We start from the raw sequence: 230,686 nt of genomic DNA, 5'->3' as shown, positions 1-230,686 counted from the left end.
CACGTCGCCCCGACCGGCTGCCTCGATGATGTCGCGCGGCAGGTGAAGGGCTGCCTCCACCGCCTCGGCGCGCAGATCGGCGATCACGTCGGCGCCGAGGCGTGCCACCGAATACATGGTCGCTCCGGCGGCCAGCCCACCGACGGCGGCAGCGCACGCGGCGAGTATCGCCAGCGGGATCAACGATCCGGCGGTCGCGTGGCTGCTCACCCGGTCGATCAGGATGCCGAGGGCGAGCACGGGCACCACCGCGCACACGGCCGTCACCACGCAGAGCAGCACGACGGCGATGGTCAGGGCGGGCCGGGAGCGGATCGACCGGAGCAGCCGGCGGGTGGTCTCGGGTCGATCGGCGACCCGCAACGCGGTCACGATGTGGACTCCGCGGTCGCGACGGGCAGCGGCACCACACGATCGGCGACCGCCAGCCACGCGGGACTGTTCGTGATCACGGTCGTCGAACGACGAGTCCCCGCATCATGGCGGTGCCGGTACACGGCATCGGCGATCACGCGTTCGGTCATGGCGTCGACCGCCGTCGTCGGGTCGTGGAGCACGAGGGTCTCCGGGTCGCGGATCAGCGCGCGTACCAGCGCGATGCGCTGACGTTGACCGCCCGACAGGGACAGTCCGCGGTCGGTGACCGGGATGTCGAGGGCCTCGACTCCACCGCCGCCGAGGATGTCGCGGCTCCCCAGGGCTTCCATCAGCGCGACCACCTCGTCTCGCGGCGGGGCGCGGTGCCCGTCGACCACCAGATTCGACCAGATGGTGCCGGTGAACAGATCGACCGAATGCGGCTCGATGAGCAGGTCGGGCCGGTGGCCACACCCGGCCGCGAATTCGCGGGCAGTGGTGGGGTCGGGGGCCACCACCGCCACGAACTCGCCGGGGTGCCACGTCGCCGCCCGGCGGTCATCGGTGGGTTGGGCGGTGTCACCGCCGGACCGACTTCCTGTGGTGAGAGTCGAGATGCGTTCGGCCGATGCGCGAGCCGTCGCGACGCGGCCGGGTAGCATCGCGGCGATCGCGAGGGGCTCGGTGAGGAACTGGGCCACACCGAGAACGGTGATGAGCGCCCCGACGCCGATCTTGTCGGACAACGCGAACCACCCCGCCACCGAGGCGGTCCCCACCGCGATCAGACCGGTCACACCCGTCGCCGCGCCGAAGAACGCACCGTGCCCGACTGCTGCGCGCCGCATCGCGAGCCGGGTCTGCTCGTCGGCCTCCCGGTAGCGACCGGACGCCACGTCGAGCGCCCCGATGCCACGCAGTGTCCGCATCCCGGTGACGAGGTCGGTGGCGAGCGCCGTGGACCGGCCGATGTGGTGCTGCTGCGCGCCGACGAGACGCGTGGTGAACGGCGCGAGGAGTTGCACCACCGAGAGGATCAGCGGTACGGCGACGAGGACCGTGACACCGAGCGTGACGTCGACGCCGATGAGCACCGCGGCACAGGCGATCAGGGCCACGACCGCCGAACCCGCCTGTGGGACATAGCGGAGCAGGTTCCCCGTCTCGTCGGCGTCGGAGTTGGCGATGCTCAGCATCTCGCCGTCGCGCAGGTCCGAGGCGGTGATGGGGGTGCCGGTGATGATCGTCGCCGCGCATCGCATCCGGAGCCGATGCGCCTCGCCCTGCGCGGCCGTCATCGCGATCCGCGCGCCGAACCGATATGCGACGGTCAGGGCGAGGAAGACCCCGGCCATCACCGCCAGCCACCGGAGGAGGGACACGACGTCGGCATGGCCGAGGGCACGATCGACCGCCAATCCGATCAGGACGGGCACCGACACCTCGCAGAGCTGGTGCAGCGACAGGAGTGCGGTCGAGCCGATCAGCGCACGCCGGTTGTCCAGCACGCAATCACGTAGCACCCGGGCGCCGGTGCGGGTGCGCTCACCACGATGCCCGGCTGCCTGGTCGATGTGGCTCATGGTGTGACACGCCCGCTCTCGAGGTCGGGGAGTGGTCGGCGCAGATATGCCTCGACGGCCGGGCCGATGGTCCGCATCGCGGCGTACGAGCACATCTCCCAATGCGTGCATTCCACGCGGAGTTCGTCGATGTCGCCGGTGATCGGGCCGACCCAGCCGTTCTTCGCGGTCGAGCCTGCGGTGCCGGCCGGGTCGGCTGTCACGAAGAGCGTGTCCCCGTGGTACACCGGCGGAACATGGCGGCGGAGAAGCTGATCCGTGTGCGCGGCCGCATCGATGAGGTAGTGCACCATCTCGGGCCGCAATCCCGGTGGCATGTCCTCCACCTGCGCCAGCAGGTCGTCCACCGACGCCCTGGTCACCGGTGCGCCATGTGCTCCGTGCGCCGCGAGTGGGTGATCCTCGAGGCCGAGCGCGCTGACGAGATCGGTCAGATACATCGTTTCGTCGCGATCGGCGAGTCCGGCCGGTATCACGCTGTCCAGCAGGGTGAGTGATGCGACGGTGCCGCCTGCGGCCGAGATCCGTGCCGCGATCGTGTGCGCGATCACACCTCCCAGCGACCACCCCAGCAGGTGAACGGGCCCGTGCGGCATCACGTGTCGGATCTCGCGGAGATAGCGGTCCGCCACCTCGTCGATCGATTCGTAGGAGAGCACGGAGTCGCCGTCGACCACCCCCGGGATCTGTAGGCCGTACACGGGGCGGTCCGCATCGAGATGGCGGAGCAGTCCGGCGTATCCCCAGGAGAGCCCGATCGCGGGGTGGACGCAGAAGATCGGTGCACCGGTGCCGATCGGCCGGATCGGCAGCAAGACGCCCAATGCCGCATCGTCGGCGACAGGATCGGGATCGTCGAGTCCGCGGGCGAGCGCTCGGGGGGTCGGCTCGTCGAGCACCGCGGCGATCGACAACATCGAGCCGGTGTGGTCACGGAGCCGGGCAACCATTGCGAAGGCGGAGAGCGATGTGCCGCCGAGCAGGAAGAAGTCGTCGTCGATGCCCACCCGCTCGAGGCCCAGCTGATGTGCGAACTCCTCGGCGACCAGCTGCTCGGTCGGAGTCGTGGGTGGGGCGTACGCGGTCGTCGAGGCGAACTCCGGATCGGGCAGAGCTCGCTCGTCGACCTTGCCCGACGGTGTCGTCGGGATGGCGTCGAGGACCACGATCGCCGACGGGACCATGTGCCGCGGAAGTGTGCGCGAAGCGTGGTCGATGATCTCGCGGGGTTGCGGCCGCGCGTCGTCGGTAGGCGGCGAATCGGGGCCGACGACATACCCGACGAGCACCACGTGCCCTTGTGGACCAGGCTTTCCGACCGTGACGGCCTGCCGGACCGACGGGCTCCGGAGCAATACGGCCTCGATCTCGCCCAACTCGATCCGGTGGCCGCGGATCTTCACCTGACGGTCCGCGCGACCGAGATAGCGGATCGAGTCGTCGTCGGCGAGCGACACCAGGTCGCCGGTACGGTACATCCGATCGCCGGCGCGGCCGAACGGGTTCGCGACGAATCGGTCGGCGGTCAGGGCGGCACGGCCGTGATAGCCGCGTGCCAGGGCCGGGCCGCCGAGGTAGAGCTCACCCACCACGCCGCGTGCCACCGGGCGGAGCGCCGGATCGAGGACCGCCATCTCGAAGCCGCGGACCGGCCGGCCGATCGGGATTGCGCCGGCCGGCGTGACGGTATCGGGTTCGAGGGCTGCCACCGTCGCGATGTCGGTGGCCTCGGTGGGACCGTACCCGTTGCGCATCGCGCGGCCGGGTGCCCAGCGGGAGACCAGTTCCCGCCCGATCGCCTCGCCGCCCACCCCGAGGACGCGGAGTCCTTCGAGCGATTCGGGTTCCATCGTGGCCAGTGCCGTCGGCGTCAGCAGCGCGTGGGTCACGCCCTCGCGGCCGACCAGGTCGGGCAGCGTCGTCGGGCTCGCATCGGGATCGCTGATCACGAGGGTCGCAGACGCCGAGAGGGCGGCGAGCTGTTCGCCGACGGACATGTCGAAGCTCGGTGAGGTGTTGTGCAGAAAGCGAGAATCCTCGTCGACCCGGTAGGTGTGCCGTCGTTCGCCGACCAGGTTGGCGAGGCCCCGATGCGACACCACGACACCCTTGGGGGTGCCGGTGGACCCGGAGGTGTAGATGAGGTAGGCGGGATGATCGACGTTGTCGGCGAGGGTGTTTCGCCGCTCGGCGACGACCGGTGGCGCGGTGCGCGACGCCATCGGGTGATCGTCGAGGACCAGCCACTCGATCGAATCGGGGAGGTCGGCACGCGTCCGGCGATCCGTGATCCCCAATCGTGCGCCCGAGTCGGCGAGCAGCATAGCGATGCGGTCGGCCGGATAGGTGGGATCGACGGGCAGGAAGGCGGCGCCGGTCTTGGCGACGGCCCATACGCTGCGCACCGAATCGGCCGACCGGCGCAGCGCGATGGCGACGTACTCCTCGGGTCGCGCACCCGCGGCGGCCAGTCGCGCGGCCACCTCGTCGGACCACCGATCGGCTTCGGCATAGGTGATCGATCGCCCGGACCAGCGGATGGCGATGCCGTTCGGGCGCCGGGCCACCGCCCGACGGATGATCTCGCGCAGGGTCATGGCCGGCTCGGTGGGCCGACCGCGCAGCGGAACCGTCTGCTGCTCTTCGGATTCGGTCAAGATCGGGAGGGTTCCGACCGGAACCGACGAGTCCGCACACACGGTCCGCAGGAGGCGGTCGAAGCGCTCGACGAGCGCCGCGAGCGTGGCGTTGTCGACAACCCGTGTCCGAGCACTGAAGACGAGGCGTGGCTGTGGCTGCGTCTCGACGGTCAGGGTGAGCGGATAGTGGGTTGCCTCGTCGATCGCCACGTCGACGACCCGTACCCCGTCGACCCCGTTGGCCGTCTCGAGCGCTCCGGTGTCGATCGGATAGGACTCGAAGACGACGAGGGTGTCGAATCCGGCACCCGGGCCGGCGGCCTGCGCGATCTCGGCCAGACCGAGGTGGTGGTGGTCGATCAGGCGGGCCTGGTCGTCGTGGAGGCGTTGCCAGACCGCGGCGACGGATTCGGCCGCCTCGGCGCGGACACGCACCGGAACCGTGTTGATGAACAACCCGACGGTCTCGTCGACCTGATCGAGGTCGGCGGGCCGGCCCGAGACGGTCGCGCCGAAGGTGACGTCCAGTCCGCCACGCACGGCATCGTCGCCGGGCGCGAGGCGCCCGAGGATGATCGCCCAGAGCGATTGGATCACGGTGTTCGCGGTGACGCCTGCGTCGTTGGCACATCGCGCAAGGGCCGCCCAACGCTGCGGCCCGAGGTCGAGCGTCGCGCGCTGCGGGGGAGCGGGGTCGATCGAGGCGGCGGCCGCCGGTTCGAGCAAGGTGCCGTGTGTCCGCCCCGCGAAGGCCAGCTGCCACGCGCTGCGTGCCGCGTCCCGGTCCCGGTCGGCCAGCCACACCAGGAAGTCGCGGTAGCTCGGTGCGTCCGGGAGCGCCGCGTCCAGACCGTGTGCCGCGTAGAGGACGAGGAGATCGCGGAGCAGGATCGGCATCGACCAGCCGTCGACGACGATGTGATGGACGGTCACGATCAGCGCGAACGACTCGGGGCAGTGCGGACGAGTCCGAATCTGAGCAGCGGAGCACTGTCGAGTGCGAACGGCTGTGCGCGCTGTCGGTCGCGGATTCCGTCGAGGCGGCCGGCCCGCAGGTCCGGGTCGAGATCGGTGAGATCGTCGACCTGCCAGCCGGGTTCGGCACCGGCATGCAAGAGGGCCACCAGGTCGCCGTCGTCGGAGGTGGTGAAGGCGCTGCGCAACGCAGGATGCCGTGCGACCACCGCGCGGGCCGCCGTGTGGAGACGGCCGGTGTCGACCGGGCCGTCCAGTGTAATGGTTGCCTGCGACACATAGATGTCGGACGCGGCGAAGGCCGTCGAGACCCCCGACGCCAGCGCCGCGTGGAATGCGAACCCCTGTTGCAGCGGCGAACTCGGCCACACGTCGATCAGGTTCGGGTACCGCGCCACCCACCGATCCAGGTCCCGCTGGCCGACCTGGGCCGGGGCGACGTCCGACGGCGTCCAACCGTGCGCGCCCTGGCGAACCGTGTCGGCGAGCACGCCCAGGATCTGTTCCCACCGTTCGAGGATGCCGTCGACGGTGCTCTCGTCGATGATTCGCGCGACGCGATCGACAGTGGCCGTCAAGGTCAGGTCGGTCGGGGTCGCACCGGTCACGATGGCGTTCACGTCGAGCGGCGCCACCGCGGGCATGCCGGTATCGGGTGCGGCGTCGAGCCTGCCGACCTCGTCGGTGGGCATCCATCCGAGTCCGGCGAACTCGGTCGGGATGGCGTCCGCCGACACCCGTCCCAGATAATTGAGGCTCACGGTCGGCGCGATCAGATCGAGCCCGGAGCCCGTGGCGTGTGACGGTGACAGCTGCCCGATGATGCCGTAACCCGCTCCACGGGAGGGCAACCGGCGTATGAGCTCCTTCACGTACTTGACCGCCTCGGTGGTCGACGCGGCCTCCGGGAGGGTACCCGGCGCCACGTCGAGGCGGCGGCGATCGATGAGCAGCGGGAAGGCGGTGGTGAACCAACCGACCGTGCGCGAGAGGTCTGCGCCCGGCAGCAGGGCCTCCTCGCGGCCATGCCCCTCCAGCTGGACGACCAGCGAGTCAGGTGTGGTCGGTGCGCAGGCCACGGCCAGGGCAAGGGTCGCGACGAGGACATCCTCGGTGCGCGCGCGGAACGCGGTCGGAATCGACTCGACGACCGCCCGGGTGAGATCGGGGCGCAGCCGGATCTCGTGCCGGACCAGATCGGCGACGGTGTCACGCGCTGGATCGATCTGCCAGGCGTCGCCGTGCGCGAACTCGCCGTGGCCGGACTCGTCGAATGTCGTTCGCCAGTAGTCGATCTCGTCCTGGGCGATCTCGGCCGCACGGTCGGTCAGACCGTGCGCCCACCGTCGCAGTGATGTGCCGACCGGCTCGAGCGCTGCGGTCTTCCCCACGCTCACCGCCGACCACGCGGTCATCATGTCGGGGACCAGGATGCGCCACGACACCCCGTCGACCGCGAGGTGGTGGATGACCGCGACGAGTAGATCGTCGGCGGATTCCCGGTGGAGCCACACGAATTGGCTCATGATGCCCGACCGGGGAGCGAGACGTCCCAGCGCGTCATCGAGAGACGCGCGTGCGACCTCGTGTATGTCGGCATCGTCGGCCACCTCGACGTGCCGGATCAGGGAGTCGACCGGTACCGCGCTCTCGGCCTCGATCTCCAATGCGGAATCCTGATCGACCAGCCGGGCCCGCAGGGCGTCGTGATGGGCGATGACGGCCGAGAGCGTGGCGACGATCCCGTCACGTCCGATTCCTGCGGGCAGGCGCAGGACGAGATGCTGTGCGTAGCGGTCGATTCCGCCGGGTCGGCCGACCAGCCATCGCATGATGGGGGTGAGCGGCAGGCGTCCCACCCCGCCGCCGGGGAGCTCCTCGAGACCCGGGTGGGCGTCCTGGGTGGCCGCGACACGTGCGAGCGCTGCGACGGTCTTCCGTTCGAACACGTCACGCGGCGTGAGATGCAGCCCGTTGGCGCGGGCTCGCGACACCAGGCCGATCGCTCCGATGCTGTCACCCCCGAGCGCGAAGAACGAGTCGTCGGCGCCCACCCGGTCGCGTCCCAGCAAATCGCCGAAGATGTCGGCCAGCACCTGTTCGTCGGACGTCCGCGGTGCGCGGTACGGCTTCTCGGCGGCGAATGTCGGTTCGGGGAGTCTGGAGGCGTCGAGCTTGCCGTTGGGCGTGACCGGCAGCCGTTCGAGGACCACGACATCGTCCGGCACGAGACCGGCAGGCAGACGCTGTTCACACCACGATCGCACCGTGTCCACGTCGACCGGTGCATCGGGCATCCCGACGACATAGGCGACCAGCCGGGCGCCCACCGCGGTGTCACGGACCATGACCACCGCGTGCCGGATCTCAGCGAGTTGTCCGAGGGCGGCCTCGATTTCACCGAGTTCGATCCGGCGGCCGCGGATCTTGACCTGATTGTCCGATCGTCCGTGGTACTCGAGGTACGGGCGATCGAGGTCGCCCGGCACCCACGAGACCACGTCGCCCGTGCGGTACATCCGGGTGCCCGCCTCCAGCGGACAGGCCACGAAGCGGGTCGCGGTGAGTGCGGTGAGGCCGTGGTAACCCCGAGCCAGACCGGGACCTGCGAGGTAGAGCTCCCCCGGACACCAGGGGGAACCGGCCGCAGCCGCGAATCGAGGACCATGAGCGCGAAATCGTGGACCGGGCCACCGATGGTGATCGGCGCGTCCGCGGTCAGCGTGGCAACCGTGGCGATGTCGGTGGCCTCCGTGGGGCCGTACCCGTTTCGCATCTCGCGTCCGGGCGCCCACCGGCGGACCAGGTCGGCGTTGACGGCTTCACCGCCGACGCCGAGCATCCGCAGACCGGTGAGGCGCTCGGGTGTGAGGGTGGAGAGGACGGTGGGCGTCAGCAGCGCGTGGGTGACCCCGGCGTGCGTGATGACGTCGGCGAGTTCGTCGGGTGTCAGCCCGGGCGCGGCGACGACGAGGGTCGCCGACGCCGACAGCGCCGAGATCTGTTCGCCCACAGCCATGTCGAAGCTCGGTGAGGTGTTGTGCAGGAACCGGGTGCCGGTGGTGACCCGATAGTTGTGGCGTCGTTCGGCGGCGAGCGCCGAGAGGCCGCGATTGGTCACCACCACGCCTTTCGGCGTACCGGTCGACCCGGAGGTGTAGATCATGTAAGCGGCGTCGTCGAGATGCGCGGCCTGCGTTGTCGCGCCGAAGGTCTCGCGCCCACCGAGGCCGCGGCCCGTCGTCGCGAGGTCGTCGAGATCGTCGAGGACCAGCCAGTCGACGTCGTCGGGCAGGCGATCGCGGAGGGCTCGGGTGGTGATGCCGAGCGTCGCGCCGCTGTCGGTGAGGATGTGCCGAATCCGCTCGGACGGGTAGTCGGGGTCGACCGGAACGAATCCCGCCCCGCAGCGGGCGACCGCCCAGACGGACCGGACCGAGTCCAGGGATCGTTCGATCGCGATCGCGACGAACGCCCCGGGCCGTGCGCCGCGTCCGATCAGGTGGTCTCCCAGCACCGACGCCCAGCGCCCTGCCTCCCGGTAGGTGACCGCGGCGTGCTCGCCGTCACGACCGTGGTGGCTGAACGCGATGGCGTCCGGTGCGCGGCCGATGGCCTCGTCGATGATTCCCCGAGGGTCCGCGCGGGTGGGGCGAGGGGACCGCGAGCCGGCACCAGGGCGTCGTGTTCGGCGTCGGTCACAGTGTCGATCGAGAGCACCCGGCGTTCCGGGTCCCCGTCGGCGAAGGCCTCCAGCACGCGGATCATCCGTTCGTGGTGGCGGCCGAGCGTATCGGGGTCGTAGAGGTGATGGTTCGCCAGGATGTCGACGCGGGTGCCGTCGGCAGCCGGGTAGAGATTGACCATCATGTCGGCGACCGGACCGGATGTCAGGACATTGAAGTGCCCTGCGACAGAGCCCAACTCGAGGTCGGTCGGGAAGTTCATCACGTTGATCGTCGGGCCGTACAGCCCGCCGAGTTCGGCGCCGTTTGTGGCCAGGGACGGATCGGCCGCGACGAGATCGGCACGCAGATCCTCGCTCCGGTAGCGCTGATGGCGCAGAGCGCCGGTCAGTTCCAGGCCGGTGGCCTTGACCAGTTCGCCGACGGTGGTGGTGGCGCCCACCTGCATCCGGATCGGCACCACGTTCGACACCATGCCCGCGGCCTTGCGCAGCACGGCGTTGGTGCGTCCGGTCACCGGCAGGCTGAGCACCACGTCGGAGGTGTCGGTGGCGATGGCGAAGTAGGCGGCGACGGCGGCGATGGTGACGGCGGCGTCGATGCTGCCGTACCGCTCGGCCGCGTCGGTGAGACGGCCCGACAGGACAGCCGAGATCAGGCCGCCACCACGCAGCGGCGTGATGTCGGGAGGTCCGGCCGCGCCGGCCGGTGACAGCGGTGCGGGTAGATCGCGTGCCTTTGCCATCCAGTGCTCGCGATCGGTCTGGAAACGCTTCGAGTCCCGGTACTGCGCATCGGCCGCCACCAGGTCCGCGAGCCGCGAGGCGGCATAGCTGTCGTCGGCCGGGGCGGTTCCCGCCAGCTCGGCGGTGTAGAGCTCGGCCGCGCGATTCATGAACCGGATCGCACCGTATCCGTCGACGACGACGTGGTGGATGCACGAGTACCAGTAGTGATGCCGGTCGCCGAGGCGGATGACCGCGCCGCGGATGAGTCGGTCGGAGAGCAGGTCGAACCCCGCGGTGTAGTCGGCGACCATCCAGTCGTGCGCGGCCGCGGCCGGGTCGTCGCGATCACTGACGTCGACGATCGGGAAGTCGTCGTCGCCGGACCGGTCGACCACCTGGTGGGGGACGCCGTCGACCTCACCGATGCGTACCAGGCACTCGACCTCCGTCAGGCCGCGTCGGCAGACGCGATCGAGGAGATCGATGTCGAGGTCGCCCTGGAGTTCGACGTACGTCGCGATGACGATCGGGGTGTCCGGGATCAGTTGCTGGGCGAACCACAGTCCACGCTGTGCGGCGGTGAGAGGTAGTCGGGGAGCCGCGGCACCGACCTGATCGTCGATCGTTCCTGGGTTCAACGGAGATTCCTCGCGGCGATGTCGAGGCTCGTTGTCACCGAGCCGTGGGATGAGGTTACGCTTACCTCACTTATTTGAATTGAACATCCGCACGCTGTCAAAACCCGGAGGTGTCCCGAACGGGCGCCGTCCCGTCGGTTGCGGTGTGCCACAGGGAGGATGAACTGGATGCGGATCGTGACCTTCGGCTATCAGACCTGGGGCCATCGCACGCTCGAGGCACTCATCGATTCGCCGCACGAGGTGGTGCTGTCGGTGACGCACCCGCCCAGCGAACATGCATACGAGACCATCTGGTCGGATTCGGTCGAAGACCTCGCCCGTGCGCACGACATACCGGTTCACCTGGCACAACGCCCGGATGACGAGCTGATCGAGCGCGTCAAGCATCTCGAGCCCGACATCATCGTCGCCAACAACTGGCGTACCTGGTTGCCGCGCGAACTGTTCGATCTGCCACCGCACGGGACGCTGAACCTGCACGACTCGCTGCTGCCCAAGTTCACCGGTTTCTCGCCGGTGATCTGGGCGCTGATCAGCGGTGAGACCGAGGTCGGCCTCACCGCACACCGGATGGACGACGGTCTCGACACCGGCGACGTCGTGCTGCAGCGGTCGGTTCCGATCACCCCGACGTCCACCGCGACCGAACTGGTCCAGGCGACGATCGACCTGATCCCGGGTGTGCTCGGCGACGCGCTCGAGCAGATCGAGAGCGGCACGGCCGTCTGGACGCCGCAACGCCTCGAGGACCGGACCTTCTTCCACAAGCGATCCGAGATCGACTCGGCGATCAACTGGAACTGGCCTGCCGAGCAGATCGATCGCTTGGTACGAGCGCAGTCCGATCCATACCCCAACGCGTACACCCATTTTCGCGGCCGGCGCCTGAGGATCACCAAGGCGTCGGTGTCCCGGTGCGTCTACGGCGGTACGCCGGGACGGGTGTTCATCCACGAAGGCGACGGAATGGTGATCGTCTCCGGCGCCGACGCGCACCTGGGACGTAACCGTGGCCTCGTCATCGAACGTCTGCGGACCGATGACGGTGTCGAGCACGCCGCCAAGGAATTCTTCCCGCACGGAGGCGGATACCTCGGGTGAACCCACGCTCCCGGCCCGTCCGGGCGGGGCTGTCCCGCATCCGTGTCCTGAACCTGCGCGAGATCCGGACACATCGCTTGCGGGTCGTCACGGCGCTCACGGTCGTGGCCGTCGCCTCCGCCCTGCTCGTGGCGGTCCTCGGTGCCTACGGATCGATGACGGAATCGGTCCGCCAGGTCAATGCGGCCATCAGCGGCGCCGCCCAGGTGGAGGTCGCGTCGACAGCCGATACCGGCATCGACCAATCGCTGGCCGGCGAGATCCGTGCGAACGTCCCGGATGCGAAGTCGGTGGTCCCGATGATCCGCGACTCGGTCGTCGTCGGCGATCGCACGATTGCGTTGCTGGGATCGGATTTTCGCGTCACCGCTCTGTCCGGTGAACTGCGTGGAGCCGTCGCCGGTCAGTCGGCGGGTCTGAACCAGCAGGACCTCCAGGACGGGATCATCGTCGGCGCCGCGACCGGTCTGCGCGAGGGGCAGACGCTGAGCGTCAACGGAATCGACGTCCGCGTGCTCTCGGTTGTCGATGGCCCACAGTCCGCCGTCCTCAACGGGGGCGACTTCGCGTTCGCGTATCTCGGACTCGCTCAACGTCTTCTCTCCCGCGGCGACACCATCGACTCGATCCTGATCGCCGCCGAACCGGGAGCGGACCTGCTCGCAGTGCGCTCGCAGGTCGGACGGGTCGTCGGCGGTCGTGCCGCGGTCCTCGATCCGGACTTCCGCGTCGAGGCGGCCGAAGCCGCCGGCTCCGTCACGCGCGACGCGACGTTGCTGGTGTCCCTGATCTCGCTTGTCATAGCCGGGTTCCTGGTCTTCAACACCATGAACATGGCCGTCGCCTCACGCAGGCAGTCGCTCGCGATGATGCGTGCGCTCGGCGCCCGGCGCGGACATCTCGTCGGCGACCTGCTCGGTGAGTCCGCACTGCTGGGTCTGGTCGGCGGTCTCGTGGGTCTGCCGATCGGGGTGCTGGCCGGGCGTTGGGCGATCGGCCGGATCCCGTCGACCTCGTCGGATCCGATGGCCGGCGTGATCAGTTATCACCTGCCGCTGTACGCACCGATGGTCGCGGTGATCGCATGCGTCGTGGCCTGTGTCGCGGCCACCGGGCTGGCCGCGCGATCGGCCTTCGCGGTGGCCCCGATCGAGGCGATGAGCGCAGGCGACGTCGCCGACGGCACCGAGGGCCGTCGCGGATTCAGATGGCTCGCGGGCACTGCCGGCGTCGGCTTGCTGATCGGCTCGTGGTTGATCGCGACCACCGTGCACGATCGGGTTGCGGTGGTGGCGGGTCTGGTTTTCGCGGTGGGGGCGCTGCTGCTGTGCTTCGCCGCGGCGACGCCGCTGGTGCGTGCCGTCGTGGCGCTGGCGAGGCGACTCGGCGGCCCCGGACAACTGGCGGCGGTGAACACCGACCGGGCCCCACGCCGGGTCTGGGCGACGTCGATGACGGTGGCGGTCGCGGTCACGGTGGGCCTCGGCACGTCCGGAGCCCTCGACAACATGGTCTCGTCGATCGCGAGTTCACTGGACGGGCTCAGTGATCCGGACTTCTACGTGGCCTCGTCGGAACCGGGGGCGGTACCGAAGGGGCCGGTGCTGCCGTCCGCCATCGCCTCCGAGGCCGCCACGGTCCCCGGTGTGCGGGAGGTGGTCGGTGCGCAATGGGCGAGCGTCGCCGTGGGAGATGCCCGGATCCTTCTGCAGGGACTGGAACCGAACTCGTTGGCGCCCTTCATGCGCAAGGCGAATCCGACGGCGGTCCACCAGGTACTGGCCGGGACGGCATCCTGATGTCGAACGCGTTGGCGCGCACCATGGGTGTGCGCATCGGCGACACCCTGACATTGGCCACGCCCGTCGGGTATCGCGGGCTGGTCGTCCGGGACACCGTGGACTATCTCGCGATCGGCTCGGGTGCGGCGGCGATGTCGAACTCCCTGATGTCGACCTGGTTCGACGATCGGGGAGACACCTATCTGCAGGTGATGACCGAGACCGGCGCCGACACCGATCAGGTCAGGGCCGGTCTCGAGAAGATCGCCGCGGCACATCCGTCGGTGGGGGACAAGCCCGTCGACGTCTACTCGGGTGCGGAGGCGCTGGCAGCGACGGAGGCGTCGGTACGGCAGGCGGGGGCGTTCACGATGGCCATCCAGTGGATCGTCGCGGTGGCCGCCGCGGTGGCACTGCTCAACACCCTGTTGCTCTCGGTGCTCGAACGGCGCCGAGAGCTCGGTGTGTTGCGGGCGATGGGCGCGTCGCGGCGGTTCGTGTCGCGGATGGTGATGGCCGAGGCGGCCGCGACGGCTGTCGTCGGATCCGTCCTCGGCCTGGTCATGGGCACCGCGCTGCACCTGTTGTCCGACAAGATCCTCGCCGCCACCACGTCCGTCGAGATCCAGTTCTCGCCCACCCCTTCGACATTGGTGTTCGTTGCCGCAGCATGCACGCTCTGCGTGGTCGGTGCCGCCGTGCCCGCCAGGCGTGCCTCGCGGATGAACATCAGCGAGTCGATTCTCGCCGAGTGACGATGTACTGGCTCGCTGAGCGTTCCGCGGGACGCCGGATCTGCCGGTGTCGACCGATGGATTGTGAGGTAGCCGGTTCGTCCAACCAGGGGGTTCTGTGACGTCGGTTACCGATCTGAGGTCGTCGAAGAGTCTGTCGTCCACTGTTTTTGACGACTCGCAGCCAGAGTCCTCCAGCCGTGTGGCAGCGGAATGCCCAGCAGGCCGCACACCTCGAGCTCGCAGCCGCCTGACGTTCCGCGGAACGCACGGCACGCGGCTCACCTCAGCTCGACACCGACTCGCGTAACGTCGCCTTGTCGATCTTGCCGACTGCGGTGAGTGGCAGGGACGGCACCACCCGCAGCGCGTCCGGGAGTTTGAACGCCGCCATCCCGCGGTCGGTCAGGAACGAGCGGACGGCGTGCAGCTCCAGCGGCTCGCCACGCGGGTGATCATGGGACAGCACGACGACGGCGCAGATCTTCTCGCCCAGCGACTCGTCGGGGAGGCCGATGACAGCGGCCTGTCGAATCGATTTGTGCGCCAAGAGGTTTTCCTCGACATCATCGGCCGCCACGTTCTCGCCGGCGCGAACGACGGTGTCCTTGATCCGACCGGTCACCGCGAGATGCCCGGAGGGCAGCCGCCGCACCTTGTCGCCCGACCGGTAGTAGCCGTCAGAGGTGAACGACCTCAGGTTGTGTTCGTCGGCGCGGTAATAGCCCCGGATCGTGTACGGGCCGCGGACCAGCAGCTCGCCCTCGGCCCCGTCGGGGACATCCCGGCCGTCCCCGTCGACGACGCGGATCTCGTCGTGTTCCGACATCGGTGCGCCCTGGGTGGTGTGCACGAGGTCCCGAGGGTCGTCGAGACGCGTGTAGCAGATGAGCCCCTCGGCCATGCCGAACACCTGTTGGACCACCTCGCCGAGTGCGCCGTCGAGGGCCACCGCATCGGGGGCGGCGAGTTTCGCGCCGCCGACTTGCAGCAACCGCAGCGAACTGATGTCGGCGGGCTCCCATTCGGTTGCCGCGCACCATACCTGGGCCAACGCCGGCACCAGAGCGGTCACGGTCACCCGGTGTTTCTCGATGAGGTCGAAAGTGTTGTCAGGACTGGGGTTGTCGGTGAAGACGACATGTCCGCCGACCGTCACCATCCCGAGTATCCCGGGGCAGCAGAGCGGGAAGTTGTGGGCGCCGGGCAGCGCCACGAGGTACGTGTCGTCGGCGTGGAGGCCCGCGATCTCCGCCGAACGCCGCGCGTTGTAGGCGTAGTCGTTGTGTGTGCGCGCGATCAGCTTGGGAAGTCCGGTGGTGCCGCCCGAGATGAGGAACAGGGCAGGCGCGTCCGCGTCGATGTCGTCCTCGTGGGGGAGCGGCACGCGGGCAGGGTCGGCATCGGGCAGGGCGGAGAACGGGCCCGGATCACCATCGACGAACACCATGCGCACCGACGGCACCGTGTCGACCACCGCGACCGCGAGCTCGCGGTGGTCGAACCCGCGGCGATCGTCTTCGGTGATGTAGGCGACGGCCCCGGACCCGGCCGCGAGATGCACGATCTCCGCGCTGCGATGTGCGGGCAGGGTCAGGACCGGGACGGCGCCGGCCCGGAGCAGACCGAAGAGGACGATCGCGAACTCAGCGGAGTTGTGCTGCTGGACGATCACACGATCGCCGGGGCGTAGTCCGACCGCCGCGAAGCCTGCCGCGCGGCGGCGCGCGGCCACCTCCATCTCGCGGTAGGTCAAGGTGCGCGGGCTGTCGATCGTTGCGTCGGTGACCGCGGGCGCATCGGGACGTTCCGACGCTGCGCGTTCGAGCAGGTGCCAGAGCGGTCGCTCGGGGAAGATCCCCGACTCACGGTAGCGGCGTTGCGCGGCTACGGGGTGCGGCACGAAGCCTTCGGCGAGGTCGGAGGCGCTGGTCGTGGGCGTCGTGTTCGGCATGCTGGGGCCCTTCCGGCACGTGTGGGTATGCCTTGGCTCGAGAGATCGATCATGTGCAGTGAAGCACAGTGAATTAGGTTACCCTTATCCGCCGTCGAGGCCGGAAGTCGATAGTTTAGGCTGTCCTAAGAGAATCCGTCCTGGATTTCGACTCACGAAGGAAGTCCGCATGTCGTTGACTGTCGATTCGCACGCCGCCGATGCGCCTCGCCGCCCCCGGCTGACCGCGGAGGCCGCCGCCCAGATCTGCTCGGCATGGGCGGCATCCGGGGAGTTCGGCGAACACGTCGTGTACGAGAGCGGTCGGCGGTGGACGTTCGCCGCCGGAGTGGCCGCGCGGATCGTGGTCACCACCACCGAGGTGATCGTGACCGAAGGCGATCAGGAGACGCGCATGCGATGGGAGGGTGACCCGTCGGTCGTCCTGGCCGAAGCTCTGCATTCACTCACGGACACCGACTGGCGCGTGTACGGCTGGGTCGGCTTCGACTACTGCGCTCCGATACACGATCTCGCCGATCGCGTGCCCGACGACGTGGTCCTCGCGCACCTGATGGTGCCGGAGTTCGAGGCGTTCGTCGACGGGTCGGGGATCGACACCGGCACGGCAGACGCCGGGCGGGCAGCGCGGCTGCGCGAACTCGCGGCGACCGCGACCCCGCCACCGGCGGCGACGCACGTCGACGTCGGCACGGACCACGATGACTATCGCGGCCGCGTCGCCCAGGCCATCGACGAGATCACCAGGGGCGACTACCAGAAGGTGATCATGTCCCGTCGCGTCGACGTCCCGTTCGACGCCGACATCCCGGCGACCTACGCGCGCGGCCGGGCCGCCAACAATCCGGCACGGTCGTACCTGCTCGACCTCGGTTCGTTGTCCGCCGCGGGCTTCAGCCCCGAACTGGTGGTGGCGACCGAGTCCGACGGCACGGTGATCACGGAGCCGCTCGCGGGTACGCGGGCCTTCGGGCGGTCGGCGGAACTCGACGCCGCGGCGCGCACCGAACTGCTCGCCGACGCGAAGGAGATCGCCGAGCACGCGGTGTCGGTCCAGGCCTGCTTCGAGGAGATCGCATCGGTCTCGTTGCCCGGCACCACCGTGGTGAGCGAATTCATGGTGGTGCGTGAACGCGGCAGTGTCCAGCATCTCGCGTCCACCATTCGTGGTGAGTTGTCGCCCGAGGCCGGGCCGTGGCGTGCGCTGGCGGTTCTGTTCCCGTCCATCACCGCGTCCGGCATCCCGAAATCCGCTGCACTGGAGGCGATCTATCGGCTGGAGCCCGATCGTCGGGAGCTCTATTCCGGTGCTGTTGTGGTGGCGTCGTCGGCGGGCGATCTCGAGGCGACACTGACGCTGCGAAGCATCTTCGCCGTCGGTGGCCGGGCATGGCTGCGGGCCGGTGCCGGTGTCGTCGCCCAATCGAACCCGGACCGCGAGTTCGAGGAGACCTGCGAGAAGCTCGGCAGCGTGGCCCCCTTCGTGGTCCGCAGCCGGCGAGTGTCAGAGGGGAGTGACAGGTCATGAGCAACCACCATCACGAGGTCACGAGTGCGATCGCCGAGGCACTCGACATCGCGCCGGAGGACGTCCGGCCCGACACCGACCTCATCGAGCTCGGGCTGGATTCGATCAGGATGATGAAGATCGCAGGGCGGTGGCGTAAGCGCGGTCATCGCCTGAACTTCGCCCAGCTGGCGGCCGAACCGACGGTCGACTCGTGGGCGGCGATGCTGGCGGCGACCGCCCCGGACGCCGACGTCCGGGGCGTCGACGAGCACGCTCCAGGTCCGGCGGCCGGGCCGGGGACATCGGCAGAAGACGTTGCCGCACAGTCGGAACCGTTCGCTCTGGCGCCGATGCAGCACGCGTACTGGATCGGGCGCACCGAGGTGGCAGATCTCGGCGGAGTGGCCGCGCACCTCTATGTCGAGTTCGACGGCGTGGGGCTGGACATCGATCGGCTGCGTTCGGCCGTGCACGCCCTGGTGGCCCTCCACCCGATGCTGCGGGCGGAGTTCCGGCCGGACGGGACCCAGCGGGTTCTCCCGTCGTTGTCGCGGGACCCGCTGCAGATGCAGGATCTCCGATCCCTCGACACCGCCGCGGTCGACGCCGCGCTGGCGGACACCCGCCGTACGAAGAGTCATCAGATGCTCGACGTCGCGGCCGGACAGGTGGTCGACCTGACCCTCACGCTCCTGCCGGAAGGCCGGCACCGTGTGCATCTCGACATCGACATGCTGGCCGCTGATGCCATGAGTTACCGTGTGCTGCTCGCCGATCTGGTCACCCTCTATGACGGCGGTGCTCCGGCGGCACCCGCTTACACCTATCGTGACTACCTGCAGCATCGGGCAGCACATCCCGATCCCGCCCGGGCTCGCGACCAGGCCTGGTGGGCCGAGCGGATCGGCGATCTGCCCTCTGGACCCACACTTCCCACGCGGAGTGACGGGTTCGGTGATCGCACAGATCCCCACCGGGTGGTCCGGCATCACCATTGGGTCGACCCCGAGGCGAAGCAGACGCTGCTCGCCGCGGCGCACGAGCGTGGTGTGACGCCGGCGATCGCCTTGGCCGCGGTGTTCGCCGCCACGATCGGTGCGTGGTCCAGCGACGACCGTTTCCTGTTGAATGTTCCACTGTTCCACCGGGAACCGGTGCACCCCGATATCGATCGGGTGTCCGGTGACTTCAGCTCGTCGATACTGATCGACGTCGACGTGCAGCACGCCCAGTCCGTCCTCGATCTCACGCGCGCGATGCAGAAGACCATGCACGCCAACGGCTCACACGCGAGTTACGGTGCGCTCGAGGTGCTTCGGGACCTCGGTCGGGAGCGGGGCGAACAGGTGATCGCCCCGGTCGTCTACACGAGCGCGCTCGGTCTCGGTGAGCTGTTCGCGGATGCCGTCCTCGAACGGCTGGGAGAGCCGTCCTGGATCGTCTCGCAGGGCCCACAGGTGACGCTCGACGCGCAGGTGACCGAACTGCGTGGCGGGCTGTTGCTGAACTGGGATGTGCGTGAATCGGCGTTTCCGCCCGGTGTGGTGGAGGCGATGTTCGCCCAATACACCGCCGCCATCGATCGTCTCGGTGACGGAGATGCGGGCTGGCTGGCCACCTCGGCCCCGCAGTTGCCCGCCGAGCAGCGGGCCACCCGCGCGCGTGTCAACGCCACGGCAGGCGAGACGAGCGGGCGTGTCCTGCACGAGGAGTTCTTCTCGCGCGCGACGCATGAACCGGACCGGACCGCCCTCGTCTGGCGCGACGGGTCGCTCACCTACGGAGACCTCGCACGCGAGGCGTTCGCGGTGGCCGGAGCGCTGCGCCGCGCCGGGGTGCTGACCGGCGACGCGGTGGCCGTGCAACTCCCCAAGGGGCCCGACCAGGTGATCGCCACACTCGGTGTCTTCGCCGCCGGGGCCGTGTGGGTCCCCATCGGCCACGACCAACCGGCATCCCGCCGGGCGACGATCGTCGAGACCGGTGAGATCGGCGCTCTCATCGCAAGCGGTACGGCCCTCGACGATGTGCCGCACGGCGTGCGCACCATCGATCTCGATCGGGCGCGCCGCGACGGCACACCGTTCTCCGAGGCGGTCCTGCCGGATCCGGAGTCGGTGGCCTACATCTTGTTCACCTCGGGTTCCACCGGTACGCCGAAGGGCGTCGAGGTGCCGCACCGGGCCGCCATGAACACCATCGACGACATCAACGACCGGTTCGCGGTCGGACCCGACGACCGGTCCCTCACCATCGCGGCGCTCGAGTTCGACATCTCGGTGTATGACATCTTCGGGCTCTTCAGTGCCGGGGGAGCGGTGGTCGCCGTCGATGCCGAGTCCGCCAAGGACCCGGGCGCGTGGCTCGCACTCCTCCGAACCCATCGGGCGTCGATCCTCACCTGCGTTCCCAGCGCACTGGACATGTTGCTGACCGTTGCGGAGACAGATCCCGACGGACTCGGGGATTCGGTGCGCGCGACGCTTCTGGGCGGAGACTGGGTGGGTGCCGACCTCCCGCGGCGGCTGCACGCGCTGGCTCCCGCGGCACGATTCGCCGGACTCGGCGGCGCTACCGAGATCGCGATCCACGGCACCGTCTGTGAGGTGACCGACCCGCCCGCGCACTGGACATCGGTCCCCTTCGGCACGCCGTTGCGCAACGTGGAGTGCCGCGTCGTCGATTCGTCGGATCGCGACTGTCCGGACTGGGTGACGGGCGAACTGTGGGTCGGGGGCGCGGGCGTGGCTCGTGGGTACCGCAACGATCCGGAGCGCACTGCCGATCGGTTCGTCGAGCGTGAGGGACAGCGGTGGTACCGCACCGGCGACCTCGCCCGGTACTGGCCGGACGGCACGATCGAGTTCCTCGGACGTGCCGACCATCAGGTGAAGGTCCGGGGCTTCCGGGTGGAACTCGGTGAGGTCGAGGGGGCGCTCCGTTCGGCCACGGGTGTCCGGCAGGCCGTCGCGACGGTGATCGGCGGCTCGGCCGGTCCACGTCACCTCGTCGCGGTGGCCGTCGTCGACGACGCTGCGACAACACCGTCGACGATAGCGGCGGAACTGCGAGACCTGCTGCCCACGTACATGATCCCGTCGCGGATAGAGATCGTCGATGCCCTGCCGCTCACCGGCAACGGCAAACTGGACCGCAAGGCGATCGACGCAACGCTCGCGGGTGGCGACTCCGTCTCCGAGAGAGTTCCCCCCTCGACCGATCTGGAGCTGGCGTTGGCCGGCATCGTGGCCGAGGTGCTGGGGGTCGATGCGGACCGCGTCGGCGTGACCGACGACTTCTTCGCGATCGGCGGTGATTCGGTGCTGGCCACCACGGCGGTCGCCCGGGTGCGCGAATGGCTTGACGCGCCCCACGTCGGGGTCGTCGACATCTTCGCGGCGCGTTCGGTGCGAGACCTCGCCCGTCGCATCGACGAGGCCGACGAGCGGCCGGGGCGGCTCGAGCAGGTCGCCGCCCTGTACCTCGAGGTGCTCGAAATGGACGACGAGGCGATCGATCGGGCGACTCTCGACGACGAGTTGACGGGCAGCAACCGATGAGCGGCCGGCATCCGGAGACGATGATCATCGTGGGCGCGGGCCCCAAAGCGCTTGCGGTCGCGGCCAAGGCGAAGGTGATGCGTGATCTCGGACTGCCCGCCCCCGTGGTGCGGGTGGTGGAGGCGCATGCGGTCGGTGCGAACTGGCAGTCCATCGGCGGATGGACCGACGGACGTCACCGGCTCGGCACCAGCCCGGAGAAGGACATCGGCTTCCCTTATCGGTCGGCCGTCGCCGGTCGCGGAGACGGCTCGCTCAATGCCGAGATCAGCAGGCGGATGCTGGATTACAGCTGGATGTCGTTCCTGGTGGAGCACCAGACCTATGCCGAATGGGTGGACCGCGGACGGCCGAACCCGCACCACAACGTGTGGGCTCGGTATCTGCAGTGGGTCGCCAACCGTGTGGAACTCGATGTCACCATCGGTACCGTGCGGTCGATCTCGGCCGACGAGGACCAGTGGAGTCTCGACGTGGTCGGTGCCGACGGCCGGACGACCGAGATGGTCGGAGACGGTCTGATGCTGACCGGCCCGGGATCGAGTGACAGCGCGATGATCGATGACGAGCGCGTGCTCTCGGTCTCGTCATTCTGGGATCTGGTGTCGCGCAGAGGTTTGCCGGTCGCCTCACGTGCTGCGGTGATCGGTGGCGGTGAGACGGCAGGCTCCGCGCTGGACGAGCTCGTCCGCCACGAGGTGATGACAGTCTCGGTGATCTCGCCGGGCGCGACGATCTACACTCGCGGCGAGAGCTATTTCGAGAACGCGATGTTCAGCGATCCCACCGGGTGGTCGAACCTTTCGCCGGAGGAACGGCGCGACGTGATCCGGCGTACCGACCGAGGGGTCTTCTCGGTGACCGTTCAAGAGAATCTTCTCGGGGACAACAGAGTTCACCACCTACAGGGCCGCGTGGTGTCCGCGCGGCGAACCGACGACCTGATCGCGGTGACGCTGCACAACCCCGGCAGGCCGGCGCAGACCCACACCTTCGATCTGGTGGTGGACGCGACCGGCGGTCAGCCGCTCTGGTTCCTCGACCTCTTCACCGAGGATGCCGCCGACCTCCTGGAGCTGACCCTGGGATGGCCCCCGACCCTCGAGCGCATCGAGTCGTCGATCGGGCACGACCTGGCGGTGACCGGTTTGTCGCCCACGCTGTATCTCCCGAACCTCGCCGGGTTCGCGCAAGGACCGGGATTCCCGAATCTCAGCTGTCTCGGCGAGGTGTCGAACCGGATCCTGCGCATCGCCACCCGGCAGCGGCGTCGCGGCGCCCGTGACCATCGTGTCGACGAGGCCCACTGATGGGTGATCGGCAGGTCCGCGCGGCCGGCGGCGGACGCTCAGAGCGTCGGTACGTCCGCCGCGGTACGGCCGAGCACGTGCAGGGCGATCCGGCGATCCGGCCGCACGTCGAACTCGCCGACGTCGGTCCATCCACGTTTGGTCAACGCTGCGCGCATCCGTTCGTTGCGCGCATCCGGTTCGAGAACCACTCGGCGACAACGATCGTCGGCGTCGAACAGGGCGCCGGCCAGCTCGGCCATCCATGCCGACATCACACCTCGACCGGTGAGCCCGGGGTCTGCGGTGGCGATGTGGAGACCCATGTCATGCGGATCGGCCGGGTACAGCGCGGCGATCTCGTCGCGCGCCGGTCGATAGAGTTCGATGTATCCGATCTCGGTGCCGTCGAGGGCCACGATCATCGGTCGCGAATAGTCGCCGGCCAGCCGATGCGCCGAATCGGCGCGCCAGCGTTCCTCCGGCCATTCCTGTTCCCACGTCTCGACGAGATGCGCACGGGCGAACCAGGAGACCAGGAGCGCAGGGTCGCCACCGTCGGGATCGACCGGTCGCAGCGTGAACCGGCCCGTCAGATCCGGTACCACCGGGGGGCCCGCGGCCTCGACTTCCGCTGTGACATCGGTGATCTCGCGTCCGATCGTGTACGGGACGCCGGATCGGGTGTCGGCGGTGTTCATCAGCGGCGCTCCATTCGACCTCGTAGAGACTTTCGAGCACAGGTTAGCCTACGCTCAGCCCACCATTGGAAATGATGAGATGACAGACAAGCAGAACACCCCCTCCCGGTCCCCCCTCGGCGCGCTGCGCCAGTTCCATCAACCGCTGCGACCCGGATCGCCGCCGCTGCTCGTCTTCCCGCATGCGGGGAGCGGGGCCTCGGCATACCGAGCGCTGTCCGAGCTGTTCAGCCGGGAGTTCACGGTGCTGATCATGCAGTACCCCGGACGGCAGGACCGGATGCGTGAACCGGCTGCGATCGGCCTGCACGATCTGGCCGCGGAAGCGTATGCCGAGTACTCGTCCCGCCCCGAACTGGCGGGGACGCCGGTGACCGTGTTCGGACACAGCATGGGCGCCCTCGTCGGCTTCGAGTTTGTGCGGCTCGCCGAACAGGGGCCGGCACGGGTCGCGCGGCTGGTGGTCTCCGCCGCCACCGCTCCGAGCCTGGTCGCCGACCTGCCGCCGCATCCGACCGACGACGAGGGCCTGATGGCCCATCTGTCGGTGCTCGAGGGCACCGGTGACGGCGTGATGGGCAGCGATGCGGTGATGCGGATGGCGCTGCCGGTGCTGCGTGCGGACTACCAGGCGTTCGACGCATACCGGGCGAGCCCCGAGGACCGGGTCGCGACGCCCGTCAGCGTCATCGGTGGCGCCGACGACCCGGTGATCAAACCGCACGATCTGCACACGTGGTCTGCCCACGCCGACGATGTCGAGGTCAGCGTGTTCGACGGCGGACACTTCTACCTGCACGAGAACGGTCCGGGAATTCTCGACGTACTGACCGAACCCGCGGTGAGTGGGCGCCGATGATGTCGTCACCCGAGCAGATCGTCATCGCCGGGATGGCGGTCGAGGCCCCCGGCGGGATCGAGACGACGGCGGACTACTTCACCGCACTCGCCGACGGCGTCGAACTCATCGAACCGTTCCCGCGAGACCGGGACTGGCCCGTCGACCAGGTACTCGCGCTCGGCGCGCTCGACGGGTGGGGAGACGTCGTCGACGCGGGTGGATTCCTGCGTGGCGCTGCCGAGTTCGACCCGATGTTCTTCGGGATCAGCCCCCGTGAGGCGATCGCGATGGACCCGCAGCAACGTGTGGCGATGCGGGTGGCCTGGCGTGCGGTCGAGAATGCCGGCATCAACCCGACCACCCTCGGCGACGAGGAGATCGGTGTGTACATGGGTGCTTCGCTCGCCGAGTACGGGCCGCGTGCCGCCGCCGTCAACGAGTACTCCGGCCACCGGATCGCGGGAACCGCATTGGGTGCGGTGGCCGGCCGGATCTCGCACGCACTCGGTGTGGTGGGGCCGTCGATGACGGTGGACACCGCGTGTGCGTCGTCGCTCACCGCACTGCACCTGGCCGCAAACGCCGTCCGAAACGGCGAGTGCACCTGGGCGATAGCCGGCGGAGTCTGTGTGATGGGCTCGCCCGCAGCCTTTTTCGAGTTCGCAAAGAACAACGGTCTGGCCGCCGACGGTCACTGCCGCTCCTACAGCGCCGCTGCCACCGGCACACTCTGGGGCGAGGGCGCCGGCGCGGTGGTGGTCGAGACCGAGGGCCGTGCGCGCCGGCTGGGACACCGGATTCTGGGGACGGTGCTGGCCACCCGTGTGAATCACAACGGTCGAGGCGCCCCCATCGTGGTGCCGAGTGCCGATGCGCAGCAGCGGCTCGTGGAACGCACGATCGGGGCGGCGGGCGTGTGCCCGGCCGACATCGACGTGGTGGAGGGACACGGGACGGGTACGCCGCTCGGCGACCCGATGGAGCTGCAGGCCCTGCAGAACACGTACGGCGCGGCCCGCACCGGTGATGACCCGGTGCTGCTCGGATCGGTGAAATCCAACGCCGGACATGCTCAGGCCGCGGCCGGGATGATGGGTCTGATCAAGGTGTTGCTGTGCGGTCGGCACGGGATGACCGTGCCCACTCTGTTCGCCGACGACCCGACCGACAAGGTCGACTGGGACCGTGGCGGTCTGCGGTTGTCGACCGGCACCGCGCCGTGGCCGGCACGTGACGGAAGAAGACTGGCGGCGGTGTCCAGCTTCGGCGTCGCCGGCACCAATGCGCACGCCATCGTCTCGATGCCTGTGACCGACGGAGAGATCGCTCATGCCTGAACACCCGACATCGACCACAGCGACGACCGGACCTCGTCTCCCGGACGGCCGCGTGGCGGTTCTCGTGTCCTCCGACGTCGCCGATCTGGTCACCGAGGAGGCAGCCGCGCTGCTGGCCTTTGTGCGGGCCCACCCGTCGGTCCCCGTCGGGAGCATCGGCGCCCACATCATGGCGACGCGGCCCGCGCGCCGCCATCGCGCCCTGGTTCTCGCCGGCGACCGGGACGAACTCGTCGATGCCCTCGCGGCATTGGCAGGCGGTCGTGCCCACCCAGGGGTGATCCGTGGGGCGGGCCCGGCGATGGCGCGTCGGGTCGCCTACACCTTCCCCGGCCAGGGCAGTCAGCGTCCGGGGATGGGACGCAGTTACTACGAGCTGTCGGCCCCGTTCCGACACGCTGTCGACGCGTGTCATGAGCAATCGCTGCGGTTGTTCGGGTCTTCGCCCCGGGATTACGTGCTGGGGGACGTGGAACCGGACGATCCGTCGGTGACCGATGTGCGCGTCATCCAGCCGGCGTTGTTCATGCAGATGGTCGGGTTGACCGCGATGTGGGACGCGGCAGGTGCGACGCCGTCTCTCACGGTGGGACACAGCCAGGGTGAGATAGCCGCCGCGCTGCGGAGCGGCGTGATGACCTTGTCGGACGCCCTCACCATCGTGACCATCCGTGCCCGACTGGTACACGACCTCTCACCGCGCGGGCACACGATGGCGGTGGTCGGGATCGACATCGACGAATGCGAGGACATGCTCGCCCGGCACTCCGGATGGGCGCAGCTGTCGGTGGTCAACTCCGCCCACATCCTGTGTGTCTCGGGCAAGCGCGACACCGTCCTCGAGATGGTGGACTCGTTGAGCGCGCAGGGCAAGTTCGCGAAGGAGATCCGCGTCGAGTATCCCGCGCACACCAGCATCGTGAGCGAGTATCAGCCCGCCTTCCTCGACGCACTCGGCACCTATCTGGAGAACTCGACCATGCTCGCCGGCGACCTGCCGTGCATCGGTGCCACCCTCGGCTGCGCGGTCGACGAGTCGATGGCGTTGGGGGACTACTGGTTCTGGAATCTGCGCAACCGTGTCCGGTTCGACAAGGCCGTCGATCGTGCCGCCGTCGACCACCGGGCCGACTTCTTCATCGAGATGTCCGAACACCCGACCCTGTTGCTGGCGATGGGCGAAACACTCTCGGAGGTCGACGATGACGGCCTCGCGGGACGGCCGGTGATCGGGACCTCGCGACGCGACGCGAACGGACTCGAGGAATTCACCCGCAACGTGGCGGCGCTGGCGGTGGCCGACACCGGATTCCGTTGGGATGCACTGGTCGCCGAGGTTGGTGGCGTGCGTTTGTCGCCGCCGCTCGAGGACTTCCCCAACACGGTCATGCGCCGTACCCACCTGTGGGCAGACCGGGAGGCCGGTCTCGCGGATCCGGTCAACTCGCCGCAGTGGGCGGCCGGCCGGGCCGGCCGGACGGTGCATCGTCTGACTGCCGGATGGAAACCGCTGTCCCGGCGGAAGACGTTGGCGCCGCGGCGTATCGCCGTACTCGATCCGACCGGCGGATGCGCCGGCCTGGCGGCCGCGATCCGGTCGGCAGCGGCCGGACACGGCGCGTCGGCCACCGTGGTCGGACCCGGCGACGGCCCGATACCCGCGAACGATGTCGACACCGCGGTGCTGCTCGTCGGTGGAGCAGGCAGTGCGCCGGACGACGCCGCGCGGGTGCTGGCGGACGTAATTGCCGACGCGCGATGGCGGACGGGGCTGCACACGCTGCCCGACCAGTTCTGGTGGGTCACCGTGGGTGGTGAGCAGGTCACCGATGCCGATCCCGTTCCCGACATCGTCCACGGGTCGATCACGGCAGCGCTGCGGTGTGCCGCCGCCGAGCATCCCACCACCCGATTCCGTCACCTCGATCTGGAGCCGTCGGCAGATGCGATCGCCGCCGGCGAGGTGCTCACCGCGGTGCACATCGCGGGCGAACCCGAACTGGCACTCAGAGGCGGGACGGTTCACGTGAAGCGCTGGGCCACCGCCGATTCCGTGGTGGCGGGGCCCCAACCGAAGCTCGACCACGTGGTGATCACCGGCGGTACCGGCAAACTCGGCCTCGAGTTCTGCGAACACTATGCGTCTGCGGGGGCAGGCCGGATCACGCTGCTGAGCCGGACGGGCGGATCGCCGGAGGCCGTGCGCCGGATCGAGGCCCTGCGCCGGCGCGTCGACACGGTGATCGAGATCGTCCGCTGCGATGTCACCGATGCCGCCGCCGTCGATCGCCTGATCGCCGCGCAGGCCGAACCGGTCACCCTGCTCCTCCACGCAGCGCTCGACTATGTGTCGACCTCGATCGACGCGATCACCGACGCCGCGGTCGCCGACTCGCTGGCCGCCAAGGTGACGGGACTGCGGAACATGGTGCGGGCACTCCCCGCCGACGACGGAATGTCGGTGGTGGTCTGCTCATCGTTGGCCGCATCGCTCGGCGGAAGAGATCAGGCCCTCTACGCGTTGGGAAACCGGATGCTCGGCATCGCTGCTGCGCAGCTTCGCGATGAGGGGATCGCGGCCGCGTCGATCGAATGGGGACTCTGGCGCGTGCAGGGCCCGCTCGACGCGGATGGGGTCGCCGCGGTGGAAGGTGCCGGGGTGGTGCCGATGGCGCCGGCCGCGGCCATGGCGGCGGGATTGGTCGATGTGACCGGCGACAGCATCGTGTTGTCGGCGGACTGGACCGAACTACACGATCTGCTCGGTCTGTTCGGCTACCAGCCGGTGCTCGCCGATCTGGACCTCTCCACCGCGCCGGTCCTGCCGGCGCCGTCCGAGCCGTCGATCGCGGTGGTCTCCGATGTCGCGGCCGAGACTGTTCACGATGAGCAGCCGGCCGATTCCGGGTCCGTCCCGCGCGCGGGCGTCGCCGACCTGCTCCGAGCGGAGCTCGCCGTCTCGATGGGCCTCGGTGCCCAGGAGATCGATGTCGATCCCGATGTGCCGCTCGTCGCGCTCGGGCTCGATTCACTGCAGGCACTCGACTTTCGCAAACGTGTGAAGACAACGCTTGACCAGGATCTTCCCGTGGAGGCGATCCTCGGCGGTGCGTCGTTGCACGAGGTCGTCGATCTCATGCGATGAGTACGACTGACCGTCTGTCAAGTAAGGTCAGGCTAATCGGCCGAGTAAGGGGAAGTGGTCTCATGGCGCCCACATATGAATCATCGGGTACGCACACACAGATGCCGTCGGGGTACGACGACATGGATACCGGGCCCATCGGCCCGCAGGCATATTCGGCCGCCGAGGGTGCCGAAGCCGTTCCTGCCGAAAGTGGCGCCGCCGAGAGCGCCGGCAGTGGGGGTGGCGGGGGCAGCGGGGTCAACTGGCCGACCGTGATGATGGCCGGCGGTGTCGCCGCGATCATCTCGGCGGTGGTCGTGACGATCGGCGTGGTCGGACTGCTGGTGTCCGACATCGGTCGCAGTGGCGATACGGCGAGCGGCGCGCAGCCGACGGTTGTCAACCTCGGCTCGGCGCAGAGTGCGGTTCCGCCAGGGGCGGCCCCACCGCAGGGCTCCGCGGCGAATCCTCCGGCCGCGGCACCGGCCGCGCCCGGTGCCGCCGCGGACAAGGGCGGAGAGGGCAGCAGTGCCGATCTGCCCGCGGGCGAAGGTGCGTCGGGCGGTGGGATGATGCCGGGCGCCGCTCCGCAAGCCGTCCCGCAGGCGCCGGCCGCACCTGCCCCGGCCCAGCAGCAGTCCGCACATCCGGCGAAGACCCCCGCGCAGTTGCAGAACGACCTCGACACCCTCACCGGCAACGGCTCGGTGGCACGCAAGGCGCAGGGCCTCGAGGGGGGCGCCAAGGCCGTCCGCCAGGCGCAACCCATCGTGACGCTGCTGCAGCGGTTCCGTCCGCTGGGCATGACCTACCGCATCACCGGCCCGGTGACCGTCACCGGCAACACCATGAAGGCGACCCTCGAACTCCGCTCTCCCGGTTGGCAACCCGCCCGTATGCCGCTCTACTGGGTGTGGCGCGACGGGCAGTGGAAGCTGTCCAATCGATCGATCTGCGACCTGGGCGCCTACGGCGGCATCCCCTGTTCGCTGTGACCCGCGGCGGCGTCACGTCTGCGTGACCCGGGCGCGCCAAGTTAGGTTTGCCTATGTAAACTAGCGGGCATGGCTGAGGACCTCTTGCAGCGGAAGAAAGAGTTGCTGCGACAGCGACTCGCGGCCGACGGACTCGTCCGGGCCGATGGCAACAGCGATGCCGTTGCGCCGGCCCGGCCGGAGGGGGCGACCTCCCCGTTGGCGCCCGCCCAGCGTCGTCTCTGGTTCGTGTCGCACCGTGACCCGTCCGACACGTCGCTGAACGTCGGTGTGGCGTACCGCCTCGACGGTCCGCTCGACGCGGGCCGTCTGCGCGACGCGTTCGACGCCGTGGTCGCTCGCCACGAATCACTGCGCTCCACTTACGAACTGGGACCCGACGGTGACCCGGTGGCCCGCCATCACGCGCCCCGTTCCGTGCCGTGGCAGGAAGTGGACCTCGCCGAATCGACCGGACGGGCCCGCGACCGTCGGCTGCAGGTCCTCTCGCGCCGCGAGTTCGGTACCCCGTTCGATCTCACATCGCAGTTCCCGATCAGGTTGCTGTTGGCCAGGCTGGCGGCCGACCAGCACATCGTGATGCTCACCGTGCACCACATCTGCTGGGACGACGAATCCTGGTCGGTGCTGTTCGACGAGGTGAACGCGGTCTACAACGCCGGCGATTCATCGTCACGACCCGCGCTCACGCGTCAGTACGCAGACCTGCCGCACACCGACCCGGAGGTGGTCGCGAACGATCTGCGCCATTGGCGCGAGCACCTGAACCCCGTGCCGGAACCGCTCGCGCTACCGGCCGACGCGCCACCGGCCGGCGCCGAGCGGTCGAGTGGACGTGTCATCCGAGCGTTGTCGCCGGAGCTGAGTCGCCGGGTGGACGAGTTCGCCCGGGAATCGTCGGTGAGTCCGTTCACCGTCCACGCCGCCATCACCGACGCGCTGATCCATCGGATCACCGGCGCAGTCGATTTCACCGTCGCGGTGCCGGTGACCCACCGTCCTGCCGACGCGGCCGACCTGATCGGGTACTTCGGCAACACCCTGCTGAACAGGACGCGGCTCGTGCCGACCGACTCGCTGGCCGTCCTCACGGCGGCCGCGAGGGACCGGTTGATCGCCGGTTTCGCCCACCAGAACGCTCCGGTCGACGCCGTGGTGGGAGCGATCAACCCGGACCGCGGGACGGGCGGAGACGGTCTGGCACAACTGGTGTCGGTGAGCTTGAGTGCTCGGCGCCAACCGGGTGGTCCGGCCCTCGACGGCATCACCGCGCGTCACGTCGACGAGCTCACCACCCCGAACGCCCAACTGCCGCTGGAATTCGGCATCGTCAGCGGTGACCGGACACACCTGGAGCTCGAGTACGACGCATCCCTCTTCGCGGACGTGCTCGCCGAGGGGATCGCGGACGCCTACGTCCACCTGCTCGGTCAGGCCCTCGCGACGCCCACGCGACCGGTCCGTGACCTCGAGCTGCTCGACCCGGCCGCGTACGCCCGCGTGCTGGAGGCGTCGACCGGCCTGCGCGCGCCGGTTGCCGACACGACCGTCGTGGATCTGTTCGCTGCGGCGGTCCGGGCCCGAGCCGACCATGAGGCGGTGGTGTCCGACGACGTGGCGCTGACCTATCGGCAACTCGACGAGCGCTCGAATCGGTTGGCGCACTGGATGCTGCGTTCGGGGGTCGGGACCGAAGACCTGGTGGGTCTGCGGATGGGCGGGTCCGTCGGCTTCGTCGTCGCCTCGCTGGCGGTCCTCAAGGCCGGTGCCGCCTACCTCCCGATCGACCCGGATTACCCGGACGATCGCACGGAGTTCCTGCTCGACGACGCCGCTCCCCGTCTGGTCCTCGACGCCGACGCACTCGTGGCGGCGGAGGCCGAGGCAGCCGACTGCCCCGACGCCGCGCCGGACGACCGCGATCGGCGGTCGCCGTTGCGACCGGACAATCTCGCGTATGTCATCTACACATCCGGGTCCACGGGTACGCCCAAGGGCGTCCCGGTGGCGCACAAGGCGATCGCGGATCACCTGACCGGCTTCGGTGCCGGTGAGGTGCTGTCGCCTGACGACCGACTGGTGCAGACCTCGTCGGTGAGCTTCGATGCGTCGATGTTCGAGGTCTTCTGCACCCTCGTCGTGGGTGCGACGCTGGTGATCCCGAAACCACGAGCAGTCCAAGATATCTCGTACATGGCCGACCTACTCGTACGTCAGCGTGTGACCGTCATGCACATGGTGCCGACGCTGCTCTCGACGCTGCTGATGGTGCCGGAGGTCAAGCAATGGACGATGTTGCGAACGGTCCCGGTCGGTGGTGAGGCGTTCTCCGGCGAGGTCGCCGATTCCTTCACCACCACCTTCGACGCGGCGCTGTCCAACAACTATGGCCCGACCGAAGCGGTCGTCGCGGCGACGCACTTCCCGGTGGACGGGCCGCAGGGCAGTTCGATCGTGCCGATCGGCACCCCGAACACCAACGTGACGAGTTACCTGCTCGACGCCGGTCTGCACCTCGTGCCCGACGGTGTGGTCGGTGAGATCTACCTGGGCGGGTCGCAACTCGCGCGCGGATATCTCGGACGGGCCGCACTGACCTCGTCCCGGTTCGTCGCCGACCCGTTCGGTCGGGGTGGCCGGCTCTACCGCACCGGCGATCTCGCCCGGCGGAACAGCAACGGCGACCTGGAATTCGAAGGACGCGCCGACGAGCAGGTGAAGGTGCGTGGATACCGGATCGAACTCGGTGAGGTCGAGGCGGCACTCGTCGATCACCCGGATGTCGCACACGCCGTAGCGCTGGTGGATGACGCCGGCTCCGGGGCCCGGCTGATCGGCTACGTGATCCCGGCGCCGCATGCCGGTGACGCGATCGACCTGGCCGACGTCCTCCGCAACGCACGCACAGTGGTACCCGAATACCTGGTGCCCGCAGCACTCGCGGTCATCGACGAGATCCCGCTGACGGCCCACGGCAAACTCGACCGCGGCGCACTGCCCGACATCGGTGCGGTGGCGCAGTCGGACCGGGAGCCGGCCACACCGACCGAACGTCGCGTGGCTGCGGTCTACGCCGAGTTGTTCGGCCGCGACGACATCTCCGCCGGTTCGTCGTTCTTCGACCTCGGGGGCCATTCGCTCCTGGCGGCGCGGCTGGTGACGACCCTGATCACCGAGTTCGGCATCGACGTGGACGTCCGCCTTCCGTTGGACAATCCGACGGTCGAGGGGCTGGCCGCGGCAGTGAACACCGCCGTACGTGACGAGTTCGGTATCGACCTCGACGAGCTCGGCGCTCTCGACGACCTCGACGACACCGACCCCGCACCCATGGATGCCGGGCGGCCCTCGGTGGCGACCGGGCGGCCACCGCTGCAGCACGTGGACCGCCCAGATCCCGTTCCGTTGTCGTTCTCGCAGTTGGCCATGTGGTTCCAGCACCGCTTCGAGGGGCCGGGCGCCGCGGGGAACATCCCACTGGCACTCCGGATCGACGGTCCACTCGATGTGACGGCGCTCGCTCGTGCGGTGGACGACGTGGTCGGCAGACACGAGTCGTTACGGACGACCTTCGTGGAGCGCGACGGGCTGCCGACGGCCCGGGTCGCCGAGCGTGTGCAGCTCGAACTGCCGGTCGTCGACGTCGGCGACGCCGACGAATGTGCGTCGATGCTCGCGGATGCGCGCGAGCACCTGTTCGACCTCGCAGTCGGACCGCTGCTGAAGCCGATGCTGCTGCGGGAGGACGAGACGAGGCACGTCCTCTCGCTGGTGATCCATCACATGGTCATCGACCACTGGTCGACGGATGTGCTGATCTCGGATCTCGTGGAGGCTTATCGTGCCCGCGTAGCCGGCACGCGGCCGGATCGCGCGGCCCCGGCGCTGACCTACACCGACTACGCCCTGTGGCAGCACCGGGTGTTCCCGGTCGGTGTCGACTCCGATCGGCAATTCGACGACCCGGCAGCCCAATTCGGCCGTCGGCAGATCGATCACTGGCAGACGGCCCTGGCCGGACAGCCCGACGAGATCACCGTTACGCCCGACCGCACGCGCCCGCAGGCCCTCACCAAAGCCGGGGTGCTGGCCGATCTGGCCGTCACGCCGGAGTCCCGGCAGCGCCTGCGCCGGCTTGCCGACGACGCAGGCGCGACAGAGTTCATGACCGTCACCGCGGCGCTCACCGGTCTGTTGAGCCGGCTCGGTGGCGGGGACGACATCGCGGTCGGTACACCGGTCGCCGGCAGGCTCGACCCCGGCACCGACGACCTGGTGGGGCTGTACGCGAACATGGTGGTGCTACGAACCCGCATCGACGGCTCCCTGACCGTCGGGGAGCTGATCGGCCGCAGCCGCGACGCGGTCCTCGGCGCTTTCGCGAACCAGGATGTGCCGATCGAACGACTGGTCGAGGCGATCAATCCACGACGCACCCGATCACGTAATCCGCTGTTCCAGAGCATGATCCATTTCCGCGATCGTGATCAGAATGCGTGGGGACGACCGATGGACGCCGCCGGTGAGACCACCCTCACGCTGCTGCCGGTGGAGCAGGACACGTCGTTCCTCGACCTCAACACGATCCTGACGGTCACCGAGGACGGCGGACTCGAGGGTCGGGTCGTCGGCAGCGCCGACCTCTACGATCAGGAGACGATCGACGGGATCGCGGCCGCTTTCGCGGCAATGCTCGAATCCTTCGGTGCCGGGCCGGATACCGCCCTGGGGGCGATCACGTTGCCCGCGATCCCCGGAGTGCTCACCGCCGATCGACACGGCGACGACCCGTCTGCACTGGCACGTCTGATCGTCGACGAGCGCCCCCGACGAGTGCATGCTTCGCCGCGGACCCTTGCTGCGCTGCAACACACCGGGTCCACCGATCTCGGATCGGTTCGAGAATGGGTGGTCACCGAGGCGGGCGCGGGTTCCTCACTCGCTGAGTCCCTTGCCGCGCTGTCGCCCGGGTCCCGCCTCACCGATCCGTATGGGGAGGTGGCCCCCGCCGTGGTGGCGATGGCGCAGACCGCCGGGGGCGGTGCCCAGACCCCGACCGAGGAACGACTGATCGCCATCCTCTCCGATCTGCTCGGTGTCGACGGACTCGGCCGCGACGACAACTTCTTCGCCGTCGGCGGCGACAGCGTCATCTCGATCCAATGGTCGGCGCGCGCGGCGGCCGAGGGATTGCCGCTGGCCCCTCAGCAGATCTTCGACCACTACTCGATCGCCGAACTCGCGGCCGCGGTGGACGCCGCGGAAGCCGAGGGGGTCGGAGACGGTGTCGTCGACGAGCCGGAGGCCGCGCCGATGAGCGCATCCGGACTGAGCGACGACATGCTGCAATCCCTCGGCGCGGCATGGAAGTCGCAGCAATGAGCGACACGCCGGAGATCGAGGACGTCCTTGCGCTCAGTCCTCTCCAGGAGGGGCTGTTCGTCCTGTCCGAGATGTCGGGCGACGGGATCGACCTCTACTCCATGCAGTTCGTCGTGGAGATCACCGGTCCACTGGATCGTCACATGCTGCGCCGAAGCGTGGATCTGATCATGCAACGACATCCGAATCTGCGGGTGTCGCTGTGGGACAAGGATCTCCCGAAGCCGGTACAGATCGTGCCGTCGCGTGTGGAGGTGCCCTGGGAGGAGCTCTCCGTCACCGCTGCGGAGTTCGACGATCTCGCGACGGCCGAACGTGCCGAGCGTTTCGATCTGCGGCGCGGACCGCTGTTGCGGGTGAAGCTCGTCGAGCTGCCCGGAGGACGATCGCGACTCCTGCTGACCGCACATCACATCCTGATGGACGGTTGGGCGATCGCGCTGTTCTTCCAGGAGCTGCTGGCCATCTACGCGGCAGGCGGCTCCGCGCGGGGTCTGCCGCCGGTGCGTCCCTATCGCAACTACATCGCCTGGCTGGCGGCGCAGGACGCGGCGGCGGCGCGCGAGGCGTGGGTGCGACATCTCGACGGAATCGAACCGCTGATGCTGGCCGGGCCCTCGGTTGCGACCGCCGAGCCGATCCGTTCGCGCCACGAACTATCCGCCCCCGTCACGGAACGTCTTGTCGCGTGGTCACGTTCGGCGGGACTCACCCTCAACACAGTGGTTCAGTTCGCCTGGGCGACGGTGCTGGGTCGCCTGTCCAACCGTGACGATGTGGTGTTCGGCACCACCATCTCGGGACGCCCCCAGGGGCTCACCGGTGCCGATGAGATGATCGGACTCTTCATCAACACCGTGCCATCGCGGGTCCGGCTCGCCGACGCCGGTACGGTCGCCGAGAGTTGCGCCGCGCTGCAGCGTGAATCGAGTCGGATGCGCGATCAGGGCTATCTGGGGCTCTCGGAGATCCAGCGGTCGGCAGGGCATCCATCTCTCTTCGACACGTTGTTCGTCTTCGAGAACGCGCCGATCGGCGCGGCGACCGAGCCGATCAGCGCACCCGACGGCACGCGATTCCTGCCGTTGGCGATGGAGAGTCTCGCGCACTACCCGCTCACGGTGGTCGCCTATCTGCTCGACGGTGAACTCGTCGTGATGACCGAGGCCATCGAGGACGCACTCGGCGGCATCGCCCCGGGCGACGTCGCGGAGCGGGTGCTGCGAGTACTCGAACAACTGCCGGACGCCGCCGCCCGCCATCCCGGTGATCTCGACGTGTTGCTGCCCGATGAGCGCGCACTGATTGCGGCCTCCACCGAACACACCGCCCCGCATGACATGCCTCGGACAGTCGTCGAGGCGTTCGTCGAGCAGTGCGAGCGGACTCCCGACGAGCCCGCGCTGGTGACCGATCTCGAGGCGATCAGCTATGGCGAACTGCGCACCCGCGCCGCGCGACTGGCCGTCGAGCTATGCGACCGTGGGATCGGGCCGGAAGCCGTCGTTGCCGTGGCACTTCCGCGGTCGTCGCAGTCGGTGGTGTCGATTCTCGCGACGATGCTGGCCGGTGGCGCCTACGTGCCCATCGATCTGGCCTTCCCCGATGAGCGGGTGTCGAACCTGCTCACGCAGTCCGCCGCCGCCGTCGTCATCACCGATCGTGCACACGCCGCGCGCTTCTCGGGGACAACCGTCGTCGTCGACGACGCCGACACGGCCGCGCGAATCGCCGCTCATCCAAGCGAACCGGTGATCCCGGCGATCGGACCGTCGAGCGCCGCCTACCTGATCTTCACCTCCGGATCGACCGGAGAACCCAAGGGCGTCATCGGAACACATGCCGCGCTGGTGAGCTACTGCCGTGATCACCGCGACCACATGCTCGCGCCGGCCCGGGCACGGCTCGGTCGCGCGTTGCGGGTCGCGCATGCCTGGACGTTCAGTTTCGACGCCTCCTGGCAGCCGCTCGCCGGTCTGCTCGACGGGCACGCCATCCACCTGTTCGACGAGGACTCGATGCGGGACGCCGGCAGGCTGATCCAGGGTCTGGCGCGCCACCGGATCGACATGATCGACACCACCCCGTCCATGTTCGGACAACTGGCCGCAGCCGGTCTCGTCGGCGGGCGAGGGGTGGCCGATCCCGGCGCCCAGGACGACGCCCGACGGCATCTGTCGGTCCTCGCGTTGGGTGGCGAGGCCATCGGACCGGCGCTGTGGGCACAGTTGTCGGACCTGCCGGACACGACCGTGCACAACTGTTACGGCCCGACCGAGACCACCGTCGAGGCGGTCGTCGCCCGCGTCGCCGACTCCGAGGTGCCCACCATCGGAAGCCCGACCGACCGGATGAGCGCCTATGTGCTCGATTCCCGGCTGCGACCGACACCGACCGGAGTCGCCGGCGAACTGTACCTGTCGGGTGCCCAGGTCACCCGGGGGTATCAACGTCGGGCAGCGATGACGTCGACGCGGTTCGTCGCGGACCCGGTACGGCCGGGCGAACGGATGTACCGGACCGGTGATCTGGTGCGCCGCAACGACGCCGGGAACCTGATCTTTGTCGGGCGCAGCGACGACCAGGTGAAGATCCGCGGATACCGGATCGAGACGGGGGAGGTCGAGGCCGCGATCCGTCGGGTGCCCGGCGTGACCGCAGCGGCGGTCGTGGTGGTGGACCGCACCGTCGGGCCCGCACTGGTCGGTTTCGCGGCCGGACCCGACATCGACGACGCCAGGACGATCCGCTCCGCGCTGGCCCGCACGCTCCCGGCGCATATGGTGCCGTCGCGTGTCGTCGCCCTTCCGGCGCTGCCGATGAACAGCAACGGCAAGGTCGACTCGATCGTGCTCGCCGACTCGGCTACCGCGGCGCTGCGCGGCGGGTCCGCCGTCGCCGACGCCGACCTGACGCCGACCGCGAAGACCGTGGCGATGGTGATCGCCGACGTGTTGGGGACGTCCCCGGCCGCCGATGACGACTTCTTCGATCTGGGACTCGACAGCATCGTCGCGATGGCTGCGGTCAACGCACTCCGGGACCGCGACCTCACGGTCACGCCGCGGATGGTGTTGTCGCATCCCACCGTCGTCGACCTCGCCGACGCCATCGACCGTGTCGAGGAGGCCGGGTCGACGTCGGCGGGACCCGGCCCGGTCTCCGCCCTGCCGGTCGTCGAGTGGATGTACGAGTACGGGCACTACCGGCGGTTCACCCAGACCGTGCTGTTTGCGTTGCCACCCGATCTCTCCGACGACGACCTCTTGACGGTCCTGCAGGCCACGATCGACGCCCATGACATGCTCCGGTCAATCCTGACCCCGGAAGGTCTGGTCACCCGCGAACGCGGCACGGTCGTCGCGGACGCGGTGCTCACCGCTCGTGACGGCGACGATCTGCCGACAACGGTGACCGCGGCGGCGCGCGAGGCCAACGACCGCGTCGACCCGATGGCCGGGCAGATGATGGCGGCGACCCGTTTGCGGTGCAAGGACTCTCCCGACGTCCTGTTGCTGGCCGTCCATCATCTGGCCGTGGACGCGGTGAGTTGGCAGGTGCTGTTCGCCGATCTCGCCGGTGCCGGCCACGCGCTGCGCGCCGGCACCGAGCCGAGCGTGCCCGCCGAGCACACCGACTACCGTGCCTGGTGTGACCACGTCGTCGCCCGAGCCGACTCACCGGAGGTCCTCGCCCAGGAGTCGTACTGGGCAGCCCAGGTGGCGGGCGAGGACCCGGCGATCGGTGCGCGGCGGCCGGAGCCGTCCACGGACACCTGGGCGTCGCTGCGATCGGCCGTCACCCACACCGACGTCGACGTCACAGCGACCATCCTGCGATCCGTCGACCGCACCACCGGGGTGCGCGAGTTCCTGCTTGCCGCACTGACATTGACCATCGCGGCGTGGCGTGCCCAGCGCGGGGAGAACCCCGCGGGCGGCGCCTACGTGGCCCTCGAGGGGCACGGCCGCGAAGACCACCTGGCCGGACCGGACGTCGACACGTCGCGCACCTTGGGCTGGTTCACCAGCGTGTTCCCGGTGCGACTCGGCGTCGGGAAATCGACGGTGGCCGACGACGTGCTCGCCGACCCGGCGGCGGGGCGCGAGCTCCTCGCGCAGACTTCCCGCCACGTCGCCGAGATACCCTCGAACGGGCTGGATTTCGGTGTGCTGAAGTACCTCTCCGGGCTTCCCGTGCTGCAGGCGGCGCCAGAACCGCAGATCGAGTTCAACTATCTCGGCCGATTCGATCTGCACACGCCGGGGTCGTCATGGCATCCATGGACCCCGATCACCGACCTCGACATCAACGACCGGCTGCCGACGGACCCGGAACCCGACCTGCCCCTGCGGTATGCCCTCGACGTGGTCGCCGTTGTCCGTGCGACCGCGGACGGTCCCCAGCTGGTGACCAACTGGCGATACGGCGACACCGTCCTGACCGCCGACGAGGTCGGCGAGCTGACGGCGCTGTGGGAGCGGTCGGTGGTTGCGTTGGCGGGAGCCCTCGAGGCGTAGGCCGGAGACTCGCTCTCTTTGAGCGGGAATCTGGATACCGAGCTGGGAGGTGGATTCATCGGTTGCACTATTGGGCGAGTCGGTGGGGACAGCACGACTGAGACAGATCGACGCGGACCAGTGGTCCACGATGGTCTGGCTGATCGGCGCGATAACCAGCTGCCGCATCCGTCAGTACCGGATTCAGGGGTGTGCCGAACCCCGGCGACAACCTTGAGCCACCTGGTTCCGGATCGAGCCGGCGCCCACGGCGGTTGCGACGCGAGACGGCGGAGCGTTCCGGTGGAAGGCTGACAATTCAGATGTGGTTGCCGGCACCGCTGACCGAGAGAGGTGCTGCTGAAGGTAGGCCTTCTCGGTCAGCGGTGCCGGGCCCGCCGCTTTCACACTGTTGAGTTGTCAAGGTACAGATGCGGTCCCGGCGTGGCCGGGTGCGAGATTGTGGTTGGTGGAGAGTCGTTTCTGGGGTCAGGCGGCGATGACGTCGAGGGGGACGGTTTCGCCGTCGACGAGCAACGGTGTGATCGTGGGGTCGCAGGCAAGACGATTCATCGTCGCGCGGGTGACCGATCCCATGTACTCCAGTGATGCCGGGGATGGCGCATCGCTGGGAATGGTAAGTAGCACATGTGTTCTCGGCGCTACGCTGAGATCGTTGCCGCCGCCGGCCGCGACGTCGAGCAGAGTGTCCAGCGCGTCGGCCAGGCGTCGCTCGGTGGAGCGGGCGTCGGGGGAGCCGTCGGGTTCGGGCCTGGGTTTGCCGTAGTGTTCCATCGCGGCCTGGAATTTCTCGCCGACCTCGGCGTCGAGATCGGCTTCGACGTGCAGGCGTCCGTCGGTGGTCTTGTTCTTGGTGAGTGTGTTGATGGTGCGGTCGTCGGCGGCGGGCAGTCCGCCGGGGGTGTCGTCGGCGCGTTGGTTGCCCAGGCTGCGGGCGCGGTCGCTGATCTCGGCGGGGGTGGCGCCGGAGAAGTGTTGTCCAAGAAGATCTGTCACACAACTCAGACGCACGGCGTCGTCGATCGGTTCCGGTGACCGTTTGCCGATGTGCTCGATCCCGCGGACGAGGGCGTCGGTATGTTCACTCGAGATGACGCCGTCGACGGCATGCGCCGATAAGGTCGGCAGTAGCGCCAGTGCGCCGGCGATACGGATGTAGCGGTGTGCCACGGATGGGGCGAAACCCATGACGATCAACAACTCTCGCGTGGTGCGACCGTGGTCTTTGGCCACCCGCAGTCGGTCGAGTGTGCCGGTCAGTTGCGCGGCATGATGGTCGATCAGATTCCGAATCTCATACAGGGCGCGCATCTCCTCGAACGCGCTCTGCCCGCTCATCGACTCGTGGTCGAGGTGAACGGCGCTCAGAGCGTCGCCGATGGCGATCAGTGATGCGGTCGATGACATTGCGGCCTCCCGAATGACGGAACAGGACAGCAGGACATAGGTTTCTCAGGTGTTCTGTGCGACGGGCCGGCAGGTGGACACGGGGCGCGCTTCGTCTTCTTCTTTCCTGCTGGTGACAACACTACGACATGGCACCGACGGGATCGATCAGAGCGAGATCGCGACGAGAGGCGACCGCAATCGCACACCGGACAACATCGTGGCGATCCGATAGGCCGGCCGAGATGACGAGCAGAGGGCGACCACATATCCACTGCACGCCGACGACCTGTCCGGCGCACCTCCGACGATCATCACGGTCGCCGGATTCGATCCACTGCGCGACGAGGCGATCTCGTACGCCCAACGGCTGGTAGCGGCCGGCGTTGCGGTCCGACTGATGCGTGAGGGTGGACGAATGCTCGGTGCGAGTCAGCGGACGATGTCACCCCGTGCGGTTTGCTCCTGCCCGGAGGTGAGCGACGACTCTCATTGTCGCGGCGTCCCGACGACAAAACTCCCGACGTTGCACTCGACGAGCTCGTCGGCGCCGGTGGCCTCGGCGAATGCCGCCGTGTCACCGTAACCCTGCGCCACACCACCCAAACCCATTGCGGTGGAGGTGAGATAGAGCGTCTGGGTGAGGACGCCGACGTGCTTGAGGATCACCGCGTATGGCATCTGCTCGTAGGTCCACATGATCCGGCCCGGTCGTGCGGCGAGCACGAGCAGCACCTGCGGGAGCTGTCCGTCGGCCAGCGTGAGGGATGCGGGTGCGATGAGGCGACGGACGGCGGGGTCGTCGTATGGCGCCACCGGTCGCAACATGTGGTCGAACGAGTCGTAGTGGTACATCCCCGGTGCGATGCCGTCGGCGGTGCGCACCACGGCGTACACCTCGAGCTCGTACAGTGAGCCCCCCGACGGGAACGGGCGTGACGGGAGTTCTTCGGGCACCGAACGATTCGCGTTCGTGGTGCGAACACCGCGGGTCCGTGCGCATCGGTGTAGCAGTTCACCCAGCTGTGCCGCGCTCATCGGATGTCGATCGTCGAAGTCGCGCACCGACTTCCGATCCTCGACCACGGCGGTCAGCGGCCGGTCGTCACGCCGCAGTGCCTCCAGGTCGGGGGTGGGGAGGGCCACGGGCTCCCCGTCGTAACGCTCGCGCCGCGCGGGCAGCGGTTCGAACTCACCGTCGGCCCACCGGGTGGGACCGAAATGTGCCCAACTGGTGCCGCGGTCTCCGACCGTGCTCCGCCGGTGGAACCACAATTCGTGCGGACTCCAACTACGCGTGGCGAAGTCGTGCTCTTCGGTACCCGCGCCGACCGCATGGCCCGACCACGCGAGGTCGGCGGACAGCCGGTCTCGGACCACCGCCGGAAGGGTCGAGGCCAGCCCGGTGAGCGTCGCGAGGACCTCCGGATCGTGCACGACGACGTCGCACCATGATCGGGGATTCTCGGCGACCACATCCGTCCCGTTGCGCCGCACCACGGTGAACCGTGACAACTCGAACGAGTCCGGACGTGCGGTCGGACGCGACGTGGGAGGGCGGCGAAAGGGGCGGAGAGAGTACAACTCTCGGGCTCCGACCGAGACGATCATCGTCACCACGCCTGCGTCGATCAGTCGGTCGAGCAGATCGGACGTGTCCGGGTCGGTCTCGTCGTTGACGTGCAGCGGGCCGCTGTTGAGCGTTCGCAGAAGCGTGATCTGGCGCGGCGACAACCCGTCGAGCCGCTGTTTGGCGGGCAGGAGGACGGCCACGCCGTTGCCGCCGAGCAGGCAGCGGGCGCCATGGGTGAGCGTGTAGACCGTCTGCGGCTCGACCGCCGGGGATGGGTTGGTCATCGCGACGTCAGACGGAGGCCTTCTGCAGAGCCGGGTGCATCTTGTCGAGAAGGTACGGAATCGACAGCGGCGTCGGCTCGTTCAGACCGCCGATCTCGGCCACGGACAGGCGACTCACGGCCCCGCTGCGCACCGATCTGAGATTGCGATAACCCGGCAGCTTCTGCAGCGACGACATCAACTGATCGGTGTTGGCGGTGAGGACCAGCAGATCGGAGTCGAGCAGTGGCACGTTCTCGGTGGAGATGGGATATCGCGGCTGCCCGTTGCGCCGGAAGCCGGCAACGAGCGCCGGGGCGATGTTCATACCCAGCGAGCGGAACAGGTAGGTGGCGCCGTCGTCCGGGTCGCCGAGCACCTGGATCTGATCGTTGGAGTACATGTAGGCCATCGTGTAGGTCTTGCCGTTCAGCCCGGGGAGTTCCTTCTTGGTGGCATTGACCTTGTCGTCGACGCCGGCGGTGATCTCCTTGGCCTTCTCGGGTTGCCGCAACACCGTGCCCAGGAACGTCACCATGTCCTGCCAGGGGTCGATCTGCTTGCCGGTGATGCCCGGGATGGTCGGTGCGAGCTTGGAGATCTGGCTGTACATCTCCGGCTGTCCGTCGGCCATGTAGGAGGTCGCCAGGATCAGGTCCGGCTTCGCCTTGGCGACCTGCTCGACGACGCCATCGGTGCTGAGGGCGGTCGAACTCTTCAGCTGATCGCTCGACCACGGTGCGGGCTTGCCGGTGAGGACCTGGATGTTGTCGAGGTAGGCCACCGGCGTGACGCCGAACGACAACGCGACGTCGATCCACTGGGCGCCCAGCGCGACGATCCGTTTGGGCACACCGTTGATGGTCACCGACCCCTTGGAGGTGTTGACCTGGATCGGCGCACCGCCGTCGGATGCCGAGTCGTCGGGAGAACTGCAGGCGGACAGCGCCAGCGTTGCGCTCACCAATGTGATCAGCAGGACGAGGAATCCGCGCGACACTCGAAACATGGGTGCAGCTTAGCCTAAGCTCAGTAACGCTCCGACGGTCGGTCGTGCGGATCCTCAGAGCTCGAGGACCACCGGCGCGTGGTCGCTGGCGCCCTTGCCCTTCCGGGCGTCACGGTCGACAAACGCCCCGCGTACCCGGTCGTCGAACGCGGGGGAACACAACAGGTAGTCGATCCGCATGCCCTCGTCGCGCGGGAACCGGAGCTGGGTGTAATCCCAGAAGGTGTAACCGTCGGTGTAGGGATGCGCCGAGTCGTGGAAACCGGCCTCACGAATCGCGTTCAGCGCGGCCCGTTCGGGCTCGGAGACGTGGGTCTTGCCCTCGAACTGCGTGGGATCCCACACGTCGTCGTCGGTCGGGATGACGTTCCAGTCGCCGGCGAGCACGATCTGTGCGGCGGGGTCGTGGGCGAGCCACAGCGAGCCGATGTCGCGGAGTCGGCCCAGCCAGTCGAGCTTGTAGCGATAGTGCGGATCGTCGAGGGCGCGGCCGTTGGGCACGTAGAGGCTCCACACCCGGATCGCGCCGCAGCGCGCGGAGATCGCGCGTGCCTCGCGCGCGGGAGCGGTGTGGTCGGCCCCGTAGCCCGGCTGGCCTTCGAACCCGATCTCCACCTCGTCGAGCCCGATCCGCGAGGCGATCGCGACCCCGTTGTATCCGCCGCTGCCGACATGGGCGACGTCGTAGCCGCCGGCCAGGAAGCTCATCAGCGGGAACTCGTCGTCGCGGCATTTCGTCTCCTGCATGGCGAGCACATCGATGTCGTTGCGCTCCATCCAGCCGACCACGGCCTCCGAGCGCGCACGGATCGAGTTCACGTTCCAGGTGGCGATGCGCATGTCAGCTCTCGATCAGGGCGACCGGCGAGCCGGCGTCGTGCCAACGGGTCTCGACCCGTCGGCGAAGGGTGGATGGGCTCCGGAGTACCACGGCGAAGGCGGCGGGCGGAGCGGCGACATCGCGGTAGTGATCCCGGTAGAACTCGAGAGATCCTGCGAACCATCGCAGTTCGTCGGGCTCGTGACTCAGCAGGCGTGGCGCGTTCTCGATGACGGTCAGGTACGCAGAGGGGGCACTCACGTCGGGCGGGATGTCGTCGAGGTGGCGCATGCACTCGTCGAAGGCGTCTTTGTTCTGTCCGAAAGCATCGGGAAACGCCCAGGCCCTGGCGAATTCGTCGAACACCGCCGCGACCGTCGGCATCCGGTCGGCGTCGACCGACCGTACCGCGAGACGGTGTGGCACCCAGGACAGCTGCGCTCCGGTCAGCACCCCGGCCACCGGCCCGAATCGTCCGGCGGCAGAGACGAACTGTCCCAGCGGGATCGGTGTGTGCTCAGAGGTGGTCACAATGTCGGCCCCCGGATCTGGACGAACGTACGGTAGTGATCGCTGGTGTACCACGCGCTGCCGTCGCTGCCGGTGACGATCCGTTCGGCGTCCCGGCTCTGACCCGGTTCCTTGGGATTGACGTCCCACTCCCGATAGGTGATCCGATGTCCACGATCGTCGGTGGCGGGCAGGTTGCCCTCGGCATTGCGGAAGACATCGCCGCCGTGGGTGCCCGGGGCCTGCGCGGCCGCGGGCCATTCGCCGGCGTCGATCAGCGCCAGGGTGCGCTGGACATGGGCGGGAACCGCTTGCGAGTCGCCCGATGACAACGGCATCGACGAGGACTGCACCGCCGTCGCAGAACCGTTCTCCGGGGGTCTTGGTCGTTGCCGCCGAGTACCCAGGTGAGCGCCGCAACCACGGCGATCGCCACCACCGTGGCCACGGATCCGATCGCCTGCCGCCGCTTGCTCACGCCCGCCGACACCACGCGCCCAACCCTACGAGACGATCAGATCTCGACGTAGCGGTATGTGTGATGCAGACCGAAACCGAGGGTGCGATACCAGTTCCCGGCGATCCTGTTGTCCGCCTCGACCTGCACGTAGATGCGCTGCGCGCCGTGGTCGGCGCCCCACTCGACGAGCTCGGCGACGACTCGTCCGGCCAGTCCCTCGCGTCGGCGCGACGGCGAGGTCCACAAGGCGGTGAGTCCGAGCCATCGGGTGCCGTCGGTGGACTCGGTGACCGTCGCGCGTCCGATCGACACCGGTTCGTCGTCGCCGATCGAGGCGAAGGCCAGCGGGCCACGCGAACCCGCGACCACGGGCGCGGCGACCTCGACGTCGACGTCGGTGCCGCGATACGCGCGCAACCACGCGGTCGTCGGTCCATCGGCCAACCGGACCGGGGCCTCGCGTCCCCGAGCGGAGATGCCTGCGATGTCGCGGACCAGCATCTGCACCTCCCCGCTGACCGGCCGTCCGTCGATGTGTCCGGCCGGGACGAGCCGTTCGGGCAGCGCGATCATCGTCGGCAGACCGCGGTCCGAATACCAGGCGCGCATCGCCGAGATGGCGGCGGCGTCGGTGTCGGCACCGAACTCCACGGGCACCGCCGAGTTGGCCCGCCGGGTGAAACCGCCTCCTGCCCGCAGCAGCCAGCCCGACACCATCGCCGATTCGGTCCCCGGCCACGCTGCGGCGGCCGCCGCCTCGACGGCCCGGATCTCGGAGTTGCGGATCGTCACCCGGGACAGGAGTCGGATAGAGGTGATCGCCGCCCGCGGGATCGATTCGTGGGCGCCGTCGCGCTCGATGACGAGAGGATCGCCGTCCGCGCGCAAGATGCCGGTCACATCCGACTGCGCGGCCGCCGGATCGCCGCGCCAGTCCGCGGGGGTGGCCGCGCCGAGGCGGTAGCGGACGACGATCCGGTCGCCGACGAACGGCTCGCTCATCGGCGCGAGTACCAGGTCGCGGCGACCACGGCGTCAGTCCTCGTCGTCGTGGCCGAACGGGTCGTCGACGGCGCCGGGCAGCCAGGACAATCCCGGCACGCCCCAGCCCTGACGCTTGATGGTCTTCTTGGCGGCGCGGGCGTTGCGGCCGACCAGCACATCGACGTAGAGGTAGCCGTCGAGGTGCCCGACCTCGTGCTGCAGCATGCGGGCGAAGAAGCCGGTGCCCTCGATGACGACCTCGTCGCCGTTGCGATCAACCCCGCTCACGCGCGCCCAGTCGGCGCGCCCGGTGGGAAACTGCTCACCCGGGACGGACAGGCATCCTTCGTCGTCGTCGTCGGGATCGGGCATGGTCTCCGGGATCTCCGAGGTCTCCAGCACCGGGTTGATCACCTCGCCGCGCCTGCGCCGCACCTCGTACCGCTCACCGTCCGGGCAGTCGTAGACGAACATCCGTTTGCCCACCCCGACCTGATTGGCCGCCAGGCCGACACCGTTGGCGGCGTCCATGGTGGCGAACATATCGTCGAGGAGCGTCACGAGTTCCGCGGCGGGACGACGCTGCGCGTCGAGCTCGACGAGCTCGGTCGGGTGATGCAACACCGGTTCGCCGACGATGCAGATCGGGAGGATGGCCATGCCGGACAGATTACCGAGCGCCCTCACGCGGTTCGTCCACGTGTACCGGCGACGGCCTCCGGTCTCCTCCGCCGGTCGCCGTGTCGTGGCGAGTCACACCACGAACCGGCCCGCCGATCGTGGTTAGATGATCACCGAACCACATTGCTGTGATTTGTTCGGTGACCTGAATATCCGGTTCGGTGGAGTTTGTTCGGGCCGGTGGGTCGGGGGACCATTTCCAGCGATGTGATGTGCACGAGGCGATCTTGAGGGAGCGAGATGGACGGCGCAGCTGCGCGAAGCCAGAAGCAGGGCGATCAACCCACACCCACAGACCCCACCCACACAGCTGCCGACCGATCGACGACCAATCCTGTCGACCCTCATGAGGTCGGTCCGGACGGGCTGTCCCGTCGCGAACACGACATCCTGGCGTTCGAACGGCAGTGGTGGAAGTACGCCGGCGCCAAGGAAGAAGCCATCAAGGAACTCTTCGGGCTGTCGGCCACCCGCTACTACCAGGTGCTCAATGCCCTCGTCGATCGGCCCGAGGCGCTGGCCGCCGATCCGATGCTGGTCAAGCGTCTGCGACGGTTGCGTGCGTCGAGGCAGAAGGCTCGCGCGGCCCGTCGTCTCGGCTTCGAGATCACCTGATCGCACCGGCCTCACGACAGCGGTGACCGCACCCGGCGCACCTACGGATGTGAAGTAAGGTTCTCGGTGATGAATCCTGATCGTGAACCGAGCCGGTTGCCGCTCCGCGCCGGCGCCATGCTGCTGCTGGCGTTGGCCATCGTCTGCATCGGGTTGGGTTGGCACTCCGCGGCGACCAGTGGCGACAATCCCGAGCAGGATCTGCAGCAGGCACAGAATCAGGTGACGTCTGCCGCGGCCCCGAGTCCCGCTTCGGCCTCGTCGTCGCCGTCGGCGAGCGCATCGGCCGACACGCCGGAGTTGTGCGTCTTCAATGCTGGATCCGTCTCCGGGCTGGCCGGCGAGGTCGCCGACAATCTGAAGGCCAAGGGTTACCAGACGGCGTCGCCCGGCAACCTCACGACGTCGTCGATCACCGAGAACACGATCTTCTACGACGACGGCCAGAAGTCGGCGGCCGAGGAGGTCGCCGCCGCACTCGGCGGTGACGCGAGTGTGGAGTCCCGCCCGTCGTCGTTCACACAGTGCACGGACGGGATCCCGGTGATCGTGGTCACCCGATGACACCCGACTCGACCAGTGCCCGATGACAGTTCGCCAGACCACGGCCCGTTCAGATCACAAGGAGTGACATGACCGTCAGATCGACATCCGGCAATTCGACCCGTCGTACGTTGGCCGTGGTGGCCGCGGCCGGCATCGTCGGCGCGGCGCTGGCCGCATGTACTCCCGACGAGCCGGCGTCCGACACACCCGGCACCACCCCGTCGGTGGTGACGGGAAACCAGGCGCCCCCCGGGGAGCTCGACGACGCCGACGGCGCGGGCGAGTCGCCCAAGGAGGACGCCACGGCCAAGCTGATCAACGACAGTGGCAAATCCGTCGGCGAGGCGACATTCACGCCGAGCGGGTCGTCGGTGAAGGTCACCGTCCGATTGAACGCCGAGAGCGGGATCCCGGCGGGCTTCCACGGCATGCACATCCATCAGAACGGTGTCTGCCAGACCGGTGGCGGCGAGGCGTTCTCCAGCGCGGGCAGTCATCTGCAGGTGGAGGGGCACACCGGCCATCCCTCCAGCGGGGACCTGATCTCTCTCAACGTCCTGAAGGACGGCACCGCCGAGACCGTCACCACGACCGACGCCGTGAACCTCGGCCAGATCGTCGGCAAGGCGATCGTCATCCACGAGAAGCCGGACAACTTCGCCAACATCCCCACCCGGTACGCGCCGGCGCCGGACGAGCAGTCGATGAAGACCGGCGATGCGGGTAACCGCCTGGCGTGTGGGGTCATCGAGGCCCACGAGTGACCCGATGCGGCGCTGATCCGCGGTCATGATCACTCCGATCGAGTTCGACGGATCGCCGACCCCCTCCCTGGGGGTCGAATGGGAGTTCGCCTTGACCGACAAGGTGTCCGGCGATCTGTCGAACTCGGCCGCAGACCTGTTCGCGCTGGTGTCCGAACGGGTACCGGACCGTCGCGGCAAGGTACACAAGGAACTTCTTCGCAACACCGTGGAGATCGTCACCGGTATCTGTCGTGACACGCCGGAGGCGATCGCCGATCTGTCCGCAACGCTCGACGGCGTCCGTGGCCTCACCGAGGAACTCGGTGTGGATCTGTACGGTGCCGGCACCCATCCGTTTGCCGAGTGGTCGACGCAGCTGCTGACCGAGGGGCACCGATACGCGGAACTGATCGAGCGGACCCAGTGGTGGGGACGCCAGATGCTGATCTGGGGTGTGCACGTGCACGTCGGGATCAGTCACCGCGACAAGGTGTTACCGATTCTCGGCGCGCTGTTGAACTATTACCCGCACCTGCTGTCGCTGTCCGCGTCGTCCCCGATGTGGGCGGGGCAGGACACCGGCTATGCCAGCAACCGCGCGATGATGTTCCAGCAGCTGCCGACAGCCGGCCTGCCGTTCCAGTTCGCCACCTGGGCAGAGTTCGAGGGCTTCGTCACCGATCAGATGACCACCGGCATCATCGATCATCTCAACGAGATCCGGTGGGACATCCGCCCGTCGCCACACCTGGGCACCATCGAGGTCAGGGTCTGCGACGGCATGACCAACCTCGGCGAGTTGTCGGCGCTGGTCGCGCTGATCCACTGCCTCGTCGTCGATCTCGATCGCCGCCTCGAGTCCGGTGAGGATTTGCCGCAGATGGCGCCGTGGCTGGTACAGGAGAACAAGTGGCGCGCAGCGAGATACGGTCTCGACGCGATCGTCATCCTGGACTCGGACTGCACCGAGCGGTTGGTGACCGACGATCTCACCGACGTCCTCGGCCGGCTCGAACCGGTGGCGCGAGATCTGAACTGTGCCGCCGAACTCGCTCGCGTGGCCGACATCGTCGGCAGGGGCACGAGCTACCAGCGCCAACGCGAGGTCTATCGACGCACCGGTGATCTGCGTGCGGTGGTGAACTCGGTCGTCGGCGAGCTCGAATAGACGCTGCCCTTCCCGCCTGTCCCGGTCGGCGGGGACGCGTGCCGGGTGGGCGGGGAGCGGGCTAATCCCGCGTGCCGGAATCCATGTCCTCGCGTGCGATGAGGCCGTCGCGCGCACGCTGCTCCTGATAGACGAGCCTGCCGATACGATGCGCGATCACCGGGGCGGTGATCAGCGCGAACAGACAGGCCAGCACCAGCATCCCGACGTCGACGTTGCGGCCGAGGCGGATCATCGCACCGATCAGGACCAGCAGCAGCCCGAAGGTCTGCGGTTTCGTCGAGGCATGCATGCGACTCAACGTGTCCGGGAAGCGCAACATGCCGATCGAGGTGGTCAGTGCCATGGTCGCTCCCAGGAGCAGCAGCACCGACGAGATGATGTCACCGATCATTGTTCGTCATCCCTCACCCGGAATCGCGCGATGGCGACCGATCCGACGAAACTCACCAACGACAGCGCGACGATGGCGGGCACCACGGTGGAGTCCCGGCTGTACGCGGCCCACGCACCGAGCCCGCACATGCACAGCGCGATGACGGTGTCGAGGGCGACGAGCCGATCAAGGGTGGTCGGCCCGCGGAGGACGCGGATGGTGGTCAACGCCGCGGCGATCATCAGCATCGCACTCACGAGCACCCAGACGTAGGTCATGGCTCACCTCCGTTCGAGCGTGCGACGCGGTGAAAATCCTCGTCTATCCCGTGGTACGGGCTGGGATGCCATTCGCTGTCCCGCTCGAATGCCCGGATGAATGCGCGCTCCACGAACGCGATCTGTTTGCGGAACGCCACCAGACGCTTCTCGTCCCGGACGTCGAAGACGTGGACGTAGAGCATGCGGCGCCGGTGGTCGATCTCCAGCACCATGGTGCCCGGCACCAGGTTGAGGTAGTCGACGGCGAGCGTGAGAACCAGATCGGATTTGATCGCCACCCGCACTCGGATGACCGCGCCGAGCGGCGGTTTGCCCGGCCGGATCGCGGCCCACGCCACCTGGGCGCTCGAGATGAAGAAGTCGACGATCAGCCGTCCGATCAGGATGAGCAATCCGATCGGGTGGATGCGGCCCTCCACCGGCACCCGCGGCAGCGGCAACAGGGTGACGATGGCGGTGGCCAGCACGAGGCCGCCGATGATGTTTGCCCAGGAAACCGTGCCCCACAACAAGACCCAGACAAAGGTGAGCCACGCCAGACTCCACAGCCGCACCGCGACCTCGCGCGAATCGCTCCCGAACCACCGCGGGATGCGGACGTGATCGCGGATCCAGACGTAGCCGCTGACCACATGCCAGAAGATGAACAGCAGTGAGACCCGCCATGCGGTGATGATGCGGGCGCGTACCGGACGCGCCGCGGACCGGTTCTTCATCGGCCGTCACCTCCGAGCACCGCTTCCATGTAGATGCCGCGGTCGGCGATGTCGGTGGCCGCACGGTCGGTGAAACCGATGATCGGACCGGCCCACAGCGTCAGCACGAGTCCGGCGCCGACCATCACCGCGGTCGGGATGACCATGCCGATCGGCATCCGGCCGACGTCGGCCCGGTCGTCGAAGGCGATGTCGGCGCTCTCGTCGATCAGCGCCGACGGGCCCTGGTCGGCCAGTTCGCCCTCCGGGGCGTCCGCACGGGCACGCCAGAAGCCCTTGGTCCACACGCGCGCCATCACGTACAGCGTGAGCAGGCTCGTCACGACCGACCCGGCGACCAGCACCCACGCCAGCACCGAGCCGTCCTGCGCGCCGGCCTCGAGGAGCGCGACCTTGCCGATGAAGCCCGAGAACGGTGGGATGCCACCCAGATTGAGCGCGGGGATCAGGAACAGACCGGCCAGCACCGGGGTGGAGATGAGCCCACCCAGACGGCGCAGCGACGACGACCCGGCTTGGCGTTCGATGAGACCGACCACCAGGAACAACGTGGTCTGCACCAGGATGTGGTGGGCGACGTAGTAGATGGCCGCCGACAGCCCGAACCGCGACGACAACGCGATACCGAACACCATGTACCCGATGTGGCTGACGAGGGTGAAGGACAGCAGTCGTTTGATGTCGGACTGGGCGATCGCGCCGAAGATGCCGATCAGCATGGTGAGCAGACCGGCGATGAGGAGCACCGTGTCCATCGAGCCGCCCGGGAACAGCAGGGTGTGGGCGCGGATGATCGCGTACACACCGACCTTGGTGAGCAGGCCGGCGAACACCGCGGTGACCGGTGCGGGGGCGGTCGGGTACGAGTCGGGCAACCAAGTGGACAGCGGGAACACCGCGGCCTTGATGCCGAACGCGACAAGCAGCACGGCAAACAGCGCGTTGCGGGTTCCGTCGGGCACGTTGTCGAGGCGCGCGGCCATCTCGGCGAGGTTCAGCGTCCCCGTGGTCGCGTAGGCGAAGGCGATGCCGGACAGGAAGATCAGCGACGACACCATCGAGACCATCACGTAGGAGGCGCCTGCGCGCACCCGCTCGGGACTCGCTCCCAACGTGAGCAGCACGAAGCTCGCGGCCAGCAGGACCTCGAACGAGACGTACAGGTTGAACAGGTCCCCGGCCAGGAAGGCGTTGCACACACCGGCCGTCAGGATCAGGTAGCTGGGCAGGAAGATCGACACCGGCTGCTGCGACGTCCCGTCGCGGATGCCCTGGCCGACCGCGTACACGACGACGCAGAGCAGCACGATGGTCGAGACCACCAGCATCAGCGCCGCGAGCTGGTCGACGACCAGCGTGATGCCGAGCGGGCCGTTGGGGAAGCCCTTGTCACCCCACCCGCCGATCGTGACGGCGAACGTACCGCGTGCATTGGTGAGATAGAGCAGGATGCACGATGCGATGAACACCACCGAGATGGCGCCCACCGCGATCGACCGCTGAAAGCGCGGGCTTCGGCCACCGAGCAGCGTGAGCGCGGCCGCCAGGATCGGTACCAGCGTGGGCAGCGTGATGAGGACCGGGATCCACGACGGCTGCGGGGTCATCGGCTCCCCCCATCCTCGGGACGGGAGACGCTGATCGCGGAGTCGTTGTCGCGAACGTTCTCGTCGATGACATCGGCGTCTTCGGGCATGAGGTCGGTCTCGATCATCTCCGCATGCCGTGCCGCGAATTCCTCCGGTGTGATCGGGTTGCCCTCATCGTCGTAGAGATCGCCCGCCGCAGTGTCGGCGAGGGTGATCGGGTCGTCGGTCCGGTCGCGGTCGGGCGCGGTGTCCAGCGATCCGCTGAGGATCTTCACGTCCTCGGTGTCGTCCTCGAGATCGTCGTCGTCGCGGTTGATCACGAAGAGGCGATAGACCAGCGACAACACGAATGCGGCGACGCCCATCGTGATGACGATGGCGGTCAGGATCATCGCCTGTGCCAGGGGGTCGGCGTCGGATGCTCGGCTCTCCGACGACCGGCCCATGATGGGCGGGTTGCCCATGCCGCCGGACACCACCAGGATCAGCAGGTTGATCGCGTTGCCGCACAAGAGGAGCCCGAACAGCATGCGGATCAGGCTGCGTTCCATCAACAGGTAGGCGCCGCACGCGGCCAGCACACCGATGACGATCAGCAACCCCAGATTGACGCTCATTGGGGCACCTCCCCGGCGGTGACGCGCACCGGCGCCGGCGTGTTGTCGGCCGCGCTGGATTCGACGTCGAGGCGGGCGCCGAGGCTGCGCAGGATGTCGAGAACCAGCCCGACCACGATCAGGTAGATGCCGAGATCGAAGAACAGGGCCGTCACGAGTTTCACGTCGCCGAGCACCGGCAGCGTCATCTCGACGACCGCCGACGACAGGGCAGGCGCACCCAGCAGGAGCGATGCCGACGCGGTACCGGCGGAGATCGCCAGGCCGGCGCCCAGGATGCGACCCGGCTCGATCGGCAGCGCCTCGCCGAGTTCGTACCGGCCCCCGGCGAGATAGCGGAGCACCAGCGCGAGGCCCATGGTGAGACCGCCGGCGAAGCCGCCACCGGGGGCATTGTGACCGGCGTAGAAGAAGTAGACCGACAACACGACCATCGTCGGGAAGATCAGTCGCGTCGTAGCCTCGAGGACCATCGACCGGTGGCGCGGGTCGCGGAAATCGCTGCCCAGCAACCATCGGGTCCGGTCCGGCGGGATGGGATCGTCGACATCCTCACCGTTGATCCCCGCCTGCAGGCGCGCCGCATCGGCGACGCGCGGTGCGGCACCGAACCGGCGGTTGCGGAACACCATGGACGCCACGCCGGTCGCCGCGACGATGAGCACGGAGACCTCCGCAAGGGTGTCCCAAGCCCGCACATCGACCAGCAGGACGTTGACCGCGTTGGCGCCGTGGCCGAATTCGTAGGCCGCCGCCGGGATGTCGACGTGCAGCGGCTGCTCGGACCGTGCCGCAGCCGCGAACAGGCCGATGATCACGAGCGATGCGCCGAACGCGACCCCGATGAGCGCACGCAACGGTTTGAATCGGGTTGCGTGGCGGGGCTCGGGCTCCGCGGGCAGTTTGCGCAGCACCAGGACGAAGATCACCAGCGTCAGCGTCTCCACCAGGAACTGGGTGAGCGCGAGGTCGGGGGCCCCGTAGAGCGCGAAGAGCATGCCCGCGCCGTAACCGGTGAGACCGACGACCAGGGTGGCGGCGAGACGGTTGCGCAGCAGCACCGCGGCCACGGCGGCGACCGCGATGATGGAGCCGATCACGAATTGCACCGCGGTGTCGAACCCGGCGATCTCCAGGCGCGTCCGCGATCCCAGGGCGAGCGCCGCGACCGGCACCACGATCGCCGTCGACAAGATCACGCCCTGGGTGATCGGTAGAGAGCCGCGCTGGGTGTTGCGGGTGAGGAGGAGGGAGAGCGTGTCCGCGGTGCGCAGGGTCGCGTCGTAGATGCGGTCGGCGTTGAGGAGCGGGCGGTATCGGAAGAGCTGTTCGCGCATTCGCCGGGTGAGCAGGAACAGCAGTGCGCCGGCCACGATCACGATGATCGAGAACACGACCGGCAGACCGAAGCCGTGCCACATCGCCAGGTGCTCGAGCTCGTGGCCGTAGGCCGGAAGGGTTTGCGCGTACGGCTCGAACAGGTCACCGACCTGCGGGCTGAAGATGCCCGCGATCACGCCGCCGACGGCCAGCAGGACCGGCGCCGCGAGGAACATTGGGGTGGGCGGATGCATCTTGGCCACCGCCGGGCTCGGTGTGGAGCGGACCTTACGGCCGAACGCGCCCCAGAGGAACCGGCAGGTGTAGGCAAAGGTGATGACCGAACCGACCAGCAGCACGATGTCGATCGTCTCGGACTGCCAGGGCACGTAGGCGCCCGTGTCCCACACCGACCCGAAGGCCGTCTCCTTCCCGACGAAGCCGATGGTCAGCGGCAGCCCGGCCATGCTGGCCCCGGCCACCGCAGCGGTCAGCGCGAGCACCGGCAGGCGATGACCCAGTCGGGCCAGTTTGCGGATGTCGCGGGTGCCCGTCGAGTGGTCGATGATGCCCACGACCATGAACAGCGCGGCCTTGAAGAATGCGTGCGCGACGAGCATCGTGATCCCGGCCATGGCGACGTTCGCGTCGCCGATGCCGACCAGCACCGCCATGAACCCGAGCTGCGAGACCGTTCCGAAGGCGAGTACGAGCTTGAGGTCGAGTTCCCGCAGGGAACGCCAGCCGCCGAGGATCATCGTGACCATGCCGAGTGCGACCACGGCGATGTGCCAGCTCGTCGTCGTGGAGAAGGCCGGGGCGAGACGTGCGATCAGGTAGATGCCGGCCTTGACCATGGCTGCCGCGTGCAGATACGCGCTGACCGGGGTCGGCGCGGCCATCGCGCCCGGGAGCCAGAAATGGAACGGCACGATGGCGGATTTGCTCAGCGCGCCGATGAGCAACAGGACTACGGCACAGTCGACGTACCCGCTGCTCGCGGGCGGATCGGCCAGGAGATCCGAGAGCAGGTAGCTGCCGGTCTTCTCGCCCAGCATGATGATGCCGACCAGCATGGCCAGCCCGCCGGCGGTGGTGACCAGCAAGGCCTGGGTGGCGGCGCGGCGCGCGGTCGCGCGGATGCCGTAGAACCCGACGAGCATGAACGACAGCACGGTGGTCAGTTCCCAGAACACGTACAGGACGAGCATGTTGTCGCTGACCACCAGCCCGAACATCGCGGCGGCGAACGCGATCATCTCGCCACCGAACACGGCGACCCGCGGCCTGGCGTCGTCGAAGTAGTGGGCGCAGTAACAGAGCACGAGTGCGCCGACGCCGAGGATGAGGACCGACAGGATGGCACTGAGGGTGTCGAACCGGGTGACGATGTCCATCTGCAGGACCGGCACCCATTTCACCGTCTCGACGACGGGGGGCTCGCCCTCTTGTGGCCAGTTCAGGACGACCCAGACGAGCGCCCCCGCGGGAGCGAGTGCGAGCACGTAGAAACCACGTGTACCCAGCCACTTGATCACCGGCGGCGCGAGCAGCGCAGAGACCGCGAGCGCAGCCAACACGGAGATCAAGTGGGCACACCGTCTTTCGCAGATTCGGGCGGGGTGTCACGGGCGAGGCCCGCCCGCTCTACCTTACCGTTGCTGGCATGATGCGCTTCTACAGGCTGTCAACCCTGCTCGCAGTGGTGGTCGCGGCCGCGGTGTTGCTGTCCGGTTGCGGGTCCGACGAGGACGCCGCACCTGCCGGTGCGGCGTTGCCGAAGGACTTTCCCGCCGCTCAGGTCCCGTTGGTCGAGGGCACTGTGCTGACCGCCGACGGAACTCGCGCGGACGGGTGGTCGGTGACCGTCCAGGGCGGTCGTGACTCGGGGAACGTGCTCGAGAACGCGGTCACCACTCTCACCGATGCGGGCTTCGCCGAATCCCAACGCAGCGCCGACGGCGGCCAGAAGGTGGTGATCCTCTCGGCGAAGAAGGGGAGCGCGACCTACTGGGTGCAGGTGGGGACCACTGCCGGGGCGGCCGGCGGCGGGTCGTCGGTGTTCTACCAGGTGAGCGTCGACTGACCGGTTCGCTGTCCGCCTTGCCCGATCTCACAGTGAACTGACAGGTGCGCGGCAGTCTGCGGTCAGCCGGCGGACCCAGGGTGGATGTCTCTTTTACATTTCGTAGAAAGTGAGACCGACACCGATGTCCACACCACAGGGGGCGACGATCGCCTCGAGCGAACAGTCCGCCGGTCACCGCGGCGAGCCGGGACCCGACAACACGCCGACCGAGGCGTTCGAGCCGGCTGGACAGCCAACCGGACGGCCGGCCGCCACCACCGCGGTCAGCGACAAGCTGCGCAATGCGGTCATCGCGGGCGGCATCGGGATCGCCGTCGTCTTCGCGCTGATCGGGTTCGGGGCCGGCTACTTCGCCGGGAACTCGTCGTCGAACCAGGGGCCCGGTATGAACATGCCCGGCGGCGTGCAGGGCGGGATGCCAGGCGGGGGAATGCCAGGCGCGGGAATGCCAGGGGGCGGGATGCCAGGCGGTGGCACGGGAACCGGCCAGGGCGGCATGGGTCAGATGCCGGGCGCCCCGGGTCAGATGCCGGGCGGACAGACCGGTCAGGGACAGATGCCCGGTCAGCAGGACCAGACCGCGCCGACCCAGGGGTCGACCACCACCTCCTAGTGGAGTCGCACCTCGTGACGAGGGCATCGCGGTAGCGTGAGCTGCATGGCCTCGCACCTCGTGTGCCCCGTCGTCAACAGCCGCGATCCCGAGGGCCTGGCAGGTTTCTGGTGCCGGGCGCTCGGGATCGACGTGACCAGGCGCTGGTCCGACGATCGCGGAACCGAATTCGTGGAGATCGGGTCGTCTGACCACCCCTGCCAGCTGTTGTTCCAGGCCGCGACCGATCCGGCGCCCGACGTCGCGCACCTGCATCTCGACATCCGGCCGTCGCACACGACGCAGATCGACGAGGTCCGACATCTGCGGGACGAGGGAGCGGTGCTCGTCGCCGACGACGCCGACCTGCCGTGGGTAGTCCTCGCCGATCCGGAGGGCAACCAGTTCTGCGTCCTGCCGACGGACGATGGGTGCGGATGACCCGACCCATCGGCGGCCGGCGCTGCTACTCGACGCGTCGCTCGGCGTAAGAGCGCAGGTTCTCCACCTGCGCCGCATCGAGCGACGGGCGGACCCGCGTGCGTGCCTCCGCGACGTCGTCCGGGCTCACCGTCGCGGCGTCGATGTCACGCCGCATCGCCGACAACGCGGCCTCCCTCAGCAACGCCGAACAGTCGGCGGCCGAGTAACCCTCCAGGTCGTCGGCGAGCGCCTGCAGATCGACGCCCTCGGCCAGCGGCACATTGCGGCCCGACGCGCGCAGGATCTCGGCGCGGGCGGCGGCATCCGGCGGCGGCACGAACACCAGCCGTTCGAGGCGGCCGGGACGTAGCAGGGCCGGATCGATCAGGTCCGGCCGGTTGGTCGCCCCGAGCACCACCACGTCCTGAAGCGGCTCGACGCCGTCGAGCTCGGTTAGCAGCGCGGCGACCACCCGATCGCCGACGCCCGAATCGGTGGACTGACCGCGCCGCGGTGCCAGGGCGTCGATCTCGTCGAGGAAGATCAGTGACGGCGCCGACTCACGCGCCCTGTCGAACAGGTCGCGGACCGCCTTTTCCGACGATCCGACCCATTTGTCCATCAACTCGGCACCCTTGACCGTGTGCACCGACAACCGGCCCGACGCCGCCAGTGCCCGCACGACAAACGTCTTTCCACATCCCGGCGGACCGAACAGCAGGACGCCCCGCGGCGGCTCCACGCCCAGCCGGGTGAAGGTGTCCGGATGCTGCAGTGGCCACAACACGGCCTCGGTCAGCGCCTGCTTGGTCTCCACCATGTCGCCGACCTCGTCCAGGGTGATCGAGCCCAGCGCCACCTCGGGCGAATCCACCCGTGAGACGGGGCGGATCACCTCGAGTGCTCCGACCAGGTCGTCGGTGCGCAGCGCGATGCTCGGCCTGTCGTCGGTGCGGGTCTGTCTCGGCCCGCTCGCTGCGCTCCCGGCGCCGGTCTGATTCGGCCCGCTCGCTTCGCTTCCGGCGCCGGTCACCCGAGCGGCTGCGCGCAGTGCGGCTTCCCGGGCCAGGGCCGCCAGGTCGCCTGCGACGAAACCCGGTGTGCGGGAGGCGATCACGTCGAGGTCGAGATGACCTTCGCTCGGCACGTCGGTGAGGATGACGCCGAGCAGTCGCGCGCGCGTGGCCATGTCGGGCAGGCCCAGGATCAGCTCGCGATCGCAGAGCGACGGATCGCGCAGCCGGCTGTCGAGGCGAACGGCCTCGGCGGTCGTCGCGATCAACGCGATCGTGCCGGCCTGTGCCCCGGCCGTGGTGTCGCCGCGATCGGCGATGGCTGCACGGAGCTCGTCGAGGATCAGGGTGGAGACCGGTTCGGCCGGAGCCGGGTCTTTCGGCGCGGGCAGCAGGGCATCGACGTCGGTGACCAACAGGACACCACCGCCGTCGCGAAGGTCCGCGATCGCCGACCGCACCGCCGCCAGACGTGCACCGGCCTCCAACGCACCGACGGTGGGCCCGTCGACAGTGGTGAGCCGACGATCCGCACACACCGAACGGACCAGCGTGGCCTTGCCACCACCGGCGGGACCGGTCACGAGCACACCCAGGCGTGGTGCGGCGCCCAGCGTGCGCAGCACCTCCGGCTCGTCGAGCGTGATGGTCAGCCATTCGGTGAGCTTGGTGACCTGGCTGTCGAGGCCGACCAGAGTGGAGACCGGCCGGGCCGCGATGCTCGACGACGAGCCATGCGAGACCACCCCCGGCGTCGTCGTCGGCGCGGTGGCGGAGCCGGCGCCGGCGGATCGGCGGGCCGATGACGACGGCTGCGTGGCCGCGAAGCCCAGCGCCGTCGACGGGGCGGGCGCCGAGGGCGGCGGCGACACTTTCGGCGCGCCGTCGCCTGCCCACAACACTGCGGTGTTGGTCTGCACACTCACCGGACCGGCCGGGTCGGTGGCGGCGACCGTGAGCAGCTCATTGGTCCAGGTGATGCCGACCGACACCGCGAGGGCCCGGGTGGCCGCACCGGCGGTGAACTCGGGTCCGAGGTCCCGTGGCAACAGCGACACGGCGTCGCCGACCGAGACGACCTTGCCGAGGAGTGCCCGACGCAGCGTCGTCTCGTCCACCGACCGCGTGGCGAGTGCGGAACCGGAGACGGTGATGCGGGTGGCGCCGTGCACCTGCACCGGTGCCACCACCACCGACGCGTTCTCGCGGACGCCGGCGTTGGAGAAGGTGATGTCATCGAGCAGCGCGGTACCCGTCGGGGTTCCGGAGCCGGCATCCGCGACCACCGCCGCGGTCACCCGGGCACCGGTGATCGAGACCGCATCCCATTCACGCAGGCCCAGAGCGGTGAGCACTTCCGAATGCACCCGCACGATCCCGCGGCGCGCGTCCGCGGCCGAAGGGTTCACGCGTGCGGTCAGGGTGAGCTGGACGCTGCCCGGCATCAATCCATCTCCTCGGTCACTGGTTCAGAGCGGGCCCCGGACGGCGCCGGATCGTCGACCGCAGGGTGGTCGACCGGAGGCTGGTCGGGCGCCGCGACGATGCCGGTCGGGCGTCGCAGACCCAGTCTGGCCTGCGACTTGCCGCCTGTGCTGAGCCGTCGTCGACGTCCCGGTTGGGCCCGGGCGATCGCCCGGCGCTCGGCCCGTCGTGCGGCCGGGTGAGCCTCCCAGTGTTCGGGACGATCGGCGACCCACCGCCGGTTGCGCCATGCGAACGGGATGTGCAGCAGATACGCGACGATCGCGATGATCATCAGAAGGTAGGGGAAGGTGAGCAACAGCGCGGCGCCGATCGCGACCCCCACGAGCAGTCCGGCCAGCGCCCGCGGCGGTACCGATGCCGCCTTCAGAGACGCCGTCGGCACCCGGCTGACAGCCAGCAGTGCGACGAACACCAGCCATCCACCGACCACGGGCACCGAGGTCCACCACCCCGAACCGAACTGCTGCGACAGCCCGATCGGCAGCAGCGCGATGATCGCGGCCGCGGGCGCGGGCACCCCTATGAAGAAGTCGCGGGTGAAGCCGGGCGCCTCGTCGTCGTCGAGCAAGGTGTTGAACCGTGCCAGTCGCAGCACGATGGCGCAGCAGTAGATCAGCGTGAACGCCCAGCCGATGTCCTCGTCGGGCATCAGATACAGGTACACGATCAGGGCAGGCACGACCCCGAAGTTGATGGCGTCGGCCAGTGAGTCGATCTCGGCGCCCATCCGGGTGGTCGCGCCCATCATCCGGGCGACCCGGCCGTCGAGACCGTCGAGGAGGGCGGCGGCCACCACGAGACCCATGGCCGCATTGATGTCGCCGGTGCCGGTCACCCGGATGGCCGTCAGTCCGGCGCAGATCGCGAGGATCGTGAGCGCCGACGGGACGAACATGCGGCCGACAGCCGCCTGCTTGGCGAAGCGGGCGCGCTCGGACTGCGGCCGGGCCGGGGGTTGGGGCGCCGTCGACGTGCGAGCACGCCGCGTCGCATGGGTGGTCGGCGTGCGGTGCGACGTCGAGCGCTCGGTTCTGCGGGCGTTCGGCATGGCTCAGCCGAGGGCCGCGAAGACGGTTTCGGCGCCGACCGCGCGCTGGCCGACTCGCACCATCGGGTCGGTCCCGGCGGGGAGGTAGACATCCACGCGCGAACCGAACCGGATCAGGCCGTAGGTGGCCCCGACGGTGAGGGCTTCACCGACCACGGGCTCACAGACGATGCGCCGGGCCAGCAGCCCGGCGATCTGCACGACCGCGACGTCGTGTGTGGTGTCGGGGCCGACGGGGCAGCTCAGGGTCATCGTGGTGCGCTCGTTGACGCTGCTGGCCTCCGGGAGGTCGGCCGAGACGAATGACCCGGGGGTGTGTGTCACCGACGTCACGGTGCCGGTGATCGGTACCCGCTGGACATGGACGTCGAAGATGGACAGGAACGTCGACACCCGGGGCAGCGGCTCATCGCCCAGACCCGACTCGGGTGGCGGCACGGCCTCGTCCACCAGCGCGATGGTGCCGTCGGCCGGCGCCACCACCACGCCCGTGGAGGTGGGGGGCACCCGGGATGGATGACGGAAAAATGCGGCGCAGGCGGCGGCGGTGAGCGCGGCGGGCCGGGCGATCCACGGGTGATGACGTCCGACGACCGCGATCGCGGCGGGTGCCGCGACGAACGGCAGTCCGGCACGGTGAACCGGTGGAATCGTCTCACGCGCCAGGTCGATGAGATGACCTGCTCCGCTGCGCGTTCCGTCCGGACGCGGGCGCCTGGCCACCATCGACCTCCTGTTGCGAGAAAACGGGTGTGCGTTCGGTCGGCACGTGCGGGCCCGCTCGTTTCAGCTTAGAGCGTGCGCGGTGACGTCTCGCGTCACTGCCTGGACCTCAGAGAACGATGACGTCGACAGGCGACCCGGCGGTCACCGAGTCCGTCTCGGCCGGGATGTCGATCAGCGCATCTGCTCTGGCAAGGTATCGCAGGTGATGCGACGCCGGCGGGCCGATCGGATCGACGAGGGGCATATCACCCTTCTGACCGCCGAGCACCCCACGGAGGAACTGTCGTTTTCCTCCGGGGGAGCGGATGTCGGTGGTGAGTCGTGCGGTGACACGCCGACGTTCGGACGGCAGTCCCATCGCCGCTCGCAGCGGCGGGCGGATGAACACCTCGAACGACACCAACGAACTCACCGGATTGCCCGGGAGCGTGATGATCGGGACCCGGCGACCGCCCGGGGCGGTGTAATGACCGCAGCCTTGCGGCATCCCCGGTTGCATCGCGACCTTCGTGAACTCGACACCGGTACCGGTGAGGGCGTCCTTCACCACCTCGAAGGCGCCGGCACTCACCCCACCGGAGGTGATGATGACGTCCGCGTCGTCGCTGATCTCGTCGAGACGTGCGCGGAACGCATCCACGTCGTCGGTCACGTAATGCACGTGTGTCGCGTCGGCGCCCGCCTCCTGGGCCGAGGCGGTCAGCATCGGCCCGTTGGATTCGTAGATCTGGCCGTAGTGCAATGGTTCGCCCGGTGTCACCAGCTCCGAGCCGGTCGAGAGCACGACGACCCGCAGTCGGGGCCGAACCGAGACCTCGGTGACGCCGAGTGCGGCGAGCAGGCCGACCTGAGGAGGGCCAAGCCGGGTGCCGGCCGGTATCGCCGTCTCTCCGGCCTCGATGTCGGAACCCGCTCGGCGAATGTGTTTGCCGGGCGGGACGGAGGTGGCGATGGCGACCTCGTCCACCGCACCGTCGGTTGCCTCCACCGGGACCACGGCGTCGGCGCCGGCGGGCAGTGGTGCGCCGGTCATGATCCGGTGGGCGGTACCCGCGGCCAGGGTCAACCGATCGGTGCGACCCGCCGGGATATCCTGCGCCACCGGGAGCCGGACCGGGGATTCCGCTGCGGCCGAGGCGATCTCGTCGGCGATCACGGCATACCCGTCCATCGCCGAGTTGTCGAAGCCGGGCAACCCGATCGGTGCGACCACCTCGGCGGCCGTCACGCACCCGAGGGCGTCGGCGACACGCGCGGTCACTGGATCGTGGATACCGAACAGTGCGGCGACAATGGCCTGGTGATCCGACACCGATCGCATCCGCCCAGCATGCCATCCGGGTCCGGCGAGCGTGCAGGGTGCCGCTGACGGGTCTAGATTTTTGAGCATGGCTCTCGGATTGCTGCTCGACATCGACGGGGTGATGGTCACCTCGTGGAAGGCGCTGCCGGGCGCCGTCGAGGCCGTCGCCGACCTGGCTGAGCAGGGATATCCGCGGATGTTCCTCACCAACACCACCTCGCGGTCGCGCGGGGAGATCGCCCAGGCGCTCAACGACTGCGGTTTCGAGGTCGCCGCAGACGAGATCCTCACGGCGGCCAAGTTGACCGCCGAATATCTCACCGCGAATCACCCGGGGAAGCGGGCGTGGGTGCTCAACGAGGGTCCCATCGCCGAGGACATGACCGGGGTCGAACTGATCGACGAACCGAGCCGGGCGCAGGTGGTGGTCCTCGGCGGGGCCGGCCCGGTGTTCGACCATCGCGCGCTGTCGCAAGTGCTCGAACTGATGGTTGCCGGGGTGCCGGTGGTCGCGATGCACCGGTCCATGACGTGGTCGACCGCGGATGGGCTCAGCATCGACACCGGCGTCTATCTCGAAGGGCTCGAGAAGGCGGCCGGCCGCAAGATCAAGGCAATCGGCAAGCCGTCACCGCTCGGTTTCCGTGCGGCCGTCGACATGATGCAACTCGAACCCACCCAGGTCGTGATGGTGGGCGACGACATGCACAACGATGTGCTCGGTGCCCAGGCCGCCGCCCTCGTCGGGGTGCTCGTACGAACGGGCAAGTTCCGGGAGGAAGCGCTGCGGGCATTACAGCGCGACGAGTTCGGCCCGGTCCCAGACCACATCGTGGATTCGATCGCGGACGTGCCGGCCCTGATGCAGAAGCTCTCCGACCGGTAGCCGACGAGCCCTCGGCCTCAGGCGGCCCGCGACGCCGACGACTCCGCGGCGCGCTTGATCTTCTCGAGCGTCTCGGCCATACCCAGCTTGAGCTCGGCCTCGAAGTTGGTGGTCCCGCCCATCATCTTGTCCACCAGGAACGAGGACACCTTGGTGGTGCCGTTGCCCACCTCGCGCTTCTCGGTCAGCGTGACACCGGTGGTGGACGGTGCGATGGTGTAGCTCCACACCGTGCGGTTCTCCGCCACGCGGAACGCCAGCTCCTTGGCGGGGGTGAAGCGGACGACCTTCGAGGTGGTCGGCCACACCAGCGCGCCACGGCGATTGATGTTGACGGACTTGGTACCCAGTCCGATCGTGCCGCCCCGGATGATCATCTTCTTGCATTGCGGGCTCCACTCGCCCATGCGCTTGAGGTCGGAGATCACCGCCCAGACTTCCTCTGCGGAGGCGTTGATGTCGATGGATTCCTCGATCAGCGGCGCGGCCATGGTGTTCCCCTCGGTGTGGTCGATCTGTGGTCGATCAGTCAGCGACGACCCTAAGAGCTTATTGAGCAACCGTCAATAGCCGCCGGCTCGCGCCGACCGGGCGCAGAGTTCCCGCCGATCGGGATGATGGGAGACGCGGCGGGCGCAACTCCGGTCAGAAACTCAGCGCAGCGCCGATGACGGCGCCGACACCGATGAACACGGCACCGCAGATCCAGCCCGCTGGATGCTCGTCGTCGTCGAGCAGCAGGGTGCCGAGTTTGCCCGGGGTCAGCCAGTCCATCAGCACGAATGACCACATCATCACGGCGATGGCCAGCACCGTGTACGCGACGGTGTAGAGCACGCCACGCCACAGTTCGAGCATCATCGAGTCGCGGACTCCGGCGACCATCACGACGGACAGCCCGATCACCTGGGCGGTCGCCAGCATCACCGCGTTGCGGTTGTGGTCGAGCCAGATGAGGTTGCGCAATCGGCCTGGCGTGACGAGATCGAGGGCCACGAATCCGAGGACCAGCAACACGATCCCCATCAGGCTGTAGGCGGCCGCGTCGCCCAGGTTGTCGCGCAGGTGGTTCATGAAAGAGACAGTAGCGACCCGAGATCGGGCGCGTCGCCCGGAACGCCGAGGCCCCCGCCACGTGTTCGGGGATGATTCCCGAAACGCCGGCGGGGGCCCTGGCGGTCAGTTCGGACCGAGTCAGCCGATCATCACCATCTCGTGGTCACCGACCGAGCGTGCCAGCACCGACACGTGGTCGGCGGCGTCGCCGAGGGTGTGCGAGATCGCGGTCAGGCGGCTCAGGTAGTGGCCGACCGGATATTCCGCGGTCATGCCGATACCGCCGTGCATCTGCACCGCCTCCTGTCCGATGACCCGGCCCGAGCGGCAGATCTGCAGCTTGGCACGCGACGCGACGGTCGGGTCGCAGATGCCGTCGGACAATGCGGTCGTCGCATACAGGCTCATGCTGCGTGCCAGCTCCAGCTGGGCGTACATGTCCGCTGCGCGCTGGGTGAGCGTCTGGAAGTGCGACAGGGTCACACCGAACTGCTTGCGTGTCTTCAGGTATTCGACGGTGAGGTCGAGGGCGCGTTCCATCGCGCCGACTGCCTCGGCGCACAACGCGGTCTGGATACCGACCTCGGCGTCGGCGATGACCTGGCTCGCGTCGCCGCTGCCCAGACGGGTGGCGGCGGCATCGGTGAACTCGAACTGTGCGCCGCGCCGGCGGTCGTGGGTGCGGTAGGGGGTGCGGGTGACGCCATCGGCGCCTGCGTCGATGAGGAACAGGCCGATACCGTCGTCGGTACGCGCCGACACGACCAGCTTGTCTGCGCAGTCACCATGCCCGACAAGGACCTTGGTGCCGTTGAGCCTGCCGTCGGTGGCCGTGGTGGTGACCTTGGCGGCGGGCCAGCGGTCGCCGGCCTCGAGGTGCGCGAAGGCCAGCAGGAGCTCGCCGGAGGCCAGGCCGCCGAGAATCTCGCCGCGGGTGGCGTCGTCGGCGGTGGCCGCGACGAGCGAGCCCGGCACGAGGACCGAGTCGAGGTAGGGCTCGGGTGCGAGCGAGCGACCGATCTCGGTCATCACGCTGGTGAACTCCACCGGTCCGGCGCCCATGCCGCCGTCGTCCTCGGGAAAGGTGAGGCCGAGGATGCCGATGTCGGCCAACGACTTCCACACCCCTTGTCCCAGCCGAGTTCGGTGTCGGTCACCGCGCGCAACGTCTCGACGTCGTACTTGCGGGTGAGCACTTCGCGCACGGTGTCGCGCAGCATTGTTTGTTCATCGGAAAGTTCGAAATCCATGACAGGTTCCCAGGTTCTCGTGAGTCGTGAAAAAAGTTGAGGCGGTGGGTGTCTCAGAGACCCAGCACGGCCTTGTCGATGATCTGGCGCTGAACCTCCGACGATCCGCCGTAGATGCTGACCTTGCGGTAGTTGAGGTAGGTCGGGACGGACAGCTGCGCCCACTCCGGCGACGCGACGTCGGCGGTGCCGTTGGCGGCGGACGCATCCAGGCCGGCGACCGGCAGTGAGTCGGCACCGGCGATGTCGGCGAGCAGCTCCATGGCCTCCTGCTGCAACTGGCTGCCGCGCAGCTTCAGCAGCGACGACGCCGGGTTCGGCTTCCCGTCCGCCGACGACGCGGCCACGCGCAACTGAGTCATCTCGAGGGCGAGGAGGTCGTTCTCCAGCTCGGCCAGACGGGCCGAGAGCAGCGGGTCCTCCAAGAGCGTGCCGCCGGACGCGGTGGTGATCTGGCGCGCGAGTTCTTTCGCCTTGGCGAGCTTGGTCTTGGTGTAGCCGATGCGGGCGATGCCGCTCCGCTCGTTGCCGAGCAGGAACTTCGCCTGGGTCCAGCCCTCGTTCTCCTTGCCGACGAGGTTCTCGACCGGCACGCGGACGTCGTTGAAGAAGACCTCGTTGACCTCGAAGCCGCCGTCGATCAGCTGGATCGGGCGCAGTTCCACGCCGGGGGTGTCCATCGGGAACAGCAGCATGCTGATGCCGGCCTGCTTCTTCGCCTCCGGATCGGTGCGCACGAGGCAGAAGATCCAGTCGGCGTACTGGCCGAGCGTGGTCCACGTCTTCTGGCCGTTGACGACGTAGTGGTCACCGTCGCGCACCGCGCGGGTCTTGAGCGACGCGAGATCCGAACCCGCCTCGGGCTCGGAGAAGCCCTGGCACCACCAGATGTCGAGGTTGGCGGTCTTGGCCAGGAAGCGGTCCTTCATCTCGGGCGAACCGAACTGCGCGATGACCGGACCGATCATGCCGACATTGAACGGCAGCAGGTCCGGGACGTGCATCAGGCTCATCTCCTCGCGGTAGATGTGGCTCTGGATGGGGGTCCAGTCGCGCCCGCCCGCCTCGACCGGCCAGCCCGGTGTGGCGACACCGTGCTCGTTGAGGATGCGTTGTGTGGTGATCAGGTCCTCGGGGAAGTTCATCTTGCCCGCCTCGGAGCGACGACGGAGATCCTCGGGAACCTTCGCGAAGATCGCCCGCAACTCATCGCGGAACGCCTCTTCTTCGGGACTGAATGTCAGCTGCATGAGTTCTGTCTTACTCCTGGTCAGGGGGCGGTGGGGTACAGACGCACAACGTGGTGCTGCCGCGCGATGCATCCGCTGACTAAGCGCTTGCTTAGTGATACTCTGCACTATGCCGCGACCAGCGGCGCATGTCAATGTCATCAGAGGCAGCCTCATCAGAGGCGGGGTCAGCAGGATCCAGCGGAAACGGAGGCCGGCGACATGTCAGTCGTGGAACCGCAGCCCCGTGCCGTCGGGGCGCGTTCTCGGTTGCTGCGAGCCGCGGTGGAGGCATTCGCGACAAAGGGATTCGACGCGACGACCACCCGAGACATCGCCACCGGCGCGCAGATGAGTCCGGCAGCGGTGTACGTGCACTTCCGGTCCAAGGAAGAAGTACTCTACGAACTCTCCGACGCCGGGCACCGCTCGTTTCTGGAGTTGATCGATGCCGCCGACGATCCCGCGCAACCGCCCGCCGCGCGGGTGCGGGCGGTGATCGGTGCGCTGGCAACCCACCACGCTCGTGATCACGTGTGGTCGCGGGTGGTCAACTACGAGTTGGACTCCCTCTCGGTGGAGCATCGGCAAGCGATCGGCGTGATGCGCAAAGAGGTGGCCCGACGTGTCGGTGCGATCGTCCAGGCCGGCATCGCCGCGGGTGGTTTCGACGTCGACGATCCGCAGGCAACCACGACGTTGCTGCTCTCGATGGGGGTCGACGTCGCGCGCTGGTACCGGGAGTCCGGCGCGATGACGCCGGAGCAGATCGGTGAGTTCCAGGCGGACATGGCCGCGCGGATCGTCGGGGCGAGCGAGTCAGCCTCGCGCTGAGATGGCGTGGTCGGACTCCGCCGGGACCGGCGTCGTGGCGCTGGCGCTTCTCGTCGACCGACGTCGGATGGTGGCCGTCGTGAGCGCACCGACAACCGCCAGCACCAGGACGTAGGCCACATAGCCGACGACAGTTTCTCGCAGACCGATGTGCGACACGATCAGCCCGGCTATCACCGCAGGCAGGCTGAAGGCGAGGTAGCTCGCGACGAACACCGAGGAGAACACCTGACCGCGTTGTTGTGCGGGTGTGGCCGCGCTGATGCTGTCGAGTGCGCCGAGGAAGGTCGCCGCGAAACCGGTTCCGGCGACGACCGAACCGACCACGTAGAGCGGCAGCGTTTCACCGAGCACGCCTGCCAGCGAGATGACGGCGCCCCCGGCGAGCGCCGGATACCCGAAGGCGAGTTTGCCGGCTGCGTCGCGGCCGGTGATGACCAGCGAGGTCAGCGCCGCGGACGCGAAGAAGACGAACAGCAGGACGCCGGCTTGGGCATGATTGGCGACCCCGAATATGCGGGCGACGACCGAGGAGCCCAGCGACAGGTACAGGCCGCCGAGTGACCAGGTGGCGATGAGTGCCGGGACCGCTGCCAGGAAGGCGCCACGGACCGCAGTCGGCACGCGGACCTGCGGCGCGAGGGTGGTGACGAGGTGCCGACGAGACGTGAACCCGATCTTGTCGGACGTTTCTGGCACCACCAGCAGCGCGATCAGCAGTGCCGCGAACAGCGCCAGGGTCACCTCGTAGACGAGGAATCGAGGTGCCGGGGCGTACTCGACGAAGATCCCGGCGACCGCCACACCGCCGGCGAGGCCGATCGCCGGCGCAGCGCCGGTGATGGCGGAGCCCAGCCGGGGAGTGGGCTGCAGGTCGACGACGGTGGCGGTCAAGGTGCCCATGGCGGCGCCGGTCGCCAGGCCTTGGAGCGCGCGTGCGGCCATCAGGACGCCGACGTTGTCGGCCTCGACGAACAGCACCATGCTCACGATCAGGAGCACCAGCGCCATCGCGAGGACCGGCCGACGGCCGATGTGATCGGACAGCGACCCGACGGTCAGCAGGCTCACCAGCATGAAGAGGACGTAGATCGCGAAGACAGCGGTGAGCGTGAACGCGGAGAAGCCCCAGAGCTGCTGGTAGACGGGATACAGCGGCGAGGGAGCGGCAGAGGCGAAGAGGACCATCACGAACGTCGCCGTGACCACCCAGAACGCGCGGTGTGGGTGCAGTCGAGTCATCTGATCTCCCTAAAGCAAAGAAATTTGCGTTAGATTCAACGTAGCCAGTGGGGGTTACTAAAGCAAATTGGTTTGCAATAATGGACGGCATGAGTGGTTCCAGTGCGGCTGCGGCTGCCCGTCCCGGAGGGTCGAGGCGACCCGGTGGTCGGAGTGCGCGAGTGCAGTCGGCGGTGTACGCCGCGGTCGGGCAGCTCGTCGGCGCCGGCCGCCGCGACACCATGACGATCCCTGAGGTGGCCGAACTCGCCGAGGTGAATCCGAGCAGCATCTACCGGCGATGGGGGTCGATCGAGACACTGCTCGGTGAAGTGGCCGTGGCCGCGCTCACCCAGGGCGAACCGCTGCCCGACACCGGCATTCTCGACGACGACCTCGCCGAGTGGTCGAAGATCATCGCTGCCGACATCGGGCGTCCGAAGCGTCGAGCGTATCTGCGCGCCATGGTGTTCGCGCGCAACGACGTCGTCGAAGAGTGCCCCTGCTGGGAGATCCGGCGCGAACAGGCCGAAGAGATGGTCGCCCGGTCCGCCGCCCGGGGTGAGGCGACGCCGTCGGTCCGCCAGATCCTCGACCATGTGATCGCGCCGCTCTATCACCATGCCGTCTTCGGACTCGCCCTCGACGACACGTACGCCGAAGATCTGGCCGCCGATGTGATGACCATGCGCACCGTCCTCAACCAGTCGATCGAGTAGGCCCCACCCGACGAACCATGGCCGCTCGACGCCGCCAGCCGCTACGCTCCCCGCATGAAGAAGGTCCACGCGTTCGGTGACGATGCACTCGGTGATCTCGACGGTGTCGGAGTTGCCGCCGCGATCCGGTCGGGACAGATATCCGCCGGCGAAGCGCTCGAGGCCGCGTTGGCCCGGATCGATGTGGTCAATCCGCAGGTGAACGCCATCGCCGTCGACGACCGGGATCGTGCCCGCAAACGTGCCGCCGACGACGATTTCCCGGCCGGCTCATTCGCCCGCGTGCCGTCGATCATCAAGAACAACACCCTGTTCGAAGGTCTGCCGGTCGGCAACGGTTCGGCCGCGATGCCCGACCTGCCGGCCAAGGGCAACGAACCGTTCACCGAACAGTTCCTCTCCACCGGCGTCAACATCGTCGGCGCCTCCACCCTCCCTGCCTTCGGTCTCACCGCGACAACGGAATTCGTCGATCGAGAGCCCACGCGCAACCCGTGGGACACCGACTTTTCCGCCGGGGCGTCGTCGGGCGGATCGGCGGCGCTGGTGGCCGCCGGCGCGCTCCCGATCGCCCACGGCAACGACGGCGGGGGCTCCATCCGGATCCCCGCGGCTGCCTGCGGACTGGTCGGGCTCAAACCGTCGCGCGGTCGGGTGGCGCCGTCGCCGACCGGCCGGATCCTTCCGGTGGACATCATCTCCAACGGCATCCTGAGCCGAACCGTCCGCGACACAGCGCACTTCATCGACGACGCCGAGAGATTCCGGCCACCCACGGGGCTCCCGACGGTGGGTCTCGTGGAGGGCCCGGGGTCGAGACGACTACGGATCGGGCTGATCAACGACACGGTGACGGGGGCGCCGATCGATGCCGACACCATGTCCGGGCTCTCGTCGGCGGTGGACCTGCTCACCTCGCTCGGGCACGACGTCGAGGTCACCCCCGTACCGTTGGACGAGACGTTCGTCCGGCAGTTCACCGACTACTGGTCGATGCTGGCGTGCTCGATGCACCGCCTGGGAAAATTACTGGTGGGCAAGGACTTCGACCGCGATGCGCTCGATCCGTTCACCGTCGGTCTGTCGCGGCGCTATCTGCGCGCCTTCTGGCGCACACCGTCGACGATCGTCGGGCTCAAACGTGCGACCGCACGGTTCCGCACCGTGTTCGACCGGTTCGATCTCATCGTGTCGCCGACGTTGTCGCACGTCACGCCGAAGATCGGCCATCTCGATCCCGGCGGGGATTTCGACGAGATCTTCGAGCGGTTGGTGCATTACGTCGCGTTCACGCCGGCCAACAACACCACGGGCACCCCGGCGATCAGTCTGCCGATGAGCCGGAGTTCCGACGGTCTCCCGGTGGGCATCCATTTCTGCGCAGACCTCGGCCGTGAACGCCAGTTGTTGGAACTGGCCTTCGAGATCGAGGCGGCCCGGCCGTTCGCGCGAATCCAGGACGCCTAGTTCACTTCCGCGGATCCATTTCGTTCCCGCTCCCTCGGTCGAAGGAGCGGGAACGAAATGACGTAGCGGGAACCGGAAGCTAGTGCGACACTGCCTTTTCCGCGCCGACTCCGGTGAGTGAACGCACCTCCATCTCGGCGTTGCGTTCCGGTGTACCGACGTCCGACGGCGACGTGAGCGTTCCGACGATGCCGAGGATGAATCCGATCGGGATCGACACGATGCCGGGATTGGCGAGCGGGAACCACGCGAAGTCGGCGCCCGGGATCATCGCGGTCGCCGAACCGGAGACGGCCGGGGAGAAGATGATCAGCACGATCGTCGAGATCAGGCCGCCGTAGATGCTCCACAACGCGCCGCGGGTGTTGAACCGCTTCCAGTACAGCGAGTAGAGGATGGTCGGCAGATTCGCCGCGGCGGCGATCGCGAACGCCAGGGCAACCAGGAAGGCGATGTTCTGGCCGTTCGCGAGGATGCCAAGGATGATGCCCATGATGCCGAGCACCACGACGGTGTAGCGCGACACGCGGACCTGATCGGCCTCACTTGCCTTGCCGCGCTTGATCACACTGCCATAGATGTCGTGGGCGAACGACGCCGAGGCTGTGATGGCGAGCCCGGCAACCACGGCGAGGATGGTCGCGAATGCCACCGCGGAGATGATCCCGAGGAGGACCACACCGCCGAGTTCGAACGCGAGCAACGGAGCGGCGGAGTTCTGTTTGCCTGCCGCCGCCATGATCTTGTCCGGACCGACCAGTGCCGCAGCGCCGTAACCCAGGACCAGCGTGAACAGGTAGAACGCACCGATGAGTGCAATCGCCCAGACCACCGATTTCCGTGCCTCTTTCGCGGTCGGGACCGTGTAGAAGCGCATCAGCACGTGCGGCAGACCCGCGGTGCCGAGCACCAGGGCGATGGCCAGCGACACGAAGTTGATCTGTGATTCGAATGAACCGCCGTACTGCGCGCCGGGGGCGAGAACGTCACGGGCGGCGATCTTCTCGTCAGACGATCCGGAGATCGCGTCCTGGGCCGAGCCGAGCATGCTCGACACGTTCATGCCGAACTTGGCCAGCACGATGAACGTCATGATCGCGGCACCGGCGATGAGCAGGACCGCCTTGATGATCTGGACCCAGGTGGTGCCCTTCATGCCACCGATGAGGACGTAGACGATCATCAGCGCGCCGACGACCGCGATCACGATCGACTGTCCGACACGGCCTTCGATGTCGAGGAGCAGGGCGACCAGGCCGCCCGCGCCGGCCATCTGAGCGAGCATGTAGAAGAGCGTGACGGCGAGGGTGGAGATGGCCGCGGCCAGACGGACCGGACGCTGCCGGAGCCGGAAGCTCAACACGTCGGCCATCGTGAACTTGCCGGTGTTCCGGAGCAATTCGGCAACCAGCAGCAACGCGACCAGCCAGGCGACGAGGAAGCCGATCGAGTAGAGGAAGCCGTCGTAGCCGTAGACGGCGATCGCGCCGGCGATGCCGAGGAAGCTCGCGGCGGACAGGTAGTCGCCCGCGATCGCGACACCGTTCTGCGGGCCGGAGAAGCCTCGTCCGCCGGTGAAGAAGTCGGCGGCGGACTTGTTGTTCTTGCTCGCGCGGATCACCACGTACATGGTGACGGCCACAAAGGCCGCAAAGATCGAGATGTTCGCCACCGGGTTACCGACCGCGGCGGCCACCACCTGGGTGTGTGAGGAGCTCATGCGTGGACCGGCCCTTCCATCTCGTCACGGATCGCTTCGGCGCGGGGGTCGAGGTCGCGATTCGCGAAACGCACGTACAGCCCCGTGATGACGAAGGTGGACACGAACTGGAGCAGACCGAGGATCAGGCCGACGTTGATGTTCCCCCAGACCTCGGTAGCCATGAAGTCATGGGCGAATGCTCCCAGCAGCACGTACAGCGCGTACCAGAGCAGGAAGAACGCCGTCATCGGAAAGACGAAGCGGAGAAGCCGTCGGCGGAGGTCCTGGAACTGCGGGCTCGCCTGCACCTCCAGGAACTGTTCGGCGGTCGGCGGGTGCGGTACCGCGCCGGGTGGCTGTTCGATCGTGGACACGTCTGCCTCCTACAAGGACTGTGATGACACTCTGGACAGGAGACTATTGAGGTCCAGGTCACAGGAGAATGTGGTGGCGCGGGTCACACGCCCAAGCCCGACGACTGTGCGCCGGGCGGTCGATGGGCGACGACGAACGGTTGGCCGCGACTACTCCTTCGGCAGCCGCTCGATACCCATGCCGAGCCGCTCGGGGACGTGCATCCGCGCGAAGGTGCGGGCGAGATCGACCGGTAGATGCCGCCGGGTGGCGAGACTCACCACGATCATGGTGGCGAATGCCAGGGGCACCGTCACCGCCGCCGGGTACCCGATGATCATCGCGGGCCAGCCGCCGAGCGCGTCGTTGTCCACCACGCCCGCGATCGCCAGACTCGTCGCCACCCCCGACGAGAACCCGCCGACCATCAGACCGGCGATGGCGCCGGGCGCTGTGAGGCGTCGCCACCAGATCCCCAGCACCAGAAGGGGACACAGGGTGGAGGCGGCCACCGCGAACACCAGGCCGACGGTCCGCGACAGCTCCAGGGAGGTGGCAGCCAGCGACAGACCGATCGGGATCAGGCCGCCGATGACGGCCGCGAGGCGGAAATCGCGGACACGGCCCCGCAGCACGTCGGTGGCCAGCGCTCCCGCGACGCTCACCAGAAGGCCCGACGACGTCGCAAGGAAGGCGGCGATCGCACCCGCCGCCACCAGCGCGGCGAGGAACTGCCCGGCCACCCCGCCGACCGCGGCGCTGGGCAGCAGCAGAACCGCGGCGTCGGCCGTCCCGGTGATCAGGAGTTGGGGCACATACAACCTGGCGAAAACGCCGAGCAGCGTGGGGAACAGATAGAACAGCGACAGCAACGCGATCACCGCGAGCGCGGTCCGGCGTGCCGACCGACCGTCGGGATTGGTGTAGAAGCGCACCAGAACGTGGGGCAGTCCCATCGTGCCGAGGAAGGTCGCGACGATGAGCGACAGGACCTCGAACAGCGGCTGACGGCCCCCGAGCCCGCCACCCGAGGCGATCCAGTCGGCACCGGTGGTCGGGGCGCCCTCGACCACCGGGGTGGCGGCGCCGGCGTCGAGGTGGATCACCGTGCCGCTCGCGAGGTCGTGCGGACCCGTGGAAGGGATCACGCCGGACTCCACGTGCTCGCCGTCGAGTGTGCCGGTGACGGTCACGCCCGTCGTCTCGGCCACCGTGACGGTGACATCGGTGGTGATGTCGACCGTGGTGGCCTGCGCGACCCGCGGTGGTGCCGGCGCACCGAATTCCGCCCGGTCGGCGAAGAACACGGCGAGCAGGGTCAATGCCGGCACCGCGATCGCAGTGAGCTTGAGCCAGTACTGGAACGCCTGGACGAAGGTGATCGACCGCATGCCACCGCCGACCACGTTGACGATCACGATCGCGCCCACGGCCACCACCCCGATCCACACGGGCGCACCCAGCAGGATGTTCAACGTCAGGCCTGCCCCCTGTAGCTGCGGGATCAGGTAGAGCACGCAGACCACCACGACCACCGTCATCGACGCCAACCGGGCGGACGGCGAGTTCAGCCGGAATTCGGCGAAGTCGGGCACGGTGTACGCGCCGGATCGACGCAACGGCGCGGCCACGAACAGCAGCAGCCCGAGATATCCCGCGGTGAACCCGACGGGATACCAGAGCGCATCCGCGCCGTATTTGGCCACCAGTCCGGCCACGCCGAGAAACGATGCGGCCGAGAGGTACTCGCCGGAGATGGCGGCCGCATTCCAGCGGGAGCCGACGCTACGCGACGCCACGAGGAAGTCGGAGGTGGTCCGGGACAGGCGACCGCCGTACGCGCCGACGACGACGGTCGCGACGGCGGCGAGACCCAGCGCGACCGCGGTGAGCGCGTCGACGTCGGTGCTCACGGTTGGTCGCGCTCGTCGTCGACGACCCCGATGAAGTCCCGCTCGGCCTGTTCGGCGAACCGCACGTAGAACCAGCCGGTCACGTACAGCAACGGATAGAGCAGCAGGGCGAGGATCAGCCAGTTGAGCCGGATGCCCAGCACGCTGACCGTGGTGAGCCACGGAAAGATGGTGCCCACCAACGGGATCGCCACGATGACGGCCACCACGGCCACCGCCAGCCGCAGGGCGAGCCCGAGCTGCGCTCGCATCAGCCCACGGACCAGGGCGTCACCGACCTCGGTCTGTTCCTGGACCTCGACGCGGGTGCGGACCATCCGGGCGCCGCGCCGGCGCGACAGCACCACCCGTTCCCGCTGTGGTTGTTGACCGGTCATCGCTGGGCCGGATCGTCGGAGCTCGACTTGAGCTCACGCATCGGATCACGGATCAACAGGTCCTTGAGTTCACGGAGCTGACGTCGGCTCACCGGCAGTTCGACGGCCGCCGACGAGCCGTTTGCCCGAACGCACACGACCGTCGTCGAACCGCTCGAGCGCAGTCCGGTCACCATCGGCAGAGCCACCAGGTAGGACCGGTGCACGCGCTGGAACCCGTGATCCTGCCAGCGGGAGGCCAGGGTGGACAACGGTATCCGTACCAGGTGAGCGCCCGACTCCGAGTGCAACCGGGCATAGTCGCCGACCGCCTCCACCCATGAGATGCTGTCGCGGCGCACCAGTGAGGTGACCCCGGACAGCTCCACCGGGATCACCTCGTCGGTGGGGGACGCTTGCGGCGGAACCGGACCGGCTGGTTGACCGCCGGCCTCGCGGACCGCCAGGACGCGCGAGATCGCCTGGGTGAGCCGTTCTTCGCGCAACGGCTTGAGGAGATAATCGACCGCGCCGACCTCGAACGCGTCGACCGCCTTGTCGCCGTGAGCCGTCACGAACACCACGGCCGGTGGGTCGGCGTACTTGGTCAGCACGCCTGCGAGTTCGAGTCCCGAGAGCCCGGGCATGTTGATGTCGAGGAAGATCGCGTCGACGTGGTGCTCGTTGAGCTGCCGCAGGGCTTCGGTGGCGTCGCCGGCACTGAGCACCTCGTCCACCTCGGGCTGATGGCCGAGCAGGTAGGCCAGTTCGTCGAGCGCCGGAGGCTCGTCGTCGACGGCGAGGACCACCAGCGACATTCGGCCACCTCCCTTCGTGGACATGTCAGGCGCGGATTCCGGCACGGAACTTGGGGACTCGCATGCCGACTCGGGTGCCCGCATCGATCCCCGTGTCGACCACCAGACCGTAGTCGTTGCCGAATGCGGCCCGCAGCCGATGATCGACATTCGTGAGCCCCACGTGGGCACCCTCGGATTCGTTGCGGGCGGCATTCTCGGCCGGGGTCAGTGCGTCGATGTCGCCGGACCGCAACAGTTCGGGGTCCATCCCGACCCCGTCGTCCTCGACGGTGATCACGCAATCGGTCCCCTCATCGCGGGCGATGATGGTGATGGTGCCACCTCCCTTTCCCGCCAGCCCATGGCGAACGGCGTTCTCCACGAGGGGCTGCAGAGCGAGGAAGGGCACGACGACGTTCAGGACCTCGGGCGCCACCTGGAGCCTCACGTTCAACGCCGGCCCGAACCGGGCACGTTCCAAGGTCAGATATCGGTCGATGTTGCGCAGTTCGTCGGCCAGCACCGTGAACTCGCCGGCCGCGCGGAAGGAGTACCTCGTGAAGTCGGCGAAGTCGAGGATCAGCTCCCGTGCCCGCGCGGGGTCGGTCCGTACGAACGACGCAATGGTGTTGAGTGCGTTGTAGATGAAGTGTGGGCTGATCTGTGCGCGCAGCGCGAGGACCTCGGCGCGGTCGAGGCGAGCCCTCGACGCCTCGAGGTCGGCGAGCTCGATCTGGCTCGACACGTACCGCGCGACCTCGCCGACCGCACCGAGCATGCCCGGCCCGGGCCGGTGGGTGGTCGCGACCACGAGCACCCCGACGCTGCTCCCGTCGGAGATCAACGGCTCGGCGATGAGCGCGCGGACCGGCGACTCCGGACCGCACGGATCGTTCACCAGCACGCGGCGCAGACCCGGCTCCGCGGTGCGCGCGGCCTCCGCCGAGGCGGCGGTCAGGACGTCGTCCCACAGCGGGTCGTCGGCGGGCTCGTGGGCCAGCGCCTCGCCCACGGGATCGTAGAGTGCCAATGCATCGGCCGCGGTGAGTGCTCGCAGATGTGGCAGGGCGTCGCGCGCCGAGGAGGCCGAGAGTCCCGCGCGCAACGACCGGGCCGCCTGCGACGCGGTCTGCAGCGCGAAGTGGACGGCCCGCTCGGTCGGTGTGGTGACCACCCGACGTGTTCGGACCAGCACCACCGCGACGACGGCGACGAGGACGATCACCACCACCAGCGCGACCGCCAACTGACCGGACATGGTCTCCACGATCTCATCCTCGCGGAGGTTCTGACGGGAACGGGATCATTCCGACGACCAGGTCGATGAGTTGATGACGGTCGGCGTGCCACTTCTCGCGCGGCAGGTGTCCGGTCAGGTCGAGGTCGGTCACTCCGTGGGCCGCTGCCATCAGCACACCCGCGTAGGGGCGGGCACGCTCGCCGCCGACGAGTCTGCCGACGAGTTCGAGAAACGTGTCCTGGGCACGTCCGGCGGCCTCGGCGACGGATGCCGGCTCATCGGTGGTCTGCGCGAACATCAGTCGGTACAGGTGTGGCCGGCTGTGGCCCAGATCGGACAATGCCCCGAGGGCCGTGCGCAGTGCCCGTTCCGGTGACAGCGACTCGTCACCGGTGATGGCGTCGAGTCCGACCGCGACGGCGGCCCACGCGTCGGTGGCCACCGCCTTCAACAGGGCGTCCTTGTCGACGAAATGGCGATATGCGGCAGATCTCGACACCCCTGCACCGGCACCGACGTCCCGTAGCGTCACCGCCTCCGGACCTCCGCGATCAAGGAGGACGACGGCCGCATCGAGCAGGGCCTGCCGGGTCTGTGCGGCACTCTCCGCCCGGGTCGCCATGCCGACAAACTTATCAGTTGACATTGTCCACTCGAATGGGTTCACTGGGTTGACGCTGTCAACTCAAAGGAGCGGGCCATGCACGCCATCGTGATGACCGGCGCGACCCGAGGCATCGGGCGCGCCGCGGCGCTGGAGATGCTCCGCGCCGACCCGGATCTGCATCTCGTGTCGTTGTCGCGAAGCAGTATGTCCGGAGATGGTGTCCGACAACCGAATTCAATTGACCAGCGGATCACGACGATCGACACGGATCTCGCGGACATCGGCCGCATCCGGGCCGCGGTCGACGAGATCTCCCGTCGACTCGACGGCGGAACACTCCCGCCGCTCATGGGCTTCGTCGGCAACGCCGGGCTGCAGTTCGTAGACGCGCTGCACGAGACGGTGGACGGTCTCGAGAGCACGTTCGCGGTGAATGTCGTCGCGAATCATCTACTGCTCAGGGGTCTGCTGGACCACCTGTCGGCGCCCGCCCGAATCGTGATCACGGTGAGCGACACGCACTTCGGCGATCTCCGGCACAACCTCGGTATGGTGCCCGCGCCACGTTGGTCGTCGCCATCGGTCCTGTCCCGTCCGGGGGCGTTCGACGAGCCCGACACGGTGCGCGCCGGACGGCGTGCCTACTCGACCAGCAAGCTGGCCGCCATCCATCTCGTCCACGAGTGGTCGCGTCGGTTGCCCGACGGGATCGACATCCTCGCCTACAACCCGTCGTTCGTGCCCGGGACCGGTCTGACCAGAGCGGCCGGGCGTCGCGATCGGCTCGTGAGTCGCTGGCTGCTCCCGGCGCTCACCCTCTCGCCGACGGTCGACCGGATATCCACGGCAGGAAGGAAATTGGCCGATGTGGTGCTCGGACGCACACCGGCGGCATCCGGTGCCTACGTCGACCGCACCCGTGTGACGGCGTCGTCGGACGAATCCTACGATCCCGACCGCGAGCGCGCGCTGTGGGACTTCCTGGAGGATCTCGTGCCGCCGCGAGCCGCCGCACCTCAGTAGGCGGCCCACTCCGACTGTGCGTACCGCAGGATGCGCGGGTCCATGAGGGTCGACGGTGGCATGTCGAGCGGGGTCCGGTCGGCTGGGAACACCGCAGCCGCGGCCAGCTCGTCATCGTTCAGGAATCGCATCGGGTGCGGAAGATCGAGCCGCAGTTCGGGCCGAGTCGTGGCGTTCGGCCCGCTCGCTTCGCTCCCGGCGGCGCCGGTGGTGTTCGGCCCGCTCGCTTCGCTCCCGGCGCCGGTGGTGTTCGGCCCGCTCGCTTCGCTCCCGGCGCCGGTGGCGACGCCGAGGAAATAGCCCCAGTCACCGAAGGACGGGACGTCGACGTGATACGGCACCGTCGCCACCCCCGCGGCGGCCAGCGTCGCGCCGATGCACCAGAACGACTTCGGCGCGAAATAGGGGGAACCGGACTGCACGACCATCCGCCCACCCGGTGCCAGATGCGCCGCCACCAACGCGTAGAACTCGGTGGAATACAGCTTGGCCGTGGCTGATTCGTCCGGATCAGGCATGTCGACGACGATCGCGTCGAAGGTGTCCCGGTTGTCGCGCAACCAGGAGAAGGCGTCCGCACTGACGACCCTGCTGCGCGGATCGTCCATCGACCCACGGTTCAGTTCCACCAGACGCCGATCGGAACGCGCGAGCCGGATCATCTCCGGGTCGAGTTCCACCAGGGTCGCCGACGCCACATCGGGGTACGCCAGCACCTCGCGCAGTGCCAGCCCGTCACCGCCGCCGAGGATGAGGACGCGGCCGCGGGTGCCGGTCGTATTCGGCCCGCTCGCTCCGCTCCCGGCGCCGGTGGTGTTCGGCCCGCTCGCTCCGCTCCCGGCGCCGGCCATCACCGGATGGACCAGCGACTCGTGATACCGGTACTCGTCGATCGACGAGAACTGCAGATCCCCATTGAGATACAGACGCGTGTCCGGACCGATCGGCGTCCGGCGTTGCGTGATCACGATGTCCTGGTACTGGGTTCGCTCGGCAACGACGATGGGGTCGCGGAACAGTGCTTGGCGCGCGGTCACCTCGAATCGGCTCGAGTAGACAAGACCGAGGACGAGCAGCACGACGACACCCACCGCTGTGCCGCCGAGTACGAGGAGCCGGCCGGGGCTCAGCGATCGGCGGAAGACGACGAAGACGAGGAAGCAGCCCGCGGCGGCATTCACCAGCCCGACGACCAGCGCGCCGCGTAGTTGCCCGAAGACAGGCAACAGCAGGAAGGGGAAGCAGAGTCCGCCGATGAGGGCGCCGATATAGTCGGCCGCGAACATGTCGGCGACCGCGGAACCGGCCTCTTGCTTGCGGATTCGCTGCAGCAGCACCATCAGCAGCGGGATCTCGGCACCGATGAGCAGGCCGAGGACGAAGGCGACCACGATCAGCGCCGGGGTGTACAGCGACAGGTACGCGAACGCCGCGTACAAGGCCATCACGGACATGCCGCCGAGCAGGGCGAGGGCGAGTTCGATCAGGGCGAACGACGTGACCGCCCTGTTCTGCAGCGGTTTCGCCGCGAGCGAGCCGATCCCCATGGCGAACACCATGACCGCCAGCACGATCGAGGCCTGCGTGGCGGTGTTGCCGATGAGGAAGGAACCGAGGGAGACCAGCGCCAGCTCGTAGACGAGACCACAGGCCGCGCAGACGAACACCACCGCGAGCAGCGACGCGCGCGACAGGCGGGACCAGGAGTCGACTGAACCGTCGACGTCCGGGGAGGTGACCGTGTCCGGACCGCTCACGACGACGGATGCGACGGCGACGGGTCGCCGTTCACAGAATCGCCGATGCGACGATCAAGGCGACGCCGACATGGGCGACCGACTGTACCCACACTGCCGGGTGGGGTTCCGGGCGCAGCAGCAGCTCGCCGAGCCGCCCGGGCGTCGCGACGTCGATGAGGGCGAATGTCGCGGCCGTCACCGCGATCCCGATCGCGGTGTACACCGCCGTGTACACCAGACCTTCGACGAGTCGGCCCTCGCTGGCGACGATCGCCGCGGTGACGATGATCGCGATCCCGGCGAGATTCGATGACACCAGGATGCCGGCATTGCGATTGCGCTCGGCCCACAGGTGTTCGCGCAACCTGCCGGGAGTGAGGAGGTCGAGGACGATGAAGGAGATCGCCATCAGGGCCACCCCGGCCAAGCTGTATGCGCCTGCCGCGTAGGCATTCTCGAAGATGTCTCGGATCACGGTGTCTCTCTCCCGGTGTGTGGTGGTTGAACATGTCCGGTCACTTGCCGCCCCCGCCGCTTCCGCCGCCCCGGTAGCCGCTGCCCGATCCGCCGAAGTTCGGTGTCGGAACCCAGAATCCACCGACGTAGGAGTGGTAGTGGTGGTAACCCGACCGATAGTCGCGGCTGAGCATGACGCGGGTCTGGGCGGCGGCCAGCGGGAACAGACCGATGAGGTAGTCGGGATACTGCAGGAACTGGCTGCCGTCGACATTGTCCGGATTGCTGGTGTCCCCGCTGCGCTGGTCGGTCGGACGTCGCACGTCGCTCAACTCGGCGGCCACCGTCGTCGGGGTGCCGTCGGCGATGTAGGCGTCGACGTCACCCTCGTCGTGGGCCTCGTCGCGCTGGTAGTGCGACGTGATGTAGTTGCGTACGTCGCCGCCGCCGTTGCGGACCGTTCTCACCGAGCACGTCGCGACGACTGCGAAGAGTGCGACGATCACGATCACCGCGATGACGATGTTGCGCGTTCGGTGCAGACCGCGACGGGGGTCGTCGCCCGGGGCGGGGCCGCGCGGGCCGTCGCCGCCCGGTGGTGGTGGCGGGAACCGTGGTGGCGGGGGCTGGGTCATCGATGTGCCCCCGGAATCCGGCGCAGCTTGCTCGAGGTCACCACGAGCTCGGAGTTCTGCGGGTAGGTGTGCCAGGTCTGCCAGCTGATCGTGTCGTCGTCGTCGTCGGCGGCGGCGGCGATCACCGCGGTGATCGCCAGTGGCAGGCCGGGGAAGTGACCCATCACGGCGGGGGCACCGGCGGCCAGGTGGTCGCCGACGCGGCGGTCGAGGTCGCCGACGACGGACTCCATCCGGTCGGTCTCGCAGGGCTCGATCCGTGAGGTGAACGTGTATCCGTCGGTGTCGACGGATGCGGGGAGCGGCTCGTCGATGCCGGGCAGGCAGGCCACCGTCTCGCACAACCGGTGGACGCCGTCGTCGACCACGACCTGATGGCTCGCACCGAGGAGTCGGAGCGACAGCGTGCGCGCGCCGATCCGCCGGTCGCAGCGCGCCAGTGGTTCCTGCAGCTCGGCGGTCAGGGAGAAGGTGAGCCGGCGTGCACTGGTGTCGGCGTAGCGAACCTGGAGTCGGGTCTGACCCATCACGATTCGGGCGCCGGGCCGGACGGATAGATCCGGTACTCGCTGCGCTCGATCACCTGTCCGCGAGCACATTCCCATCCGGAGCCGAAGTCCTCGAAGGACAGCCGCTCGTCGCCAGCCTCGTAATCGTGATAGCGCATCGACCCGCGGGCGGCCAGCCCCGTGGTGCCCGCCGAGGTGAACTCCGCCGACCCCGACTCGTCGGAGACATACCGGCGACCGTCGAGTTCGAGGGTGGCAGGGCCGGGGACCACGGTCACACCGGACAGCTCTTGCCATTGGACGACCTCGAGGTCCGGGTCGTCCTCGACGGAGATCCACGCCTTCTGGCCGGTGCCGGTGTCCAGGAAGTTCTCGGTCCAGACGAAACCACTCTGCGACAGCCGGAGGGTGCCGCGGACCGCGAAGGTCTCGCCGCGGATCTCGACCAGGTCGCTCGGCTTCAACTGCCGGGGATCGCCGCGGACCGCGTCGTCGTCGGCCGTCGAGAACGGGTCGCCGGGCCGGTACGCCCGGTCACGCAGCGCGTCGGACTCGGCTTGCCGGAGCTTGCGGTTGCCCAGGAAGTTGAACACGACCACTACCGCGATGATCAGCAGCAGTGCCACGATGACGATCAACAGGATCTCCACGCGCCCGACCCTATCGGTAACCGGCTGAATCGGACATCCTCGGCCATGCGCACGAATGACGCGAACCTGTCAGAGCCGCCGTCAGAGCAGTCCCCGTCGACGCGCCTCGGCGACCACCCGCGTCCGACTGTCGACGCCGAGCTTTTCGAAGATGTGCACGAGGTGGGACTTGACGGTGGCCTCTGAGATGGTGAGCGTCCGTGCGATGTCGCGATTGGAGTCGCCGTCCAAGAGCCGTCCCACGATTTCGAGTTCGCGCTGTGTCAGGGCGGTGTCAGGCGATTGCATCCGGCCGAGAAGTCGCGCCGCAATGGGCGGCGCGAGTACCGTCTCTCCGGCGGCGGCCGACCGGATGGCGCGGACGAGGTCGTCGGGGTCGGCGTCCTTCAGCAGGTATCCGGTGGCGCCGGCCTGGACAGCGCGCAGGATATCGCTGTCCGTCTCGTATGTCGTGAGGATGAGCACTCGGGGTGGATCCGGAAGCGACCGAATCGATTCTGTTGCCTGAACCCCGTCTCCGCGCGGGCCAAGCCGCAGGTCCATGAGCACCACATCGATGCCGTCGCGTCGCACTGCGGCCAGCGCGTCGGCCGCGGTACCGGCTTCCGCGGTCACTTCGATGTCGTCGACGGGCGCGAGCACAGCGCGGAGACCGGCTCGCACCACCGGGTGGTCGTCCACGAGGAGTAGTCGGATCACGCGTCGAGCTCCTCGGCGGCGGCGGAAACCGGAATCCTCGCTCGTACCGCGGTTCCGGTGCCCGACCCAGACTCGATACTGACGTCGCCGCCCTGCTGTGACAGTCGGCCACGCATCGCGGTGAGCCCGTATCCTGTCCCATCTCGGCGCGGTCCGTCGTGGGCTGTCGGGTCGAAGCCGTGCCCGTCGTCGACGACATCGATGCTGACCTCGTCGGACTGATACGTGAGGGTCATCGTCGCCGAATTCGCCCCCGCGTGGCGGCGAGCATTCGACAGGGCCTCCTGCGCCGCGCGGAGCAGAGCGACCTGGACGGCGGTGGGTAGCGGACGCGAATTTCCGTGTTGTTCGAAGACAGTTCGCAAGCCGGACGCGGAACTGTCGTCGGCGAGTGACCGGAGAGCGTTCGTGAGGCCATCCCTCTCGAGCGTGACCGGGTTCAATCCGAGGACGAATCGCCGGGTCTCGGCGAGTGCTCCGGTGGCGGTGTCGAGTGCCGTGCGCAGCTGCGCCGATCGATCCGCTGGCGCGGGCTGGCCGAGCGCCGCGTGCAGCAACATGATCACGCTCGCCAGACTCTGCCCCACGGTGTCGTGGATCTCCCCGGCGAGACGCTCGCGCTCGGCCAGACGACCGGCCTCGCGTTCACGTGCCGCCAGTACCTGCTGGGTGCGCGTGAGCTCGTCGAGGAGCCGTCGGCGTTCCTCAGACTGGGCTCGTAGTCGCTGGTAGATCTCGGTCATCACCGCAGCGCAAGCCACGCCGATGACCGGTCCGAAGATCGCTCCGGCGACCCAGCGCTCCTGATGTGCCGTGAACCCGACCGCGGCGGCCAGCGCGATCGCGATCTCGATGGGGATCGCCGCCCGGATGGGAAAGAGATGCCAGACCAGTAGCGCGAGCAGGAAAGCCAGCCACACGAACTCACCGGAGATCACGATGAGTCCGAGCCAGATCAGGATGAGGCCGGTCAACCACAGCTGGGCCATCTGCCCGCGTCGGCGCGAGACCCACACTGCTCCGGCGCAGTACCAGGCAGCGGCCACGACGGTGGCCAGGATCGGCACCAACGGTGTGGATGACGCCTGTACGGCCCGGACGGCGCCGAGCGAGAGCAGCACGGCGAACAGTAGATGTCCCGCCAGCAAGACGTGGTCGTCGGCCTCCGGGACTCCTTCGTCATCCGGCCCCGTGCGGGCACGCTCCGTCTGGCCAGAGGGTGGGTTCACACCCACCAGTATCCCCAGCGGTCGCCGGACGCCGCCTCCAACTTTCGATGGACTTCTGCGTGGACCGAAAGATCCTTTGGAACCCACCGGTGTGCCGATGTGTCCCGGGACCGCCCGATCGAGGCTGGATACGTCAGCAACGACGAAGGGAGTGCGGTGTTCATCGGTATCCGTGACGTCAGATTCGCCAAGTGGCGATTTGTCCTGATAGGTGCCGTCATCGCGATGATGACGTTCATGGTGGTGGCGTTGTCCGCGCTTACGGGCGGCTTGAAGAACCAGTCGATCTCGGCCATCAGCAGGTTACCCGGGCAGACCCTGGTGCTCCGAGACGCAGCCGGAGCGGACGGCCCGTCGCTCTCGCAGAGCGAGCTGGACGCACCGACCGTTGGTCAGGTCGTCGACGAGAGCGGTGATGACGCATCCGAACTCGGCGTGACGACGACCCGGATCGGGCATGGCAGGATCACCTCGACGGCAGCCGTATTCGGCGCCGGGCCGAGACTGACGCCCCCGCCCGACACCGGTCGGCTGCCGGGAACCGGCGGTGTCATGCTCGGGCGGGAGCAGGCCACCGCGCTGGCTGTGACGGTCGGCGACCTGGTGACTGTCGACTCCACGCGGTTGCGGGTCGATGCGATCGGCCCGGCCGGCGACTATGCTCACACGCCGGTCGCGTACACGGCGATGGACACCTGGCGCGCGCTCTCGCACGGACAGAATACGAGTGCGGTGGTGCTGTTCGGCGGCTCGACCGACGCTCCCGGAACGACGAGCATGCCGATGTCGAACGCTGCCGACGCCGTTCCCGGCTACCGTTCCGAGCGCGGGTCGCTGCTGGCCATCCAAGCGATGCTGCTTGCGATCTCCACGCTCGTCGTCGGCGCCTTTTTCGCTGTGTGGACGGTGCAGCGCCTGCGCGATCTCGCCGTTGTGCGCGCACTGGGAGCCGGCCGCTGGTACCTGCTGCGGGACGGAATCGGGCAGGCAGCGCTCGTTCTGCTCCTCGGTGAGACGGTCGGCGTGCTGCTCGGGGTCGGTCTGGCAGCTGCCGCGGCGGCGACCGTCCCGATCTCGCTGAGCGGCGTTGGCGTCGCGCTGCCCGTCGTGGCGATGGCAGTGCTCGGCAGCGCGGGCGCGCTACTGGCAGTGCGTCGAGTGACCGTTGTCGACCCGGTAGTCGCGATGTCGCGGTGATCCGCTCGTCGCGTCGCGTACCCGGAGTTCTTCTGAACCCCATGACTGATCCGATAGGAGCCCACCATGAGTCTCTCGCTGTCCGATGTCACGTTGACCTTCCCCGACGGCCGCGGCCGGCTGACCGCTCTCGGCGACGTCGATCTCGACGTCGCGAACGGCAGCTTCGTGGCCGTGACCGGGCCGTCCGGCTCCGGCAAATCGAGTCTGCTGTCCGTCGCCGGCACTCTGCTGACCCCGGACTCCGGGCAGGTCGAGATCGACGGCATCTCGACAACCGGCCTATCCGCCGATGAGCGAGCCCGCATTCGGCGCGACCGCATCGGGTTCGTGTTCCAACACGACAACCTGCTGCCCTCCCTGACTGCCCTGGATCAACTGCTGTTGACCGTCGATCTGCGCGGGCAGAAACCGGCGCGGTATCGGGACGAGGCGCTCGCGCTGCTGGATGAAGTCGGTGTCGCCGCCGCCTCGTCGCGTCGGCCGCACGAGTTGTCCGGCGGCATGCGGCAGCGCGTGAACATCGCCCGGGCGCTGATGGGCTCGCCGTCGCTGCTCCTGATCGACGAGCCGACGTCCGCCCTGGAGACCGAGCGCGGTCGGGCCGTCATCGAGTTGATCGGCGCCCTCGTGCGGGAGCGTGACGTTGCCGCGGTTCTCGTCAGCCATGACCTGGATTCGATGTCGGTGGCGCCGGGGTGCGGCGTGGATCGCACGCTGCACATGTGCGATGGTCGCCTCGGTTCGCCGGTGCGGACTTCGTCCTCTTCTGCATGACCGGAGATGGCGCGTCGAGCCCACCAGCCGGTCTCTCCTTGCACTCGACCCGGCCGAGTGCTAAAAACGAACTTGGCACTCGCAAGCTGTGAGTGCCAGGTCGGGACGGTGAGACCGGTACCGAATGACACACCGGTCGTCCGTCGCGGGCACCGAGTTCCGGCCATAGATACCTGGTGTCACCCCCTATCGGAGGATCACTTACCCATGGCCAAGCAAATCGCGTTCGACGAAGAGGCCCGTCGCGGCCTCGAGCGGGGCCTGAACAGCCTCGCCGACGCAGTCAAGGTGACGTTGGGACCCAAGGGTCGCAACGTCGTCCTGGAGAAGAAGTGGGGCGCCCCCACGATCACCAACGATGGTGTGTCCATCGCCAAGGAGATCGAGCTGGAGGACCCGTACGAGAAGATCGGTGCCGAGCTCGTCAAGGAGGTCGCCAAGAAGACCGACGACGTCGCAGGCGACGGCACCACCACTGCCACCGTTCTGGCACAGGCTCTCGTCCGTGAGGGCCTGCGCAACGTCGCTGCCGGCGCCAACCCGCTGGGTCTGAAGCGCGGCATCGAGAAGGCCGTCGAGGCCGTCACCGAGTCCCTCCTCAAGAGCGCCAAGGAGGTCGAGACCAAGGAGCAGATCGCTGCCACCGCGGGCATCTCGGCCGGCGACTCGTCGATCGGCGAGCTCATCGCCGAGGCGATGGACAAGGTCGGCAAGGAAGGCGTCATCACCGTCGAGGAGGCTCAGACCTTCGGGCTGCAGCTGGAGCTCACCGAGGGCATGCGCTTCGACAAGGGCTACATCTCGGGCTACTTCGTCACCGACGCCGACCGTCAGGAAGCCGTCCTCGAGGACCCGTACATCCTGCTCGTCTCGGGCAAGGTGTCGACCGTCAAGGACCTGCTGCCGCTGCTGGAGAAGGTCATCCAGGCCGGCAAGCCGCTGCTGATCATCGCCGAGGACGTCGAGGGCGAAGCCCTGTCGACCCTGGTCGTCAACAAGATCCGCGGCACCTTCAAGTCCGTCGCCGTCAAGGCACCGGGCTTCGGTGACCGTCGTAAGGCCATGCTGGCCGACATCGCCATCCTCACCGGTGGCGAGGTCATCAGCGAAGAGGTCGGCCTCTCGCTCGAGGGCGCGGGCGTCGAGCTGCTCGGTACCGCTCGCAAGGTCGTCGTGACCAAGGACGAGACCACCATCGTCGACGGCGCGGGCGATGCCGACGCGATCGCCGGCCGCGTGGCCCAGATCCGCAGCGAGATCGAGAACAGCGACTCCGACTACGACCGTGAGAAGCTGCAGGAGCGTCTGGCCAAGCTGGCCGGCGGTGTTGCGGTCATCAAGGCGGGCGCGGCCACCGAGGTCGAGCTCAAGGAGCGCAAGCACCGCATCGAGGACGCCGTCCGCAACGCGAAGGCTGCCGTCGAAGAGGGCATCGTCGCCGGCGGTGGCGTGGCCCTGCTGCAGTCCGAGGCTGCGATCTCCGGTCTGTCGCTGACCGGTGACGAGGCCACCGGTGCCAACATCGTGCGCGTCGCGCTCGAGGCTCCGGCCAAGCAGATCGCCATCAACGCCGGGCTCGAGCCGGGCGTCGTGGCCGACAAGGTCCGCAACTCCCCGCTGGGCACCGGCCTCAACGCCGCGACCGGCGAGTACGAGGACCTGCTGGCCCGCGGCATCAACGACCCGGTGAAGGTCACCCGCTCGGCGCTGCAGAACGCTGCGTCGATCGCCGCTCTGTTCCTCACCACCGAGGCCGTTGTCGCCGACAAGCCGGAGAAGAACCCGGCCCCGGCAATGCCGGGTGGCGACGAGATGGGCGGAATGGGATTCTGACCTGACTCCGTCAGGGATGGGGCTTCTGATCGCTTGATCCGAGCCTGCGTCTTCTCAACGCATCCAGACCGAAGGCCGGTCACCCTCGCGGGTGGCCGGCCTTCGGCGTTGCCCGCCGGGCCCCGATCCGTCGATCGGGCACACTTCTCCGCCGAGCGTGCGCTCACCTGTCCGCGGCGGGTCTGCCACGATGGACTCATGACCGATCCGACCGTCGCGCACATCGAACTCACCACCGTGGCCAACTTGCGGGATGTCGGGGGCTGGAAGACGACCGATGGTCGTCGTGTGGTCACGGGGCGACTGTTTCGCTCCGCGGCGCTCGACAAGGCGTCGGAGTCCGACCGTGCCTACCTGGCCGGACTGGGCATCCGCACGATCTACGACCTCCGCTCGGACGCCGAATCGGATGCGGAACCGGATCCGGTGATCGACGGTGTACGCGGCGTCCGTCTCGACGTCCTGGCCGACGCGCAATCGGTCAGCGCGCCCGCCAATCTCGACAAGGTGCTCGCCGATCCGGTCACCGTGGCGGCGGCCAACGAGAAGCTCGCCGACGGCAGCGGGGTGGAGCGCATGATCGAGGCCTACCGCGAACTCGTGAACCTACCGAGCGCGCTGAACTCGTATCGCGCGATGTTCCGTGGTCTGCTCGACGGCACGCCCGCGCTCTTCCACTGCACCGCGGGGAAGGACCGGACCGGTTGGGCGGCAGCCGCATTCCTCACGCTCATGGGCGTCGACCGCGACGGCGTCTACGGCGACTACCTGCTCACCAACGATCTGTTCCTGCCCGCCATCGCGCCGGTCTTCGACGGCTTCGAGGCGGCAGGCGGAGACCCCGAACTGCTACGTCCCCTGCTCGGGGTGCAGGAGGCCTACCTCGACGCCGCGTTCGCCGAACTCGACCACCGGTTCGGCACCATCGAGAACTACTTCGCCGATGGACTCGGCGTCGATGCCGACGCCCAGGCGGGATTGCGGGAGAGGTTCCTCGACGCCTGACCGCACGCAGGCCACCGTGATGTCACGGGGATCGCGGGTCTCAGCGGAACACGATGCACGTCGTCGTGCCGTGCGCGACGAGTTTGCCGTCGTCGGCGAACACCTTTCCCTCGGCGGTCGCCGTGCGTCCGCCGACATGGATAACCGTGCCAACCGCGGTGAGTTCACCCGCGTCCACGGCCACCGACCGGATGTAGTTGATCTTGAGTTCCAGGGTCGTGTAGCCGACCCCGGCCGGCAGCGTGGTGTGGACTGCACAGCCCATCACCGAATCCAGCAGCGTCGCGCAGATACCGCCGTGCACGGTTCCCAGCGGGTTGGCGAAGTCGGCCTGGGGGGTGACGGTGAACGACACCCGGCCCTCGTCGATCTCCTTGGCGCTCATGCCGAGGAGTCGCCAGATGCCCGGACGGTCGGGGTCGGGGTCGCTCATGGCGGTCCGCAGCAGCTGCAGTCCGGTCATGGCGGACGGATCCTTGATCTCGATGTCGGGGCTCATGACTATGTAGGATGGCATAGAACCCACCGATTATGAAGACCTGCATAGGGAGTGTGATGAGTTCGGTAGACGGGCACCCCACCGAGACCAGGCCTCCCGAGGAGTCGCGGCCGCGTGCGGCCGAACGCGGTCCGCGCGAGCGCATGGTCGTGCACGCAGCCGATCTGATCGGCCGAGACGGGGTCGCGGCGACGTCGATCGGCGACGTGATCGCCGCGAGTTCGGCACCTCGCGGGTCCATCTACCACCACTTCCCGGGCGGCAAGACCCAGCTGATGACCGAGGCCGTGCGGCACGCAGGCGACTACATGGCCGGCCGGATCAGCAGCGAGAGTTCGGCCACCCCGGCCGGGGCCGTCGCCGAGATCGGCGACGTCTGGCGCCGCATGCTGGTCGCCACCGACTTCGAGTTCGGCTGTCCGGTGCTCGCGGGCGGTCTCGCCCGACGGTCCGAGCCGCAGGTCGCCGACGAGGCCGAGCAGATCTTCGCCCGCTGGACGCGACTGATCTCGACGCGACTGGTCCACGAAGGCGTCGAGGTGCACCGCGCCGATTCGCTGGCGCACTTGATCATTGCGGCGATCGAGGGTGCCGTCGGGCTCTGTCAGACCCAGCGAACCGTCGAACCGCTCGACCGGGTGATCGATGAACTGGCACGTCTCTGCGAGGCCGCCGCCGACTGACCGCCCCGCCCGGCGTCATCAGGCCCGACACGATCGCGTAGGTTCTACTCTCAGTGCACGGATGCGTCCACGTGGTATACATCACGTCGGCGCCCGAGTGAGATGGGGAGGGTAGACGTCATGACGCCGGTGTACCGGCAGATCCTCGGTTCGGACTTCGATCTTCTCCACCCCAACGTGGCGTGGCGGTACAGCATCGATTCGACGTCCGGTGTGGCTCAGGTGGCCACCGGGATCTACGAGTCCGTCTACATCTCCTCCGCGCTGCCGCCCCCGTTCTGGTGGCATTACGCCAAGCGCAATGCACTGCCCGCCAAGTCGAGTCGGATGGTCCCCTTCACGCAGGGACATTACTGCTACGCCGACGAGATCGGTCGCGAGTGTCTCGCCGTCCTGCGCGCCTTCAACTACACCACCGGGACCCGCAACCTCAATTCTCTGCTGGTGTCCGGCCGTGGCGGGCTCGTCGACTATTTCGGCGACGGACCGGAGTTGCTCTATCCGATCGAACCCTCGGTGACCAGAGCGGGCGAACTCCTGCTCGAGAGCGGTCCGATGCGATGGCTGGGCCGCGGGCCGAAGGTCGGTATGAAAGGTCTGTTCTCCGCGCAGCTCAAATACATCGAGGGATGGGATGAGAAGCGGCAGCGCTTCCGTTGCGACGCCACCGTCCGCAACCCGGTCATCGGGGAGATCCTCCATTTCCGCGGCTGGTTCACCGCAGTGGATCAGGCCTGCACCCTGCGCGACATCCCGGACGAGGCCTGGCCGCTCAACCTGGTCGACCGGGAGGCCTGATCGCGATCGTCGCGTTGGGTGCGTCATCACGCATCCGGCACGGTAGGTTCTCTGCCATGGCTGTCTCCGCGAAGATCGAATTCGAAGTCGCTGCTCCGCCGTCGCTCGTGATGGAGGTGCTGATGGACGTGCCGTCCCTTCCGGATTGGTCGGGTCCGCACAAGGAGGCGGAGGTCCTCAGCGAGAACGAGGACGGTAAGCCCGAGAAAGTTCGCGTGGTGGTCACCGCGGCGGGCATCTCCGACGAGCAGACACTGGCCTACACCTGGACAGAGAACTCGTGCACGTGGGACCTCATCGAGGCCAACCAGCTGAGCGAACAGCACGGTGTCTACGTGGTGACCCCCGACGGCGAGGGCTCGCACGTGGAGTTCACCCTCGACGTCGAGTTGAAGATCAAACTGCCGGGCATGATCGTCAAGCGGGCCCAGAAGATGGCGGTCGACACGGCTCGAAAGGGATTGACGGCCGAGGTGCAACGCCGCGCGGCCGGCTGACGCAGGCGCTCACGACGATCCCCGGTCTCGGCCGGGGATCGTTTCGTCAACCCGGGACCCACCTTTCGGCGGTCTGTGGGTACGCTTGCTGTCAGTGCTGCTGCACTCTGCGATCCGTGGCGAATGAGGAGGCCAATCTCTATGCGTATCAACAAGTTCGGTGCTCGAGCCGCGGCGCTGGTGATCGGCGGTACCTCGCTGGCGTGGATGATCGGTCTTGCGGGCGGTGCCACTGCCGGCGCCGCGACCACGTGTGCCGCCGCCGACGGTCATCAGATCCAGCGCATCGTCGGCAACGGCGGGTGCGGCGCGAAGGCGGGCCCGGGCAGCCGGGCACAATCGGAGGATTCGAGCGATTCGGGCACAGCGGTCGCGGTGGCGGACAAGGGCGGCAACGCGAATGCGCGAAACCTGCAGCCGGGATCGTCGGCACTCGCAGGCGCCACCACCGGAGGAACCTCCTATTCGGTGACGACGGGCCCGAAGGCATTTTCCCTCGCCCAGGCCCGCGCGGGCGGCACCACCATCGCGATCGGCGGCTGGGGCGGGCAGGCCATCGCAGGCGCCGGCGGAGCCGTCTGCCAGGGCGGCTTCGCCACGGCATATGACAGCACCACCGGAAAGGCCTGCCTCCACTCGGGATCGGTCGACCTCCGCAACTGAGGTTCGGCTCGCTTCACCCGGTCGCAACGCCCCGTTCGGCCGTTGCGCATATCGTTGAACCGTGACCGAGTTACACGATCCTGCCCTGGGGACATCCATCGAGGTCGGCCCCGATTTCAGTCTGCTCAACGGCCGGGAGGCACTCCAGCAACTCGTCGACCTGCACGACGTGACCGCATTCGCCGTCAACGACGACGATGACGACGACCCGGTGCTGCTGACGCTGCCCGAGCGCAATGTGGTCGACACCTGGCGTCAGGACTATCCGTACGAGGAGCGGATGAGCCGGCGCGAGTACGAGGTGACCAAGCGTCATCTCCAGATCGAGTTGTTGAAGTTGCAGAAATGGTCCAAGCAGACCGGGCAACGTCACCTGCTGGTGTTCGAGGGACGCGATGCCGCCGGAAAGGGCGGCACCATCAAGCGATTCAACGAACATCTCAACCCCCGCGGCGCGCGGACCGTCGCATTGGGGAAGCCGAGTGAGCGTGAATCGACCGAGTGGTATTTCCAGCGCTACGTGCAGCACCTGCCCGCGGGCGGGGAGATGGTCTTCTTCGATCGGTCCTGGTACAACCGCGCGGGAGTGGAAAGGGTCATGGGCTTCTGCACTTCCGAGCAGTACACGCAGTTCGTCGAGCAGGTCCCGGCCTTCGAGAAGATGCTCGTCGACGACGGCATCAACCTGGTGAAATTCTGGTTCTCGGTGACTCCGCTGGAGCAGCGCACGCGGTTCGCGATCCGCCAGATCGATCCGGTGCGGCAATGGAAGCTGTCGCCGATGGACCTCGCGTCGCTCGACAAGTGGGATGCCTACACCGAGGCCAAGGAGGCCATGTTCGCGGCCACCGACACCGATCACGCACCGTGGACCGTGGTGAAGAGCAACGACAAGAAGCGGGCCCGGATCAACGCGATGCGCCACGTCCTGAGTCTCTTCGACTACAAGGGCAAGAGCGACGATTTCGTCGGCGAACCCGACCCGCTGATCGTCGGACGCGCACGCGATCTGGTCGGGGAGTAGCCACCCCGACAGTCCGTCGATCGCCTCGGTAGCCTCGTGGCTGTGCGCACATTCCTCAGCGGGCTCCTGACACTGGTGGCGATGGCGGCGATCGTGTTGGCCTTCCCCTCACTCTGGGTGAAGGAACGACTGGTCGACCCAGAGGGCTTTGTCACCACGGTGACGCCGATGGCCCAGGACGAGAAGGTCCAGGACTACCTCGCCACCCAGATCGCGTCGTCGGTCACCGAGCGGGTGAACGTCCCCGCGGCGTCGGCGGTGGTGGAACCGGCAGCGCGTGCGTACACCCACAGCGACGCGTTCGAGGCCGACTTCGTCGACGTCGTGTCGCAGCAGCATGCCTGGTTGTTCGATCCTCCGCCGGCTACCGGTGACACCTCGGTCATGCAGCTCGACATCACCGACATGGTGAATCGGGTGATCGCGCAGACGAACATCGATGCCCGCGTGACGGGCCCGATCCTGGTGCCGCTCAACCGAGACGGGTCGGGGCTGGAGGCCGGGCGCTATCACGACGTGGGCCGGCAGATCACCGAGATGGCCTACTGGTCGCTGGTGACAGCGGTCGCCGGGAGCGTGCTGGCGTTGCTCATCGCGCGGCGCCGCGGAACCGTACTCGCATGGCTCGGTGTCGGATTGATCGCTTCCGCGGCATTCGCGTGGGCTGTCGGCATCTTCTTCGCTGAGCGCGCCAAGCAGGAGGTCGACGGCACCGAGGATGCCGGCCGAGAGGTGGCCAGGGTGATCATCGACGGCACCGTCGCGGACCTGCACCATGCGGCCCTGATCGTCGGTGCGGTCGGGGCAGGCGTGGTGGTCGTCGGATTCGTCGCACGACTGGCCTTCGGCCGATCGCCCGCCCGCCGCTGACCGACGCGACGATAATCGGCGGGTGTCGCGCGCACGTGTGTTCTGCGTTCAGGTGTGGCGCGTCGTCCGCGGCGCGCCACTGACCTTCGCATGGTTGGTGGCGTTGCAAATCACCACGATCATCCAGCGCTCGCTGACACCCGAGGAACTCGCCCGGCTCCTGGTTGAGCGGTCGACCAACCTGCATCACCTGTCGACCGACCCGATCCAGGTACTGGTCAGCAGTCTGTTCTGGATCGACGGATCGTACTGGCTGCCCTATCTGATCCTGTTCTGCATCTTCCACGTGCCCGCCGAGCGGTGGTTGGGATCACCGCGCTGGCTGTTGGTCGGTCTGAGCGCACATGTGATCGCCACCTACGTCAGCGAGGGCATCCTCGCCGTGGCCATCCGCCACGGGATGGCCGGCTCATCGCTGGTCGACGTCACCGACGTCGGCGTGAGCTACTTCCTGGCCGCTGTGGTGGGAGTGCTCACCTACCGGATCGCATACCCGTGGCGCTGGGTGTATCTCATCGGGATCCTCGCGGTGTACGGCCTGCCCCTGATGCTCGACGTCACCTTCACCGGGATCGGGCATCTCTCGTCGCTGCTGGTCGGACTCGCCTGGTATCCGATGGCGCAGGGGCGGCACGCGACACCCTGGAATCCCCTGGACACCGTGCGCCGGTGGGGTCATCTCCCGGCGAGTGTCCGCCACAGGAACTCGTAGGCCAGAGCGGATTTGAACGCGGCCTGCTTGTTGTCCGCTGCGCCTCCGTGGCCGCCCTCGATGTTTTCGTAGTAGGCCACGTCGTGACCGAGTTCCTCCAGGCGGGCAACCAGTTTGCGTGCGTGTCCGGGATGGACGCGGTCGTCGCGGGTGGACGTGGTGACCAGGATCTGCGGGTAATCGGCACCCGACTGCAGGTTCTGATAAGGGGAGAACGGCTGCATGTACGACCACTGGTCCGGATCGTCTGGATCACCGTACTCGGCCATCCAGGAGGCTCCCGCCAGCAACAGGTGGTAGCGACGCATGTCGATCAACGGCACCTGACACACGAGGGCGCCGAAGAGTTCCGGATAGCGGGTCAGCATCACGCCCATCAGCAGGCCGCCGTTGGATCCGCCCTGCGCGCCCAGCTGTTCGGGCGTGGTGAGTCCCTCGGCGACCAATGCCCGTGCGACGGCGGCGAAGTCCTCGTAGACGAGGTGACGTCCGGCCTTCTGGGCCTGCGTGTGCCACGACGGTCCGTACTCGCCGCCGCCACGGATGTTGGCGATGACGTAGATCCCGCCGCGCGCGATCCAGCTGCGGCCGCTGATCGCCAGATAGCCGGGCGTCAGCGAGTTCTCGAAACCTCCGTAGCCGTAGAGGAGGGTCGGTCCCGACCTGACACCGCTGCGCCGGACGACGAAGTACGGCACCTGGGTACCGTCGTCAGAGGTCGCGAAGTGCTGTTCGGCGATCACATCGTCGGCGTCGAAGAACGACGGTGACTGCTTGATCACCTCGGGCCCCTTGCCCGACTCGCCGTAGAGCAGGCTGGGGGGAGTGGTGAACGAGCTTGCCGACCAGAAGATCTCGTCGCTCTCGTCGGCATCGGTGTCGAGCACGGAGATCGTGGCCAGTGAGGGGAGCCCCGACATCTCGACCGGCGTCCAGGTGCCGAGCTCCCGCACCGAGACCTCGGTGTGCACGTCGTGCAGCGTCACCAGGATCAGGTGTGAGCGGGTGAACGTGTAGTCGCTGAGACTCGTGTGGGCGTCCGGCGCGAACAGGACCGTCGCCTCGCGGGCGCCGCCGAGATAGGCCTCGTAGTCGAACACCAGCAGCGTACCGGCGGCATGGGTGACACCGCCCACCGACCAGTCCGACCGTGGCATCACGAACAGCCAGTCGTGCCGTACGCCGGAATGTGCATCGGTCGGGACGTCGACGAGAATCCTTTCGTCGCCGCGGATCTCGTATCGCAACGCGTTGAAGAAGTCCGTCGCGCGGCTGGCGAAGTGTCGCTCGTAACCCGGTGTGCTGTCGAACGTGACGCCGACCGAGACGTCGTCGACCTCCCCCGCGAACACGGTCACCGCGTCCCGAAGTGGGGTCCCCCGCTCCCATCGTTTGACCACACGTGGGTAGCCCGATGTGGTGAGCGACCCGTGCCCGTCCGGCTGTTCGCCGAAATCCGTTCCGACGTAGACGGTGTCACGATCGATCCAGCCGATGCTGGATTTGTTCTCCGGGAGGACGAATCCGTCGTCGACCCAGTCACGGGTCTCGAGATCGAACTCACGCACCACGTTCGCGTCCGCACCGCCGCGCGACAGCGACACCAGCGCATGCCGGTACTCCGGCCGCAGAACGGTGGCGCCCGCCCACACCCAGTTCTCGTCCTCGGCTGCCGCGAGCGCATCGACGTCGATCAGCACATCCCACTCGGGGGCGTCGGTCCGGTAGGACGCAAGTGTGGTCCGTCGCCAGAGTCCCTTCGGGTTCGCCGCGTCGCGCCAGAAGTTGTACAGATGGTCGCCGCGACGGCGCACATAGGGGATGCGATCGTCGGTGTCGAGAATCTCGAGGGCTTCGGACTCGAGCACCGCGAACCGCTCATCCGATGTCAGATCGTCGACGGTGGGTTGATTGTGGGCGCGCACCCAGTCGAGTGCCCGGTCCCCACCGACCTCCTCCAACCACAGGTAGGGATCATCGGTATCGATTGTCTCGTCGGTCGCGCGCCCAGTGCTCATCGAGGTCCTCCGGCTCTGCTCGTGTCCCGCCAACGTAGCGCGAGTACCAGTGGCGGTGCCGGTCGAGGTCTGCCGCTGGTGACCGTGTTCACGTGGCGACGGGTCACCGCGCGGAGTCGTCGAAGCACGCCCCTCGCACGTCGGAGACGGATATTCTGTTGGTCGGTCGGAGGGAGTCGTGTCAGGTCGGGAGCCAGCGGTCACCTCGAGGAAGCAGGTATGGACTCATGGGCGTTCGGACCACATCGCACGCGCGAGTCCGACGATCGGCCGCCGCGCTCGTGGCGACGGCACTCGCCGCCACCGCCGTCGCCGCGTGCGACACCGCACCATCGGACACCGGCTCCTCGTCGTCGTCGGCGACCTCCGCCGTCACAGAGCCGGTCGACCCGAACACCGTCGTCGCACAGGACCTCCCGGCCGATGCGGTCGAGACCGCCGTCGGCAGGCTCGACGGCCTCGTCGAATCCCTGATGGCGTCCACCGGGATTCCGGGGATGGCGGTGGCCGTGGTACACGGCGGTGAATCGGTGTACGCCAAGGGTTTCGGCGTGGCCGAGGTGGGCACCGACCGGAAAGTGGATGCCGATACAGTGTTCCCGTTGGCCTCGATGTCGAAGCCGCTCGGCTCCACGGTGATCGCCAAGCTGATCACCGACAAGGTGGTGGGGTGGGACACCCCGGTCGCGGAGAACCTTCCGGGCTTCGCGCTCTCCGATCTGTATGTCAGTCAAAACGTCACCATCGGGGACATGTACGCGCACCGTTCGGGACTACCCGATCATGCCGGGGACAAGCTCGAGGAGCTCGGGTACGACCGGGAGCAGGTCCTGGCCCGGATGCGCTATGTGCCGCTCGACCCGTTCCGCGTCACGTACAACTACACCAACTTCGGGGTGACGGCGGCCGCCGAGTCGGCGGCGCGCAAGTCCGGGAAGGACTGGGAGACGCTCTCGGAGCAGGCGCTCTACGGTCCGCTCGGCATGACCCACACCAGTTCTCGTTTCCGCGATTTCGAGGCCGAGCCCGACCGGGTCGTCGGCCACGTGCAGGCAGACGGCAAGTGGGTCAAGACACCGCAGCAGCGTGATCCCGACGCCCAGGCGCCTGCCGGTGGCGTCTCCTCATCGGTGAACGACCTGACGCACTGGATGGCGATGCTGCTCGGCAACGGGATGTACGCCGGCAAGCAGATCGTCGGTGCGGACGCGCTGCTGCCGGCCGTCACCCCGGAGATCGTCTCGTCGCCCGCCGGCTCCCCGGACGCCCGCGCCGGCTACTACGGGTACGGATTCAACGTGTCGGTCACCGAAGGCGGGCGCACGCAATACAGTCATTCGGGCGCCTTCTCGATGGGAGCCGGAACCAACTTCCTGGTCATGCCGTCGGCCGACGTCGCGATCGTCGCGTTGTCCAACGCCGCACCTATCGGCGCCGTGGACGCGCTGACGGGTGAGTTCGCCGACATCGTCCAGTTCGGCGAGGTCCGCCACGACTGGCGCACGCTCTACGGGGACGCCTACGCCGCGATGGCCAAGCCGTCGGGCAGCCTGGTGGGCCAGCAGCCGCCGGCGGATCTGACTCCGGCGCAGCCCTTGTCGACGTATGCCGGCACGTACCGCAACGATGTCTACGGACCCGCCGTGGTGCGCGAGCAGAACGGCAAGCTCATCCTCGCCCTGGGCCCCGGCGGGGCGACGACCCACGAGCTCGGTCACTGGGATGGCAACACCTACACGTTCACGCTGCGCACCGAGAACGCCGAGCCCGGGTCGATCTCCAAGGTCACCTTCGACGGCGCGGGGAACGAGCCGAGCCCGCGGATGACGATCGAGTACTACGACGACGAGATGTCGAACGGCGAGTTCACGCGGACCTGACCTCCGCGTCGCACCCACGATGTGGTTCTGGCCGCAGTTTCGGCTTCCGGCCGCAGGATCCGCCTGAAGCCGGAACGTGGAAGTGCGGCCAGAACGGACCGAGGAAGGTGGGGTGGGTGGGGTTAGGGGAGGGGGTCGGGGACCTCGCCCGCCCGGATCGGGCAGCGCGTGTGACTGTAGATCGTCGGCATGCAGAGGTTGCAGTGCACACAGCGTGACGTCGTCGTCGGGTCGGCCTGGATGAGCAACGGCAGGTCCGGTTCGCGCAGGAGCGCGCGGCCCATCGCGACGAAGTCGAAACCCTCCGCCAGCGCCAGGTCCATCGACGCGCGGTCGGTGATGCCGCCCAACAGGATCAGCGGCATCCGCACCGCGGCGCGCAGCTGGCGAGCCAGGGGCAGCAGATAAGCGTCGTGGTACTCGTAGTGCTTGAGGAACACCGGGCTCATCGCCTTGAGGCCGAGCCGCATGGCGCCCCGGAACGCGTCCGCGAACTCCTCACGCGGCGGCTCTCCGTGGAACAGGTACATCGGGTTGAGCAGCGAGCTGCCGGCGGTCGGCTCGATCGCGTCGAGGTGGCCGTCGGACTCGAGGAGCTGTGCCACCGCACACGCCTCGTCGATGTTGAAACCGCTCAGACGTCCACCGTGACCCGGCCCGGGTGTGCCCACGCCGTCGAACATGTTGAGTTTCGCCCAGACCGCGGCCTCGTCGCCGACCTCGTCACGAACGGCCTCGACGACCTCACGTGCGAACCGCGCACGGTTGACCAGCGAGCCGCCGTATCCGTCGCGCCGGTGATTGAGCAACGGGGACAGGAAGCAGCTGATCAGGTAGTTGTGTCCGCAGTGGATCTCGAGGCCGTCGAACCCGGAGTCGACGGCGATGCGCGCCGCGCGACGGAAGGTCGTGAGCATCTCGGTGATCCCGTCCGCGTCCAGCTTCTGGGTGACGGACATGCCCATCGGCGCAGGGATGCGGGATGGGCCGAGCGCCTTCTTGCGATTGGACACCGAGTTCGCCACCGGACCGGCGTGCCCGAGTTGTGCGGCGGCGAGAGCGCCTTCGGCGTGGATGGCGTCGGTGAGCTGTCGGAGGCCGGGCATCGCCTCGTCGCGCAGCCAGATCTGGTGACGGTCGGTCCGGCCTTCGGGAGCCACGGCGCAATAGGCCACCGTGGTCATCGCGACCCCGCCCGCGGCGACCTCGCGGTGGAAGTCGATGAGGTCGTCGGTCACCAGTGCGTCCGGGGTGGCGCCCTCGAAGGTCGCGCACTTGATCAAACGGTTGCGCAGGGTGAGCGGTCCGAGGCGCGCCGGGGTGAACGGATCGGGTGCGGTCATGAGGTCTCCTGGGGCGGGGCTGCTGATGGGGACGGATGGGCGGGGACGGAGAGGCCGGCGACGACGAAGTCCGCGAGTGCCGCGGTGGCGGCGGGTGGCAGCGGCTGCTCGCCGCCGAACTGCGTGAGGATCAGCTGGAACGCAAGACCCCAGCGTCGGCGCGCATCGTCGTCGGAGATGTCGTCGACCAGGCGGACGAGCACCCCGGACCAGCGGTCGAGCTGGAACCACGGACGGGTCCAGGCGGCCTGCGGATGCGACCGGACGAAGCGCGCGAGCAACCGCAGATGCAGTCGGCCGACCGGGTCGTCCTGGATGTCGACAAACGGCCGCAGGACGAGGTCGACGAGTTCGGTGACGTCCGAGATGGCCGGATCGAAGCGGTCGAGCGGGTCGGCCCAGAGCGGAGCCAACCGATCCTCGAGGAGTTCGACGGCGAGCCGGTCCTTCGAGCCGAAGTGATAGTGAACTGCCGCCGCGTTGGCGTCGGCGGCAGCGCAGATCGCCCGGACCGACACCTTCTCGTAGCCGTCGGCGAGGAACAGCGACTCGGCGGCGGTGAGCAGTGCCGTTCGGGTGGGGCCGCCCCGATGGGCGGTCGTCGGCGGGGGCATGCGTTCGATGGAAGCACAACTCAATCATCGTTTCAATCATTGATTGAAAGTCCGGACATCGGTGCCCCTCGGCGCTATGCTCACGCGGTTGTCGCGGGCTGACGCGGGCCGTCGACGACTCGCGTGACCCGACGGGGCCCGCGCCTGCGGTCTCGACCCGCGTCATCCGGCAGAAGTTACTACTCGGTATGGGGACGCCCTGCGGCCGCGACATGGTGCGACGTAGGCTGGCAGACGTGTCTGAACACTTCCAAACAGTTGTCCTGGGTGCTGGTCCAGGTGGGTACGTGGCCGCGATCCGGTCTGCCCAGCTGGGCATGAAAACCGCCGTCATCGAAGAGAAGTACTGGGGCGGCGTCTGCCTCAACGTCGGATGTATCCCGTCCAAGGCGCTCCTGCGCAACGCCGAGCTGGCCCACATCTTCAACCATCAGGCGAAGACCTTCGGCATGACCGGCGACGTCTCGTTCGACTTCGGTGCGGCCTTCGACCGCAGCCGCAAGGTGTCCGACGGCATCGTCAAGGGCGTCCACTTCCTGATGAAGAAGAACAAGATCACCGAGATCGACGGTTACGGGAAGTTCAAGGACGCGAAGACCATCGTCGTCGGCGATCGGGAGATCACCTTCGACAACGTCATCATCAACACCGGCTCCACGGTGAAGCTGCTGCCGGGCGTCGAGCTGTCCGACAATGTCGTGACCTACGAGACGCAGATCCTCACCCGCGAGCTGCCGAAGTCGATCGTGATCGTCGGTGCGGGCGCCATCGGCATGGAGTTCGGCTATGTGCTCGCCAACTACGGCGTAGACGTCACCATCGTCGAGTTCCTCGACCGCGTGCTGCCCAACGAGGACGCAGATGCGTCCAAGGCCATCGCCAAGGAGTACAAGAAGCTCGGCGTCAAGGTGCTGACCTCCACCAAGGTCCAGTCCGTCAAGGACAACGGCGACAGCGTCACCGTGAGCTACAAGGACGCCAAGGACAACGACGGCGAGATCACCGTCGACAAGGTGCTGATGTCGGTCGGATTCGCACCGCGCGTCGAGGGATTCGGCCTCGAGAACACCGGCGTCGAGCTGACCGACCGTGGCGCCATCGCCATCGACGACTTCATGCGCACCAACGTCGACAACATCTATGCCATCGGCGATGTCACGGCGAAGCTGATGCTCGCGCACGTCGCGGAGGCCCAGGGTGTGGTGGCCGCCGAGGCGATGGCCGGCGCCGAGACGATGACGCTCGGCGACTACCGGTTCATGCCGCGTGCCACCTTCTGCCAGCCGCAGGTCGCGTCGTTCGGTCTCACCGAGGCGCAGGCCAAGGACGAGGGCTACAACGTCAAGGCGACGACGTTCCCCTTCAGCGCCAACGGCAAGGCCCAGGGGCTCGGCGAGACGGCAGGCTTCGCGAAGCTGCTCACCAACGCCGACACCGACGAACTGCTCGGCGGACACCTCGTCGGCGACAACGTCTCCGAGATGCTCCCCGAGATGACGCTGGCCCACAAGTGGGACCTGACCGCCAAGGAACTGGCCCGCAACGTGCACACCCATCCGACCCTGTCGGAAGCACTCCAGGAGACCTTCCACGGCGCGATCGGGCACATGATCAACCTGTGAATGTCGATTCGTAGCAATAATCCGCGGCAGGCGCGGATTATTGCTACGGAATGGCCATGAAGCAGCGGCAATGGACGCCGACGTTCCCCCTCGACATCCGCGCGACCGTCGGGATGCTCCGGCGCGGAACGGGTGACCCCGCCTTCACCTATGGGCGGGACGGGTCGGTGTGGCGGGCGGTGCACACGCCGGACGGGCCGGGCACCCTGGCGATCCGCTCCGACGGCTCCACCGTCACCGGCCGATCGTGGGGCGCGGGCGCCGATTGGCTGCTCGAGCAGATGCCCGACCTGCTCGGCGCACAAGACGACCCGAGCGCGCTCGTCGTGCGCGACGAGGTGGTCGGACAACTCGTCCGACGGTCCGAGGGCCTACGCATCGGACGTACCGACCGGGTCTGGGAGGCGCTGGTACCGGCCATCCTCGAACAGAAGGTCGTCGGCACCGAGGCGTGGCGGGCGTGGCGATATCTGTTGCGCCGCTATGGTGAACAGGCTCCCGGGCCGGTGCCGGACACCATGCGGGTGCCGCCCGCCCAGCCGATGTGGGCGCAGATCCCCAATTGGGAATGGCATCGCAGCGGGATCGAGCCGGTACGAATGCGCACCATCCGCGGAGCGACCTCGATGGACGTCGAACGCCACCCCGACCGTCTCCGGCTGCTGCGAGGCGTGGGCCGGTGGACCGAGGCGGAGACCCGCGCGCGGGCGGTCGGCGACACCGATGTGGTCAATGTGGGCGACTATCACATCCCGGCGCTGGTGGGACAGACCCTGATCGGCCGGCCCGTCGACGACGACGGCATGCTCGAACTGCTCGAACCCTATGCGGGGCAACGTCAGCGAATCATCCGGATGATCGAGCTGAACGGATCCCGGCGTGAGCGGCGCGGACCGAGGATGTCGGTGCGGGACTACCGGGACTTCTGATCCGCCTCACGCGGGTCCGGCTTGACCGCGAGCACGTACTGTCCCTGGCCCGTGATGGTCTGCTCCACATGCTCGGCCCCGGCCGCGTGGAGCCGCTCGACGATCTCATGTCTGCCGAAGATCCGATAGCCCGACATCCCCGCGACCTCGCGGACGCCGGGCAGCGAGGTGAGGTCGGTCTGCACCGACGTGAAGATCACCACCTCGCCACCGGGGCGCGTCACGCGCAACAACTCGTCGACGACGGGCAGCGGATCCGGGATCAGGTAGAGCGCCGCCAGACAGGTGACGGTGTCGAAGCTGTTGTCGGCAAACGGGATCGAGTGTGCGTCGGCGCGGATGTAGCTCGTGCGGTCGGTGGCGTTGGTACGGGCCGCCTTTGCCAGCATCGACGGGGAGAAGTCGATGCCGATGCTCCGGCCGTCGCCGCTGAGGCCGTCGGCGAAACGACGTGTGTAATTGCCCGGGCCGCAGGCGACATCGAGGATGCGCCGGTCGCCGGGCCGCGCCAGGTACGCAGAGAGTGCGGTGTCGAAATCTGCGGTTCCCGATCCTCCGAGACTGAACAGCCGGGTGAAGACCGGCCGCCAGAGTTGTTCGTACACATGCGAGAACACTGGGTTGCGCATCAGCTGCTGCGCAATCGAATCCATGTCGTCTCAGCCCCCGGGGTGGTGTGGTTCAGACGCGGGTGTCCCGCTGCACCCGCAGCGTGCCGATGGTCGTCGCGAGCATGTCGTACTGTCCGACCAGCAGGACGAACGCGATCAGCTTGCCGTCGTCGAGATGTCGACGCAGGGCGGTCCACGTCTCGTCGCTGATGTCCTTGGCGGTGACGAGTTCGTCGGTTGCCTGCAGCAGCGCCCGTTCGCGATCGCCCCAGCCGGCCTGGGGTCCTTCCAGCACGCGGTCGAAGATCTCACCCTTGACACCCGCACGAGCGCCCAGCCGTCGGTGGTGATCGAGCTCGTAGTCGCAATCGCGTAGATGCGCGACCCGGATGATGATCATCTCGGATTCCTTGCGCGACAAGGCGCCGAACGGCATCAGTCGTCCACCGAAGTGCAGCCAGGCACGGAACAGGCCCTTCGCCCGGCCAAGGGTGGAGAAGATGCGCGCGTTGTCGACACCGATCACCCGGGCCGCCCCGCGGGCGAACATCCAGTTGATCGGTCCGAGTTCGCGGAACCCGCCGGGCGCGACGCGAGGTGTGGTGGAGTCGCCCGGCGCGACGTGCGGAGTGCCCATGACGCCACGGTAGACTACCGAGACTATGACGAGCACCACACAGCGAACGTTCACCAGTGTCGAGGAAATGAAGGCTGCGATCGGGGAGGATCTGGGGTCCGGCGAGTGGATGGAGATCACTCAGGACCGCGTCGATGCCTTCGCCGAGGCGACCGGCGACCATCAGTGGATTCACGTCGATCCGGAACGCGCGAAGGACGGCCCGTTCGGTGCCACCATCGCGCACGGGTACCTGACGCTGTCGCTGCTGCCGGTGCTGGCCGGTGGCATCTTCACGGTCGAGGGACCCAAACTCGTCATCAACTACGGCGCCAACAAGGTGCGCTTTCCCAACCCGGTGAAGGTTGGCTCACGCATCCGTTCGAACGCCGTGATCACCTCCGTCGACGAGACGCCCGCGGGTGTGAACATGGTGGTCAAGAACACGATCGAGATCGAGGGCGTCGAGAAGCCGGCGTGCGTCGCGGAGAACGTCCGCGTCCTCGTCTACTGACCTCGTCGGCAGGCGATACCGGTCATCGGCGCGGACACTGACTGACCGGCCGGTGACCGGACAACCGCTCGTCGAGCCAGTGCATCGCGTCGCGGAAACCGACGAACACGGTCGTCATGTGCTCTCCGGGGTACTCGCGGTAGCTCGCGTTGGCACCGAGGCGGCACTGTTCGGCGAAGAGCCCGCGGGCCTGACTCGCGGGAATCCACCATTCCTGCGCGCCGTGATAGATGTAGATCGGCATGGGGGCCTTGTCACCATTCATCGCGGTGATGTCGAAGATGCGTTCGGCGACCGGCGATCGGAACGGGTCCGGATCGGTGGACAGGATCTGCGTCGGAGCGAAGGTGAAGCCGAAGTAGCCCATCGTGCCGGTGCACAGGTTCTTCATCATGTCGTTCGTGGCCAGCTGTCGAGCCAGGTTGTTGGCCATCGGCAACAGTTCGGGACGCTCGCGCGCGATCCCGAGGATGGCCGCGTGGAAGACGCCTGAGGCGAGGTTGGCGTTCATCGCTCCGGCGAGCGTCCGATAGTCGGCGGGTACCCCGCCCATCGCGGCGCCGACGAAACGATGCGTCAGTTCAGGTGCATACGACGACATCAGCTTCGCCGTCGCGTTGGTGGCGATCGCCCCGCCCGAGTAGCCGAGCATCGCGATGGGACCCGTGCCGAAGTTCTCCCGATCGAAGGATGCCGCGGCGCGAACCGAGTCCAGGACGACGTGCGCCGCGACATACGGTTCCGCGTAGGCCATCCTGGCCCCGGTGTGATCCGGCACGATGACGGCATAGCCCCGGGCCAGGGACTCCTGCGTGGTCTCGGGGCGCAGATCGGTGTTGTTCGTGTCGCCGCTCTTGCCGTGGGCGAAGGTGTAACCCGTGGTGCACCGCGTTCCGAGCGCGACGATCGGCGGATTGTTCACCACCACCGGGCGAGACCCGGGGCCCTTCCACGGCGTCGGCGGCACGAAAAGGGTGGCGGTGGCGAACAGCGGACGGTCCTGGGCGTCGACGGTGCGGAACTTGATCTGGCGCGCGTAACCGACACGGACCTCCAGAAGCGGTGCCGCGACCTTCGCGACCGAACGACTCCGGAGGATCTCGCCCGGCCGGTGTCGGGCGAGATCCTCCGGCCAGAGGTCGAAGAAGTCGTCACCGGTCGGTGACGGCATGATCGCCTCTCGTAACTCCTGGAGTTCGCGGGTGGCGCCGGGGGTCTGCGCGCGCAAGGGGATACGTGTCAGGCTCGGGATCGTCGGCGCCGGGACGCTGTCCTCGATCTCGCTGGGTATCTGGGCGGGCAGGGGCGAGAGGTTCGGCGGGTCTGCGGCCGCGGTGGCCGCCGTCGCGCAGGCGACCGTGACCGCCACCATCGTGCCCATCAGGGCACGTCGCGCGTATCGGCCCCACGCGTTGATCGCCGGCATCACTCACTCCTCATACTGCTGCGGGCGATTCGGGATCGGCTGGCAGTGGTCGCCACCTCGCACCCCATTCGCTTTCTCTGACCAGATCTTCGAGAAGTCTAGAGTGCGTCCCCGACACGTGCGCGCAGAACCCGAACTCGGGTCCGTTTGTCGGTCGTCAGGTCAGCGTGGCCCGCGCACCCGCGGGCATTCGTCGCCTGCCGGGATGCCGCGCAGGCGACGGTCGAGCCACTCGACGGCGCCGGGGAAGCCCAGGACGGCGGCGCTGACGTGCTCGCCGAAGACCTCGCGATACGCGGCGTGGGCGCCGAGTCGGCATTGTTCGCGATACAGGTTCCGGGCGCCCACCGCGGGGATCCACCACTCCTGGGTGCCGTGATAAATGTACAGGGGCACAGCAGATTTACGGTCGGCCATCTTGGTGACCCGGTAGATGTGCTCGGCGACCGGTGAGTGGAACGGGTCCGGGTCGTTGGAGAGCAGCTGCATCGGCCAGAACGTCTGTCCGGCGAGCGCCGCCGGGATCGTGCACACGTTCTTCAGTGGCGAGGTGGCCAGCCATTGTGCGAAATCGTTTGCCATCGGCAGGATCTCGGTCCGCTCGCGCGCGATACCGAATGTCGCGGCGTGGAAGAGCCCGGTGGCGAGATTGGCGTTCATGCTGCCGACCAGGATGCGGAAATCGGCAGGCACCCCACCGAGAGCGGCGCCGACGACGCGCCCGATCAGTTCCGGGGCGTAGCCGGCGAGGAGCTTTGTCGCGCCGTTGGTGGCGATGGCCCCACCCGAGTAGCCGGCCATCGCGACGCGGGAGGCCCCGAAGGCGTGGCGATCGAGGTTGCCGACGGCGCGGATGGCGTCGAGCACCACGTGGCCCGCGACGACGGGTTCCGCATATGCCATCCGCGGACCCTGGTGGTCGGGGATGAGCACGGCATATCCATGCGAGAGTGCCAGCTGGGTGGTCGGCGGGATCAGGTCGGTCACATTGGTCGCTATCGAAAAGCCATGCGCCAGAGTGTATCCAGGGTCGCATGCGGTACCGAGTGAATCGATCGGCAGATTGTTGACCAGAATCGGGCGGGCGGCGGTGGTACGTGGTGCCCGTGGCTCCAAGATGGTCGCCGTGCCGAACGACGGTGCGCCGTTGGCGTCGGTGCTCCGGAACTTGATCAACGTGGCGAACCGAATAGGGGCGGTCACGACCGGCGCGGCCGTCGCGGTGACGTCGCGGGTGGCGATGATCTGTCCCGGCGACATGGCCGCGAGGCTCGTCGGCCAACGGTCGAACAACGGGTCCCCGGTCGGCGACGGCAGCGCCGCCTCCCGCAACTCGAGCGTGCGGTGGTCGAAACCCTTGGCCTGCGCGCGCATCGGGATTCGGCCGAGTCGTGGGAACGGTGGGGGTGGGAGTGCGCCGTTGATCGCATGCGGCACCTGCGAGGGGACGGGCAACATGTTCGGTGGTTCGGCGCCGGCCGCGGCGGTGCCGATCACCGGGGCGACGAGAGCGGTGGTCGCGGTGAGGACGACGACCGCGCCGAGGGTGACTACGCCACTCCGGAATCGAAGGGCCGCAAGGTATGAGCGTTTCCGCTTCATGGCGTACTCCCTCTCGGGTGTGAGGGGAATCCCCGTTGACCTCCTCACTGGCCGAAGCGTACGACCGCGTCCGAGTCGTTTGACTGGGACGCGCGACCGACATGTGTAACCGTGACTGAAATGTGACCGCTATCACACCAAGGGGTCTGGTTTGATGGTCAGTTCGTCATATAAGGGGACACCGTGCTGCGGTGTTCATCGATGTGCAGGGTGGCTCCGAGTGCCGGGAACGCGCGCTGCGCACAGTTCTGGCGCTCGCAGACTCGGCAACCCGCGCCGATCGGCGTGATCTGCGCCTGTGGACCGATCTCCAGTCCGTCGGAGTAGATGACCCGGCCCGCGTGGCGGAGTTCGCAGCCGAGTCCGATGGCGAAGGTCTTGCCGGGCTGTCCATATCGGGCAGCGCGCCGTTCGACGGTACGTGCGACCCAGAAGTAGTCACGGCCGTCGGGCATCTCGGCGATCTGGGTGAGGATCTTGCCCGGTGATCCGAAGGTCTCGTAGACATTCCAGAGCGGGCAGGTGCCGCCGCTGGAAGAGAAGTGGAATCCGGTGGCGGACTGTCGTTTCGACATGTTCCCGGCGCGGTCGACGCGTACGAACGACCACGGGATGCCGCGCAGGTTGGGTCGCTGCAGTGTCGAGAGTCGGTGGCAGATCGTCTCGTAGGAAACCGAGTAGAACGCCGACAATCTCTCGATGTCGTACCGGAAGTCCTCGGCGGCACCGTGGAATTGGCTGTAGGGGAGAACGGCCGCGGCGGCGAAGTAGTTGGCCAGCCCGAGCAGAGCAAGCGAACGCGCCTCGTCACTGGTGAAGTTGCCGTCGTCGACCAGCCGGTCGAGCAGGTCCCCGTATTCGAGGTAACCGAGTTCCGCGGCAAGTTTCATCGTCCGCTGTCCGGCGGACAACGCGGCGGAGAACTCGAGCCGGCGTGTCTCCGGATCGAATCGGTGCAGCGTGTAGTCGCCGAGATCGACTCGGCGGATGATGCTGACGCCGTGCACGTTCTCGAGGCGGTTGGCGATCTCTCGCCGGATGTCGGCCGAATGCATCCGCATCCGCACCGTCATCTCCTCGGCCGCCACGTCGAGCTCATGAATGTAGTTGCGGCGCTGATAGAAGTAGTCGCGCACCTCTTCGTGCGGAGCGGTGATGGAACCCCGCATGCTCCGATCGCCCCGTTCGTCGGTGGCGGCCGCCAGTTGATCGGTGGCGATGCGATAGCGCTGATGCAGGTTGACCATCGCCTGTGCGATCTCGGGATGTGTGGCGACCAGGGAACTGATGGCGTGCGCCTCGGTCGCCGACGGTGCGGCCTCGACGTCGTCGTCGAGAAGGACCTCACGCAGCTCGGCGACCAGCCGGACACTGTCCTGGGAGTCGAAGAACTCCTCGTCGACGCCGAAGACCTCGGTGATCTTCGACAGCACCGGCACGGTCAGCGGCCGCGCGTCGTGTTCGATCTGGTTCAGGTACGAGGGCGAGATGGCCAGGGATTGTGCGAGCGCGACCTGGGAGAGCCCCCGCTCGGACCGGAGCTGACGCAGCCGCGAACCGACGTAGGTCTTGGTCATGGCAACCTCCTGCCGGGCGCGTGCGGGTGCGTGGATGCGGGCGCCGCGGCGTGGTGGGCGCCGCTCCGCTCGCCTGCATGTTCAGGGTACGGTGACCGCGTGCGTCTCCCGGTCCAGTGCCATCGGTCGGCTTCGGCGATCATCACGGCCACAGCAGTGCTGGCGGTTGTCGCCGGATGTGGCGGCTCCGATCCGGAGGCCGGGTCGAATGCCTCGGCGGTTCCGGCGGATCTGCTCATGGCGCCGGGGGAGCTGCCTGCCGGCTTCACGCCGACCCAGTTGTCGGTCACCGACCTCGTCGCGGGGAACCGGGGCCCGATCGCGGCGGCGGCGAAGGCTGCGGTGACACCGCCGGAATGTCGTCCGACCGCTGATGCCGACCTGAATCCGCAACTGGACGCCGCGAACTCGGCGGTGCTCGCGGCGCGTGGTGAGAAGGGGTCCCTGGTCGAACTGGTCTCGACCGTCCGTCGTGACATCGAGGCCGACATCCGCGCGACGACCGGCATATGCGCGACCACCACCACCGTGATCGGGAGCGGCAACCTGCGTGGTGCCCGGATCGTCACCCGGTACACCGAGGTCCCGCCGCCGTCTTCGGAAGACGACGGAACGGTGCAACAGTCGTCGACCATGCGATCGACGGTCACGACAACCCTGACCGATGGTGCGGTGAGCACCCAGATCGGCTTCGCGGGATATGCGATCGTCACCGGTCCCGGCGGGGCGCCCGTCACCGTCCAGCTCACCGTTGCCGGCGAGGCGACGCCGGCCACCAAGCCGCCGGCCCCGGCGACGCAACCGATGACAGATGCGGAGTTCGCGGCGTCATTCGGTGATGCGGTTTCGGCTGCCACGCGCTGAAACCCACCTCGCGCAGGTGTGAACGCCCTCACAGATCCAGCCTGCGCTCGACTCGTCCGCGCCCACCCGGCGACCAACCGTCGTGGACGGCGGGTGCAAGTCCTTGCCGACAAAAACGCAGTACGCGCGTACTTTTTGGCAAAGGCGAGGCTCGTGTTCACATGATCAGCTTCGCAAAATTTGCAAAAGCTCGCCAAAAGCTTGCCCGATTTTGCACACGAAAGGGATTGGACCTGCACGTTTGTTCTGTGGCACCCTTGTCACAGGCACCACCGGACAGCGTTGATTTGTTCGCACAATTTGCGGCTGAGCAACGTGACACGGGCACTGTCTCTCAGCACCGGCCCGGGCGCCACCGGGTCGCAGCAGGACAACGAAAGCGAAGTAGGCATGAGCAACGTCGGAAAGCCACGTACCGCCGCGGAGATCCAGCAGGACTGGGACACCAACCCGCGTTGGAAGGGCGTCACGCGCGATTACACCGCCGAGCAGGTCGCACAGCTCCAGGGCTCGGTCGTCGAGGAGCAGACCCTCGCCCGCCGCGGCGCCGAGATCCTCTGGGAGGGTGTCAACGCCGGAGACGGCAGCTACATCAACGCGCTCGGCGCGCTGACCGGTAACCAGGCCGTCCAGCAGGTTCGCGCCGGCCTGAAGGCCGTGTACCTGTCCGGTTGGCAGGTCGCCGGTGATGCGAACCTGTCGGGCCACACCTACCCCGACCAGTCGCTGTACCCCGCGAACTCGGTGCCGTCGGTCGTCCGTCGCATCAACAACGCGCTGCTGCGTGCCGACGAGATCGCCCGCGTCGAGGGTGACGACTCGGTGGACAACTGGGTCGTGCCGATCGTGGCCGACGGCGAGGCCGGCTTCGGTGGCGCCCTCAACGTCTACGAGCTGCAGAAGGCCATGATCGCCGCGGGTGCCGCCGGTACCCACTGGGAGGATCAGCTCGCCTCGGAGAAGAAGTGCGGCCACCTCGGTGGCAAGGTGCTGATCCCCACCCAGCAGCACGTCCGCACGCTGAACTCGGCACGTCTCGCCGCCGACGTCGCGGGTGTCCCGACCGTGGTCATCGCGCGCACCGACGCCGAGGCCGCCACCCTGATCACCTCCGACGTCGACGACCGCGACAAGCAGTTCGTGACCGGTGAGCGCACCGCCGAGGGCTACTACCACGTGAAGAACGGCATCGAGCCGTGCATCGCCCGTGCGAAGTCCTACGCGCCGTACGCCGACATGATCTGGATGGAGACCGGCACCCCGGACCTCGAGCTGGCCCGCAAGTTCGCGGAGTCGGTCAAGGCGGAGTTCCCCGACCAGCTGCTCTCGTACAACTGCAGCCCGTCGTTCAACTGGAGCAAGCACCTCGACGACAGCACCATCGCCAAGTTCCAGAACGAGCTCGGCGCCATGGGCTTCACCTTCCAGTTCATCACGCTGGCCGGCTTCCACTCGCTCAACTACGGCATGTTCGACCTTGCCTACGGTTACGCCCGCGAGCAGATGACCGCGTTCGTCGACCTGCAGAACCGTGAGTTCAAGGCCGCCGACGAGCGTGGCTTCACCGCAGTCAAGCACCAGCGTGAGGTCGGCGCAGGCTACTTCGACAACATCGCCACCACCGTCGACCCGACCAGCTCCACCACCGCGCTGAAGGGTTCGACCGAAGAGGGCCAGTTCCACTGAGAACTGATTCAGCGGCCTGACAGTCGTTGCCTGACAAGACATCCGGGGTGGGCAGGGTGATCCTCTGCCCACCCCGGGTTCGTCGGTATCCGGGCCGGATCGACAAAGACTTTTCAGCACAGAATTCTTCAGATTCGAGGAGCCGACAATGGCCAGCCAGAAGATCTCTCGCGTCGGCGTGATCGGCGCCGGTCAGATGGGTGGTGGCATCGCCGAGGTGTGTGCCCGCGCGCACGCCGACGTCCTCGTCTACGAGTCCACGCGGGAGCTGGCCGCCGCCGGCCGCACCCGAATCCTGCGGTCGCTCGATCGCGGCGTGTCCAGCGGCAAACTGACCGAGCGTGAGCGCGAGCAGGCTGCCTGGCGTCTCCGATTCACCTCGGACCTCGGAGACTTCGCCGATCGACAGCTGGTCTGCGAGGCGGTCGTCGAGGACGAGGCCGTCAAGACCGAGATCTTCACACAGCTCGACAAGGTCGTCACCGATCCCGAAGCGGTGCTGGCGTCCAACACGTCGTCGATCCCGATCATGAAGCTGGGCATGGCAACCGCGAATGCCCACCGTGTGATCGGTATGCACTTCTTCAATCCGGTGCCGGTGCTCCCGCTGGTCGAGCTCGTCACCACGCTGATGACCACGCCGGAGGTCACCGAACGTGCCGAGGCGTTCGCCCACGACATCCTGGGCAAGCAGGTGGTCCGGTCGGCGGATCGCTCCGGTTTCGTCGTCAACGCGCTCCTCGTGCCATACCTGCTCTCGTCGATCCGCATGGTGGAGAGCGGTTTCGCGACCGTCGAGGACATCGACAAGGCGATGGTGCTCGGGTGTGCCCACCCCATGGGTCCGCTGAAGCTCACCGACCTCGTCGGCCTCGACACGGTGAAGGCCATCGCGGACAAGATGTACGAGGAGTTCAAGGAGCCGCTCTACTCGCCGCCGCCGCTACTGCTGCGCATGGTGGAGGCCGGTCGCCTCGGCAAGAAGTCCGGCCACGGCTTCTACCAATACGAAACCAAATAACCTCCCTCTCCCTCCCCACCCTCACCCGCAGCCGCGACGGTTCCCGTCATCCGCGACCCCGAATACCCGTCGCGGATGACGGAAACCGTCGCGGCTGCGGGTTGGGGTGATGCGGGGAAGGGGTGATGTGGGCCACCAGTGCTAGCAGGATGCTTGCATTTGCTAGCAGATCGTGGATACTGGTTGTCGGAACCAAATGAATGGCCCGACGCGCCATCGAATTCACGGCGCGGTCGAACGATCCGAGACCGTTGATTGTTCGATATCTTCTGTGCCACAGCGTATTTGGTGACCACACAATCTGAACCACAATTGATGGAGGAGTCGCTGTGAGTGAATCGACACGCACGCTGGCCAACCCGATCTACGCTGCCGTCGGAGCAGGCGACTACGTCGTCACGCAGTTCAACGGCATCATCTCGCAGCTGCGCGAGCGCACCGAGTCGGCATCGGAGAGCGCTCAGGCGCGCTTCGAAGAGACCCGAGGCACTGCTCAGGCGCGTTTCGAGGAGACCAAGAACCGGATCAACGCGCTGCCCGAGGACGTGCCCGCCGGCATCGAGGAACTGCGCGGCAAGATCAGCTCGGAGGAGCTGCGCAAGACTGCCGAGGGTTACCTCGAGTCCGCCACGGACTTCTACAACTCTCTCGCCGAGCGTGGCGAGGAGACCGTCGAGCGTCTGCGCCAGCAGCCTGTCGTGCAGGAGAACCTCGACCGCGCAGGCAAGGTCTACAGCGATGCAGTGGACCTGACCGAGGACACCCTCGGCGTCGTGTCGTCGCAGACCCGCGTTGTCGGTGAGCGTGCCGCCAAGCTGGCCGGCCGCGTGAGCAACCGGGTCGAGGACGTCGCGGCCGACATCGAAGGCGCGGGACAGGCCATCAAGTCCGGAACTGCCGATGCGGCCGACGAGATCGGCGGCGCCGCAGGGACTGTCGAGGCCAAGGGTCGTACGGCCAACGCCTCGCCGGCGAAGAAGGTCGCCGCTGCGAAGAAGGCACCGGCCAAGAAGGCCCCCGCCAAGAAGGCACCGGCCAAGAAGGCCACCAACTGATCTGAGGGCGTCGCGCACTCATCGACTTCGGTCCCGCTCACCCTGCCGGGTGGGCGGGACCGAAGCGTATGGGACGAGTTGGTCGGCCGGTTCAGGGCGGCGGCGAGTGGATGGTCAGCAGGGCCGTGGCGCCATGTGTGCTGCGGTAGGTGTGCTCGACGTCGCTGGTCCACTGCAATGTTTCCCCTGGCCCCGCATGCAGCTCGCCACCTGCGCGTCCGGCCTCGAGTTCGCCGGTCACCACATGGACGTTCTCGGTGACCCCCGGGCCGTGAGCCGGGGAGGTGCGGACGCCTCCGGGTAGGACACGAAGCCAGACCACCTCGGTGGTCGCGCCGTCCGGGTGGTGCTCGACGTGCAGGATCTGAGCGTGCAGGAACTCGCCGCTGCCCTCGGTCCCGGCATCTTCGCCGAGGAGTGCGGTCAGCGGGACGCCGAGTGGTCCGGCCACCGCATAGAGTGTGTCGAGGGTTGGATTACGTTGTCCCGCTTCGATCTCAGACAGTGAGCCCTTGCCGATCGCGGCGCGCCGGGCGAGTTCGGACAGGGAGAACCCACGGTCGGTGCGCAGGGCGGCGATACGACTCCCGACGGCTTGTCGGCGCTGTTCGATGGTCACTGTCCTGGATTCTCCCACCTGAGCGGCCAACGTTCTGTTTACAGAACGATTGAGGTAGCCTCACTCCGGTGACCATCACAGCACAACCCGGATTGCAGCAGCCGATCGTCGCAGGCATCGTCACTGCCCTCGTCGGGTTCACGTCGTCGTTCGCGGTGGTCACGGCCGGATTGCGTGCTGTCGGTGCATCGGACGTGCAGGCGGCGTCGGGACTCTTGGCTCTGACGGTTGTCTTCGGTGTCGGGATCATCGTGCTCAGCGTGCGGACCCGCGCGCCCATCACGCTTGCCTGGTCGACCCCGGGCGCGGCGATGCTGGTCAGCATGGGTGCGTCGTACGAAGCGGGGTGGCAGGCCGCCGTCGGTGCGTTCCTCGTCGTCGGGGTGTTGATCCTGGTGACCGGGCTGGTGCCGGCATTGGGAGACCTGATCTCCCGTATACCGACACCGATCGCGCAGGCCATGCTCGCCGGCGTGCTGCTGACGCTTTGTCTCGCGCCGATGCATTCGCTGGTGGACGCCCCCGCGCTGGCCATACCCGTACTGGCGGTCTGGCTGGTCGCGACGCGATGGCTGACCCGCTGGGCGCTGCCGCTCGCACTGGTGACCGCACTGGTGGTGATCGGCATCCACCTCGCGGTCGACGGTGGGGACGGATTGAGCTCGGCGAACTGGTTTCCCACCTTGTCGGTCACGGTCCCGTCCTTCGACGTGGCAGCGATCATCGGTATCGCGGTGCCGCTGTTCATCGTGACCATGGCGTCGCAGAACATCCCGGGCGTCGCGGTCCTCAACTCCTTCGGCTACGTGACGCCATGGCGGGCCGCCATGTCCGTCACAGGGGTCGGCACGCTCGTCGCGGCGCCTTTCGGTGGACACGCCATCAACCTTGCCGCGCTGTCGGCGGCGCTGGCCGCAGGGGAGGAGGCCGGGCCCGATCGTGGACGGCGCTGGGTGGCCGGTGTGTCGGCCGGGGTCACGTACCTCGTACTGGCCGGATTGTCGGGCGTCCTGGTGACGATCGCGACCCTCGCACCCGGTGGACTCGTGGAAGCGGTTGCCGGACTGGCACTTCTGGGAACATTCGCCAGCGCGATCGTCGGCGCGTTCACGGCGGTGCAGACGCGTGTGCCCGCCACCCTGACCTTTGTCGCCGCCGCGTCCGGGGTCACCTTCTTCGGGATCGGGGGTGCGTTCTGGGGGCTCGTGATCGGGTTGGTCGCGTATGGGGTGTTACGGGCCGGTCGGTCGAACACAGATGCGGCGTGAGTGGGGGCTCACGACAACAACTGTCGCGACGGCCCGCTCACGCCGCATCTGTGTACGTCTCAGCCGACAGACTCGGCCGGTTCGGCGGTCGGCGGGAAAAGGGGGCCGCCGCCGAATGCGGCCCGATGCGAGTCGGGTGGTGTGCCGTCGTTGTTGGTCAGGCCGTATCGGGCGCCGAGTTCGGCGGTCACCAATGTCTGCCCGTTGCGGTCGGGCAGGCCGGGATCACTTGCCAGAGCGTCGATCACACGCCCCACGAACTCCGGATCCTCGGCGCGCCGCAACGAGAACCCGGCGAACTCGTCCACCCCGAGGGAGAGCAGGAGTTCGGTTCTGATCAGACCGAGCCACAGGGACACCGCGGTGACGCCGGTCCCTGAGAGTTCGTGGCCCATGTCGAAAGACATCTTGTCGAGGGCCGACTTGCTCATCCCGTACAGCACCGAATGCAGGTGCCCGCGCGAACCGAAGGACGAGATGGAGGCGATCAGTCCGCTGCCCCGCGCCACCATCATCCGGGCCGCATGGACGGACGCGACGTAGTGCGCGCGGAGTCCGACGTCGATCAGGGTGTCCCAGTCGTCGACGGGACGTTCCCAGAACCGGTCGGAGAATCCGCCGAAACCGCGCGGGGCGGCCCAGGCGTTGTTGACGAGCAGGTCGAGTCCTTCGGTGTCGCGCTCGATGTCGGCGAAGACTCCGGCGACCGCTTCGTCGTCGGTGTGGTCGCAGGTCAACGCGATGGTCCCGTCCGGTCCGGTCCCGTGCCGCGACGTCACGTACACGGTCCAGCCTGCCGCCACCAGCGCCGAGGCCACACCCTGTCCGACCCCGCGGCTGCCTCCGGTGACCAGTGCGGTTCGGCTCATTTGTCCTCGATTCCGTTGTCGATGGCAGGGGAGACAGGCGGCTCCGGAAGGGGCGGTGGCGCCGCGACGAAGGCTTCCCGAGATCCGTTGACCGCGGCGATGCCGACGATGGAACTCCACGACAGCATCGTCAGGTAGTCGATCAGGTCGCCGACCGGGATGGAGCGTTCGGTCATCCACCAGTCGACCGCCCGCTGGATCGCACCCACCAGGGCGTTGGACCACACCTCGGCGCCCGAGGTGTCGGCATCGCGCTCGGTCATCCGCAACATGAGGGCGGCGGTCATCAGCTGCGCGACGAGCTTCTCCGAGTCGGCGGTGGCCGCCGACGACGGCGGGCTCGTCAATGCGAACTTGTAGAGATTCGGTTCGTCGGCGACTGCGTTCACGTAGACGCCGATGGCGGTCCGGGTGAGCGTGTACTCGTCGACGTCGTCGGTGATCGCCTCGGTCAGGCGCGGCAGCAACATCGTCTCGAAGAAACGCACCGCGGTGGCCACGCCGAGATCACTCTTGTCGGTGAAGTACCGGTAGAGAACGGTTTTGGAGACACCGATGTGCGCGGCGATCTCGTCCATCCCGACCTCGGCGCCGAGCGTGCGTACCGCGTCGATGGTGCCGTCGGTCAGTTCGGTGCGTCGTGCCGCCTTGTGCTTCTCCCAGCGTTGCCTGCGGCCGTCGGGCTTGGCCACGCCCTCGGTGACGGTGCTGATCAGTGCGTGCTCGAGGCCCCGGGTCACATTCGTGGCGGCGGCCACTGCGGCACGGGCGGCCGCGGCTGGACTGGGGCGATTGGCCATCACCTGGCTAGCGTAGTGGGTCGCGGGTAAAACTGGTCCAATGGCATCAACAGTCATTTCGGGCGTATCCGGTGAACCCGGGCGGCCGCCCGAGGTCGAGCCGCCGCAGACCTCTCTCGGTTTCGGCGCCGATTCGGCCGGCGATGCCGGACGCCGTCGCGACCTTCGCAAGATGAAGGTCGTCGCGACGGGCTTCCTCGTCTTCGCGGCCGCCGTCTATCTGTTCGCTCGCTACCTCGAACACCGGGACGGCGCCGACGTCGCGGCCTGGGTCGGCTACGTGCGCGCGGCGTCGGAGGCCGGCATGGTCGGCGCACTCGCCGACTGGTTCGCCGTCACCGCGCTGTTCAAGCATCCGCTGGGCCTGCCGATCCCACACACCGCGCTGATCCGGAAGAAAAAGGACGACATCGGCGATCAGCTCGGCGGATTCATCGAAGAGAACTTCATGACCCCCGACGTCATCGAGCACCGTGCGACCAGTCTGGAGTTGCCGCGGCGCCTGTCGAGCTGGCTCGCGGATCCGGCCAACGCGCCCCGGGTGTCGGACGAGGCCGCGCGGATGATCTCGCTTGCCGCGGAGATGCTGCGCGACGAGGACATCGAGCAGCTCATCGAGCACGCGATCACGTGGGCGGGAGAACCGGAATGGGCACAGCCGCTCGGCCGGATCCTCGAGCAGCTCATCGCCGAGGATCGGCTCGAGCCGGTGTTCCAGCTGGCGTGTGACCGCGCCCATGAGTGGGCGCTGGGCAGCCAGGATCTGATCGACCGCGTCGTCGACCAGGATGTCGGGCCGTCCTGGAAACCGAAGTTCGTCAACGCCATGCTCGGCGACAAGATCTACCGCGAGCTCGTCGACTTCACCTACAAGGTGCGCACCGAGCCGGACCACCAGCTGCGCCGTTCGATGCATCAGTTCGTCGAACAGTTCGCCGACGACCTGCAACACGATCCAGAGATGATCGCCCGGTTCGAATCCATCAAGCACGAGCTGATCGGACGCGACGAGGTCTCCGATGCGGCGTCGACCGCCTGGAAGACGGGCAAGGCGGTGATCGAGCAGATGCTGACCGACCCGAACAGCACACTGCGGAACTCGTTGTCGGACGCGGCGATCCAGCTGGCCGTTCGCATCCGCGACGACCGGCCGTTGCAGGAGAAGATGAACGGTTGGGTGGCGCGGGCGGCCCGGCACGTGGCGGTCAACTACTCGCAGGAGATCATCTCGGTGATCACCGAGACCGTGCGCGGCTGGGACGCCGACGAGACCAGCCGCAAGATCGAACTACAGGTCGGTCGCGACCTCCAGTTCATCCGGATCAACGGCACTGTCGTCGGCGCGCTCGCCGGTCTCGCGATCTACACCGTCTCGGTACTGATCTTCGGGTAGCCCGCTCTGGTGGTTAGCTCTGTGCTTGCACTAGCTAGCACTCCCGCCGATACTGGTGGGGAGGAACCGAACGGGAGTGTGATGAGACCGCACGAGAACGACCTGCCCGAGCCGGCCGAGGGTGGGGAACCACCGGCCGACGACGACAGTTCGGCCGGGCCGGTCGAAGCGGTCGAGGCGGTGGCCACCGCCGCACAGGATGCGGTGGCGACGGCAGCACAGGACATCGGCGGCTTCATCCGGGCGCAGCGCGTCGCGGCCGAGGTGTCGCTGCGGCAACTGGCCGAGCGCGCGGGCGTGAGCAATCCGTATCTGAGTCAGATCGAGCGGGGACTCCGCAAGCCGTCGGCCGACGTCCTCGCCCAGATCGCCAAGGGCCTGCGAGTGTCCGCCGAGGTCCTCTACGTGCGCGCAGGGATCCTCGAGGAGCGGCCGGCGGGGCCGGTGCGCGACGCGCTGCTCGCCGACGACTCGATCAGCGAACGCCAGAAGCAGATGTTGCTCGAGATCTACGAGTCGTTCCGACGAGAGAACACCGACGTCAAGGAGTGAAGCCATGCCGGAGAACCCGATGAGCACCGTGATCGAGCAGGTGGCAGCCCTGCTGACCGACCTCCGTGAGCGCAGCGAGGCTGCCGGCGACGAGGCCCAGAGACGACTCGGCGACGCGCAGAGCAAGGCGCAGGCCCGGGTCGACGAGACGCGGGATTCGGCTCTGGCGCTGTTCGAGGAGGCACGGACGAAACTGTCCTCGCTCCCGGTCGAATTGCCCACCGAGATCGAGGACCTCCGCGCCCGGTTCACCCCGGAGGAACTCCGCAAGGTGGCCGAGGCCTACCTCGCTGTGGCGGCCGGCCTGCTCACCGCACTGTCCGAGCGTGGTGAAGAAGTGGTCGAGCGGCTCAAGGCGCAGCCGCTCGTCGAAGAGAACCTGCCCAAGTTGGAGAAGGTGTACAACGACGCCGTCGGTCTGACCGAGGATGCGCTCGGCAGCGTCTCGGGTCAGACCCGAGCTGTCGGTGAGCGCGCCGCCGCACTTGCGGGGTTGACCGGCGGGAAGGCGGACGAGGTGGTCCTCGAGCCGTCGAGGAAGTCCGCGGCAGCCAAGAAGGCGCCGCCCAAGAAGGTGGCAGCCAAGACGACGCCTGCGAAGAAGACGGCAGCCAAAAAAGCGCCTGCGAAGAAGGCCGCGGCCGAGAAAGCGCCTGCGAAAAAGGCCGCGGGCACGAAGGCCCCCGCGAAAAAGGCCCCCGTCAAGAAGGCTCCCGCCAAGAAGGCGGCTCCTGCCAAAGCAACCCCGGCGGCCACCAAGAACGCCGCGGCAAGAAAAGGCCCGGCCAAGAAGGCTCTTGCCGAGAAGGCCCCGGCCAAGAAGACCGCCGCGAAGAAGGCGTGACGGGTTCGTCCCAATCGGGGACCGCACGACATGTCTAAGGTGGGGGCGTGGACCTTCTGAGTGTGATGGCCTACGGGCAAAACCTGATCCTGCTGGCCTTGACCGTGATCGCCGGCGTCGCGTCGGCAGTTGCATTGCTGCATGCGGCTCTCCAGCGGTCCGATGCGTTTCCCGCCGTGGACAGGCAGAGCAAGGTCATCTGGGTGGCGATCCTCGCGGCCGCGACCTTGTTCATCTGGCTGTTCGGCGCGGTGAACTTCCTCGGTCTGATCGGGGTGGTGGCCATGCTCGTCTATCTCGTCGACGTGCGACCGCGCATCGACGACATCCAGGGCAAGCGGTGGTTCAGCAAGAAGGCGTGACGGATCCCTCCCGGCAACTCGCGGCCGGTCGTTAGGGTCATCGGTCGCGACTGAATACACTGGCGAAATGGCCGAGTATCGGATCAACGACCTGGCTGAGGCGTCCGGGGTCAGCGTGCGCAACATCCGCGTCTACCAAGACCGCGGGTTGCTTCCTGCGCCGGTCATCCGCGGGCGCACCGGGTGGTACTCCGATGAGCACCTCGTCCGGTTGAACCTCATCTCCCGCATGCTCGAACGCGGGTACACCTTCGCCACCATCAGCGAGCTGCTGCACGCGGCGCATTACGGGATGCGGGTGGAGCAGATCCTGCGCGGCACCCCGAAGGGCGGTCGGTTCCGCAACTTCAAGCGCGCGGCGACCATCACCATCACCGAGTTGCGCAAGACCTTGAACGCCACCGACCGGTCGATCGCGCTGAGTCAGAAGCTGGGACTGCTGGCGAAGGACGGCGCACATTACGCGATCCGCAATCCCGAGCTGCTCGAAGGCGCGGAGACCCTGGTCAAGGCCGGCGTCGACATCGACGTCCTGCTCGACCGCTGGGTCCGCGTCCAGGACGATCTGGAGGACGTCGCGAAGAGCTTCGTCTCGATCATCACCGACAAGTATTTCGACGAGAACCTGCCCGATCTGGGTGAGGAGCAGGTCAGCAAGATGGCCGAGTTGATCCAGACCGTCCGGCCGATGGCGCACGAGATCGTCGAGTCGACCTTTCGGCAGGCGCTCGACAAACAGATCTCGGTGGCGATCGGTGAGGCCAGCACGTACTTCGACGCATCGGCCGTGGACGGGGAGCCGGTCGGACCGGCAGCGGCAGCGGCAGTCGATCGCGACGACGACGCCGGCGCCGTGGAGGCCGGCGAGCAGACCGGGGAGACACGGACCGTCGCCGACCGCACGGACTGAGTTCGGCAGCACGAGGGGAAGATGATGAACAGACGATCACTGGCAATCGGCGCGGGGGCGGTTGCGGCTGCGGGCGCGGGCGTGATCGCAGTAGGCGTCGGGACGATCTTCGCAGGCCTGGCACGTGACGCGTTCCGTGCCGAACGTGCCGTCGACGACGGCCCCGACGATCTGCTCGCGGCGCCCACCGTCGAGCCCGAACGCATCCCGGTCGAGGCGGTCGGCGACGTCCGCCTGAACGTCGAGCGTTACGGCCCGTCGGAGGCCGCCGACGGCGACATCATCGTGATGGTGCATGGCTGGACCTGCAACATCGCGTACTGGTACCCGCAGATCAACCACCTGGCACGCACCCATGACGTGGTGGCATACGACCAGCGCGGCCATGGCACGAGTCAACTCGGCCGGACTCGGCCGACCATCGCGATGCTGGGACAGGACCTCGACGCGGTGCTGTCGTCGGTGGTCCCGGAGGGCCGCCGCGCGATCCTCGTCGGGCACAGCATGGGTGGCATGACGATCATGTCCTGGGCAGCGCAACACCCCGAGAAGGTGGGCCGGCTCGTGTCGGGAGTCGTGCTGACCTCCACCGCGGCCAAGGCCGTGATGCAGAACCATCTGCTGATCCCGGTCGATCTACCGCGCTACACCAAACCCTTCGAGTCGGCCGTGAGCAAGTTGTTCACCTCGACGCCCATGCCGATCCCTCGCACCCCCTACGGTTCGAGGTTCTCGCACTACATCGCGCTGGGCCCGAACGCGCGGAAGGCCCATGTCGACTTCGTCGACGAGATGATCGCGACCTGCCCGCCGCGGTCGCGGGCCGGCTGGGGTTCGGCGATGGGCAAGTTGGACGTGACCGCGGGGCTCGACGCGCTGTCGGTGCCGACCACCGTCGTCGTCGGTACCGACGATCGGCTGACTCCGCCGGTGCACGCCGAGCAGATGGCGGATGTGTTGCGGCGCAACGGAAGTCTTCGTGACCTGATCGTCCTCGACGGTGTCGGGCACATGTCGAGTATCGAGGCGGACGTGCGATTCAACCAGATCCTCGACGACATCGTGGCGGCATCCGTGCGAGCGTCGAGTTCGGTGGGCTGACCGCGCGGGTCAGATCGAACAGTTCACCAGGACGGGCTCGGGGTGCAGCGTCACCCCGAACGCTTCCTGAACGCCTGCACGGACGTCACGCGCGAGGCCGAGTAGTTCATCGGTGGTGGCATCACCGCGATTGGTCAGTGCGAGAGTGTGTTTCGTGGACAGTCGGACCGGGGACGAAGGACCGGGATACCCGCGCGCGTACCCGGCGCGCTCGATCAGCCAGCCTGCCGACAGCTTCACGCCATCGTCCGCCGGATAGGTGGGGACGGTGATGTCGCGGCCGACACGGTCGTGGATGCGATCGAGGGTGCCGACCTCATCCGCGGGGAGGATGGGGTTGGTGAAGAACGATCCGGCGCTCCACGTGTCGTGGTCGTCCGGATCGAGCACCATTCCCTTGCCGCGGCGCAGGGCGAGCACCTGCTCGCGGACGTCGCCGGCATCCGCGCGTTCGCCCGCATCGACGCCGAGTGCGGCCGACAACTCGCGATATCGCAGCGGCTGACTGATGCGATCGTCGTTGAGCCAGAAGGAGACCGCGACGACGACGTGGTCGTCGCGATGTTTGAGACTGCTGGTGCGGTAACCCAATCCGAGTTCCGTCGGCGCCGCCCACCGCAGTTGCCCCGCGCGGCGATCGAACACCTGCACGGATCGCAGCAGATCGGCAACCTCCACGCCGTATGCGCCGACATTCTGCACCGGGGTGGCGCCGGCGGCGCCGGGAATGCCCGAAAGGCATTCCAGCCCACCGAAACCCTGTTCGATGGTGGTGGCCACGAGGGTGTCCCAGTCCACACCGGCGTCGGCGGTGACATACGCGCGGCCCGATTCCCGGCCGGAACCGAACTCGATGCGAGAGCTCCGGATGAGGACTGCCGTGCCGTCGAAACCGTCGTCGGAGATCACCAGATTCGAGCCGCCGCCGATCAGCAGGGTGCGTTCGGCGCGGGCGTCGAGGGCAGTGATCTCGTCGACCAGGCTGCGGGTGTCGGGGCAGCGCACGACCGCGCGCGCCGGACCGCCGAGGCGCAGTGTGGTGAGCTCGGCGAGGCGGGTGCCGTGAGCTGTCGGTGCTGGTCGGTTCACCCCTGAGTCGGTCACCCGAGTAACCGTAGCGGCATTTCGGTGGTCCGGTACTCTCCCCCTCATGGCCAGCACGATGGAGCACGCGGTGTCCTACCCCTTCGGAGTACAGCGGCTCTGGGAGGTCCTCTCGACCGAGCAGTACTGGCGCGATCTCCTCGAGGCGATCAACTCGAGTCACGGCAAACTCGAGTCGTTCGAGTTCGTCGACGACACCATCACGGTCGCCATGCAGCAGGGCGTACCAGAGGAGAAGCTGCCGTCCATCGTCACCAAGGTGCGACCCGGCGATCTCGAGATCCCGCGCCGCAGCACCTTCACGCTCGCCGGCGATCAGATCACCGGCGAGATCACGGCCACGGTTGCGGGGGCGCCTGCCAAGGTCGACGGCACCCTGGTCGTGAGTGGCGACCCGGCGTCGGCGACCTACCGGGCCGACGTCGAGGTCGGTGTCCCGTTTGTCGGCGGCAAGATCGAGAAGGCCATCATCGACCAGCTCGTCGAGCTGCTGGACTCCGAGCGCGAGCAGACGGTGACTTGGGAAGCAACGAATCGGTAACGTAGCCTGGTCGCCATGGCACGACGGCTCAGCTACTCGGCGCGCTTCACCCATCCTGCGGAGACGCTCTATCAAGCGCAGAACACCCGGCAGTACTGGGAGGACATGATGGCGGGCTTCCAGATGATCTCGCCGCACTGCGAGGTCGAGTCCTTCACCTCTGACGAGACCGGTATGAAGGTCGTCCTCAAGCAGACGATCGGTCGCGACCAGCTCCCACCGCTCGCACAGACCGTCCTGATGAAGGACATGGTCATCACCCGCGAGGAGTCGTTCGGTGTGTTCGATCCGGACAACACCAAGGGCAACTACAGCGCCTCCATCCCTGCCGGGCCGGGAAGTCTCAACGGCTGGCAGGAGCTCTTCCCCACCGAGACCGGTTGCACCATCCGCAAGACCAGCGAGGTCAAGGTCTTCATCCCGTTCGTCAACGGCAAGCTCGAGCAGCTGATGCTGGTGAATCTGGTTGACCTGTTCCGGGCCGAGGCCGAATACGCGGCCGACTGGGTCACGAAAAACCTCTGATCGCATGCCGTCGGGCCCACGGTCGCGGGGCCCTCCGGTCGGATCACACGCGGCACCACCAACATCAACCGTCTGCGCCGGGTCGATCGGTGGATGACCCACGATGCGGCCATCGTGCGGGCCCTCGACGCACCGCGACCGGTCGTCGTCGACCTCGGTTACGGCGCCCGTCCCGATACCGCGGTGGAGATGGCGCGGCGTCTGCGGACGGTCGCTCCCGACCTGGAGATGGTCGGCCTCGAGATCGATCCCGAACGCGTCGTCGCACCTCGCGATGGCGTTCGGTTCGCGCTCGGAGGTTTCGAGCTGGCGGGACTCGCCCCGAATCTCGTCCGGGCCTTCAACGTCCTGCGCCAATACGACGAGGGCGAGGTGCGGGCGGCATGGGCGCAGATGCGGGCGGCCCTCGCACCGGGCGGGCTCATCGTCGAGGGCACCTGCGATGAGATCGGCCGTCGATGCTGCTGGGTGCTACTGGATGCGGACGGACCGCGAACGCTGACGCTGTGCTGGTCGCCCGAGCACACGGGCCATCCCTCCGACCTCGCCGAGCGGTTGCCCAAGGTGCTGATCCACCGCAACGTGCCCGGCGAAGGCGTCCACCGGCTCCTGCAACTCGCCGATCGGTGCTGGGACGTGGCCGCGACGCACGCAGCCTACGGACCGCGGATTCGCTGGCGGCAGGCGCTCACGCTGCTTCGGGCACAGGGGATCGATGTCGCGATTCCCCGGGGCCGCAGCGTCGACAACGTCCTGACGGTGCCGTGGTCGGAGGTCGCACCGAGGTAGGCGACCTCGTCGTCGTACGTTCGAACGGATGCCGCGGCGGAGCCGTTTGAACAGATGCCGCGGCGGAGCCGTTCGAACAGATGGTTGTCACCGCGGTGCCGGTGGCTACCCTGGTGCCCATGCGAATTGCGATGGCGCAGATCACATCGGGTACCGACCCGACCGCCAACCTGGAGTTGGTCGAGTCGGCGGCCCACACGGCGTCGGACGGCGGGGCGGATCTGGTGGTGCTGCCCGAGGCGACGATGTGCCGTTTCGGCGTGCCGCTCGGCCCGGTGGCCGAACCCCTCGACGGACCGTGGGCGACGGCGGTGTCGGAGATCGCGGCGCGACACGAGATCACGGTGATCGCGGGGATGTTCACCCCGGCTGGGGATCGTGTGCGCAACACGCTGGTGATCGCCCGGCCAGACGGCACCCGGCTCTCCTACGACAAGATCCATCTGTACGACGCGTTCGGTTTCGCCGAGTCCCGCACCGTCGCACCGGGTGAGGAGCCGCTCACCTTCGAGGTCGGAGGCGTCACCGTCGGTGTCGCGACCTGCTACGACATCCGCTTTCCGGCCTTGTTCACCGAGCTGGCATCGCGCGGGGCGCAACTCATCGTGGTGCCGGCGTCGTGGGGCGCCGGGCCGGGCAAGGTCCACCAGTGGGAGGTGCTCGCGACCGCACGCGCGCTGGATTCGACGTCGTTCATCGCCGCGGTCGGACAAGCGCTGCCTGCGGATTCGTCGGTTCGCGAGTCGTCTGCGCCCACCGGCACAGGACACAGCCAACTCACAGATCCCTTCGGTAGCGTGGTCGCAGCGTACGACGGAGGCGTGCATATCGGCGTCCACGACATCGATACTCGCGCAGTGGAGAAGGCCCGAAGCACCCTGGCCGTTCTCACCAATCAACGGCCTATCCGACCGGCCTCGGCACCTATCACAACTGAGGACCTCACGACATGACCGACAGCGAGAACAGCCACAACGAGAACCCCGACGCGGCGAAGCCCGGCAGCGAGCAACCCGGTGGCGAGCAACCCGGTGGCGAGCAACCCGGCAGCGAGCGGCCCGCGGCTGGGCAGCCTGTGGGTGAGCAGCCCGTGGGTCAGCAGCCCGGCGACGCGGGCCCGCAACCGACCGATACCGGTGAGCACACGACACAGTTCGCCCCGCCGTCGACCGAGGAGGCCCCCGCGCCTACTCCCAGGTCGGCCGCACCGGGACCACCCGATTCGAGGATCAGGGCGAGACGACGGGATTCGGCCCCTCCGACGGATTCGCCCCCATCCCGCCGAACGCCGATCCCGGCGTGGTGACCACAGCGCCCGCACGGCGTAAACGCAGCACCGGCAAGATCATCGCAGCGTCGTCGGCGGCGCTGGTCATCCTGCTCGTCATCGCTGCCGTCGGCAGCGAGCTGTACTTGCGTAACAAGGCCACCGACTGCATGCAGAGTGCCTTCTCTGACCTCACCGGGACGGAAACGTCGGTGTCGTTGAGCCGAAAGCCGATGCTGCTGCAAGGTTTTGGCAACGACATCCCGTTCGTGCAGATCGACACGGCCGACAAGCCCGGAGAGATGCGCCTGCACGCACGAGCCGAGGGCATCAAGGGAGACGGCGACAGCTCCACCATCCACTCGCTTGTCGGTACCGGATTCGTCCCGTTCGACCGCGTGGTCGCGATGAGCAAATCCATGACATCAGGCGCCGACTCGTCGGCGTCGGGTGCCGGCCAGTCGGGCGCGGCGGGATTGATGCAGGGAGCCACCATCGACTCCATGACCGGCAATGCCGCCGACGGGACGATCCAGGTGGACTCGTCGGTGCAACTCGCGTTCCTGCCGATCCCGGTCTCGACGACGATCAAACCGGTTCTGCAGGACGGGCACGTGCACTTCGAGGTCGTCAAGGCCAACGCGTTCATCTTCGGTATCCCCGCGGACTTCGCCCAGCAGGTCGTCGACAGTGTGACCGAGTCGCTCTTCGGGCAGCTCAATCAGGTGACCGTGAAGAACCTGAAGGTGACCGACCAGGGCGTCGACTTCGCCGTCGACGGTGACGACGTGAAGCTCGACGGGCAGGTCGGCGGCGGATCGGGCGACTGCAAGGCGGCCTGACGCCTCACCGCCGACAGCAACCGGTATCTCGTCGACAGCAACCGGTATCTCGCCGACAGCAACCCGAATCCCGTCGACAGCACCACCTCTGGGCCTCGACGACGATATTCAGATCCCCTGATTGCGTACCGGTGCGCGACCGCGGTGCCGGGGGATGTTGCTCTCGGTGAGATCCGTGTTGCTCTCGAAGGGATTCCGGTTGCCGTCGGCGAGAGCGGGCCGGGCGACTGTGATGCGCGGCCCGACTCGTCGCGCTCCGGCGTGCGCCCGGGGTCGGGACCTGCGGCGACGTCCACGCCGCCGTCTCGTCGGTACGCTGGGGGATGTCCGATTTTACCGGTCTGGTGGGGTGCCGACGGCTCCCGAGCTGACGGGTGAGGTGTACCCAGACGGAGGAAAATATGAGCGCACTGATCCTGATCGCTCTCGTGGTGTTGGTGGTCGTGGGCATCGTGGTGATGTCCCAGCAGCGATCGGGTGCCAACGCGGCGCGCTCGCTCGACGACGCCAAGGCAGACGCCCGCCAGGCGATCGAACGTCTCGGCGGCCAAGTCTTCATGCTGGTCGGCGACGGTCCCGCGTCGAAGCAGGCGCTTGCCGACGCGGGCGAGCGGTACAACGCCGCCGGATCGCAGATCGAGCAGGCCAACAGTGTCGCCCAGGCACAACTGGCCAAACAGACCGCGATCGAGGGTCTCTACTACGCACGGGCCGCGCGCACCGCGATGAACCTCGATCCCGGTCCTCCCATCCCGGAACTCGAAGGCCAGAAGAGCGCGGGCGCGGTCACCGAGGACCGCACCGTCGACTTCGAAGGCCGGCAGGTGGAGGCATCGCCCGGCCCGTCATCGAGGACGCCGAACTACTACCCCGGCGGTCGCGTCGCGGGTCGTCCGGTGCCCGCGGGTTGGTACTCCGAGCCATGGTGGAAGCCGGCGCTGGTCGCAGGTGCGTGGGGCATCGGTTCGATGTTCCTGTTCTCCGCGATGTTCTCCGGCATGGCCGGTGTCAACTACGACGCCAACGCCTTCGAGAGCGGTGCCGGTGACGGTTCCGACGCCGGGGCACTCGACGGCGGAGGCGACGGTGGCGACGGAGGCGGTGACTTCGGCGGCGATGGCGGCGACGGCGGAGGTGGGTTCTTCGACGGTGGTGGTGACGGCGGAGGCGGGTTCTTCGACGGTGGCGGCGACTTCGGCGGATTCGACTTCTGAGAGGACCCTTCGTGACGCTCGCAAGCTCGCTCCTCAGGGAGCGGGTGACGCTCGCAAGCTCGCTCGTCTTTTCTGTTTCCTGAGGAGCGAAGCGTCACGAAGGATCAGGTGAACACCACGGTCTTCCGGCCGTGCACGAGCACGCGGTCCTCGAGGTGCCACCGCAAACCACGCGACAGCACCAGCGTCTCGATGTCGCGGCCCTGACGCACCATGTCGGCCACGGTGTCGCTGTGGTCGACGCGGATGACGTCCTGTTCGATGATCGGGCCCGCGTCGAGGTCGGCGGTCACGTAGTGGCAGGTCGCGCCGATCAGCTTCACACCGCGTGCGAACGCCTGATGATAGGGGCGCGCACCGATGAAACTGGGCAAGAAGCTGTGATGGATGTTGATGGCCCGACCCGACCACGCGTCGCACAACTGCGGCGGCAGGATCTGCATGAAGCGCGCGAGCACCACGGCATCCGGGTCGTAGCCCTCGACGACGCGGCGCACCTCGTCGAAAGCGGCGGCCTTGTTGTCCGGCGCGAACGGCACGTGGTGAAACGGCACGTCGAAACGTGTGACCAGATCCTCGAGGTCGCGGTGATTGCCGACCACGGCGGAGACATCGGCCGGTAGCTCGCCCCGGTGGGCGCGGCCCAGCAGATCGACGAGGCAGTGGGTTTCCTTGCTGACCAGCAACACCACCGACTTCGGGGCCCCGGTGTCGGTGAGCCTCCATTCGGTGCCGGGCCCCAGCTCGGCCGCCACCTCGTCGGCGAACCGGGTCCGCATCTCGTCGACACCCATCGCCACCGATTCGGCGCGCACGGTCTGACGGGTGAAGAACCAACCCGTCTCGGCATCGGAGTGATACCCGGCCTCGGTGATCCAGCCGCCGATCTCGGCCAGGAAGCCGGAGATCCGCGCGACGATGCCGGTGCGGTCCGGGCAACCGAGCGTCAGGACGTACCGATGTTCGGGCTCGGCTCGGTCGGCGGTTGTCGGTGCGGGGGATGTCTCGGGTACTGCCACATCTGTCAGTGTGCCAAGCTCGTCTGTGTGACCACCAGCGACCTGACCCGCCGCGACGTCGCGGCCATCATCGACCACACCCTGCTCAAGCCCGAGGCGACCCGCGCCGCGGCCGAGTCGACGGTCGCGGAGGCCGCGGAACTCGGCGTCTACGCGGTCTGCCTGTCGCCGTCGATGCTGCCGATCGACACCGGAGACCAGAAGACCTGTGTGGTCGCCGGGTTCCCGTCTGGCAAGCATCACTCACTGGTCAAGGCCTCCGAGGCGCGGCTGGCCGTGGACACCGGGGCCGACGAGGTCGACATGGTGATCGACGTGGGCGCGGCTGCGGACGGCCGGTTCGACGAGGTGTTCGCCGACGTTCTGACCGTGCGGGAGGCGGTCGGCGAGGGCATCGTCCTGAAGGTCATCATCGAGTCCGCGGCCTTGCTGGAGCTGGCCGGCCCGGACACCGTCACCGAGGTGTGCCGCCGCGCGGTGCAGGCGGGGGCAGCGATGGTCAAGACCTCCACCGGTTTTCACCCGTCCGGCGGCGCGAGCGTCGAGGCGGTGCGGTTGATGCGCGCCGCGGTCGGCGACCGGGTCGGCGTCAAGGCGAGTGGCGGAATCCGGACCGCGGAGTTCGCGGCCGAGCTCATCGCGGCCGGTGCCACACGGCTCGGCCTCTCGTCGTCCCGGACCGTGCTCGACGGCTTCCCGGCCTGATCCACCCAGCGTTCGTCCCCCGCAGACACGTTCGTCCCCCGCTTGCGTTCGGAGGACGAACGCAAGCGGGGGACGAACTGCGTGGTGATGACTAGACGTCCACCGAGGCGGCGCGGCGAGCCTCGACCGCGGCGCGGGCGTCGTCGACGATCAGGTCCGCGTTGACGGCTGCGCCTGCGTTCACGCCGGCGCCCATCGACACTGCGACCGTCGCGGCGAGGTCGGCGACGTTGCCTGCCGCCCACACGCCCGGGACGTCGGTCATTCCCATCGGACCGGTTGCGACGTACTGACCGCCCATCGGGTGATCGGCAAGCGACCCGCCGAGTCGGGTGAAGAGTTCCGACCGGACGACGAATCGCGGCGCGACCACGACGGCGTCGCGCTCCACCTCGGAGCCGTCGGCCAGCACCACCGCGCGCACCGCGTCGTCGGCGATGTCGAGACGGTCGACGAGGCCGTCGACGACGGTCACCCCCAGCGCCGAGAGTTGTTCGGCCTCGTCGGCTCCGATGTCGGGGATGGTGTGCGTGAACAAGGTGACGTCGTCGCTGAGCTGGCGGAACATCAGCGTCTGGTGCACCGACATCGGGCTGGTGCCGAGTATCCCGATCCGGCGACCGCGGACCTCGTACCCGTGGCAATACGGGCAGTGCAGCACCGACGATCCCCAGAGTTCCTGCACGCCGGGGACTTCCGGCAGTTCGTCGACGAGGCCCGACGCGAGGACGATCCGTCGGGCGGTGATGACGGTGCCATCGTCGAGGGTGAGGTCGAAGCCGCCGTTCGCGTCACGCGTGCCGTCGAGCACTTCCGCGGTGCGGATGTCGACTCCGTAGCCGCGGGCCTCGGCGCGACCCTTCTCGAGCAGTTCGAGGGGAGGGATGCCCTCGTGACCGAGGACGTTGTGTGCTCCGTCGGCGGGTGCGTTCCGGGGGCGGTTCGAGTCGAGGACCACGACGGATCGCAGCGACCGTGCCAGGGTGGTCGCGGCACTCAGTCCCGCCGGTCCGCCGCCCACGATGGCGACGTCGAAGTGGTTGCTGTTCATGGTTGTTCTCGCTTTCGACTAGGTCTGTCTAGGAGTTCTCGGGCCGCCGCGCGATCCAGGCGATGCGGCTGCTGCGGACGACCAGGTCGTCGCGTCGACGCAGGGAGCTGGGGTCGTCGTCGCTCAGGATGCGGTCGACGGCGGCCAGGTCTTCGGTGGTGGCGACATCGGCGAGACCAGAGCGCACCCGGGACAGCCACTCGACCGCGTAGTCGGTGGCCGCGGCCGGGGGATTGTCGAGATCGGTGTCGATGTCGCGGGTTTCAACGATCTCGAATCCGGCCGCGGTGATGGTCGGCGCCCAGTCGGGTCGTTCGTTCCATCCGCCGTTCCACCCGCGTCCCAGGATCGCCGCACGCAGTCGCAACTCCATCTCACCGTCGGCGGAGCCCGCCGGCAGGAAGGTCGGCGGGTCCGCGATCTCGATGACGGCGAGGACCCCGCCCGGGCGCAGGGCCTGCAATGCCGAGCGGAGCAGCCCTTCCGCGTCGGCGAAGTGATGGAGTGTCGACGAAGCCCACACGACGTCGACGTCGGTGATCTCGTCAGGGAGTGCGGTGTCGAGGTCGGCGGCCACGGTCCGTATCTGACCGTCGAGTCCGGCCTGTCGCGCTGATCCGGCGACCCGCTCGAGTAACTCGGCCGAGTTGTCGAGCGCGACGATCTGCGACGCCGGGAAACGCCGGGCGAGTGCCAGGGTTCCGGTGCCGGTCCCGGAGCCGAGATCGAGGATGGTCCGGGGCTCGTTCACCCGTGCGGCGATCCGGGCGGCGACCTCGTCGAGGTAGTGGCCGTTCACAGCGGCGTCGAGGTCGAGGACCCGGGCCATCGTGTCGACATCGGGATGGCCGCCGTGTCCGTGCTGGTGTCCGTGACCGTGCTGGTGTCCGTGTGCGTCCCCGGGCGCGCGGTGATGAGTGTCGTGGGAGTGCGTCATATGTTCGAGGGTAGCGCCGTCATGCGTGATACGCATATAGTCTTGCGTATGGAGCAAGAAATTGATGCCGTCGTCCGCCAGCGCATCCGTGGTCTCCGTATGGCGAAGGGCTGGACGCTCGACTCGATGGCCGCGCGCTGTTTCCTCAGTCCGTCGACCCTGAGTCGGATCGAGACGGGTCATCGGCGAGTCGCGCTGGATCAGCTGGTTCCGATCGCCCGTGCGCTCGGCACCTCACTCGATCAGCTCGTCGAACCGGTCGGCGACGAGGACGTGGTGATCCGGCCCGAGCCGCACACGTCGGCGGGCATGACCATGTGGAAGCTCTCGCGTGACGGTGCGCCGGGCGGGGTGACGGTGGCGAAGATGCGGATCACGCCCGAGCATCACGTGAATCCCGATCATCTGGGCGTGCATCCGGGTCGCGAATGGTTCACGGTGATCACCGGGACGATCCGGCTGCATCTGGGCGAGCGGGTGATCCTCGTGCCCCCGGGGCAGGCGGCCGAATTCTCCACGATGGTTCCGCACGGGATGACGGCGGTCGACGGGCCCGCCGAGATCGTGTCGATCCTGGACCATGACGGTGAGCGGGCGCATATGCCCGGGTGAGGACACCGCCGGGTCAGTCGGGCGGATGAACCCGAAACGTGAACTCGGCGACATCACAGCAGGCAGGCCGGGTTTTCACAATTTTCATCGGTACGCTGGACACGTTATGAGCGCGCACCCTCCCCTCACCCGTCGAGCCGTCCTCGCCGCGGCCGGTCTCGGCGCCGTCGGCGTGGCCGCGGCAGCCTGTTCCACCGGCAAGTCCGGCAGCGCCGACGACGCGAAGCCCGATGCACCCACGGTCCACGTGGTCTACACTCCCGCACTGGATTCCGACGACGCCCCCAATCCGACCGCGACCGTTTCGGTGAAAGCCGAGAACGGTGTGCTCAATCCCGACGTCAAGCTTCTCAACCCCAACGGGAAAGCTGTCGCAGGCACGATGTCGGAGGATCGGAAGACCTTCACCATCAGCGAACCGCTGGGTTACGGCTCGCAGTACACATGGCACGGCAGCGCGGTCGGTTACGACCGGGTGAGCACGCAGGTCACCGGCTCCTTCACCACGCTGTCGCCGGAGTCCCAGATGAACGTGGTGGTCAACATCGGGGACGGCCAGGAGGTCGGGATCGCGGCGCCGATCATCCTGAAGTTCAACGGCACCGTCGAGGACAAGGAAACCGTCGAGAAGGCCCTCACTGTCACCACCGAACCACGCACCGAGGGGGCATGGGCGTGGCTCGGTGAGGACAACGGTTCACGAGCGCACTGGCGGACCAAGGAGTACTACGCGCCGGGCACCAAGGTGCACATGTCGGCCAAGCTGTACGGCGTCGACCACGGCGGTGGGGCATATGGTGCCGCCGACGTGACAAGTGATTTCGTCATCGGCAGATCGCAGGTCGTGAAGGCCGAGGCCTCCTCGCATCAGATCGTCGTGGTGCGCGACGGAGGTGTGTTGATGACCCTGCCGTGCAGCTACGGCGGCGGGGACCTGGACCGCAACGTCACACGGTCGGGTATCCATGTGGTGACGGAGAAGTACGAGGACTTCTTCATGAGCAACCCGGCCGCGGGGTACTTCAACATCCGCGAGCGTTTTGCCGTGCGGATCTCCAACAACGGCGAGTTCATCCACGCGAACCCGGAAACTGTTGGTGTGCAAGGTTCGTCGAATGTGACGAACGGTTGTATCAACCTGTCGCTGGAGAATGCGCAACGCTACTTCGAGTCGGCGATCTACGGGGATCCCGTCGAGGTCACGGGCACCCGCATCGCACTCTCCGAGGCCGACGGCGACATCTTCGACTGGATATTCGACTGGGACTCGTGGACCGGGATGTCGGCCATCAAGGGCGACCCGTCTCAGGTCACCGCCCCCGCGACGCCGTCGGGTGCGCCGACGTCGAATGCGCCGGCGCCGGCACCGCCCGGCTGACCCGCGGCAGCGAACTGTCGTTCAGCCGGTCTTGACGTTGCGCCGGGCCGATGCCTGGTCGCGCGGCTTGATGATGATCTGGTCGAGGTCGACATGTGGCGGTCGCGACGCCACGAAGCCGATCACCTCGGCCACGTCGTCCGCGCTGAGCGGGGTGAGGCCCTCGTACACGGCGTCCGCCCGCTCCTTGTCGCCCTCGAATCGGACGAGGGAGAAGTCCGTCTCCACCATGCCGGGCGCGATCTCGGTGAGACGCACGGGCTTTCCCAGCAACTCGAAACGCAGGGTGCGGTGCATCATCGCCTGTGCGTGCTTGGCCGAGGTGTATCCGGCTCCGTTGTCGTAGGGTTCGATCGCAGCGATCGACGTGATCGTCACGATGAGTCCGTCTCCGGATGCGATGAGCGCCGGGATCAGGGCCTTGGTCATGCGCAGGGTGCCGAGGACGTTGGTCTCCCACATCCACCGCCAGTCGTCGAGGTCGGCGGTCGCCACCGGGTCGAGTCCCTTGGCACCGCCCGCGTTGTTCACCAGTACGTGGACCTTGTCCAGGCCGGCCACAAAGGCATCCACCGAGTTCTCGTCGGTCACATCGAGTTGTCGGCCGGTGCCACCGATCTCGGCCGCGAGCTCGTCGACCAGCTCGGTCCGTCGCGCCCCGAGCACCACGTGATAGCCCTGACCGGCGAGCTCTCGAGCGGTCGCGGCGCCGATACCCGAACTCGCACCGGTGACCACCGCGACCTTCTGCCCGGACTCCGACGAACCTGCTTGTGCCGTGCTGGTACTCATGGGTTCAGCTTAGCGACGCGCACCCATTGCTAGATTCAGTGCATGTCGTCCACCGGAGTAGTGCCAGCGGCGCTGCAGGTGGGCTCGGTACCGGCGGCCGCGGTTTTGCAGGCGGTCCGTGTGAACGCCCCGGTCACCCGCGATCACCTGTCGGCGGCCACGTCACTCTCGCCGGCCACCATCAACAGGCAGGTCACGATCCTCGCGCGACTCGGACTCGTCGTCGAGCGGCCCGATCTGGTCGACCCGGGCGGTATCGGCCGGCCGAAGAATCCGCTGACCCTCGACAGGGACAAGTTGTGCGTCGCGGGCATGCACATCGGTGCCCGCCGGACACTGCTGGCGATCGCCGACCTCGGCGGGAGGACGCTCTACAGTCACGCCGTACGAACCCCGCACGACGAGTCCGCGGTCGGCGATCTCTGCCGTCAGTTGCGTGAGCTCGCCGCGCGCTTCGGGGGCCGTCGATTGCTGTGGGCCGGTGTCGCGTCGGGCGGCCTGGTCGACGCCGCGACCGGAATCGTCGACCACCCGGTGCTCGGTTGGCGCCGGGTGCCCGTCGGATCGATGTTGTCGTCCGAACTGGGGGTGCCGGTCTCGGTGTGCGAGCACGTGCAGGCGATGGCCGCGGCCGAACTGCTCCTGACCTACCCGCGAGAGTTCGACGGCACGGGACTGTTCTTCTACGCCCGGGAGACCGTCGGCATGGCGATGACGATCGACGGCAAGGTGCACATGCCGGTCCGGGGTGCCGGAACCATCGGGCATCTGCCCGTGCACGCATCGGTCCTCGCGGATGGGCCGACCGCAACGCTGCAACAGGTGATCGGCAGTGGACCGACCCGGCGGGCCGCGCAACGGTGGGGGATCGCTGAGGATTCCGCACTCATCGCCGACGACCGCGCCGACGTCCTCGGCGCCACCGTCGCGATGCTGCGCGACGTCCTCAACCCGGACTCGATCGTGGTGTCCGGCGACGCGTTCGCCGCGCACTCCGACGGTCTCGCGCCGGTGCAGGCCGCCTTCGACAAGGCTTCCACGATCAGTCGGCCGCTGGAGATCGCGCCGTCCCGCTTCGGGATTCGCGTACAGGAGAGCGCAGCGGTCGTCGTGGCGCTCAGCGTGATCTACGCCGATCCGGTCGGCGCGACGGCGGCGGACTGAGGAGTCGGACGGTCCCGCCCGGCCGGCGGATCGTCGATGACTTACCGTGGTTTCATGACCACATCCCCACGTGACGTCGCGGCCTCCCTCGAGGTCTATGTCTCTGCCGCCACCGAGTTGGAGATGCAGATAGCCGTCGCGCGGCTACCCGGTCTCACGATGACCGAGTCGTTGACGGTCACCATCGACGGGGATCCGGTCGAGCCGGAGGAGATCGTGGGCGAGCACGGCAGTCGTATCCATCGCCTGCAGATCGAGTCCGGTCTGTTGTCGGTCGAGTACTCGGCCTCGGTCACCACGCCGGCCGATCCGATTCCGGTGGGTATCACCGACCGCTCGATCTATCTGCGGCCCAGCCGATATGCCGAATGTGACAAGTTCTTCGGTTTCGTGGCAGGGCAGTTCGACCTCAGTCTGCCGCCGCGCGAACTGCTCACCCAGGTGACCTCGTTCGTACAGAACCGGCTGAGTTACATACCGGGGGCGAGTGATCCGATCGACGGCGCTGCGGACACCCTGCTCGCCGGGGCGGGCGTATGCCGGGACTACGCGCACCTCGTCGTCGCTCTGCTGCGCGCGCTCAACATCCCGGCACGCCTGGTCGCCGTCTACGCTCCCGGCTGCGACCCGATGGACTTCCACGCGGTGGCCGAGGCCATCATCGACGACGAATGGGTGGTGGTGGACGCCACCCGGCTCGCGCCACGGCAGAGCCTGGTGCGGATCTCCACCGGCCGCGATGCCGCCGACACAGCGTTCCTCGACAACCACCGTGGCACGATCAATCTCAATTACTACAAGGTCACCGCGACCGTGCGGGGCGACCTGCCGGTGGACACCGGAGAGCAACGCATCCGTATCGGCTGATGCCGGAGTGACGCCGATCGACGAGGTCCGGTACCCGCTCGGCGGATCGGGACGGCCGGTCAACCCTTGTCCGACAACCATTCCCGACGACGGCCGGTGACGAACTCGAGAACGGTCGCCACGTCGTCGGTGTCTTCGATCCGGTACGCCGCCGCGGTGTCGCCTGCGCCGACCTTGATGCTGACGTCGCCGTCGGATCGCAGGTGTGCGAACGCCTTCTCGTCGGTGACGTCGTCGCCGAGGTAGATCACCACGTCGGCGTCGAATCGATCGCGGAGTACGTCGAGAGCATGGCCCTTGCTGGTCTCGATGACGGCGAGTTCGATGACGGCCTTGCCCTCGGTCACCTCGACCCCGGACCACGCGGCCGGGCCGGATCGGGTGCGCCGCAGTGCGGTCTCGGCGTCCGCGGGTGTCGCATTGCGCACGTGGATGACCGCGCTCGCGGGCTTGGTCTCCACCATGGCGCCAGGGTAATCGACTGCGATGGAACGTAGTTCGTCGATGATCCGGGCGAGGAGCGCGCGGTGCTCGTCGGTGATCTCGGCGGCGAAGCCGGATTCGAACTCGCTGCCGTGACTGCCCACGAGGGTCACCGGTTCCGAGAGCCCCGACAGCTTGGCGAGCACCGAGAGCGCGCGTCCGGAGATGACGGCGGCTGCGGTGGCGGGCAGGTGGGCGGCCGCCTCGATCGCTGCCACCGATGCCGGATCGGGAACGGCGTCTTCCGGACGGGAGACCAGCGGCGAGACGCACCCGTCGTAGTCGGATGCCACCAGCAGGCGGCGCGACTGCGCGGCGCGCAGCAGCGCCTCGCGCAGGTCGGCCGGAATCCCGGTCGCGCTCATCTGTCCCGGCCGGACGATTCTGAACCGCCCTCGACGAGGTGGACGCCACGGTTGGCGTCGGCGGCCGTCTCCGACAACGACGACAGGGTACCCAGGAAGCTCTCCGCCCATTTCGTCACGTTGTGGGTGAGGACCTGGCGTCTGAGTGCGCGCATCCGTCGTCGTCCCTCGTCCTCGGTCTGCTCGACGGCGGCGACGATCGCATCCTTGACGCCGTCGAGATCGTAGGGATTCGCCTGATAGGCGGACCTCAATTCCGCTGCGGCGCCGGTGAACTCGCTGAGCACCAGGGCGCCCCCGAGGTCGCTGCGGCAGGCGACGTACTCCTTGGCGACCAGGTTCATCCCGTCACGCAGCGGCGTCACGAGCATCACGTCGGCGGCGACGAAGAAGGCGATCAGTTCGTCGCGGGGGACCGGACGGTGCAGGTACTGGATCACCGGCTGGCCGACGCTGCCGTAGGTGCCGTTGATGTTGCCGACGAGCTGCTCGATGCCTGCCCTCATCCGGACATAACTGTCCACGCGCTCCCGGCTCGGGGTGGCCAACTGCACCATCACGGTCTGTTCGGGGTCGATCCGCTTCTCCGCCAGCAGTTCCGACAGTGCCTTGAGTCGAACGTCGATGCCCTTGGTGTAGTCGAGCCGGTCGACACCGAGCATGATCGTCTTCGGGTTGCCGAGTTCCTCTCGGATCTCCGCCGCCCGCTTGCGGATCTCCTTGGACCGGGAGTTGGCGTCGAGGTCGCCGGAATCGATGGAGATCGGGAAGGCGCCCACCCGCACGGTGCGGAATCCGACCTGCACCACGCCGAAGCGGGACCGCACGCCGACCGAACCCTTGCTGGTGGCCTGCCCGGCCAGCCGACGGGCGAGGAAGAGGAAGTTCTGGGCGCCCCCGGGCAGATGGAACCCGATGAGGTCGGCACCGAGCAGACCTTCGACGATCTCGGTTCGCCAGGGGAGTTGCATGAACAGTTCGACCGGTGGGAACGGGATGTGCAGAAAGAACCCGATCTTGAGGTCCGGCCGCAGCATCCGCAGCATCTTCGGGACGAGCTGTAGCTGGTAGTCCTGGATCCACACGATCGCACCCTCGGCCGCCGCCTTGGCGGTCGCCTCGGCGAACCGGCGGTTCACCTCCACGTAGGCGTTCCACCATTCGCGGTGGTACTCGGGTTTGACGATGACGTCGTGGTAGAGCGGCCACAGGGTGGCGTTGGAGAAGCCCTCGTAGTATTCGGCGATCTCCTGTGTCGACAACGGGACCGCGTGGATCTCGACGCCCTCGATGTCCGGGTTGTCGTCGGAGTCGGCGATGCCGGACCAGCCAACCCACGCCCCGGTCTGCGCTCGCAGGATCGGCTCGAGCGCGGTGACCAGACCGCCGGGGCTGCGCTTCCAGTTGACCGTGCCGTCGGGCAACACTTCTTTGTCGACGGGGAGACGATTCGCGACGACGACGAAATGTGCGTCACCCTTGGGATGTTCGGCGGTGGTCCCGCCACTCGAGACGTGCCCGGACTCCGCCACGGTGCTAGGCGTTCTCGCCCGGCGCGATCCCCAACATCGACAGGAGCATCCGGCATTCGTCGGCGTCGGTCGCGTAGGCGGCGACGACGCGGCGCGCCGAGTTGGCGGTCTCGTCGGCTACCGGCTCCAACTCGTCGTCGGGGATGTCGGTGGTCTTCGCAGGCATGTTTCCCTCTTGCTTCGCAATCGTGTGTCCAGCTGTGGGTGGCTGGCGGCGCCGCGCCTGATGTGGTGGGCGCGACACCCGATTCTACCTGCTCGGTCGCGGTCGGTCCGTGATGACCTGGCGACGTCGGTCACCGATCGGGAAGCGCCCGTGTGCCCGGTTGCGCCGGAGCATCGCCATCCAGGCGGGACGGACCGCCAGTTGAGGTCGGCGGAGCGAGCGTGCGATGAACTCACCGAGGGTCACTCCCGCGGCCAGTGCACAGCCGATCGCGAGGGCGCTGGTGATCCACGTGAATCCGTTGACGGTCTGTTCGTTCAGGATTCCGTAGAGACCGCGATAGACGGCCAGACCCGGTAGCAGTGGTGTGATGCCCGCGACCGCGACGACCAGCGGCGGGGTGAGTGCACGGCGGGCCATGAGGCCACCGAGGAAGCCGACGAGGGCGGCCGCTATGCCGTTGGCGACGACGTCACCGACCGAGGTGAAGGTGGCCACCGCGACCACGGCCGCACCGATCGCCCCGCCCACGAAGGCGACCGGAAGGGCTTGTTTCTCGGCGTAGCTGGCCAGCGCGTAGGCAAATGCCGCGACCGCCCCGGCGAAGATGCGGGAGGGGAGCTCGACCGCGGGAAACGTGGTGTCCGGGGTGATCGTCGGCAGGTAGATGCCCGCGTGCTCGAACAGCTGGATCGCGATACCGACACCCGCGATGAGCCCACCGGTCATGAGCAGCAGTTCGAAGAATCGGGCCACACCGGTGATCGGCGCCCCCGTGATCGCGTCCTGTACGGAACCGACGAGGGACAGACCGGAGAGCAGTACCACGATCCCGGCCGCGATGACGAAGGACGGACTCAGATCGAAGTTCAGGCGTTCGGAGAGGCCGAAGGTGACCGCGGCCGGCACCACCGCGATGACGCCGCCGGTGAACTGCTGGAAGAACACCGGGGTGCCGATGCGGTTGAGCCTGCGATTCACGAGGATGACGGCGACGGTACTGACGAAGGCCAGCAACGCGCCCAGCAATCCGCCGCCCAGCAACACGGAGATGCCGCCCGCCATCAGACCCCACGCGGACGTGGCGATCCAGTGGGGTAGGGATGCGGTGCCGTGATGATCTCGTCGACCATCCGGTGTGCGGTGGCCGGGGTGAGGGCCATGTCGCGGATGCGTCGCACCAGCCGGTCGATCTCGGCGAGTCGGGTGAAGTCCATCGAGCGGTAGTAGACCTGTTCCATCGTCGTGATCGGCGGCAGCGTCGCACCGCGCCGCGCGCTCACCACGATGGTGTTGTAGGTGACGTCCACGTCGACGTCCTCGAGTCCGTACACGCCTGCGACGAACTCGATCTGGCGTTGCGTATCCGTCGCGGCGGTCCCCGAATCCAGCAGCACCGCCCCGATTTTCGTCGCCAGATCCAGGACCTCGGTGATGGCGGCGACGTCGAACCGGTCGATCGGCTTGCGCGGCGACACCATGATGCTGCCGGGCTCGATGGTGTCGATGGTGGCCTGGCGGCCACCGACGAGGTGGATGGGGTTCAGGTACCCCAATGCGCGGCCGATATACTCGCGCACGCAGGCCTCCTTAGCTCAGTGGTAGAGCACTCGCCTTGTAAGCGAGCGGTCGTCAGTTCAATCCTGACAGGGGGCTCCATCAGGTCTCGGCGACAAGCCCGAAGGACAACGCTTCTCGGCGGGGCGGCGTTCCCATTTGTGACGAGACTCATCCGTCGCCTGGGGCCGGGCGTCAGATCACGCACCGGAATCCCATATGCGATGTCGCCGAGTCGTCGGATTGTGCCGATCTCGCGGCCGGCCGGTACCGCCGGCAGTACTCCGGGGCGCAGATGTGGGAACCACCCTTGGTGACCCGCATGACCTGCGGCGACGTCGTCGGCGCCAGGAGGTCGGGGCGGCCGTCCGCGGTCACCGATCCGTCGGCCGGGAGGACGTGACGCGGAACGTAGACGTCGGTGCAGCGCTCCCAGACATTTCCGATCATGTCGAGCAGGCCGAAGCCGTTCGGCGGGAAGGCGCCCACGGGAGAAGTGGTGCCCCAGCCGTCGTTCCGAAAGGGGAACTGACCCTTCCACGTGTTCGCCATCTCCCGGTCGCCGGGCCGGAACTCGTCCCCCCACGCGAAGGTTCGTCCGTCGAGACCGCCGCGCGCCGCGAATTCCCACTCCGCCTCGGTCGGCAGACGGCGACCCGCCCATTGTGTGTAGGCCGTGGCATCCCGGTAGGCGATGTGCGTAACCGGGTGATCGGGCCGGTCGTCGACCGTGGAGGCACCGCCTTCCGGGGCGCGCCACGACGCGCCCGGTTGCCATCGCCACCACTGCCGCCAGTCGCGCAGATCCACCGGGCCCGTCGTGGGGGTGAAGACCAACGAGCCGGGGACCAGTTCGGCCGGGTCGGCTCCCGGGAAGTCGTCTGAGTCGATCGGCTCCTCGGCGACCGTCACATAGCCGGTCGCCTCGACGAACTCGGCGTACTGCGCATTCGTGACCGGATGGCGCTCGATCGCGAACGGGGCGACGACACGTTCGTGCTGCGGTTGTTCCTCGGGGTAATCCTGGTCCGAACCCATTCGGAACAGACCGCCGGGCAGCGGGATCAGATCGGTGAGCGGCACCCTCTCGAGCCTAGGGCTTGTCGAGGAGTGTGCGGCCTCATGTGGGCGCTCTCACCGGCACGGTGCCGCGAAAAGGGACACCATGGACAGATGCCCACAGATGAACGACCCGTCGTCGCCACCGGTCATGGTCCCGTTCGCGGGAGAACCGACTCGGGGGTGGACGTCTGGAAGGGCATCCGATACGCGGCGCCTCCGGTCGGCGATCTGCGATGGCGCCGTGCCCGTCCCGCGGCACCGCACCACGACGTCGTCGAGGCGACCGAGTTCGGAGCCGTCTGCCCGCAGGAGCGCAATCCGGCGATCATGCTCCGCAAGGACGTACGGATGGACGAGGACTGCCTGTTCCTCGATGTGTGGTCGCCGCGCGGCGCCGCTGCCGGAGAGGCACGGTGTCCGGTGATGGTCTGGCTGCACGGTGGTGCCTACGTGTTCGGTAGCGGCAGTCAGCCGCTCTACGACGCCACCCAGCTCGTCACCGGCGGCGACGTCGTGGTGGTCACCCTCAACTACCGGGTCGGGGCGCTCGGGTTCGCCGATCTCACCTCGTTCAACCGGCCCGACGACCCGCGCTTCGAGTCGAACGCCGCGCTCAGTGACGTCCTGCTCGCGATGGCCTGGGTGCGCGACAACATCGCCGGCTTCGGCGGCGACCCCGACAACGTGACCGTGTTCGGCGAGTCTGCCGGCGCAGGCCTGGTGACCACACTGCTCACGATGCCGGCCGCCGACGGCCTGTTCCACAAGGCGATCGCCGAGAGTTCCCCGGCCACCTCGATGTACGACCACGAACGTTCGGCCGGTATCGCCGGCCGGTTCCTCGATGCGATCGGCATCGGCCCGGATGACCTCGCCGAGCTCGACACCGTCGGCGTCGACCGGATCACGGCGGCCACCATGGCCGCGTTCACGGCGGTTCCGCTCGACAGCCCCGGCACCATCGCGTTCGCCCCGGTGATCGACGGTGACCTGGTGCCGCGCCACCCGATGGACGTGTTCCGGGCGGGTCGGTCCACCTCGGTGCCCCTGCTCATCGGCACCAACAAGGACGAGGCATCGGCGTTCAAGTGGATGAAGTCGCCGTTGATGCCGATCACCCCCGCCGACATCGAGCGCATGTTCGCGGCGATGATGACCGAATACCCGGACGTCGCATTGCCGGCGCGCGCACAGATCACCTCGGCCTACTCGGGGATGCGTCCCAAGGTCGCCGGTCTCGGGGTGGCGCGTGACATCGCGTTCCGGATGCCAACCCTGTGGCTGGCAGAGTCGCACAGCCGCCACGCGCCGGTCTTCCTCTATCGCTTCGACTGGGCGACGCGCATGCTGCGGGCGCTCCGGGTGGGAGCGACCCACGCAACCGAATTGCCCTATGTGTGGGGCAATCTGGTCGCGGGTCCGGCGGACATCACCTTCAAGCTCGGCGGCCGCAAGACCGGGGAGGAGATCTCGCGCCGCATGCAGAGCCGCTGGACCGAGTTCGCCCATCGCGGCGACCCGGGCGCGGGCGCGCAGCCGGCCTGGCCGGCGTTCGAGGAGACGGTCCGGTCGACCCTCGTCATCGACGAGACCGATCGTGTCGTCGACGACCTCGATGCCGAGATCCGGCGCGCGTGGGGCGACGAGGTACTCGGCTTTCGCTAGTCGGATCGCCGTCCAGGCTGGGTCAGACGGCCGTCCGTCCGCCGTCGACAGGCATCACCGCGCCGTGGATGAAGGCCGCCGACGGACCGGCCAGATAACAGATGGTCTCCGCGATGTCGTCGGGGCCGGCGACCCGCCGGGCAGGCGCGGACCGGGCGAGTTTCTCGAGTCCGGCCTCGCCCCAGACCTCGGCGGTGCCCTCGGTGAGGGTCGGGCCCGGTGCGACCGCGTTGACGCGCACGCCTCGGGGTCCGAACTCGGCCGCCCACGACTTGGTCAGCAAGTTGAGGGCTGCCTTGCTCGAGCCGTAGACCGCGGAGCCGGCGGTGCCGAAGGAGGCCACCATGGTGCTCACGTTGACGATGACACCGTCGCCGCGCTCGGCCATCGCCGGTGCCAGCGCGCCGACGAGGTAGAACGGCGCCTTGACGTTGGTGGCGAAACACGCGTCGAACACGTCCTCGGTGATCGACGTCGTGGGTCCCAGCGGTCCGATGGCGGCATTGTTGATCAGGATGTCCACCCGGCCGGCCGCCGCGATCGCCTGCTCGGCCAGGGCCCGGCAGCCCGCGGCATCGGTGAGATCGGCGGCCACGAAGTCGGCGGTCCCGCCGGCATCGTGGATCGCGTCGGCCACGGCCCGGCCCCGGTCGCGGTCCCGCCCGCTTGCCACGACATGTGCCCCGCGTGCCGCGAGCAGCATCGCCGTCGCGCGTCCGATACCGCTCGTCGCGCCGGTGACCAGCGCGACCCGTCCCTGAAATGTCATGTGTCTCACCGTATAGCGGGAGTCGGCGACCGGGGACGGGCAAACAGATTGCCACTGTCGAATCCGTGATGTGCGTTGGTGGAGACGGCTCGCAGTGCCGTGGGACCGGAAGTTGTCCGCTGGACCATGTCGGCGCGCGCGATTCCTCGTCGACCGCATACATTGGAACACTGCAGACATTCATCACGACTTCCGCGTGGTGCGGGGGAAGGGCGGTCGACGACATGGGCCGGAAAATCATCGAGGGGTCACAGAAGCGATCGGGGCGCGCCGGGCGGCGGCTGATCGGGGCGGCTCTGGCCGGAGCGGCAATGGCGGGCGCACTCGCGCTGGCCGCGGCGCCCGCGGAGGCGGCGCCGCTGCCGACGATCGAGCCGACGGTCGAGAACGCCGCGCCGACGCTCGACAACATCAAGCTGGGCATCGATCGGGCGATGGCCACCAACCCGGAGCTGGGCCCAGCCGGGAAGCTGGCGCTGTCCCTGTTCCCCAAGTACTGACCTCCACCGAGGCAACACCTTCGAGCCCCGCCGGGCAACCGGCGGGGCTCGATGTGTCTGCCGGGGGGCGTCGGAGCAACGACGTAGGATCTGCCCATGTCGCGAGTTCGCCTGAACGGTTCGTCTGCCCTGCACGACGGAGGCTTCGCCTACAGCTCGACCGTCACGCCCGGTCCATTGCTGTTCACCGCCGGGATCAGTCCGCTCACCACCGATGGCGATGTCGACTCCCCGGGTGACGTCGTCGGCCAGACCCGCAAGTGCCTGGAGAACCTGACCGTGGTCCTCGGCGAGCAGAACGCGTCGATGTCGGATGTCGCCAAGTTGACCGTCTACGTCGCGGAGCGGTTGCAGGCCGACCTCACGGTCGCCTGGGATGCGGTCGTCGAACGGTTCGACGGCGTCGTCCCACCGGCGATGATGATGGGCGTCACCGTCCTGCCGTACGACGAACAGGTGGTCGAGCTCGAGGCGATCGCCGCGCTGCCCGCGTGATGGCTGTCCGCCCGGCGATCACCGACGCGCAGCGTCGCGCCCGTCTGGTCCGTCGTCATCGTCTCGCCGCCGGAGCCGAGGCGTCATCGGTGACCGATCTCGCGGACGCGCTCGTCGGCTACCACGCAACCACCCCGTCGACCGTGTATCTCTCCGCGTGGGCCCGCATCCCGGGATTCCTGCCGAAGGAGATGGACACGGCGCTGTACGACGATCGCACCCTGATCAAGCAGCTCGCGATGCGTCGCACGCTGTTCGTGTTCACCCGACCTGTCCTCGCCGCCGCCGTGGGCGCGGTCGGCCCACGGGTCACCGCGTCGGAACGGACGAACATGCTCCGCGACCTCCGGCGTAGTCCCGGCTTCGATGATCCGGATGCCTGGATCGACGTCGCGCATGCGGCCGTTGACGACGACCTCGCCGACGGTGCGTCGCGTACCTCGACGCAACTGCGCGAACGTCTGCCCGCGCTCGACGGTTACGTGATCCAGGGCGTCGGCACGAAGTGGGAGGCGCGGACACCGATGGGTCCCCGGGTGCTCAACATGATGAGCGCGGCCGGCGACATCGTGCGCGGGCCGAACTTCGCCGGCCGCGACCCGGACGAGGAGTCCCGGTGGCATGTGTCGAGGCCGTCGTGGTCGTCGATGACCGCATGGCTCGGTGAGCCGTTGCCGCTCGTGACGGTCGAAGACGGGCACAAGGCCATGATCGAGCACTGGTTGCGCTCGTTTGGGCCGGGCACCGAGACCGACCTCGTCTGGTGGCTGGGGTCGACGAAAGGTGCGGTGCGTACGGCTCTTGCCGCTCTCGACGTCGTCGAGGTCGACCTCGAGCGCGGGGAGATCGGGTACGTCCTCGCCGACGACATCCCTGGTGACGTGGCGGCCGACGAGCCTGCCGATCCGGTTGCCTGTCTGCTCCCCGAACTGGATCCCACCACGATGGGTTGGAAGCAACGCGACTTCTATCTCGGGCGCCACGGTGAGCAGGTCTTCGACCGCAACGGCAACGGCGGACAGACCGCGTGGTGGGACGGTCGGATCGTGGGCGGTTGGCGCCAACGCAAGGACGACGGCCGGATCGAGGTCCATCCGCTCGAGAAGCTGCCCCGAGCCGCCACCCGTGCCCTCGCGGAGCGGGCGGCCCAGCTCGAGGAGTGGCTCGGTGAGGTGCGCCCCTCGCCTGGCTACCCCGCCCCGTTCATGCGTGCTTGATCCGAGCGCTGGATCTCGCGCCTGCGACATGCATCGCCGCAGGTCGGCATTCACAGAAATCTCCCAGCGATGATCCAGACTCATGGCAGCCTGGTGGGGGAAGGTGATGCCATGAGCGAAGCTGCGAAGGGTCAGGGCGCCGGTCAGGGCGCGAAGGTGCTCGTCGTCGACGACGAGGAGAACATCCGCGAACTGCTGTCGGTCTCGCTCAAATTCCAGGGCTACGAGGTGTCGACCGCCGAGAACGGTCCGGCGGCGATCGATCGCTGCCGGACCTTCAAACCCGACGTGCTGGTCCTCGACGTCATGATGCCCGGGATGGACGGGTTCGGCCTGCTCCGGCGTCTGCGTGCCGACGGCGTGGCCGCCCCGGCGTTGTTCTTGTCGGCACGGGACTCGGTCGAGGACAAGATCAACGGTCTCACCATCGGCGGCGACGACTACGTCACCAAGCCGTTCTCCCTCGAAGAGGTCGTCGCGCGGCTGCAGGTGCTGCTGAGACGCAGCGGTTTCGATGAGCACGCGAAGGAATCGGCACGGATCACCTTCGCCGACATCGAGCTCGACGACGAGACCCACGAGGTGTGGAAGGCGGGTGACCTCGTGTCGCTGTCGCCGACCGAGTTCACCCTGCTCCGCTACTTCATGGTGAACGCGGGCACCGTGCTGTCCAAGCCGCGGATCCTCGACCACGTGTGGAACTACGACTTCGGTGGCGAGGTGAACGTTGTCGAATCGTATGTGTCCTACCTTCGGCGCAAACTCGACACCGGCGACAAGCGGCTCATCCACACTCTCCGCGGCGTGGGTTACGTGATGCGTGAGCCACGCGGGTGACAGGCGCGCCCACCGTTGATTCCGGCGGCCGGCGGCCTGCGTCGCCGGTGTCCGGCGAGACCCGCGCGCCCAAGACGGGCATTCCGCTGCGCTTGTCCCTGGTCGGCTTGACCCTGGTCCTGGTGGTCTTGGGACTGCTTGCCTCCGGCCTGGCGGTGACCTCGGCGATGAAGCAGGATCTGCTCTCCCGCACCGACGACGGGCTCACCAATGCCGTGCAGACATGGGCACGTCCGCGCGACCCGGCGTCGGCCCCGGCACAGGGGATGCCACCCGGGCCGCGTCGCCCGCCGTCGCAGTACTACTCGATGATCACCATCGGGAACGGCGACACGATCATCAACAACGACTTCTCCGACGAGCCCGACCTCGCCGGTCTGCCCTCCGGGAACGCGGGGCCGACAACCGTCAAGTCCGCCGACGGCGACGGCCCGGAGTGGCGGGTGGTGAAGGCGTCCACGCCGTTCGGTGAGTCCGTGGTCGCGACCCCGCTCGGAGACGTCCATGCGACGCTGTCCCGTCTGATGTGGCTGCAGCTCGGGATCGGCGTCCTCGTGGTGCTCGCGATCGGGGTGCTGAGCTATCTGCTGGTGCGGTCCAGTCTGCGGCCGCTGCGTCGTGTCGAGGAGACCGCTCATGCGATCGCCGCGGGCAATCTGAACATGCGGGTGCCATCCGCGCCGCCCAACACCGAGGTCGGAAGTCTGTCCGGGTCGCTGAACGCGATGCTCGGGCAGATCCAGCGCGCGTTCGCGCGGACCGCCGCGTCGGAACAGCAGGCACGCGCCTCCGAGGAGAAGATGCGGCGGTTCATCGCCGACGCCAGCCATGAGCTGCGGACCCCGCTCACATCGATCAAGGGGTTCGCCGAGCTGTACAAACAGGGTGCGGTCCCGGATGCGACGGATGCGATGGGCCGCATCGACGCGGAGGCCGGCCGGATGGGTCTGCTCGTCGAGGACCTGTTGATGCTGGCGCGCCTCGATGCGCACCGGCCGATCGCACACCAGCCGGTCGACGTCCTGATGCTGGCCACCGACGCGGTGCACAGTGCGAAAGCGGCTGCACCGCAGCGTCCGATCCGGATCGAGGTGGGGGACGCGACAGAACCGCCGGTGGTCTCCGGGGACGCGCCGCGTCTGCTGCAGGTGGTGCGGAATCTGATCAACAACGCGATCGCCCACACGCCCGCCGAGGCGTCGATCACCGTCGGCGTCGGGGTCGACCAGTCCAATGGTCACGACGACGTGCTGCTCACGGTCACCGACACCGGACAAGGACTCACCCCCGACGAGGCGTCCCACGTCTTCGAGCGCTTCTATCGCGGCGACTCGTCCCGTCACCGAGGGGACAGCGGCGGAGGTAGCGGCCTCGGGCTGTCCATCGTGGCTGCTCTGGTCGATGCGCATCGCGGCACGGTCGGCGTGGATTCGACACCCGGCGAGGGTTCGACGTTCTGGGTGCGGCTGCCGCGACTCGACGACTGAGCGCAGACCGATGACTAATCGGCCTACGGGTGGTCAGTATGGGAAGAGGACGAAAGGAGCTCTCCATGTCTGATGCCCTGCCACCCGTGGTCGACGACCAGACCTGGCGCGATGCGCTGTCCGATCTACGGGCGCGGGAGAAGGCTGCGACCCGCGAGCTCGACGCCATCGCCGCACAGCGCCGACGCCTACCCATGGTCGAGATGGGCGATTACACACTGATCGGACCGGACGGCCCGATCCGCCTCGTCGACATCTTCGCCGGCCGCTCTCAGCTCATCGTCTACAACCACATGTGGTCGAACGGGGCCGAGTTCCAGTGTGGCGGTTGCACCAGCTTCACCTCGCAGTTCACCCGACTCGACTTCCTCGACAACTACGACGCCCGGTTCGTCATCGTCACCAACGGGCCGATCGACGAGGCGTTGGCGTACAAGGCGAAGGTCGGCAACGCGATGGAGTGGTACTCGTCGGCCGAGAGTTCGTTCGGCGCGGATGTCGATGCCGCCCCGGGTGAGGGATTCGGCGTCAACGTGTTCCTGCGCGACGGCGACACCGTCTACCGCACGTGGCACACGGCCGGGCGCGGAGTCGAGCAACTCGGCCACACCTTCCCGTTGATCGACGCGCTGCCGCGTGGCCGCCGCGAGGAGTGGCAGGACCTTCCCGACGGGTGGCCGAGGACACCGACATATTCGGGCTGGCTCGATTCACCGGACATCGCACGCCTCTACGGCCCCTGACCCCCGCACCCCCCGGCACCCCCCCGCAGCCGCGACGGTTCCCTTCATCCGCGACCCCAAAAACCCGTCGCGGATGACGGGAACCGTCGCGGGTACGTCAGATGAGGCGTCGCAGAGCAGCGAACTCGCGGACGTCGTCGCGGAACGTGTCGAGGCTGACCAGTGTGTACATACCGTCGATCTGACGATCCGCCCACAGTTGGTGGATTCGTCGGAGATCGGATTGGCGCGACTTCCAGCCGATGCCGTCGATCACCGCGAGGACGAGCTGCTTGGGAGGCGCACCTCGGCCATCTCCTCGATCTCCCGGACCGCATCGGTGAGCTTGCTGCCGGTCGAATCGAAACCCTTTGCCGCGACGACGATGTCGGCGGTTTCGGGATCTCCGATGATCAGGTCGGCCGGCGCGGTGCGGCCGTTGCGTCCGGTGAACCGGGACCGCGTGACGTAGTCGAGGCCGAGATCGCTCGCGATGGCCTCGATCTCGTCCTCGATGTGGCGTCCGGAGGCCCCGGCCCGCGTGGCGGTCACCCGACTGCCGGCGCGTGCCACCAGGATGTCGGCGAACGAGTAGGTGCGTTCGAGCTGGGTGCGCAGCATCCGGACGAGGTCGAACTCGGTGTCGAGCCAGGTGATCAGGTCGACCGGCTGGGATCGAGCGACGCCGTGCCAGCCGGTGGTGCCGAAACGATCGCGCAGTACGTTCTTCAACTTCTCCTGCGACAGACCGACGGCCAGCCCGAGCACGGGGACGTCCGAGGGATTTTCGCGCACCCAGGCCGCCAGCCCCGCGACGTCGGTGTCCAGCATCTCGCCCAGGCTGCCGGTGGCCTGGATGATCCGTTCCGCCTCCGGTGTCGACGCGGTCGGATCGACGTGAGAGGTCAACCGCCCCAGCGTCTTCAGATAGTCGTCGAACGATCCGGCGTCACTCATCGCGCAGAGAACATCTCGTCGTATCAGTCCCGTCCGATGAAGAGGTACTCGCTCACGTCGCGCCGGGTCGCGGCGACATGTGTGCCGAAGCTGTACTTGTGATCGATGGCGACCACCTCCACCGACGGCTTGACCTTGCCGAGCAGATCGATGATCCGGTCGGCGCCGGGTAGCGCGTTGGACGAGTACGACAACACGATCGCGCCCGACGTCTCGAAGTGCTCGAATGTCCGGACCAGCGCGTCCTCGATGGTGTGCTTGTAGGCGAAGGGCGTGTAGCGCTTGGTGAGCTTCTTGGTCTTGGTGTGCTCCATGATCGTCATCCCGCGCCAGTATGCGCTGAGCCCCTCCAGGAAGTGATAGCGCTTGATGTAGTCGTTGTCGTCGGTGGGCGGGGCATACGGCGGGTCGAGGTAGACGAGGTCGGGAGCCGAGTCCAGGCTCGAGACGTCGAGGTCGAAGATGTCCCCGCTCACACTGCGATTCGACTGCCCGTTGCTGAACACGGTCGCGTTGTACTCGTCCACCGCGCGGAGCCGGAAGTGGTCGCGCAGCGACATCCGCAGGTCACGGCGTCCGTCGGCATAGCGGGACGAATCGGTGAAGGTGAACACGCCGCGCGGCTGCTTGCGCGCGGCCGACAACACGAGTGCCGAGATGGCGAGGTCGCGCCGATATCCGCGGAGCCGATCGATGTGTGACCAGGCCGAGTCGAGAAAGGCGCGGTCCTCGGCGGTGAAATAGAGGCCGTCGAAGGTGCTCTGGATGAAGTCCCGGTCATCGGCGGGCGGGCCGCAGATCTCCTCGACGACGTCCGGTTCCAGGTGCACGCTCGAATTTGCGACCGTGGCCCTGGTGATGATGTGCGGAAAGTTCAGGAAATCGTTGCTGACGACCTGGAAACCCTGACGCTTGAGCAGATACGACACGACGCCCGACCCGGAGAACGCGTCGACCGCTGTGGTGCCACCGATCTCGGCGAAAGTCCGTTCGAGGTGGGGGAGGAGCCGGTATTTCGAGCCCATGTACCGCAACCGCGGAAACCGCTGGGCCATCGCCACGACGTCCGTCGAGGCGACGGTGCGGGTGCGGATGAACTCTGGTCGACTCACAGGAAAAGAATGTCATGGACGTCCGACAGGTCACCGACAACACACGGGCGCCGCAATGTGCGGGGGTCCTACACTGTGCGCATGGCATCGGTCTTCAGCATGATCATCAACGGAGAACTGCCCGGGCGATTCGTGTGGCAGGACGGTCAGGCCGTCGCATTCCTCACCATCAACCCGGTGACCCCGGGGCACGTGCTGGTGGTGCCCCGCGAGGAGGTCGACCACTGGGAGCAGATGGACACGGCCGCCTACGCGCACCTCGCCGACGTCTCGCAGAAGGTCGGCCGCGCGGTCAAGCAGGCCTTCGGGGTGTCGCGGGTCGGCACGATGATCGCCGGTCTCGAGGTACCGCATGTGCACATCCACGTCTTCCCGCTCGAGAGCATGGACGCCTTCGACCTCGGCAACGCGGAGAAGGAGCCGGACCCGGCCGAACTCGACGCCGCGGCAGAGAAGATCCGCACCGCCCTGCGCGACACGGGCTACAGCGAGTACGTCGTCGACGCCTGAGGCGCGAGTTACGCCGTTCGGTGGATGAGCAAGGGGAGGACGGCGGTGGCGCCGGCCTCCCGCAGCTCCGCCGCGGCGAGGGTGATCGGCCACCCCGACGACGTCTCGTCGACGACCAGCAGTACGTGCTGTCCCTCGACGTCGGGTATCGCGCCGAGATGATCACGCCAATACACCGCCTCGGTGGCGCCGGTCGCGTCCCGGCCCGGTCCGTCGCCTGAACGTACCGGCACCGTCAGCCGCGGACGTCGCCCTACCTCGCACAGGTGATCGGCGACCTTCTCGGCCAGCACGGTCCCGGTCAGCCGCAGCGACGCGATGACGTCCGGCCGGGTACCGACGTCGCGGACCCACGACGACAAGGTCGCGACGGCGGCGTCGCCGAGATCGGTCAGCGCCTGTGTGTCACCCCGGCGGGCGCCGGCCAGCAGATCCACCCACTCCGGGGCATCGGCGTGTGCCAGGACGCGTCCGGGCTCGGCCGCGAGTCCCGCGGGAATTCGGCCGCGCGTCCCGAAAGCACCGCCCGGCCACATCTTTCGTGGTTCCAGTGTCAGCGCGGATCGTCGCAACGACCCGGTGATCGTCCGGACGAGCTCCGGTGAGACCTCCGGCGACAACGGCTCGGTCAGACGTCCCCGGCACACCGAGCATCGACCACACCTGCCGGCGGCCGGGTCGTCGAGCGACGACGTCAGCAGTTGCATCAGGCATTCCCGCCCGGCGACATAGGCGCGCATGATGTCCGCCTCGCGACGTCGGACGTCGAGCACACCGTCGTAGTGCTCGTGGTCGTAGGACCAGGGCGCGCCCGTCGATTCCCAGCCGTCCTGGCCGCGTTCGGTCGCACGGTCCACCGCCAGCTGCTTGAGCATCAATTCCACACGGCCCCTGCGGAACCCGGTCGACGCCTCGAGCTGCGGCACCGACACCGGACCGTCCGCGGCACCGAGCGTGTCGAGCAGGACGCGCATCCGGTCGGGGTCGGGGATGGTGGCGGTGGCGAAGTGGTCCCAGATCGCATCGTCGGCCCGGGATGCCAGCAACATCACCACCGCGTCGTCGAGCGCGCGTCCCGCACGACCGACCTGCTGGTAATAGGACACCGGCGACGGTGGCGACCCGACGTGCACCACGAACCCGAGGTCGGGTTTGTCATAGCCCATCCCGAGCGCCGAGGTCGCCACCAGCGCCTTGACCTCGTTGCGCAGCAAGGCATCTTCGAGTTGGTGACGACGGTCGCCGTCGAGCTGCCCGGTGTACGCGGCGACGGGGTGGTCCGCACCGTGGACGGCGGTGATGGCGTCGACGAGCCGGTCGGCATCCGCGACCGTCAGCACGTAGATGATGCCCGAGCCGGGCAGGCTCGGCAGGTACTGCGCCACCCAGCCGTATCGATCGATCGGCGAGAGTCCGTCGATCACGTTGAGGTGCAGAGAGCTACGGGCCAGCGAGCCGCGCAGGACCAAGGTGTGATCGCCCAGCTGGGCCGCGACGTCGTCGGTGACCCGGGCGTTCGCGGTGGCCGTGGTCGCCAACACGGGTGTCTGCGGGTTCAGCGTCTGCAGCACGTCCGACACCCGCCGATAATCGGGACGGAAATCGTGACCCCAGTCCGAGATCGCGTGCGCCTCGTCGATCACCAGCAGACCCAGGCGTCCGGCCAGCGCATCGAGGACCCGACGACCGAACCCAGGGTTCGCCAGCCGTTCCGGCGACACCAGCAGAACGTCGAGCTCACCGGACCGCAATTGTTCCTCGATCGCCGACCAGTCGTCGAAGTTCGACGAGTTGAGCGTCGACGCCCGGAGCCCCGCCCGTTCGGCGGCGGTCACCTGATCGCGCATCAACGACAGGAGGGGCGAGACGATCAGCGTGGGCCCGCCGCCGCTGTCACGGATGATCGCCGTCGCCGCCCAGTACACCGCCGACTTTCCCCACCCGGTCGCCTGCACCACCAGGACCCGCGCACCGGCGCCGGGTTTGATCGGCCCGCTCGCTCCGCTCCCGGCGCCGGCTGTGATCGGCCCGCTCGCTTCGCTCCCGGCGCCGGGTTCGATCGGCCCGCTCGCTCCGCTCCCGGCGCCGGCTGTGATCGGCCCGCTCGCTCCGCTCCCGGCGCCGGGTTCGATCGGCCCGCTCCCGGCGCCGGGCAACGTCACCAGCGACGACACCGCCGTGAGCTGATCCTCCCGAAGGCGTGCGTCGGGGCCGGCCAGGCTCTCGATCACCCGGTCGGCGGCCCGCTGCTGGTCGGGAGTCAGAGTCGCGGTGTCGGAGGACATGACGCCAACCTATCGGTCCGTTCCGACAGCGGCCCGGCGCCGGGCACTCCCGTGGTGAAGGCGCAGCGCAACCGGCGTCGACGCTCACAGGAACCTGACAGCGTCGACGCAGAGTGGGCGAAGTTTGGCAGCTGATTCTTGCGTCATGACAACAGACGCCCTCCCGATGGCCGCCTCGCCGTCGATGATCGTCGCCGACAGTTCGACGCCGGCGCCCGTTCTCGACATCGTCGTGCCCGTCTACAACGAACAGGCCGACATCGCCGGATCGGTTCGACGCCTGCGCGATCATCTGCGCACGCACGTGCCCTACCCGTCGCGTATCACCGTCGCCGACAACGCCAGCACCGACTCGACGCTCGCTATCGCCGCCCGGCTCGCCGGAGAGATCGACGGCCTACGCGTGGTCCACCTCGATCAAAAGGGTCGTGGACGTGCCCTCAACGCGGTGTGGCGGGCCAGCGACGCCGAGATCGTCGCCTACTGCGACGTCGACCTCTCCACCGACCTCAACGCGTTGATGCCACTGATCGCACCGCTGGTGTCCGGGCATTCCGACATCGCCATCGGCACACGCCTGTCGCGCTCGTCACGGGTGGTCCGCGGCCCGAAGCGCGAGTTCATCTCCCGCTCGTACAACCTCATCCTGCGCACCACGATGCGTGCGAAGTTCTCCGACGCGCAGTGCGGCTTCAAGGCGATGCGCACCGACATCGCCCGGCAGGTGCTGCCGTACGTGGCGGACACCGGCTGGTTCTTCGACACCGAACTCCTGGTACTCGCCGAGCGGATCGGACTGCGGATCGCCGAGGTCCCGGTCGACTGGGTCGACGACCCGAACAGCACGGTCGACATCGTCTCGACGGCGGTCGCGGACCTGAAGGGGTGTGCCCGCGTCGGGTACGCACTCACCACCGGGCGGTTGCCGATCGCCGAGCTGCGCGACACGATCGGACGTGATCGTGCTCCCGGTCCGCAGCTCGACGGCGTGCCGTTCGGCCTGGTCGGCCAGTTGGCCCGGTTCTGCGTGATCGGCGTCGCGTCCACCATCGCCTACGCGGTGCTCTACCTGTTGCTGCACTCGTTCCTGGGGGCGCAGGTGTCGAACTTCGTCGCCCTGGCCGTCACCGCGGTCCTCAACACCGCAGCCAACCGACGCTTCAGTTTCGGCATCTCGGGCCGCGACGGTGCCTTCCGCCACCAGCTGTTCGGGCTCGGTGTGTTCGTCTTCGGCTGGCTGGTCACCTCGGGAGCCCTGGTCGCACTGCACGCCTTCGCCCCGGACGCGACCAAGCATCTGGAGCTGGTGGTCCTCGTGGTGGCCAACCTGGTCGCGACGATGACCCGTTTCGTCGGACTGCGGTGGGTGTTCCGCGGACACCTGGCCGACTCGAACCCCGCCCCTATCGCCGAAGGGACAGCCGAATGACCACCATCGTCGACAGGCCCGCGTCCGCCTCCGTTCCGCCCGACGCCACCGCGTCCGGGCGGAACGCCCGCGTGTGGCGACGTCTCTCGCTCGCCGTGCTGTTGATCGGCACCGGGGTGCTCTACATCGTGAACCTGTCGGCCAACGGTTGGGCCAACTCCTTCTACTCGGCGGCGATCCAGGCCGGCTCGGAATCGTGGAAGGCGTGGTTCTTCGGTTCGTCGGACATGGCCAACTCCATCACCGTCGACAAACCTCCGGCCGCACTGTGGATCCCAGGGATCTCGGTGCGGATCTTCGGACTCAATTCGTGGGCCATCCTGATCCCCGAGGCGCTGATGGGTGTCGCGGCGGTCGCGCTGCTCTACGTCATCACGAAGAAGTACTTCGGTCATTGGGCAGGCATCCTGGCCGGTGCGACACTCGCGGTCACGCCGGTCGCGGCACTCATGTTCCGCTTCGACAATCCGGAAGCGCTGCTGATCCTGCTGATGGTCGCGGCGGTCTGGGCGACGCTGCGGGCCGTCGAGGACGGCCGGCTCCGCTGGATGATCATGACCGGTGTGTTGGTCGGCTTCGGCTTTCTCACCAAACAATTGCAGGTGATGCTGATCGTGCCGCCACTGGCGATCACGTATCTCGCGTTCGGCCGACACACCTGGATCAAGCGTCTCGGCCATCTCTGCGGAGCACTGGGCGCGATGATCGTGAGCGCCGGGTGGTGGATCCTCGCCGTCGAACTGTGGCCGGCGTCGTCGCGCCCCTGGATCGGTGGCTCGCAGAACAACTCGATCCTCGAACTCACATTCGGCTACAACGGTTTCGGGCGCCTCAACGGCAACGAGACCGGCAGCGTCGTGCCCGGCGGTGGCGGCGGTGATGGTGCGGGCGGCCCGATGAGCGCCTACGCCGGAGCGATGGGCGGCCCGCCCGGTGGAGGACCGGGTGGCGGTGGACCAGGTGGCGGGGGACCGGGTGGCGGTATGTGGGGTGAGACGGGCTGGCTCCGGATGTTCGAGCCGGCCCAGGGTGGTCAGATCGCCTGGCTGATCCCCACTGCCCTCGTTCTCGGCGTCGCCGCGCTGGTCGTCATCGGCAGGGCTCGGCGCACCGACCTGCGGCGCGCCTACCTGTCCGTGTGGGGACTCTGGCTGCTGGTCACCATGGCGGTGTTCAGCTTCATGGCCGGCATCTTCCACAGCTACTACACCGCAGCCCTGGCTCCGGCCGTCGCTGCCGTGGTGGCCGGTGGTGGCGCCGTGTGCTGGTCGGCCCGTGACCGGATCTGGGTGCGGATCGCCCTGGCCGCCGCCGTCTGGATCGCGGCCATCTGGGGCTTCACGCTGCTGGACCGCTCACCCGACTTCGTGCCGTGGCTGCGTTGGATGGTGCTGATCGTCGGGGTCGTCGCCGGTGCCGCCATGCTCGTCGCGCATCGGCCCTACCTGTCGGCGCTGGCCGTGGTCACCGCGCTCGCCGCGGCACTGGCCGGCCCGGTCGCCTACACGATCGATACCGTGTCGACGGCGAAGGAGGGCTCGATCATCACGGCGGGTCCGCGGGTGGACGGCGAGTTCGGCCCGGGCGGAGGCGGTCCCGGTGGTCATCACCGAGGGGGTGCCATGCGGGGGGTCACGCGAGGTGGCATGCCGGGCGGTATGGGCATGCCCGGCGCAGCGGCCGGTCCCGGTGGGATGTCGGCGGAGGGTGGCCCCGGAGGGATGGGCGGCCCCGGCGGCCTGCTGAACGGTTCGCGTCCGAGCGAGGCACTCGTCGCCATGTTGCGCACCGACGCCGACCAGTTCACCTGGGTGGCCGCGGCGGTCGGCTCCAACGAGGCCTCGGGTTATCAACTGGAGTCCGGTCACTCGGTGATGCCGATCGGCGGGTTCAACGGTACCGACCCTTCTCCGACGCTCGAGCAGTTCCAGAAACTGGTGGCCGAGAAGAAGATCCACTACTTCATCGGTGGCGGTCGTGGATTCGGCAGCTCGGACACGACACAGCCGTCCGCGCAGATCGCCGCATGGGTGAAGGAGACCTTCACCGCCACGACTGTCGACGGCACCACCGTCTACGACCTGACGGCGACCACCGGCTGACCGGACACGGCCACGCCGAAAACCTCATCCGTCGTCACCCACCTCTGCCCCGTGGAAGGTCTGTGACGACGGGTGAGGTTTCCGTGTTCCCGCCGCGCGCTCGTCGTCGCTCTGGCCGTGGATGTCGTTAGAGTTTCGACCGTGAGCTTCACGATCGGACACCCCCTACGGCGGATGACCGGACGCGACCCCCATGAAGAGGGCCGCGCCGCCACCAGTCTCGAGTTGTTCTACGACCTCGTCTTCGTGGTCGCCTTCTCCACCGCGGGAACGCAGGTCGCCCATCAGCTCGCCGAAGGTCATTATCAGACGGCGATCTTCGCCTATCTGCTGTGCACGTTCGCGGCGATCTGGGCGTGGATCAACTTCGCCTGGTTCGCTTCGGCATTCGATACCGACGACTGGTTCTTCCGCGTGGTGACCCTGGTCCAGATGGTCGGAGTCGCGATCATCGCCCTCGGTATCCCGCCCGTCTTCGAGTCCCTCGCCCAGCACGACCACGTCGACAACCGGGTCCTGGTGATCGGGTACATCGTGATGCGCGTCGGGATGGTCGCGCAGTGGGTGCGAGTCGCGGTACAGAGCGAGCTGCATCGGCGATCCGCTCTTCTCTATGCCGGGATGACGCTGGTGGCGCAGATCGGCTGGGTCGGCGTGCTGATCGCCGACATGTCACCGCTGGCGACGCTGTTCGCGATGCTCGCATGCGTCGCGGTGGAGCTCGTCGGTCCGTTCCTGGGCGAACGCACCACCACGGGCACGCCCTGGCATCCGCACCACATCGCCGAGCGCTACTCGCTGTTGACCATCATCACCCTCGGCGAGGGTGTGGTCGGAACCGTGGCGGTGCTCGGCGCCGTGGTCGAGGTGGAGGGCTGGTCGGTGGAGACGGCGGTGCTCGGCCTGGCCGGGATGGGCGTCACCTTCGCGATGTGGTGGATGTACTTCATCGTGCCCGTCGGCGACGCCCTGCAGGCGCATCGGGAGAAGAGTTTCGGGTGGGGGTACGGACACATCCTGATCTTCATGGCTGCCGCCGCCGTCGGGGCAGGCCTGCACGTGGCGGCGCTCTACATCGAGCACGAGACCCATATCGGCCCCGGTGCGGTGGTCGCCACGCTTGCCGTGCCGCTGGGCGTCTACTGCCTCGGTCTGCTCGCGATGTACGACTATCTCCTGCCGTTCGACCCGATGAGCATGGTTCTCGCGCTGGGTGCGGTCGCCGTCCTCGCTGCCGGCGTCTGGCTGGCCGCGACAGGTGTGTCGGTGGTGTTCGCGGTGGTCGTCACGGCCCTCGCGCCGGTCATGATCGTCGTCATCGACGAGATCATGGGAGTGCCGCGACGGGCCGAGGCATTGGCGGCGATCGGGATGCGGGGCACCGACCGCTCCTGATCGGTCGGTGCACCCGCCACCGCCCCGCCGACCGGCCATACGTCCGCCTATTAGAGTCGACACCGTGCGCGTACTCGTGATCGGCTCGGGCGGCCGCGAACATGCCCTGCTCATCGGATTGTCGGCGGACCCCTCGGTGACCGGGCTGCACGTCGCCCCCGGTAACGCCGGGACGGCCGCGATCGCCACCAACCACGATGTCGACGTCGCGTCCGCGGAGGCGGTTGTGGCGTTGGCGACGAGCATCGCCGCCGACCTCGTCGTCATCGGACCCGAGGTGCCGTTGGTCCTCGGTGTCGCGGATGCGTTGCGCGACGCCGGTTTCGCCACCTTCGGTCCGAGTGCCGCGGCGGCGCAGATCGAGGGATCGAAGGCCTTCGCCAAGGACGTCATGGCGGCTGCGGGGGTGCGTACCGCCCACAGCGAGATCGTCGACAACCCCGCCAAGCTCGACGCGGCGCTCAACCGGTTCGGCCCGACGTGGGTGGTCAAGGACGACGGATTGGCTGCAGGCAAGGGTGTCGTGGTGACCGCCGATCGGCTGACCGCCCGCGACCACGCGGCCGAGCTGCTGGAGAACGGCCACCCGGTCTTGCTGGAGAGCTTTCTCGACGGCCCCGAGGTGTCACTCTTCTCGCTGGTCGACGGCGAGACCGTGGTGCCACTGCTGCCCGCGCAGGATCACAAGCGGGTCGGCGACGACGACGCGGGCCCCAACACCGGCGGTATGGGCGCGTACACGCCGCTGCCTTGGCTGCCCGCCGAGGTGACCCAGCAGATCGTCGACGACGTGGTCAAACCCGTCGCCGCGGAACTCGCCCGACGGGGGACACCGTTCTCCGGTTTGCTCTATGCGGGCCTCGCGATCGGCAAGGACGGCCCGTCCGTCGTCGAGTTCAACTGCCGGTTCGGTGACCCCGAGACGCAGGCGGTCCTCGCGCTGCTGAGATCCCCACTGGGACAAGCGCTCAACGCGACCGCGACGGGGACGCTCGACCAGTTGCCGCCTCTGCAATGGACCGACGGCGCCGCTGTCACGGTCGTGGTCGCGGCCGAGAACTATCCGGGCAAGCCGCGCACCGGCGACGTGATCACCGGCGCCGACGGCGACGGCGTCCTGCATGCCGGTACCGCGCGCGACGCCGACGGCGCGGTCGTGTCGGCCGGCGGCCGGGTGCTCGCCGTGGTCGGCACCGGTGCCGACCTCGCGGAGGCCCGGACGCAGGCCTATGACCGTATCGCGAGCATCAAACTGCCCGGCTCGCATTACCGCACCGACATCGGCAAAGCCGCCCTCGACGGCCGCATCACCCTCTGAACCACCCACCCACACCTCCCACCCCACCTCCACCCCACACACCCCACCCCGCAGCCGCGACGGTTTCCGTCATCCGCGACCCCAAATGCCGTCGCGGATGACGGAAACCGTCGCGGCTGCGGGGTAGGTCTTCGGGGTGGGAGAGGTGCGTGGAGTGGGGAGTGGGGAGTGGGTCACCGGGCGAGGTTGCGACCCAGGAACTCGACCTGTTCTGGCAGCACACTGCGCCAGTAGCGATTGGTGTGACCGCCGGCCGACGTCCCGAATGCGGCCGGCGGGTGCAGCCCGGCCGCCCACTGCCTCGTGTAGGTGAAGAACTGGTCCGACGACCCGATCGAGATCAGCAGCGGGATCTTGGCGAACGCGGCTTGCTGGCCGAAAAGCGAATTGGCCTTGTAATCCTCGAGCGAGTCGAAGGCGCGGGGCGGATAGTTGCGCGGATCTGCCCACAGCGCCGGTGAGGCGACGGCAACTGCGGCGACCCGGGGCGCACCGAGCAGCGCGCCCAGCCGGAGCGCTCCGTATCCGCCCATGGACCAGCCGAACAGACCGATCCGGTCGGTCGACAGATCGAGTTCTGGGTTCGACGCCAGCATCGGCAGGAACTCGTCGAGAATCATCCCCGCACCGTCGGTGCCGTCGGCGCGTGGATGGTAGTAGTTGCGCGCGGCGTCGGCCGCGGCGAGGGCGAACGGGGCATTCCCGGCATCGACGTACTTCTGCAGGACGTTCTGCATCTCGAGTTTCGACGAGAAGATGGACTTCTCGTTGGTGTTCAGTGCATGCAGCACGACGACGACGGGAAGCCGACCCGACACACCGCTCGGCCGGGCCACGGCCCATCGGGTCTGGCGCCCGCCCATCTTCTCGGAGACGAAACTCCCGGTCACCAGCGGCGGGCCACTCGCGATCTTGGGTGGGCTGGTCTCCGACGGCAGCTCGTCGTCGGCGGCGCGGGTCTCGAGCTTGCGCGGCTCGACCGCGGTGGGCTCGTCGCCCGAGCACGCCGCGAGTCCGCCGATCACGGCGGCGCCCAGTCCTCCGGCCAGCACCGAACGCCGGCTGACCCGACCGAGACGGAACTCGGTCGGGTCAGCCGGGTGCATCGGTGAGTCGTTGTGCGGCTTCATCGACTCCACAGATTACTGGTGCGGGATCGGTGGTTCGAAACACGCCGGACGCGCCACGCCGAGGTGTGACGGATGTGGCGCGACGGGCCGATCAGGCCACCCGACGACGGTCGTAGGTGCGCATGGCGGCGACATACGAGACGACGGCGATCCCGACGCTCCACGCGAGCGCGGCGACCGCGGTGCCGGTTCCGATCGCGGTGCCGCTGAGCAGCCCGCGCAACGTCTCGGCGACCGGGGTGAACGGCTGATACTCGGCGAACTGCCGGAGACCGGCAGGCATCGACTCGGTCGGCACGAACCCACTGCCCAGGAACGGCAGCAAGGTCAGGAACATCGGGGTGTTGCTGGCGGTCTCGACACTCTTCGCCGACAGGCCGAGATACACCGCCAGCCAGATCAGCGCCACCGAGAACAGGGCCAACATGCCGAGTGCCGCCAGCCACTCGATCGGCGTCGCCGACGGGCGGAACCCCAGGGCGATGGCGACGACGAGTACCACGATGAGACTGGCGAGCGTCTGGAGCAGGCTCCCGATCACGTGCCCGGTGAGCACCGATGATCGGCTGATGGCCATCGTCCGGAATCGTGCGATGATGCCCGACGTCATGTCCATGGCGACGGAGATCGAGGTGCCCTGCACCGCGGCCGCCACCGTGATCAGCAGGACACCGGGTACGACGTAGTCGAGGTAGGCGGCTCGTCCCGTGTTGCCGGAGGGGGTGACCATGTCGGCGCCCAACTGCCCGCCGAACACATAGACGAACAGCAACAGGAACACGATCGGCATGCCGACCAGCAGAACCGTCATCGACGGATAGCGGACGATGCGCCGCAGGCTTCGGCGCAGCATCGTCGCGGAGTCCTCGACGGCGTAGGTGAGTGTGGACATCAGGCTGCTCCTCGATGCGGGGTGGGGGTGATGCCGGGTCGGGGCTCGGTGCGACCGGTCAAGGCGAAGAAGACGTCGTCGAGGCTGGCCGTGTGCACCGAGACGTCGACGAGGTCGAGCTGTTCGGACTCGATGCGCCCCAGCGCTTCTCGCAAGGACCGAACCGTGTCGTCCGTCGACAGATCCAGTCGGCGCGCACCGGCGACGGCGCCCGCGTCGGGAAACACCGCCCGCGCGCGCTCGAAGGTCTCCTCGTCGGCGAAGACGAGGCGGATCGATGAGCCCGGGACGAGGTTCTTCAGTTCGGATGGCGTGCCCTGGGCGACGATCGAACCCCGGTCGAGGACGGCGACGCGATCGGCGAGACGATCGGCCTCCTCGAGGTACTGCGTGGTCAGGAAGATCGTCACCCCGTCGCTCGCCAGACCGGAGATGGTGTCCCACAGGGTCCGCCGGCTGCGCGGGTCGAGACCGGTGGTCGGTTCGTCGAGAAATATCACCTCCGGTGTCGACACCAGCGTCATGGCGAGATCGAGACGTCGGCGCATGCCCCCGGAGTACGTGGACACCGCCCGGTCGGCAGCGTCGACGAGGTCGAAATCAGCCAGCAATCCATCCACCCGTGCGCGTCCGGGACCGCGGCCGAGGTGGTTGAGCGCGGCCATCAGCTGGAGGTTCTCCCGGCCGGTGAGCAGGTCGTCGAGGGCGGCGAACTGCCCGGTCACGCCGATGATGGATCGGATCCCGTTCGGGTCGACGGCCAGATCGTGACCGCCGACGACGACGTGTCCGGCATCGGCCTCGATCAGGGTCGACAGGATGTTCACGGTGGTGGTCTTGCCGGAACCGTTGGGCCCCAACAGCGCGAAGACCTCACCGCGCAGGACGCTCAGGTCGAGGCCGTCGAGGACTAGCTTGTCGTCGTATCGTTTCACCAACCCGCCGGCCTCGATCGCCGTCTGCCGCCTGTTTTGCGTGGTCATGTCCGGTCTCCGTTCTCGCCGGCTGTCGCCTCGGCGTTCGGGTCGTAGAGGTCACCCGAGGCGACCAGTGCTGCACGGTGCTTCTTCCATTCCTCGTAGAGGGCAGGCATCCGGTCGACGAGGAAGTCGGCGAGGGCAGCGGTCTCGGACAGCGCCGCGCGACGTTCCGCGGTCGCGTTGCCGATGACCTCGAGGCCTTCGCGGGCGAGTTCGGCCAACTCCTCGTACTCGCTCATGTCGAAACCGAGCGAGCGCGGCGTCGACAAGTCGACGGCGATGCGGTCCATCCGTTCGCCGCGCGTCCGGGTGCGTCTGACGACGCCCAGGTTCTCGAGGTTCTCGATCGCGCCACTGATCGCGCTGCGGCTGGCGAGCAGAGCTTCGCTCAGTTCGGCGATGCTCTGTCCTGGTGGGTCGCAGACGGACAGGTAACCGATGACCCGTCCGACCATCGGGGAAAGCTGAACCGCCGCGCGTAATAGCGCGCCATGTGATCGGCGAAGGTGAGCTGTGCGTCATCGGGCATGGACCAACTATGCACCGATGACTGAGATAACACAAATATGTGTCATCTCAGTCATCGAAGTGAGCCGCGGGTCGGGGCTCGGTGGTCGAGGGTCGTCAGGACAGCGCCGCGATGGCGGCCTGCAGTTTCTCGGACGCGGCGGCCGCAACGTCCCGAAGGCCCGGCGCATCGGTGACGGTGACCATGATGTCCGGGTTCATCGCCTCGACGATCACGTTCCCCGCAGTGGCGGTGTCGTCGCGGACGACGACATTGCACGGCAGCAGCAGCCCGATCTGCCGATCGACGTCGAGTGCGCCGTGGGCCAACGGAGGGTTGCAGGCGCCCAGGATCAAGTAGTTCTCCATGTCCTGGTCGAGTTTCTGCTTAAGTGTCGCCGTCACGTCGATCTCGGTGAGCACGCCGAAGCCCTGCTCGGACAGCGCTTCTCGCGTGCGTGCCACGGCGTCGTCGAACGTGGTCTGCAATGTGGTGGCGTAGGCGAGCTGCATCGGTCTCATCTCCTGTGCGTCGTGGTCATCGGTGACGGGTTGAATCGAGTGGTCATGCGAGGGCGAGGAAGAGCTTCTCGAGCTGCTCCTCGGTCATCGGCTCGGTGTTCTCGGCCTGCTCGCCGGTGAGGCATTCGCGCAGGCCGGTTGCCACGATCTTGAAGCCTGCCCTGTCCAGCGCGCGTGAGACCGCCGCCAGTTGGGTGACGACGTCCTTGCAGTCGCGGCCCTGCTCGATCATCGTGATGACTCCGGCGAGCTGCCCGTGGGCGCGACGCAATCTGTTGAGTACCACGGTGATCGACTCTTCATCGCCTACCATGCCGGTCCTTCTTTCGGTGCGGTTGTCTGACCCATTGTATACCCCTTGGGGTATGTGTCGTCGTCAGTGACCGAAGGAGATCGCGGGAAGGATGCGGCGCAGCCATGCCGGACTCCACCACGCGCCGTGGCCGGTGAGTCGTAGCAGGACGGGCAGTAGCACCAATCGGATCAGCGTGGCGTCCAACAGGACGGCGACGCCCAGGATGATGCCCATCTCCTTCGGTGGCAACGGCTGTGCGAGCGCGAAGGTGAAGAACACTGCGACCATCACGGCTGCGGCAGCGAAGATGATCCGCCCGGAGTGGGCGAGCCCGTCGATGTGCGCTACCTTCGGGTCGTTCGAGCGTTCGTAGTGCTCCTTCGCCGTCGCGAGCAGGAAGACGGTGTAGTCCATCGCGATCGCGAAGATCATCGCGAAGAAGAACACCGGACCCCAGCCGTCCAGGAAGCCCTGCGCTTGGAAGCCGAGCAGCCCGGACCCGTGACCGTCCTGGAAGATCAGGCGCGCGACCCCGAATGCGGCGGCGGTGGACAGCAGGCTCACCACCGTACCCAGTAGCGCGATCAACGGCGCTTGCAGTGCGATCAACAGCAGCAGGAATCCGAGGGTGAGGATCACTGCGACCACGATGGGGAACCAATCGTTCAAGGCTTGCTGAAGATCGATGTTCTCGGCGGGTGCGCCGCCGACGAGCGCGTCGGCCGGCAGTGATCCGCGCAGATCCGCAACGATGTCGTTCATCAGTGGATCGGATGGATCGACGTCCGGAATCGCCTGCAGCATTGCGTATCCCGAATCGTCGGCAGCCGGTTGCGGGGGAGTGACCGCGGCGACACCCGGTACCGTCGATGCGGCGGCCGAGGTTTGGTCCGCCTGTGCCTGCGGGACAACGATCTGCAGGGCGCCGGGCGCGCCTTCGCCCATCGACTCCTGGACGACCTCATAGCCCTGGCGGACCGGTGCGTCCTCGGGCACCACGCTGATCGAGGGCATGGCGACCTTGATCCCGATGACCGGCAACGCCAACGCGATCAGGATCGCGAGCGAGGCGAGCGCGAACGGCCACGGATGGCGATGCAGCAGGTTGCCCCATGCGGCGAACGTCGGCGACCGATGTTTCTGGCGTTTCGCCCAGGGCAACGAGACTGCGTTGACTCTGGTGCCGAGAGCGCCGAGCGCTGCGGGCAACAACGTCATGGTTGCGGCCAGGACGAAGACCACTGCCACCATGATGCCTACTGCCATCGTCCGTACTGCCGGGGCGGGCACCAAGAGGACAGCGGACAGGCTCACCAGAACAGTGAGGCCGGACAGCAGGACGGCCTTGCCCGCGGTGTCCATCGTCTCTGCGGTGGCGGCGACCGGATCAGTGCGTTCGGCCAGCGCGGCCCTGAAGCGCGACACGACGAACAGGGCGTAGTCGATGCCGAGTGCGAGCGCGAACATCATGGCAAAGTTCATGGCCCACACCGAAATCGGCGTGACCATGTTGAGCACCACGAGTGCGCCGGCAGAGGCCACGAGACCGGCGATGGTCAACAGCAGCGGAAGACCCGCGGCCACCAATGATCCGAACGCGATCACCATGATCGCCAGCGTGATCGGCCACGAGACCATCTCGGCCTTGATCATGGCCTCGTGATTGGCCTTGTTGAAGTCGCTCCACAACGCAGACGCGCCGGTCGGATAGACGTCGATTCCGTTGCCGGACAAGGCGGTCAGATCGTTCTTGTGATCGTCGACCGCCTTCACCATGTCGTCGGCCGTGCCCGCGGCGCCGACCAGGACGATTCCGGTGTGCCCGTCTTGGCTGATCGTCATCCCCTGTTGCGGTGGGACGACGTCGCCGAACCGGTTGTCCGACGCGGCGAGGCGGGTGATCTCGTCGATCGTCTGTTGCACCTCGGGGCTGGAGATCTGTTGGGAATCCGCGTGGATCACCACCTGCACGGCGGCGGAGGAGCTCCCGCCGAAGTGCTCCTGCGCGAGGTCGCGCACCGCCACTGACTCTGAGCCGTTGGCCTGCCAGCCCGCGCCGGCCAGGGAATCGAACACCGACGGTGCCACGGCGCCGAGGCAGATCACGAGCAGTGTCCAGGTCGCGAACACCCAGCGTCGATGGGTCGCGGTCCAGTTGCCGAGCCATCCGAGGCGGCCCGGCCGACTCCGGTCGGCTCTCTCCTCTGCGTGTGCGGTAGTTGTCACAACCTTGCCCTCCCATATACCCCAGGGGGTATCGAATCTCGTGAGCGGAACAATACCCCACGGGGTATATAGACGGCAAGGTATGGCCCGTGACCTCTGGCTTACCGCCCGGCCGCTTCGCGCTGCGTGGTCGAGCGCGGTCGCCATGCAGGAGGGCGCTGCATACCTCTGGCCGGATCTCTCGCCGGATTTCTGGACCGGAAACCCGAGTCCCCGGCTCATCGAAGACATCGATGTCGGGTGCCACTTCGGTCGGCCGCGGAGTGACCGCTGACCTGCGGCGGTGTCCGCCGATACCCTGAATTCGTCGACCGCGTAGCGGCTTTTGCCAAAGCAACCCGTTGCAGGTAATGCCTTTGGCAGCATGTTTCCATGACGTCGGCGGCCACCCCGAAGGGACTGCGACGGCGGTCCCGCCTGATCGAGGCCGCCGGCGCATTGCTGCTCGAAGGGGGATTCGACGCCGTGCGCCATCGCGCCGTCGCGGATCGTGCGCAATTGCCCCTCGCGTCGACCACGTACTACTTCGGGTCCCTGGAGGATCTGATGGCCGAGGCGGCTGCCCACGTGTGCCGCAACGACGAGGACTGCATCGCTGCGCGTCGAGATGCCCTGCCCCGACGACGACGTGGCGGGCAGGCCACCGCCGACGCCCTCGCCGAGGTGTTCATCGGCCCCGACACGACCATCCAGACACTGTCCGCGCGGTACGAGACGATCGCCTTGGCCGCCCGCTATCCGCGGTTGCGTGAGGTCGTGATCGACCGCCGGGTCCTGCTGGCGGAGATGCATTCCGATGTGTTGCAGAAGTCCTTCCGGCTCGCCGAACCGATGCATGTCCGGCAACTGATCGCCGTGGAGGACGGGGCCGTCGTCGGGGCGCTCGGTCAGCGGCAGGGCAGTCCGTATGCGGCCGCGAGGGAAGCGCTGCACGAGGTCATCGAGGTTCTCGCGCCGCGTGAATGACAAACGAACGTACGAGTGGAGGGGACATGGTGTCGAAGCGACAAACGGTGGGGCGACGCGGGACGGCCACACTGTCCGCCCTTCTCGCGACGGCGCTCTCGATCGTGGGGTTGGCGGTGGCGTCGCCGGGGTCGGCAGGTGCCGCCCCGGTGGGCAAGGTCGACGCGGGCGTGCCGTTCTCGTCGGTGGTCTATGGCACCGGATGCCTCTACAACCTGACCGTCGACGTCAACACGTCGGGTCCGGTCACCTTCTGGGAACGCGCGCAGGGCTACCCGGAACGGTTCATCGGTGCGGCGCAGGCCGACGGGGCCATCGCGACGGTTCGATGGGTGCCGCGGCGGATCGGAAATCGGTTGTTGTACGCCAAACAGGGCGGCGTCCAGGGGCCGGTGACGGTCCTGCGTGTGCACCAGGGCTACGGCTCGGGTTGGGCGTGTTTCGCGCTCTGAGCTGATCGGGTCCCGTCGTGACCGCCCGGGTCCGGATTCGGTCGGCGGCGCGCGCGACTACACTGTCCACGTGTCGAAGCCTGCCATCTCCAACGTTCTGGCCAGTCGTTATGCGTCCGCCGACCTCGCGGAACTCTGGTCGTCGCGTCACAAGATCGCTCTCGAGCGCCAACTGTGGATCGCTGTGCTCAAGGCCCAGCGCGATCTGGGTATCGACGTACCCGACGGTGCGATCGCCGACTACGAGAAGGTCGTCGACCAGATCGACCTCGACTCGATCGCCGAACGTGAACGGGTCACCCGCCACGACGTGAAGGCGCGGATCGAGGAGTTCAACGCGCTCGCCGGTCACGAGCAGATCCACAAGGGCATGACCAGCCGTGACCTCACCGAGAACGTCGAGCAGCTGCAGATACTGCGCTCACTCGAACACGTGCATGCTCATGGTGTCGCGGTGCTCGCTCGCACCGCCGAGCGGGCCGCCCAGTATTCGACGGTGGTCATGGCCGGGCGTAGCCACAACGTGGCCGCTCAGGCGACGACGCTCGGCAAGCGGTTCGCCAGCGCGGCCGACGAACTGATGATCGCGCTGACCCGTCTGCGTGAGCTCATCGACCGCTATCCGCTGCGCGGCATCAAGGGGCCGATGGGGACCTCGCAGGACATGCTCGACCTCCTCGGCGGCGACGCCACGAAACTCGCCGACCTCGAGGCGCGGGTCGCCGATCACCTCGGGTTCGCGCGCTCCCTGACCTCGGTGGGCCAGATCTACCCGAGGTCCCTCGACCACGATGTGGTGTCGGCGCTGGTCCAGATGGCGGCGGGACCGTCGTCGTTGGCTCACACCATCCGGTTGATGGCCGGTCACGAACTGGTGACCGAAGGGTTCCAGCCGGGCCAGGTCGGCAGCTCGGCCATGCCGCACAAGATGAACACCCGCAGCTGCGAGCGTGTCAACGGACTCCAGGTCATCCTGCGCGGCTACGGTTCGATGGCAGCCGAGCTCGCGGGAGCGCAATGGAACGAGGGCGATGTCTTCTGTTCTGTGGTCCGCCGCGTCGCACTCCCGGATGCCTTTTTCGCCATCGACGGCCTCATGGAGACCTTCCTGACCGTGCTCGCCGAGTTCGGTGCCTATCCGGCGGTGATCGCGAACGAGCTCGACCGCTACCTGCCGTTCCTCGCCACCACCAAGGTGCTGATGGCTTCGATACGGGCCGGGGTCGGCCGCGAGGCCGCACACGAGGCGATCAAGGAGAACGCGGTCGCGGTCGCGCTTGCCATGCGTGAGCAGGGCCGTGAACCCGATCTGCTCGACCGGCTGGCCGGCGATGACCGCATTCCGCTCGATCGTGCGCAGCTCGACGAGCTCCTCGCCGACAAGACGGTGTTCGTCGGTGCGGCCGAGCAACAGGTGGCCGACGTCGTCGCCGCTGCGGAGAAGGTCATCGCCGACTACCCGGATGCGGCCGGTTACACGCCCGCGCCGATTCTCTGACCCTTCGAGGCTCGCTTCGCTCGCACCTCAGGGATCGGTCCCCTGTGCCCTGAGGAGGGAGCGAAGCGACCGTCACGAAGGGCGCTCCGCGTGCCCCAGATCCCAGTCGGGCAGTGCGGTGTCGCGGATGAGGCGCTTGAGCGTCACCACATCGGGAAACCCGCCGTCGCGTGTACGTTCCCAGACCTGCTCTCCGTCGACCTCGATGTGGAAGACACCCCCGGTGCCGGGGACCAGGGTCACCGCACCCAACTCGGTGCCGAATGTGCTGAGCAGTTCGCTCGCCATCCACGAGGCCCGCAGCAACCAGTTGCATCGGGTGCAGTAGGTGATGGAGATCAGCGGACCGGCCATGCGATGCAGGATGTCATACCTCTAGGGTCGAAGCCATGCGTCCTGAACTGCAGTCGTACACCCACCTGGCGTCGGGGAAGGTTCGCGAGATCTATGAGATCGACGCGAACACCCTCCTCCTCGTCGCCTCGGACCGGATCTCGGCGTACGACCACATCCTGAGCCCGGCGATCCCGGACAAGGGCCGCATCCTCACCGCGATGAGCTTCTACTGGTTCGACGTGCTCGGTGTCGCCAACCACCTGGCCGGCGGTCCGACCGACGAACGTATCCCGGCCGAGTGCGTGGGACGCTCCATGGTGGTCCGCAAGCTGCCGATGGTGCAGGTCGAGTGCGTGGCTCGCGGATACCTCACCGGTTCCGGTCTGCTCGATTACCGCGCGACGGGCTCGGTGTGCGGGGTGGAACTCCCGGCAGGTCTCGACGAGGCCAGCGAGCTGCCCCAGCCGATCTTCACGCCGGCAACCAAGGCGGCCCAAGGCGACCACGACGAGAACATCAGCTTCGAGAGGGTGGTCGAGCAGGAAGGCGCCGAACGCGCCGAGCAACTGCGTGCGACGACCCTCGACATCTATCGACGTGGCTCTGCCATCGCTGCCGAGCGCGGGATCATCCTGGCCGACACCAAGTTCGAGTTCGGACTGGGCGGCGACGGCGAGCTCGTGCTGGCCGACGAAGTGCTGACGCCGGATTCGTCACGTTACTGGGAGGCGGCGACCTACCGGCCCGGCGAGGTACAGCCGAGCTTCGACAAGCAGATCGTCCGGAACTGGCTGACGGGCCCGGACTCCGGCTGGGATCGCGCGGCCGACCAGCCACCCCCGTCATTGCCGGAATCAGTGGTGGATCGAACCCGCACACGGTATATCGAGGCCTACGAGTGGATTTCGCAGAGATCCTTCGCCGACTGGCCGGATCACGAGTAGGAGATGATGGTGAAGTCCGACGTCACCGCCCCGGTGGCCAAAAAGGTACCGAGCGAACGTGTGCACCATGGTGACACCTTCGTCGACGATTACGAATGGCTCCGGGACAAGGAAGATCCCGAGGTCATCGCCTACCTCGAGGCGCAGAATGCGTTCACCGAGTCGCACACCGCGCAGCTCGACGGATTGCGTAAACAGATCTTCGGCGAGATCAAGAGTCGCACACAGGAAACCGACATGTCGGTGCCGAGTCGTCGTGGCCGCTACTGGTACTACGCCCGAACCGAAGAGGGCAAGCAGTACGCGATCCGATGCCGGTGCCCGATCTCGGCCGACGACGACTGGACCCCGCCGGAGGTGGTCGCGGATGCGGCGCTTCCCGGTGAGGAGATACTTCTCGACGCCAACGTCGAGGCCGAGGGCCACGACTTCTTCAGTCTCGGGGCACTCTCCGTCAGCGACGACGGTGACTGGCTGGCATACAGCACCGATACCGTCGGCGACGAACGATACCTCTTGCGGTTCAAGAACCTTCGTACCGGCGAGCTCCTCGACGACCAGATCGCCGATACCGCGGGCGGCGCGGTCTGGTCGTCGGATGCCCAGCATGTCTTCTATCAGACTGTCGACGAGGCGTGGCGTCCGGACACGGTGTGGCGCCACGACATGGGCGCGGGTTCTGACGACGTCCGGGTCTTCCACGAGCCGGACGAACGGTTCTGGGTGGGTATGGGTTCCACGCGAAGCGACAAGTACCTGATGATCGGCGTGGGTTCCAAGATCACCTCCGAGGTGTACGTGCTGCCCGCCGACGATCCGACCGGAGAGTTCCGCAGTGTCGCACCGCGGGTCGAGGGAGTCGAGTACAGCGTCGAGCATGCCGTGATCGCCGGTGAAGACCACTACGTGATCGTCCACAACGACATTCGAGACGGGGTGAAGGCAGAGAACTTCGCCATCGACATCGCGCCGGTCGACGACCCGTCTGCCCGGCGCGAGCTGATAGCGCACGATCCGGAGCGACGGATCGAGGATCTCGACGCGTTCCGCGACTACCTGGTGCTGTCGTACCGATACGCGGCACTTCCGAAGCTGGCCATCGCCGATCTACGCGACATCGACGGAATCCCGGATGCCGCAGACTTCCACGAGGTCGTGTTCGATCAGGAGCTCTCTTCTGCTGGACTCGGCGGCAACCCGGAATGGGTCACCCCGAAATTGCGTATCGGCTACGCGAGCTTCATCGAGCCGACCGAGTTGCTCGATCTCGACGTGGCCACCGGGGAACGGACCCTGTTGAAGCGGCAGCCGGTTCTCGGCGGTTACGACGCGGCAGATTACGTGCAGTCGCGCGAGTGGGCGACCGCGGCCGACGGGACGAAGATCCCGCTGTCGATCGTGCGGCGCAAGGGCGTCGACGAGAACCGGCCGGCGCCGTTGCTGCTGTACGGCTACGGGTCGTACGAGATGAGCATCGATCCGTCGTTTTCGGTGTCCCGGCTGTCGATGCTCGACCGCGGTGTCGTGTTCGTCCTCGCGCACATCCGCGGGGGCGGCGAGATGGGTCGCTATTGGTACGACAACGGCAAGACGCTCACCAAGAAGAACACCTTCACCGACTTCGTCGATGCGGCACGGTATCTGGTCGACGAGGGTTGGACCACGCCGAAACAGATGGTGGCCGAGGGTGGTTCGGCAGGCGGCCTCCTGATGGGGGCGGTCGCGAACCTGGCACCGGAGCTCTTCAACGGCATTCTCGCATCGGTGCCGTTCGTCGACGCGCTGACGTCGATTCTCGACCCCTCACTACCTCTCACGGTGATCGAATGGGACGAGTGGGGAGATCCGCTCCACGACCCGGATGTCTACGCCTACATGAAGACCTATTCGCCGTACGAGAACGTCGGTGCCAAGGCGTATCCGCCGATCCTGGCCCTCACCTCGCTGAACGACACCCGGGTGCTGTTCACCGAGGCGGCGAAATGGGTTGCCCGTCTTCAGGAATTGAGCACCTCCGACAACCTGGTGTTGCTCAAGACCGAGATGTCGGCAGGCCATGGTGGCGTCAGCGGCCGGTACAAGCAGTGGGAAGAGGTCGCCTTCGAGTTGGCGTGGATCCTCCAGCAGACGGGCGCTTTCGTCCCGTCGGCGGACTAGTCGGCGGCCCGCCGACCGGGCGCAGGATACCGTCGACCGGGCGCAGATGAATGTCGAGCGGGCGCAACACCGAAGTGTTGCGCCCGCTCGACGACAATCTGTGTCCGCTCGACGGCGTCAGTGCATGACGATCGGCGCGCGATCCATGTCCTCTTCGGTCAGCGGCGACGCGATCTTCTTGCGGGGCAGGAAGAACGCCGGGATCAGCGTGAGCGCGATCAAGATCGTCCCGACGACGAACGTCGAACCGAAGGCGTTCGCAGCGGACTCGAAGAACGACGGCGGGACCGCCGCGGCCGGCACGTCCGCGGGGAGCTTGTCCGGTGCGGTGTTCGACACGATGGCGAGCATGCCTTCCGGTGCGTTCTTGAGATTCGTCGCCAGGATGACCGCGATGACGGCCGAACCGATCGACGAGGCGGTCTGCTGGACCACGTTGACCAGCGTCGAGCCGTCGGGCACCTGAGTGTTGGTCAGCGTCGCCAGGGCGGCGGTCATGATCGGCATCATCGTCATGCCCATGCCGAGTCCCTGGACGAAGAGTGCGCCGCACAGGATGAGGTACGACGTCTCGGCGCCGACGAACACGAAGGTTCCCATACCCAGGAACATCAGCACGATGCCGGCGAGCACGAACTTTCCGGGACCGATCTTGTCGGTCATCCGGCCTGCGATCGGCATGGTCAACATCGCGCCGATGCCCTGCGGAGCCAGCAACAGACCCGCGGAGAGGGTCGTCTCGCCGCGCACCCCGATGAAGTACTGCGGGAACAGGAGTGACGCACCGAAGAACGCGATCATGAACAGCGTCATCGAGATCACGGCGATCGTGAGCGTGGGGTTTCGGAACAGGCGCAGGTCCAGCAACGGCTTGTCGCTGTGCAGCGCGTGCCAGATGAACCCGGCGATCAGGATCGCGCCGATGATCGCCGGTACCAGGACCTTCGCCGAGATGAACGTGCCTGCCTCACTGCTCGACGAGATGCCGTAGAGGAACAGCGCCAGACCCGGGGAGAGCAGCAGGAGGCCGACGAAGTCGATGGACGGTCGCGAGGTCTCCTCGTCGTTGCGCAGAGCGAACCACGAGTAGATGATCGCGACGATGCCGATCGGCACATTGATCAGGAACACCCAGTGCCACGAGGCCTTTTCGATGAGCAGGCCGCCCAGGATGGGTCCGGCGATGGGGCCGAGGAGCATCGGGATACCGAGCACGGCCATCACGGAACCGACCCGCTCGGGACCGGCTGCCTTGGTCAGGATCATCATGCCGATCGGCATCAGCAGGCCGCCGCCGAGACCCTGGACGACACGGAACGCGACCAGCGAACCGATGTTCCAGGCCAGGGCACACAGGGCCGAACCGATCACGAACAGCACCAACGAGGTGAGATAGACCTTCTTGGTGCCGAAACGTGCTGCGGCCCAGCTGGACAGCGGGATCACTGCGGCCAGGGCCAGCGTGTAGCCGGTCATGGTCCAGGCCGCTCCCGCGGCGTCGGTCCCGAACTCCTGCTGGAAGGTGTTCTGCGCCACCGACACCACGGTGACGTCGAGGATCGACATGATCGCGCCGAGCACGACCACGCCGGCGACGATCAGGATGTGCCGGTCGAGTTTGGTGTCCGGCGGGCCCGCGTGCGCGTGCGCGGGCGTTGACGATGAGGTCATGAGTCGGCTTTCTGTGAACTGTCCGGAGAGGGGGCGGGGGCGGAATCCGGAGTCGGATCTCCGATCCCGGCGAAGTAGTCGACCTCGTTGTCGACGATGGGGTTCAGGGCGCCACACAGGCCTCGGCGCAACGGCTCGGGGAGTCGGTCGACGAAGCCTCGGATGAGGTCTTGTTTGATGCTCAGCTGCGAGTCGACGATCTGCCGGCCGTCGGCGGTCAGCGACACCCGCTTGACCCGCCGGTCGGCAGTGTCTTCGCGACGGTCGACGAGCCCGGCGCCGACGAGTTTGTCGACGGTCCTGCCGGCGGCCGCGAGCGACAGATTGACCTGATCGGCGATCTCGTGGACCGACATGCACTCGACGCCGTCACCGTGTGCGCCCAACGCGAACAGGACGCGCAGTTGGGAGAACGTGAGCTCGGTCGCGGCGAGTGTGTCCATGGTGAGTGCCTTGCCCATGCACGCGAGCCGGTCGAGGAAGCCGGTCAGCATGTCACAGGCCACGTCGACAGACCCCGCGGGCGCGGGGGACGAGTCGCGGATCTGTGTCGGTGTTTCGGCCACGCAAATAAAACTAACGCCTACGCAACTATTTCGGAAACGCAAGTAACCGTGAGATCGGACATAGCGGCCGTCTCGCAGTGACGGGGGTCATACCGCCGGCGATCGCCTCCTCCCGACTCCGGGCTGCGATAGCGTCGAAGAGATGAGCAACGTCAAAGACATTCCCGTGAAGGCGCTCGACGGCAGCGCGCTCGATCTCTCCGCCCTCCCCGGACCGATGCTGGTCGTCAACGTCGCGAGCAAGTGCGGCCTGACCCCGCAATACACGGGTCTCGAGGAGATCGCGAAGACCTATGGGGAGCGCGGCCTGACCGTCGTCGGCATGCCGTGCAACCAGTTCATGGGCCAGGAGCCCGGTACCGCCGAGGAGATCGCCACCTTCTGTTCCACCAGCTACGGCGTCACCTTTCCGCTCCTGGAGAAGGCCGACGTCAAGGGTGAGGACCAGCACCCGCTGTACGCGGAGCTGACCAAGACGGCCGACGCCGACGGTGAGGCGGGCGACGTGCAGTGGAACTTCGAGAAGTTCCTCGTCGGCGCCGACGGGACCGTGATCAACCGCTTCCGTCCCCGCACCGAACCGAACGACCCGGCGGTGATCTCCGCCATCGAAGCGGCTCTCTGACCTGACGACGTCGATCGGGCGCAGAGTTCCGCCGACCGGGCCAGGCCGGCGCCGGATCGACGTCGAACTGCGCCCGGTCGGCGTGAAGCTGCGCCCGGTCGCCGGTTGCGGTAACCCCGGTCGGCACAGGTGCGGACGCCGTGTGGCCACAGTCCACCCGGTAAGGTGATCGCTGATAGCGCACCAGCGAGAACGGAGCAAGTGCCCATGGCGCGAGTGGTGGTCGATGTGATGCCGAAGGCCGAGATCCTCGACCCGCAAGGGCAGGCGATCGTGGGAGCTCTGGGTCGGCTGGGATTCTCCGGGGTCGCCGATGTCCGGCAGGGCAAGCGATTCGAACTCGAGGTCGACGACTCGGTCGACGATGTGACGCTCGAACGCATCGCGGAGGAGTTGCTCACCAACACGGTGATCGAGAACTTCAACGTCTCGCGTGTCACGGACTGAGGGCGACTCATGACTGCTCGAATCGGGGTCATCACCTTTCCCGGGACGCTCGACGATGTCGACGCGGTGCGTGCGGCACGGCTGGCCGGTGCCGAGCCGGTGGAGCTGTGGCATGGCGACGCCGATCTGCAGAATGTCGACGCGGTGATCGTGCCCGGCGGCTTCTCCTACGGTGACTACCTGCGTGCCGGCGCCATCGCCCGTTTTGCGCCGGTGATGGGATCCGTGGTGGAGGCGGCCACCAAGGGGATGCCGGTCCTCGGGATCTGCAACGGTTTCCAGGTGCTCTGCGAGGCGGGTCTGCTGCCCGGAGCACTCACCCGCAACGAGGGCCTGCATTTCATCTGTCGCGACGAATGGCTGAAGGTCGAGTCGAACACCACGACGTGGACCAGCCGCTTCGAGCGGGGCGCGGAGATCCTGATTCCCCTCAAGTCGGGTGAAGGCCGCTTCGTCGCACCGCAGAGCAAGCTCGAGGAACTCGAGGGTGAGGGCCGTATCGTGTTCAGCTACTCGGGCGGCAACCCCAACGGCTCCGCGCTCGACATCGCGGGGATCTCCAGCGCCGACGGCCGCATCGTGGGCCTCATGCCGCACCCCGAACATGCGACCGAAGCGCTGACCGGACCCAGCGACGACGGCCTCGGGCTCTTCTACTCGGTGATCGATTCCGTGCTCGCCGCCGCCTGATGACCTCCCTGGTCGTGACGGGCATCGGTCTCGTCACGCTCTGGTCGTGCCTCGTCTCACCGCGTCTGCGAGCGCGGGTCGGTGGGCGCAGGCTGCCGCTGACATCAGCATCTGTAGGAGGTGCCCGTTGATCACGACCACTGCCACCGCCGAGGGCCTCGGCGACTTCATCGACGCCTCGCCGTCGCCGTTCCATGTGTGTGCCACCGTCGCAGCCGAATTGGAGGCCGCGGGGTACACACGACTGCACGAGCACGAGCCGTGGGCGGCCCCGTCGGGCCGGAACTACGTGATCCGTGGCGGTTCCATCATCGCGTGGGACGGCGGCGACGGCAATGCATTTCGTATCGTCGGCGGGCACACCGACAGCCCGAATCTGCGCATCAAACAGCGACCGGACCGGAAATCGGCCGGGCTCGGGATGGTGCCGCTCGAGCCGTACGGCGGGGCCTGGCTGAACTCCTGGCTGGACCGTGACCTGGGGTTGTCGGGGCGGCTCGCGCACCGCATCGGATCCGCCGTCGAGCATGTGCTGGTGCACGTGACCGAACCCGTGATCAGGGTGCCGCAGTTGGCGATCCACCTATCCGAGGATCGCAAGGGGGTCACACTCGACCCGCAGCGGCATGTGGACGGGATCTGGTCGGTGAGTGCGGAGGTGCCCGACGTTCTGCAATGGGTCGCCTCGTACGCGGGCCTCGAGCCGTCGTCGGTGCTCGGCTGGGAGTTGATGACCCACGACGTCACGCCGTCCCGGCTCATCGGCCCGCGCGACGAGCTGCTCAGTGCTCCGCGCCTCGACAACCAGGGCACGTGTTATGCCGGATTGCGTGCGCTGCTCGACTCGGAGTCCTCCACCGAGACCCGGATGGTGGCACTGTTCGACCACGAGGAGGTCGGCAGTGGCTCCGAGCGCGGTGCCGCTTCCGACTTCCTGGCGACGATCTGCGAGCGGATCACGTTGGCGCGCGGCGGTTCCCGAAGCGATTACCTGCAAGCGATGGCGGCGAGTGTCTGCGTCTCCGGTGACATGGCCCATGCCACCCACCCCAACTACCCGGACCGGCACGAGCCGTCACACCGGATCTCGGTCAACGGGGGTCCGGTGCTCAAGGTCAACCAGAATCTGCGGTACGCCTCGGATGCGGTGGGCGAGGCGGTGTTCGCGATCGCGTGCGATTCGGCGGGAGTGCCGATGCAGCGCTACACCCACCGGGCCGACCTCCCGTGCGGGTCGACGATCGGCCCCATCACCGCCGCGCGCACCGGGCTGACCACCATCGACGTCGGAGCGCCGCAGCTGGCCATGCACAGCGCGCGTGAACTCATGGGTGCCGACGACGTGCCGATGTATTCGGCTGCGCTACAGGCCTTCCTGAGCGGTCAGTAGCTGCGGGCGAAGCCCAGCACATCGTCGACGTAGGCCATCGAGTTGTTGTACTTGAGGATCGCGGACACCTGTTCGGAGGTGCTGCGCAGATCTTGGTGGCCGTCGCAGAGGTAGCGGGCGGTGGTGAGCGCGGCGTCGTAGATGTTCTGCGGGTCGCTCTGGCCGTCGCCGTTGCCATCGGCACCGTAGTGCTCCCACGTGGACGGCAGGAACTGCATCGGACCGACGGCGCGGTCGTAGGTGGAGTCGCCGTCGAGGCGCCCTCCGTCGGTGTCGGAGATGACCTCGTTCGCGGCCAGGGTCCCGTCGAGCGTCGGACCGTAGATCGGCGTGCGCAGCTCGCCCGTGGTGGGGTCGACGTCGCCGTTGTTGGCGTGGTGTGACTCGACTTTGCCGATGCCCGCGATGACCGACCAGGGGATCCCGCAGGCGGGGTTGGTCTTGGCCATGATGTCGGCCGCTCTGCGGTACGCGTCGTAGTTCGTGGCCGGCACCTGACCGTCGGCCACCACCGCGGGAGGAGGGGGCGGTATGGGCGGTGGGAGCGGATCGGGCGTCCGGAACGTCGCGGCCACTCGTTGGACCGTGGCCTCTGGATCACCGGTGATCGGCTGGGTGGTGACCTCGGTGGACAATGCGGTCGCCTTGGGGGTGGTGGAGTGGCCCACCCCGGTGGCGCTTGCGGCGATGACGCCGATGGGGACGATCGCGGCCGCGAGGAACGGGGCGCGGACCTTCCAGACCTCCCGGCGAGCATGGCTGGTGGGTGTACGCGACGGGGGCGGCATGACCGGCACGATCGGCACGGTCGGGGCGTCGTGCATGGCGGGTTCGTGCTCGACGGACGGACGAGAAGGCATCGTGAACGACGACGCACCGAGACCGGATGCGGAATGCTTCCCCAAGACTAATCAACCTCGCGAACAACACATCGGTGGACTGCTTACCCGGTGTGGTCCCCCCATCAGCGACCATCGACCGTCGCCGACCGTACACCAATTCGTACGCGCGCCGTTATCTTGCCGTTACCAAATCTGAGATGTTCCTGAAAGCGCTCGAGGTGGCCCTGTTCAGAGGTTCGAAGGCTCTACGGGTGTGACGCCACGCACAGGAGTCGCGATCGCATTCAGTGGGGACGCAGCACCGTGATCGAGGTGCCCTCGTGAAGGACGATGTGGCCGTCGACCGCCTCGGTGGTGCCGATCACGGACCTCGTCCACGCGATCCCTCCCGTCGTGGTGTCCACGGCCGTGATCTGGTCCGGGTCGGCGAAGATCAGGGTGGTTCCCGAAGACCCGACACAGGAGAGGTTGTCGATGTTGGTCTCGGGCTTGTCGAACGCGGGTGCGTCCATCCGGCCGACCCGCTTGCCGTCGGCGAGGGTGTAGAAGACGCGGCTCCGATCCTTGAGCGCGAGCGCGACCTCGGTGCCGCACGGTTTGGTGTTCGCCTTCGACAACTCGGGATCGGTGATCTGCCACAGGGCGTCCTTGCGCGCCGGATCGCGGATCTCGTAGCGGCCCTGGGTGGCCTGGACCTGCCCGTCCCCGGTACCGGTCAGGACCGGCAGCGACGAGGGGCCGCCGAGTACCCGGAGACTCTCGGACACCGAGACCGGCGGGGTCGCGACGTTGCCACCGGTCACCGCATATGTCTCCACGCGCTCGTGTCCGAACTCGTTGTACTGCACCGTGATGCCCGTGTCGAACGATGTGACGTCGCACTGGCTGCACGACAGGCGGTCGGCGCCGGTGGTCGGATCGAGGACGAACCGTCCGCCGTCCGCGGTGCTGATGATCAGCACGCCGTCGGAGAGGGTACGAGCCTGCGCCGACGCGGCGAAGGTGCGCGACCAGATCTCATGGCCGACCGGATCGCGCATGGTCACGCGGTAACCGGCCTGATCGATACGGAGATAGTCTGTTCCGACGCCGACGACGTGCTCGGTGTCGTCGAGGTCGGTTCTCGAGGTGGGCGCGCCGCTGTCATCGATCAGGTAGAAGCCGTCGGGTACCCGGCCGAGCTTGATCGCGCAACCGACCTGGCCGAGATCGTTGAGCCCACAGCCGCCGAGCCCGGTCACCACCGGCTCATTCCACAACGGTGAACCGGACCGCGCGTTCACCAGGACGAAAGCCCGCCCGAGCCCGGACGGATACGCGAGAAGCCATTCGTCACGCCACGTGTCGACCACCTCGATGCCTGCGTCGGCACGGTAGCCGGGCAAGGTGTCACTCGACTGCGTCCACGCGACATCGGGTTCCGCAGCGTAGTCGCGCAGGTGTCCGTCGCGGTATTCCGTCGAACTCTCCATCGGCGTCCCCATCGCCAGGACCACGCCGACCGAGGCGACCATGACTCCCACCAGGAGCATCGTCACCGTGCCGATGCCGAAGGGGAGACGGCGCGCGGTAGCGGCGAACGACGATCGGATGGACATGGCCATCAGTGAACCATGAGGCCCGCCGCGGCCGTGACCTCGTGGTCATCGGCCATCTGCGCACGAAAGGAGGCCGGGCTCATTCCGCGCCTGCGCTTGAATGCGGCGCTGAATGCGAAGGGACTGCCGTAGCCGATCTGGCGGGCTATCGAACTCAGCGATCGGGTGGGATCTGCCAACAGATCCGCAGCCAGCGACAGCCGCCATTCGGTGAGATAGGTCATCGGCGGTTCGCCGACGAGGTCGGTGAACCGCCGGGCCATCGCCGCACGCGACACCCCGGTTGCCGAGGCCAGCGCGGCCACCGTCCACTGATGATCGATGTTGTTGTGGAGCAACCGAAGTGCGTGACCCACCACCGGATCGGTGTGCGCGCGGTACCACTGGGCCGCACGAGCGTGTCCGGAGTCCATCGATTGGCGCAGGCCGGTGATCAGCACCAGGTCGAGGAGCCGGTTCAGTACGGCTTCCTGTGCGGGGGCATCGCGGACGATCTCGGCCTCCATCAGGGAGACCAGCGGGTGGCCGAGCATGGGCACCGTCGTGAACCGGCCGAGGGCGTCCAGTAGTCGCTGGCTGACCTCCCCGATCGAGTAGGTGCCGACGAGCATGATCGCATCGGCCGCAGAATCGTCGGAACAGTTGCCCCACGAACGGACGCCGAAGCACATGTCCTGCGCCACGCTGTGCGTCCCGGTGGGATCGAAACAGTCACCGTTCGCGTCGATCCGGGCGACCCATGGGTGGGCGGGGTCGTCGGCCATCGTGTACGGATGCGTGCCCCGGATGAGCGCGACGTCGCCGGCCGTGACCGGATGTCGCGTTCCGTCGTCGTAGGTGAGTGTCGAGGTCCCGCGGGTGACGGCGACGACGGTCAGTGGGGCGGTGTCCTCGATACGCACCGCCCATGGGGCACTCATCGCCATCCGCAGCATCATCGGGCTCTGTGCGCGGGGACCGTTGAGCAGACTGCCGAGTGCATCCATGTTGTCGAGTATAGGGCGGTCCGAGACGATTGCGTATGTTTCAGAGCCAATCAACTATGGATCGTCTCGCCGGGACGCGATGAACTGAATGCATGAACCAGAACGCAACACACCCAGAACCTGCACCCGTCCTCGTCATCGGGGCGGCCGGGAAAACCGGACGTCTCGTTGCCGACCTGCTCGAGAGGCGCGGCCGACCCGTACGCCGAGCCAGTCGGTCCAGCGCGACGCGATTCGATTGGACCGAACGCGCCACGTGGGCCCCGGCCCTCGCCGGCGCCGGCGCCGTCTACATCTCGTATCAGCCGGACCTCATCGTGCCGGAGGCCACCGACGACATCGCCGAACTGGTCCGTCTCGCGGATCTGGCCGGGGTCGCGCGGACGGTGCTGCTCGCCGGCCGTGGTGAGCCGGAGGCGCACGAGGCGGGACGCATCGTGCACGCGGGCCGCGCGGATTCGACGGTCCTGTCGTGCGCGTGGTTCGATCAGAACTTCTCGGAAGGTGGCTTCGCGCCGGAAATCGCCGAGGGCTCACTGACTTTGCCGGTCGGCGAGGTGGGTGAACCCTTCGTGGACACCCGTGACATCGCCGAGGTGGCGGTGGCGGCTCTCCTCGACGAGACGCGACAGGGTGTCAATCCCCATGCCGGCCAGACATACGAGTTGACCGGGCCGCGCCTGCTGACATTTGCCGGGGCGGTCGCCGAGATCGGTGCCGCGCGTGGACAGCAGGTGGCGTTCACCGCTGTCGGTGCACAGGAATATCGCGAGCTGCTCGCCGGATTCGGGGTCCCGCGGGCGGAGGTCGATCTGTTGTCCTCGCTGTTCGGCACCTTGTTCGACGGCCGCAACGCCCGGGTATCCGGTGACGTCGCCCGCATCCTCGGGCGTCCGCCGACCGATTTCGGCACCTACGCGAACGCGGTCTTCGGTCAGGCGGTGGCGTGATGAGTCAGCTCCGCGATGGCATTCTGGTCCTGACGGTGACCGCCATGGGTTGCAGTGCCGGCTTGCTGGCTGCGTTCGCTTACGCGGTGATGCCCGGCCTGAACCGCGCCGGTGCTCAGGTCGCCGTGGTCGCGATGCAACGCATCAACGTCGCGATCCTCAACCCCGTGTTCGGCGTGATCTTCTTCGGCGGCCTGGTGTTCGGGGCACTGGGCATCGCGATGTGGTGGCAGGACGCGCTGCGATGGTGGTTGATCGTCGCGGTCGGTCTCTATCTCGTCGCCCTGCTCATCACGATGGGGATCAACGTCCCCCTCAACGATCGGCTCGACAGCGCAGGGGCGGTACACGTGACCGACGCACCCACGGTCTGGGCAGAGTTCGTGCGACCGTGGGTGCGGTGGAACATCATTCGGGCGCTCGCGGCGGTCGGCGGGTTCGCGGTGCTCGTCGCCGGGTTGGTGCAGACGCGTGCCTGACGCCATCGGCTCGAGATCAGAACAGTTGGCCGAGATAGAACTCGGCACCCTGATCGTCGGCGCACAAGGCCATGATCCCGTAGGCCTGACCGGCGGGTTCGGTGATCACCCGACCGCCCGCGTCGCGGACACGTTCGACTGCGGCGTCCATGTCCGAGACATTCCACATCGGTACGGCGCTCGACTTGTCGGAACCGCCGGCCACGCCGATCTGCGGTCGCACGTCGTCGACCTCCCAGCCGTCGTCGATCCGGCCGCCGTGGAACGTCCAGCCGAGGACCGCGCCGTAGAACGTACGGAAGCGCGAACTGTCCGCGGTGTGCACGGTCAGATACGACATCTCGCCGACCCCGCGGGGATGCTGCTCGGGCCGTCGCTCGGCGCGCGCGGCGACATGGACCGAGAAGGCGACCCCCGCATCGTCGATGGCGTCGATGACTCGGGTGCCGTCGCGTGCGACCTCCGTGACCTCGTTCGCCCGGCCGCCCGCGGCGACGATCGCATCGCGCGCGGCGTCGAAATCGTCGACCGCATAGACGCAGTAGAGGGTGTTGGTTCCGTAATCGCCTGCTGCCGAGATGCCCAGGCGGTGACCGAGATTGGTGACCTGTCGGGTCTCGTGGTCGAACTCCCAGCCGAGCACCGTGCCGTAGAACTGTGCAGCACGGTCGACGTCGGGGGTCTGCAGCGACATGTAGACGATGTCACCGGTGTGGATGTGGTCGACGACCCCCGCGTCCGACTTCGACGGCCCGGTCAGCATCCACCGGTGACCGAATGGGTCCACGATGGTTCCACTTCGGGTGCCGTAGCCCTCGTACGGCTCTCGGGTCACCGCGGCGCCGCCGCGTTGGGCGGTGGCCACCGCGACGTCGGCATCGTCGACCGGCAGCATCAGACTGACCGACACCCGACCGGCCTGCGGACCGGTGAGGCCGATGTCCTCGAACTCGTCGGCGAGATAGATGACGCCGTCGCCGATCTCGAGTTCTGCGTGACCGATACGTCCGTCGTCCATGACGATCGGCTCACCACGAAGGCGGGCTCCGAGATGGGTGGTGTACCAGTCGAGGGCGGCCCGCGCGTCGGCGACGGTCAGGTAGGGCAGTGCGCCCGGGCGTTCGACGGTGGACGTGTTCGACGACGCAGGCGTACGCGTTTCGATGGTCGGGGTGCTCATGACAACTCCTGTCGGAAGGGTGGCCCGCGTTCGAGTCGGTCCCGCAAGGTGCGGGCGAACGACTCGTCGGGGTCGATCGGGTCGGACCAGCCCGGGTTGTCGGCGGCCCGCAGCGCGACGAACGGATCGGACGGCGCGGCGCGGCCGCGGTGCTCCGTGCTGTTGTGCTCGCTCATGCGTGACCTCCTCTCCCGGCCTTTCCCGGTTGCCCGGTGTGGGATTCGGTTTCCGGATAGGCCGCGCGGAAGGCCCGCTTGGCCCGGGTGAGCAGCGCCTCGGTGGCGCCGACGGTCCGGTCGAGGTGCGCGGCGCACTCGCCGACCGGCAGATCGTCGACGTAACGCAGGGTCAGGACCGCCCGGTGGGTGGGCGACAACCGGGCGAGCGTGTAGTGCGCGAGCATCCGATCGAGGTGCACTTCCCAGTGGTCGTCGACCGGTTCCGGCAGCTCCTCGACGGGTTCCGGTGTCCGCTGCATGGCGCGCCAATGGTCGGCGAGCTTGTGTCGGGCCACCCCGATCAGCCACGGGGTGGTGGGACGGGCCTCGTCGTCGCGGCGCACGGTGTCCATCGCCGCCAGGAAGGTCTCCGAGGTCAGATCCTCGGCCACCCGGCGGTCCGCACACCGTCGCAGCAGGTAGCCGTACACGGCCGGCAGTGCATCGTCGTACACCGCCAGCAGTGCCGGCGCCCCACCCGGGGGTGGTTCGTCGGACCCGCCCGGGGGCGGACCATCATGTTCGCCGCTCACACCTTCATCGTCGTTCGTGACGGGGGAAACCCGACGCCTGATCGTCGAATTTTCTCGGACGAATCTCTCGGCGGCCTCGTTCACGTGGTTCGGCGCGGTTCGGCTCGGTTCACGCGGGCCGTCGACGACCCGCGTGTCCCGAATCGGCCCGCGCCACCCGAACCGACCCGCGCGATCAGATCCTTGCCGCCGTGGCCGCGACGGCGTCGGCGACCGCTCGCGGTGCGTCGAGCGAGACGAACGTGCGTGCGCCCGGGACGGCGATGAATTGTGCGTTCGGGAAGACGGCCGCAAAGCGTCGACCGTGCTCGGGAGTGAAGCACCGATCGTCCGACCCCCACACCATGGTGACCGGCAGGTCGACCCGCGACATCCGAGGGGTGACGGCGGCGAGCTCCGCCGGATCGACCTGCCCGAGAAACGCGATCAGATCGTCGCGAATGCGGGCATCGGTGCGCAGCGGCTCGAACACGGATCGGGTCAGATCCGGGTCGGGATCGGTGACGAGGAGCCCGACGCCCAGCGGCGAATGGCGTAGTGCGCGCCAGCGCATCGACTCGATCAACGGCTTGAGCAGCATCCGCTGACGCAACAGCGCGAACAGCAGGCGGAACGGTTGTGGTGGGAACAGGTCGAAGGCGTCGCAATTGGTGAAGACGAGTGCACGTACGAATTCAGGGTCGGCGTCGAGCGCGAACTGGGTGATCGCGCCGCCGGTGTCGTTGGCCACCAGGGTCGCCTGGGAGAGTCCGAGTTCGGCGACGAACTCGCGCACGAGTGTCGCGGCGCCCCGGGGACTGCGATCGACTTCCGGTCCCCATGGGATGTGATGTGATCCGAGCGGCAAGGTCGGTGTGTAGCAGCGGTATCCGGACTCGGCGAGAATCTCTGCGACCGGGCTCCACAGTCGATGATCGACAGCCACGCCGTGGACGAACACGACGGGTGGATGTGCGGAATCCTCGGGCCCGTGGGCGACGTACTCGATGGTGCCCGAGGGGAGGTCGATGGTCGTGGTCGTCGTCGTAATCATGGATTCGTCGCCTCTCGGTTAGGCTGATCGTGAACTTACGAACACCTGGTATGAAAGTTACGTGCACCCTGTATGAAAGTCAATCGTCGTACGCAGGCCGAACGAACCGCGGCCACCCGGGCCGCGCTCATCGGGGCGGGCCGCGAACTGTTCGGTCGGCACGGCTACGCCGCCGTTGGAACCCAGACCGTCGTCGACGCCGCCGGGGTGACCCGCGGAGCGCTGTATCACCAGTTCGACGACAAGAAGGGGCTGTTCACCGCGGTCTACGACCACGTCGAGCAGGACATCACCGCCGAGGTGGCCGACCGCGTGGGAGAGCTGGCGCTCACCGACCCGCTCTCGGCCCTGATGGCGGGTGTGCGGGTCTTCTTGGAGCGGGTCACCGATCCGGCCGTCCATCAGATCTCGTTGGTCGACGCACCTTCGGTGCTGGGGTGGAGCGAGTGGCGAGCTCGCGGTGAGGACTTCGGCTTCGCGCTCATCGAGGGCATTCTGCGAGCGGCGATCGCCCTCGGTCAGATCGACGACCAGCCCGTCCGGCCGATTGCGCATGTCGCGATCGGCGCGCTCGACGAGTCGGCCCTGTACGTGGCCGCCGCCGACGACAAGAGTGCCGCGACGGCCGAGGTGCTCGCCGTGTTGGACCGGATCATCGACTCGTTCAGGGTGTGACGACGGATCGGCTCGCTTGGCGCGGGTCGATCCCGGTTGCGCGGGCCCGGTCGGAGAACGCGGGCCGTCGACGACCCGCGTGAGCCCCGACGACCTGCGTGAGCCCCGACGGCCCGCGTGAGCGCTCTGTGCAGGGCGATCGGGTGCGTTCGCTCTCGGCGTAGCGTCCATGGAACAGAGCGCCTACGTGCACGGTTGTAGTGCGCAGACCCCCGGCGTGACCATCACGGATATCGTTTCCGACCGACGTTAACGGTAGCTGCACTCCAAGCGACCACTAGAGTGGAGGCAGGCTGGTCGTCATGTATACGGACACCGCTGCAGTTGTCGACGCTGTGGTTGTCACCGACGGCCGGGGCGCTAGCTAACGAGGGAGAACAATGTTCGAACGGTTCACCGACCGCGCACGTCGTGTCGTCGTCCTGGCGCAAGAAGAAGCGCGGATGCTCAACCACAACTACATCGGCACCGAGCACATCCTCCTGGGTCTCATCCACGAGGGTGAAGGTGTCGCCGCCAAGGCACTCGAATCGCTCGGGATCTCGCTCGAGGGTGTTCGCAGCCAGGTCGAGGAGATCATCGGCCAGGGCCAGCAGGCGCCGTCGGGACACATCCCGTTCACGCCGCGTGCCAAGAAGGTCCTGGAGCTCTCGCTGCGCGAGGCGCTGCAACTCGGCCATAACTACATCGGCACGGAGCACATCCTCCTCGGCCTCATCCGAGAGGGCGAGGGCGTGGCCGCACAGGTGCTGGTGAAGCTCGGCGCCGACCTCAACCGGGTCCGCCAGCAGGTCATCCAGCTGCTCTCGGGCTACCAGGGCAAGGAGCCGCAGGAGGCCGGGACCGGCGGACGCAGCAGCGAGGCGGGCACCCCGTCGACGTCGCTGGTCCTCGACCAGTTCGGCCGCAACCTGACGGCAGCGGCCGCCGAGGCCAAACTCGACCCGGTCATCGGGCGCGAGAAAGAGATCGAGCGGGTCATGCAGGTGCTGTCACGACGCACCAAGAACAACCCGGTGCTGATCGGCGAGCCCGGCGTCGGCAAGACCGCCGTCGTCGAGGGCCTCGCCCAGGCGATCGTCAACGGCCAGGTGCCCGAGACGCTGAAGGACAAGCAGCTCTACACCCTCGACCTCGGGTCGCTGGTGGCGGGCAGCCGGTACCGCGGTGACTTCGAGGAACGCCTCAAGAAGGTGCTCAAGGAGATCAACACCCGCGGCGACATCATCCTGTTCATCGACGAGCTCCACACGCTGGTCGGTGCGGGTGCCGCCGAGGGCGCGATCGACGCCGCGTCGATCCTCAAGCCGAAGCTCGCCCGCGGCGAGCTGCAGACCATCGGCGCCACCACCCTCGACGAGTACCGCAAGTACATCGAGAAGGACGCGGCGCTCGAGCGCCGGTTCCAGCCGGTCCAGGTCGGCGAGCCGTCGGTCGAGCACACCATCGAGATCCTCAAGGGTCTGCGCGACCGCTACGAGTCGCATCACCGCGTCTCCATCACCGACGGTGCGCTGGTCGCGGCTGCGACGCTGGCCGATCGCTACATCAACGACCGGTTCCTGCCGGACAAGGCGATCGACCTCATCGACGAGGCGGGCGCGCGTATGCGTATCCGCCGGATGACCGCGCCGCCAGATCTCCGCGAGTTCGACGAGCGTATCGCCGACGCCCGCAAGGAGAAGGAATCGGCGATCGACGCACAGGACTTCGAGAAGGCCGCCAATCTCCGCGACAAGGAGAAGCAGCTGGTCGCCGAGCGGGCCGAGCGTGAGAAGCAATGGCGCAGCGGTGACATGGACGTCGTGGCCGAGGTCGACGACGAGCAGATCGCCGAGGTGCTGGGCAACTGGACCGGTATCCCGGTGTTCAAGCTCACCGAGGAGGAGACCACCCGTCTGCTCCGCATGGAGGACGAGCTGCACAAGCGGATCATCGGTCAGGAAGACGCCGTCAAGGCGGTGTCCAAGGCCATCCGTCGTACGCGTGCCGGTCTGAAGGACCCGAAGCGTCCGTCGGGCTCGTTCATCTTTGCCGGCCCGTCCGGTGTCGGTAAGACCGAGCTCTCCAAGGCCCTGGCGAACTTCCTGTTCGGCGAGGACGACGCCCTGATCCAGATCGACATGGGTGAGTTCCACGACCGGTTCACCGCCTCGCGTCTGTTCGGTGCGCCTCCCGGGTACGTCGGATACGAAGAGGGCGGCCAGCTCACCGAGAAGGTGCGCCGCAAGCCGTTCTCCGTGGTGCTGTTCGACGAGATCGAGAAGGCCCACTCGGAGATCTACAACACCCTGTTGCAGGTCCTCGAAGACGGTCGGCTCACCGACGGTCAGGGTCGCACGGTCGACTTCAAGAACACCGTGCTGATCTTCACCTCGAACCTCGGCACGAGCGACATCTCGAAGGCCGTCGGGCTGGGCTTCACCAGTGGTGACGACTCGCAGTCGAACTACGAGCGGATGAAGCTCAAGGTCAACGACGAGCTCAAGAAGCACTTCCGTCCGGAGTTCCTCAACCGTATCGACGACGTGATCGTGTTCCACCAGCTCACGCGTCAGGAGATCATCGAGATGGTCGACCTGATGATCACCCGCGTCGAGACCCAGCTGAAGAACAAGGACATGGCCATCGAGCTCACCGACAAGGCGAAGGGCCTGCTGGCCAAGCGCGGTTTCGATCCGGTGCTCGGTGCCCGGCCGCTGCGCCGCACCATCCAGCGTGAGATCGAGGATCAGCTCTCGGAGAAGATCCTGTTCAACGAGATCCATGCAGGCCAGATCATCCTGGTCGACGTCGAGGGCTGGGACGGCGAAGATGACGGCGAGGACGCCAAGTTCGTCTTCACCGGCTCGGAGAAGCCGCGTGAGGTTCCCGACGCACCGGCCGAACTGACCGGCGCCGGCGACAGCAAGGGCGAAACGAGCTAGCCGCTCTCACAACCGAACACAGCGGGCCGTCGCGACACTGTCGCGGCGGCCCGCTGCATGTCCGGCTTGCGGGATGTGGTCGGCCCTTCGTGACACTCCGTTCCTCAGCGGGAACACATGTCTGGTCCCTGAGGAGCGTCGCGAGGTACGAGCGATGCGTCACGAAGGGCAAGCGCCGCGAGTCATCACAGGGCCGCGATCTTCTCCTCCAGCACACGACGTTGATCGCCGTTCGCAGTCAGATCACGTGCGCGTTCCAGTTCGCCGCGCGCCTCGGCTCTCCGACCGAGCCGTGTCAGCAACTCCCCGCGGACACTCGGCAACAGGTGCGACCCGCGCAGTGCCGTGCCGTCGAGTTCGTCGTCGAGCAAGTCCAGTGCCGCCCCTGGGCCCGATGCCATCGAGATCGCGACGATCTTGTTGAGCGTGACCACAGGATTTCGGGTCAGTTGCTCCAGTGCCTCGTACAACACGACGATCTGCGGCCAATCGGTTGTCTCGACGTCCGGCGCCGACGCGTGGCAGGCGGCGATGGCTGCCTGCAGGGCGTAGGGCCCGCGTCCACGCCCCAGCGCATCCCGCGTTCGAGTGCGGTCAGCCCGCGATCGATCTGACCGCGATCCCATCGACGACGGTCCTGAGCGGCGAGCAACACGGGCCGCCCGTCGGTGCCCACCCGGGCCGCGAATCGGGCGGCCTGTAGCTCCATCAACGCGAGCAGCCCATGGACCTCGGGCTCTCGAGGCAGGAGAGCGGCGAGGACCCGGCCGAGCCGCACCGCTTCCTGCGCGAGGTCGCGGCGCATCCAGGTCTCACCCGCGGTCGCGGCATACCCTTCGGTGAAGACGAGATAGATGACGCCGAGCACCCCGGACAGACGTCCGCGCCACTCTGCCGGCTCGGGCACCTCGTACGGCACCCGGGCCGCCGACAGCGTCTTCTTGGCGCGCACGATCCGTTGCTGCATCGTGGGCACCGAGGTGAGGAACAGTCGGGCGAGTTCCTCGGTGCTGAGCCCGCCGACGACCCGCAACGTCAACGCCACCTGCGCGTCGCGTTTCAGAACCGGGTGGCATGCGGTGAACACCAGCTTCAGGACATCGTCGCGGACCGGTTCCCATTCTTCTTCGGTGACGGTGCCGAGGTCGCGCGCGATGGCCTGGTAGCGCTCGTCGAGCCGTTCCGCGCGCCTCCATCCGTCGATGGCGCGCCGCTTGGCGACAGCCGTCAGCCAGGCGCCCGCATTGCGCGGGACACCTGACCGCGGCCACTGTTCCAGGGCCTCGGCCACCGCTTCCTGTGCCAGGTCCTCGGCGAGGCCGACGTCGCCGACCACGCGCGCGAGTGTCGCGACGATGCGGGTCCCCTCGATCCGCCAGACCGCGTCGACGGTCCGACGGATCTCCCCCTCGATCACTCTGCCGCGAGCTGCTCGCGCCAGCCCTTCTCCTTCTGGATGTATTCGTTGTCCTCGAACTCGGCGAAGTCGGTCTCGTCGGTCACCCGCCGGACCTCGAGTTTGGATCCGCGCCCGAGGGGCGCCTTCTTGGCCCACTCGACGGCCTCTTCACGACTGGACACCTGCAGAATCCAGAATCCGTTGAACAGTTCGTGGATCTCGCCGTACGGGCCGTCGGTGACAAGCGGTTCGTCGTCGTCGGAGAAGGCCACGACAAAACCCTCGGACGGGTCGCTGAGGCCGTCGCCGCCCGCGAGGACACCGGCGTTGATCATCTCCTCGTTGAAGCGGCCCATCGCATTGATGATCTCCGTGAAGTCGACGTCCGCAGAGGCAGTCGCGGCTTCTTCGGTTGCTCGCATGATCAGCATGTACTTCATCGTCTTGCCTTTCGTCTGGGGCCACGGGTCGGGGCCCTCTACCCATGCGTCGAACGGGGATGCGCCAGATCGACACGTTCGCCAGATTTTGTTTTCGCCGGGGCTAGTATCGCGGACGTGACTTCAGAACAAACCTCGTCCGGCTTGTCCGCTGCCGAGCCGGAGGCCGTGATCACCATCGAGCGTGACGCCGAGATCGCGGTGATCCGACTCAACCGACCCGATCGGCTCAATGCCTTCACCTACCAGATGGGGGAGGAGATCAAGGCCGCCCTGGACAGGTGCGATGCCGACGACTCGATCCGGGCGGTGGTCATCACGGGCAACGGACGCGCCTTCTGCGCCGGTGCAGATCTCGGTGGCGGTGCCACCACCTTCGAACTCGAGGCGCCTGCCCCCGGCGAGATCCCGGCCGATTCCGGTGGGCAGCTGACCCTGCGGATCTTCGAATCGCTGAAGCCGGTCGTCATGGCGATCAACGGAGCGGCCGCGGGTGTCGGCGTCACGATGACGTTGGCCGCCGACGTCCGCATCGCTTCCGAGGATGCGAAGTTCGGTTTCGTGTTCGCCCAGCGAGGCCTGGTCCCCGAGGCGTGCTCCACGTGGTTCCTGCCGCGACTGGTCGGCCTGCCCACCGCACTGCAGTGGACGATGGGCGCCAAGATGGTGCCGGTGGCGCAAGCCTACGAGCGTGGCCTGGTGCAACAGGTGGTGCCCAAGGAGGATGTGCTGGCCACCGCGATCGAGGTGGCCAGGGACATGACGGCAGGCACCGCGCCGGTGTCGGTCGCGCTCACCCGACAGTTGTTGTGGCGGATGGCCGGTGCGCCGAGCCCCCGGGACGCCCACGAGGCCGATTCGAAGGCCATCTACTACCGCGGCACCATGCCCGACGTCGCCGAGGGGGTCACGTCGTTCCTCGAGAAGCGTCCCGCAACCTTCACCGATCGGGTGTCGACCGATTTGCCGCAGATCTTCTGATCCACGGACGCGCACAACGTCTTCGATGCACTCGGCGGGGTATGTGCGCCGGCTGTGTGGCGTTGTGTGAGACTGTCCGTCATGAGGCGTGAACTCGTGACCCGCGCGGCGACGATCGCCGCGTCCGTGGCCGCCGTGGCCGCCGTCGTGGTTCCCGGCACCGCCATCACCGAGACGGTCAGCCCGCCGGTGACGGCCAATGCCGCGGGATCCGGCCACACACCCAAGACGTATGTGGCACTGGGCAGTTCCTACGCCGCCGGGCCTGAGCTCTCGTCGACACCACGCACGCCCTGCATGCGGTCGACGGACAACTACCCGCACCGGGTTGCCGAGGCGCGGGGGCTGCGTCTGGTCGACGTGACCTGCTCCGGGGCCACGACCTTCGACATAGTCGACCGTGCGCAGCGTGGCAAGACCAGCGAGCCCCAGATCGCCGCGGTCACCCCGAAGACCGCGCTGGTGACCATCACGACCGGTGGAAACGACCTCCGCTACATCGGCCGACTGACCGCCCAAAGCTGCGGCAACGCCGTCCAACCCGCGGCGGCAGCGATGGCCGAACGCGTCTGCGGCGGTGGACGACTCCCTTCACCCGAGCCCGCTCCGGCCGCTTACCGCGAGGTGGAGCGAACCATCGCCCGAACCGTCGAGGCGATACGGGCGCGGGCACCGCGGGCCCGGATCGTCCTGGTCGACTATCCGCCGGTGATCGGGGACGCGGCGACGTCATGTGCCGGCCTACCGCTCACCTACGCCGAACGCGTGCAGACCAAACGCGTCTTCGACGGACTGGCGCAGGCCACCGCCCGCGCCGCGCGGTCCACCGGAGCCGTCCTCGTGACTGCCTCGAAAGCCGGTGCCGCGCACGCTGTCTGTTCGCAGCACCCGTGGGTGTACGGGTTCGAACGCGGGATCTTCTACCATCCCAACTCGGCGGGCAAGGCCGCGCAGGCGCGGTTGATACTCAGAGCGCTGCAGTAGCGGCCCGGCGCTGACGCCAGAACACCAGACAGGCGGAGGCCAGCAGAAGAGCCCCGGTCGCGACGATGAGATCGCCGACCAGCGCAGTGAACACGACCCTCAGCAGCACACCAAGGGCGATGGCGACGGTCGCCACCGCGATCGATCGTCCGGCATTCTGCGTACGCCAATCGATGGTGCTGCGCCCGGTGGTGATCAGGCTGATCGGACTGCGGCGCAGCACCTCCACGATGAAGATCGTCACGGCGACCGTGCCGACGTATGCGACCAGGATCAGCGGCCAGGTCGGAAGATCCCGATGCTCGGCGATGATGGGCATCAGTTCGCTCAACGCCAGCGCGTGTGCCAGATAGATGCCGAACGAGCGGTCGGCGGCGGTCCGCATGAAGTTGTCGGGTATGGAGCCCTTGGTGCGGCGGTCCTGCCAGACCGTCCCCAGGCAATACAGGATGATGATGATCGCGATGTAGGCGAATGTGTTGTGCAGCATGAACACATTGGTGGCCCGGAAGATGGTCTCGCCGATGTTCGTCTCGTGCAGGTAGTAGAGCAAGGTGATCGCGATGACGACGAACGCGCCCGCGATCAACGGTAGGCGCCAACGGATCATGAAGCGTTGGAAGGCCGGGTAATGCATCGCCGCCACACATCCGGCGAACACGAAGAACTGATACGGCAGGATCGTCGCGACGAGATGCGTCCACAGGGTTTGCTGCGGTCCGTGGGTGAAGAAGTCGAGGGGAGGCCGGACCATCATGTACATCAACGTGGCCTGCGCCGCGAAGCTGACGAGTAGGAGATAGCGGTGATATCCCCACGTCTTGCGCAGCACGATGAGGACGAGCGGGAACACCGCGTATATCTGCATGCTCACCGACAAGAAGTACAAGTGGTACCACGCATTACCGGTGACCAGGTCATAGCCGATGCTCTTGAGTGACGTCGCGACGGAGTCGGGCGAATCGACCAGGTCGCCCAGGCCGGTCATGCCGCCTGCGCGATAGTGGCCGTACACCCAGTAGAAGAGGCTCCACACCACGAATGGCAACCCGATCAGCTTGTACCGGCGCCGCCAGAAGGTGAGCGGCTTCAGTTCACGGTCGCGGTATTGATAGGTGAGGACGAAGCCGGTCAGCGCGAAGAACGAGTACCTGGTGTAGCGCAGCAGAAGTCCGAGGGCTCCGGCGCCGACGTCGGTGCCCGTCGCGATTCCGAGGAGGACGTGGTCGAGGATGACCGCGGCGAATGTCACCAAACGGACAAAATCGATCTGGTAGAGGTGTTTGTCGCGCGGCTTCTGGGGAGCTGCTTCTACGGGTGTCGCGAATCGTGTTGCGACACTGTCCGTTTCGTCCGGATTCTGCGGAGGCTCGGGTGGTTGTGTCTGTTGATCCTGCGTAACGATGCCCCGGCCTCCCGCTTCACTCCGGTCACCAAGGACACCAGATGTCCAAGGGACCCCGCGCAGAGGGTACTCGGTCAACCTGAGAGTTCCCGGCGCCCCCGCGGACGGTGCGGACCGGTGGTTCGGTGAAGCACCCCGCACCGGAGGAGGCGGTGGGTTAGCGTCAGTCTCGATACCGCCGATGAGCGGCCCGCGACCTTGCAGAGGAGCTACGAATGACCGAAACGTTCACGGCAACCGCTGCCGACGGGACCCCGCTGCTCGGGCGACGGTGGACGCCGGAGGGCGATGTCCGCGCCGCAGTCGTGCTGGTGCACGGCATGGGCGAGCACTCACAGCGCTACACAGAGACCGCCGCGTCGCTCGTCGATGCCGGTTTTGTCGTCTACGCCTATGATCACCGCGGTCATGGCGGGTCGGTGTTGTCCGGACGTGAACCGGGTGACCTCGGCCCCGACGGGTGGCAGCGACTCGTCGCCGACATCGGTGTCGTCGTCGACGTCGTGCACGCCGAGTGCCCCGCATCACCCCTGGTGCTGATCGCCCACAGCATGGGTTCGTTCGCCGCCCAGCAGTTTCTCCTCGATCACAGTGACCGCGTCGACGCCGTGGTGTTGAGTGGAACCGCCGCGCTGGACGGTCTCGAGCCGGCTCTCGATCTCGACGCCGAGATCGATCTGTCGGGATTCAATGCTCCCTTCGAGCCGTCCCGCACCGACTACGACTGGCTCACTCGCGACGACGCGATCGTGGATGCCTATGTCGCCGATGCCCTCTGTGGTTTCGGGCTCGACGCCGCCTCCGGCAAGGACATGTTCGTGCGTGCCAGGGCACTCACCGATCCGGAACGGGTGGGTGGGATGGCTTCGTCGTTGCCGATCCTCATCGCGGTCGGTGACCTCGATCCCGTCAACGGGGGACTGGCCCTGGTGGACCTGCTCGTCGCTCACTACCGTGCGGGCGGTCTGACGGACGTCTCGGTCAAGGTGTATCCCGGTGCGCGACACGAGATCCTCAACGAGATCAACCGCGACGAGGTGCGCCGCGATCTCATCGAATGGATCGACGGCGCGCTGACTCGGCGATGCTGACCGCCGTTGTTCACGCGGGCAGCGGCAGCGCATCTCGGGCGCGCAGCAGCAAGGTCATCCGGCCGATCTCGTCGCCTTCGTCGCTGATCATCGTCAAAGCCAGTTGCCTTGTCGCCGAGCTGCTCCGGGGATCGTTGTGGGCTGCGGTGGCCATCTCCACGCCGCCGCGATGATGCCGGATCATCAGCTGCAAAAAGAGGATCTCTGCGGCGCGACCACGCGCGGCCGAGAGGCGGCCGAGCTCGTCGACACTCGCCATCCCCGGCATCGGCGGGCCGTCACCTGACGGCGCGGTGTGGTGGTGGCCCTGCGGCCGGTCCATCCACGACATCGGGTGGTCCGATGTGACCGGCAATCCGAACCATGTCAGCCACCCGCGCATCGTCGACGTCTCGGCGGTCTGTGCCACCACGATCCGGTCGGCCAGACCGCGGATCTCGGGCGCGACGTCGGGAGAAAGGCTCTGGGACATGAGGATCGCCTGGTCGTGATGGGCCGACATGTCCTGGGCGAAGCCGACGTCGGTGACGCTCGGGCGGCGCGACGCATCGTCGTCGTCGCGGGTGCTCTGCCACCCCACGCCGGCCACCGCCCCGATCGCGACGAGCAGGACCGCGAGGCCACCGGCGGCGACCGCGCGGATGGTCGCGGTCATCCGATCGTCGAGAGTTGGTCGGCGGGCGGCGTATAGACCTTCGGGCTCAGGGCGAGCGCGTAGAAACCGCCGTCGGCGCAGGTCGTCCAGAGTTCGTTGCCGTGGAACTCCGGCGGCGAGAGGCACCAGTCGGTCGACATGTCGCCGCCGACCACCATGCCGCTGCGGGGACCGATCATGTCGCCGAGTTCGACCTTTCCGTTCGCGATCGACATGCCCAGACTCAGGAATTCGACAGCCGGTACGCCGATGATCGACCCCAGCACGTGCGGCGAGTTGGGTGCATCGGCGACGGTGGCGCCCTTACGGGCCGGCGGATTGAAGTAGGCGATCTCCGTGATCTTCGAGAAGTCGCGGATGTCGAAGACACGGATGCCGGAGGATTCCCATCCACACGCCAGCGTGGTGGGGTTCGTGGGCCGATCGACGGCGCAGTAGTGCGGATTGCTGCTGAACAGCGACCCGCCCATCGACGACCGCAGGTTGCGGTCGAGGTTCTCGGGCAGGTTGATCTCGAGCTTGATCTGCGCGACATACCTCGGCCTGTCGACCTTGCTCACGTCGAAGATCTTGACGCCACCGGACCCGCCCTCGTCGGCGGTGATGATGTGGGGCCGCGACCGGTAGGTGACCGGGATGGAATGCTGATTGAGTTGGCCGTCGGGCCACAGGTAGGCGGCGAGATGGGGGACCTGTGGATATGGCGCGCGGCGCTGTACGGCGCTGATGTCGAGCACGGTGATCCCCGCCATGTTCGAGAGGTACATCCGGTTCCCGTCGGGGGAGATCCCGAAACCGTGCCCGAGCAAGCTGTGCAGGCCTTGCCAGATCACCCGGGGCCGAGCCGGGTTCGACACGTCGATCGCCGACAGGTGGCCGGGCGACAGACCGGAGGCCCAGTAGGTCCGGCCGTCCGGCGAGAATCCACCCTCGTGGGAGGTGAACGGCAACGGTGTGGCGATCCCCGGTCCGCCGGCGTTGAGGAGTCGGGGATGTGCGCAGTCGGAGATGTCGTAAATGGCGAAGAGGCCACCGCCCCATAGCAGCGGAACTGCCGTCGCCGCAAGGAGTTTCCGCTTCCGGTTGACCTTCAACGTCTCCCAGGTGCCGCCGCGCATCGCGGGATCGGTGAGCGAGCCGACGACCCGCGGGTGCCGGGGATCGGCCGCGTCGACGACCTGCACACCCGGCTGCTTCATGAAGTTGTCGCCGGGGAACAGGCTGCCGGTGTAGCTGCAATGGTCATAGGTGGCCGAGACGATCCCGCCGCCGGCGCCACGCACCCCGCCGAGTTCGGACAGGTTGCATCGGTAGCCTCGGGTGCTGCGACCAGAGTTGCGGTCCTCGGCGGTGACCTCGCCCTGGAGGCCACGTTCGGGAAGCGATCCGGGACCGCACTCGGCCTGTGGGACCGACTTATCCGAGATGTCCGGGAAGTAGTGGGTCGCAGCGGTGGCGGGCGCGGCGCCGAGTGCGGTGGCGAGAACAACGCCCACCGTGAGGACGGCCGATGCGGTGACGTGTCGTCGACCACCCCGCAGACGTGAGAACAACGCACGGCCCGACATGTAGCCCCCCAGGATCGACCGACCTCCGTGTGTCGATCACCCTAGAGGTTTCGTCGTCGATGTCTCAGTGGTTTCCGGTAACCGACTCGGTAGGAGGGTCGGTTGGGGTCATGCGCACGGAGTGTTCCCGGCGATGACGCCACATCAGGACGCCGAGCCCGGCCGCCACGAAACATGCCGCGGCGCCGACGGCCAACCCCACGCGGGGTCCTGCGGATTCACTGATCGCGCCGATCATCGGCCCACCGATCGGGGTGGAGCCCATGAATGCCACCGACCACAGCGACATCACCCTGCCCCGCATCCGGGGGTCGGCGTTGAGTTGCAGCGTTGCGTTTCCCGTGGACATGAACGTCACACTCAGCCACCCGACAAAGAACAGGGCCGCTATCGCCACCGGCAGATTGGGCGCCACCGCGGTGATCGCGATGGTGACCCCGAACCCGGCGGCCGCGATCGTCAGCGGGCGGAGCCCGGTGGTCCCGCGGGCGGCCACGAGGAGACCGCCGACCACCGCGCCGACTCCCATCGCCGAGGTCATGAATCCGAGTGCCTGGGGCCCGCCGTCGAAGGTCTCCTTGGCAGCGGCCGGCAACGACACCTGGAACTCGTAGGCGAGCGTGCCGACCAGAGCCATCATCACCAGCGGAATCCACAGCGCCGGCGAACCGGCCACATACCGTAGCCCCTCCCGGAGCTGCCCTCGGGCGCGGACGATGGGCTCCTCGTGTTCGATCGCCGCGGTGTTCATCACGATCAGGGAGACGACCACCGCGACGAAGCTTCCGGCGTTGACGGCGAAACACCAGCCCGCGCCGACCGCGGCGAGCAGCACACCGGCGACGGCGGGTCCGACGGCGCGGGCGGCGTTGACCATGACCGAGTTCAGCGTCACCGCGTTGCGGATCAACGACTCACCGACGATCTGGTGGATGAAGGCCTGGCGGGCCGGGTTCTCGAATGCGTTGTTGAGTCCGAGGAGCAGGGCGAGCACCGCGACATGCCAGATCTGTACCCACCCCGCGAGGGTCAAGACAGCGAGCACCGCGGCGAGTACACCCATCACCGACTGCAGGATGATCATCAGCCGACGTCGGTCGACTCGGTCAGCGATCACTCCCGCGTACGGGCCGAGCAGCAGGATCGGCAACGCCTGCAGTGCGACGATGACACCCAGGATCGATGCCGACCCGCTGAGCGTGAGTACCAGCCAGGCCTGCGCGGTGGCCTGCATCCAGGTACCGACGAGAGACAGTGCCTGTCCGCCGAAATACAGCCGGTAGTTCGGGTTGGACAGTGAGGCGAACGCGCCGCGAGGGGCAGCGGCGGGGCCTGCGGATGGCCGTGTGCCCGTGTCACACACCTCGGACATACGGTCTTCGGTCATCGTCCTCCATCGTATGCCGCGCGGTCAGACGCCCTGCCGTCCGGTCCGTCGGCCGCCCGGCCTCACACGGCCGTCCCCACCCACCTCGTCGCATCCCGTCCCGTCCAGTTGGCGAGTCGCTCGGTCGGTCCGGCCTCTGGCCGAGGTTCGACGACAGGGCCGAACGGGACCTCGGCATCACCGCGGATCGCCGCCGGGATGAACTGCTGCGCGACGGCCAGCACGGGTTCCACGGATGAGCCATCGGCCTCGGCGGGTTGCCCGGTGGCGACTGCGAGGTCCCAGCCGTGCACAAAGGTCTCGCTGACATAGCCCCAGAGGGCGGCGGCACCGGGGACCTCACCCCAGGGCACCCGGACCATGGCCCCGAGTGTGGCGTCGTCGGACCACAGGTCCAGGGCACGTGTGACAACCGCGGCGTAGCCCTCCGCATCGTGAGAGTCCGCGATCCGCGGCACCGCGAACGCGTCACCACCCTCCGCCAGGACGACGGCGCGTTGTGCGCTCGCCGTCAGGTGTGCCGCAAGGGTGCGGACATCGAAGTCGTCGCACGGTGTCGGGGAGTCGAGTTGATCGTCGGTGACAGCGGTGAGCAGGTTGATCACCCAGGTGGTGGCGGCCGCGTAGGCGGGTCGCGGATCGGCGGGCTGGTTCTCGGTCATGATCGTTCCTTTGTCGATGGGCTGGTGACGCCCAGTCAAACGCACAAACATGACATCTTCTGTCATGTTTTAGGAGGAAGATCTTCGGTGTGCGTGCCGAACGTCTGATCGCAGTACTCATGCTCCTGAAGAAGCACGGCCGGATGACCGCGGCGGCGATCGCTGCCGAGCTTGGGGTCTCCGAGCGCACCGTGTTGCGCGACATCGACTCGCTGTCGTTGTCGGGCGTACCGGTGTACGCCGAGCGCGGGCGTGGCGGTGGGTTCACGCTGTTGCCCGGGTACCGCACCGATCTCACCGGACTGACGGTCGACGAGGCGACGTCACTGCTCGCCGGGAGCGGGCGCATGGCGACGCCGGCTTTCGCCAGTGCCATGCGGAAGGTCGCCGCGGCCGTGCCGGATGCCTACCGGGACCGCGCGGTGCGCGCAGCGCAGCGGGTGTTGGTCAGGCCGGAGGGATTTGTCCGCGCTCCTCAGGAGTTGGACTCGTTGAGTCAGGTTGCGCAGGCGGTCTTCGACGGGCGGCGGATGCGCATGACGTATCGGCGTCCGGGCGTCGAACCGCGCGAGCGGGTGGTGGACCCGATAGGACTCATCGTGGCCGGCGACACCTGGTACCTGGTTGCGAATTCGCGAGGCGCAGAACGAATGTACCGGGTGTCGCGTATGAGCGACGTCGAGGTCCTCGATGAGCGCGCCGACCGGTCCGAGGACGTCGACCTCGATGACATCTGGCAGCGAAGGCGGTCCGAGTTCCGAGCATCCTTCGACGCGGTCGATGTGGTCATCGATTGTGCGGCAGACGATGTCGAGAACCTGGGGCGTCACACGTCGGTGCTCTCTGTCGATGTCCTCGATTCGGAAGGTGGCACGCGGCTGAGTCTTCGGTTCGAGGACCGGCGTCACGCGGTCAGGGCTTTGTGGGCCGCGTGCTACGACAGTGACTGTGAGGTGGTGGATCCGGCGTGGGTGCGCGACGCCCTGGCCGCTCGGGCGACTGCGGTGGCGGGTCGGCATGCCACTCCACGTGAGCGTCGCGGATGACCGCCTCATCAGCGCGTTCGGCGGCCGAGCGCCCGCTCCGATCCTCTAGTGGCGCCGTCCGGCGCCCACCGGAGCGTCGACGATGCGTTCGTCGACGTCGGTGATCCCATCGTCGCTGGCGGTGTAGGTGTCGGTGTCGGACGCCCCCGGTTCGATGTCGATGGTGCGGCGCAACGGCTTGTTCGGCAGGAAAGCGACCGCGATGAGGGTCACGATCGCGACGAAGGCGGCGATCAGGAAGATGCGGCCGGTGGCATCGCCGTAGGCGTGCTGCACGACCTCTCGCACGGGTGTGGGCAGCGCGTCGAGGTCGAGGTCGCCGCTACCTCCCGAGCCGGCCGGAATGCCCAACTTGGACAACCCTTCGGACGTCAACTCGCCGACCCTGGTGGCCAATATGGAGCCCAGCACGGACACGCCGACAGCCCCACCGAACGTGCGGAAGAATGCGACGCTGCTCGATGCGGCGCCGATGTCCTTGACGCTCACCGTGTTCTGCACCGCGAGCACCACGTTCTGCATCAGCATGCCCAGGCCGAGGCCCAGGACGAGGATGTAGGTGGAGATGAGCCACAGGCTCGTCGCGTGATCGATGGTGGCGAGCAGTCCGAACCCGATCACGATCAGCACGCCGCCGGTCACCACGAATCGCTTCCAATTTCCCGTGCGAGCGATCAACTGACCAGAGCCGACGGAGGCGGTCAGCAAACCGACCACCATCGGGATGGTGAGGATGCCCGCCATGGTGGGCGAGAAGTCACGCGCGGTCTGGAAGTACTGGGCGAGGAAGGTTGTCGCGCCGAACATGCCGACGCCCACCGCGATCGACGCGATGATGGCCAGCCCGGTCGTCCGCTCGGTGACGATGCGCAGCGGGATGATGGGGGCCTTCGCGTTGGCCTCGATCCAGATGGTTGCGGCCAGGAGCAGGACACCGGCACCCACATACAGAGCCGATTCGGCCGACAACCAGTCGTAGTATCCGGCCTTGCCGGCGAAGGAGACCCAGATGAGCAGGATCGACACACCGGCGGTGAGGGTGATGGCCCCGAACCAGTCGATGGACACATTGTCCTGACGTACGGTCGGCAGTTTGAGGGTCTTCTGTAGGAGGATCAACGCGATGACTGCCAGTGGCACGCAGACGAAGAAGCACCAGCGCCAACCGAGCGGGCTGTCGGCGATGAGGCCACCGACGATCGGACCGCCCGACATCGCGACGGCCATGACCGCACCCATGTATCCGGAGTAGCGACCCCGCTCACGTGGCGAGACGATGCTGCCGATGATGGCCACCACCAGTGCGGTCAATCCGCCCATCCCGAGTCCCTGAATGACACGGGCAGTCAGCAAGACCGGAACGCTGTGGGCGAACCCGGCGACCACTGAGCCCGCCACAAAGATGACGATGGCCGTCTGGACTAGCACCTTCTTGTTGAACAGGTCGGCCAACTTGCCCCAGATCGGCGTCGAGGCGGCATTGGCCAGCAGGGCCGATGTGATGACCCATGCGTAGGCCGTCTGCGAACCCTTGAGATCGCCGATGATCGTGGGCAGTGCGGTGGCGACGATTGTCGAACTCAACAGAGCAGTGAACAGTGCGGCCAGCAGACCCGTCATCGCCTCGAGGATCTGGCGGTGGGTCATCACGCCGGCCTCGGGCGCCGTCGGCGCGATGGTGGTCTCAGACATTGACCGGGTCACTTTCTCTTGATGGTGGCTTCTGTTGTTGCGCATGTCGGTGCAGCGAGTGGCGCAACTTCGTGATCGTCTCGACCGCCGCTGTCACCTCGGCCCCGTCCCAGTCGGCGAGCGCGTTCTCGAGGGTCCGTGCACGTGAGCGGTGCGCCCGCTCGAGCAGTTCGTGTCCTTCGTCGGTCAGTTCGATCAACGATGCGCGACCGTCGGTCTGGTCGGGTCGCCGAACGACGTAACCCGCAGCCACCAGCTCGGAGATGTGTCTGCTCAGCCCGGATGGCGTGATCGACAACTCGCCGGCCAACGCCACCTGCCTGCAGGGCTGGCAGCCGCTCAATGCCACCAGGACGATCAGTGCGCCGGGCAACAGCCCGCGTGATTCCTCGGTCGGCGACAGTGCGCCACGGATGGCATGCCCCATCAGATAGAACTCTTCGAGCAGGCAGCCGATGGCTTGTGGGCGGCCGGACATGTTGCGCACCTCGATCCGCACCAGTTAGTTGAACTGTGCAACCATAACAGCAAAGGTTGCGTTGCTCAACTAAGTGATGTGTGCGAGTGGTCAGGTCGACGCGCCGAGTAGGCGGCCGGGGACTGCAGGGAGTTGCTACGTGTGGTCGCCGACAGGCGGTTGCAGCATCGGAACCAAGAACTGCCGCGCGATGGCGGCGAGCTGCTCGTCATCGCCGAGGTCGATGATCTGGCTCGGCACGGTGAGGAACGATGCCGAGATGCGCACCATCATCTCGGCCGCCATCTCGGTGTCGAGGTCGGCGGAGACGGTGCCCGCCTGTTGTTCGCTACGAAGCTGCCCGGCGACGAATCCGCGCACGGTGGCCAGCAGACTGCCATTGTCGCCGATTCCGATGATCGAGCCGATCAGCAAGGAAGGTTCGGTTTCGAGGAGCCCGCCGATGAGGGGATTGTCGGAGATGGCGCGCAGTGAGCTGACGAAGCCGGCCACCACGCGGTCGCCGACGGTGTCGGCCCCGGCGATGTCGTCGAGGAACCGGGCGAAGTAGCGGCGGAACTCGCGGATCACCACCTGCTCGACCAGCGTGTCCTTCGTGTCGAACTTCCGATAGATGGTGATCCGGGTGACCCCGGCCCGACGCGCGACCTCTTCCAACGACGATCGCTGAATTCCCATGCGGCAGAACTGGTCATATGCGGCGTCGAGAATCCGGGTCCGTGTCGGATCGTCACGGTCGCCATCGTCCTCGTCCTGCGAGATCAACCCGATGTAGGCGCGTTCGAGGAGCGATTTGGAGGGCGCCGCCGCCGGCGGACGTGGTTGCACGAATTCCCTCCTCTATGGCCGCATTTGCCGGTCAGCGTATCGATTTGTACCGGCGTCCCGCCCCTTGTGATGCGGACCACAGCCATGGTATCAATGTTACAGAGTTACAGTCACTGTTACATCGCGTCATCGAGTCGGGCGTTGAACGGGAGTAGAGCGAATGGAAGATCTGAACAGGCGAACGCTGCTGAAAACCGGGGGTACGTTGGGGGCTCTCGGTGCCGCGGCGGTTGTCGCTCCGGCGACACCGTGGACATGGTCCCCGGCGAACTCGGTTCCGGGGGTCGGTAGCGGGATGGATCCCAAGGGCGTGTGGGACCCGGAAGCCGACGCGGTGGTCGCCGCGCTGCTGGATCGCGGTGAGGTTCCGAAGGTGAACAAGTTGCTGCGGTCGTGGACGAAGAACGGACAGCCGCTGCCGGCCGGCCTGCCCGGGGAACTGCGGGACTTCATGGAACACGCCCGGCAGTTGCCATCGTGGACCGATCGCGAGAAGCTCGCGACCGCAGTGCGTTTCAACCAGAAGCGCGGCACGTATCTCGGTGTGCTGTACGGCTTTGCGAGCGGCATGATGAGCACCGTCATCCCCAAGGAGGCGCGAGCCGTCTACTACTCCAAGGGCGGTGCGGATATGAAGGACCGCATCACGAAGACGGCCAAGCTCGGTTACGACATCGGTTCTCTCAACGCCTATCAGCCTGACGGCGAGATGATCGTGACCTGCGTCAAGACGCGGATGGCGCATGCGGCCGTCCGTCATCTTCTCCCTCAGTCGCCACACTGGGTGCATTCGGCGCCGGAGAAGAAGCCGATCAGCCAGGCCGACATCATGGTCACCTGGCACAGTCTGCCGACCACGGTATGGCGCAACCTGCAGAAATGGAATGTGCCCATCGCACCCGACGAGTCGGAGGGCTTCCTGCACTCGTGGCAGGTCAGCGCGCACATGCTCGGTGTGGAAGATCAGTACATTCCGAAGTCATGGAACGCTGCCGATTCGCAGGCGAAGCAGGTGTTGGACCCGATCCTGGCGCCCACACCTGAGGGCAAGAAACTCGCCGACATCCTGCTCGGCCTCGGGTTCAATCTCGACCTCTCCCTGCTCTCGAGGGGTGTGCTGGGGGCGTTGACCAGATTCATGCTCGGGGACAAGATCGCCGACTGGCTCGACATCCCCAGGGAGCCGGTGTGGAGTCCGCTGCTGGAAACCGCGTGGGGGCCGTATGTCGCGGTTCGCGAGGGCGCGCTCAACGTCGGTGTGCCCAAGGAGGCCTACTGGCTCTTCGACGAATTCCTGCGACAGTTCGTGCTGTTCTACATGTCCGAACTGCGCATGCCGATCAACATCGAGATCCCGGTGATCAACAACCCGAAGTACGGCTGAGCGGATCGACGATCAGGCGGCCGCCGGCAACCTCCACGAGTGATGGGAGGTCGCCGACTGCCGCGTGTCGATGAGCCTGCCTGTCGGTGACGCGGCGGGGCAGGAGCGCTGACCGCTGGACGTCGTTCGCCCGTCGCTACCCTGACGATCGTGAAAGACACCTCCGACGTGAATGATGCCCCTGATGTGAAAGTCGGCTCCGGACTCACCTACGCAGACGATCTGCAGATCGGTGAGCGATACCCGCTCGGCACCCACACGATCACCGAGGCGGAGGTCGTCGAATACGCCACCGCGTGGGACCCCCAGGGTTTCCACATCGACAAAGAAATCGCCGACGCCGGCGCATACGGCGGCATCATCGCGAGCGGGATACACACGCTGGCCATCTACCAGCGCTTGGCAGTCTCGGGCGTGTTCGGGAATTGGAGTGTGATCGCCGGTAAGAGCCTGACCGACGTGCGGTTCCTGCGGCCGGTCCGGCCGGGTGACACTCTCACCGGTTCGATCACGGTCGACGACGTCGCTTTTGACGACCGCGGGCGGGCGCTCGTGACCACGTCGGCCCGGCTGGCCAATCAACGTGCCGAGGAGGTGCTGAGCCTCGTGGTCGAGGCTTTCGTCCGGGCGCGACCATGAACCTCGTCGCACTCCGAACGCAGACGTCCACCTGCGCTGTACTCCCTTACTAGGATATGCAAGTATCTGTGGGGATATCCGACGACGTTCGAGGAGTAGGCGATGGTGGATGAACCATCGGTGCTGTCCACGGTGGACGGCCGACTGGCGACACTGACACTGAACCGGCCCAAATCGATCAACGCCCTCGACCATCCGATGGTCACGGTGATGGACGAGTTGTTGCGCGGTTGGGCGGGGGACGACGACGTCGCGGCCGTGGTGCTCGTCGGTGCGGGCGAGCGTGGTCTGTGTGCGGGTGGCGACATCGTCGCGATCCACCGTGACGCAGCGGCTCTCAGCGGTGACCCGGTCGCCGATGACGCCGCGGCCGCAGCGTGCGCATCCGCGGAGTTCTGGCGTGACGAGTACCGACTCAACGCCGACATCGCGCGCTACCCGAAGCCGTATGTGGCGATCATGGACGGCATCGTGATGGGTGGGGGCGTCGGCATCTCCGCTCACGCGAACACCCGGATCGTCACCGACCGCACGCGTCTTGCCATGCCCGAGGTGGGGATCGGGTTCGTTCCGGACGTCGGAGGGACGCACCTGCTCGCACGGGTCCCCGACAATCTCGGCATCTACGCCGGGCTGACCGCGAGTCACCTGTCGGGTGCCGATGCGATCGCGCTCGGCCTCGCCGACCACTTCGTGCCCGCCGACGACCTGGACGCGTTCCGGGCCGCCATCGAGGGGACGTCAGTGGCGGAGGCGCTCGCGAAATATGCGCAGCAACCGCCTGCCTCGAAGGTCGACGCACAGCGCACCTGGATTCGGGACGCATTCGCCGCCGACACCGTTGCCGAGATCATCGAGCGATGCCGCGCGGTCGGTACCGAAGACGCCGACAAGGTGGCTGCATCGATCGCGGCGAAGAGCCCGCTCGCGCTGGCCGTGACGCTGCGATCACTGCGTGACGAGAAGCCGACCCTGAGCGAGACCCTCGTCCGCGAGTACCGCGTCTCGCTGCGCAGCCTGCTCAATCCCGACATGGCCGAGGGTATCCGCGCCCAGGTGATCGACAAGGATCGCTCACCGTCGTGGCGTCATCCCGATCACTCTGCGGTGACCGCAGCGGAGGTCGACGAGTTCTTCGCGCCGCTACCGGGCGAGCTGGAATTGACCATCAACCCGGCACCACAGGAGGATTCGAATGTCTGACCTGGAGACAATCGTCGTCGAACAGGACGGTCGAGTAGGCATCATCACGCTCAACCGACCCGAGGCACTGAATGCCCTCAACACCACCCTTATGAACGAGGTGGTCACTGCGGCAACTGATTTCGACCATGATCCCGCCATCGGCGCCATCGTGATCACCGGCTCGGAGCGCGCCTTCGCAGCCGGCGCCGACATCAAGGAGATGTCGTCCAAGTCCTACAGCGACGTGGTGACGGAATCCTTCTTCGGCGCCTGGGACGAGCTTTCGCGCCTGCGCACGCCGATTGTCGCGGCAGTCACGGGTTACGCGCTCGGAGGAGGCTGCGAACTCGCGATGCTCTGCGACATCCTGATCGCGGGGGACAACGCAGTCTTCGGGCAGCCGGAGATCAATCTCGGCGTCATCCCGGGAATCGGTGGGTCGCAACGACTCACGCGCGCCGTCGGCAAGGCGAAGGCGATGGACATGATCCTCACGGGCCGCAACATGAAGATCGACGAGGCCGATCGGCTCGGACTGGTGTCGCGGGTGGTCGCGGCGGAGGATTGTCTCGGCACCGCGAAAGAGGTCGCGGCAACCATCGCTTCCAAGTCGTTCATCGCTGCGTCGCTGGCGAAGGACGCCGTCAACCGGGCATTCGAATCGGGTCTCGCCGAGGGCGTCCGGGCCGAGCGGGCGTTGTTCTACTCGACGTTTGCCACCGATGACCAGACCGAAGGTATGGCTGCCTTCGTCGAGAAGCGCGACCCGATGTTCACGCACAGCTGAGGTGCTTTCACCCCTCGAAGATCCGGCGCAGCGCCGGAGTCACCTGATGGTGGCCGGCGACCGGGTCGCAACGTCCGTGTGCGAGTAGGGCAAGGTCGCGCCCGAGGTCGACCTCATGCTCACCCGAGACGTCGAGCAGGACATCGAGCCGTGGCGGTGTCGTGGCGATATCGCGTGGGTCCGGACCGGCGATGCGGAAGCCCATGTCACACCGTGCCATAACACCGGGGTGTCGATTGCGATGTTGGTGCACCGACGGTGAGACGATGGTCGGATGAGCCATGAGGTGACGTCAGAGGGCGCAGGGGATTCCTCGGATGTCGAGGTCGATCGGGGTGGGCGCCCGGCGAGTACCAGTCCGCGCGAACTCGCCGCGGCCGCGCAGCGCCTGTTCCTGCGTGACGGGTTCGAACAGACGACGGTGGAAGACATTGCGGCCGCGGTCGGCGTCAGCCGTCGGACATTCTTCCGGTACTTCGCGACCAAGGCCGACGTGGTGTGGGTGGAGTCGGACGCCGAACTCGACCATTTCCGCGCGATGATCGCGGAGTCGGCGCCGTCGATGAATCCGGTCGACGTGGTCGAGGGCGCCTTCATCGCGGCGATCGACCACGGTCTCGCGGAGGACGAGTGGGCCCGGCATCGAGCGGAATTGATCCTGCGGGCAGCGGCGGTCCAGGCGCAGGCCGGTGCCGTCTATCGGCGATGGCGTACCGTCATCGCCGATTTCGTCGCGGAACGTACCGGGGGCCGGCCCGATGACGAGTATCCGTTGGCCGTCGCGTATGCCGCCATGGCCGCGTCGTCGGCGGGCCATGAGCGGTGGTTGGCCGACCCCTCCGCCCGGCTGGCCGAGAGTCTCCGGCCGATGTTCGCCCTCATGGTTCCGCGTGGCCCGGACGTCACAACTGACTAACAAGCCTGCTCGAGGACTTGGGACGACGATCGCCCGACAGCTAGCATCTGTGACAGATGTGACTTTTGTGGCTGAAGGGAATAGTGGTGGACACACGACGGGGTCCTCGATGGGGTGCGTGGATCGGCGCCGTGGCCACGGTCGCCGTCGCGCTCACGATGGGCTCGGCGGCCGCGTCCGCCGCGCCCGTGCCCGACCCCGCCGTGTCCCGGATCGAAACGGTCATCCACGACACCAAGCAGCAGGTCACCGCCATCGTGTATTCGGCGTCGATGCGTCGCATGATCCCGATCACGGTCCTGCGTCCGCGCGACACGAGTAAGCCTCGCCCGACCTTCTACCTGCTCAACGGAGCGGGCGGGGGTGAGGACTCCGCGACCTGGGCGGCCAAGACCGACTACGTGAAATTCTTCGCGGACAAGAACGTCAACGTCGTGACACCGATCGGTGGCGCCTTCTCGTATTACACCGATTGGCAGCGCGACGATCCGGTCCTGGGGCGCAACAAATGGCAGACGTTCCTCGCCAAGGAACTGCCGCCCCTGATCGACAAGGAATTCGGCACGACGAAGGTCAACGCGATCGCCGGTATCTCGATGGCCGGCACCTCGGTGCTGAACCTCGCGATCGCCGCGCCACGCCTCTATCGTTCGGTCGCCGCGTACAGCGGCTGCGCGCGGACCAGTGACCCATTGGGGCAGGCCTACATTCGCATGGTCGTCGCCGACCGCGGACAAGCGAATCTGGACAACATGTGGGGACCGGTCGGTGGGCCGGGCTGGCGGGAGAACGATCCATACCTCAACGCCGCCAAGCTGCGCAGCACCAAGGTGTACATGACTGCCGGCACCGGTCTGCCCGGACCATATGACCGCCCCGAAGCACGTCTGGTGCAAGGCAATCCGCTGACCTTGGCCAACCAGGTGGTCCTCGGCGGTGTCATCGAGGCCGCGGTCAACTCCTGCACCCAGCAGATGGCTGCGCGACTGCGGGGGCTTCGCGTCCCGATGACGACGATCTCGCGCCCCACCGGCACGCACTCCTGGGAGTACTGGGAGTCGGACCTGCGGCGTACCTGGCCGATGATCTCCGCCGACCTGAATCGCACAGCGGCCCCGGTCCAGAAGCCGGCGCCCGCATAGCCCGTGCCCGATCGACGGTGTGGTCGATGGGTTCGTCGGTGGCGGCGGGCGCGGCCACCCGGGGGAACTAGTCCGCGCGGTCCTTGAGGAGGAGGCGGACGGTCAACTCGAGACGGTTGGTGACGTCGGTCGCCGAAGCGCGACGGGTCAGCCACTGCACGAGATTCGACATCCAGACGTCGGAGAGCACGCGGGCGATCGCCAGATCGTCTTCGCCCGGCTCACCGCTGCCGACCATTGCGCCCGCGAGCAGGCGATCGATGATGCCCGCAACCTGATCGACCTCGGCTGTCGCCGATGCGTCGGCGAACATGAACGCCCTCGTCATGGCCTCGGTGAGCAGCGGGTCGCGCTGCATCGCGTACGTGATCATGTCGAGGACATGCCGTAGACGTTCGACGGCGGTGTCGCCGCGCAGCTGCGACCGGTCGACGCGTGCCTCGACCCGCTCGAACTCCCGCGCCAGGGCCGTCACCAGCAGATGGACCTTCGACGGGAAGTACCGGTAGAGCGTCCCGACGGCGACGTCGGCTTTGTCGGCGACGGTCCGCATCTGGACGGCGTCATAGCCGCCCTTGGATGCCAGCGCCAGCGTGGCGTCGAGGATCCGCCGGCGTCGCTCGCGCTGAGCCGACGAGCCGGTTTCGGTTCCTCCCGACGCAGTGCCGGCCGTCGGGGCGGAGGTTGCCGCCGTGTCGACGGAGGCGCTTGCCGGTGCAGAACGTGCCATGTGGTCGAAGACATCCTCACGTGTTTCGGTTCTTGAAGGGCGCCTACCGGTTGGCAACCACCCATGGCATATTAGAACAGGTTCTAATTGCCCGTCACAACCTGACATACAGAGGAATAGCGTGACAATCGCCACGTCAAGCGAACAGATCGCCGTCTGTGACGCGATCGCAACCTGGGCGCAGGGTGTCCAGACCACCGAACTGGTCCGCGCCGATATCGACAAACCGGCGGACCAATGGACCGGGCTGCTCGCCCAACTCGCCGAATTCGGCGTGTTCGCGGCAGCGCTGCCCGAGGAACACGGGGGTTTCGGCGCCACCTTCACCGACGTCGCCGCGATGGTCGAGCAGTGCGGCCGCAGCCTCGTGCCGGGGCCGATCGGTCCGATCGTCGCAGCGGCTCTCGGTCTCTCCCGCAGCACCGACGACCGGGCCGCGGGATTGCTCGCCCGGCTCGCGGCGGGCGAGGTGTCCGCGGCCGCCCCGGTGAGCGCCTTCGCGGGCGCCGACGCCCCGGCACTCCGCGACGGAGCGGTCGACCTCGGATCGGTGCCCGGCTATGTCGACGGCTGCGCTCTGCTGATCCCGTTGCGGGGCGCCGACGACGGTCTCGAATGGCGGATTCTCCCGCCTGGCGTCGGCGTGTTCGACGTGACGCCCCAGGCGCCGGTCAGCGGTACCGAGTCGGTGTCACGGGTACGCGTCACCTCGGTCGAACCGTCGAACCTCATCGCCCTCGACGGCCCGGATCTCGTGGCGGGTGTCCTCTCCGCGACTCTCGCCGCCTATCAGAGCGGGGTCGCCCGATGGTCGCTCGACACCGCGGTCGACTACGCGAAGGTCCGCACCCAGTTCGGTGCGCCGATCGGTTCGTTCCAGGCCATCAAACACATCTGCGCAGACATGCTCTGCCGGAGTGAAGAACTCACCGCGGTCGCGTGGGACCTCGCGCGCGCTGTCGACGACGTGCTCGGTGGCGTGGAACCCGAAAGCGCGCAGGCTCAACTCGCGATGAGCCGGTGCGCTGCCGACACGATCGTCGCCGACGCCGCGGTCGCCAACGCCAAGGACTGCGTCCAGGTGCTCGGCGGCATCGGCTTCACTTTTGAGCACGACGCCCACCTCTACCTGCGTTCGGCCATGGGTGCGCGGGCACTCCTCGGCCAGGCCGCCCGCGCTCGTCGTGAGCTGGGACGCCTCGGTCTGCAGGGCGCGCGTCGGGGGTTCGAGATCGACCTGTCCTCGGTCGAGCAGCAGCGTCCTGAAGTGCGCGAAGCGGTTGCGTCGATCAAGGCCGCCGATCCGGGTCGGCAACGTCAGGTGATGGCGGAATCGGGCTATCTCATGCCCCACTGGCCCAAGCCGTATGGCCTGTCGGCCGAGCCGGCACTGCAACTGCTCATCGACGGAGAGTTCGACCGGGCTGGTGTGGTCCGTCCGGATCTGGTGATCGGCGCGTGGGCCATCCCGACGATCCTCGAACACGGCACCGATGCTCAGCGTGACCGATTCGTCGGACCGACACTCGCCGGCGACATCGTCTGGTGCCAGTTGTTCAGCGAACCCGAGGCCGGATCGGATCTCGCCGCCCTGCGGACGAAGGCCACCCGGGTCGACGGCGGCTGGCGGCTGCAGGGGCAGAAGATCTGGACCTCTCAGGCGCACAACGCCACCTGGGGTGTCTGCCTGGCGCGGACAGATCCGGACGCACCTAAGCACAAGGGCATCACATACTTCCTGGTCGACATGGCGTCCGCGGGTATCGACATCAGACCGCTGCGAGAACTCACCGGCCGCGCCAACTTCAACGAGGTCTTCCTCGACGACGTGTTCGTACCCGACGACTGCGTGGTCGGGGAGATCAACGGTGGATGGCGGTTGGCCCGAACCACTCTCGCCAACGAGCGGGTGGCCATGGGCGGATCGGGACTGGGCAAAGAGATGGACGCCCTGCTGCGACAGGTCGTCGGCATGAGCCGGGCGCTCGAGCCCGACGAGATGGCGACGCTCGGTGGCCTGGTCGCAGAGGCTCACGTCGGTCAGGTGATCGATGCCCGCGCGGTCACCCAGCGGTTGGCCGGTCACGATCCCGGTGCGCTGTCGAGTGTGCGAAAGCTGCTTGGCGTCCACCACCGGCAGGGGGTTCCGGAGTTCGCTCTTGACCTACTCGGCACAGACGCCGTGGTGGCCGGGGACGCTTCCGACGTGTTCCTCCAGAACCGGTGCCTGTCGATCGCCGGCGGGACGACGCAGATCCTGCGGACCGCGGCCGCGGAACGAATTCTCGGTTTGCCCCGCGGGTGACCCCGGAAATTCTCCGGATTCGGCATCGAATTGGCAGATGAGGGCCGGTAGCGGACACAACATCGAACCCGTCTGATACAACTAGAACAGGTTCTAATTGTCGCAAGGAGGCAGTGGGGTGGACTTTGCCCTCGACGACACGGCGGTCGCGGTACGCGATGCCGCCGCGGAGGTTTTTGCCCGGCACCAGCCGGACTGGGAGACCAAGTTCGGTCAGCGGGGTTTCGGCGCCGAGGTGACGGGCGCGTTCGACGACGTTCTCTGGCGTTCGATCACCGACGCCGGCCTGATGGCGCTACCGCTCCCGGCAGAGTTCGACGGTGACGACGTCGCCGTGATCGATCTGCTGCCGTTGTTGCGGAAGATGGGGGAGTCCGCGGCGGTGACGCCCGCGCTCGGAACTCTCACGTCGGCGCTCACACTGGGGCACGCGTCGGAGGCCTCCCGCGCCGCGTGGGCACCGACGTTGCAGGGGGCGGCGTGGCACGCGGTGGCGATCGGCGAGCAGGGTGACACCCTGACGCAGACGCCGCGCACCACGATCCGTGACGGACGGCTCACCGGTACCAAGACCGGGGTGCTGCATGCCGACGGTGCGACGGCGCTGGTGGTCTCGACCGACGGCGGTGTCGTGATGGTGGCCGCCGACAAGCCCGGCGTCACCATCACCCGTACCCCGACGTCGAGCGGTTGGGGTGAGTACACGGTGCGTTTCGACGGTGTCGAGATCGCCGAATCCGATGTCCTGACCTCTGATGTCGCGGTGCTGCGCGATCGCTACCGGTTGGTGTTGTCGGCCTACGCCGACGGATTGATGGCCGGCGCGACCCGGCTCACCGCCGATCACGTCACCGGGCGTGACCAGTTCGGCAAGCCGATCGCGCTCTTCCAAGCGGTGGGTCAGCAACTTGCGGACATCTATGTGATCGAGCGGTCGATGGACCTCGCGACCACTGCCGCGGCATGGCGGATGTCCGAAGGGCTCGACGCCACACAGGATCTCGGGATCGCGTGCTATTGGCTCGCGGCAGAGATCCCGGCGACCATGCGCACCATGACCCACCTGCACGGCGGGATCGGCGTGGACGTCACCTACCCCCTGCACCGCTACTTCTCCATCGCCAAGGATCTCGCCCGGCTGATCGGCGGTGCCGATGCCCGTCTGGACGAGGTGGCCGACGACTCGGATGCGCGGCTCGATTCGAAAGCGCAGGCAGCACATGTTCATTGATCTCACGACGGAGCAGAAGGCATTACGTGCCGAACTTCGTGAGTATTTCGCGAACCTGGTCGGCCCCGCCGATGCGGAGGCGATGCTCGTCGAGCGACACGGCGAGACGTACCGCAAGGTGATCCGACAGATGGGCAAAGACGGTTGGCTCGGAGTCGGCTGGCCGAAAGAGTACGGCGGCAAGGGGTTCGGTGAGATCGAGCAGCAGATCTTCACCAACGAGGCGATTCGTGCCGATGTGCCGCTGCCCGCGGTGACGCTGCAGACGGTGGGACCCACGCTGCAGGTGCACGGGACACCGGAACTCAAGGACAAGTTCCTGCCCGACATCCTCGCGGGTGAGGTGCATTTCGCGATCGGGTACACCGAGCCCGAGGCGGGCACCGACCTCGCGTCGCTGACCACGAGCGCGGTGCTCGACGGGGATCACTATGTGGTGAACGGACAGAAGATCTTCACCACCGGCGCGCACGACGCCGACTACATCTGGCTGGCTGTCCGGACCGACAAGGAAGCCCCCAAGCACAAGGGCATCTCGATCCTGATCGTCGACACCAAGGACCCAGGGTTCAGTTGGACGCCGATCATCACCGCCGACGGTGCGCATCACGTGAATGCGACGTATTACAACGATGTGCGTGTCCCGGTGTCGATGCGTGTCGGCGACGAGGGCGGCGGATGGAAACTGATCACGACGCAGCTCAATCACGAGCGGGTCATGCTCGGCCCGGCCGGGCGGATCGACGGACTCGCGGCCCGCATCAGGGACTGGTCTCGGCAGCCCGGGTCCGACGGCACAGTGATCGCGAAGCATCCCGATGTGCGGCGCGCGCTCGCCGAGATCGAGGCTTACGCACGGATCAACGAACTGCTCAACTGGCAGGTTGCCTCCACCGGAGAGGCGATCTCGATGGCCGATGCCGCAGCGACCAAGGTGTTCGCCACCGAACGACTGCAGCACATCGGACGCCTGATCAACGAGATCGTCGGTCGCTATGGCGATTTCACAGATCCAGAGACCGCGGCGCTGGTCGAATGGCTGGACGTTCAGCAGAAACGCAACGTGGTGATCACCTTCGGCGGCGGTGTCAACGAGGTGATGCGCGACATGATCGCGACGTCCGGACTGGGATTGCCGAGGGCCAAGCGATGAGCGCGCCGAACTCGGTGAGCGCCGAAGACATCCGCACCCGGGCCGACGCCATCAAGGCGGACGGTCGCAGCGCCCCCGTCACCGGACGCGATCCGATCAATCAGCCGATGATCAACAACTGGGTCGAGGCGATGGGGGACGAGAATCCCATCTACGTCGACGAATCGTCGGCGCGTGCGGCCGGCCATCCGGGCGTTGTCGCTCCGCCGGCAATGGCCCAGGTCTGGACGATGCGTGGCCTGCACGGTCAGCGCACCACCGATGACCCGTTGGGCCGCGCCAGTGAACTGTTCGACGACGCGGGGTACACCTCGGTCGTCGCGACCAACTGCGACACCGTTTATCACCGTTACACCAAACCGGGCGAAGAGGTCAGCCTGTCGGCAGAGCTCGTCGATGTGGTGGGCCCCAAGAACACCGCACTCGGCGAGGGATGGTTCTTCACCACCCGCAACGTGTGGTCGGTGGGCGACGAGGTGGTCGCCGAGATGTCGTTCCGCATCCTGAAGTTCCGCCCACCGTCGGCAGAGACGGAGGCAGATGTCTCGGCCGCCGTGCCCGACGACCTCGATCCGACTCGCATGCTCAAGCCGAGCGCCTCCCGGGACACCGCATTCTTCTGGGATGGGGTCGCGCAGCACGAGTTGCGCGTGCAGAAGGTGGCCGACGGGTCGCTGCGACATCCGCCCATTCCGGCCACGTGGAAACCGCGCCGACCGGACGGGGTCGTCCCGGAGACGGATTACGTGGTCGCGACGGGTCGCGGGACCGTCTACAGCTACGTGGTCCATCACGCGCCCAAGGTCCCCGGACGCCAACTGCCCTTTGTGGTGGCCCTCGTCGAACTCGACGAAGGGGTGCGCATGCTGGGCGAACTCCGCGGCATCGCGCCCGACGAGGTGCGGGTCGGGTTGCCGGTCGAGGCGATCTACCTCGACTTCCCGGCCGACGCGGGCGCGGACGCGTGGACCCTGTACGCATTCACACCCGTCGACGAGGAGGGGAAGCCGTGACGGCTCTTGCGCCGCAACCGGTGCGCGTGGCAGACACGCTGCCGCCACTTAAGATCGAGGCCACGCCGACGTTCGTCGTCGCGACCGCCCTGGCCACCCGCGACTTCCAGGACGTGCATCACGACCGTGATCTGGCGCAGGCCAAGGGTTCCAAGGACATCTTTGTCAACATCCTCACCGACACGGGTCTGGTGGAACGCTTTGTCACGGACTGGGCGGGCCCGACCGCCCGGATTCGGTCGATCTCGTTGAAACTCGGCGTGCCGTGGTACGCCTACGACTCGGTCACCTTCGCCGGCGAGGTCACCGACGTCACCGACGGCGTGATCACCGTCGCGGTCACCGGGACCAATTCCCTGGGCAAGCACGTGATCTCGACGGTCACGCTCACCCACGGACAGACCACGGAAGGAAGGGCGTGATGGCCGGGCTCTCCGGACAGGCCGCGATCGCGGGCATCGGCGCCACCGAGTTCTCCAAGGATTCCGGGCGCAGCGAACTACGTCTGGCCGCCGAGGCGGTTTCCGCCGCGGTTGCCGACGCCGGGTTGACGCCCGCCGATGTCGACGGCCTGGTCTCGTTCACGATGGACACCAACGCGGAGATCGCGGTCGCCAGGTCGGTGGGCATCAAGGAGATGACCTACTTCTCCCGTATCCACTATGGGGGCGGGGCGGCATGCGCCACAGTGCAGCAGGCCGCGATGGCCGTTGCGACCGGCGTTGCCGACGTGGTGGTCGCCTACCGGGCCTTCAACGAACGGTCCGGCCTCCGATTCGGCCAGGTCAACAGCGCCGTCGCGAATCAGGAGAATTCGTCGGGGACAGACAACGCGTTCTCCTATCCGCACGGGTTGTCCACGCCTGCGGCGTTCGTAGCCATGGTCGCCCAGCGCTACATGCACGAATACGGCGCGACCAGTGAGGATTTCGGACGGATCGCAGTGGTCGACCGCAAGCATGCCGCGGTCAACCCCAACGCGTTCTTCCACGGCAAGCCGATCACGCTGGAAGACCACCAATCGTCCCGCTACATCGCCGAGCCGCTGCACCTGCTCGACTGCTGCCAGGAATCCGACGGTGGGGTGGCGATCGTGGTGGTGTCGGCCGAGCGTGCTCGCGACCTTCCCCAGGTACCTGCGGTGATCTCCGCGGCGGCCGCCGGTAGCGCCGACGACCAGTTCATCATGTCGAGCTATTACCGGGACGATCTCGCCGGGCTTCCGGAGATGGGGCTGGTCGGCCGTCAGTTGTGGAAGCAGTCCGGGCTCGGCCCGTCCGACATGGACATGGCCATCCTGTACGACCACTTCACCCCCTACACCCTGATGCAACTCGAAGAGCTGGGGTTCTGCGGGCGTGGAGAGGCAAAGGATTTCGTGCGTCGCCCCGGCGCACTCGAGGTCGGCGGCGAGCTCCCCTGAACACACATGGGGGACAACTCGGTGAGGCCTACATCCATGGGATGAACGGGATCGCCGAGGCGGTCCGGCAGATACGTGGCGATTCGGTCAACCAGGTCGAGAATGCCGACAATGTCGTGGTCACCGCGGGTACAGGGGTCCCCACCAGCGGTCTGGTGCTCACGCGGTCTCAGGTCAACTAGGCGAGTTCAGCAAAGGGAGAAAGACATGAAGTTCAATCTGGCCGACGTGTTCGAAACGGTCGCCGATTCGGTGCCCGAGCGCATCGCGTTGAGCTACCAGGGGCGGCAGATCGACTACGCCGAACTCGACGGCCTGGCCAACCAGGTCGCACACCTGTTGTCCGGGGCGGGGATCGGCGCCCACGACAACGTCTCGCTGTTCCTGAAGAACAGTGTCGAGCACGTGACGAGCCTCCTGGGTCTGCTCAAGATCCGTGCCGTACCGGTGAACATCAATTACCGCTACACCAACCCCGAGCTCCAGTACATCTTTGACAACTCGGATTCGCGGGCGATCATCGTCGAGTTGCCGGAGCATCAGCGCAGTGTGGCCGCGCTATTGCCCGAGTTGCCCTCGGTCCGTACCGTTCTGGTGATCGGCGAGGTCGAGAACGAACTCTCCGATGCGGCGGTGGATCTGCCGGGGGACCGGTCGGTGGAGATCGTCTCGTTCGCCGACGCGGAGACCAAGTCCGCCGAGCGCGACTTCGAGGCCCGCAACGGTGAAGAGCTGTACCTCCTCTACACCGGCGGGACGACGGGTTATCCCAAGGGCGTCATGTGGCAGCACGACGACTTCTTCCGCAAGCCGCTGTCGGGAGGTAACCCGTACGGCGAGGCGCGTAAAGACCTGGCCGAGATCGCCACCGCGGTCAAGGATTTCCCGTCGATCGCCTTCCTTCTCGCCGCGCCGCTGATGCACGGTGCCGCGTCGTACTCGCTGTTCACCTTCTTCACCCTCGGTGGTCGGCTCGTCATCGAGCGCGACTTCGATCCGGTCGCGATCGTCTCCACGGTGGAGGCCGAGAAGGTCCAGATCATCCTGATCGTCGGCGACGCGATGGGTATGCCGCTGGTCGAGGAGTTCGAACGCAGGGTCGGAGAGGTCGACCTGTCGTCGCTGTTCTCGGTCACGTCGGGGGGCGCCATCTGGTCGCAGCATGTGCGTGACCGGTTCCTGGCGGTGAAGTCGGACCTGGTGCTGCGCGACAACTTCGGCGCCTCGGAGTCGGGCAACGACGGCGAGATCATGATGGACGAGAACGGAAATCTTCGCGTCCCGCCGACCGATCGGATGATGGTGGTCGACGAGTCGCTCAACAAGATCGAGCCCGGTTCCGGCGATGTCGGCTACATCGCGCGCATCGGCAATGTGCCGCTGGGCTATTACAAGGACGAGGCGAAGACCGCGAAGACCTTCCCGACCTTGCCGGACGGCACGCGGATCTCGATCCTCGGCGACATGGGCACGGTGGAGGCCGACGGCACGATCGTGTTCCTCGGCCGCGGCTCACAGTGCATCAACACCGGCGGCGAGAAGGTGTACGCCGAGGAGGTCGAGGCTGAACTGCACGCTCACCCCGCGGTCGCCGACGCGTTGGTCGTGCCGGTGCCCGACGAGCGTTACGGTCAGCGCGTGGCAGCTGTCATCCAGGTGGCCGACGGTGCGATCGAACCGACCATCGAGGAGATCCAGGAGCACTGCCGGAAGACGCTCGCGCGGTACAAGGTTCCGCGCACCGTGGTGTACGTCGACGAGGTCAAGCGCACCCCGGCGGGCAAGGCCGATTACCGGTGGGCCAAGAACGCCGCCGCCGATGCCAGTGAGACCGCCGCCGCTGCCACGTAGTCGGCCCTTTCGAACACGGCCTATCCGCCGACCGGGCGCAGCCCGAGAGAACGCATCGACAGGTTGCGCACGGTCGGCGGTTTCTTGTGCCCGCTCGGCGGGGTCAGTTGAGCTGCACACTGATCCAGAGCGCGACGACGGCGGCCAGCAGGGTGGGCGGCACCGACAACAGTCCGAGCTGCAGGTAGCGCCGTGACGGCGGCGGTAAGGCCTGGCGATGCATCACGTCGCGCCACAGTAGGGTCGCCAACGATCCGAAGTAGGCGAGGTTCGGCCCGATGTTGACGCCCAGGAGAACGGCGAGCACCAGCGTCGGCTGATGGGCGACCAGCGGTACGAGGAGCAGGGTGGCCGGCAGGTTGTTGAGCAGGTTGGCCAGGACGGCAGCCAACGCCGCGACGGCGAGCAGTGCGAAGAAGCCTGTACCGGAGGGGATCAGCGTGGCCACGGCGTCGCCCAGCGGGCCGTCGCGAACCGGCAGGATGACCACGCCGAGAGCCGCGACGAACGCCAGGAACGGGATGTTGGCTGCCCGGATCAGGCGGACCGTGCCTGCGCGAGGGGTCGACACCAGCGATGGCACGGCCATCAACACGGCGCCCACCGTGGCGACGCCGACCAACGGGATGTCGAGCGGCTCGGCGACCAGGAATCCGATGAGCAGGAGCGCCAGACACGTCAGGGTCCAGCGCGGCGGGCGCGGATCATCGGGCTCTGAGTCGCCGGCGACTTCGGCCGGCGCCGGTCGCACACCGAGGTCTCTTGCGAAGAAGACCCGGAAGATGAAGTATTCCACCAGAATCGCGACCACCCAGGGAGCCGCCATCGTGGCGGTGAAGCCCAGGAAGGTCAGCCCGGTGGCCGAGAAGGCGATGAGGTTGGTCAGGTTCGACACCGGCATCAGCGTCGAGGCACTGTTCGCCAGGTGCGCGCTGGCGTAACCGACCGGCGCGACCCGGGCTCCGATGCGTCGCGCAGTGTCGACGGCGAGCGGTGTCAGCAGGACGACGGTGGCGTCGAGACTGAGTATCGCGGTGACGATCGCCGCTGCCGCGAACACGATGCGCAACAGACGGTTCGGTGAATCCCTGCTCCACCGGGACATCAGCGAACCCACCCACGCGAAGACGCCGGTGCGCGCACACACATCCGCGACGACGAGCATTGCCGCCAGAAACCCGATGGTCGGCGCCATGAAGGCGAGTTCGTCTCGCGCATCCGGCCACCGGGCCGATCCCAGCGTCAACACGAGGACCGCGGCGGGCACCGCGACGACGGCGGGAGACAGGCGGCGCGCGGTCATCGTGAACGCGATGACGGCGATCAGGAGGATGGTCGACAGCACCGCGCCGAACGTGCTGTCGGCCGAGATCATGGGCGAGCCGGCCGCATTCAGCCGCCCGGCCTGGTGTCGACGATCTCCTGGTCGGTGTCATCGTCGAGTTCGTCTGCGGTCTCGAGGCCGGGATCGCCGGTGTGTTCGGCTGACTCCTCGGTGATGCGCAGGGGCGTCAGCCAGAGCAGCAGGAACGAAATGGCGACGATCACGGATCCGAGCACGATGTAGGCCTGGCTCAGCGGGGCCATGAACGCCTCGCGGGCGCCGTCGAGGATGCGGGCGGCCAGTGGCCCCGCCTGTCCGGCGAGCCGGTCGGCGACAGCACTGGCCTCGGCGAGGGATCGGCGCACGGTCTCGGCCACGACGTCGGCCTGGGCGATGAGCGCCTGCCCACCGGCAGTGTCGCCGGCCGCGGTTCGTTGCTGCCCCGCCTCGACCATCTGTTCGCGTGTCGCGTCGGCCACGGGACCTATTCGCGACGACCATCCGGCCGCCACGATGCTTCCCGCCAACGCGATTCCGATGGCCGCACCGACCTCGCGGGCGGTGTCGTTGACGGCGGAACCGATGCCCTGGTTGTCCAACGGGGTGTTGGACATGATCGCGGTGGTCGATGTCGCGTTCGCCAGGCCGATCCCGGTGGAGAAGATGCCGAGAATCCATGCCACCGACAAGTAGTCGTCGTAGTCGATGGCTCCCATGAGAACGATGCCGATCCCGGAGAGCAGGACGCCGCCGCTGATGAAGTACTTCACCGCTTGGAAGCGGACGGCCATCCAGTTGCCGACGAGTGAGAAGATGCCGACGCCCACGACGAACGGCAGCAGCGCCAGGGCGGATTTCAGCGCCGAGTACCCGAAGACCAACTGGAGTTGCTGCAGCAGCAGATAGAACATTCCGAAGGAACCCAGGAACTGAATCGCGACCGAGAGCGACCCCGATGCGAAGGCGCGATTGGTGAACAGTCGGATGTCGAGCAGGGGCGACTCCCGCCGCAACTCGATGATGCAGAACATCCCGACCAACAGGATGCCTCCGACGAGGCAGGCCAGAACGACCGGATCATCCCAACCGCGGTGCGGCGCTTCGAGGAGACCGAACACGATGGCTGTCACGGCCAGCACGGAGGACGTGGTGCCGAGATAGTCGAACGCGCCGGGATTGCGGTCTCGCGAGGTGCCGATGGTGAAGCACAACGCCGCCGATATCACCGACGATGCGGCGAAGGTTATGAAGATCGAGTGCCACGAGAAGAATTCGAGCAGTACGCCGGTCACCAGGAAGCCTGCGATGGCGCCACCACCTGCGACCGCAGCCCAGATGCTGACAGCCATCGCGCGCCGCGACTCCGGCACGCCGGAGGTGATCAACGAGAGGGTGGTCGGCATGATGAGCGCGGCAGCAGCGCCGGCAAGGCAGCGAGTCGCGATCAACTCGGTGGGGCTGCTCACCCAGATGGCGATCAGGGATGCGATGCCGAAGATCACGAGACCGACGATCAGCACGCCGCGTCGACCGAGGCGATCCCCGATGGCCCCTGCCGGCAGCAGTAGCGCCGCCAGGGCCAGTGTGTATCCGTCGACGATCCAGGTCATCTGACCGGCATCGGCGCCCACGTCGATCGAGATGTCCGGTAGTGCCGTGTTCAGCGCGGCCATTGCCGCCACGACCATGCTCACTGCGGCGCAGGCGATGGCGATCAGCCACGCGGCCTGCATGTCGTCTCGACTCATCTTCAGGCGCATCGCTTCACCTCATCAGTTTCCCGGCCGTGGTGTTGCAGTTTCGTAATCGAGACACGCGGTGTCGGCGACATCAACCTGAGCGCAACATGTGACACATTTATCACTGCAGTAACAAAACCCCGGCGATGATCGGCCGCTCGGTCGATGATGACCCGGACAACCGAAAGTGGGAGATCATGGCGTCATCCCGTGTCGCCTCTTCACAAGGTACCGACTACTCGCCTGTGCGCGTGCACGTATGGCGCGTGCTGTCCATGGTGGCGGCGTTGGTCGCGGTGGTCGTCAGCCTGCTCGTGATCGTCACCTCTGCCGCCTGAGACACGATACGCGCGCCGCCGAGAACTTCTCGGCGACGCGCGCGGCGGTGGGGTGAATCAGCGTGCGTGCTTCTCGATTGCGGCGCCGACACGAGGAAGCGCCGCGATTACATAGCTTTTGGCCTTGCCTCGCAACGAGTTGTATGCCTTCGCCAACGACGGCTTCGCGGTCGCGGCCTGATCGTCTGTGACGGTCAGCAGTGCTTCGGCCGCGGTGTCACCATTGGCGACGAGGTGATCCCCGAAGGAAACACCTGCCGGCTTCGAATCCCACAGCGGTGCAAGCGCCGACAAGAAGTCGGGGAGCATCTTGTCGGTCGCCGATGCGGCGATTCCCGGCTTGACCTTCTGCGCGGCCGCATAGGCCGTCTTGACGGCCGCGCCGCCGAGTCCCTTCTGGTCGGACACCTCTGCATCGATCACCTCGACAAGGTCGGCGACCACGGCGGGGCGATCGTTGTCGAGCAGGGACTGCAGCGAATCACTCATGAGTTCTCCTCGCGGAATGCCCGGCGGCCGGGCAGTATCGACGGCGGTTGTCCGCGTCGAGATTACTGCCCGGCCGGCCGGGTTGGGGTCACGCGCACCGTGCTGTGGCGCAGACCACTCGAACTCCTCGATCAGTACTTCTCGGACTGTCCTCCGTCGATCGGGATGACGGTCGCGTTGATGAACGACGATTCGTCGGAGAGAAGGAACGCCACCAGGTGGCCGACCTCCTCCGGCCGGCCGAAACGCTTCATCGGATTGACGCTCACGAACTGGCGCCCGGCCTCTTCCCAGTTCTCCGGGTCCAGCTGCTTGAGGGACCCCTCGACCATCGGCGTCATGATCGCCCCCGGTGCGATGGCCTTGACGGACACGCCGTACTGCCCGTATTCGATACCCGAATTGCGGGTCAGACCGACCACTCCGTGCTTTGCGGCCGCATATCCCGACTGGTTGCCGACGCCGCGGATGCCGCCGACCGACGCCGTGTTCACGACGCTGCCCGATCCCTGCTTCTTCATGACCGCGAGCACGTGCTTCAGGCCGAGGAACACCCCACGCAGGTTGATCGAGAGAACCTTGTCGAACTCATCGGTGCCGAAGTCCTCGGTGAGATTCTGTTTGCCCTCGATGCCGGCGTTGTTGAAGAACCCGTCGATCCGACCGAATGTCTCGAGCGTCTGGGCGACGTAGCGCTCGACGGCATCTTCGTCGGCCACGTCGGCGACGATCTGGATCACCTTCGCGTCGCCGGTGATCTCCGCGATCGCTGTCGCGGTCTCGGCGAGGCCCTTCTCGCTGACGTCGACCAGGGCCAGGTCGGCGCCTTCGCCTGCGACCTGGGTGGCGGCAGCCCTGCCGAGCCCCGAGCCTGCGCCGGTGATCAGCACTACCTTGTCGCGGAATCGGTCAGTCATGGTGCGAACCCTCTTTCGTCGAAAGGCCGGCCCGTCCCGTTGGCGGGTCGTACTGTCTTATTAACGAGACTAACCGTTCCGTTATTCCGCGAGAGAAAGAGTGAGATGAGTGAGGGTGAGGGTCGGCGGGGTCGTGGGCGGCCACGCGATGAGCGACTCGACGAGAGAATTCTGGGTGCCACCCGGGAGCTCATCGACGAGGTCGGGTACCACCAGGTCACGATGGAGGCGATCGCCGCCCGGGCGCAGGTGGGTAAGGCGTCGCTGTATCGGCGATGGCCGACGAAGGCGGCCGTCATCACCGATGCCTTCGCCACCGAGCTCGTCGCACCTTCGGCGCCCGACACGGGTTCGGTCGGGGAGGACGCCCTCAGGTTCCTACGCGACCTCAGGCAGACGCTGACCCTGCTGGGCGGGCCGTCGGTGGTCGCCGGAGCAGTCGCCGAGCGTGGCGAAGCGGGACAGGCCGAACTACGCGAGATCCTGCGCTCATGGTCCGGTCCCGGCGCCGAGTTGCTGCGGCGTGGGATCGGGCGGGATGAGCTGGCCGCCTCGACACCTGTCGACGTCGTCGTCGACGGGTGGGCCGGATACCTTCTCTATCGGGTCGTGTTCGCCCGCGTGGTGCCGTCCGACGACGAGCTCCGTGCACTCGTCAGCCTGCTCCCGACCACATGACTTCGCTGTCGACCGCCGCGTCAGCGCGCGACGGTGAGGACCACGTTCCCCAGTGCCGGCGCGCCGTCACGGTCGGCGACGGTCGCCGTGACGAGAAGCTGCTCGCCTTCGTCCCAGACGTTCACGTCCAGCGTCTCGCCGGGAAACACCACTCCGGCGAACGACGCCGAGTAGTCGCCGACCGCGGTGACGTCGCCACCGAAGACTGCGTCGGTGATTGCGCGGCACACCGTGCCGTAGGTGCACAGTCCGTGCAGGATGGGTCGCGGAAAACCCGCTGCCGCAGCGAAGTCGGGGTCCGAATGCAGCGGGTTACGGTCTCCGCACAGGCGGTAGAGCAGTGCCTGTTGCGGCAGCGTCGATACCGAGATCCGGTGATCGGCCGCGCGATCCGGGTAGGCGACCTTGGTCGACGTCCCGCGTTCTCCGCCGAACCCGCCTTCGCCTTTCGCGAATATCGACGAACGCGCCGTCCACAGCGGTTCGCCCGTGTCGTCCACGGCAACGGACTCCTGGATGATCACGGCAGCGGCGCCCTTGTCCTGGACCTCCACGATCTTCGTCCGGGTCGTGGCCTTCCCGGCCGCGGGGATCGGCCGGTGCGCCGTGATCTGCTGGCTCCCGTGCACCACCTTCGCCAGGTCGATGTCGACGCCCGGGAACGACACCTTGGGGGCCTCGGTCGCGTGGAAGGATGCGGCAACCGTCGCGAACGACGGCAACACCTTGGGCGCCACGTCGTCGACGTACGCGAGTCCGGCGGCGTCCATCGGGTCGGCTGCGGCGCCGACGGCGAGGTGATAGAGCGCGACGTCGGACGCCGACCATTCGAAGGAGACCTCGCCGAGGTCGGCGCCGACGGCAACAGATGGGTCGATGGGCACGGTGATCAGACTCCTGTGGTGCTCGTGGACGGGGCTGCGGTCTGGGCCTTCGCCGCCGCATCGAGGGCGGCGAGGTATCCGAAGACCAGCGCGGGGCCGATGGTCGCGCCCGGACCGGCGTAGGTGTGACCCATCACGGGCGCGCTGGTGTTGCCCGCTGCGTACAGGCCGTCGATGACCGAACCGTCGGCGCGTAGCGCCCGGCCCGACGCGTCGGTGTCGATGCCACCCTTGGTGCCGAGATCGCCCGGGACCATCTTGACCGCATAGAAAGGCGCCTTCGTCAGCGCGCCGAGGCTCGGATTGGGTTTGTTGGTGATGTCGCCGTAGTAGTGGTCGTAGCCGCTCTTGCCGCGGCCGAAATCGGCGTCCACGCCCGAGCGTGCGAAACCGTTGAACCGTTCGGTGGTGGCCGTCAGAGCGTCGGCGGGCAAGCCTGTCTTC

The 230,686-nt window shown here is 67.5% G+C and carries 198 protein-coding genes, 1 tRNA gene and 12 pseudogenes (2 of these 211 cut by a window edge); 107 read left to right on the top strand and 104 right to left on the bottom strand.

Going from position 1 to position 230,686, the window contains the following annotated elements:
• The 4 genes and pseudogenes from GTV32_RS12765 to GTV32_RS24050 all read right to left on the bottom strand — a co-directional run.
• On the bottom strand, positions 1–372 hold the 5' end (the start) of the coding sequence (locus tag GTV32_RS12765) for an ABC transporter ATP-binding protein (RefSeq protein ID WP_343287311.1). The gene continues 1,395 nt to the left of window position 1, outside the view; 372 of the gene's 1,767 nt are visible here — the first part of the coding sequence; it begins with the start codon at positions 370–372; its stop codon lies off the left edge, out of view.
• Entirely contained in the window at positions 369–1,940 is a 1,572-nt protein-coding gene (locus GTV32_RS12760) for an ABC transporter ATP-binding protein (RefSeq protein WP_161060637.1), read from the bottom strand. Before GTV32_RS12760 ends, GTV32_RS12765 begins: the two co-directional genes overlap by 4 nt.
• Positions 1,937–7,386 (bottom strand): annotated as a pseudogene (locus tag GTV32_RS24055) (amino acid adenylation domain-containing protein). Before GTV32_RS24055 ends, GTV32_RS12760 begins: the two are co-directional and overlap by 4 nt.
• A gap of 93 nt (positions 7,387–7,479) precedes the next feature.
• Positions 7,480–8,073: pseudogene (locus GTV32_RS24050) on the bottom strand (phosphopantetheine-binding protein); the annotation flags it as partial.
• A gap of 147 nt (positions 8,074–8,220) precedes the next feature.
• Here GTV32_RS24050 and GTV32_RS24045 point away from each other — a divergent pair.
• Entirely contained in the window at positions 8,221–8,628 is a 408-nt protein-coding gene (locus tag GTV32_RS24045; RefSeq protein ID WP_343287310.1) for a hypothetical protein, read from the top strand.
• Between the two features lie 424 nt (positions 8,629–9,052).
• Here the strand turns inward: GTV32_RS24045 and GTV32_RS12740 are convergent, their stop codons facing one another.
• Entirely contained in the window at positions 9,053–10,606 is a 1,554-nt protein-coding gene (locus tag GTV32_RS12740; RefSeq protein WP_161060634.1) for a condensation domain-containing protein, read from the bottom strand.
• 168 nt (positions 10,607–10,774) lie between these two features.
• Here GTV32_RS12740 and GTV32_RS12735 point away from each other — a divergent pair, with 168 nt between their 5' ends.
• Both GTV32_RS12735 and GTV32_RS12730 read left to right on the top strand, forming a co-directional pair.
• Positions 10,775–11,710 (top strand): methionyl-tRNA formyltransferase, encoded by a 936-nt coding sequence (locus GTV32_RS12735; RefSeq protein WP_161060633.1) that lies wholly within the window; start codon positions 10,775–10,777, stop codon positions 11,708–11,710.
• A pseudogene (locus GTV32_RS12730) lies at positions 11,698–14,246 on the top strand (ABC transporter permease). Before GTV32_RS12735 ends, GTV32_RS12730 begins: the two are co-directional and overlap by 13 nt.
• Positions 14,247–14,511: 265 nt before the next feature.
• Here the strand turns inward: GTV32_RS12730 and GTV32_RS12725 are convergent.
• Positions 14,512–16,179, bottom strand: coding sequence for an AMP-binding protein (locus tag GTV32_RS12725; protein ID WP_161060632.1), 1,668 nt, complete (start codon positions 16,177–16,179; stop codon positions 14,512–14,514).
• Positions 16,180–16,348: 169 nt separating this feature from the next.
• On the opposite strand from GTV32_RS12725, the gene GTV32_RS12720 reads away from it, so the two are divergent.
• Genes GTV32_RS12720 through GTV32_RS12710 form a run of 3 tightly spaced genes read left to right on the top strand, consistent with a single transcriptional unit; the run spans position 16,349 to position 22,559 of the window.
• Positions 16,349–17,707, top strand: a complete 1,359-nt coding sequence (locus tag GTV32_RS12720; protein ID WP_161060631.1) for a salicylate synthase — start codon at positions 16,349–16,351, stop codon at positions 17,705–17,707.
• A complete protein-coding gene (locus GTV32_RS12715; protein WP_161060630.1) occupies positions 17,704–21,249 on the top strand; it encodes a non-ribosomal peptide synthetase in 3,546 nt (1,181 codons plus the stop codon). Before GTV32_RS12720 ends, GTV32_RS12715 begins: the two co-directional genes overlap by 4 nt.
• Positions 21,246–22,559, top strand: coding sequence for a SidA/IucD/PvdA family monooxygenase (locus GTV32_RS12710; RefSeq protein WP_161060629.1), 1,314 nt, complete (start codon positions 21,246–21,248; stop codon positions 22,557–22,559). The genes GTV32_RS12715 and GTV32_RS12710 overlap by 4 nt, the downstream gene beginning before the upstream one ends.
• 38 nt (positions 22,560–22,597) lie before the next feature.
• Here GTV32_RS12710 and GTV32_RS12705 read toward each other — a convergent pair whose 3' ends face one another.
• On the bottom strand, positions 22,598–23,239 hold the full coding sequence (locus GTV32_RS12705) for a GNAT family N-acetyltransferase (RefSeq protein ID WP_161060628.1): 642 nt from the start codon (positions 23,237–23,239) through the stop codon (positions 22,598–22,600).
• Positions 23,240–23,318: 79 nt separating this feature from the next.
• On the opposite strand from GTV32_RS12705, the gene GTV32_RS12700 reads away from it, so the two are divergent.
• The 6 genes from GTV32_RS12700 (at position 23,319) to GTV32_RS12675 (ending at position 39,441) form a co-directional block, all read left to right on the top strand.
• Positions 23,319–24,098 carry an alpha/beta fold hydrolase gene (locus GTV32_RS12700; RefSeq protein ID WP_161060627.1) on the top strand — a complete coding sequence of 260 codons (780 nt, stop codon included), beginning with the start codon at positions 23,319–23,321 and terminating at the stop codon, positions 24,096–24,098.
• Positions 24,095–25,417 carry a polyketide synthase gene (locus tag GTV32_RS12695; RefSeq protein WP_161060626.1) on the top strand — a complete coding sequence of 441 codons (1,323 nt, stop codon included), beginning with the start codon at positions 24,095–24,097 and terminating at the stop codon, positions 25,415–25,417. Before GTV32_RS12700 ends, GTV32_RS12695 begins: the two co-directional genes overlap by 4 nt.
• Positions 25,410–28,562 carry a nocobactin polyketide synthase NbtC gene (gene nbtC / locus GTV32_RS12690; protein WP_161060625.1) on the top strand — a complete coding sequence of 1,051 codons (3,153 nt, stop codon included), beginning with the start codon at positions 25,410–25,412 and terminating at the stop codon, positions 28,560–28,562. The genes GTV32_RS12695 and nbtC overlap by 8 nt, the downstream gene beginning before the upstream one ends.
• A 62-nt stretch (positions 28,563–28,624) precedes the next feature.
• Positions 28,625–29,539, top strand: a complete 915-nt coding sequence (locus GTV32_RS12685) for a hypothetical protein (protein ID WP_202421779.1) — start codon at positions 28,625–28,627, stop codon at positions 29,537–29,539.
• A gap of 69 nt (positions 29,540–29,608) precedes the next feature.
• Positions 29,609–34,921, top strand: a complete 5,313-nt coding sequence (locus GTV32_RS12680) for a non-ribosomal peptide synthetase (RefSeq protein ID WP_161060624.1) — start codon at positions 29,609–29,611, stop codon at positions 34,919–34,921.
• Entirely contained in the window at positions 34,918–39,441 is a 4,524-nt protein-coding gene (locus GTV32_RS12675; protein ID WP_161060623.1) for a non-ribosomal peptide synthetase, read from the top strand. The genes GTV32_RS12680 and GTV32_RS12675 overlap by 4 nt, the downstream gene beginning before the upstream one ends.
• 468 nt (positions 39,442–39,909) lie before the next feature.
• Here the strand turns inward: GTV32_RS12675 and GTV32_RS12670 are convergent, their stop codons facing one another.
• On the bottom strand, positions 39,910–40,848 hold the full coding sequence (locus tag GTV32_RS12670) for a DUF222 domain-containing protein (protein WP_237421534.1): 939 nt from the start codon (positions 40,846–40,848) through the stop codon (positions 39,910–39,912).
• Between the two features lie 238 nt (positions 40,849–41,086).
• Here GTV32_RS12670 and GTV32_RS23445 point away from each other — a divergent pair.
• Positions 41,087–41,239: pseudogene (locus tag GTV32_RS23445) on the top strand (alpha/beta hydrolase fold domain-containing protein); the annotation flags it as partial.
• A gap of 77 nt (positions 41,240–41,316) precedes the next feature.
• On the opposite strand, the gene GTV32_RS12660 reads toward GTV32_RS23445, so the two are convergent.
• From GTV32_RS12660 to GTV32_RS12630, 7 genes and pseudogenes are all read right to left on the bottom strand, one after another.
• Positions 41,317–42,684, bottom strand: a complete 1,368-nt coding sequence (locus GTV32_RS12660) for a SagB family peptide dehydrogenase (protein ID WP_161060622.1) — start codon at positions 42,682–42,684, stop codon at positions 41,317–41,319.
• 7 nt (positions 42,685–42,691) lie between these two features.
• The gene (locus GTV32_RS12655; protein WP_161060621.1) at positions 42,692–43,672 is read right to left on the bottom strand and encodes an ABC transporter substrate-binding protein; all 981 of its coding nucleotides are present in this window, start codon (positions 43,670–43,672) and stop codon (positions 42,692–42,694) included.
• A gap of 54 nt (positions 43,673–43,726) precedes the next feature.
• Positions 43,727–44,512: an exodeoxyribonuclease III gene (locus GTV32_RS12650; RefSeq protein ID WP_161060620.1), complete on the bottom strand. Its 786-nt coding sequence runs from the start codon at positions 44,510–44,512 to the stop codon at positions 43,727–43,729.
• A 1-nt stretch (position 44,513) separates the two neighbouring features.
• The gene (locus GTV32_RS12645) at positions 44,514–45,023 is read right to left on the bottom strand and encodes a barstar family protein (protein WP_161060619.1); all 510 of its coding nucleotides are present in this window, start codon (positions 45,021–45,023) and stop codon (positions 44,514–44,516) included.
• Positions 45,020–45,495 (bottom strand): annotated as a pseudogene (locus GTV32_RS12640) (ribonuclease domain-containing protein). Before GTV32_RS12640 ends, GTV32_RS12645 begins: the two are co-directional and overlap by 4 nt.
• Before the next feature lie 21 nt (positions 45,496–45,516).
• Positions 45,517–46,464: a GNAT family N-acetyltransferase gene (locus GTV32_RS12635; RefSeq protein WP_161060618.1), complete on the bottom strand. Its 948-nt coding sequence runs from the start codon at positions 46,462–46,464 to the stop codon at positions 45,517–45,519.
• Between the two features lie 33 nt (positions 46,465–46,497).
• Positions 46,498–47,106 (bottom strand): peptide deformylase, encoded by a 609-nt coding sequence (locus tag GTV32_RS12630; RefSeq protein WP_161060617.1) that lies wholly within the window; start codon positions 47,104–47,106, stop codon positions 46,498–46,500.
• 261 nt (positions 47,107–47,367) lie between these two features.
• Here GTV32_RS12630 and GTV32_RS12625 point away from each other — a divergent pair, with 261 nt between their 5' ends.
• The 4 genes from GTV32_RS12625 (at position 47,368) to GTV32_RS12610 (ending at position 50,202) form a co-directional block, all read left to right on the top strand.
• Positions 47,368–47,742 (top strand): DUF3263 domain-containing protein, encoded by a 375-nt coding sequence (locus GTV32_RS12625; protein WP_161060616.1) that lies wholly within the window; start codon positions 47,368–47,370, stop codon positions 47,740–47,742.
• A gap of 69 nt (positions 47,743–47,811) precedes the next feature.
• Entirely contained in the window at positions 47,812–48,306 is a 495-nt protein-coding gene (locus GTV32_RS12620; protein ID WP_161060615.1) for a LytR C-terminal domain-containing protein, read from the top strand.
• 68 nt (positions 48,307–48,374) lie between these two features.
• The gene (locus GTV32_RS12615; protein ID WP_161060614.1) at positions 48,375–49,052 is read left to right on the top strand and encodes a superoxide dismutase family protein; all 678 of its coding nucleotides are present in this window, start codon (positions 48,375–48,377) and stop codon (positions 49,050–49,052) included.
• 25 nt (positions 49,053–49,077) lie between these two features.
• A complete protein-coding gene (locus tag GTV32_RS12610) occupies positions 49,078–50,202 on the top strand; it encodes a glutamate--cysteine ligase (protein WP_161060613.1) in 1,125 nt (374 codons plus the stop codon).
• A 61-nt stretch (positions 50,203–50,263) separates the two neighbouring features.
• Here GTV32_RS12610 and mnhG read toward each other — a convergent pair whose 3' ends face one another.
• The 6 genes from mnhG to GTV32_RS12580 are packed head-to-tail and all read right to left on the bottom strand — an operon-like array spanning position 50,264 to position 56,690.
• On the bottom strand, positions 50,264–50,596 hold the full coding sequence (gene mnhG / locus GTV32_RS12605; RefSeq protein WP_161060612.1) for a monovalent cation/H(+) antiporter subunit G: 333 nt from the start codon (positions 50,594–50,596) through the stop codon (positions 50,264–50,266).
• Positions 50,593–50,856, bottom strand: coding sequence for a monovalent cation/H+ antiporter complex subunit F (locus GTV32_RS12600; protein ID WP_161060611.1), 264 nt, complete (start codon positions 50,854–50,856; stop codon positions 50,593–50,595). The genes mnhG and GTV32_RS12600 overlap by 4 nt, the downstream gene beginning before the upstream one ends.
• Positions 50,853–51,575 carry a Na+/H+ antiporter subunit E gene (locus GTV32_RS12595; protein ID WP_161060610.1) on the bottom strand — a complete coding sequence of 241 codons (723 nt, stop codon included), beginning with the start codon at positions 51,573–51,575 and terminating at the stop codon, positions 50,853–50,855. Before GTV32_RS12595 ends, GTV32_RS12600 begins: the two co-directional genes overlap by 4 nt.
• A complete protein-coding gene (locus GTV32_RS12590) occupies positions 51,572–53,182 on the bottom strand; it encodes a Na+/H+ antiporter subunit D (protein WP_161060609.1) in 1,611 nt (536 codons plus the stop codon). The genes GTV32_RS12595 and GTV32_RS12590 overlap by 4 nt, the downstream gene beginning before the upstream one ends.
• Complete coding sequence (locus GTV32_RS12585; protein ID WP_161060608.1) at positions 53,179–53,781, bottom strand: Na(+)/H(+) antiporter subunit C; 603 nt, start codon at positions 53,779–53,781, stop codon at positions 53,179–53,181. The genes GTV32_RS12590 and GTV32_RS12585 overlap by 4 nt, the downstream gene beginning before the upstream one ends.
• Positions 53,778–56,690 carry a Na+/H+ antiporter subunit A gene (locus tag GTV32_RS12580; protein WP_161060607.1) on the bottom strand — a complete coding sequence of 971 codons (2,913 nt, stop codon included), beginning with the start codon at positions 56,688–56,690 and terminating at the stop codon, positions 53,778–53,780. Before GTV32_RS12580 ends, GTV32_RS12585 begins: the two co-directional genes overlap by 4 nt.
• A 77-nt stretch (positions 56,691–56,767) precedes the next feature.
• Here GTV32_RS12580 and GTV32_RS12575 point away from each other — a divergent pair, with 77 nt between their 5' ends.
• From GTV32_RS12575 to GTV32_RS12570, 3 genes are all read left to right on the top strand, one after another.
• Positions 56,768–57,187 carry a hypothetical protein gene (locus GTV32_RS12575; protein WP_161060606.1) on the top strand — a complete coding sequence of 140 codons (420 nt, stop codon included), beginning with the start codon at positions 56,768–56,770 and terminating at the stop codon, positions 57,185–57,187.
• 124 nt (positions 57,188–57,311) lie between these two features.
• Positions 57,312–57,803 (top strand): hypothetical protein, encoded by a 492-nt coding sequence (locus tag GTV32_RS23140; protein ID WP_202421775.1) that lies wholly within the window; start codon positions 57,312–57,314, stop codon positions 57,801–57,803.
• A gap of 45 nt (positions 57,804–57,848) precedes the next feature.
• Positions 57,849–58,223: a VOC family protein gene (locus tag GTV32_RS12570; RefSeq protein ID WP_161060605.1), complete on the top strand. Its 375-nt coding sequence runs from the start codon at positions 57,849–57,851 to the stop codon at positions 58,221–58,223.
• A gap of 25 nt (positions 58,224–58,248) precedes the next feature.
• Here GTV32_RS12570 and GTV32_RS12565 read toward each other — a convergent pair whose 3' ends face one another.
• The 4 genes from GTV32_RS12565 to glp all read right to left on the bottom strand — a co-directional run bounded on the left by GTV32_RS12565 (position 58,249) and on the right by glp (position 63,801).
• A complete protein-coding gene (locus GTV32_RS12565; RefSeq protein ID WP_161060604.1) occupies positions 58,249–60,663 on the bottom strand; it encodes an AAA family ATPase in 2,415 nt (804 codons plus the stop codon).
• On the bottom strand, positions 60,663–61,754 hold the full coding sequence (locus GTV32_RS12560) for a phosphatidylcholine/phosphatidylserine synthase (RefSeq protein WP_161060603.1): 1,092 nt from the start codon (positions 61,752–61,754) through the stop codon (positions 60,663–60,665). Before GTV32_RS12560 ends, GTV32_RS12565 begins: the two co-directional genes overlap by 1 nt.
• 3 nt (positions 61,755–61,757) lie before the next feature.
• Complete coding sequence (locus tag GTV32_RS12555) at positions 61,758–62,477, bottom strand: phosphatidylserine decarboxylase (protein WP_161062498.1); 720 nt, start codon at positions 62,475–62,477, stop codon at positions 61,758–61,760.
• Between the two features lie 109 nt (positions 62,478–62,586).
• Positions 62,587–63,801: a gephyrin-like molybdotransferase Glp gene (glp, locus tag GTV32_RS12550; protein WP_161060602.1), complete on the bottom strand. Its 1,215-nt coding sequence runs from the start codon at positions 63,799–63,801 to the stop codon at positions 62,587–62,589.
• Between the two features lie 67 nt (positions 63,802–63,868).
• Between glp and GTV32_RS12545 the strand changes: the two genes are divergently transcribed.
• On the top strand, positions 63,869–64,669 hold the full coding sequence (locus GTV32_RS12545; protein WP_161060601.1) for an HAD-IIA family hydrolase: 801 nt from the start codon (positions 63,869–63,871) through the stop codon (positions 64,667–64,669).
• Positions 64,670–64,686: 17 nt separating this feature from the next.
• Here the strand turns inward: GTV32_RS12545 and GTV32_RS12540 are convergent, their stop codons facing one another.
• From GTV32_RS12540 to GTV32_RS12525, 4 genes and pseudogenes are all read right to left on the bottom strand, one after another.
• Complete coding sequence (locus GTV32_RS12540) at positions 64,687–65,160, bottom strand: SRPBCC family protein (protein ID WP_161060600.1); 474 nt, start codon at positions 65,158–65,160, stop codon at positions 64,687–64,689.
• A gap of 154 nt (positions 65,161–65,314) precedes the next feature.
• Positions 65,315–65,743, bottom strand: coding sequence for a DUF350 domain-containing protein (locus GTV32_RS12535; RefSeq protein ID WP_161060599.1), 429 nt, complete (start codon positions 65,741–65,743; stop codon positions 65,315–65,317).
• A gap of 120 nt (positions 65,744–65,863) precedes the next feature.
• Positions 65,864–66,975, bottom strand: a pseudogene (locus tag GTV32_RS12530) (acyl-CoA dehydrogenase family protein).
• 53 nt (positions 66,976–67,028) lie between these two features.
• Complete coding sequence (locus GTV32_RS12525; RefSeq protein WP_161060598.1) at positions 67,029–68,225, bottom strand: acyl-CoA dehydrogenase family protein; 1,197 nt, start codon at positions 68,223–68,225, stop codon at positions 67,029–67,031.
• Between the two features lie 201 nt (positions 68,226–68,426).
• Between GTV32_RS12525 and GTV32_RS12520 the strand changes: the two genes are divergently transcribed.
• Positions 68,427–69,038 carry a TetR/AcrR family transcriptional regulator gene (locus tag GTV32_RS12520; protein WP_161060597.1) on the top strand — a complete coding sequence of 204 codons (612 nt, stop codon included), beginning with the start codon at positions 68,427–68,429 and terminating at the stop codon, positions 69,036–69,038.
• On the opposite strand, the gene GTV32_RS12515 is transcribed toward GTV32_RS12520, so the two are convergent.
• Positions 69,024–70,280 carry an MFS transporter gene (locus tag GTV32_RS12515; protein WP_161060596.1) on the bottom strand — a complete coding sequence of 419 codons (1,257 nt, stop codon included), beginning with the start codon at positions 70,278–70,280 and terminating at the stop codon, positions 69,024–69,026. The two genes, GTV32_RS12520 and GTV32_RS12515, sit on opposite strands and share 15 nt — an antisense overlap.
• 89 nt (positions 70,281–70,369) lie before the next feature.
• Here GTV32_RS12515 and GTV32_RS12510 point away from each other — a divergent pair, with 89 nt between their 5' ends.
• Complete coding sequence (locus tag GTV32_RS12510) at positions 70,370–70,978, top strand: TetR/AcrR family transcriptional regulator (protein WP_161060595.1); 609 nt, start codon at positions 70,370–70,372, stop codon at positions 70,976–70,978.
• Positions 70,979–71,032: 54 nt separating this feature from the next.
• Positions 71,033–72,445 (top strand): amidase, encoded by a 1,413-nt coding sequence (locus GTV32_RS12505; protein WP_161060594.1) that lies wholly within the window; start codon positions 71,033–71,035, stop codon positions 72,443–72,445.
• A gap of 79 nt (positions 72,446–72,524) precedes the next feature.
• Here the strand turns inward: GTV32_RS12505 and GTV32_RS12500 are convergent, their stop codons facing one another.
• From GTV32_RS12500 to GTV32_RS12470, 7 genes are all read right to left on the bottom strand, one after another.
• Entirely contained in the window at positions 72,525–74,165 is a 1,641-nt protein-coding gene (locus tag GTV32_RS12500) for a cation acetate symporter (protein ID WP_161060593.1), read from the bottom strand.
• Positions 74,162–74,521, bottom strand: a complete 360-nt coding sequence (locus GTV32_RS12495) for a DUF485 domain-containing protein (RefSeq protein ID WP_161060592.1) — start codon at positions 74,519–74,521, stop codon at positions 74,162–74,164. The genes GTV32_RS12500 and GTV32_RS12495 overlap by 4 nt, the downstream gene beginning before the upstream one ends.
• A gap of 150 nt (positions 74,522–74,671) precedes the next feature.
• On the bottom strand, positions 74,672–76,414 hold the full coding sequence (locus GTV32_RS12490) for a cation acetate symporter (RefSeq protein ID WP_161060591.1): 1,743 nt from the start codon (positions 76,412–76,414) through the stop codon (positions 74,672–74,674).
• Positions 76,411–76,791, bottom strand: a complete 381-nt coding sequence (locus tag GTV32_RS12485) for a hypothetical protein (RefSeq protein WP_161060590.1) — start codon at positions 76,789–76,791, stop codon at positions 76,411–76,413. Before GTV32_RS12485 ends, GTV32_RS12490 begins: the two co-directional genes overlap by 4 nt.
• Positions 76,788–77,588: a response regulator gene (locus tag GTV32_RS12480; protein ID WP_161060589.1), complete on the bottom strand. Its 801-nt coding sequence runs from the start codon at positions 77,586–77,588 to the stop codon at positions 76,788–76,790. Before GTV32_RS12480 ends, GTV32_RS12485 begins: the two co-directional genes overlap by 4 nt.
• 25 nt (positions 77,589–77,613) lie before the next feature.
• Positions 77,614–78,828, bottom strand: coding sequence for a histidine kinase (locus GTV32_RS12475; protein ID WP_161062497.1), 1,215 nt, complete (start codon positions 78,826–78,828; stop codon positions 77,614–77,616).
• Positions 78,829–78,841: 13 nt separating this feature from the next.
• On the bottom strand, positions 78,842–79,456 hold the full coding sequence (locus GTV32_RS12470) for a TetR/AcrR family transcriptional regulator (protein WP_343287309.1): 615 nt from the start codon (positions 79,454–79,456) through the stop codon (positions 78,842–78,844).
• A 54-nt stretch (positions 79,457–79,510) separates the two neighbouring features.
• On the opposite strand from GTV32_RS12470, the gene GTV32_RS12465 reads away from it, so the two are divergent.
• Complete coding sequence (locus GTV32_RS12465) at positions 79,511–80,440, top strand: SDR family NAD(P)-dependent oxidoreductase (protein WP_161060588.1); 930 nt, start codon at positions 79,511–79,513, stop codon at positions 80,438–80,440.
• Here GTV32_RS12465 and GTV32_RS12460 read toward each other — a convergent pair.
• From GTV32_RS12460 to GTV32_RS24040, 7 genes are all read right to left on the bottom strand, one after another.
• On the bottom strand, positions 80,434–82,134 hold the full coding sequence (locus GTV32_RS12460; RefSeq protein WP_202422514.1) for a spermidine synthase: 1,701 nt from the start codon (positions 82,132–82,134) through the stop codon (positions 80,434–80,436). The two genes, GTV32_RS12465 and GTV32_RS12460, sit on opposite strands and share 7 nt — an antisense overlap.
• A 94-nt stretch (positions 82,135–82,228) precedes the next feature.
• Positions 82,229–82,654, bottom strand: coding sequence for a DUF350 domain-containing protein (locus tag GTV32_RS12455; RefSeq protein ID WP_161060586.1), 426 nt, complete (start codon positions 82,652–82,654; stop codon positions 82,229–82,231).
• 40 nt (positions 82,655–82,694) lie between these two features.
• Complete coding sequence (locus GTV32_RS12450; protein WP_161060585.1) at positions 82,695–83,270, bottom strand: DUF4247 domain-containing protein; 576 nt, start codon at positions 83,268–83,270, stop codon at positions 82,695–82,697.
• Positions 83,267–83,797 (bottom strand): DUF2617 family protein, encoded by a 531-nt coding sequence (locus GTV32_RS12445; protein WP_161060584.1) that lies wholly within the window; start codon positions 83,795–83,797, stop codon positions 83,267–83,269. Before GTV32_RS12445 ends, GTV32_RS12450 begins: the two co-directional genes overlap by 4 nt.
• Entirely contained in the window at positions 83,797–84,429 is a 633-nt protein-coding gene (locus tag GTV32_RS12440) for a DUF4178 domain-containing protein (RefSeq protein WP_161060583.1), read from the bottom strand. Before GTV32_RS12440 ends, GTV32_RS12445 begins: the two co-directional genes overlap by 1 nt.
• Before the next feature lie 81 nt (positions 84,430–84,510).
• Positions 84,511–85,128 carry a response regulator transcription factor gene (locus tag GTV32_RS12435; protein ID WP_161060582.1) on the bottom strand — a complete coding sequence of 206 codons (618 nt, stop codon included), beginning with the start codon at positions 85,126–85,128 and terminating at the stop codon, positions 84,511–84,513.
• The gene (locus GTV32_RS24040) at positions 85,125–86,357 is read right to left on the bottom strand and encodes a sensor histidine kinase (RefSeq protein ID WP_161060581.1); all 1,233 of its coding nucleotides are present in this window, start codon (positions 86,355–86,357) and stop codon (positions 85,125–85,127) included. Before GTV32_RS24040 ends, GTV32_RS12435 begins: the two co-directional genes overlap by 4 nt.
• Before the next feature lie 99 nt (positions 86,358–86,456).
• Between GTV32_RS24040 and GTV32_RS12425 the strand changes: the two genes are divergently transcribed.
• From GTV32_RS12425 to GTV32_RS12410, 4 genes are all read left to right on the top strand, one after another.
• Positions 86,457–87,554: an ABC transporter permease gene (locus GTV32_RS12425; RefSeq protein WP_161060580.1), complete on the top strand. Its 1,098-nt coding sequence runs from the start codon at positions 86,457–86,459 to the stop codon at positions 87,552–87,554.
• Positions 87,555–87,620: 66 nt separating this feature from the next.
• Positions 87,621–88,331, top strand: a complete 711-nt coding sequence (locus GTV32_RS12420) for an ABC transporter ATP-binding protein (RefSeq protein WP_161060579.1) — start codon at positions 87,621–87,623, stop codon at positions 88,329–88,331.
• A gap of 207 nt (positions 88,332–88,538) precedes the next feature.
• Entirely contained in the window at positions 88,539–90,164 is a 1,626-nt protein-coding gene (groL, locus tag GTV32_RS12415) for a chaperonin GroEL (protein WP_161060578.1), read from the top strand.
• Between the two features lie 198 nt (positions 90,165–90,362).
• The gene (locus tag GTV32_RS12410; protein ID WP_161060577.1) at positions 90,363–91,169 is read left to right on the top strand and encodes a tyrosine-protein phosphatase; all 807 of its coding nucleotides are present in this window, start codon (positions 90,363–90,365) and stop codon (positions 91,167–91,169) included.
• Positions 91,170–91,209: 40 nt separating this feature from the next.
• On the opposite strand, the gene GTV32_RS12405 is transcribed toward GTV32_RS12410, so the two are convergent.
• The gene (locus GTV32_RS12405) at positions 91,210–91,686 is read right to left on the bottom strand and encodes a PaaI family thioesterase (RefSeq protein ID WP_161060576.1); all 477 of its coding nucleotides are present in this window, start codon (positions 91,684–91,686) and stop codon (positions 91,210–91,212) included.
• A gap of 125 nt (positions 91,687–91,811) precedes the next feature.
• Between GTV32_RS12405 and GTV32_RS12400 the strand changes: the two genes are divergently transcribed.
• The 7 genes from GTV32_RS12400 (at position 91,812) to GTV32_RS12370 (ending at position 96,915) form a co-directional block, all read left to right on the top strand.
• A complete protein-coding gene (locus tag GTV32_RS12400) occupies positions 91,812–92,351 on the top strand; it encodes a TetR/AcrR family transcriptional regulator (RefSeq protein WP_237421823.1) in 540 nt (179 codons plus the stop codon).
• Positions 92,352–92,471: 120 nt separating this feature from the next.
• Positions 92,472–93,149, top strand: coding sequence for a DUF4166 domain-containing protein (locus tag GTV32_RS12395; RefSeq protein ID WP_161060574.1), 678 nt, complete (start codon positions 92,472–92,474; stop codon positions 93,147–93,149).
• Positions 93,150–93,205: 56 nt separating this feature from the next.
• Positions 93,206–93,646, top strand: coding sequence for an SRPBCC family protein (locus GTV32_RS12390; protein ID WP_161060573.1), 441 nt, complete (start codon positions 93,206–93,208; stop codon positions 93,644–93,646).
• Between the two features lie 141 nt (positions 93,647–93,787).
• On the top strand, positions 93,788–94,309 hold the full coding sequence (locus GTV32_RS12385; RefSeq protein ID WP_161060572.1) for a DUF6764 family protein: 522 nt from the start codon (positions 93,788–93,790) through the stop codon (positions 94,307–94,309).
• Positions 94,310–94,370: 61 nt separating this feature from the next.
• Positions 94,371–95,333: a polyphosphate kinase 2 gene (gene ppk2, locus GTV32_RS12380; protein WP_161060571.1), complete on the top strand. Its 963-nt coding sequence runs from the start codon at positions 94,371–94,373 to the stop codon at positions 95,331–95,333.
• A 42-nt stretch (positions 95,334–95,375) separates the two neighbouring features.
• Positions 95,376–96,203 carry a hypothetical protein gene (locus GTV32_RS12375; RefSeq protein ID WP_161060570.1) on the top strand — a complete coding sequence of 276 codons (828 nt, stop codon included), beginning with the start codon at positions 95,376–95,378 and terminating at the stop codon, positions 96,201–96,203.
• 22 nt (positions 96,204–96,225) lie between these two features.
• Entirely contained in the window at positions 96,226–96,915 is a 690-nt protein-coding gene (locus GTV32_RS12370) for a rhomboid-like protein (RefSeq protein WP_343287308.1), read from the top strand.
• Here the strand turns inward: GTV32_RS12370 and GTV32_RS12365 are convergent.
• Positions 96,879–98,933 (bottom strand): prolyl oligopeptidase family serine peptidase, encoded by a 2,055-nt coding sequence (locus GTV32_RS12365; protein ID WP_161060569.1) that lies wholly within the window; start codon positions 98,931–98,933, stop codon positions 96,879–96,881. The two genes, GTV32_RS12370 and GTV32_RS12365, sit on opposite strands and share 37 nt — an antisense overlap.
• A 227-nt stretch (positions 98,934–99,160) precedes the next feature.
• On the opposite strand from GTV32_RS12365, the gene GTV32_RS12360 reads away from it, so the two are divergent.
• Positions 99,161–100,813 carry a serine hydrolase gene (locus GTV32_RS12360; protein ID WP_161060568.1) on the top strand — a complete coding sequence of 551 codons (1,653 nt, stop codon included), beginning with the start codon at positions 99,161–99,163 and terminating at the stop codon, positions 100,811–100,813.
• Between the two features lie 122 nt (positions 100,814–100,935).
• Here the strand turns inward: GTV32_RS12360 and GTV32_RS12355 are convergent, their stop codons facing one another.
• A complete protein-coding gene (locus GTV32_RS12355) occupies positions 100,936–102,156 on the bottom strand; it encodes an NADH:flavin oxidoreductase (RefSeq protein WP_161060567.1) in 1,221 nt (406 codons plus the stop codon).
• The gene (locus GTV32_RS12350) at positions 102,153–102,770 is read right to left on the bottom strand and encodes a TetR/AcrR family transcriptional regulator (RefSeq protein ID WP_161060566.1); all 618 of its coding nucleotides are present in this window, start codon (positions 102,768–102,770) and stop codon (positions 102,153–102,155) included. Before GTV32_RS12350 ends, GTV32_RS12355 begins: the two co-directional genes overlap by 4 nt.
• Positions 102,771–103,006: 236 nt before the next feature.
• On the opposite strand from GTV32_RS12350, the gene lpdA reads away from it, so the two are divergent.
• The gene (gene lpdA, locus GTV32_RS12345; RefSeq protein ID WP_161060565.1) at positions 103,007–104,392 is read left to right on the top strand and encodes a dihydrolipoyl dehydrogenase; all 1,386 of its coding nucleotides are present in this window, start codon (positions 103,007–103,009) and stop codon (positions 104,390–104,392) included.
• Between the two features lie 50 nt (positions 104,393–104,442).
• Positions 104,443–105,321, top strand: a complete 879-nt coding sequence (locus GTV32_RS12340; protein ID WP_161060564.1) for a 3-methyladenine DNA glycosylase — start codon at positions 104,443–104,445, stop codon at positions 105,319–105,321.
• Here the strand turns inward: GTV32_RS12340 and GTV32_RS12335 are convergent.
• Both GTV32_RS12335 and GTV32_RS12330 read right to left on the bottom strand, forming a co-directional pair.
• Positions 105,306–105,974: a class I SAM-dependent methyltransferase gene (locus tag GTV32_RS12335; protein ID WP_161060563.1), complete on the bottom strand. Its 669-nt coding sequence runs from the start codon at positions 105,972–105,974 to the stop codon at positions 105,306–105,308. The genes GTV32_RS12340 and GTV32_RS12335 overlap by 16 nt on opposite strands.
• 28 nt (positions 105,975–106,002) lie before the next feature.
• The gene (locus GTV32_RS12330; RefSeq protein ID WP_161060562.1) at positions 106,003–106,569 is read right to left on the bottom strand and encodes a carboxymuconolactone decarboxylase family protein; all 567 of its coding nucleotides are present in this window, start codon (positions 106,567–106,569) and stop codon (positions 106,003–106,005) included.
• Between the two features lie 25 nt (positions 106,570–106,594).
• On the opposite strand from GTV32_RS12330, the gene GTV32_RS12325 reads away from it, so the two are divergent.
• Positions 106,595–107,062, top strand: a complete 468-nt coding sequence (locus GTV32_RS12325; RefSeq protein ID WP_161060561.1) for a MaoC family dehydratase — start codon at positions 106,595–106,597, stop codon at positions 107,060–107,062.
• 22 nt (positions 107,063–107,084) lie between these two features.
• On the opposite strand, the gene GTV32_RS12320 is transcribed toward GTV32_RS12325, so the two are convergent.
• From GTV32_RS12320 to ramB, 3 genes are all read right to left on the bottom strand, one after another.
• A complete protein-coding gene (locus GTV32_RS12320; protein ID WP_161060560.1) occupies positions 107,085–108,488 on the bottom strand; it encodes a lipase family protein in 1,404 nt (467 codons plus the stop codon).
• Positions 108,489–108,650: 162 nt separating this feature from the next.
• Entirely contained in the window at positions 108,651–110,090 is a 1,440-nt protein-coding gene (locus tag GTV32_RS12315) for a lipase family protein (protein WP_237421533.1), read from the bottom strand.
• Between the two features lie 158 nt (positions 110,091–110,248).
• On the bottom strand, positions 110,249–111,667 hold the full coding sequence (gene ramB, locus GTV32_RS12310; protein ID WP_161060559.1) for an acetate metabolism transcriptional regulator RamB: 1,419 nt from the start codon (positions 111,665–111,667) through the stop codon (positions 110,249–110,251).
• Positions 111,668–111,766: 99 nt separating this feature from the next.
• Here ramB and GTV32_RS12305 point away from each other — a divergent pair, with 99 nt between their 5' ends.
• The 4 genes from GTV32_RS12305 (at position 111,767) to GTV32_RS12290 (ending at position 116,293) form a co-directional block, all read left to right on the top strand.
• Positions 111,767–112,531, top strand: coding sequence for a hypothetical protein (locus GTV32_RS12305; RefSeq protein WP_161060558.1), 765 nt, complete (start codon positions 111,767–111,769; stop codon positions 112,529–112,531).
• 390 nt (positions 112,532–112,921) lie between these two features.
• Positions 112,922–114,217 carry an isocitrate lyase gene (gene aceA, locus GTV32_RS12300; RefSeq protein ID WP_161060557.1) on the top strand — a complete coding sequence of 432 codons (1,296 nt, stop codon included), beginning with the start codon at positions 112,922–112,924 and terminating at the stop codon, positions 114,215–114,217.
• 148 nt (positions 114,218–114,365) lie between these two features.
• Positions 114,366–115,238 carry a 3-hydroxybutyryl-CoA dehydrogenase gene (locus GTV32_RS12295; protein WP_161060556.1) on the top strand — a complete coding sequence of 291 codons (873 nt, stop codon included), beginning with the start codon at positions 114,366–114,368 and terminating at the stop codon, positions 115,236–115,238.
• Positions 115,239–115,567: 329 nt separating this feature from the next.
• On the top strand, positions 115,568–116,293 hold the full coding sequence (locus GTV32_RS12290) for a heparin-binding hemagglutinin (protein WP_161060555.1): 726 nt from the start codon (positions 115,568–115,570) through the stop codon (positions 116,291–116,293).
• A gap of 91 nt (positions 116,294–116,384) precedes the next feature.
• On the opposite strand, the gene GTV32_RS12285 is transcribed toward GTV32_RS12290, so the two are convergent.
• Complete coding sequence (locus tag GTV32_RS12285; protein ID WP_161060554.1) at positions 116,385–116,912, bottom strand: helix-turn-helix domain-containing protein; 528 nt, start codon at positions 116,910–116,912, stop codon at positions 116,385–116,387.
• A 68-nt stretch (positions 116,913–116,980) separates the two neighbouring features.
• Here GTV32_RS12285 and GTV32_RS12280 point away from each other — a divergent pair, with 68 nt between their 5' ends.
• Complete coding sequence (locus tag GTV32_RS12280; protein WP_161060553.1) at positions 116,981–118,180, top strand: benzoate/H(+) symporter BenE family transporter; 1,200 nt, start codon at positions 116,981–116,983, stop codon at positions 118,178–118,180.
• A 59-nt stretch (positions 118,181–118,239) separates the two neighbouring features.
• On the opposite strand, the gene GTV32_RS12275 is transcribed toward GTV32_RS12280, so the two are convergent.
• Both GTV32_RS12275 and GTV32_RS12270 read right to left on the bottom strand, forming a co-directional pair.
• A complete protein-coding gene (locus GTV32_RS12275; RefSeq protein WP_161060552.1) occupies positions 118,240–119,049 on the bottom strand; it encodes an SDR family NAD(P)-dependent oxidoreductase in 810 nt (269 codons plus the stop codon).
• Positions 119,046–119,849 carry a TetR/AcrR family transcriptional regulator gene (locus GTV32_RS12270; protein ID WP_202421767.1) on the bottom strand — a complete coding sequence of 268 codons (804 nt, stop codon included), beginning with the start codon at positions 119,847–119,849 and terminating at the stop codon, positions 119,046–119,048. Before GTV32_RS12270 ends, GTV32_RS12275 begins: the two co-directional genes overlap by 4 nt.
• 40 nt (positions 119,850–119,889) lie before the next feature.
• Here GTV32_RS12270 and GTV32_RS12265 point away from each other — a divergent pair, with 40 nt between their 5' ends.
• From GTV32_RS12265 to GTV32_RS12240, 6 genes are all read left to right on the top strand, one after another.
• Positions 119,890–121,242 carry a DUF445 family protein gene (locus GTV32_RS12265; protein WP_161060550.1) on the top strand — a complete coding sequence of 451 codons (1,353 nt, stop codon included), beginning with the start codon at positions 119,890–119,892 and terminating at the stop codon, positions 121,240–121,242.
• A gap of 81 nt (positions 121,243–121,323) precedes the next feature.
• Positions 121,324–121,794, top strand: a complete 471-nt coding sequence (locus tag GTV32_RS12260) for a helix-turn-helix transcriptional regulator (RefSeq protein WP_161060549.1) — start codon at positions 121,324–121,326, stop codon at positions 121,792–121,794.
• Between the two features lie 4 nt (positions 121,795–121,798).
• Positions 121,799–122,638 (top strand): histone H1-like repetitive region-containing protein, encoded by an 840-nt coding sequence (locus GTV32_RS12255; RefSeq protein WP_161060548.1) that lies wholly within the window; start codon positions 121,799–121,801, stop codon positions 122,636–122,638.
• A gap of 65 nt (positions 122,639–122,703) precedes the next feature.
• On the top strand, positions 122,704–123,000 hold the full coding sequence (locus GTV32_RS12250) for a DUF2516 family protein (RefSeq protein WP_161062493.1): 297 nt from the start codon (positions 122,704–122,706) through the stop codon (positions 122,998–123,000).
• Between the two features lie 67 nt (positions 123,001–123,067).
• The gene (locus GTV32_RS12245) at positions 123,068–123,910 is read left to right on the top strand and encodes a MerR family transcriptional regulator (protein WP_237421532.1); all 843 of its coding nucleotides are present in this window, start codon (positions 123,068–123,070) and stop codon (positions 123,908–123,910) included.
• A 24-nt stretch (positions 123,911–123,934) separates the two neighbouring features.
• A complete protein-coding gene (locus tag GTV32_RS12240; RefSeq protein WP_161062492.1) occupies positions 123,935–125,011 on the top strand; it encodes an alpha/beta hydrolase in 1,077 nt (358 codons plus the stop codon).
• Between the two features lie 9 nt (positions 125,012–125,020).
• Here GTV32_RS12240 and GTV32_RS12235 read toward each other — a convergent pair whose 3' ends face one another.
• Positions 125,021–126,115: a UDP-N-acetylmuramate dehydrogenase gene (locus tag GTV32_RS12235; RefSeq protein WP_343287307.1), complete on the bottom strand. Its 1,095-nt coding sequence runs from the start codon at positions 126,113–126,115 to the stop codon at positions 125,021–125,023.
• A gap of 46 nt (positions 126,116–126,161) precedes the next feature.
• On the opposite strand from GTV32_RS12235, the gene GTV32_RS12230 reads away from it, so the two are divergent.
• The 6 genes from GTV32_RS12230 (at position 126,162) to GTV32_RS12205 (ending at position 131,293) form a co-directional block, all read left to right on the top strand.
• Entirely contained in the window at positions 126,162–126,656 is a 495-nt protein-coding gene (locus GTV32_RS12230; protein WP_161060546.1) for a DUF2505 domain-containing protein, read from the top strand.
• A 15-nt stretch (positions 126,657–126,671) separates the two neighbouring features.
• Complete coding sequence (locus GTV32_RS12225) at positions 126,672–127,181, top strand: DUF2505 domain-containing protein (RefSeq protein WP_161060545.1); 510 nt, start codon at positions 126,672–126,674, stop codon at positions 127,179–127,181.
• Between the two features lie 42 nt (positions 127,182–127,223).
• A complete protein-coding gene (locus GTV32_RS12220; RefSeq protein WP_161062491.1) occupies positions 127,224–127,970 on the top strand; it encodes a class I SAM-dependent methyltransferase in 747 nt (248 codons plus the stop codon).
• A gap of 119 nt (positions 127,971–128,089) precedes the next feature.
• Positions 128,090–128,923, top strand: a complete 834-nt coding sequence (locus GTV32_RS12215) for a carbon-nitrogen hydrolase family protein (protein WP_161060544.1) — start codon at positions 128,090–128,092, stop codon at positions 128,921–128,923.
• 349 nt (positions 128,924–129,272) lie between these two features.
• Positions 129,273–130,079 carry an LmeA family phospholipid-binding protein gene (locus tag GTV32_RS12210; protein ID WP_161060543.1) on the top strand — a complete coding sequence of 269 codons (807 nt, stop codon included), beginning with the start codon at positions 129,273–129,275 and terminating at the stop codon, positions 130,077–130,079.
• A 401-nt stretch (positions 130,080–130,480) separates the two neighbouring features.
• Positions 130,481–131,293, top strand: coding sequence for a DUF1542 domain-containing protein (locus GTV32_RS12205; protein WP_161060542.1), 813 nt, complete (start codon positions 130,481–130,483; stop codon positions 131,291–131,293).
• Positions 131,294–131,397: 104 nt separating this feature from the next.
• Here the strand turns inward: GTV32_RS12205 and purU are convergent, their stop codons facing one another.
• Positions 131,398–132,312, bottom strand: a complete 915-nt coding sequence (purU, locus tag GTV32_RS12200; RefSeq protein ID WP_161060541.1) for a formyltetrahydrofolate deformylase — start codon at positions 132,310–132,312, stop codon at positions 131,398–131,400.
• Between the two features lie 27 nt (positions 132,313–132,339).
• Here purU and deoC point away from each other — a divergent pair, with 27 nt between their 5' ends.
• Positions 132,340–133,017: a deoxyribose-phosphate aldolase gene (deoC, locus tag GTV32_RS12195; RefSeq protein ID WP_343287306.1), complete on the top strand. Its 678-nt coding sequence runs from the start codon at positions 132,340–132,342 to the stop codon at positions 133,015–133,017.
• A gap of 91 nt (positions 133,018–133,108) precedes the next feature.
• Here the strand turns inward: deoC and GTV32_RS12190 are convergent, their stop codons facing one another.
• Positions 133,109–134,068 (bottom strand): NAD(P)/FAD-dependent oxidoreductase, encoded by a 960-nt coding sequence (locus GTV32_RS12190; protein ID WP_161060539.1) that lies wholly within the window; start codon positions 134,066–134,068, stop codon positions 133,109–133,111.
• Between the two features lie 28 nt (positions 134,069–134,096).
• Positions 134,097–135,005: a class I SAM-dependent methyltransferase gene (locus GTV32_RS12185; RefSeq protein WP_161060538.1), complete on the bottom strand. Its 909-nt coding sequence runs from the start codon at positions 135,003–135,005 to the stop codon at positions 134,097–134,099.
• 48 nt (positions 135,006–135,053) lie between these two features.
• Here GTV32_RS12185 and GTV32_RS12180 point away from each other — a divergent pair, with 48 nt between their 5' ends.
• Both GTV32_RS12180 and GTV32_RS12175 read left to right on the top strand, forming a co-directional pair.
• Positions 135,054–135,617: an XRE family transcriptional regulator gene (locus GTV32_RS12180; RefSeq protein ID WP_161060537.1), complete on the top strand. Its 564-nt coding sequence runs from the start codon at positions 135,054–135,056 to the stop codon at positions 135,615–135,617.
• 106 nt (positions 135,618–135,723) lie between these two features.
• The gene (locus GTV32_RS12175; protein ID WP_161060536.1) at positions 135,724–136,995 is read left to right on the top strand and encodes an Ig-like domain-containing protein; all 1,272 of its coding nucleotides are present in this window, start codon (positions 135,724–135,726) and stop codon (positions 136,993–136,995) included.
• Between the two features lie 21 nt (positions 136,996–137,016).
• Here the strand turns inward: GTV32_RS12175 and GTV32_RS12170 are convergent, their stop codons facing one another.
• A complete protein-coding gene (locus tag GTV32_RS12170) occupies positions 137,017–137,787 on the bottom strand; it encodes an SDR family oxidoreductase (RefSeq protein ID WP_161060535.1) in 771 nt (256 codons plus the stop codon).
• Between the two features lie 42 nt (positions 137,788–137,829).
• Here GTV32_RS12170 and GTV32_RS12165 point away from each other — a divergent pair, with 42 nt between their 5' ends.
• Both GTV32_RS12165 and GTV32_RS12160 read left to right on the top strand, forming a co-directional pair.
• Positions 137,830–138,951, top strand: a complete 1,122-nt coding sequence (locus tag GTV32_RS12165) for an ROK family protein (protein WP_161060534.1) — start codon at positions 137,830–137,832, stop codon at positions 138,949–138,951.
• A gap of 54 nt (positions 138,952–139,005) precedes the next feature.
• The gene (locus tag GTV32_RS12160) at positions 139,006–139,818 is read left to right on the top strand and encodes a transglutaminase family protein (protein ID WP_161060533.1); all 813 of its coding nucleotides are present in this window, start codon (positions 139,006–139,008) and stop codon (positions 139,816–139,818) included.
• A gap of 59 nt (positions 139,819–139,877) precedes the next feature.
• On the opposite strand, the gene otsB is transcribed toward GTV32_RS12160, so the two are convergent.
• The 4 genes and pseudogenes from otsB to GTV32_RS12145 form a co-directional block, all read right to left on the bottom strand.
• On the bottom strand, positions 139,878–140,666 hold the full coding sequence (otsB, locus tag GTV32_RS12155; RefSeq protein WP_161060532.1) for a trehalose-phosphatase: 789 nt from the start codon (positions 140,664–140,666) through the stop codon (positions 139,878–139,880).
• The gene (locus tag GTV32_RS12150) at positions 140,663–142,198 is read right to left on the bottom strand and encodes a trehalose-6-phosphate synthase (protein WP_161060531.1); all 1,536 of its coding nucleotides are present in this window, start codon (positions 142,196–142,198) and stop codon (positions 140,663–140,665) included. The genes otsB and GTV32_RS12150 overlap by 4 nt, the downstream gene beginning before the upstream one ends.
• A 4-nt stretch (positions 142,199–142,202) precedes the next feature.
• On the bottom strand, positions 142,203–142,364 hold the full coding sequence (locus GTV32_RS23135; RefSeq protein ID WP_190266600.1) for a hypothetical protein: 162 nt from the start codon (positions 142,362–142,364) through the stop codon (positions 142,203–142,205).
• Between the two features lie 84 nt (positions 142,365–142,448).
• A pseudogene (locus GTV32_RS12145) lies at positions 142,449–143,944 on the bottom strand (threonine/serine exporter family protein).
• A 4-nt stretch (positions 143,945–143,948) separates the two neighbouring features.
• Here GTV32_RS12145 and GTV32_RS12140 point away from each other — a divergent pair.
• A tRNA-Thr gene (locus GTV32_RS12140) sits at positions 143,949–144,023 on the top strand.
• A 93-nt stretch (positions 144,024–144,116) separates the two neighbouring features.
• Here GTV32_RS12140 and GTV32_RS12135 read toward each other — a convergent pair.
• The gene (locus tag GTV32_RS12135; RefSeq protein ID WP_202422494.1) at positions 144,117–144,959 is read right to left on the bottom strand and encodes a formylglycine-generating enzyme family protein; all 843 of its coding nucleotides are present in this window, start codon (positions 144,957–144,959) and stop codon (positions 144,117–144,119) included.
• Positions 144,960–145,094: 135 nt separating this feature from the next.
• On the opposite strand from GTV32_RS12135, the gene GTV32_RS12130 reads away from it, so the two are divergent.
• A complete protein-coding gene (locus GTV32_RS12130; protein WP_161060529.1) occupies positions 145,095–146,648 on the top strand; it encodes a carboxylesterase/lipase family protein in 1,554 nt (517 codons plus the stop codon).
• 22 nt (positions 146,649–146,670) lie between these two features.
• On the opposite strand, the gene GTV32_RS12125 is transcribed toward GTV32_RS12130, so the two are convergent.
• Positions 146,671–147,417: an SDR family oxidoreductase gene (locus GTV32_RS12125; protein ID WP_161060528.1), complete on the bottom strand. Its 747-nt coding sequence runs from the start codon at positions 147,415–147,417 to the stop codon at positions 146,671–146,673.
• 224 nt (positions 147,418–147,641) lie between these two features.
• Here GTV32_RS12125 and GTV32_RS12120 point away from each other — a divergent pair, with 224 nt between their 5' ends.
• The 6 genes from GTV32_RS12120 (at position 147,642) to GTV32_RS12095 (ending at position 152,696) form a co-directional block, all read left to right on the top strand.
• The gene (locus GTV32_RS12120; RefSeq protein ID WP_161060527.1) at positions 147,642–147,917 is read left to right on the top strand and encodes a hypothetical protein; all 276 of its coding nucleotides are present in this window, start codon (positions 147,642–147,644) and stop codon (positions 147,915–147,917) included.
• A 96-nt stretch (positions 147,918–148,013) separates the two neighbouring features.
• Positions 148,014–148,412, top strand: coding sequence for a RidA family protein (locus tag GTV32_RS12115; RefSeq protein WP_161060526.1), 399 nt, complete (start codon positions 148,014–148,016; stop codon positions 148,410–148,412).
• Positions 148,412–149,629, top strand: a complete 1,218-nt coding sequence (locus GTV32_RS12110) for a winged helix DNA-binding domain-containing protein (RefSeq protein ID WP_161060525.1) — start codon at positions 148,412–148,414, stop codon at positions 149,627–149,629. Before GTV32_RS12115 ends, GTV32_RS12110 begins: the two co-directional genes overlap by 1 nt.
• A gap of 111 nt (positions 149,630–149,740) precedes the next feature.
• Complete coding sequence (locus GTV32_RS12105; protein ID WP_161060524.1) at positions 149,741–150,466, top strand: response regulator transcription factor; 726 nt, start codon at positions 149,741–149,743, stop codon at positions 150,464–150,466.
• A 47-nt stretch (positions 150,467–150,513) separates the two neighbouring features.
• Positions 150,514–151,953, top strand: a complete 1,440-nt coding sequence (locus tag GTV32_RS12100) for a HAMP domain-containing sensor histidine kinase (RefSeq protein WP_343287447.1) — start codon at positions 150,514–150,516, stop codon at positions 151,951–151,953.
• A 65-nt stretch (positions 151,954–152,018) separates the two neighbouring features.
• Positions 152,019–152,696 (top strand): DUF899 family protein, encoded by a 678-nt coding sequence (locus GTV32_RS12095; RefSeq protein ID WP_161060523.1) that lies wholly within the window; start codon positions 152,019–152,021, stop codon positions 152,694–152,696.
• 97 nt (positions 152,697–152,793) lie between these two features.
• On the opposite strand, the pseudogene GTV32_RS12090 reads toward GTV32_RS12095, so the two are convergent.
• Both GTV32_RS12090 and GTV32_RS12085 read right to left on the bottom strand, forming a co-directional pair.
• A pseudogene (locus GTV32_RS12090) lies at positions 152,794–153,632 on the bottom strand (hypothetical protein).
• A gap of 23 nt (positions 153,633–153,655) precedes the next feature.
• Complete coding sequence (locus GTV32_RS12085; protein ID WP_237421817.1) at positions 153,656–154,687, bottom strand: DNA adenine methylase; 1,032 nt, start codon at positions 154,685–154,687, stop codon at positions 153,656–153,658.
• Between the two features lie 138 nt (positions 154,688–154,825).
• Between GTV32_RS12085 and GTV32_RS12080 the strand changes: the two genes are divergently transcribed.
• The gene (locus GTV32_RS12080; RefSeq protein ID WP_161060522.1) at positions 154,826–155,254 is read left to right on the top strand and encodes an HIT family protein; all 429 of its coding nucleotides are present in this window, start codon (positions 154,826–154,828) and stop codon (positions 155,252–155,254) included.
• An 8-nt stretch (positions 155,255–155,262) separates the two neighbouring features.
• Here the strand turns inward: GTV32_RS12080 and GTV32_RS12075 are convergent, their stop codons facing one another.
• Positions 155,263–157,539 carry a DEAD/DEAH box helicase gene (locus GTV32_RS12075; protein WP_161060521.1) on the bottom strand — a complete coding sequence of 759 codons (2,277 nt, stop codon included), beginning with the start codon at positions 157,537–157,539 and terminating at the stop codon, positions 155,263–155,265.
• Positions 157,540–157,684: 145 nt separating this feature from the next.
• On the opposite strand from GTV32_RS12075, the gene GTV32_RS12070 reads away from it, so the two are divergent.
• The 4 genes from GTV32_RS12070 to purD all read left to right on the top strand — a co-directional run bounded on the left by GTV32_RS12070 (position 157,685) and on the right by purD (position 163,783).
• Entirely contained in the window at positions 157,685–158,968 is a 1,284-nt protein-coding gene (locus GTV32_RS12070) for a bifunctional glycosyltransferase family 2/GtrA family protein (RefSeq protein WP_161060520.1), read from the top strand.
• Complete coding sequence (locus GTV32_RS12065) at positions 158,965–161,070, top strand: glycosyltransferase family 39 protein (protein WP_161060519.1); 2,106 nt, start codon at positions 158,965–158,967, stop codon at positions 161,068–161,070. Before GTV32_RS12070 ends, GTV32_RS12065 begins: the two co-directional genes overlap by 4 nt.
• Before the next feature lie 174 nt (positions 161,071–161,244).
• Positions 161,245–162,465: a low temperature requirement protein A gene (locus GTV32_RS12060; protein ID WP_202422491.1), complete on the top strand. Its 1,221-nt coding sequence runs from the start codon at positions 161,245–161,247 to the stop codon at positions 162,463–162,465.
• A 64-nt stretch (positions 162,466–162,529) separates the two neighbouring features.
• Positions 162,530–163,783 carry a phosphoribosylamine--glycine ligase gene (gene purD / locus GTV32_RS12055; RefSeq protein WP_161060517.1) on the top strand — a complete coding sequence of 418 codons (1,254 nt, stop codon included), beginning with the start codon at positions 162,530–162,532 and terminating at the stop codon, positions 163,781–163,783.
• Between the two features lie 173 nt (positions 163,784–163,956).
• Here the strand turns inward: purD and GTV32_RS12050 are convergent, their stop codons facing one another.
• The 7 genes from GTV32_RS12050 to GTV32_RS12020 all read right to left on the bottom strand — a co-directional run bounded on the left by GTV32_RS12050 (position 163,957) and on the right by GTV32_RS12020 (position 170,335).
• Entirely contained in the window at positions 163,957–164,889 is a 933-nt protein-coding gene (locus GTV32_RS12050; protein WP_202422487.1) for an alpha/beta hydrolase-fold protein, read from the bottom strand.
• A 115-nt stretch (positions 164,890–165,004) separates the two neighbouring features.
• On the bottom strand, positions 165,005–165,805 hold the full coding sequence (locus tag GTV32_RS12045) for an ABC transporter permease (protein WP_161060515.1): 801 nt from the start codon (positions 165,803–165,805) through the stop codon (positions 165,005–165,007).
• Positions 165,805–166,788 carry an ATP-binding cassette domain-containing protein gene (locus tag GTV32_RS12040; RefSeq protein WP_161060514.1) on the bottom strand — a complete coding sequence of 328 codons (984 nt, stop codon included), beginning with the start codon at positions 166,786–166,788 and terminating at the stop codon, positions 165,805–165,807. The genes GTV32_RS12045 and GTV32_RS12040 overlap by 1 nt, the downstream gene beginning before the upstream one ends.
• Entirely contained in the window at positions 166,785–167,240 is a 456-nt protein-coding gene (locus tag GTV32_RS12035; RefSeq protein ID WP_237421531.1) for a MarR family transcriptional regulator, read from the bottom strand. The genes GTV32_RS12040 and GTV32_RS12035 overlap by 4 nt, the downstream gene beginning before the upstream one ends.
• A 169-nt stretch (positions 167,241–167,409) precedes the next feature.
• A complete protein-coding gene (locus GTV32_RS12030) occupies positions 167,410–167,805 on the bottom strand; it encodes a DUF302 domain-containing protein (protein WP_161060513.1) in 396 nt (131 codons plus the stop codon).
• Between the two features lie 52 nt (positions 167,806–167,857).
• Positions 167,858–168,127 carry a metal-sensitive transcriptional regulator gene (locus tag GTV32_RS12025; RefSeq protein WP_161060512.1) on the bottom strand — a complete coding sequence of 90 codons (270 nt, stop codon included), beginning with the start codon at positions 168,125–168,127 and terminating at the stop codon, positions 167,858–167,860.
• A gap of 63 nt (positions 168,128–168,190) precedes the next feature.
• Entirely contained in the window at positions 168,191–170,335 is a 2,145-nt protein-coding gene (locus GTV32_RS12020) for an MMPL family transporter (protein WP_161060511.1), read from the bottom strand.
• Positions 170,336–170,707: 372 nt separating this feature from the next.
• Here GTV32_RS12020 and GTV32_RS12015 point away from each other — a divergent pair, with 372 nt between their 5' ends.
• From GTV32_RS12015 to purB, 3 genes are all read left to right on the top strand, one after another.
• The gene (locus tag GTV32_RS12015) at positions 170,708–171,301 is read left to right on the top strand and encodes a TetR family transcriptional regulator (protein ID WP_161060510.1); all 594 of its coding nucleotides are present in this window, start codon (positions 170,708–170,710) and stop codon (positions 171,299–171,301) included.
• 26 nt (positions 171,302–171,327) lie between these two features.
• Positions 171,328–171,753 (top strand): hypothetical protein, encoded by a 426-nt coding sequence (locus tag GTV32_RS12010; protein WP_237421530.1) that lies wholly within the window; start codon positions 171,328–171,330, stop codon positions 171,751–171,753.
• Between the two features lie 70 nt (positions 171,754–171,823).
• Positions 171,824–173,251, top strand: a complete 1,428-nt coding sequence (gene purB / locus GTV32_RS12005; protein ID WP_161060509.1) for an adenylosuccinate lyase — start codon at positions 171,824–171,826, stop codon at positions 173,249–173,251.
• A 72-nt stretch (positions 173,252–173,323) separates the two neighbouring features.
• Here purB and GTV32_RS12000 read toward each other — a convergent pair whose 3' ends face one another.
• Positions 173,324–173,605 (bottom strand): SelT/SelW/SelH family protein, encoded by a 282-nt coding sequence (locus tag GTV32_RS12000; protein WP_161060508.1) that lies wholly within the window; start codon positions 173,603–173,605, stop codon positions 173,324–173,326.
• Between the two features lie 35 nt (positions 173,606–173,640).
• Here GTV32_RS12000 and GTV32_RS11995 point away from each other — a divergent pair, with 35 nt between their 5' ends.
• Both GTV32_RS11995 and GTV32_RS11990 read left to right on the top strand, forming a co-directional pair.
• Positions 173,641–174,531, top strand: a complete 891-nt coding sequence (locus GTV32_RS11995; RefSeq protein ID WP_161060507.1) for a phosphoribosylaminoimidazolesuccinocarboxamide synthase — start codon at positions 173,641–173,643, stop codon at positions 174,529–174,531.
• 3 nt (positions 174,532–174,534) lie between these two features.
• A complete protein-coding gene (locus GTV32_RS11990; protein ID WP_161060506.1) occupies positions 174,535–176,688 on the top strand; it encodes a S9 family peptidase in 2,154 nt (717 codons plus the stop codon).
• A gap of 117 nt (positions 176,689–176,805) precedes the next feature.
• On the opposite strand, the gene GTV32_RS11985 is transcribed toward GTV32_RS11990, so the two are convergent.
• Positions 176,806–178,359 carry a DHA2 family efflux MFS transporter permease subunit gene (locus GTV32_RS11985; protein WP_161060505.1) on the bottom strand — a complete coding sequence of 518 codons (1,554 nt, stop codon included), beginning with the start codon at positions 178,357–178,359 and terminating at the stop codon, positions 176,806–176,808.
• A complete protein-coding gene (locus tag GTV32_RS11980) occupies positions 178,356–178,853 on the bottom strand; it encodes a MarR family transcriptional regulator (RefSeq protein ID WP_161062487.1) in 498 nt (165 codons plus the stop codon). Before GTV32_RS11980 ends, GTV32_RS11985 begins: the two co-directional genes overlap by 4 nt.
• A gap of 214 nt (positions 178,854–179,067) precedes the next feature.
• On the opposite strand from GTV32_RS11980, the gene GTV32_RS11975 reads away from it, so the two are divergent.
• From GTV32_RS11975 to GTV32_RS11960, 4 genes are all read left to right on the top strand, one after another.
• Entirely contained in the window at positions 179,068–179,550 is a 483-nt protein-coding gene (locus GTV32_RS11975; protein ID WP_161060504.1) for a glutathione peroxidase, read from the top strand.
• Positions 179,551–179,757: 207 nt separating this feature from the next.
• Entirely contained in the window at positions 179,758–179,997 is a 240-nt protein-coding gene (purS, locus tag GTV32_RS11970) for a phosphoribosylformylglycinamidine synthase subunit PurS (protein ID WP_161060503.1), read from the top strand.
• 9 nt (positions 179,998–180,006) lie between these two features.
• Positions 180,007–180,687 (top strand): phosphoribosylformylglycinamidine synthase subunit PurQ, encoded by a 681-nt coding sequence (gene purQ, locus GTV32_RS11965; protein WP_161060502.1) that lies wholly within the window; start codon positions 180,007–180,009, stop codon positions 180,685–180,687.
• Between the two features lie 127 nt (positions 180,688–180,814).
• A complete protein-coding gene (locus GTV32_RS11960; protein ID WP_202421761.1) occupies positions 180,815–182,077 on the top strand; it encodes a M18 family aminopeptidase in 1,263 nt (420 codons plus the stop codon).
• Here the strand turns inward: GTV32_RS11960 and GTV32_RS11955 are convergent.
• The 3 genes from GTV32_RS11955 to GTV32_RS11945 all read right to left on the bottom strand — a co-directional run bounded on the left by GTV32_RS11955 (position 182,071) and on the right by GTV32_RS11945 (position 185,503).
• Positions 182,071–182,982, bottom strand: a complete 912-nt coding sequence (locus GTV32_RS11955; RefSeq protein ID WP_237421529.1) for a lytic murein transglycosylase — start codon at positions 182,980–182,982, stop codon at positions 182,071–182,073. The two genes, GTV32_RS11960 and GTV32_RS11955, sit on opposite strands and share 7 nt — an antisense overlap.
• Before the next feature lie 221 nt (positions 182,983–183,203).
• Complete coding sequence (locus tag GTV32_RS11950; RefSeq protein ID WP_161060501.1) at positions 183,204–184,517, bottom strand: hypothetical protein; 1,314 nt, start codon at positions 184,515–184,517, stop codon at positions 183,204–183,206.
• Positions 184,518–184,522: 5 nt separating this feature from the next.
• Positions 184,523–185,503 (bottom strand): AraC family transcriptional regulator, encoded by a 981-nt coding sequence (locus GTV32_RS11945; RefSeq protein ID WP_161060500.1) that lies wholly within the window; start codon positions 185,501–185,503, stop codon positions 184,523–184,525.
• A 92-nt stretch (positions 185,504–185,595) separates the two neighbouring features.
• Between GTV32_RS11945 and GTV32_RS11940 the strand changes: the two genes are divergently transcribed.
• Together GTV32_RS11940 and GTV32_RS11935 are read left to right on the top strand one after the other, a co-directional pair.
• Positions 185,596–186,453, top strand: a complete 858-nt coding sequence (locus tag GTV32_RS11940) for an NmrA family transcriptional regulator (protein WP_161060499.1) — start codon at positions 185,596–185,598, stop codon at positions 186,451–186,453.
• Positions 186,453–186,932 carry an anthrone oxygenase family protein gene (locus GTV32_RS11935; RefSeq protein WP_161060498.1) on the top strand — a complete coding sequence of 160 codons (480 nt, stop codon included), beginning with the start codon at positions 186,453–186,455 and terminating at the stop codon, positions 186,930–186,932. The genes GTV32_RS11940 and GTV32_RS11935 overlap by 1 nt, the downstream gene beginning before the upstream one ends.
• 16 nt (positions 186,933–186,948) lie before the next feature.
• Here GTV32_RS11935 and GTV32_RS11930 read toward each other — a convergent pair.
• From GTV32_RS11930 to GTV32_RS11920, 3 genes and pseudogenes are all read right to left on the bottom strand, one after another.
• A pseudogene (locus GTV32_RS11930) lies at positions 186,949–188,288 on the bottom strand (VOC family protein).
• A complete protein-coding gene (locus GTV32_RS11925) occupies positions 188,285–188,794 on the bottom strand; it encodes a sigma-70 family RNA polymerase sigma factor (protein WP_161062484.1) in 510 nt (169 codons plus the stop codon). The pseudogene GTV32_RS11930 and the gene GTV32_RS11925 overlap by 4 nt, the downstream one beginning before the upstream one ends.
• Before the next feature lie 244 nt (positions 188,795–189,038).
• The gene (locus GTV32_RS11920; RefSeq protein WP_161060497.1) at positions 189,039–189,896 is read right to left on the bottom strand and encodes an alpha/beta fold hydrolase; all 858 of its coding nucleotides are present in this window, start codon (positions 189,894–189,896) and stop codon (positions 189,039–189,041) included.
• A 72-nt stretch (positions 189,897–189,968) separates the two neighbouring features.
• On the opposite strand from GTV32_RS11920, the gene GTV32_RS11915 reads away from it, so the two are divergent.
• Positions 189,969–190,571: a TetR/AcrR family transcriptional regulator gene (locus GTV32_RS11915; protein WP_161060496.1), complete on the top strand. Its 603-nt coding sequence runs from the start codon at positions 189,969–189,971 to the stop codon at positions 190,569–190,571.
• Positions 190,572–190,951: 380 nt separating this feature from the next.
• Positions 190,952–193,498, top strand: a complete 2,547-nt coding sequence (locus tag GTV32_RS11910) for an ATP-dependent Clp protease ATP-binding subunit (protein ID WP_161060495.1) — start codon at positions 190,952–190,954, stop codon at positions 193,496–193,498.
• Between the two features lie 185 nt (positions 193,499–193,683).
• Here the strand turns inward: GTV32_RS11910 and GTV32_RS11905 are convergent.
• Positions 193,684–194,915: pseudogene (locus GTV32_RS11905) on the bottom strand (DUF6596 domain-containing protein).
• Entirely contained in the window at positions 194,912–195,337 is a 426-nt protein-coding gene (locus GTV32_RS11900; RefSeq protein ID WP_161060494.1) for a YciI family protein, read from the bottom strand. The pseudogene GTV32_RS11905 and the gene GTV32_RS11900 overlap by 4 nt, the downstream one beginning before the upstream one ends.
• 117 nt (positions 195,338–195,454) lie before the next feature.
• Here GTV32_RS11900 and GTV32_RS11895 point away from each other — a divergent pair, with 117 nt between their 5' ends.
• The gene (locus tag GTV32_RS11895) at positions 195,455–196,318 is read left to right on the top strand and encodes an enoyl-CoA hydratase-related protein (RefSeq protein WP_161060493.1); all 864 of its coding nucleotides are present in this window, start codon (positions 195,455–195,457) and stop codon (positions 196,316–196,318) included.
• 81 nt (positions 196,319–196,399) lie between these two features.
• Positions 196,400–197,302: an SGNH/GDSL hydrolase family protein gene (locus tag GTV32_RS11890; protein WP_161060492.1), complete on the top strand. Its 903-nt coding sequence runs from the start codon at positions 196,400–196,402 to the stop codon at positions 197,300–197,302.
• Here GTV32_RS11890 and GTV32_RS11885 read toward each other — a convergent pair.
• Entirely contained in the window at positions 197,286–198,848 is a 1,563-nt protein-coding gene (locus GTV32_RS11885; RefSeq protein WP_343287305.1) for an acyltransferase, read from the bottom strand. The two genes, GTV32_RS11890 and GTV32_RS11885, sit on opposite strands and share 17 nt — an antisense overlap.
• 74 nt (positions 198,849–198,922) lie before the next feature.
• Between GTV32_RS11885 and GTV32_RS11880 the strand changes: the two genes are divergently transcribed.
• Complete coding sequence (locus tag GTV32_RS11880; RefSeq protein ID WP_161060491.1) at positions 198,923–199,798, top strand: alpha/beta hydrolase; 876 nt, start codon at positions 198,923–198,925, stop codon at positions 199,796–199,798.
• A 10-nt stretch (positions 199,799–199,808) separates the two neighbouring features.
• Here the strand turns inward: GTV32_RS11880 and GTV32_RS11875 are convergent, their stop codons facing one another.
• From GTV32_RS11875 to GTV32_RS11860, 4 genes are all read right to left on the bottom strand, one after another.
• Positions 199,809–200,453 carry a DUF305 domain-containing protein gene (locus GTV32_RS11875; protein ID WP_161060490.1) on the bottom strand — a complete coding sequence of 215 codons (645 nt, stop codon included), beginning with the start codon at positions 200,451–200,453 and terminating at the stop codon, positions 199,809–199,811.
• A complete protein-coding gene (locus GTV32_RS11870; RefSeq protein WP_202421759.1) occupies positions 200,450–202,021 on the bottom strand; it encodes a hypothetical protein in 1,572 nt (523 codons plus the stop codon). The genes GTV32_RS11875 and GTV32_RS11870 overlap by 4 nt, the downstream gene beginning before the upstream one ends.
• 64 nt (positions 202,022–202,085) lie before the next feature.
• The gene (locus GTV32_RS11865) at positions 202,086–203,408 is read right to left on the bottom strand and encodes an MFS transporter (protein ID WP_161060489.1); all 1,323 of its coding nucleotides are present in this window, start codon (positions 203,406–203,408) and stop codon (positions 202,086–202,088) included.
• Positions 203,409–203,470: 62 nt separating this feature from the next.
• Positions 203,471–204,070: a TIGR03086 family metal-binding protein gene (locus GTV32_RS11860; RefSeq protein WP_161060488.1), complete on the bottom strand. Its 600-nt coding sequence runs from the start codon at positions 204,068–204,070 to the stop codon at positions 203,471–203,473.
• A gap of 89 nt (positions 204,071–204,159) precedes the next feature.
• Here GTV32_RS11860 and GTV32_RS11855 point away from each other — a divergent pair, with 89 nt between their 5' ends.
• Positions 204,160–205,116, top strand: a complete 957-nt coding sequence (locus GTV32_RS11855; RefSeq protein ID WP_161060487.1) for a YafY family protein — start codon at positions 204,160–204,162, stop codon at positions 205,114–205,116.
• Between the two features lie 45 nt (positions 205,117–205,161).
• Here the strand turns inward: GTV32_RS11855 and GTV32_RS11850 are convergent, their stop codons facing one another.
• From GTV32_RS11850 to GTV32_RS11840, 3 genes are all read right to left on the bottom strand, one after another.
• Positions 205,162–206,763 carry an MDR family MFS transporter gene (locus tag GTV32_RS11850; RefSeq protein ID WP_161062481.1) on the bottom strand — a complete coding sequence of 534 codons (1,602 nt, stop codon included), beginning with the start codon at positions 206,761–206,763 and terminating at the stop codon, positions 205,162–205,164.
• A gap of 37 nt (positions 206,764–206,800) precedes the next feature.
• Positions 206,801–207,286 (bottom strand): MarR family winged helix-turn-helix transcriptional regulator, encoded by a 486-nt coding sequence (locus tag GTV32_RS11845; RefSeq protein ID WP_161060486.1) that lies wholly within the window; start codon positions 207,284–207,286, stop codon positions 206,801–206,803.
• Between the two features lie 135 nt (positions 207,287–207,421).
• Positions 207,422–208,114, bottom strand: coding sequence for a TetR/AcrR family transcriptional regulator (locus GTV32_RS11840; protein WP_161060485.1), 693 nt, complete (start codon positions 208,112–208,114; stop codon positions 207,422–207,424).
• Between the two features lie 160 nt (positions 208,115–208,274).
• On the opposite strand from GTV32_RS11840, the gene GTV32_RS11835 reads away from it, so the two are divergent.
• From GTV32_RS11835 to GTV32_RS11820, 4 genes are all read left to right on the top strand, one after another.
• A complete protein-coding gene (locus GTV32_RS11835; RefSeq protein WP_161060484.1) occupies positions 208,275–209,498 on the top strand; it encodes an oxygenase MpaB family protein in 1,224 nt (407 codons plus the stop codon).
• A 150-nt stretch (positions 209,499–209,648) separates the two neighbouring features.
• Entirely contained in the window at positions 209,649–210,137 is a 489-nt protein-coding gene (locus tag GTV32_RS11830; RefSeq protein WP_343287304.1) for a MaoC/PaaZ C-terminal domain-containing protein, read from the top strand.
• 102 nt (positions 210,138–210,239) lie between these two features.
• Positions 210,240–211,340 (top strand): enoyl-CoA hydratase/isomerase family protein, encoded by a 1,101-nt coding sequence (locus tag GTV32_RS11825; RefSeq protein WP_161060483.1) that lies wholly within the window; start codon positions 210,240–210,242, stop codon positions 211,338–211,340.
• Entirely contained in the window at positions 211,333–212,109 is a 777-nt protein-coding gene (locus GTV32_RS11820; RefSeq protein WP_161060482.1) for an enoyl-CoA hydratase, read from the top strand. Before GTV32_RS11825 ends, GTV32_RS11820 begins: the two co-directional genes overlap by 8 nt.
• 7 nt (positions 212,110–212,116) lie before the next feature.
• Here the strand turns inward: GTV32_RS11820 and GTV32_RS11815 are convergent.
• Positions 212,117–212,299, bottom strand: a pseudogene (locus GTV32_RS11815) (hypothetical protein); the annotation flags it as partial.
• A gap of 84 nt (positions 212,300–212,383) precedes the next feature.
• On the opposite strand from GTV32_RS11815, the gene GTV32_RS11810 reads away from it, so the two are divergent.
• Positions 212,384–213,025, top strand: coding sequence for a TetR family transcriptional regulator (locus GTV32_RS11810; RefSeq protein ID WP_161060481.1), 642 nt, complete (start codon positions 212,384–212,386; stop codon positions 213,023–213,025).
• A gap of 158 nt (positions 213,026–213,183) precedes the next feature.
• Positions 213,184–214,167: an alpha/beta hydrolase family protein gene (locus GTV32_RS11805; protein WP_161062479.1), complete on the top strand. Its 984-nt coding sequence runs from the start codon at positions 213,184–213,186 to the stop codon at positions 214,165–214,167.
• A 67-nt stretch (positions 214,168–214,234) separates the two neighbouring features.
• Here the strand turns inward: GTV32_RS11805 and kstR are convergent, their stop codons facing one another.
• Complete coding sequence (gene kstR / locus GTV32_RS11800) at positions 214,235–214,897, bottom strand: cholesterol catabolism transcriptional regulator KstR (protein ID WP_161060480.1); 663 nt, start codon at positions 214,895–214,897, stop codon at positions 214,235–214,237.
• Between the two features lie 121 nt (positions 214,898–215,018).
• Between kstR and GTV32_RS11795 the strand changes: the two genes are divergently transcribed.
• The 7 genes and pseudogenes from GTV32_RS11795 (at position 215,019) to GTV32_RS11765 (ending at position 223,873) form a co-directional block, all read left to right on the top strand.
• On the top strand, positions 215,019–217,202 hold the full coding sequence (locus tag GTV32_RS11795; RefSeq protein WP_161060479.1) for an acyl-CoA dehydrogenase family protein: 2,184 nt from the start codon (positions 215,019–215,021) through the stop codon (positions 217,200–217,202).
• A gap of 118 nt (positions 217,203–217,320) precedes the next feature.
• Positions 217,321–218,433: an acyl-CoA dehydrogenase family protein gene (locus tag GTV32_RS11790; protein WP_161060478.1), complete on the top strand. Its 1,113-nt coding sequence runs from the start codon at positions 217,321–217,323 to the stop codon at positions 218,431–218,433.
• Entirely contained in the window at positions 218,423–219,586 is a 1,164-nt protein-coding gene (locus GTV32_RS11785) for an acyl-CoA dehydrogenase family protein (RefSeq protein WP_161060477.1), read from the top strand. The genes GTV32_RS11790 and GTV32_RS11785 overlap by 11 nt, the downstream gene beginning before the upstream one ends.
• Positions 219,583–220,599, top strand: a complete 1,017-nt coding sequence (locus GTV32_RS11780) for an OB-fold domain-containing protein (protein ID WP_161060476.1) — start codon at positions 219,583–219,585, stop codon at positions 220,597–220,599. Before GTV32_RS11785 ends, GTV32_RS11780 begins: the two co-directional genes overlap by 4 nt.
• Positions 220,596–221,021, top strand: coding sequence for a MaoC family dehydratase (locus GTV32_RS11775; protein WP_343287303.1), 426 nt, complete (start codon positions 220,596–220,598; stop codon positions 221,019–221,021). Before GTV32_RS11780 ends, GTV32_RS11775 begins: the two co-directional genes overlap by 4 nt.
• Positions 221,021–222,204 (top strand): annotated as a pseudogene (locus GTV32_RS11770) (lipid-transfer protein). The gene GTV32_RS11775 and the pseudogene GTV32_RS11770 overlap by 1 nt, the downstream one beginning before the upstream one ends.
• Positions 222,205–222,229: 25 nt before the next feature.
• On the top strand, positions 222,230–223,873 hold the full coding sequence (locus GTV32_RS11765; protein ID WP_161060475.1) for an acyl-CoA synthetase: 1,644 nt from the start codon (positions 222,230–222,232) through the stop codon (positions 223,871–223,873).
• A 103-nt stretch (positions 223,874–223,976) separates the two neighbouring features.
• On the opposite strand, the gene GTV32_RS11760 is transcribed toward GTV32_RS11765, so the two are convergent.
• Together GTV32_RS11760 and GTV32_RS11755 are read right to left on the bottom strand one after the other, a co-directional pair.
• Positions 223,977–225,248, bottom strand: a complete 1,272-nt coding sequence (locus GTV32_RS11760) for an SLC13 family permease (RefSeq protein WP_161060474.1) — start codon at positions 225,246–225,248, stop codon at positions 223,977–223,979.
• 17 nt (positions 225,249–225,265) lie between these two features.
• Positions 225,266–226,957, bottom strand: coding sequence for an MFS transporter (locus GTV32_RS11755; RefSeq protein ID WP_161060473.1), 1,692 nt, complete (start codon positions 226,955–226,957; stop codon positions 225,266–225,268).
• A 176-nt stretch (positions 226,958–227,133) separates the two neighbouring features.
• Here GTV32_RS11755 and GTV32_RS11750 point away from each other — a divergent pair, with 176 nt between their 5' ends.
• Positions 227,134–227,274, top strand: a complete 141-nt coding sequence (locus GTV32_RS11750) for a hypothetical protein (protein ID WP_237421527.1) — start codon at positions 227,134–227,136, stop codon at positions 227,272–227,274.
• Positions 227,275–227,331: 57 nt separating this feature from the next.
• Here the strand turns inward: GTV32_RS11750 and GTV32_RS11745 are convergent, their stop codons facing one another.
• Both GTV32_RS11745 and GTV32_RS11740 read right to left on the bottom strand, forming a co-directional pair.
• Positions 227,332–227,763, bottom strand: a complete 432-nt coding sequence (locus GTV32_RS11745; protein WP_161060471.1) for a hypothetical protein — start codon at positions 227,761–227,763, stop codon at positions 227,332–227,334.
• Between the two features lie 131 nt (positions 227,764–227,894).
• A complete protein-coding gene (locus GTV32_RS11740; protein ID WP_161060470.1) occupies positions 227,895–228,680 on the bottom strand; it encodes an SDR family oxidoreductase in 786 nt (261 codons plus the stop codon).
• A gap of 105 nt (positions 228,681–228,785) precedes the next feature.
• On the opposite strand from GTV32_RS11740, the gene GTV32_RS11735 reads away from it, so the two are divergent.
• Positions 228,786–229,358, top strand: a complete 573-nt coding sequence (locus tag GTV32_RS11735; RefSeq protein ID WP_161060469.1) for a TetR/AcrR family transcriptional regulator — start codon at positions 228,786–228,788, stop codon at positions 229,356–229,358.
• 20 nt (positions 229,359–229,378) lie between these two features.
• Here the strand turns inward: GTV32_RS11735 and GTV32_RS11730 are convergent, their stop codons facing one another.
• Positions 229,379–230,242, bottom strand: coding sequence for a MaoC/PaaZ C-terminal domain-containing protein (locus GTV32_RS11730; protein WP_161060468.1), 864 nt, complete (start codon positions 230,240–230,242; stop codon positions 229,379–229,381).
• 5 nt (positions 230,243–230,247) lie between these two features.
• Positions 230,248–230,686, bottom strand: partial view of a 3-oxosteroid 1-dehydrogenase gene (gene kstD, locus GTV32_RS11725; RefSeq protein WP_161060467.1) — the final stretch only. The gene runs 1,313 nt beyond the window's last position; the window shows 439 of its 1,752 coding nt (coding positions 1,314–1,752); its start codon lies beyond the right edge, outside the window; it ends in the stop codon at positions 230,248–230,250.

Origin of the sequence: Gordonia sp. SID5947, from assembly GCF_009862785.1 — a bacterium.
GTDB lineage: Bacteria > Actinomycetota > Actinomycetes > Mycobacteriales > Mycobacteriaceae > Gordonia.
The sequence above is the reverse complement of the archived record's forward strand: the minus strand, read 5'-3'. Positions and strand labels throughout refer to the sequence as shown.

Coding starts and splice junctions, on each gene's coding strand:
- GTV32_RS12635 (WP_161060618.1), bottom strand. CDS start 46,464: ATGAGCGAGCCGTTCGTCGGCGACCGGATCGTCGTCCGCTACCGCCTC.
- GTV32_RS12225 (WP_161060545.1), top strand. CDS start 126,672: ATGGCACGACGGCTCAGCTACTCGGCGCGCTTCACCCATCCTGCGGAG.
- GTV32_RS12355 (WP_161060567.1), bottom strand. CDS start 102,156: ATGACCGCACCCGATCCGTTCACCCCGGCGCGCCTCGGACCGCTCACC.
- GTV32_RS12520 (WP_161060597.1), top strand. CDS start 68,427: ATGTCAGTCGTGGAACCGCAGCCCCGTGCCGTCGGGGCGCGTTCTCGG.
- GTV32_RS12585 (WP_161060608.1), bottom strand. CDS start 53,781: ATGAGCGTCAATCTGGGGTTGCTGATCGTCATCGGTGTGCTGGCCGCG.
- GTV32_RS11910 (WP_161060495.1), top strand. CDS start 190,952: ATGTTCGAACGGTTCACCGACCGCGCACGTCGTGTCGTCGTCCTGGCG.
- GTV32_RS12400 (WP_237421823.1), top strand. CDS start 91,812: ATGGTCGTGCACGCAGCCGATCTGATCGGCCGAGACGGGGTCGCGGCG.
- GTV32_RS11915 (WP_161060496.1), top strand. CDS start 189,969: ATGAAAGTCAATCGTCGTACGCAGGCCGAACGAACCGCGGCCACCCGG.
- GTV32_RS11920 (WP_161060497.1), bottom strand. CDS start 189,896: ATGATTACGACGACGACCACGACCATCGACCTCCCCTCGGGCACCATC.
- GTV32_RS12725 (WP_161060632.1), bottom strand. CDS start 16,179: ATGCCGAACACGACGCCCACGACCAGCGCCTCCGACCTCGCCGAAGGC.
- GTV32_RS11870 (WP_202421759.1), bottom strand. CDS start 202,021: ATGTCGGGCCGTGCGTTGTTCTCACGTCTGCGGGGTGGTCGACGACAC.
- GTV32_RS11740 (WP_161060470.1), bottom strand. CDS start 228,680: ATGACTGACCGATTCCGCGACAAGGTAGTGCTGATCACCGGCGCAGGC.
- GTV32_RS12275 (WP_161060552.1), bottom strand. CDS start 119,049: ATGAGCCGAACCGCACTGGTCACCGGAGGCAGCCGCGGGGTCGGACAG.
- GTV32_RS12600 (WP_161060611.1), bottom strand. CDS start 50,856: ATGACCTACGTCTGGGTGCTCGTGAGTGCGATGCTGATGATCGCCGCG.
- aceA (WP_161060557.1), top strand. CDS start 112,922: ATGAGCAACGTCGGAAAGCCACGTACCGCCGCGGAGATCCAGCAGGAC.
- GTV32_RS12695 (WP_161060626.1), top strand. CDS start 24,095: ATGATGTCGTCACCCGAGCAGATCGTCATCGCCGGGATGGCGGTCGAG.
- kstR (WP_161060480.1), bottom strand. CDS start 214,897: ATGGCACGTTCTGCACCGGCAAGCGCCTCCGTCGACACGGCGGCAACC.
- GTV32_RS12025 (WP_161060512.1), bottom strand. CDS start 168,127: ATGGTAGGCGATGAAGAGTCGATCACCGTGGTACTCAACAGATTGCGT.
- GTV32_RS12480 (WP_161060589.1), bottom strand. CDS start 77,588: ATGTCGCTGGTGGTCCTCGCCGTCGACGACGAGCCTCCGGCGCTCGAC.
- GTV32_RS12450 (WP_161060585.1), bottom strand. CDS start 83,270: ATGACCCAGCCCCCGCCACCACGGTTCCCGCCACCACCACCGGGCGGC.
- GTV32_RS11825 (WP_161060483.1), top strand. CDS start 210,240: ATGGTGGATGAACCATCGGTGCTGTCCACGGTGGACGGCCGACTGGCG.
- GTV32_RS11980 (WP_161062487.1), bottom strand. CDS start 178,853: ATGCTGACCGGCTTCCTCGACCGGCTCGCGTGCATGGGCAAGGCACTC.
- GTV32_RS12475 (WP_161062497.1), bottom strand. CDS start 78,828: ATGTCCGGTCAGTTGGCGGTCGCGCTGGTGGTGGTGATCGTCCTCGTC.
- GTV32_RS12045 (WP_161060515.1), bottom strand. CDS start 165,805: ATGTCCACACTCACCTACGCCGTCGAGGACTCCGCGACGATGCTGCGC.
- GTV32_RS12465 (WP_161060588.1), top strand. CDS start 79,511: ATGCACGCCATCGTGATGACCGGCGCGACCCGAGGCATCGGGCGCGCC.
- GTV32_RS12545 (WP_161060601.1), top strand. CDS start 63,869: ATGGCTCTCGGATTGCTGCTCGACATCGACGGGGTGATGGTCACCTCG.
- GTV32_RS12510 (WP_161060595.1), top strand. CDS start 70,370: ATGAGTGGTTCCAGTGCGGCTGCGGCTGCCCGTCCCGGAGGGTCGAGG.
- GTV32_RS12500 (WP_161060593.1), bottom strand. CDS start 74,165: ATGAGCTCCTCACACACCCAGGTGGTGGCCGCCGCGGTCGGTAACCCG.
- GTV32_RS12105 (WP_161060524.1), top strand. CDS start 149,741: ATGAGCGAAGCTGCGAAGGGTCAGGGCGCCGGTCAGGGCGCGAAGGTG.
- GTV32_RS12470 (WP_343287309.1), bottom strand. CDS start 79,456: ATGTCAACTGATAAGTTTGTCGGCATGGCGACCCGGGCGGAGAGTGCC.
- GTV32_RS11780 (WP_161060476.1), top strand. CDS start 219,583: ATGAGCGCGCCGAACTCGGTGAGCGCCGAAGACATCCGCACCCGGGCC.
- GTV32_RS12050 (WP_202422487.1), bottom strand. CDS start 164,889: ATGCACCCGGCTGACCCGACCGAGTTCCGTCTCGGTCGGGTCAGCCGG.
- GTV32_RS12065 (WP_161060519.1), top strand. CDS start 158,965: ATGACCACCATCGTCGACAGGCCCGCGTCCGCCTCCGTTCCGCCCGAC.
- GTV32_RS11890 (WP_161060492.1), top strand. CDS start 196,400: ATGAGGCGTGAACTCGTGACCCGCGCGGCGACGATCGCCGCGTCCGTG.
- GTV32_RS12660 (WP_161060622.1), bottom strand. CDS start 42,684: ATGACCAACCCATCCCCGGCGGTCGAGCCGCAGACGGTCTACACGCTC.
- GTV32_RS11935 (WP_161060498.1), top strand. CDS start 186,453: ATGAGTCAGCTCCGCGATGGCATTCTGGTCCTGACGGTGACCGCCATG.
- GTV32_RS12700 (WP_161060627.1), top strand. CDS start 23,319: ATGACAGACAAGCAGAACACCCCCTCCCGGTCCCCCCTCGGCGCGCTG.
- GTV32_RS12185 (WP_161060538.1), bottom strand. CDS start 135,005: ATGACGCACTCCCACGACACTCATCACCGCGCGCCCGGGGACGCACAC.
- GTV32_RS12485 (WP_161060590.1), bottom strand. CDS start 76,791: ATGACCGGTCAACAACCACAGCGGGAACGGGTGGTGCTGTCGCGCCGG.
- GTV32_RS11975 (WP_161060504.1), top strand. CDS start 179,068: ATGAGCAACGTCAAAGACATTCCCGTGAAGGCGCTCGACGGCAGCGCG.
- GTV32_RS12010 (WP_237421530.1), top strand. CDS start 171,328: ATGGTGTCGAAGCGACAAACGGTGGGGCGACGCGGGACGGCCACACTG.
- GTV32_RS12680 (WP_161060624.1), top strand. CDS start 29,609: ATGGCTGAGGACCTCTTGCAGCGGAAGAAAGAGTTGCTGCGACAGCGA.
- GTV32_RS12245 (WP_237421532.1), top strand. CDS start 123,068: ATGGCCGAGTATCGGATCAACGACCTGGCTGAGGCGTCCGGGGTCAGC.
- otsB (WP_161060532.1), bottom strand. CDS start 140,666: ATGAGCGCGACCGGGATTCCGGCCGACCTGCGCGAGGCGCTGCTGCGC.
- GTV32_RS12340 (WP_161060564.1), top strand. CDS start 104,443: ATGGCCATGAAGCAGCGGCAATGGACGCCGACGTTCCCCCTCGACATC.
- GTV32_RS12735 (WP_161060633.1), top strand. CDS start 10,775: ATGCGGATCGTGACCTTCGGCTATCAGACCTGGGGCCATCGCACGCTC.
- GTV32_RS11805 (WP_161062479.1), top strand. CDS start 213,184: ATGGGCTCGGCGGCCGCGTCCGCCGCGCCCGTGCCCGACCCCGCCGTG.
- GTV32_RS12250 (WP_161062493.1), top strand. CDS start 122,704: ATGGCCTACGGGCAAAACCTGATCCTGCTGGCCTTGACCGTGATCGCC.
- GTV32_RS12325 (WP_161060561.1), top strand. CDS start 106,595: ATGACGAGCACCACACAGCGAACGTTCACCAGTGTCGAGGAAATGAAG.
- GTV32_RS12625 (WP_161060616.1), top strand. CDS start 47,368: ATGGACGGCGCAGCTGCGCGAAGCCAGAAGCAGGGCGATCAACCCACA.
- GTV32_RS12615 (WP_161060614.1), top strand. CDS start 48,375: ATGACCGTCAGATCGACATCCGGCAATTCGACCCGTCGTACGTTGGCC.
- GTV32_RS23140 (WP_202421775.1), top strand. CDS start 57,312: ATGTCCACACCACAGGGGGCGACGATCGCCTCGAGCGAACAGTCCGCC.
- GTV32_RS12015 (WP_161060510.1), top strand. CDS start 170,708: ATGACGTCGGCGGCCACCCCGAAGGGACTGCGACGGCGGTCCCGCCTG.
- GTV32_RS11765 (WP_161060475.1), top strand. CDS start 222,230: ATGAAGTTCAATCTGGCCGACGTGTTCGAAACGGTCGCCGATTCGGTG.
- GTV32_RS11850 (WP_161062481.1), bottom strand. CDS start 206,763: ATGACCCACCGCCAGATCCTCGAGGCGATGACGGGTCTGCTGGCCGCA.
- GTV32_RS12180 (WP_161060537.1), top strand. CDS start 135,054: ATGGAGCAAGAAATTGATGCCGTCGTCCGCCAGCGCATCCGTGGTCTC.
- GTV32_RS11750 (WP_237421527.1), top strand. CDS start 227,134: ATGGCGTCATCCCGTGTCGCCTCTTCACAAGGTACCGACTACTCGCCT.
- GTV32_RS12610 (WP_161060613.1), top strand. CDS start 49,078: ATGATCACTCCGATCGAGTTCGACGGATCGCCGACCCCCTCCCTGGGG.
- GTV32_RS12570 (WP_161060605.1), top strand. CDS start 57,849: ATGGCCTCGCACCTCGTGTGCCCCGTCGTCAACAGCCGCGATCCCGAG.
- GTV32_RS12125 (WP_161060528.1), bottom strand. CDS start 147,417: ATGACATTTCAGGGACGGGTCGCGCTGGTCACCGGCGCGACGAGCGGT.
- GTV32_RS11745 (WP_161060471.1), bottom strand. CDS start 227,763: ATGAGTGATTCGCTGCAGTCCCTGCTCGACAACGATCGCCCCGCCGTG.
- GTV32_RS12575 (WP_161060606.1), top strand. CDS start 56,768: ATGATGCGCTTCTACAGGCTGTCAACCCTGCTCGCAGTGGTGGTCGCG.
- GTV32_RS12535 (WP_161060599.1), bottom strand. CDS start 65,743: ATGAACCACCTGCGCGACAACCTGGGCGACGCGGCCGCCTACAGCCTG.
- GTV32_RS12405 (WP_161060576.1), bottom strand. CDS start 91,686: ATGCCATCCTACATAGTCATGAGCCCCGACATCGAGATCAAGGATCCG.
- GTV32_RS11760 (WP_161060474.1), bottom strand. CDS start 225,248: ATGATCTCGGCCGACAGCACGTTCGGCGCGGTGCTGTCGACCATCCTC.
- GTV32_RS12070 (WP_161060520.1), top strand. CDS start 157,685: ATGACAACAGACGCCCTCCCGATGGCCGCCTCGCCGTCGATGATCGTC.
- GTV32_RS11950 (WP_161060501.1), bottom strand. CDS start 184,517: ATGTCCATCCGATCGTCGTTCGCCGCTACCGCGCGCCGTCTCCCCTTC.
- GTV32_RS12620 (WP_161060615.1), top strand. CDS start 47,812: ATGAATCCTGATCGTGAACCGAGCCGGTTGCCGCTCCGCGCCGGCGCC.
- GTV32_RS12525 (WP_161060598.1), bottom strand. CDS start 68,225: ATGCAGCTGACATTCAGTCCCGAAGAAGAGGCGTTCCGCGATGAGTTG.
- GTV32_RS12760 (WP_161060637.1), bottom strand. CDS start 1,940: ATGAGCCACATCGACCAGGCAGCCGGGCATCGTGGTGAGCGCACCCGC.
- GTV32_RS12240 (WP_161062492.1), top strand. CDS start 123,935: ATGAACAGACGATCACTGGCAATCGGCGCGGGGGCGGTTGCGGCTGCG.
- GTV32_RS12685 (WP_202421779.1), top strand. CDS start 28,625: ATGGCGCCCACATATGAATCATCGGGTACGCACACACAGATGCCGTCG.
- GTV32_RS11785 (WP_161060477.1), top strand. CDS start 218,423: ATGTTCATTGATCTCACGACGGAGCAGAAGGCATTACGTGCCGAACTT.
- GTV32_RS12265 (WP_161060550.1), top strand. CDS start 119,890: ATGGCATCAACAGTCATTTCGGGCGTATCCGGTGAACCCGGGCGGCCG.
- GTV32_RS12675 (WP_161060623.1), top strand. CDS start 34,918: ATGAGCGACACGCCGGAGATCGAGGACGTCCTTGCGCTCAGTCCTCTC.
- GTV32_RS12190 (WP_161060539.1), bottom strand. CDS start 134,068: ATGAACAGCAACCACTTCGACGTCGCCATCGTGGGCGGCGGACCGGCG.
- GTV32_RS11985 (WP_161060505.1), bottom strand. CDS start 178,359: ATGACCTCATCGTCAACGCCCGCGCACGCGCACGCGGGCCCGCCGGAC.
- GTV32_RS12130 (WP_161060529.1), top strand. CDS start 145,095: ATGCCCACAGATGAACGACCCGTCGTCGCCACCGGTCATGGTCCCGTT.
- GTV32_RS23135 (WP_190266600.1), bottom strand. CDS start 142,364: ATGCCTGCGAAGACCACCGACATCCCCGACGACGAGTTGGAGCCGGTA.
- GTV32_RS12215 (WP_161060544.1), top strand. CDS start 128,090: ATGCGAATTGCGATGGCGCAGATCACATCGGGTACCGACCCGACCGCC.
- GTV32_RS12670 (WP_237421534.1), bottom strand. CDS start 40,848: ATGTCATCGACCGCATCACTGATCGCCATCGGCGACGCTCTGAGCGCC.
- GTV32_RS12205 (WP_161060542.1), top strand. CDS start 130,481: ATGAGCGCACTGATCCTGATCGCTCTCGTGGTGTTGGTGGTCGTGGGC.
- GTV32_RS12655 (WP_161060621.1), bottom strand. CDS start 43,672: ATGTTTCGAGTGTCGCGCGGATTCCTCGTCCTGCTGATCACATTGGTG.
- groL (WP_161060578.1), top strand. CDS start 88,539: ATGGCCAAGCAAATCGCGTTCGACGAAGAGGCCCGTCGCGGCCTCGAG.
- GTV32_RS11735 (WP_161060469.1), top strand. CDS start 228,786: ATGAGTGAGGGTGAGGGTCGGCGGGGTCGTGGGCGGCCACGCGATGAG.
- GTV32_RS12720 (WP_161060631.1), top strand. CDS start 16,349: ATGTCGTTGACTGTCGATTCGCACGCCGCCGATGCGCCTCGCCGCCCC.
- GTV32_RS12000 (WP_161060508.1), bottom strand. CDS start 173,605: ATGGCCGGTCCGCTGATCTCCATCACCTACTGCACCCGATGCAACTGG.
- GTV32_RS12540 (WP_161060600.1), bottom strand. CDS start 65,160: ATGGCCGCGCCGCTGATCGAGGAATCCATCGACATCAACGCCTCCGCA.
- GTV32_RS12315 (WP_237421533.1), bottom strand. CDS start 110,090: ATGAAGCGGAAACGCTCATACCTTGCGGCCCTTCGATTCCGGAGTGGC.
- mnhG (WP_161060612.1), bottom strand. CDS start 50,596: ATGATCGGTGACATCATCTCGTCGGTGCTGCTGCTCCTGGGAGCGACC.
- GTV32_RS12420 (WP_161060579.1), top strand. CDS start 87,621: ATGAGTCTCTCGCTGTCCGATGTCACGTTGACCTTCCCCGACGGCCGC.
- GTV32_RS12110 (WP_161060525.1), top strand. CDS start 148,412: ATGGCTGTCCGCCCGGCGATCACCGACGCGCAGCGTCGCGCCCGTCTG.
- GTV32_RS12365 (WP_161060569.1), bottom strand. CDS start 98,933: ATGAGCACTGGGCGCGCGACCGACGAGACAATCGATACCGATGATCCC.
- GTV32_RS12595 (WP_161060610.1), bottom strand. CDS start 51,575: ATGAAGAACCGGTCCGCGGCGCGTCCGGTACGCGCCCGCATCATCACC.
- GTV32_RS11865 (WP_161060489.1), bottom strand. CDS start 203,408: ATGACCGAAGACCGTATGTCCGAGGTGTGTGACACGGGCACACGGCCA.
- GTV32_RS12295 (WP_161060556.1), top strand. CDS start 114,366: ATGGCCAGCCAGAAGATCTCTCGCGTCGGCGTGATCGGCGCCGGTCAG.
- GTV32_RS12410 (WP_161060577.1), top strand. CDS start 90,363: ATGACCGATCCGACCGTCGCGCACATCGAACTCACCACCGTGGCCAAC.
- GTV32_RS12705 (WP_161060628.1), bottom strand. CDS start 23,239: ATGAACACCGCCGACACCCGATCCGGCGTCCCGTACACGATCGGACGC.
- GTV32_RS11835 (WP_161060484.1), top strand. CDS start 208,275: ATGGAAGATCTGAACAGGCGAACGCTGCTGAAAACCGGGGGTACGTTG.
- GTV32_RS12260 (WP_161060549.1), top strand. CDS start 121,324: ATGAGACCGCACGAGAACGACCTGCCCGAGCCGGCCGAGGGTGGGGAA.
- GTV32_RS12390 (WP_161060573.1), top strand. CDS start 93,206: ATGGCTGTCTCCGCGAAGATCGAATTCGAAGTCGCTGCTCCGCCGTCG.
- GTV32_RS11755 (WP_161060473.1), bottom strand. CDS start 226,957: ATGCGCCTGAAGATGAGTCGAGACGACATGCAGGCCGCGTGGCTGATC.
- GTV32_RS24045 (WP_343287310.1), top strand. CDS start 8,221: ATGAGCGCGAAATCGTGGACCGGGCCACCGATGGTGATCGGCGCGTCC.
- nbtC (WP_161060625.1), top strand. CDS start 25,410: ATGCCTGAACACCCGACATCGACCACAGCGACGACCGGACCTCGTCTC.
- GTV32_RS12060 (WP_202422491.1), top strand. CDS start 161,245: ATGACCGGACGCGACCCCCATGAAGAGGGCCGCGCCGCCACCAGTCTC.
- GTV32_RS12565 (WP_161060604.1), bottom strand. CDS start 60,663: ATGCCGGGCAGCGTCCAGCTCACCCTGACCGCACGCGTGAACCCTTCG.
- GTV32_RS11990 (WP_161060506.1), top strand. CDS start 174,535: ATGATGGTGAAGTCCGACGTCACCGCCCCGGTGGCCAAAAAGGTACCG.
- GTV32_RS12160 (WP_161060533.1), top strand. CDS start 139,006: ATGACCACATCCCCACGTGACGTCGCGGCCTCCCTCGAGGTCTATGTC.
- ramB (WP_161060559.1), bottom strand. CDS start 111,667: ATGACCAAGACCTACGTCGGTTCGCGGCTGCGTCAGCTCCGGTCCGAG.
- GTV32_RS12095 (WP_161060523.1), top strand. CDS start 152,019: ATGTCTGATGCCCTGCCACCCGTGGTCGACGACCAGACCTGGCGCGAT.
- GTV32_RS11945 (WP_161060500.1), bottom strand. CDS start 185,503: ATGGATGCACTCGGCAGTCTGCTCAACGGTCCCCGCGCACAGAGCCCG.
- GTV32_RS11860 (WP_161060488.1), bottom strand. CDS start 204,070: ATGACCGAGAACCAGCCCGCCGATCCGCGACCCGCCTACGCGGCCGCC.
- GTV32_RS12170 (WP_161060535.1), bottom strand. CDS start 137,787: ATGAGTACCAGCACGGCACAAGCAGGTTCGTCGGAGTCCGGGCAGAAG.
- GTV32_RS12385 (WP_161060572.1), top strand. CDS start 93,788: ATGCGTATCAACAAGTTCGGTGCTCGAGCCGCGGCGCTGGTGATCGGC.
- GTV32_RS11810 (WP_161060481.1), top strand. CDS start 212,384: ATGAGCCATGAGGTGACGTCAGAGGGCGCAGGGGATTCCTCGGATGTC.
- GTV32_RS11940 (WP_161060499.1), top strand. CDS start 185,596: ATGAACCAGAACGCAACACACCCAGAACCTGCACCCGTCCTCGTCATC.
- GTV32_RS12350 (WP_161060566.1), bottom strand. CDS start 102,770: ATGCCCCCGCCGACGACCGCCCATCGGGGCGGCCCCACCCGAACGGCA.
- GTV32_RS12175 (WP_161060536.1), top strand. CDS start 135,724: ATGAGCGCGCACCCTCCCCTCACCCGTCGAGCCGTCCTCGCCGCGGCC.
- GTV32_RS12040 (WP_161060514.1), bottom strand. CDS start 166,788: ATGACCACGCAAAACAGGCGGCAGACGGCGATCGAGGCCGGCGGGTTG.
- GTV32_RS12030 (WP_161060513.1), bottom strand. CDS start 167,805: ATGCAGCTCGCCTACGCCACCACATTGCAGACCACGTTCGACGACGCC.
- GTV32_RS12270 (WP_202421767.1), bottom strand. CDS start 119,849: ATGGCCAATCGCCCCAGTCCAGCCGCGGCCGCCCGTGCCGCAGTGGCC.
- GTV32_RS11820 (WP_161060482.1), top strand. CDS start 211,333: ATGTCTGACCTGGAGACAATCGTCGTCGAACAGGACGGTCGAGTAGGC.
- GTV32_RS12505 (WP_161060594.1), top strand. CDS start 71,033: ATGAAGAAGGTCCACGCGTTCGGTGACGATGCACTCGGTGATCTCGAC.
- GTV32_RS12115 (WP_161060526.1), top strand. CDS start 148,014: ATGTCGCGAGTTCGCCTGAACGGTTCGTCTGCCCTGCACGACGGAGGC.
- GTV32_RS12035 (WP_237421531.1), bottom strand. CDS start 167,240: ATGGTCGGACGGGTCATCGGTTACCTGTCCGTCTGCGACCCACCAGGA.
- GTV32_RS12515 (WP_161060596.1), bottom strand. CDS start 70,280: ATGACTCGACTGCACCCACACCGCGCGTTCTGGGTGGTCACGGCGACG.
- GTV32_RS12360 (WP_161060568.1), top strand. CDS start 99,161: ATGGGCGTTCGGACCACATCGCACGCGCGAGTCCGACGATCGGCCGCC.
- GTV32_RS12230 (WP_161060546.1), top strand. CDS start 126,162: ATGGCCAGCACGATGGAGCACGCGGTGTCCTACCCCTTCGGAGTACAG.
- glp (WP_161060602.1), bottom strand. CDS start 63,801: ATGCGATCGGTGTCGGATCACCAGGCCATTGTCGCCGCACTGTTCGGT.
- GTV32_RS12165 (WP_161060534.1), top strand. CDS start 137,830: ATGTCGTCCACCGGAGTAGTGCCAGCGGCGCTGCAGGTGGGCTCGGTA.
- GTV32_RS12630 (WP_161060617.1), bottom strand. CDS start 47,106: ATGGCCATCCTCCCGATCTGCATCGTCGGCGAACCGGTGTTGCATCAC.
- GTV32_RS12330 (WP_161060562.1), bottom strand. CDS start 106,569: ATGGGCACTCCGCACGTCGCGCCGGGCGACTCCACCACACCTCGCGTC.
- GTV32_RS12120 (WP_161060527.1), top strand. CDS start 147,642: ATGGGCCGGAAAATCATCGAGGGGTCACAGAAGCGATCGGGGCGCGCC.
- GTV32_RS12650 (WP_161060620.1), bottom strand. CDS start 44,512: ATGCGCATCGCCACCTGGAACGTGAACTCGATCCGTGCGCGCTCGGAG.
- GTV32_RS12710 (WP_161060629.1), top strand. CDS start 21,246: ATGAGCGGCCGGCATCCGGAGACGATGATCATCGTGGGCGCGGGCCCC.
- GTV32_RS12335 (WP_161060563.1), bottom strand. CDS start 105,974: ATGGATTCGATTGCGCAGCAGCTGATGCGCAACCCAGTGTTCTCGCAT.
- GTV32_RS12715 (WP_161060630.1), top strand. CDS start 17,704: ATGAGCAACCACCATCACGAGGTCACGAGTGCGATCGCCGAGGCACTC.
- GTV32_RS11875 (WP_161060490.1), bottom strand. CDS start 200,453: ATGACCGCGACCATCCGCGCGGTCGCCGCCGGTGGCCTCGCGGTCCTG.
- GTV32_RS11900 (WP_161060494.1), bottom strand. CDS start 195,337: ATGAAGTACATGCTGATCATGCGAGCAACCGAAGAAGCCGCGACTGCC.
- GTV32_RS12445 (WP_161060584.1), bottom strand. CDS start 83,797: ATGGGTCAGACCCGACTCCAGGTTCGCTACGCCGACACCAGTGCACGC.
- purQ (WP_161060502.1), top strand. CDS start 180,007: ATGACTGCTCGAATCGGGGTCATCACCTTTCCCGGGACGCTCGACGAT.
- GTV32_RS11995 (WP_161060507.1), top strand. CDS start 173,641: ATGCGTCCTGAACTGCAGTCGTACACCCACCTGGCGTCGGGGAAGGTT.
- GTV32_RS11880 (WP_161060491.1), top strand. CDS start 198,923: ATGACCGAAACGTTCACGGCAACCGCTGCCGACGGGACCCCGCTGCTC.
- GTV32_RS12560 (WP_161060603.1), bottom strand. CDS start 61,754: ATGCCGAACGCCCGCAGAACCGAGCGCTCGACGTCGCACCGCACGCCG.
- GTV32_RS12135 (WP_202422494.1), bottom strand. CDS start 144,959: ATGGGTTCGGACCAGGATTACCCCGAGGAACAACCGCAGCACGAACGT.
- GTV32_RS12590 (WP_161060609.1), bottom strand. CDS start 53,182: ATGACCCCGCAGCCGTCGTGGATCCCGGTCCTCATCACGCTGCCCACG.
- GTV32_RS11845 (WP_161060486.1), bottom strand. CDS start 207,286: ATGTCCGGCCGCCCACAAGCCATCGGCTGCCTGCTCGAAGAGTTCTAT.
- GTV32_RS12320 (WP_161060560.1), bottom strand. CDS start 108,488: ATGCCGGCGATCAACGCGTGGGGCCGATACGCGCGACGTGCCCTGATG.
- GTV32_RS12075 (WP_161060521.1), bottom strand. CDS start 157,539: ATGTCCTCCGACACCGCGACTCTGACTCCCGACCAGCAGCGGGCCGCC.
- purS (WP_161060503.1), top strand. CDS start 179,758: ATGGCGCGAGTGGTGGTCGATGTGATGCCGAAGGCCGAGATCCTCGAC.
- GTV32_RS12395 (WP_161060574.1), top strand. CDS start 92,472: ATGACGCCGGTGTACCGGCAGATCCTCGGTTCGGACTTCGATCTTCTC.
- GTV32_RS12085 (WP_237421817.1), bottom strand. CDS start 154,687: ATGGCCCAGCGGTTTCCGCGGTTGCGGTACATGGGCTCGAAATACCGG.
- GTV32_RS12255 (WP_161060548.1), top strand. CDS start 121,799: ATGCCGGAGAACCCGATGAGCACCGTGATCGAGCAGGTGGCAGCCCTG.
- GTV32_RS12080 (WP_161060522.1), top strand. CDS start 154,826: ATGGCATCGGTCTTCAGCATGATCATCAACGGAGAACTGCCCGGGCGA.